The following is a 225,603-nucleotide window of genomic DNA, read 5'->3' on the forward strand; positions in this document are numbered from 1 at the left end:
AGGTCTCGATCAGCCGGTCGAGTTCGGCGAGAGAAAGGCGGCCGACCCGCTGGCCGAGCTCGCGCGCCGCTTCGTGCTGCAGGCCTGACAAGGTGGTGAAGCGCTTGTCGACGTTGCTGCTGCGCTCGCGCACATAGTCGCTGAGAAAGCTGAGCTGTCGGGCGGAAAGCTCATGCTGGAACACCGCGAACGCGCCCACGGAGCCGAGCACGGTGACGACCAAGGCCGTCAGCCCTACTCCGATCAGAAATCTGCGCGACAGAGATTGCATCAGGCCTTTGAAACTAGCGGGCCATTCGCAACTAAAAGCCGACCAAGCGAGCTTGGCCGTTTGCGGCGCATTGACGCACGACCGTTTCCGCCTAGGAAAGCGGGGTCGTCACAAGGTCCCCCTGGTCCGTTCGGCCAAGGGGTGCGAAAAGGCGGCGCTGGCCGACCGATCGCCCATCCCTGCGGCGGCCCTCGAAGCGTTTCGGATGGGCGAGCGTATCCTAAGAGGAACGGAGCGAACTGGTGAGCCAAGTGATCGAAAAGCCCTGGGCCCTGATGCGCCACCATGCGGGGTGGGCGGATGTGTTCCGCGTCGAGAGCGAAACCGCCGATGCGGTGACCGGCTTCTATCCGGATCGCGAAACGGTAGGCCCGCCAGTGACCTATTCGGTCCGCGCGGTGTTGGCCCGCTTCACCACCTTCGAAGGCGCCCACGGTGCGCGCGAAGGCGGCGTGGCGGAGTGGCGCAAGCATGATGCGGCGGTGCGCGAGGCCGAGGCCAGGCTGAAGGAAGCCGAAAAGATCCGCGAAGCCGCCTGGACCGACTTCCTGAAGGCGCAGGGCGAGCAATCCTGACCAGCGCCCTGCCGTAAAGGCATTGGGCCAGCGAAAATTGGCGGTTCAAGGCTGGCCTTGAACCGTCGTAGGCTCAGGCCCTCAACGAGACCAAGGGGCCGGCAAGACCCGTCATGACCCGCTACATCGCCGCCATCGACCAGGGCACCACCTCCTCGCGCTGCATCATCTTCGATGCCGCCGGCGCCATCGGCGCCATCGACCAGCGCGAACACCGGCAAATATTCCCCAGGCCGGGCTGGGTGGAGCACGACGCCCTGGAGATCTGGGCCAATGTCGAGGCTTCGGTGGTAGGGGCCATGGCCAAGCTAGGCATCGGCCCCAAGGACCTGGCCGCCATCGGCGTCACCAACCAGCGCGAGACCACAGTCCTGTGGGATCGCCACACCGGCAAGCCGGCGCACAACGCCATCGTCTGGCAGGACACCCGCACCGACCGGCTGGTTCGTGAGTTGGGCGGCGAGGCCGGCCAGGACCGGTTCCGCGAGCGCTGCGGCCTGCCGCTCGCAACCTATTTCTCCGGCCCCAAAATCCGCTGGCTGCTGGACGAGATGCCGGGCGCTCGCGCCGCGGCCGAGCGGGGCGACCTTCTGTTCGGCACCATCGACAGCTGGCTGATCTGGAAGCTGACCGGGCGTCACGTCACCGACGTGACCAACGCCAGCCGCACCATGCTGATGGCCCTGGACGGCCTCGACTGGGACGAGGCCTTGCTGGAAGCCATCGGCGTCCCGCGGGCCATGCTGCCCGAGATCCGTCCCTCGTCCGAAGTTTACGGGACCGCGCGCGGCGTTCTGCAGGGCGCGCCGGTGGCCTCGGCCCTGGGCGACCAGCAGGCGGCGCTGTTCGGCCAGACCTGCTTCGCGCCGGGCGAGGGCAAGAGCACCTACGGCACCGGGGCCTTCCTGCTGGTCAATACCGGCGAGCGGCCGGTGGCGTCCAAGAGCGGCCTTCTGACCACGGTCGGCTATCGCATCGGCGAGGCGCCCACAGTCTACGCCCTGGAGGGCTCGATCGCCGTGGCCGGTTCCCTGGTGCAGTGGTTGCGCGACAACCTGGGCCTGATCCAGTCCGCGTCGGAGATCGAGCCCCTGGCCGCGTCGGTCGCCGACAACGGCGGCTGCTATTTCGTGCCGGCCTTCTCCGGCCTGTTCGCCCCCTATTGGCGCTCCGACGCGCGCGGGGTGATCGCGGGCCTGACCGCCTACATCACCAAGGGCCACATCGCCCGGGCCGCCCTCGAAGCCACCGCCTGGCAGACGCGCGAGGTGGTCGACGCCATGGTCGCCGACAGCGGCGTGCCCCTGACCACGCTGAAGGTCGACGGCGGCATGACCGCCAACCGCCTTCTGATGCAGATCCTGGCCGACGCCCTCGGCGCGCCGGTGGTGCGACCGGCGGTGACCGAGACAACCTGCCTGGGCGCCGCCTACGCCGCCGGCCTGGCGGTCGGCTTCTGGCCCGACGTGGAGAGCCTTCGGGCCAACTGGCGCAAGGATGCCGAATGGGCGCCCGCCGTCGCCGAGGCGGTGCGGGATCGCGAATACGGGGCTTGGAAGAAAGCCGTGCAGCGTACCCTCGACTGGGTCGCGCCAGACTGAAGCCAAGCTTGACTGGAACCTTTGCGCTAGACGGGCATTTCAAGGGCAAGGGACGGGGCGCGCCAGCCCGGGGTCAGCTGGCGGCAAGGAACAAGGTCATGAAGAGCATTCAATCCATTCTCGCTGCTCTGGCGGCGCTAGCGGTCGGCCTCGGCGCCGGCGGCGCCTCGCAGGCGCAGGACACCTACCGTCATCACCGTCACCATCACTCTGGCTGCGAGGCCGAACGGCGGCACGCGGCCAATACCGGAACGGTGGTCGGCGCGGTGGCGGGCGGCCTTCTGGGCAACGCCGTCACCCACGGCGGCGGTCGCCTGGGCGGGACCTTGATCGGCGCCGGTGCTGGCGCCGTGGCCGGCCACGAGATCGCCAAGCACGGCCACAAATGCTGATGGAGGCGGGGGGCGAAAGCCCCTCTCCTACCCGAACCGGCCGCCGATATAGTCGGCGGTGCGCTTGGCGCGGGGGTTGGTGAAAACGTCCACCGTCGCGCCGAACTCGATCAGCCGGCCCAGGAACATGAAGCCGGTGTTGTCCGACACCCGCGTCGCCTGCTGCAGGTTATGGGTGACGATGACGATGGTGTAGTCCTTCTTCAGCTCGACGATGGTCTCTTCCAGCTTGGCGGTGGATAGGGGGTCGAGCGCCGAAGCCGGCTCGTCCAGCAGCAGGACCTCGGGCTTCACGGCGATACCGCGGGCGACGCAAAGGCGCTGTTGCTGGCCGCCCGACAGGCCCAGGCCCGACTGCTTCAGCTTGTCCTTGACCTCATCCCACAGCGCGGCGCGACGCAGCGATTCCTCGACGCGGTCGTCCATGTCCGCCTTTGACAGGCTTTCATAGAGGCGCACACCAAAAGCCACATTGTCGTAGATCGACATCGGGAACGGGGTCGGCTTCTGGAACACCATGCCTACGCGCGAACGCAGGGTGGCGACGTCGATCTTGGGGCCCAGGATGTTCTCACCGTCGAGCATGATCTCGCCGGTGGCGCGCTGGCCGGGATAGAGGCCGTAGATCCGGTTCATCGCTCGAAGCAGAGTGGACTTTCCGCAGCCCGACGGGCCGATCAGCGCGGTGACGCCCCTGTCCAGCACGGGCAGGGTCACGCCGTGCAGCGCCTTGTGCTTGCCATAGAAGAATTCGAGGTTCCTGACGTGCATCTTCACCGTTTCAGGCGCGAGTTCGACGGTGAACTGCTCGTAGGTCTCGGCAGTGACGGCGTTCATGAGGGGCGGCGCTCCCGGGTGATAAAGCGCGCCAGGACATTGGCGCCGAGGACTGCAAGGGCGAGGATCAGAGCGGCCGTCCAGGCCAGCCGGATCAGATCGTCGGCCGGGGTTTCAGCCATGGCGAAGATGGCTGACGGCAAGCTCGCGAGCGGAAGGTTCAGGCCGAGCCAGGCCTTGTGCAGGCCGAGGCTGTAGTCGGTGTTGCCGAGCGAGGTGAACAGCAGCGGCGCGGTCTCGCCGCTGATCCGCGCAAAGGCGAGCAGGCCGCCGGTCAGGATACCGCTGCCGGCCGCCTTCCACAGGATCTTGCGGATCGTGGTCCAAAGCGGGGTCCCGAGCGCCACGCCCGCTTCACGCAGCGCGGTCGGCTGCAGCTTGAGCACGTCCTCGGTCGTGCGCGTGATGATCGGGACGGCGATCAGCCCGAGCGCCACCCCGCCGGCGAAGGCTGAAAAGCCGTGGAACGGCGCGACCAGCCAGCCGGCGATCACAAGACCGATCAGGACCGACGGCGCCGAGAGCAGGATATCGTTCACGAACCGGACGAGTTGGGCGTAAGGCGTCGCGCCGCCGTATTCGGCCAGCCAGGTGCCGGCCATGACCCCGACGGCGATGGCGATCAACATGCCCAGGCCGCACAGTACGATCGAGCCAACGATGGCGTTGGACAGCCCGCCGACGGAGCCTGCCGCCGGTGTGACCTTGGTGAAGATGTCGAGGTTCAATCCGCCGAACCCCTTGCTGAACAGGGTCCAGAAGATCAGCGCCAGCGCCGTGAGCGCGATCGCGGTGGTGACGTAGCAAAAGCCGATGAAGGCGATGTTGGCGGCGGAACGGCGCGCTCTGCGGAAATCGGTCATCAGCGTTCCCCTAGGCGTGCCGGTCCGCGCCCAGCAGCGCGCGCGCGATGGCCAGGACCGTGAAGGTGATCATGAACAGCACCAGCCCCAGCGCGATCAGGGCCGCCGTGTGCATATCGCTGGTCGCTTCGTTGAATTCGTTGGCGATGGTCGAGGCGATGGTCGAGCCCGCGCCGAACAACGATGTGGGCAGGTCGTGGGAATTGCCGATGATGAAGGTCACAGCCATGGTCTCGCCCAGCGCCCGGCCGAGGCCCAGCATCACCGCCCCGACGGCGCTGCGGCGCACGTAGGGCAAGGTGATCGAGGTGACGACTTCGAGGGTGGTCGACCCCATGCCGTAGCCGCTTTCCCGCAACTGCACCGGAACGGTTAGGAACAGCTCGCGCAGCACCGCAGCCATGAAGGGCAGGATCATGATCGCGAGGATGATCGAGGCGGTCAGGATGTTGTCACCATTGGGAATGCCGGTGGTCAAAGTCTCCCAGATGGTGCCGGGCGGCGCTGCGGCCATCACCGGGATTTCGATGTGCTGGGCGAAGAAAGGGGCGAACACGAACAGTCCCCACATGCCATAGACGATCGAGGGGATGCCGGCGAGCAGCTCTACAGCAACGCCAATCGGCCGCCGCAGGATCGGCGGGCAGAACTCGACCAGAAACACCGCCACCCCGAAGGCCAGCGGCAGGGCGAACATCAGAGCCAGGATCGAGGAGACCAGGGTGCCGACGATCGGCCCCGCCGCGCCGAAGTCACCGGTCACCGGGTTCCAGGTGGTGCTGGTGAAGAAGCCGAAGCCGAACTTGTGGAAGGCCGGCCAGCCCCAGATTCCCAGGGAGATGACGATGCCGGTCAGTGAGGCGAGCAGGGCCGTCGCGGCGCCGAAGCAGAGATATTTGAAGATCGGATCGAACACGGCGCCCTTGGGGGGTGTGCGTTGGACGATCTCGTCGGGGCTGATGGCGGTCATGGTCCCTGCAAACATGAGGCGAAGGTCAGGCGGAACTGACCTTCGCCGGGTCGTTGAGCTGCAGCCGTGCGACTATTTCGAAACGTAGACCGCCTTGCCGTCCGGGCCCTTCACATTGTCGGCCCAGGCCTTGCGGATCATCGTCTTCACATTGGCCGGCAGCGGCACGTAGTCGAGCTGTTGGGCTTGAGCGTCGCCGCTCTTATAGGCCCAGTCGTAGAACTTCAGCACCGCGGCGCCGGTCGCCGCGTTGGCCTGCTGCTTATAGACCAGGATGAAGGTTGCGCCGGTGATCGGCCAGGAGGCCGCGCCCGGTTGGTCAAGGAGCAGGAGGTAGAAGCCCGGAGCCTTCGACCAGTCGCCATGGCCGGCGGCCGCAGCGAAGTTGTTGGCGTCGGGGGTCACGAACTTGCCGTCCTTGTTCTGCATCAAGGCGTAGTCCATGTGGTTCTGCTTGGCGTAGGCGTATTCGACGTAGCCGATTGAGCCCACGGTCTGCTTCACGAACGCGGCGACGCCGTCATTGCCCTTGCCGCCCAGGCCGGTCGGCCATTGCACCGAGTCACTGGCCCCGACCTTCTGCTGCCACTTGGCGCTCTTCATGGCCAGATAGCTGGTGAACAGGAAGCTGGTGCCCGAGCCGTCAGAGCGGTGCACGACGGTGATCGGCAGGTTGGGCAGGTTGACGCCCTTGTTGTAGGCGGCGATCTGGGGGTCATTCCACTTCTTGATATCACCGAGATAGATCTGAGCCAGCAGGCTGCCGGTCAGCTTGACCTGGCCGGCCTGCAGGCCCGGCAGGTTCATCACGGGCACCACGCCGCCGACCACGGTCGGAAACTGGAACAAGCCTGCGCCGTTCAGCTCTTCCGGCTTCAGCGGCTTGTCGGAGGCGCCGAAATCGACGGTCTTGGCCTTGATCTGCTTGATGCCGCCGCCCGAGCCGATCGCTTGATAGTTAAGGCCCTCGCCGGTGGTCTTTTTGTAGGTTTCCGCCCACTTGGCGTAGACCGGGGCCGGGAAGGTCGCGCCGGCGCCGTTCAGGTCGGCCGCGCGCGCAGCTGCGCCCGCGCCGAGGACCAGGCTCACGCCCGCCGCCGCGGCGATCAGTTGCTTCAACATCCGTGTCTCCTTGGACGGCGGCCCCCAGGCCGCTCAAACACGCCCTCGCAATACTGGCGGCCCTTGTCAGTTTAGTGACAGCCAAGCTGGATTTGTGACCAAGCGGGTAGGTTTCTCCTATGAAGCGTAGCGCTCCCGGCCGTTCGTCCGGCCAAAGACGGTCGGTCCACAGATGATAAATTGCTGAGCGGGCGGGGATTTCGTCGGCGCGAACACCTGCGCCGGCCGGGCGGAAATCGCTCTAGGCTTGGGCGGCGTTCATAGGTAGGTTTCCCATATGGCGCGAGGGCGGGCGGGCGCGCCCACGCACAGGTGCTGGCCGCCCGGCAGGATTGAGCCCGCGTATGAAGTCCAAGAGGCCGTCCCCGCTCGTGTTCACCCGGCCGGGCGCGCCCCCGCCGGCCGAGACGGTGTCGCCGGGCCCGGCCGTAGCACCCGTCTCCGATCCTTCAGTCTCCGAACCCCAAGAGTCCCCCATTCCGACCGAAACCTACGTCGCCGGCGCCCTCGGGGACCCCGGCCCCGACTCGCTGGATCTGCAAGCCTTCGAGATCAAACCGCCCGAATCCCTTGGCTCCGTCACCCCGTCGGGCCAGCGGCGCCCGGCCGCCCTCGAGAGCGAATCCGCCCTGCCCCTGCTCAACTCCGCCGCCAGCGTCGACGAGACCGTGGCCGCCCCCAGGGCCTGGCCGGTGATCGCGGTCGCCTCGGTGGTCTCGGCGGTCTGGGCCCTGACGCCCCTGATGTTCGCCTGGGGCTACCGGCGCGAGGTGGCGCCCTTCGGCAACGACGGCTTCGCCCTGGCGGTTTTCGTGATGCTGTCCCTGGGGCCTGCGGGCCTGGTCTGGGTCGCGGCCTATGTGCTGCACCAGGCGCGCAAGCTGTCCGCCGAAACGCGGCGCGCCCAGGCCCTGGCCGACAGCCTGATGCAACCGGCGGCGCTGGCCGCCCGCGGCGCCGGCAACGCGGTCGACCTGGTGCGCCAGGAAATCAAGGCCGCCGCCAGCGTAGCCGAGCAGGCCCGCAGCGAACTGCTTTCTCTGCGCGAGGTCCTGGCCGCCGAGAGCCAGCGCCTCCTGGAAGCCGCCCAGAGCTCGGGCCGCACCGCCGGCATGCTGACCCAGTCCCTGGGCGGCGAGCGCGAGCGGATGAGCCTGATCACCACCAGCCTGGAGGAGCAGGCCACCAAGGTCACCGAAGCCATCAGCCGCCAGGGCCGCATGGTCGCCGAGGCCTCCGACCTGGCCGAGACTCAGATCCGCGAGGCGGAGGCCGCCCTGGCCGCCCGCGCCGCCGACCTGGCCGCCGCCGCCGGCGAGGCGAGCGACGCTGCGCGCATGGCCGCCGAGGACCTGACCCGTCAGGTGGCGCGGCTGGAGACCGCCGGCCTCGGCGTCGGCGACCAGGCCCGCATCGTCGAGGAGACCCTAACCCAGCAGCGCGCCGCCCTGGTCACCGCGGCCCACGGCATGCGCGCCGACCACGAGGCCCTGGCCGCCGAGGCCGAGAGCCAGATGGCCCAGCTGCGCGAAATCCTGGTCCACGCCCGCTCCGGCGCCGGCGAGATCAGCGAGAGCGCCGCCCAGGCCGGCCAGGACCTGCGCCACGTGATCGCACAGGCCGCCGACCAGATCCGCCAGATCGCCGAGACCGCCGCCGAGGAGCGCGACCATCTCAGCGCCGGCGCCGCCCAGTCCCTGGGCGCGGTCAGCGAGATCGCCGCCCGCGAGCGCGAGGCCCTGGAGCGCAGCGTGCGCCAGGCGATCGACGCCCTGATCGCCGCTACCGACGAGGCCGCAAAAGCCGCCGCCGAACAGGCGGAGATCGCCCGCCAAAAGGTCGACCAGTTGGGCGAGGCCGCCTTCGCCGCCGGCCAGAAGGCCGACCAGACCTTCGACCTGCACATGCGCGAGGCGCGCGGCCTGATCGAGCAGTCGGCGGCCCTGATCGACGAAGCGGGCAGCCGCGCCCAGCAGAAGCTGGCCGAGGGCCTGGCCTCGACCCAGGCGACCCTCAAGGCGATGGAAGACCTTCTCGGCGACCTCGACTCCCGCATCGACCGCATGCCCGACGAGGCCAAGGTGCGCGCGGACGCGGTGCGCGCCAGTATCGAGCAGGGCATGGACGAGCTGATGGCCTCGGCCCGCCGCGCGGCGGACGAGACGCAGGCGATCGACGCCGCCTTCCAGGATCGTGTCCGACGCAACTACGAAATGCTCAGCGAGGCGGTGCGCCTTATGGGCGTGGTCGCCGGCGCCGCAGGCACGGTCAGTCCGCGACCTGCTGCAGCCGCAGCGCCGGCTCCGGTCCAGGCGGTGCCGCGCACCGAGGCTCCACGTCCGACCGCGGAGCCGGGGCCTGCTCCGCCGCCCAACGCGGCCGATGCTGGCCTGCGTCCCCGCCTGAAGCTGACCCCCACCGCGACCGACGAGGAGTTCAAGTCGGTGTTCGAAAGCGCCGGCGGGCGCGAGCACCGCGAACCGCCCGAGCCGGCCGGCGACAGCTGGACCTGGAAGGAGCTCCTGTCCTCCATGGACGAGCCGGGCGACGCGGCCCCGGCCGGCGGCGGCTCGGACGAGGCCCTGCTGAACGAGATCGACGCCATGGGCATAGACGCCGCCGCCCTCCTGCCCCGCCCGCGCATCGACGAGATCGGCGCAGCGGTGAACCAGGGCGAGCCGGCGATGATGCGGGCCATCGTGCGCCGCCTGGCACCCGCCGCCATCCGCCGCCTGTCGCGGCGCATGCTGACCGATCGGCCGTTCCGGGCTCACGCCGAACGCTTCACTAGCCGCTATCAGGGGCTGCTAGACGACGCAGTGAGCGAGCGTAATGCGACCGTCGTGGCCGCCTTGCTGGGCTCCGACCAGGGCCGCGCCTTCCTGCTGATCGACGCGGCCGGCGAAGTGCAGTGAGCCGGCGGCTCACCGCCCGCGAGGAGCGCTGGCCGATCGCCGGCGCCTTCACCATCGCCCGCGGCTCCAAGACCGAGGCCCGGGTGCTGCTGGTCGAGATCGAGGCCGGCGGCGCGGTCGGCCGCGGCGAAAGCGTCCCCTACCACCGCTATGGCGAGACGCCCGAGGGCAGCCTGGCGGAGATCGAGGCTGTACGCGCCGCGGTCGAGGCCGGCTGTGACAGAGGCGGACTGCAGACGCTTTTGCCCCCCGGCGCCGCGCGCAACGCCATCGACTGCGCCCTCTGGGACCTGGAGGCGAAGCAGACCGGCGTCCCGGCCTGGCGCCGCGCGGGCCTGGCGGGTTGGGAACCGGTGGTCACCGCCTACACCCTCAGCCTCGCCGCGCCCGAGGCCATGGCCGCCGCCGCCCGCGCGGCCTCGGCCCGGCCGCTCCTGAAGTTGAAGATCGGCGGCGGCGACGACATCGACCGCATCGCCGCCGTGCGCGCGACCGCCCCCGCCGCCCGCCTGATCGTCGACGCCAACGAGGGGCTCAGCTTCGACGAGTTGCGCCGCATGGGCCCGGACCTGGCGCGCCTGGGCGTCGTATTGGTCGAGCAGCCGCTGAGGGCCGGCGAGGATGAGGCCTTGGCCGGCTACGACAGCCCCGTGCCGCTCTGCGCCGACGAGAGCCTGCACACCCGCGCCGAGCTGGCCGCCTGCGCCGGCCGCTATGCCTGCGTCAACATCAAGCTGGACAAGACCGGCGGCCTGACCGAGGCTCTCGCCCTGGCGTCCGAGGCGCGGGCGATGGGGCTTCAGATCATGGCCGGCTGCATGGTCGCGACCTCGTTGGCCATGGCCCCGGCCCTACTGATCGCCCAGGGCGCCGCCTTCGTCGATCTCGACGGGCCGCTGCTGCTGGCCAGAGACCGTGAGCCGGGGCTGACCTTCGAGGGTTCGGCGATCCAGCCTCCCTCATCGGCATTATGGGGCTGAGGCCGTGCTGACAGTCGAGATCGCGCCGCTCGGGGCCCGAGCCGCCATCGACAACATGATGCAGCTCTACGCCCACGACTTTTCCGAACAGTGGGCCGGGAGCGAGCGCGGGGAGCTGGACGAGCACGGACGGTTCGTCGACTATCCGCTGGAGCCCTACTGGCGCGATCCGGACCACATCCCGCTGCTGCTGCGCTCGGACGGCCACTTGATCGGCTTTGCTCTGCTCAACGCCGAGGCGCACTCGGGCCGGCCGACGGACCGTAACATGGCCGAGTTCTTCATCGTGCGGAAACACCGCCGCGGCGGGCTCGGGACCTTGGCCGCGCACGCCATCTTCGCCCTCTATCCCGGCCAGTGGGAAGCGGCGGTGGCGCGGCGCAACCTGGCCGCCCTGGCTTTCTGGCGGCGAGCCGCGGCCAGCGATCCGCAGGTCTCGGAAATCGAGGAGATCGACCTGGACGACGCCAGCTGGAACGGACCGGTCATCCGCTTCCGGGTCGGTGCAGGCGCGTGATCCGCGCAAGCACCACGGCCAGGGCCACGCCAAGGCCCGCGATCGCCGCCATCACCAGATAGCCGTGCGCGCCCAGGGCGTCGAACAGCGGGCCCGAGGCGATGGTGGTCAGGCCGATCAGTATCCCGCCCGAGACCGCCGAATTCAGGGTCTGCGCCGCGGAAGCGGACTGCGGCGGGCTCAGTCGCTCCAGGAGCCTCAGCGTGCCGAAGAAGGTCGCGGTGTAGCTCAAGGCATGCAGGGCCTGGATCGGGAACAGGAGCCACAGGGGCGGCGAAAAGCTGAGCGCGATCCATCGGACCAGACCCCCGACCCCGCCGATGATCACCAGCCGCTCGGGTCCCACGCGCCGCCGCCAAGGCTCGCAGAACCACATGAACACCACCTCCGCCCCCACGGCGCAGCCCCACAGGAGGCCGGTCCAGGCGCCCAGGCCCTGGCGACGCCAGAGCAGGGTCGAGAAACTGTAGTAGAAGCCGTGCGCCGACTGGATCAGGCCGACCGCGACTATGGCCAGGAGGAACACCGGGTCTCGCAACAGCTCGCCGAGCCCGCCCACGAGATCACGGGCCGAGAGCCGGTGGCCGCCGTCGTGCACCGGAGTCGGCGGCAACAGGAACATCGCCGCCAGCGCCGTCAGCCCTGCAGCCGCGACCGCCCAGATCACCACAGAGACCGGAGCGGTTCTGGCCAGCACCAGTCCCATGCCGACATTGCCGATCACGTAGGCCGCCGAGCCCATGCCGCGCGGAACGGCATAGGCGAAACCGCGGGCCCGGCTTTCGCGCAGGCCCAGCACGTCGCCCAGCGGCGAGAGGCCCTGCAGCAGGGTCGTGCCGACCAGCCACAGGGCCAACCAGGCCCAGAACCCGTGCGCCAGGCCCAGAAGGGCATAGGCCACGGCGCTGCCCGCGGCCATCAGGGCCATGGGCGTGCGCCTCAGGCGAAACAGATCCGCCCACAGGCCCAGGAGCGGCCCGACCAGCGTGCGCCCGAAATAGGGAGAGGCCAGGATGATAGCCATCTGGGTAGCTGTAAGCCCCTGGGCGCGGAACCAGACCGGGATGAAGGGCAGGCTGGCGCCGCTGCCGACGAACAGGGCGGCGAAGAACAGCCCAAGGCGCAGGACCCAAACCATGGCCCGCCCTAGCAGAGTCGGCGTCAGCCGTCGCGGCGCCGGCTTCATTGACAGCGCGGGCTTCGTAGCTTCATTGAGCGCCTGACCTGCCGGAGCGTGCCGACTTGGCCCAGTTTTCGATCACCGAGGCGGCGCTGACCGGCTTTCGAGTCGTGCGCGAACGACCCAGCGCCGTACTCGGCTGGGCCGCCGTCTATCTTGTGCTGCTGGGCGCCTCGTGGGTGGCGCTGACCAGCGTCGCCGGACCAGCCATCGCCGAGGTGCAATCGCACGGCTTGCCGAGTGATCCCGCCGCATTCCGGTCCTTCATGCAGCAGATCGGCCTGGCCGAGCCGCCCATGCTGGGCCTTTCGCTGCTGTCGGGCGCAGTATTCGCGGCGGCCATGAACAGGGCGGTGATGACGCCGGACGACAAAGGCCTTGCCTATATGAAGCTCGGCCGGGACGAGCTTGCCCAGCTCGGCCTGAAGCTGTTCCTGCTGCTGCTGTCTCTGTCGGTCAATATCTTAGCGGTGGGCCTGGCGCAGGGGCTGGCCGCGGTCGGCGGGATGCTCGGGCCGGGCGGAGCGGCCCTGGCCGGGTTGGCGGATACGGCGGCCTCGGTCGGCGCTCTGATCGGCCTGATCTATCTGAACCTCAGGCTGTCCCTGGCCTCGGCGGCCAGCTTCGACCAGCGCCGGATCGACCTTCGCACCTCCTGGCGGATGACACGGGGCCGGGTTGGCGAGATCCTCAGCGCCTACGCCCTGGCCTTCGCCCTGACCGGCCTGGTCCTGGCCCTGGGCCTTGTTATCGTCCTGCTGCTCACGGGCGCCCTCGCCGCGCTGATCGACCCGACCAACAGCATCAAGCCGAACCTGTCCACGCCCTACGGCCTGCTCGCCCCGCTGCCCCTGACCACCCTGTGCCTGATGGCCCTGCTGTTCGGCCTGACCGCACCGCTGCTCAGCACTCCCGGCGCTTTCATCTACCAGCGCCTGGCCAAGGCCGACGCCAGTCCCGAGCCCGGCCGAAAGAGCGACTTCTATGCTTGAGGCGCGTCCCGCCACCCGGGCCGACGGCGCGGTGATCGCCGGCGCCGGCCTTCTCGGCTTCAGCGCGGTGGCGGCCGGTGCGTTCGGCGCACACAGCGTGGCCGACCCGACGGTCAAGATGCTGATCCAGACCGGCGGCCACTACGCCCTGGCCCATGCGCTGGCGGCCTTGGCGGCGATCGGAGTCGTGCGGTTCCGGGCCCGCCCGGCGCGGTGGGCGGCCGGCTGCTTCCTGGCCGGCGGAGCGGTGTTCTCAGGCTCGCTCTACGCCCTGGCGCTGGGCGGGGTCCGCTGGCTGGGGGCGATCACGCCGATCGGCGGCCTCCTGATGCTGGCCGGCTGGGCGCTCCTGGCGTGGTCGGGGCTGACCTTGAAGGCAGAGCGCTAGGCGGTCGGCCGCCGCGGGCTGGCCGCGACCAGGGCCACGGTCGAAAAGATCATGCAGGCCAGGATCGCCACCGACAGCGGCAACGGCCCCTCGTCGCGGCTCATCGATATCAGGCTCGAGACCAGCGCCCCGACACCGAACTGCACCGAGCCGATCAGGGCCGAGGCCGAGCCGACACGCAGGGGGTCGAGGCTGAGCCCCAGGGCCATGGTGTTGGCCCCGATGAAGCCGAAACTAGCGAAGACGAAGAACAGCGGAACCAAGACGCCCCAGGCGCTGGCGAAGCCTGTCACCGCCCCAAGCACCATGGCCAGCGCCGCCACCAGCGACAGGGGTCGGAACCGCATCAGGATCCAGTCGGGGGTATGGCGCTTGAGCAGGAACGCGTTGACCTGGCTCATGGCGATCATCGAGGCGGCGTTGGCCCCGAACACCCAGACGAAGCGGCCGGCCGAAACGCCGTAGTGGCCCATGATCAGCCCCGGCGCGGCCGAGATATAGGCGAACAGGGCCGCGGCGTTGAAGGCGCCCGACATCATGTAGCCCACCAGCCGCCAGTTGGTGGCCAGGGCGAGATAGCCGCGCAGCGGGTGCTCGCTCCGCGCCTGAGCCTCGGTCTCGGCCGATCGGGTCTCGCGCAGGCCGAACAGGGTGACCACGGCCATGACCACGCCGAAGCCGACCAGCACCCAGAAGATCCCCCGCCAGCTCCAGGTGGTCAGAAGGGCCGCGCCGAAGAAGGGCGCGACAACCGGCGCCAGGCCCATCACCAGCATCAGGAGCGACAGCACCCGCGCGGAATTGCGGGCGTCATAGCGGTCGCGCACCGCCGCCCGCGCGATCACCGGTCCGGCGCAGCCGCCCAGGGCCTGGACAAAGCGGGCGGCCATCAGCCACTGGATGGTGGGCGCCAGCGCACAGACCGCCGAGGCGAGCACATAGACCAGGACCCCGAACAGCAGGGGCGGGCGCCGCCCCCAGCGGTCCGAGGCTGGCCCATAGAACAGCTGGCCGAACGCCAACCCCGCCAGAAAGGTCGCCAGGGTCAGCTGGGCCTCGCCGCCCGTCGCGTGGAATCCGCGCCCGATCGCCGGCATGGCCGGCAGGTACATGTCGATCGACATGGGCGAGAACGCCGTCAGGGCCCCGAGCATCAGGACCAGGGTCCAGGTCACGCGCGCGGGCGGCGCGGCGATGGGCCGAGCCTCGGCGGCGGACTCTGAGCGGGAAACGACAGTCACGGCGGACCCTGTGCGAACTTCCGCCCGGATAGCGGCGATTTCAGATGACGCGACCCCCCGGCCGCTCTTGTCGCTGCATATGGGACCGGGCACGGTGCGGCTCAACCAGAAAAGCCGAGCCAGAACACAAAACCAGGAGTGAAGCTGTGTCCGACGTCCTCGCCCGCCAGATGCCCCCCGTCCAGTACGCCGACGTCAACGGCGTCCACATGGCCTATTACGAGGTCGGGCCGCGCGAAGGCATGCCGGTGATTTTCTGTCACGGCTTTCCGGAACTGGCCTTTTCCTGGCGCCACCAGCTGCGCGCCTTCGAGGCCGCCGGCCGCTGGGCGATCGCCCCGGACCAGCGCGGCTATGGCCTTACCAAGGGGCCGGACGCGGTCCAAGCCTATGACATCGAGCACCTGACCGGCGACATCGTCGGCCTGATGGATCATCTGGGGATCGAAAAGGCGGTGCTGTGCGGCCATGACTGGGGCGGGATCGTGGTCTGGCAGGCGCCGCTCTATCATCGGGACCGCATCGCCGGGGTGATCGGGCTGAACACCCCCTTCATGCGGCGCGCCCCGGTCGATCCGATCGCCATCATGCGCGCCCGCATGGGCGACGAGATGTACATCGTCCACTTCCAGAAGCCGGGCGAAGCCGACGCGGTGCTGAACGCCAACGTGCGCAAGGCCATGGACTTCTTCATGCGCCGGCCGGCCCCTGGCGAGGGCGCGGCTTCTGCGGGCCTGGCCAGCGAGCGGACCGGCGAGGAGTCGGTGTTCCCGCTGGTGCGCATGGTCCAGGCCTACGACCCGGCGGTCGATCCTCGGCCCTTCTTCCTCAGTGACGACGAGTTCGAGGCCTTTGTCGAAACCTTCGAGCGCACCGGCTTCACCGGCGGCATCAACTGGTACCGCAACATGACCCGCAATTGGGAGCGTTCGGCGAACCTCGACGAGATGGTGCGGGTCCCTTCGCTGATGGTGATGGCCGAGAAGGACGCGGTGCTGCCGCCCTCGGCCGCCGACGGCATGGAGGCCAATGTGCCTGACCTGGAACGGGTCCTGATCAAGGACAGCGGCCACTGGACGCAGCAGGAACAGCCCGAAGCGGTCAATGCGGCGCTGTTGGACTGGATGGGCCGCCACTTTCCGAAGTAGGATCGTCGCGCATGGAACGTTCCGCCCCGCCCGCCGCCCCCGCCGTCTCCAGCGCCGCCCGGCGGTCGCTCTATCCGGACAATGAGCCGTTCACCTCGGGCTGGATGGCGACCGGCGGCGGCCATGAGATCTATTTCGAGGAATGCGGCAAGCGCACCGGCAAGCCGGCGGTGATCCTGCACGGCGGGCCGGGCGGGGCGATCAACCCGACCATGCGGCGGTTCTACGACCCTTCGCGCTGGCGGATGATGCTGTTCGACCAACGCGGCTGCGGCAAGTCGCGGCCCAACGCCTCCCTGGACGACAACACCACCTGGGCCCTGATCGAGGACATCGAACAGCTGCGCAAGAAGGTCGGCTGCGAGAAGTGGAGCGTGTTCGGCGGCTCCTGGGGCTCGACCCTCGCCCTCGCCTACGCCATCACCCACCCAGAACGGGTCGAAAGCCTGATCCTGCGCGGCGTGTTCCTGCTGACTGAGCGCGAGCTGCGCTGGTTCTACCAGGACGGCGCCTCGATGCTGTTCCCCGACGCCTGGGCCCGCTTTGTCGAGCCGATCCCGCCGGAGGAGCGGGGGGATCTGATGGGCGCCTATCATCGCCGCCTGACCCACGCCGACCGCCGCGTTCAGGCCAAGGCCGCAGCCGCCTGGAGCCAGTGGGAGGGCGACACCATCTCCATCCGCGGCCCCGAGGCCCGCCCCGCCAAGTTCAACGAGGTCGACTTCGCCGTCGCCTTCGCCCGCATCGAGTGCCACTACTTCGCCAACCGCGGCTTCTTCCCGGAGAACGGCTGGATTCTGAACAATATCGGCAAGATCCGGCATATCCAGGGCTGGATCGTCCAGGGCCGCTTCGACGTGGTCACCCCACTGGAATCGGCCTGGGCGCTGAAGCAGGCGTGGCCGGGGGCCCAGTTCGAGATCGTTTGGGACGCCGGCCACGCCTCGACCGAGCCTGGCATCATCGACGGCCTGGTGCGCGCAACGGACCGCGCTTTCACGCTCTGAACCCAGGGATTGCAGGCAGTTGACGCCTGCGGCCTGCGGGGGGATCGTCGGTTCCGTTCGGGCGGCGGTGATGACATCATCTGAATCGATCAGGTTCCGCGTCCAGGCCGTGCTCGGCCTGCTGGTCATAGCGCTGGTCACCATCTGCGCCTTCTCGGCGGAGCACGCCTTCGAGCGACGGCAGCAGGCGCGCCGGGTTATGGCCCTGACCGAGGTCTCCCGCGACCTGTTCACCGCGATGAACGCCCTGCGGCTGGAACGCGGCGCGACCGACGGGCTGTTGCATACGCCCGGCGAGCCGACGGCGGAGGACATCGACTACAAGGTCCAGATGCGCCGGCGCGCCACCGCCGAACTGGACAAGGCCCTGCCCAAACTGAGGGCGATCACGCCGGGCGGCGATCCTTACGGCGAGTCCGAGATCGCCCGCCGGCTGGCCCAGGTCGTCACGCTCAGGGACCAGGCCGACGCGGCCATCAGCCTGCCGCCGAACCAGCGGCCAAAGGGCCTGCCGGAACAATGGTTCAACGGCGCCACGGCGCTGACCGGCGCCATTACCGAGACCACCGAGCGCCTGGCGGCCGAAGTCGGACGGACGGACCCTTTCATCGCCGAGATGATGAACATCGGCCAGTTGGCCTGGTCGGCCCGGGCGGAGGCGGGCACCGACAGCCTGCTCTGGGGGCGCGCCAGCATCGTCGACAAGCCGTTGACGCCTGAGCAACGCGACCAGTTCAGCGCCCTGGTCGGCCAGGTCGACATCCAATGGTCCGACCTGATGGCCGACGCCCTGCACAAGCAGGCGCCCCCTGGCGTGATGGCGGCGATCCGCAAGGCCGAGCAGATCTATTTCGGCCAGGATCGGGGCATGCGCACCGAGATCCTGAACGCCCTTATCGCCGGCAAGCATTCGCCGGTGACGCCGGCGCAGCAGCGGGCGCTGAATACGCCTGGGCTCGAGAGCCTGATGGGCGTGGCTTCGGCCGCCTTCGACGAGGCCACCGCCCGCGCGGGACAGCAGGCCGACGCCGCCCAGCGCCAACTCTACGCCGCCCTCGGCGTGATGCTGGTGGCCATCGCCTTCGGCCTGGGCGCGAACCTGTTCATCGGCGCCCAGGTTCTGCAGCCGATCGGCCGCATCACTGCGGCCATGCGCTCGGTCGCGGAGGGTGAGCTCGAAACAGAGATCCCGGACACGGCGCGGCGGGACGAGGTGGGCGAACTGGCCCGGGCCCTGAGCGTGTTCCGCGCCAACGCGGTGGCCAAGCAGCGAATGAACGAGGAGCTGCTGCAGAGCCGGATCGCCGAGGAGACGGCCGAGGCCTCATCCCGCGCCAAGGCCGAATTCCTGGCCAATATGAGCCATGAGATCAGGACGCCCCTGACGAGCGTGATCGGCTTCGCCGGCCTTCTGGCCAAGACGCCGGAATTGCCCGAAAAGGCGCGGGTCTACATCAGCCGCATCATCACGGGCGGCAAGGCGCTGCATGCGCTGGTGAACGACATCCTGGACTTTTCGCGCATCGAGGCCGGTCAGATCGAACTGGAGCCCCTGCCCCTGGCCCTGGAGCCGTTCCTGTCTGAGACCCTCGACCTGGAGCGGCCGGAAGCGGAGGCCAAAGGCCTGGCCCTGCGGCTGGAAATGGCGGAGACGGCGCCTGAGGAACTGGTCGTCGATGGCGTCAGGCTGCGCCAGGTGCTGATGAACCTGGTCGGCAACGCCATCAAGTTCACCGCCGAGGGTTCGGTGACCCTCTCGGTCAGCCGCCCCGGCCCGGGCAAGGTGCTTTTCAAGGTCGTCGACACCGGCTCGGGCGTCGCCGCCGAGCACGGCGAAAGGCTGTTTCAGCGCTTCTCCCAGGTCGACGCCTCCAACACCCGCCGTCATGGCGGGGCGGGCCTGGGCCTGGCGATCTCCAAGGGCCTGGTTGAACTGATGGGCGGCGAGATCGGGCTGCACAGCGAGTCCGGCAAGGGCTCGATCTTCTGGTTCTCCCTGCCCGAACCCAAGGCTAGCCGTGGCCGCGAGGTCGAGCCAGGCGCCGAGTCCGGCGTCAGGCTCGGCCAGCTGCGGGTCCTGGTGGTGGACGACGTGGCCACCAATCGCGAACTGGTGACGGCCATGCTATCGCCCTACGCCGCCAGCCTGCGCGAGGCCTCCAACGGCGCCGAGGCGGTGGCCGCGGCCCAGCGCGACAGGTTCGACGTGATCCTGATGGACCTGCAGATGCCGGTGATGGACGGCATGGCAGCCGCCCGGGCGATCCGCCGCTCGCCGCTGAACGCCGACACCCCGATCCTGGCGGTCAGCGCCAATGTGATGACGCCCCAGGTGATGGCCTGCGCCGACGCCGGCATGAACGACCACATCGGCAAGCCGATCGACCCCGCCGAACTGCTCAGCAAGATCGGCCGCTGGACGACGCAAGCGGCGGCTTAAGCCCCGTCGGGCCCTCGGCCGTTCAGGAACTTCACCATCAGAAGGTCGTCGCTGTAGCCATTGGCCCCCTTCAGCGCCTGGGGTTCGCGGCCGTAGGCGACGAAGCCGAGCCGCTCGTAGAGGCGGATGGCGGCGGCGTTGGTGGTGTTGGCGGCCAGCAGCACCTGCTCGACCTCGCCGGCGGCGTGGTCGAGAACGGCCTGGACCAAGGCGCCGCCGATCCTGTAGCGGCGGGCGGCGGGATCGACATACATGCCCCAGAGGGTGCCCTTGTGGCTCAGTTTGGGCCCGGCTTCGCGCACGAAACCGGCAATGCCGACCAGGCGGCCGTCGAGAAAGGCGCCGAACACCGCCAAGTTGCTCATCAGCCCTTCGAAGTGCGCGAGGGGGCGCTCGGCCTCCACCTCCCACACGGCGGCGAAGGCGTCGGGCGCTTCGGCGAGGCCAGCCAGGCGGATGGCGCGGTAGGCCTCGGCGTCCTCGCGGCCGAGGCGGCGGACGAGCGGCTGGGGCTCGCTCAAAGCACGGCGCCCTTGCCGCTGGTGACTTCGCTATAGCGATGCACGCGCACGGCCTGCACAAGGCCGAAGCCGACCATCACCGTCAGCATCACCGTCCCGCCATAGGAGAGCAGCGGCATGGGCACGCCGACCACGGGGGCCAGGCCCATGACCATGGCCCCGTTGATCAGCACATAGAGGGCGAAAGTGGCGGTGACCCCGGCGGCGCTGAGCCGGCCGAAATGGCTGTGCGAGATCGAGGCGATGCGCAGGGCGATCACCACCGCGGCGCCATAGAGCAGCAGCATGGAGATGCAGCCGACCAGGCCGAACTCCTCCGCAAGGGTGGCGAAGATGAAGTCGGTCTGCTTCTCCGGCAGGAAGTCGAGCTGGCTCTGCGAGCCCAGGCCATAGCCCTTGCCAAGTATGCCGCCGGAGCCCAGGGCGATCTTGGCCTGAAGGATGTGGTAGCCGGAGCCCGACGGATCGTTTTCGGGGTGTAAGAAAGTAAGAATGCGGTCGCGCTGGTAGTCCTTCATCACGAACCGCACGAAGATCGGCACCAGGGCGACCACGCCCGCCGCGCCCGCGGCCATGAGCTTCCATGACAGGCCCGCAAGCGCCACCACCGCTGCGCCAGTCAGCACCAGCAGGATGGCGGTGCCGAGGTCGGGCTGTTTGGCCACCAGCAGCGCCGGAGCCATGATCATGCCGGCAGGGATCAGGAGCCACCAGGAGAGCCGCGCCTTGTCGGCCGAGAGCCCGTGATAGAAGCGCGCCAGGCCGAGCACCAGGCCGATCTTCATGATCTCGGACGGCTGGATCTGGATCGGTCCGGCTTGCAGCCAGCGTGTGGCCCCCAGCGAGGAGTGCCCGAACTTGATCACCAGGATCAGCAGCATGAAGCCCAGCCCGTAGACCGGATACGCCAGGGCGAACCAGACGCGCAGGTCCACAAGGGCCAGCCCCAGCATCAGCAGCAGGCAGAGGCCGAAGCGGATCAGTTGCTTGGCGGCCCACGGCTCCCAAGAACTGCCGGCGATGGAATAGAGCATCAGCCCGCCGGCGCCGGCGATCAAGCACAGGATGGCGGTCAGGGCCCAGTCGATCTGACCGAACTTGATCACGGGCCGGTCGCGTTCGCCGGGGCGGGTCAGGGCGCTGGAGGTCATTCGGAGACGCCCTGGTCGGGGTTGGGGCCGGCGACCCCGGTCAGGGGCCCGCCGGTGGGCGGCGGTGGCGCGGCGCCGTCGGCTGGGCTGGCGGGGATATCCGGCATGGGCATGGGCTTTTCGATCCGCGCACGGATCTCAGGGTCCTTGAGCAGGGCGACACGCATGATCTCGCGCGCCTTGGGCGCGGCGGCGTCAGCTCCAAAACCGCCATGCTCGACCAGCACGCTCATGGCGTAGCGTGGGTCATCGAAGGGCGCGAAACAGATGAACCAGGCGTGGTCGCGCCCGGCCCAGGCCCCGACCGCGCCGTGGGCGCCATGGCCGCCGGCCGTATAGTTGTGCGCCTGGGCGGTGCCTGTCTTGCCGGCCATCCGGATCGGCCCGAGGCCCAGTTGGGCCGCCGCGCCAGCCGTGCCGCCGGCCTCGGTCACCGCACCCATGGCGGAACGGACGAAGTCGATGTGCTCCCTGGCGAGCGGCAGGTCCGGCGCCTCGGCCCCCGAGGGCTGCGCCACCCCGCCGATGGAATGGATCAAGCGCGGGTTGATCGCCTTGACGCCGTTGGCCAGTCGCGCTGCCTGTACGCACAGTTGCAGGGCGTTGACGTTCACATAGCCCTGGCCGATGCCCATGCTGGGGGTCTCGCCCGGGTGCCAGACCGGATCGTGCGGGAAGTGCTTACGCTTGTAGCTGGTGTCGGGGATCAGGCCCGGCTTTTGCCCCGGAATGCCTATGTCGTGGATTTCTCCCAGGCCGAACCTGCGGGCCACGGCGGCGATCTTGTCCGGGCCGATGCTGAGCGCACACTGATAAAAATAGATGTCGCAAGAGGTGGCGATGGCCCCTCGCAGGTCCTGGGCGCCATGGGCCTTGTCGCAGTGCCAGACCCGCCCGCCCCAGGGCCAGGACTTGCCACACACGTGCACGGTGCGCGGATCGTAGCCATTCTCCAGCGCCGCCAGGGCCACCAGGGTCTTGAAGGTCGAGCCCGGCGGATAGGTGGCGGTCAGCGCCTTGTTCAAGAGCGGCTTGTGGTCGTACTGGGTCAGGGCCTGATACTCTGCGCCGCTGAGCCCCGAGACGAACCGGTTGGCGTCGAAGCTGGGGCCGGAATACATGCAGAGCACGTCGCCGGTGCGGCAGTCCATCATCACCGCGGCCCCGGATTCGGCTCCGAACACCTCCAGCGCCTTGTTTTGGATGTCGGCGTCCAGGGTCAGCTCGACCGTCTTGCCGGGGACCGGCTTGATATCGCCGAGCGGGTCTTCGCGCACCACCTTGCCCTTGGCGTCGACCTCGACCTTCTGCCCGCCGGCCTTGCCCCGCAGGTCCAGGTCCAGGGCCTTCTCCACCCCCTGCTTGCCGATACGAAAGCCCGGATTGAGCAGCAGGGGATCGGGATTGGGGCCGGCGGCCTTGATGGTGGCGTCGGTGACCTTGGAAACGTAGCCGACCACGTGGGCGAAGGCCCCGCCGAAAGGATAGGTGCGCGCCTCGCCCATGTCGGCCTGCAAGCCCGGCAACTCTGGCGTGCGCACGTTCAGGCGGGCGAACTCGTCCCAGCTCAGGTCCTCGGCCAGCACGACCGGCACGAAGGTCTGGGCGTTTTCGATCTGGCGCGAGAGTTGGCGGCGCTTTTCCGGCGGGATCGGGATCAGCTGGGCTGCGGCGTCCAGGGTCTGGTCCACGTCATCGACCTGGTCCTTTTGTAGCAGCAGGCGGAAGTTGGGGCGGTTCGAGGCCAGTTCGACGCCATTCCGGTCTACGATTCGGCCCCTCGGTGGCGGCACCAGGCGGAAGTTGTACTGGTTGGCGGTGGCTAGGGTCTTGTAGCGGTTGTTCTCGATGATCTGCAGATCGGCGAGGCGCGCGCCGAGCGCGAACAGGCCCGCCGTGACCACCCCGCCCATGATGAAGGCGCGCCGATGGAACACGCCCTGGCGCTCGTTGACTTCGTTGAAGAAGATGGCGGGTTCGGTCATCGGAAACGGACGTCCGCGTCCTCGAACCGTTCGATCAGACGCCGGGTGAAAGGATAGAGCAGGGCTGTGGCGAAATATTGCCAAAGGACCGCCATGGGGCTTGGGAAAGCCAGGGAATCCACGGCCGTCAGCAGGTAGCCGACGGCGAAGGCCAGAGCGGTCGCGCCGAGATAGGAGCCCAGGCGCGCGAACTCGCTCTGACCGGTCATCATGCTGCGGGCGCTGAGAACGACGGCGTAGGGCGCGATCAGGCAGACGGCCCACAGGCCCGCCGGCCCGCCCCAGAAGAGGTCGAGGAAAAGGCCGATCACCAAAAGGGCGAAGGGCGCCAGCACCGACGGCCGGATCACCGCCCAGGCGAAGGACAACACCAGGGGAAACACCGGCTCGGGCAGGCTGAAGCCCAGCACCCTGATCGGTATGGCGAAGATCAGGGTGGCCAACACGCACCACAGCGCCGGAAGGCCCAGCCACCGCCAGGCGACCAACGGCCTTGCGGCTTCCATCATGCTCACGGCGTCGCCCCGGGCGCAGCGGACCGAGCGGGCTTGAGAGCGGGTTTGGCCGGCGCGGCGGCCGGCTTGGTCACGGGTTTGGCCGCCGGCTTGACGGGCGCTGACGAGACCTGAGGCGCCGGTCCAGTCGGCGCAGGCACAGTGGCGGCCGGCGACGCCTTGGGCTTGGGCTGCTCCAGAAGCTTGATCGCCTCGGCCTGGGCCGGCGCCAGCGGCGGCAGGCTGCTTTCGCCCAGGGCCTTCTGGTCGGCGAACTGGGAGAAATCCTTGAATTTCAGGATGCGCACGAAGTCGATGGCGGCGAAATCGGAATCGAGCCGCACCCGCCAATTGCCGTCCAGCCCCATCACCGCCACGCCGACCGGCAGGCCGCGCGGGAACACCCCGCCGTCGCCTGAGGTCAGGATGCGGTCGCCGGCCTTCACCGGATTGATCCCGCGCATATAGGCGAGCTTGGGATTGGGTCCCCCTTCGCCGGTCAGGATGGCGCGGGCGTTGGTGCGGTCGACCATCACCGGGGTGCGGCTGGCGATGTCGGTCAGGAGCAGGACGCGGCTCGCGCCATGGGCCACGCCCACCACCCGGCCCACAAGGCCCCGCTCGCTCATCACCGGATTGCCGATGGCGACGCCCTGCTCAGAGCCCACGTCGGCAAGGCGGGTGTTGGAGAAAGGCCCTCGCGCATCCAGCACCACATGGCCGGTGACCATCGGGATCGGCGGGTCAGTCTTGAGGTTCAAAAGCGCGCGCAAGCGCTGGTTCTCGTTGTTCAGCGCGATGGCGGCGTCGCGGTAGCGCTCCAGCTCGATATTTTCTTTGCGCAGGGCCTGGTTCTGGCCGATGGCGAAGAAGTAGCCCTTGATCGCGTCTATGCCGCCGCCGGTCCAGCGCACCGGGGCCGAGACTACTCCGCCCACCGGCGCGGCGACGCTGTCGACCACGTTCTTGGTCGCGCCATAGGCTTCGGCTTGCAGGGTCTCGCGCCGATCGCCGATCAGGATGGCGACCGCAATCACTCCGGCCACCAGCACGGCGACGCTGGCGGTCCAGATCAGGGGCGCCTTCAGATCGGCGAAATGGCTGTCTCTCAGGGACAAACCGGCGCCTCGCGGGAATCAGGCGGAACTAGGGGAGAGTTTAAACCCTAGGAGAGGGACGATTCGAGGACGCCCTTCATCCATTTCGGATGTTCGAGCACCTTGCCGCAGCCCAGCGCCACGCAGGACAGCGGGTCGTCGGCCACCATCACCGGCAGGCCGGTATGGTCGCGGATCTCGGAATCCAACCCGCGCAGCAGGGCGCCGCCGCCGGTCAGCATGATGCCCTTGTCGGCGATGTCCGAGGCCAGTTCCGGCGGCGTCGCTTCCAGGGCCACCTTCACCGCCTCGATGATCTGGGCCACCGGCTCGGCCAGGGCGTCCGACGCCTGCTTTTCCGAGATGCGCACCTCGCGCGGCACGCCCTGCATCAGGTCGCGGCCCTTGACCTCGATCGCCAGGCCCTCGCCGTCGGCGGGCGAGCGCGCGGTGCCGATCTCCTTCTTGATCCGCTCGGCGGTGGTCTCGCCGATCAGGAGGTTATGGTGGCGGCGCATGTAGCTGATGATCGCCTCGTCCATCTTGTCGCCGCCCACCCGCACGCTGCGCGAATAGACGATGCCGGACAGGGACAGCACGGCCACCTCGGTGGTGCCGCCGCCGATGTCGACCACCATCGAGCCGGTCGGCTCGTGGATCGGCAGGCCGGCGCCGATGGCTGCGGCCATCGGCTCGTCGATCAGGCCGACGCGGCGCGCGCCGGCGTTCAGGCAGCTGTCGTTGATCGCCCGGCGCTCGACCGCGGTGGCGCCCGACGGCACGCAGACGATCACCTTGGGATTGGTGAAGGCCTTGCGGTTGTGCACCTTGCGGATGAAGTACTTGATCATCTCCTCGGCGACTTCGAAGTCGGCGATGACCCCGTCGCGCATCGGGCGGATGGCTTCGATATGGCCCGGCGTGCGGCCCAGCATCTGCTTGGCGTCGATGCCGACGGCATGGACGACCTTACGGCCGCCGACATTGCGCAGCGCCACGACCGACGGTTCGTTCAGCACGATGCCCTTGCCCTTCATGTAGACGAGGGTGTTGGCGGTTCCGAGGTCGATGGCGATGTCGTTGGAAATGACGCCGAACAGGGACGAAAACATTTAGAGCCTTGACGCCTTTGGAGATGTCGACACGGGGGGCGGGCGCTGAAAGCAAGGGATGAACCTTCGCCGCGCCCGATAAACGCAGTCAACGGTCCCCCTTCCGACAGAGACCGCTCCCTGTGCACCGCAAATGATTGGATTTCAAGCGTCTAAGTGGGCCTTGGCGCCGCAGTCAATTAAGCGTGGTCAACAGAACCCCGATCAGGACCGCCCCGCCGGCCGCGATCTGGCGCGGATGCAGCCGTTCACTGAAGAAGCGCCGGCCGGCTATGGCGGCCATGGGCGCCTCGACCACGCCCACGGCCCGCACCGGCGCGGCGGCCGAAAGAGCCAGGGCGATGAACCATCCAGCCGAGGCGCAGGCGCCGCAGAGCCCGGCGCCCAGGGACTGGCGCCAGCTGCGGAACACCGCGGCCAGGGCCTTGCGGTCCCGCAAACCCAGCCAGATCAACAGCCCCAGGGCTTGCATGGCCTGGACCACCACCACGCTGGCCACCGCCGAATAGATCGGGTGCTGCGGCTCCATGGCCAGGGAGGCGTGGCGGAAGGCGTTCAGCGAAAAGCCGAAGAAGAGGCCGGAAAGTAGGCCGAAGGCGGCGCCCGAAAGCGGCTGCTCGCCGGTGGCGCCCTTAGGCCAGGTCAGCACCAATAGGCCCGCCGTGGTCACCGCGACCCCGCCCCAGGCCAGGGGGCTCAAATGGTCGTGATAGACGGCGAGGCCAATCAGCGCCGCCAGCGGCAGGGAACTTTGCTGCAGCGAGGTGCCGACGGCGAATCCCGCGCGGCGCATGGCGACCAGCAGCGCCGCCGTCGCCAGCACCTGGGCCAGGGCGCCGGTCACGGCCGCCTGCCAGAAGGCCGGGGTCAGGTGCGGCCGCGCGGCCGGCGCCAGGGCCTGGGCGACCAGGGCGAACAGGATGGAGAACGGCAGGCCGAACAGGAACCGGACCAGGGTCGCGCCCCAGGGCCCGGTCTGCGGCATCAGGCTGCGCTGCAAGCCGTTGCGGGCGACCTGGAAGCCGGAGGCCAGGACGGTGGCCGGGATCCAGAGAAAGTTGAGCATTGGTGTCTCGGGGAAATGTGACCGCTGCGCACCGGCGCCCCCCCTCCACCGCTTCGCGGTCCCCCTCCCCCAACGGGGGGGAATGATCACGACAGGCGCAGCTGTAATTCCTCCCCCGTTGGGGGAGGGGGACCACGCGCAGCGTGGTGGAGGGGGCTCGCCGCTACTGCGGACCTAGCTCGCGATCTGGGTCGGCGGGGCGGTCTTTTCCTGGCGCAGGATCAGGCTGTTGAGCGCGTTCACATAGGCCTTGGCGGCGGCGACCAGGGTGTCGGTGTCGGCGGCCATGCCGGTGGCGATGTGGCCGGCGTCCTCGAGCCTGACCGAGACCTGGGCCTGGGCGTCGGTGCCTTCAGTGACCGCGTGCACCTGGAACAGGCGCAGCACGGCGGCGTGCGGGGCCACCTTGCGGATGGCGTTGAACACCGCGTCCACCGGGCCGTCGCCGGTGGCGGTCGCCGAGCGTTCGGCGCCGTCGACGGTCACGGTCAGGTCGGCCTGCTGCGGCCCCTCGGTGCCGGCCACCACGCGCAGGTGGGTGATACTGATGCGTTCGGCGGCTCTGGCGAGGGCGTCGTCGACCAGGGCGACGATGTCGTCGTCATAGACGTCCTTTTTCTTGTCCGCCAATTCTTTGAACCGGACGAAGGCGTCGTTCAGGGCGTTCTGGCCCAGCTCGTAGCCCAGGCCCTTCAGCTTCTCGCGGAAGGCATGGCGGCCCGAGTGCTTGCCCATGACCAGGTTGGTGGCGCCCTGCCCCACGTCCTCGGGCCGCATGATCTCGTAGGTCTCGGCGTTCTTGAGCATGCCGTCCTGGTGGATGCCGCTCTCGTGCGCGAAGGCGTTCTTGCCGACGATGGCCTTGTTGAACTGCACCGGAAAGCCGGTGATGGCCGAGACGTAGCGGCTGGCCTTGGTGATCAGCCGGCTGTCGACGCCGGTGTCGTAGGCCAGGCGGTCGCCGCGTACGCGCAGGGCCATCACCACCTCTTCCAGGGCGGCGTTGCCGGCGCGCTCGCCGATGCCGTTGATGGCGCATTCGATCTGCCGCGCCCCGCCCTGCACCGCGGCCAGGGAGTTGGCCACGGCCAGGCCCAGATCGTTGTGGCAGTGGGCGGAGAAGATCACCGCATCGGCGCCCGGCACGTTCTCGATCAGGTCGCGGAACACCTCGCCATATTCGCTGGGGAAGCTGTAGCCGACGGTGTCGGGGATGTTGATGGTGGTAGCGCCGGCCTTGATCGCCGCCTCGACGCAGCGGCGCAGGAAGTCGCGCTCGGTGCGGGTGGCGTCCTCGGCCGACCATTCCACGTCGCCGCACAGGTTGCGGGCCAAGCTGACCGAGCGGGTCACCTGTTCCAGCACCGCGTCCGGCTCCATCTGCAGCTTGTACTTCATGTGCACCGGGCTGGTGCTGATGAAGGTGTGAATGCGGCCGCGCTTGGCCGGGCGTATCGCCTCGGCGCAGCGCTCGATGTCGCCCGGCGCGGCGCGAGCCAGGCCGCAGATGGTGGATTCGGTGACGGTCTCGGCGATGCGGCGGACGGCGTCGAAGTCGCCGTTGGAAGCGATCGGGAAGCCGGCTTCGATCACGTCGACGCCCATCTCCTCCAGGATCTTGGCGAGTTCCAGCTTCTCGTCCAGCGACATGGAGGCGCCCGGCGCCTGCTCGCCGTCGCGCATGGTGGTGTCGAAAATGACGATGCGTTGTTTGTCGCCGGCTTTAGCGGCGTCGGATACCTGGGAGGTCATGGAAGGCTCGTTGCTGGCTTTGGTTTTGGGCGGCGGGCGGTGTCTGTCATCCCCTGCACGCCCGGCCGCGACGAGGCGCGGCCCCTAGAGCGTCCAGGGGCTGGTAAGGCGCAGCAGAAGCAGCAGGCTCTTGTCCATAGCCTTATCGAATACCGATTCCGCGTCCAGGACGCAAGCTTCTTGCGCCGAACTTGGCTGAGACGGCTTGTCGCGCAAGATCGTTGCGGAAGAGGTCACAAGCATGGAAGGGCTCGCGGCTTCACCGCAGTTCCTCATCCTGAGGCGCCCGCGCAGCGGGACTTGAAGGACGCACTGGCGGTGCCGTGACTGCGTCCTTCGAGGCCCACCGCTCCGCGGCGGGCGCCTCAGGATGAGGAAATCAGGGGCGCCCCGTCACGCCTGCTCGGATCGCCGCTTCAGCCAGATCCGCGCGGCGAAGCCGATGGCGACCCAGGCGCCGACGCTGAGCACGATCAGCAGCACTTCGCGCAAGCCGCCCCCACCCGCCGCCTGCATCAGCGAGCGGCCTGCCATGCCGGTCAGCACGATCTTGGGCACGATGCCGAGCGCGGTGCCGGCGACGAAGTCGATCAGGCGCATGGGGGTGATCCCCGCCGCCATATTGACCACGATGAAGGGCGCCGAAGGGGCCAGCCGAACCAGGAAGCTGGCGACGAAGCCGTTACGGCCGATCATCGCCATGAAGCGCTGTACGCCCTCCCCGGCCACGGTTTCCAGCAGCCGCCCACCGAACCAGCGGCCGAGGCCGAAGCCGATCAGGGACGAGACCATGGTGCCGGCCCAGCTGTAGGCCATGCCGCGCTGAGGCCCGAAGGCGACCACCGCCGCGGCGATCAGGGCCACCTGGGGCACGCCCAGGAAGGCCAGGCCCGCAAATACCAGAACGGCCACAGGCAACGCCCACGGCCCCTGCGCCGCCCCCGCCAGCCAAGCCTTGAGGCTGGCCTCGCGGTCGATCCCCAGGAGCGGGGCGGCGAACAGCAGCACCAGCCCGACCCCACCGAACAGGACGAAGGCGCTGGCCAGCGACCGCCAGGCCTTGGCGTCGAGCTTGGTGAGTCGAGGGGAGACGGTCATTGGCGGCGTATATAGCCGCCGATTGCGCCATTACCTACCCCAGGGGCTGCGGCCTTGCGTTGCGCCCGGGCTCCCCGGCGCGTAAACAGCCGCGGTTTCCAACCATGGGGATTTGCAATGTTCTCCGAGTCCGCCGCCCTGAGCCGCGTCAAGCCGTCCGCCACCATCGCCGCCAGCGCCAAGGCGCGCGCGCTGCAGGCCGCCGGTCGCAACGTGATCTCGCTGGCCGCGGGCGAGCCCGACTTCGACACGCCGGAGAATATCAAAGAGGCGGCGATCAAGGCGATCAGGGACGGCAAGACCAAATACACCGACCCCGACGGCATGCCGGCGCTGAAGGAGGCGATCGTCGCCAAGTTCGCGCGCGAGAACGGCCTGACCTACAAGACCAGCCAGGTGCATGTGGCGCCCGGCGGCAAGCCGGTGATCTACAACGCCCTGGTGGCGACCCTGAACCCGGGCGACGAGGTGGTGATCCCCGCGCCCTACTGGGTCTCCTATCCGGACATGGTGCTGATGGCGGGCGGCGAGCCGGTCAGCATCGCCACCTCGGCGGCCAACGGCTTCAAGCTGCAGGCGGCCGACCTGGAAGCGGCGATCACGCCCAGGACCCGCTGGCTGATCCTGAACTCGCCGTCCAACCCCTCGGGCGGCGCCTATACCCGCGCCGAGCTGAAGGCCCTGGCGGACGTGCTGCTGCGCCATCCGCAGGTCTGGATTCTGACCGACGACATGTACGAGCACCTGGTGTTCGACGACTTCGAGTTCACCACCATCGCCCAGGTCGAACCCCGGCTCTACGACCGCACCCTGACCATGAACGGGGTCTCCAAGGCCTACGCCATGACCGGCTGGCGGATCGGTTATGCGGCGGGGCCGGAGCCCCTGATCAAGGCCATGGGCAAGGTGATCAGCCAGACAACCTCGAACCCCTGCTCGATCTCGCAATATGCGGCGGTCGAGGCGCTGAACGGCACCCAGGAATTCATCAAGCCGAACGCCAAGCTGTTCCAGGGCCGCCGCGACCTCGTGGTGTCGATGCTGAACCAGGCCAACGGCCTGCACTGCCCGACGCCGGAGGGGGCGTTCTACGTCTATCCCTCGTGCGAAGGGACCCTGGGCAAGACCGCGCCCAGCGGCAAGGTGATCCAGAGCGACGAGGACTTCGCCCTGGAGCTGATCGAGGCCGAGGGCGTGTCGGTGGTGTTCGGCGCGGCCTTCGGCCTGTCGCCGTTCTTCCGGATTTCCTACGCCACCTCGAACGCGGTGCTGGAGGATGCATGCACGCGCATCCAGCGGTTCTGCGGCAGCTTGAAGTAGGCGGCCGCGAGGTGCCCCGTTGCGCTAAGGCATTCAAACCCCTCAATGAACCCTTCCCCCTCGATGGGGGAAGGGCAGGGTTGGGGGTGTTCGCGCCGACGGGGACGCTGGGAACGCGGTTGGGCGTTGGAGCTTTTAGCGGCGAATCTTCGGGCGAGAGTTAGCGACCGTGCGCGCTCCTAAGCGGACATTGCGCTGCAGTCCTATGCACGGCACCATCCTCTGATCGCGGGGGCGTTCACGCATGAGCATCATCTACAATTTCTTCGCCGCGCCCGATGAGCTAGCTGAAATTTGGAATTGGATCAGTAGTCGAGACGGCGTGCGGTTGCTGGAAGCATCGTCACAACCAGATGCTCCCAACCGTGAATTTTCGAGTTTCCCGATTGATGAGTTGAAGGCTGAGGGCTGGGTCTCCGTCGTCGCTTGGCCTTCGGTTGTGGGAGGCCAACCTCGACGTCGCGAGGTTACTTTCGGACCCGGGGCTGTGAGTAAAGGCAAAGGACGCACGGAGCTCGTCAGTCCAGCTTTCTTAGCCATCAAGGGCCTTCGACCTCCACGCGAAAATCAAATTGGACCGGCCGAACTCGTCTACGAGACGGAAAAATCGGCGCAGCGAAGCGGTAGATATTCAGACGAGCAGCTTGCCGAAGTGGATTGGAAAGTATTTCAAAAATTTATCAGTTTAGTTCAACGGCACATCGAGGGAATAGCGGCCGCTAAGTGGCGAGCGCACCCTGTACTTCCAGGCATCGCGCAGGAACTCAAATCCACGTCCAAGGTGCTTTGGCTTTGGGGTGACGAGGGAACTATTTCGTAGTTCTGATCGCCACCCGGCGCCGAAGCTGGCTGCGTCCGCTTGAGGGCATGAGCGCCGACGCCCAACCGCGTTCAGGCCGTCACCACCGGCGCGAACACCCCCAACCCTGCCCTTCCCCCATCGAGGCTAGGGTATGCGCACATCCAAAAAATTCCCGTCATCCCGGCCGGAGCGCTCGCAAGAGCGCGGAGAGCCGGGACCCAGCCGATACAAACTTGAAGCTGCGCTTTCTTGCAGCGTCGATGCCGGGGAGGCTGGGTCCCGGCTCTACGCTGCGCTCCGGCCGGGATGACGGTCCTTAGTGAGATGTGTGGATCCGTAAGCCCATCAAGGGGGAAGGGTTCTTCAGGCCGACCGGCTGACCGCGAAATCGGCCAGGTCTTCCAGCGCGGTGCGCCAGGGGCCGGCGAAGCCGCTCAGCGCCTTCTTGGCGGCGCCGGCATAGTCGGCGGCGAGGTTCAGGGTGGCGTCCAGGGCGCCGGTGCGGCTGACCAGGTCCTGGGCCCGGCGGAAGTCGAGGTCGGTCTGGTCGCGGTGGGCGACCGTGCGTTCCCAGAACTTGGTTTCGCTGGGGCCGGTGCGCTCGATGGCCAGGAGCAGCGGCAGGGTAGCCTTGCCTTCGCGGAAATCGTCCCCGGGGTTCTTGCCCAGGGCCTCGGCGGCGCCGTCATAGTCCAGGGCGTCGTCGGCCAGCTGGAAGGCGATGCCGAGCTTCATGCCGTAGTCGCGCAGGGCCTGGCACTTGGCCAGCGGCGCGCCGGCCGAGATGGCGCCGGCTTCGGCGGCGGCGGCGAACAGCTCGGCGGTCTTGGCCGAGATGATCTCCAGATACATGTCCTGGCCGAGGTTCAGCTCGTGCGCCCGGGTCAGCTGCAGGACCTCGCCCTCGGCGATCACGCGCGAGGCCTTGGCCAGCACGCCCAGCGCCGCCATGGAGCCGGCGTCGACCATCAGCTCGAAGGCGCGGGAGAATAGGAAATCCCCCACCAGCACGCTGGACGGGGCGCCCCAGATCAGGTGCGCGGCGACCTTGCCGCGGCGCAGCTGCGAGCCGTCGACCACGTCATCGTGCAGCAGGGTGGCGGTATGGATGAACTCCACCGCCGCGGCGAGCTTCAGGCAGGCGTCGTCGCGGGCGCCGGCCAGGCGCGCGGCGGCCACGCTGAGCAGCGGGCGCAGGCGCTTGCCGCCGGCGGCGATCAGGTGGTCGGCCAGGGCAGGGATCACCGGCACCGGGCTCTGCATGCGTTCGACGATCAGGGCGTCGACCTTGGCCATGTCGGGGGATGCGAGATCCACCAACAGGTCCACCGATCCGGCCGGCCGGGCGACAGTCGCGTGGGCTGCGTCCAAAACTCAAACGCTCCTTGTTGCTGCGGACGGAAGATCGCTGCGATATCCCGTCGCCGCCGAGTGCTCGCCGTTGCCAGGCGACAATGGTGGCGGGATAGGTCAGGGTCAAGGCGAGCACAAGGCGTCTCGCGTCACAGGCATGAACGAAAACGCGAAGTTAGACCGAATTGAAGAGAACCGTGTTCTGGGCAACCGGGTGCGCCTGTTGCAACCGGAACGCGGTTATCGCGCGGGGCTGGATGCGGCCCTGTTGGCGGCGGCCTGCGAGGCGGCGCCCGGCGAGCGGATACTGGACGTCGGCTGCGGTCCCGGCGCGGCCCTGCTCGCGGCCGCGGCGCGCCGGCCCGAGACCGCGTTCGTCGGCGTCGAGCGCGATCCGGCGGCGCTGGAGCTCTGCCGGCGGAACATCGAACTCAATGGCCTCGCGGCCCGGGTCCAGGCCGTCGCCGGCGACGTGGCCGCGGGTTTCCGCAGCCTGGGGCTGAAGCCGTTCGACGCGGCCATGGCCAATCCACCGTTCTTCGACGACCCGGGCGCGCTGAGAGGCCCAGCGCCCGAGCGTGCCGGGGCGTGGATGGCGGACGTCGGCCTGGAGGCCTGGTGCGCCTTCCTGGTCAAGGCGGTGCGCGAGGGCGGGCGGATCACCCTGATCCACCGCGCCGACCGGCTGGCGGACATCCTGGATGGGCTCTCGGCCAAATGCGGCTCATTCCGCATCCGCCCGATCCACCCCTATACCGACCAGCCGGCCAAGCGGGTGCTGGTGCGGGCGATCAAGACCGGCAAGGCGCCGCTGGTGCTGTTGCCGCCGCTGGTCATGCACGACCGCTCGGGCGCGAAACACGCGCCAGAGGCCGAAGCGATCCTCAGGGGCGAGGCGGAGCTGGGGTGGGCTTAAATCCCTTCTCCCCCTGTGGGAGAAGGGGGGCCCGCGCCGAAGGCGTGGGGGATGAGGGGTCGCGCAGACCCTTCCGATGAGGCCCACAAATAGAAACGAGGGGCCAGTGCGACCCCTCATCCTCCCACTCGCTAACGCGAGCGGGCCCCTCCTTCCCCCGCAAGGGGGGAAGGGAAAGACTCAGTTCTTCGCCTTATCCACCAGGGCGTTCTTGGTGATCCAGGGCATCATGGCGCGCAGGCGACCGCCGACTTCCTCGATCGGGTGCTCGGCCGCCCGGCGGCGGATGGCCTTGAAGCTGGGCTGGCCGGCGGCGCATTCCAGCATCCAGTCGCGCACGAAGCGGCCTTCCTGGATGTCGGTCAGCACCCGCTTCATCTCGGCCTTGGTCTCGGGCGTGACGATGCGCGGGCCGGTGACGTACTGGCCATACTCGGCAGTGTTCGACACCGAATAGTCCATGTTGGCGATGCCGCCCTCATAGATCAGGTCGACGATCAGCTTCACCTCGTGCAGGCATTCGAAATAGGCCATTTCCGGGGCGTAGCCGGCCTCGACCAGGGTCTCGAAGCCCGCGCGGATCAGTTCCACGAGGCCGCCGCACAGCACGGCCTGTTCGCCGAACAGGTCGGTCTCGCACTCTTCGCGGAAGGTGGTCTCGATGACGCCCGATCGACCGCCGCCGATCGCCGAGGCGTAGGCGAGGCCGAGGTCCATGGCGTTGCCGGTGGCGTCCTGCGCCACCGCGATCAGGCACGGCACGCCGCCGCCCTTCTGATATTCGCCGCGCACGGTGTGGCCGGGACCCTTGGGGGCCACCATCAGCACGTCGATGGTCGGCTTGGGTTCGATCAGCTTGAAGTGGACGTTCAGGCCGTGGGCGAACAGCAGCGCGGCGCCGTCGCGGATGTTGGGCGCGATGTCCTTTTCATAGATCTCGGCCTGCAGCTCGTCGGGGGCCAGGATCATCAGCAGGTCGGCCCAGGCGGCGGCTTCGGCCGGGGTCATGACCTTCAGGCCCTCGCTCTCGGCCTTCTTGGCCGAGGCCGAGCCGGGGCGAAGGGCTACGGCTACGTTCTTCACGCCGGAGTCGCGCAGATTGAGCGCATGAGCGTGGCCCTGGCTGCCATAGCCCAGGATGACGACCTTCTTGTCCAGGACGCGGGCGAGGTCGGCGTCGCGGTCGTAGTAGACGCGCATGATTTAGTCTCCGGCGGTATGAATTACTCGACGCATGGGAACGAACCCGGGCGAACGAAGGCCGCTTAGGACAATTTTTTTGCGCCTGCGTCAAGCACGCGGCCCAAGGAAACGCCCCGGAAGGCGCCGGGCCTTCCGGGGCTGATCGTCACAGCCGGTTTGGCGTCTCAGTAGAAGGCGCCGTAGATCGACTCGGCGACGAAGCCGTTGGCGATGTTGATCAACAGAACGTCGCCGCCGACCCGCACCCAGGTGTAGCCCCAGGGCGGCGGGGGCAGGCCGTAGTCCCAGTAGTCGTCGACCCAGTAGTCACGGGCGAACCAGCCGAACGGCAGGAACTCGCCATAGACCCATCGGTGATAGTAGAAGCCGCGCTGTGGGTACCAGTCGCCTCGCCAGTGGTAGCGGGATCCAAGGTCGACGACGCGCGGATAGTAGTGGCGATCGTAGCGCGGGGCGCGGCCGCCTTCGGCCATCGGCGCGCCCCAGTTGGGCCGCGGCCCCCGCCCCTCGGGATGGCCCTGCCACCCTGGGGCGCCGCGATTGCCCTCACCGCGATAGCCTTCCCCGCGGTCGCCCTCGTGGCGTTGCCCATCATAGCGCTGGCCACCGTATTGCGGCGCATTCTGCGGCCGCGCGTACTGCGGGTTCTGGCGATAACCGCCCTGCTCGCCGCCGTAGCGCTGGCCGCCATATTGCTGGGGCGCATACTGCGGTGCGGCCTGGGGCCGGGCGGCTTGCGGCGCGGACTGGTAGCCGCCCTGGCGGTAGCCGCCTCCGCCCTGACCCGGCGGACCGCCGCGTGCTTCGCCGTGGGGCACGCCCTCGTTGTGGCCGCCCTGGTGATAGTCGTTCTGCGCGAATGCGCTGGTCCCGCCCAAGAGGGCCAGGGCAGCGGTCGCGGCCAAAAGCGTCTTCATAATCTTACGCCTCCTTTTGGGGCGAGGACTGGCGGGGATCGCATCCCTTGCGAGCCACCTTTTCGCCAGACGGCGCGCATCGAAATTGATTAAGCTCAACAAGCCCTATTTCAACGCCTCAGCCTGAACCGGACTTGAACGGATCGCCAGAGGGACCGTTCAGCCATCTGACGGAGCCGCCGCCATGACGACCCCCGCCGACGTGATCGGTTTCTGGACCAAAGCCGGGCCGGCCCGTTGGTTCGACAAGTCGGACGCCTTCGACCAGGAAATCCGCGAGCGGTTCGAGGCGGCGCATCACGCCGCTGCGCGCGGCGAGTTCGCCGGCTGGGGTGAAACGGCCGAGGGCGCCCTCGCCTTGCTGCTGCTGCTCGATCAGTTCCCCCGCAATCTCTTCCGCGGCTCGGCCCACGCCTTCGCCACAGATCCCCTGGCGCGCCGGATCGCAGAGCGCGCCATCGCCGCCGGCCACGACCTGGCGACCGGGGTTCAGCTGCGCCAGTTCTTCTATCTGCCGTTCGAGCATTCCGAGGCTTTGGCCGACCAGGACCGCTGCCTCGAGCTGATGCTGGGGCTCGACCGCGCCACCGGCGACGAGGACTGGAGCAAGTGGGCCAATATCCACCGCGACATCATCGTCCGCTTCGGCCGCTTCCCCCACCGCAACACCGCCTTCGGTCGCCAGACCACGCCGGAGGAGCAGGCCTTCCTCGACAGCGGCGGCTTCAAGGGCTGAGGCTCAGGCCTCCTCGCTCTCGCCGAGCCAGCCCGCGGCGCGCAGCTTGGCCACCGAGGCCCGGCTGACCGGCGCTTCCAGGCCGTTGCTCAGCCGTAGCGACAGGTTGCGGCCGTTGAAGACCGGCGCCGTGACCGCCTTGCGAGCGACCCACCATGAGCGATGCACCTGCAAGCCGTCGGCGTCGGCCAGCTCGGCCACCGCATCTTTCAGCGAGACCAGGATCAGGTCCGAGCCCTTGGCCGTGTGGGCGCGAACATAGTGGTCCTCCATCTGCAGACAGATGAGGTCGCGGCCCAGGCGAGGCGGCAGGCGGCTCAGGAACCCGGACCCGGCCTCAACCGGCGTCGCAGCGACCGCCAGAGCCGGTTCGGCCGTCTGCGGCCCAGGCGCCTTCGATGCCGGCTGCTCGCGCCGCCGGCGATCCATGAGGAAGTAGTAGCCGAAAGTGCAGGGCTCGGCGATCACCAGGGTGTCGCCATACTGGGCCAGGAGCGAGCCGAAATGGCCGTGGCTGCCGGGCCAGAACCAGGCTCCGAACGCACCGACCGCGAGCGAGGTCGGCAAGGCGCCGATCGCCGCGCTGACCGGCACGGCGAACCAGACGGGCAGGTCCATCCGCTCGGCCAGGCGCAGGCACAGCCGTACGACCAGCGACATCACCGCAAAACCGATCAGAAGCTCGGAGACCCAGTAGGCGACCCTCAGCTCGACCGGCCCGCCATAGTAGCTGCCGAACGGGCCGATCAGGCCGAGAAACGCCCCGATTCCCGCGGCGACAGCCAGATCCCTGGCCCACTCTCGCGGCGCGCCATAAAGACTCGGAAGGTCGCTCATGGCCTCTGTCTAGCGCGGCTTGAAAGCCCCTCGCAATCGTCCGGCCCGTTCGCCCATTCGCCCGGCGGCGAACCGGTTCGCCCGGCGGCGCAGCCGCGGTGGCGCAGTGGGGCCGGGCTGGTGTTTGTCGAGGCCAAGCCAATGGAGCTCCCATGACCGCCGCCACCGACACCCTCGCCTCCGCCGCCGAAGCCGAAGGCCCGAGGACCAACTCGCTGATCCACGCCGGCAAATGGCTGGCCGCCGACATGTTCTCGACCCTGCTGTTCGTCGGCCTCTTCGCCATCACCCACAATGTCTATGCCGCCACGGGCATCGCCATAGCCGCCGGCGTGGCCCAGATCGCCTGGCTGAGGGCGCGCGGGGCCGCCATCGACCTGATGCAGTGGCTGAGCCTGGGCCTGGTGGTCGTGTTTGGCGGCGCCTCGCTGATGACACGCGACCCGCGCTTCGTCATGGTCAAGCCGACCCTGATCTATGCGGCGGTCGGCGCGGTGATGCTGAAGCCGGGCTGGATGCTGCGCTACATCCCGCCGGTGGCGGTGCGCTGGGGCGCCGATGTCGTCAATGTGTTCGGCTATGTCTGGGCCGGGCTGATGTTCGCCACCGGCGCGGCCAACCTGGCCCTGGTGCTGCACGGCGACCCCAAGCTCTGGGCCTGGTTCGTGGGCGTGGTCCCGATCGCCTCCAAGCTCGGCCTGTTCGCGGTGCAGTACGTGACCATGCGCGTGATCATCCGCGGGCGGATCCAGGCGGCGGGCGCCCCCGCCTGATTGCGGAGTGGGCGAGCGGCTGTGGATATCGCAATCTGCGATTCGACCTCCCACCTGAGTCGGCGCCATTGTGCGCCCTCAGCCGCGAGCTCCGCATGAACGCCCATACGCCGATCCCCGAGGCCGCCCAGGCCGACCACCCCGAGCGCCAGTACCTGGCCCTGCTGGCCGACCTCTTGGAACACGGCGTGCGGCGCGAGGATCGGACCGGAACCGGCACCTTTGGCCTGTTCGGGCGGCAGATGCGCTTCGACCTCGCCGCCGGCTTTCCCCTGCTGACCACCAAGAAGTTGCACCTGAAGTCGATCATCCTGGAGCTGATCTGGTTCCTGCGCGGCGACACCAATGTGCGCTGGCTGCAGGAGCGCGGGGTCAGCATCTGGGACGAGTGGGCCGACGAGAACGGCGAGCTGGGCCCCGTCTATGGCAAGCAGTGGCGCTCCTGGACCGCGCCGGACGGCCGCGTGATCGACCAGATGGCCAAGCTGGTCGCCCAGATCAAAGCCAACCCCTACAGCCGTCGCCACATCGTCTCGGCCTGGAACCCGGCCGAGGTGGACGACATGGCCCTGCCGCCCTGCCACTGCCTGTTCCAGTTCTTCGTGGCGCCCGAGGCGGACGGCCCCGGCAAGCTGTCCTGCCAGCTCTACCAGCGCTCTGCGGACGTGTTCTTGGGCGTGCCGTTCAATATCGCCAGCTACGCCCTCCTGACCCAGATGGTCGCCCAGGTCTGCGGCCTGAACGTGGGCGAGTTCGTGCACACCCTGGGCGACGCCCACCTCTATCTGAACCATATCGACCAGGCGAAGGAGCAGCTGGCCCGCGAGCCACGCGCCTTCCCGACCATGCGCATTGCGCCCAGGGACGACCTGTTCGCCTTCGAGTACGAAGACTTCCGGCTGGAGGGCTATTCCGCCCATCCGAGCATCAAGGCGCCGATCGCCGTATGACCGTTCCGATCGCTCTGGGCCCCGTCGCCCGCGCCCGCAACGGGGTGATTGGGCGGGCGGGCGGCCTGCCCTGGCGGCTGAAGTCCGACCTGGCCCTGTTCAAGGCCACGACCCTGTTCAAACCGGTGATCATGGGCCGCAAGACCTGGGAGTCCCTGCCCAAGCGCCCCCTGCCCGGCCGCATGAACCTGGTCGTCACCCGCGACGGCTCCTACGAAGAGAGCCCCAACGCCAAGGGGGCGGTGATCTGCGAGCGCTTCGACGAGGCGGTGCAGATCGCCCGTGAGCAGGCCGAGGAGGACGGGGCGGAGGAGATCTGCGTCATCGGCGGCGCTGACCTCTTCGCCCTGGCCCTGCCCAAGGCCCGGCGCGTCTATCTGACTGAGGTTGAGGCCGAGGTCGAAGGCGACGTGTTCTTCCCCGATTTCGATGAGGCCGGCTGGCGCGAGGTCCGGCGCGAGGCGCACAAGGCTGGCGACGGCGACGACTATGATTTCGTCTTCCGGGTGCTGGAGCGGTAGCGCCAATTGGGGTCCGATCCCTAGCGCCCATTTCAAACGCCTGTTTATATTCCTCCTGAGACGACACGAACACGAGACGTCAGAGAGGAACCGCGCTCATGGACATGCAACTGGTCACCGACGGCCTGGAGTTTCCCGAAGGCCCCATCGCCATGGCCGACGGCTCGATCATCCTGACCGAGATCAAGAAGGGCGTGCTGACCCGCGTGACGCCCGACGGCAACAAGAGCGTATTCGCCGAGACCGGCGGCGGCCCCAACGGCGCCGCGGTCGGCCCTGACAACGCCATCTATGTCACCAACAACGGCGCCTCGTTCCAGTGGCTGGACATGGACGGCCTGACCATCCCCGGCCCCACCCCGCCCAGCCACACCGGCGGCTATATCCAGCGCGTCGATCTGAAGACCGGCGAGATCACCACCGTCTATGACGCCTGCGACGGCAAGCGGCTGGTGGGCCCCAACGACCTCGTGTTCGACAAGACCGGCGGCTTCTGGTTCACCGACCACGGCTGCTCGACGCCGGACGGGCGCAAGTTCGGCGCCCTCTACTACGCCCGGCCGGACGGCTCGAAGATCGTGCGCGCCCGCGACCACTTCGTCTCGCCCAACGGCGTCGGTCTCTCGCCGGCCGAGGACGTGGTCTACATGGCCGACACCAATCTGGGCCGGCTCTGGGCCTTCGATATCGCCTCACCCGGCGAGTTGAAGCCGCAGGAAGGCTTCGCGCCCGGCCGCGTGGTCTGCAACCTGCCGGGCTATCAGCTCCTGGACAGCCTGGCGGTGGAGGCCGGCGGCAAGGTCTGCGTGGCCACCATCATCAATGGCGGGATCACCGCCTTCGACCCGGACGGCTCGACAGAGCACTTCGCGTTCCCCGACCTCGTCACCACCAATATCTGCTTCGGCGGGGCGGACATGCGCGACGCCTGGGTCACCTGCTCGTCCACCGGCAAGCTGTTCAAGTGCCGCTGGCCGCGCCCGGGGCTGAAGCTGAACTTCAACGCCTGAACCTTGTCCGGCTAATCCTCGATCACGATCCGGGGCGGGGCCTTGAGCCCCTCTCCGGCCTCGACCTGCTCCAGCACGGTCCCGGCTATGGCCAGGAAGGCGCGTGCGGCGGCGCTGTCGCCGCCCTGGGCAACCAGGGGCGCGCCGGCGTCGCAGGCTTCGCGAAGGGCCACCTCGATCGGGATCTCGCCCAGGAACGGCGCGCCCAGGGCCTCGGCCGTGCTGCGGGCGCCACCGTGGCCGAAGATCGGGATCGGCGCGCCGGTGACGGGATCGGGGAAGAAGGCCATGTTTTCGATCACGCCCAGGATCGGAACCCGGGTCTTCTCGAACATGGAAACGCCCCGACGCACGTCAATCAGGGCCACCTCCTGCGGCGTCGAGACCACCACCGCGCCAGACAGCGCCACGCGCTGAGCCAGGGTCAGCTGGATGTCGCCGGTGCCCGGGGGCATGTCGATGACCAGAATGTCCAGCGGTTCGGCCTCGGAACCCCAGGCGACGTCGTTGAGCATCTGGTTCAGGGCCGAGGAGGCCATGGGCCCACGCCAGATCATCGGCGCCGCCTCATCGACCAGGAAGCCGATCGACATCACCTTCAGCCCCCAGGCCTCGAGCGGCTTGAGCTTCTTGTTCGCGGTCATCTCCGGCTCGGCGTCGACCCCGGTCATGCGCGGGACCGAGGGGCCATAGACGTCGGCGTCCAGCAGGCCCACGCGGCGGCCCAGGAGGGCCATGGCCGCGGCCAGGTTCACCGCCACCGTCGACTTGCCGACCCCGCCCTTGCCGCTGGCAACCGCCACCACGTGGCGCACATGGGCCGGCTTCATCGAGCCGCTAGGCTGCTGGGCCGGCGGCTGCGCCTGAGCCTGGGCCTCGTTCGACAGGCGGGCGCCGCGCCGCACCCGCACGGTGCCCGGGGCCTGGAACGGCTCGGACGGCGGCCCAGGCTGCGGGCCCGAGACTTCCGTGGCCGTTGTCAGCACCACCTGGGCCTTCTCCACGCCCGGCACCTTGAGGAGGGCCGCCTCGGCCGCCTCGTGCGTCGCGCCGTAGAGGCCGACGTCGGCGCCCGGCACCTCCAGCATGAAGCCGGCGCGACCGGGGCGCACCACCAGGGCCTGGACCAGGCCGGCCGAGACCAGGCCGCGCCCGGACTTGGGATCGGGCACGGTCTCCAGCGCGGCCAGCACCGCACCGCGGTCGGGTTGGACGGGATCGGTCATGGGGATGCGCGGTCTCTCGTGATTCTCAGGGGGCCGCTCCGGCCTGCAGGGCCAAAAGACGGGTCACCTCATGTAGGCTCTCGGCGATGTGCACGCACTTGGCGTGCATCTCTTCGGTGGGGTCCAAGAGGTCCGGCACCATCACCGTCATCATGCCGGCGGCGTGGGCGGCGCGCACGCCGTTGTGCGAATCCTCCAGAGCCAGGCAGGCGTGGGGCTCGACCCCCAGGTGGGCGGCGGCCTTGAGAAAGGGATCGGGGTGCGGCTTGTGCCGGCTGACGTCCTCGCGGCTGACGATGGCGTGAAAGCGGTGCAGGATCTCGTTGAAGCCCAGATTGGCGTTGACCGAGCCGCGGCCGGACGAGGTGGCCACCGCCCTCGGCAGGGCCAGAATGTCCAGCTGGTCCAGGATTTCGACCACCCCGGCCTTCAGCGCAACACCCTCCTGGAACAGGCCGGCGATCACCCGCTGCTCCTCGGCGACATAGGACTCCATGTCGAAGCCGGGGCCGAAGTGGTCGCGGATCACCGCCTTGCCCCGCTCCATGGGCAGGCCGATCATGGCCGCACAGACCGAGACCGGCATCTCGAAGCCGAGGTTGCGCGCGGCCATCAGTATGCCTTCGCGCACCAGGCCCTCGGAATCGATCAAGAGGCCGTCCATGTCGAACACGACGGCTTGTACGGGACGGGGAAAGGCCATCGCCGCCTCTACACCGAAAACTGGTCCGCGCGGTAGCCCTGGAAGTAGAGCAAGGCGGTGAGATCGGCATGGTCCACACGCGCGTCGGCCTCGGCCGCCACCAGCGGCTTGGCGCGATAGGCCACCCCCAGGCCCGCCGCGCCGAGCATGGCTAGGTCGTTGGCCCCGTCGCCGATCGCCAGGGCCTCGGCAGGGTCGATGCCCAGGCCCGCGGCTTCTTCCAGGAGCGCCGCCAGCTTCGCCTCGCGCCCCAGGATCGGCTCGCCGACCTCGCCGGTCAGGGCCTCGCCGGCCTCGATCAGCCGATTGGCCCGGTCGGCATGGAAGCCGGCGACGGCGGCTACGCGCCGGGTGAAGAACTCGAACCCGCCGGAGACCAGCACGCAGCGCGCGCCATGGGCGGCCATGGTCTTCACCAGGGTCTCCGCCCCGGAGTTCAGCCGCACGCGTTCGTCGTAGCATTGCTGCAGGGCCGTCAGCGGCAGGCCTTTCAGCATGCCGACGCGCTCGCGCAGGGCGCCCTCGAAACCGATCTCGCCGCGCATGGCCCGTTCGGTGATCTCGGACACCTGGGCCTTCGCCCCAGCGAAGTCGGCCAACTCGTCCAGGCACTCGCAGCCGATGATGGTGGAGTCCATGTCCGCCACCAGCAGCCGCTTGCGTCGGCCCTCCCAGGGCTGGACGCAGGCGTCAGCGCCGGCGTCGGCCCCGTCCAGAATGTCCAGAACCGTCCGGCGGATTGGCGCCAGTTCCGCAGCCTCGACCACCAGGTCGACGGCGCCCGGTCCCAGGACGACGGTCCGCTCCGCGGGCCCGCTCACGGGGGCGAGCGCCGCGCCGACCCGGCCGGCGAGCTGGGTTGCAGTCGAGGTGTCGGAGGCGACCAGGGTGATGACGACGAGCATGACCGAGCGGTTAGCGGCCTGCGCGGCGCGGATCAACCGGCGGCGTGCGGGAATTCAGCGGCGCCCGATCGGCCCGTCACGGCATATGCGGCCGCAAAGCCCCGCCGCCAGGGCTATTTGCGGCTGCACACCGACTGGCTCGGATCAGTCACCACCTTCAGCACGTAGCTGGCGCACTCCTCCGGGCGGGCCGGCGCGGCAGGCGCAGCCGCGGCCGAACCCTTCTCCGCTGGAACGGCATAGGTGGAAACCCCAGCGTCGCTCGCCGCCTGCCGACGCGCAAGTTTGCGCGATGGCTTAGCGGTGGAGACCTGCTTGACGCCAGTCCCGCCGTCTTGCTTCTGGGTCGCCAAAACGGCGTTGCCGGCTCTCCCCAGCGCGGTCGTGAGCCCCTGGCGCAGCGAGCCCCCGATCTGGGCTTGGGCGCCGCCGCCCACGCTGCAGACGACCAGCGCCAAGGTGAGTGCAGCCGTTCCGCGCGTGATTATCCGGCCCGATGCGCCCACGTCAGCCTCCAGTCAGCTATCGTGAAGCAGGATGATCCCACGGGCCGCGGAGCTCAATCGAATTCGGCGAAGCCGCGGCCTTGGCTGTTCCCCCCCTACTTCCGGCTGCACACCGACTGACTGGGGTCGGTCACCACCTTGAGGACGTAGCTGGAGCATTCCTCCGGGCGGGTCGGCGCGGTAGGGACGCCGACCGCCGGTCCCTTGTCGACCGGAACGACATAGGTGGAGACGCCGGCGTCCTGCGACGCCTCGGCATGCCCACGTTTCCGCAACGGCTGGGCGCTGGAATACTGCTTACTGAGATTGGTCAGGCAATAGGCCGCTGCGTCGATTGAAAGCTTCGTCAGCCACGGCGGCGTCTCACCACGCCGGAAATCAGCGGAGCTGCGCACGAGCTGGTCGGCGGTCACCCGGTCCATGGCATAGTTGATCCCACACTCGCACAAGGCCGACGACATTTCCGGCGACAGCACTTGCTGGCTCGCCGACCTTGCCTTGCAGATGTTCTCCATCGCGGCGATAAGCTGCTCCCGCATCGGCCCTTGGATCTGGGCGTGGGCGCCGCCGCCCCAAACGGAAAGGGCCAGCACCAAGGCCGTCGCGGCCGTTCGTTTCATGATCATCCCCGTCGCTGAGCCAGCCCTCTTCGCGACATTCTAGCCAGGATGGCGCGACAGGCCAGGACGCTCAACCGGCTCTAGAAAACGATCAGGCCCGCTTCATGCTGAGGATCGGCACCTTCGGCTTCAGCCATTCGCCGCGCTGCTCCTTCCACTTGGTGGCGCCGCCGGCCGGCAGGTTCAGGATCACATGCACCACGTCCATGCCCTCGACCACATGGCCGAAAGCAGCGTAGCCCAGGTTGTCGCCCGGTGCGCCGGGATGGGCGTCGAGGTAGGGCTCGTCGCCAGCGCAGATGAAGAAGTTGTTGGTCGCCGAGCCGGGATCGAAGCGCCCCAGCGAGAGCGTGCCGGCGACATGCCGCAGCCCGGTCTTGGTGGTGCTCTCATGCTTGATTGGCGGGAAGGGGTGGATCTTGGGGTTGGGCCCGCCGACGATGGTGCCGCCGCCGGGCGTTTCGGCGTCCTTGACCGCCCGATAGAAGAAGCCGCCGTCATAGGCCTTGGTGTCGACATAGCGCAGGAAGTTGGCGGAAGTAATCGGCGCCTTCTGAGCTTCCACCTCCACCAGGATAGAACCATGGTTGGTCTTGATCAGCACCCTGGGATTGGCGGGCGCCGCCAGCGCCGCCCTTGCGCCCACGGCCGCCAACCCGGCGCCCAGAACCACGCTGCGCCGCCCGACCTTGATACCCGTCATTACTCGTCCGCTCCTCGATCTGCTTGGCGCCACCTTAGCGTCCCGCTTTCCTCGCCGCATCACCTGTGCGAACAGGCCTGAAACACCGGCCTGTATCAGGAGCGCGTGAGCTGGACCCAAGCATCACCCTGATCGCCGGGCCTACTGCGAGCGGCAAGTCCGCCATGGCCCTGCGCCTGGCCGAAGAGACCGGGGGCGAGATCGTCAACGCCGACGCCCTGCAGCTCTACCGCGATCTGCGCATCCTCAGCGCTCGGCCGTCCGAGGCGGAGATGGCCCAAGCCCCTCACCACCTGTTCGGCGTCGCCGACGCCGCCGACGGCTGGTCGGTTGGACGGTGGCTCCGGGCCGCGACCATGGTGCTGGAGGACATCGCAGCGCACGGGGTTCCGGCGATCGTGGTCGGGGGCACCGGGCTCTATTTTCGCGCCCTGACCCAGGGCCTGGCCGAAACGCCGGCGGTGCCAGCTGAGGCGCAGGCCGCGGCGGCTGAGTTCTATGATCGGGCCGGCGAGGCGACTGTGCGCGAGGCCCTTCGTTCGTTGGACCCCGCGGCCGAGGCCCGCATCGCGCCAAACGATCGCCAGCGCCTGGTCCGAGCCCTGGCGGTGGCCCAGGCGACCGGACGCGCGCTTAGCGCTTGGCAGGCCGACACACGCCCCATCCTCGCCCCCGGCGCCTGGCGCGGCGTGGTGCTGGAGCCGGACCGCGCTGCGCTCTACGCCCGCTGCGACAGACGGCTGGAGATCATGATCCAGCAGGGCGCGCTGGAGGAGGCTGCGGCCCTGGTGCGGCGCAAGCTCGACCCGGCCCTCCCCGCCATGAAGGCCGTCGGCTTGCGCGAGCTGGCCGCCCACACCGCGGGCGAATTGTCGCTGGCCGAGGCGCTGGCGGCGGCCCAGCAGGAGACCCGCCGCTACGCCAAGCGCCAGCTGACCTGGTTCCGCAACCAGACCGGCGACTGGCCGCGCGTCACGGCCATGGACCCGGAAGACCAATGGAGGCAGTTTATTGCGTCGTTCGGCGACTTGACCCCGCCCCAAGGCCGTGTCATCTGACTGGCCTTCGATTTTGGAGCACATCCGTGCGCACAGCGCTGATCGTACTTAGAAGGCGACCTTTCTCGGCGTGAGATCCCTCACCGCCGCAGTCAGGTCGCGCGCCCAGGCCCCTTCGTGGGCCTTTTTCTTTGCCCAATCGCCAAGCCTGCTCTTTCGAACCGGAACGTCAGCGTCATGACCCTGCAATCGCCCAAAGCCCCGACAGAGACCGCCGCCGAGACCATGACCGGCGCCGAAATGGTCGTCCGCGCGCTGGTGGACCAGGGCGTAACCCACCTGTTCGGCTATCCGGGCGGGGCGGTGCTTCCGATCTATGACGCCCTGTTCCACGAGCCGCGCCTGCAGCACGTGCTGGTCCGTCACGAACAGGGCGCCACCCATGCGGCCGAGGGCTATGCCCGCTCGACCGGCAAGCCCGGCGTGGTCCTGGTCACCTCCGGCCCCGGCGCCACCAACGCCATCACCGGCATCGTCGACGCCCTGATGGACTCGATTCCCATGGTCGTGATCACCGGCCAGGTCCCCACCCACCTGATCGGCTCGGACGCCTTCCAGGAGGCGGACACGGTCGGCATCACCCGCTCGTGCACCAAGCACAACTACCTGGTCAAAAAGGTCGAGGACCTGCCGCGGGTGATCCACGAGGCGTTCCACATCGCCACCTCGGGCCGCCCCGGACCCGTCGTCATCGACATCCCGAAAGACGTCCAGTTCGGACGCGGCGCCTATCAGGGCCCGGCGGCGGTCAAACCGCTGCACGCCTACGCCCCGCGCGTGAAGGGCGACGCGGCCCGTATCCGCGAGGCGGTCGAGCTGATCGCCGGCGCCAAGCGGCCGATCCTCTATACCGGCGGCGGGGTGATCAACTCCGGCCCCGAAGCCAGCGCCGCCTTGCGCGAGTTCGCCGCCCTGACCGGCGCGCCTGTCACCTCGACGCTGATGGGCCTGGGCGCCTTTCCGGCCAATGACCCGGCCTGGCTGGGCATGGTCGGCATGCACGGCGCGTTCGAGGCCAACCACGCCATGCACGATTGCGACGTGATGATCTGCGTCGGCGCCCGCTTCGACGACCGGGTCACCGGCCGGCTGGACGCCTTCTCGCCGGGATCGAAGAAGATCCACATCGACATCGACCCCTCCTCGATCAACAAGAACGTCCGCGTCGACGTCGGCATCGTGGGCGATGTGGGCCACGTCCTGGCCGACATGATCGAGGCTTGGAAAGCAAGGCCCCGCCGCGAGGCCGAGGTCCTGGCGCCCTGGTGGCGGCAGATCGAGGCGTGGCGGGCGCGCAAGGGCTTTTCCTATCGCGGCTCGGACACCATCATCAAACCGCAGTACGCCATCGAGCGGCTCTACGCCCTGACCCGTGGCCGCGACGTCTACATCACCACCGAGGTCGGCCAGCACCAGATGTGGGCGGCCCAGTTCTTCCACTTCAATGAGCCCAACCACTGGATGACCTCCGGCGGGCTGGGCACCATGGGCTATGGCCTGCCGGCCGCGGTCGGCGTGCAGTTGGCCCATCCGGAAGCGCTGGTCATCGACATCGCCGGCGAGGCCTCGGTGCAGATGACCATGCAGGAGATCTCGACGGCGATCCAATACCAGGCGCCGATCAAGGTCTTCATCCTCAACAACGAATGGATGGGCATGGTGCGCCAGTGGCAGCAACTGCTGCACGGCGAGCGCTATTCCCACTCCTATTCGGAAAGCCTGCCTGACTTCGTCAAGCTGGCCGAGGCCTATGGGGCGGTGGGCATCCGCGCCGAGACCCCGGCCGAGCTGGACGCCAAGATCCTGGAGATGATCGACTGCCCGCGCCCGGTGATCTTCGACTGCCGCGTGGAAAAGGCCGAGAACTGCCTGCCCATGATCCCCTCGGGCAAGGCGCACAACGAAATGATCCTGGCCGAAGAGGTCGAGGACATCGGCTCCGTGATCGACGAGGCGGGGAAGAGGCTGGTTTGACCCCGCCCTTTGGTTTGCCCTGGTCAAGCTCAGAAGGTATCTAGCCCGCGCATGAACACCTCGATCCCCGCCTCCTCCGACCAGCCCGGCTCGGCCTATTTCATGGACCATGCCGAGGAGGCGGCGCATCGCGCGACCTTCGCCGTGGTGGTCGACAACGAGCCTGGGGTGCTGCACCGGGTGGTCGGGCTGTTCGCCGCGCGGGGGTACAACATCGAGAGCCTGACCGTGGCCGAAACGGACCGGCGGGCGCATACCAGCCGCATCACCATCGTCACCTCGGGCACCAACGAGATCCTCGACCAGATCCGCGCCCAGCTGCAGAAGATGGTCTCGGCGCGCGAAGTGCACGACGTGACCCGCGATCCCCTCGGCATCGAGCGCGAGCTGGCCCTGGTCAAGGTCAAGGGCTCGGGCGCTGAACGGGTCGAGGCCCTGCGCGTTTCGGATATCTTCCGCGCCAAGGTGGTCGACACCACCCACGAGAGCTTCGTGTTCGAAGTCACCGGCGCCCCGTCCAAGATCGACAAGTTCATCGACCTGATGCGGCCCTTGGGCCTGGTCGAACTGTCCCGCACCGGCGTGCTCTCGATCACTCGCGGCGCGGCGGAATAGGCTCAGACCTTTCCGGAGCGCGCCTTCAGCAAACCCCGGAAGCGCTGCAGGATCGCCTCGACATAGGGATTCTTGGCCGCGAACGGGCCGCCCGCGGGCTCGGGATGCACCAGCATGGTGGCGTTGGCCTCGAACACCAGCACCCGGCCGTCCGGCAGGAGGCTGAAGTCGATCCCGCAATAGTCGAGGCCCAGCCGGCGGCCCACGGCCTCGATCGCCGCATAGGCTCGCTCGCCCAGCGCACGCCTGGGATCGGCCAGGAAGGCCAGTTCCTCGGCCTGGCGGGCCGAATCTTCCTCCATGCCCGAGGTCTCGTGATGCACGAGCCAGTTCTTCGAGATGGCCAGGTGGTAGGGCATCGGCTCGCCGCCCACGAAGATCATGCGATACTTGCGATAGAAGCCGTCGGCCGAGGCGAAATCGTAGAAGGTGGTGACGTAGGCCGCCTCCTCGATTTCCGCCGCCGCGGAGACCAGGCCTGCCTTGTCGAAGACCTTCACCAGGCCCCGCCCCCCATGCGAGCCGGCCGGGCGCACCAGGGCGGGCAGGGTCATGCCGGCCCCCAGCATGTGTCGCGACCAGTCGGTCGGCCGCTCCGGCGGGGCACCGAGGCGCATGACAGCGGGAACGACGAGGCCCTCGATCCCCGCCAGCCGCTCGGCGATCTCATGCCGGCCGGTCAGGGCCACCCGGTCGGGCGGATTGAGCAGGAGCGCGCCGCAGGCGTCCAGGAACCTGCGGACGATTTCGGGGATCGGCGGGACGACGTCGGCGTCGCCCATGGCGTTGAGCACCAGATCGACCGCGGGCGGGACCTCGTCGGCGCGAGCGAATTCGACGTACCAGACGAAGGTGGAATAGCGACCTCGCGGCAGAAGGTGTGTCAGCGGAATATTGCCGGCCCCGCTGGTCACCAGCACCAGCAGGGTCAACTCCGGGTCGCGCGCCGGCTGGGGATAGAGGCTCTGGCGCCGGTAGGCGTGCTCCAGGTGCTCGCGCGCGCCGGCCAGATCGCCCCGCGCCTCGGCCACGCTGGCCAGGGTCTGGCGGGCGATGGCCAGGCCGGGGTCGAGCTCGACCGCGCGGCGGCTGTAATAGTCGGCGGCGTCGTGCATGGCCACGCTGAGATAGGCCTGGCCGAGGCTCTGGTGCGCGACGGCGTGGTCCGGCCGACGGGCCAAGACCGCCTTCAGCACCCGCTCGGCGTCGGCGGGGCGGTCCAGTTCCAGATAGGCGTCGGCGAGGTCGAACTGCGGCGCGTCCTCTGTCGGCTTCATCGCAGCGGTCAGTTCCAGCATGGCCAGGCGCTGGTCGCCGGCCAAAAGGATCGCGCTGGCCTCGGCGACGATAGCGGCGGCTTCCCGGTCCGCAGGGTCGCCCGCCACGGCCGCCTGAGCAAGGACCACCGCCTCCGCCGCGCGACCGGCGCGCAACAGTTCGATCGCGCGCCGAGTCTGGTCTGAAACTCCGCCGGCGGATCGTGACATAGGCAAGAGGCACTCGAATTCAGGGTCGGATCGGCGCGGCGCATCATGGCCGCCCCCCTCGGCGCCAGCAAGTTCGCCGCACCGTCCCGATGGGTTCTTCAAATCGAAGGGATTGGCGCCTATATTAGCGTCGTCCGGCGACGGACTATGGAGATAAACGCGCACGCAATAAGCGGACTGGACCCGGGTGCGATTCCCGGCGGCTCCACCAATTCTCCCACCGCGTTATCGGCGGGGAGCACGGGGCCGATCAGCATCGACAGACGTGTAAAGGTGTTGCTTTCTCCCGGCCTGACCCACCGTTTCGGGTCTTAAACTAACTGCGAACGATAACTTCGCTCAAGAGTATGCCCTCGCCGCGTGATGCGGTTCGGTCAAACTCGACCTAAAGCCCTAGTGTCTTAGCAGCGCTAGGCGGGGCCCGGGGGCGCCTGGCAACAGAAGCCCCCACCTTCACCTGTCCGTCGAAAAGGCGCCCCCAATTCTTGTTTGAAGGGAGCGGCGCCTGGCAACAGAAGCCCCCACCTTCACCTGTCCGTCGAAAAGGCGCGCCCAATTCTTGTTTGAAGGGAGCGGCGCCTGGCAACAGAAGCCCCCACCTTTCCCTCGCAGTGGTAGTTCGTGCGTGGATCGAGACGCGCCCCGATAGGGCGCTCCTCACCATGACTAAGTTTTTTGCTAGTCGCAGGTCCAAGTCATGGTGAGGAACCCGCGCCAGCGGGTGTCTCGAACCACGCACATGGCCCAACTCCCGCCTTGCCTCTTCCCGCGTCCACGTTAGGCTCCCGCCGAACCATGGAGTGACGCCGCATTATGGCCAACGAGAAACCGCCGACGGACCTGATGGGCTACGAAGCCATGGCGCAGGATGCGCTGAGGGGGGTGGTCCGGACGGCGCTGCAGAGGGCCGCAGGCCCCGGAGGACTGCCCGATCCGCATCATTTCTACATCACCTTCAAGACCCGCTTTCCCGGCGTGGTCCTGCCCTCTGACCTTCTGGCCAAGTATCCGGACGAGATGACCATCGTCCTGCAGCACCAGTTCGAGGACCTGACGCCGGCTGAGACCGGCTTTTCGGTCAGCCTGACCTTCAGCGGCGCAGCGCGGGCTCTGTCGATCCCCTACGCCGCCCTGACCCGGTTCTACGACCCCAGCGTCCAGTTCCTCCTGACCTTCGAAGCGCCCGACCTGCCGGAGCCGGAGGCAGAGCCCGCGCCGGCGGTCGCGCCCGCCGCTACAGCGCCGGACGGCGACGAGCCCAAGGTCGTCTCCCTTGATCATTTCCGGAAGAAATAGCCCGTGACCGATGTCGCCGCTGCGGAGGCTCCAGCCGCCACGGACGAGGAACTGCTGGCGCGGTTCCTGCGCACCAAGAACCAGCCCACAGGCTCCCAGACCCTCGGCTTTCGCATGCAGAAGGTCGAGCAGGCCACCCGCTCGGTCGAGGTGGCCTTCGAGGCCCGCGCCGAGTTGCTCTGCAACCCCATGGGCCAGATCCAGGGCGGCTATCTCTGCGCCATGCTGGACGAGTGCATGTCGGTGGCCTGCATGGTCGCCTCGGGCATGACCGCCGTGGCGCCGACCCTGGAGATGAAGACCAGTTTCCTGCGGCCCGCCATGCCGGGCGCGCTGAAGGGGATCGGGCGGGTGATCAAATGGGGGAAGACCGTCGCCTTCACCGAGGGCGAGCTCTACGACGACCAGGGCCGGCTGGTGGCCAAGGCCACCGGCACCGCCATCCCGACCCCGTTCAAGGTCTACAAGAAGTAGGGCCCGGCTTGATCCCGCGCCTGCTGTCGCTGCTGACCCTGATCGCCGGCCTGGCGCTGGGAGCGGACGCACCGGCCCAGGCCGCGGGTCCCTTCGGCGACTGGGCGGCGATTGTGGTGGCGGGCGACTGGAAAGCCCACAGCGGCGCGCCCAGCGATGTGTTCGACAACGCCCGCCACGACGTCGGCCAGGCGTTGCTGAGCGCCGGCTTCTCCCCGGCCAACCTGCGCGAATTCTCCACACGGCCCGATCGGTTCGGCGCCGACAAGCCGCTGAAGGCCGACATCGAGACCATTGTCGGCCAGTTGACCGAACTGACGGACAAGGCCAAGAGCGGCTGCCTGGTCTATTTCACCTCTCACGGCTCGCCCGACGGCATCGTAGTCGGCGATCACATCTGGCGCCCGGCCGGCTTGGGCAAGCTGATCGACCAGACCTGCGGCCAGCGGCCGACCATCGCCATCATTTCCGCCTGCTTTTCCGGCGTGTTCGTGCCCGAGTTGGACGGTCCCGACCGCATGGTCCTGACGGCCGCCCGGCCCGACCGCGCCTCGTTCGGTTGCGGCGAGGCCGACCACTACACCTTCTTCGACACCTGCCTGCTGCAAAGCCTGCCCCAGACCCACGACTTCGCCGCCCTCGGCCCCGCGGTTCAGGCTTGCGTTGCAAAACGCGAAGCGGATCTCCGCGCCGCCCCTGCGTCCGAACCCCAGTGCAAGATCGGGGCGACTTTGCGGCCGATGCTGCCGCTCTATCGCTACACGACGCCCGCCCCGATGACTGGAAGCGGTCGCAACAGCAACTCGGGGTAGGAGAACGGCAAGGTTCGTGCGCGCAAGGCGGGCGAGAGTCTTTGCCATGTGGCCGACGCAGCGTAGAAATCCGCTCTTCCGCGTCTGTTCTCCCCCGGAGCCGCTCCATGCGTCCTGTCGTCCGCCTCGCCCTGGCCCTCGCCCTGGGCGCCGGCGTCCTGACGATCAAAGCGGTGAGCGGCGCCCAGACCCCATCGCCCGCCGCACCGGCGCCCCCTCCGGCGCCGGCCACGCCCGGCAGGGCCTATTCCGGCGCTCCGGCCGCCGTCGTTGCGCGCGCGCTGGAGACCCGGCCCCGCGAGCCGGCCTTCCGCCCAGCGGCGCCGCCGGCGCCTGAGCCAGGGCCTGGACAAAAACTGACCCCCGGTCAGCCGATCGCCCAGGCGCAGCTGGAGGCCTTCGTCGATGGCGTGGTCGGCGAGGCCATGGCCCGCGATCACATCGCCGGCGTCTCGGTCGCAGTGGTGCAGGACGGCCAGGTGGCCATGAAAAAGGGCTACGGCTTCGCCGGTCCCGGCCGCCGCGTCGATCCCGACCAGACCCTGTTCCGCCTGGCTTCGGTGTCCAAGACCTTCACCTGGATCACGGTGATGAAGGATGTCGAGGCCGGCCGCATCCGCCTGAACGCGCCGGTGAACCTGTTCCTGCCGGAAAAGCTGAAGGCGCCGGACCAGGGCTTCAAGCGCGACATCATGGTCCGCGACCTGATGAGCCACTCGGCCGGGTTCGAGGACCGCTCGCTGGGCCAGCTGGTGGAGGAGGACCCGGCCCAGGTGCGGCCCCTGTTCGAATACCTGCGCCAGGAGCGGCCGCGGCGGGTGCGCGAGGCCGGGGCCATGCCGGTCTATTCCAACTATGGCGCCGCCCTGGCCGGCGAGGCGGTGTCCTACGTCGAGAACCGGCCGTTCGCGGATGTTGCCGAGGCCGAGATCTTCCGCCCCCTGGGCATGAACCACACCACCTTCCGCGAGCCCTACCCCGCTCGCCCCGACCTGCCCGCGCCGATGTCGAACGCCCTCGCGGGGGACCTTTCACCCGGCTACCGGTGGAACGAAGGCCGGTTCGAGCGCCAGGCCACCGAATATCTCAGCCAGGCCGCGCCGGCCGCCAGCGCCTCGTCCACCGCAGGCGACATGGCGCGCTACATGCTGATGATCCTAAACGACGGCCAGCTGGACGGGGTCACGGTCTACGGCCCCGACACGGCCAAGGGCTTCCGCACGACCCTGCAGACATCCTCTCCTGGGGTCGCGGGCTGGGACGACGGCTTCCAGGAATTCTCGCTGCCCGGCTTCCGCGGCCTCGGCCACCGCGGGGATACGCTGTGGTTCGAGAGCGCCATGGTCACCGTCCCCGACCTCAGGCTCGGTGTGTTCGTCGTCGGCAACACCGACACCGCGGGCCGCCTGACCCGCCAACTGCCCGGCCTGATCGTCGGCCATTTCTATGGGCCGCCGACGGCCGAGCCGGCGCCCGGCTCGCAGGCCCTGGCCGACGACGCCCGCGCCTATGCCGGAACCTATCTCAGCAACCGCCGCCCCTATGGCGGCCTCGGCAAGTTCGCCGCCATGCTGTCCAACGAAATGAAAGCGTCGGTGACGGCCGACGGCCATCTCCTGACCACCCGCGACGGCGAGACCCAGGCCTGGGCCCCGCAGGGCGACAGCGGCCGATTCCAGGCCCTCGAGGGAACCGAGATCAGCGCCTTTCAGACCGAGGGCGGCCGCGCCGTGCGCTGGTTCGAGCCGGACGGCGGCGGCGCCTATGACCGGGTCGGTCCCCTGATGCAGGCGCCGACCCTGGCGATCCTGGCCTTCCTGACCTTCGCCGCCTCGGCTGCAACCCTGGCCGGCCAGTTCCTGCGTGACCCGCGCGAGTTCCGCCAGACCACCAGCCAGGGCCGCGCGCACCTCTTGCAGGCCTCCATCGCCACCCTGTGGCTGGTGATGTTCGTCAACGCCGCCGCCTGGCGTTTCCGCGCGCCCGACCATGCGTCCCTGATGCTGCACTGGCCGGGGCCGTTCCTCCTGATCGCCTCGGCCAGCGCCCTGGTGGCGACGGTGATGACCCTGGTGACGGTGATCATGCTGCCGTGGGTCTGGCGTGGCGGGCGGCGGCTGGACAGCTGGTCGGCCGGCCGCAAGCTGGCCTTCACCTTCACAACCCTGCTGTTCGTCGCCTTCTCTGTGGTGCTGGGCTTCTGGGGCGCGCTGGAGCCCTGGAGCCGGTAACTACAGCTTTTCCACACGCACTGTGATCCGCTCGCGCTCGCCCGCGAGGCGCTGGACCAGCAGCCGGGCCACCTGGCTGTCGTCGTGGAAGGCATAGCCCTTGATGGAGTCCAGGATCGCCTTGGCCAGGTTGTCCAGGTCCAGCCAGGGCGGGTCGCCCACGTGCTCCATGTCGATCTCGACCGCGAAATCGCCCCAGGCGGGGCGCGATCCGCGCCACTCCTTACGGAAGAATTCGTAGATCAGGGGCTTGTAGTACTTGGCCTGGGTGGTCAGGCCATCGACCACCAGCTCGAGCTTTCCGCCCTCCTCACGCGCGCGGACTTTTCCACAGCCGGTCCACACCTCGCTCACAGCGCGATTCGCCGCTTCGCTGGACTCGTCAAGCCCTTCATGATTAACGGCGAAATGACAGTAAGAATGTAAGACAACTCGGAGGCGCTCCTTGGCCGTGTTGCTTTCCAAACTAACCTCGAAGGCTCAGACCGTCATCCCGCGCGAGATCCGGGCTCAGCTGGACCTGAAGCCGGGCGATGTGGTCCGCTATCGCCACACCGACGCCGGCATCGTCATCGACAAGCTGCCGCCCGCCAACGACGACGACGCGCTGTCGGCCTTCTCGGAATGGACCTCCGGCGCCGACGACGAGGCCTGGGCCGATCTATGAGCGCGCAGTATCGCCCCTTCGACGTCGTCGCCGTGGCCTTCGGCGAGGGCGCCAGCGCCAAACGGCGCCCAGCCCTGATCGTCTCCAATCCCGAGTTCGAGAAGGCCACGGGCCTCGTCTGGGTGGCCATGATCACCACCCCAGACCACGCTCGCCGCTTCGGCGACATCCCGATCAACGACCAGCGGGCCGCCGGCCTGCCGGCCACCTCGGTGGTGCGCGCCTCCAAGCTGGCCACCCTGGCGGTAGGCAAGATCAAGCGCCGCCTGGGTTCGCTCAGCGAGACCGACCGCGCCGGCGCCCGGGTGGCCTTGCGAGCCGCCGCCGGGTTTTCCTGAACTTCCGTCAGGTCTCCGCCTTGATCGGGCGGGCGCCCATGCTAAACCGCCGGCCGTTCAGATAGCGCCGGAGACTGCAGCATGGCCGCCACCCGCACCGAAACCGACACCTTCGGCCCGATCGAGGTGGACGCCACCCGCTACTGGGGCGCCCAGTCGCAACGCTCGCTGGGCAATTTCAAGATCGGCTGGGAGAAGCAGCCCAAGCCGGTGGTCCGCGCCCTGGGCATCGTCAAGCGCGCCGCGGCCGAGACCAACCTGGCCCTGGGCAAGCTCGATCCGAAGATCGCGGAGACCATCGTCGCCGCGGCCCAGGAAGTGATCGACGGCAAGCTGGACGACCACTTCCCCCTGGTGGTCTGGCAGACCGGCTCGGGCACCCAGTCGAACATGAACGCCAACGAGGTGATCTCGAACCGCGCCATCGAGATGCTGGGCGGCGAGATGGGCTCGAAGAAGCCCGTCCACCCCAACGACCACGTCAATATGAGCCAGTCGTCGAACGACACCTATCCGACGGCCATGCACGTGGCCGCCGCCGAACAGGTGGTCCACGACCTGCTGCCCGCCCTGCATCACCTGCACGCGGCCCTCGTGCGCAAGCAGGAAGAGTTCAAGGACATCATCAAGATCGGCCGCACCCACACCCAGGATGCGACCCCGCTGACCCTCGGCCAGGAATTCTCCGGCTACGCCGCCCAGGTGGCCAGCTCGATCAAGCGCATCGAGGCCACCCTGCCCGGCATCTGTGAGCTGGCCCAGGGCGGCACTGCGGTCGGCACCGGCCTGAATGCGCCGGTCGGCTTTGCGGAAAAGGTCGCCGAGCGGATCGCCGCCATCACCGGCATCGCGTTTGTCACCGCGCCCAACAAGTTCGAGGCCCTGGCCGCCCACGACGCCCTGGTGTTCGGCCATGGCGCGATCAACGCCGCCGCCGCCGCCCTGTTCAAGATCGCCAACGACATCCGCTTCCTCGGCAGCGGTCCCCGCTCGGGCCTGGGCGAGCTGTCCCTGCCGGAGAACGAGCCGGGCTCCTCGATCATGCCGGGCAAGGTCAACCCGACCCAGTGCGAGGCCCTGACCATGGTCTGCGCCCAGGTGATGGGTAACCAGACCACCATGACCGTGGCCGGCGCCTCGGGTCATTTCGAGCTGAACGTGTTCAACCCGGTGATGGCCTACAACTTCCTGCAGTCGGTGCGTCTGCTCGCCGACGCGGCGGTCAGCTTCACCGACCATTGCGTCGTGGGCATCGAAGCTCGCCGCGACAACATCCAGGCGGCGCTGGAGCGTTCGCTGATGCTGGTGACGGCCCTCGCGCCCAAGATCGGCTACGACGCCGCGGCCAAGATCGCCAAGACCGCACACAAGAACGGCACCACCCTGCGCGAGGAAGCCGTGGGCGGCGGCTATGTCACCAACGAAGAGTTCGACGCCATCGTCCGCCCGGAAAAAATGATCTCGCCGGGCTGAGAAAGCCTCTCCCCCTCGACGCACAGCGATCGAGGGGGACAAGCTCTCGAGGTTAGTGAACCTCGCGCCACTGGCTCTTGGCGTCGTCCGCGGTGCGGTTGATCCGCACCTCATTCTCGCGCACGTCCTCGACCCAGCTCATCGGGATCAGGTGGTGCTTGAGGCCGGCGCCGAAGTCGAACTTGGCCAGTTCGATCTCGTTGCCCTTCACGTGGTCCACGCGGCCGACGTGGTGGCCGTCGCGGCTGACCACCTCCATGTGTTCCTTGATCTGCGTGCCGTCGATCATGGGTCTGTCTCCCGGTTTGGAATTGGCCCCAGCCGAACCTGCCCTTGATAAGAACCCTTTTGCGTCTCGGAAGTTTCCCCTGCAGGGTGGGGCGAGGCCGCCTCCGCAACGAGGAGCATCGACGTGCTGACTCTGTTCCATGCTCCGCGATCGCGGTCATCCCGTTTCATCTGGCTGCTGGAAGAGATCGCCGAGCCCTACGAGATCGCCTATGTCTCGATCCGCCGCGGCGACGGCTCGGGCGAGCCGGACCCGCGCAATCCGCACCCCGACAAGCGGGTCCCGGCCCTGGTCCACGACGGCGAACTCGTGACCGAATCCGCGGCGATCGCCCTCTATCTGGCTGATGCTTTCCCCGCCAAGGTCGGGCCAGCCGTCGGCGAGCCCGGCCGCGGCGCATTCTTGACCTGGCTAGCGTTCTATGCCGGGGTGATCGAGCCGGCTATCGCCGCAAAATGGCATGGCCGCACCGAGACCGACGCCCTGGCCGCCACCGAATACGCCAGCGTCGAGCGCCGCGTGCTGCAGGCGCTGGAGGCCGGCCCCTATGTGCTGGGCGACCAATTCAGCGCTGCGGACGTGCTGGTCGCCAGCATGTTCTTTTTCAGCCGCGAGCTGTCGCCCAAGGGGCCGGCGGTCGACGCCTATCTCGCGCGCATCGTCTCACGCCCGGCCTACCAGCGGGCCCAAACCAAGGACGCGCCGTGATGGCCGAGATCATCAACCTGAACCGCGCCCGCAAGGCCCGCGCCAAGGCCGAGGCCGGCGCCAAGGCCGAGACCAACCGGGCCAAGTTCGGCCGCACCAAGGCCGAGAAGGATCGCGACAAGGCCGAGGCCGCCCGCCTCGCCAAGCTCCTGGACGACACCAAGCGCGAGACGTGAGCCCTTAGAGCAGCTCCACCGCTACGGCGGTCGCCTCTCCGCCGCCGATGCAGAGGCTGGCCAGGCCCTTCCTGCCGCCACGGGCCTGGAGGGCGGCCAACAGCGTAGCCAGGATGCGCGCGCCCGAGGCGCCGATCGGGTGGCCGAGGGCGCAGGCGCCGCCGTTCACATTGACCTTCTCGTGCGGCAGGGCCAGCTCCTGCATGGCGATCATCGCGACCACGGCGAAGGCCTCGTTGACCTCGAACAGGTCCACCTCGTCCACCGACCAGCCGGCGCGCTTCAGCGCCTTCTGCATCGCCGGGACCGGGGCGGTGGTGAAGAGGCCGGGCTCATGCGCGTGCGCGGCGTGGGCGGCGATACGGGCCACAGGGCTCAGGCCCAGGCGCTCGGCCACCGAGGCGCGGGTCAGCACCAGGGCCGCGGCCCCATCGGAAATCGAGGAGGAATTGGCCGCGGTGATCGCCCCATCCTTGGCGAAGGCCGGCTTCAGCGTCGGGATCTTTGCCGGATCGGCCTTCAGCGGCTGTTCGTCCTGACCAACGGTCTCGGTTCCCTTGCGGCCCTTGACCTCGACCGCGACGATCTCGCGGGAAAAGGCGCCGCTCTCCGTCGCCTTGCGGGCGCGGGCCAGGCTCTCGATGGCATAGGCGTCCATGGCCTCGCGGGTGAACTGGTAGTGGCGGGCGCTGTCCTCGGCGAAGGCGCCCATGAGCTTGCCGGGGGTATAGGCGTCCTCCAGCCCATCCAGGTACATGCTGTCGCTGACCACGTCGTGGCCGATGCGGGCGCCGCCGCGGTGCTTAGCCAACAGGTAGGGCGCGTTGGACATGCTCTCCATGCCGCCAGCGATGACCACATCGATGCTTCCGGCCGCGAGCGCATCGTGGGCCAGGATGGCCGCCTGCATGCCAGAGCCGCACATCTTGTTGACCGTGGTCGCCTCGACCGACAGGGGCAGACCTGCGCCCAGGGCCGCCTGACGCGCCGGGGCCTGGCCGAGGCCGGCCGGCAGGACGCAGCCCATCAGGATCTGTTCCACCGTCTCGGGCGAGACGCCGGCCCTCTCCACCGCCGCCTTGACCGCCGCTGCGCCAAGCTCGGTCGCCTTGACCGCGCCCAGGCTCCCCTGGAAGCCGCCCATAGGGGTGCGGGCATAGGAGGCGATGACGACGGGATCGGCGGCTTGGGCGGGCATGGAACGCTCCATCAAGGGCTTTCGCGCTGCGTTAGCAGAGAATTCTCAGGTGGGAAGGCGCCGCCGCAACGGCAATGCGGCTTGTCATCCGTCCACGGCTCAAGCACTTTCCCTCCCATGGGCCGCACCGCCGACTATTCGCACCAGGTCTGTTCCGTCGCCGCGACGCTGGAGGTCGTGGGCGATCCCTGGACCCTGCTCATCCTGCGCGACGCCTTCGCCGGGGTCCGCCGCTTCGAGCAGTGGCAGGAGAACCTGGGCGTGGCCCGCAACGTCCTGGCCGCGCGGCTGAAGAGCCTGGTCGGCCACGGGGTGCTGGAGCGGCGACCCTACAGCGAGCACCCCCCGCGCTGCGAATATGTGCTGACGCCCAAGGGCCGCGACCTCTGGGGCGTCTTGGTCACCATGGGCGCCTGGGGCGATCGCCACGTCTATGGCGACCGCGGCGGGCCGGTGCACTACGTGCACAAGGGCTGCGGCGAGGCCTTCGTCCCTGCCATCGTCTGCCAGGCCTGCGGGGAACCGGCGAGCGCCGGCGACCTGGCGCGGGCTGACGGGCACACCTGCGCCACGGTGGGCGAGGTGCTGGGCGGGGCGAAGGAGCCGGCCGGGGCGGAGTGAGGGCCCCGCTTGTGGGACAGTTTGACGAAGCGGACGGCGCCCGTCAGTCGAGCTTCCATTCCTCATTCAGGTAGCCGGCCTCTCGCGACCATTCCCTCATGGCCTGAGATATCTCGTCCGCCGATGAAAAGCGCCGACTGGCGGGCCAGAGCGCGTCCCCTGGAGACTCCCCCCAGACGAGGTGGACAATAGCGAACCCGCCGCCAGACATCGCGACGACGATGTCATCGTTTGCGTCATTTCTGCCGACGACACGGATCCCCTTTTCCCAAAGCGCATGTAGCGGCGTGACTTCGAACTCCAGACGCCGCTGCAAGCTCGTCGCTTCCGTACCGGCCGACAGCTCCCTCCACGGCTGAATGAATTCGATTTCCATCTCTGCAACCTACTCCGCCGAGTGGCCCTCATGAAGGCGTCGCAAATCAATCACCGCTAGGGCCGCCCGCCTCCGGCGTCAGCCGGTTGCTGTCCAGCTCAATCCCGCCGCACCGCCAGCCAGGTCGCCAGGTCCCAGGCGTTGCGGATCGCCACCATCAGCGCAGCCAGGAGCCCAAGCGACAGGCCAAAGGCGGCGTGGGCATAGCCCAACAGGCAGGCCACGCTGGCCGCGGCCAGGGCGGCGAAGGTCGCCGCGGGGCCGAAGCCGTACCACCAGAAGTCCGACCAGTGACTGGTGTTCTCCAGCCGCGCCATCTTCACGGCGACCGCGGCGGTGTAGATGAAGCCCCAGGCCGACCAGGCGGTCATGACCAGCCCCGGCGCCGTGCCCTCCTCCCGCGGAACCAGGGCCAGGGCGCTGACGGCCAGGACCGAAGCCAGGTGAAACACGGTGGGGCTGGTGAACAGGCGCGCGCCGTTGTTGGTGGCCGCCGTCTGACGGCCCGCGGTCAGCGTGACGACGATGAACAACAGCCCGGTCAGGGTCGCGGCCGCCTCCGCCGTCACCTGATAGAAGCCCTGCCAGCCGTCGAACGCCATCATTGCGCGCGCTGGGTCTCGGCGATGAAGCCGCCGCCAAGGACGCGGGATGGCTCGGCCGGGTCGTAGAGCACGCAGGCCTGGCCCCGGGCGACGCCCTCTTCCGGATTGTCGAACACCACCGCCGGCTCGCCGGCCTCGACCGCCAGGCGGCCGAGCACCGGCTCGCGCGTCGAGCGAACGCGGGCGAGCACCGGCTGGCCTTCCGTCGCCGCGGCCGCCAGGCTAGGCTGGTCGCCAAGCCAATTGGTATCCTTCATGGAGAGGGCGCGGGTCAGTAGGGCCTCGCGCGGGCCGACGATCACCTGGCGCGCGTCGGCGTCGATCTTCACCACGAACAGGGGATCGCCCACGGCGACGTTCAGACCGCGGCGCTGGCCCACGGTATAGCGGGTCACGCCCTCGTGCCGACCGAGCACGCGGCCGTCCAGGTGCACGATCTCGCCCGGCTCGGCCCCGTGCGGGCGCAGGCGGTCGATGACGGTGGTGTATTTGCCCTCCGGCACGAAGCAGATGTCCTGGCTGTCCGGCTTGTCGGCGACCGAAAGGCCGAGCTCGGCCGCCACCCGCCGCACCGCCGGCTTTTCCAGCCCGCCGAGCGGGAAACGCACGAAATCGAGCTGCTCGGCCGTGGTGGCGAACAGGAAATAGGACTGGTCGCGGGCCGGATCGACCGCCCGATGCAGCTGCGCCCGGCCAGTGGCGGCTTCGCGGCGCACATAGTGGCCGGTGGCCATGGCCTCGGCGCCCAGGTCGCGGGCGGTCTGCAGAAGGTCGTGGAACTTGACCGTCTGGTTGCAGCGCACGCAGGGGATCGGGGTCTCGCCGCGCAGATAGGCGTCGGCGAACTCCTCGATCACCGCCTCGCGGAAACGGCTCTCATAGTCGAGCACATAGTGCGGCATGCCGATGGTCTCGGCCGCCATGCGGGCGTCGTAGATGTCTTGGCCGGCGCAGCAGGCGCCCTTCTTCTGGATCGCGGCTCCGTGGTCGTAGAGCTGCAGGGTGACGCCGACAGTGTCGTAGCCGGCGCGCTTCAAAAGAGCAGCGGTGACGGTGGAATCGACCCCACCCGACATGGCCACCACCACGCGCGCGCCCTGTGGCAGGCCGACCGCGCGGGCGGCCGCCTCCACGGCGTCGGGTTCGGCAAGGTCTAGCGGCATCGAAACGGCGTCCTGGCGATCGGGAGCCGCCTATTTAGCGATTGGACCCGCCGATTGCGATAGGCGGCCGCTAGTGCACCGGTAGGAGCGTGACCAGCGAGTCCGACTGCAGCGAGGCGATCACCTTGGCCGAGGCCTGCAGGGCCAGCTGGGCCTGCTGCAGGTTGGTCGAGGCCTTGGCCATGTCGGCGTCGGTGATGTTGCCGATCAGGCTCTGCATGGTGGTGCTCTGGTCGGTCAGGTCGGTCTGGGTGTTGGTCACTTCGGTCTGCAACAGCCCGTTCTGAGCCTGAACCGTGGTCACGCCCTGGGCCGCGGACTGGAAGGTGGACAGGGTGCTTTGCAGGAAGCTGGTCTGGGCGGTGGTCAGGGGCGAGGTGAACGGCCCATTGGTCTGGACGTAGCTCTCGATCGACTGGAAGGCGTTGTAGGCCGCCGTGCCGACATTGCTAGCCAGGAAACCGGTCTGGATGGTGCTGTTCTGAGAGATCTGGTTTGAGGCCACGTACTGGTCGTTGTTGAACAGGCTGCCGACCGAGGGCGCGCTGGTCAGGCTGGCGAGCGAGGTGGCGCTGGTGGCGGGGCTGTTCACCTGGCCGCCGGAGAAGATGTACTGGCCGTTGAAGGTCGTGTTCAGCCCTGCGACCACGCCCTGGAAGGCCGTCTCCAGCGACTGCATGATGTTGGAGCCGGAGCCGGTGGCGAGCGCGCTGGAGATGGCGCTGCTGGCGTCGTTCATCGAGTTGGATATCTGGGTGAAGGCCGTGTCCTGGCTGGTCAGCTTGGCCGAGATGGCGTTGCCCTGGTCGAGAAAGCTCTGGGTCTGGGCCTGGACCGTCTGCATGGCGGTCAGGGTCTGGGCCTGGGAGCCGAAGCCCTGCAGGTCGGTGGCGACCTTGCCGCTGGCGACCTGGTTCGCCGCCGAGACCTGGTTCGACTGGGCGGTCATCAGGTTGCCGACGAGTGAGCTGTAGAGCGTGGCCGTGGAGACGCGATCCATAGTCTAGAGTCCTATCACTGGATGTTCATCAGAGCCGTAAACATGTCCGAGGTCGCGGTGATGAGCCGCGCGGACGCGCTGTAGGCCTGCTGATAGGTGGTCAGGTTCACCAGTTCCTGGTCGAGATTGACGCCCTCGATCGACTGCTGGCGCGACTGGGCCTCGGTCTGCACGGCCTGGGCGTTGGTCTGGGCGGTGCTGGCGGCGGAGGCCTGGTTACCGAGGGCGCCGGCGAGCTGGGCGGCGTACTGGCTGACGGTGGTGGTGGCCGCGCCCATGCCGCCGGCGGCGCCGAAGCTCAGCTGGATGCTGCCCGCGTTGGCCAGGGCCAAGGCGCCGCTGGTGTCGCCGGCGCTGAGCGCGGCGGTTCCGGCCGCGGCGCTGAGGTTCAGGTGGGCGAAAGAGATGTTGGTCGGGTTGGCGGCGATGTCGGAGCGCACCGAGAAGCTGGCCGTGCGCTGGGCCCGCTGGGCGGCGCCCAGGCCGAAGATCTGGCTGAGCGAGGAGCCGCTGGCGCCCCATTGGGTGTTGTCGCTGACCACCGACACCGATGCGGCGCCGGGGGTGTTGGAGGTGAAGCTGAGCTGGCCGTTGGCGTCCAGGCTGAATTGGCCGTAGAGCCCGACCCCGCCGGTGGTCTGATTCATGGTGTCGAGCACGTTCTGAATCGTGCCGCCGGCCGGAATGGTCACCGGCACGTCCATGATCTGGCCGCCGCTGCCGTTACTCAGGCGCAGGGTGATCACCCCGCCGGCGTTGAAGCCGTTGGCGTCGGCCGGCTGCAGGCCGGTGTTGTAGTTGGTCGGGATCGAGGAATTGATCAGGTTGTTCAGCCCGAAATACTGGCTGAAGCCCTCGCCGCCCTTGTTCGACGGGGTGGTCGGGTCGTCGGCGATGGCGATGCCGTTGCTGGAGGAAGCGGCGCTGATCGTCAGGCCGTTGTTGACCACATTGACCGTCGCCGCGCCGCCGAGCGCGCTGTTGAGCTGGGCGGCGAAGTTGGACGGCGTGAAGGCGGTCGCCACCCCGCCCACGGTGATGGTGCCGGCGGTGAAGTCGATGCTGGCCTGGGTCTGGATCACGCCCGAGGAATTGACCACGGCGATGTTGGTCGTGCCGGTGAAACCGCTGAGCGCGGTCTGGATGTCGGTGCCGACATTGGAGCCGGTCAGGGTATTGGGCGCGGGCACCGAGGTCGAGGCGTTGTGCGCCGCGTTGAGGGCGTTGACCGTCTGGGTGACGAACTCGCTGACCTGGTCCTGCACCGCCGGCAGGGTGCTGTTGCGCAGGGTCAGGAGGCCCTGGATCTCGCCGCTCTGCACCTGCAGGGAGACCGGCGCGACGCCGGTTCCGGGCTGGGTGATTGAGACCTGGGTCGCGCCGCTGGTCGCCGGCGTATAGGAGAGCGTGGCGGCCCCCGCCTGGCTGACCAGGATCTGGCCGCTGGAAGTCGAAAGCCCCACGCCGCCGGTGGAGGTGCGGGCGATCTTGACGTCCATCAGCGAGGACAGCTGGTTCAGAAGGTTGTTCTGGGCGTTCTGCGCGTCGGTGGGATCGGCGCCCTCCGATGTGGACTGGACGATCGAATTGTTCAGCTGGCTGATCTGGCCCAGCAGCTGGTTCACCTGGGTGACGTCCGAGCCGATCTGGTTGTCGGCCTGCGACGACAGCTGATTCAGCGAGCTGGCCACCGACTGCGCCTGGTTGAGGAAGCTGGTCACCTGGTTGACGGCTGCGGTGGACGAGACGGTGCTGGGCGTGTTGGCGGCGGCGGAGAAGGCGCTGAACACCGAGTTGAGCTGGTTGAAGAAACCGGTGCTGGCCCCGGGATCGCCCAGGAAGGACTGCGCCTGGCTGAGGAAGGTCGACGTGATCGACGCATCGCCCAGGTCGGCCGAAGCCCGGTTGCTGGCGTTGTCCAGATAGATGTTGGTCGCCAGCGAGATGCCGGCGCTGTTGACGCCGTCGCCCACCCCCGCCACCGACACCGGCTCGGGATTGATGACCTTGCGGACATAGCCGGGCGTGTTGACGTTGGTGATGTTGTCCGAGACGGTGTTGATGCCCGTCTGGGCGACATAGAGGCCTTGGGTCGCGATCTGGGTGATCGAGTTCAGGGTCGACATAGTCTCAGCGCCTCCACCCGGCAATCATGGGCGCGCAAGCGGGCAAGATTTGCCCAGCAAAGCGGCCTTCAGACGCGGCGGCAAAATATAACGCATTGAATTTCAAGGCATTCCCTTCCAGGCGCCCGGCGGTTCGCAAAAATGGTCGCAAGAGCCGGGCCAAGCCTCGAGGCGGTGATCGGCGCGGGTGATCAGAACCCGCCCTACCCGGATGGTCTTGCCTAGGATCGCTCGGCAGTTTTCGCCGGGCCGGCGGCTCGGGACGGGCGCCCAGCCAAAATAATTTTCTATATTTTTCAGATGGATAGATACGAATTTACCATTTGGCCTGGGGATTGCTTTGAAGGGTCCGAACCTTGCCGCGCAGTAGGCGCCCCACCCAAGAAGGTCCGCGTCCGCTTCATGTCCGCCACCGCCGTCCTGGCCCAGCTCAGCGCCTCGCCCACCGCCGCCAACAGCGGCGCGTCGGGCCTGTTCGCCGATCTTACGGGCGCGCCGGGCGCAGGCGGCGCAGCCAGCGCTTTCGATCAGGCCCTGGCCAGCCTCCTGGGCGCGAGCGACGCCACCGTGGCCGCCCCGGTTTCGACGGCGCAGCCCCAAAGCGCTTTCGCCGGGAATGCTCTCACAGGGAGCGCTCTTGCCGGAAACACGCTCGCTGGGAGCGCGCTCGCTGGGAACACGCTTGCTGGGAACACGCTTGCTGGCGCAGTCCAGGGCGCGAGCCAGGGCGATGCCGGCCAGGACGAGACCAGCGCCCAGGTCGGCTCTACCCCGCTACAGAGCCTCGCCAACACCATTTCATTGACGGCGCTGACCCAGGCCGCTTCTGCGCCGGCCAGCGCAACGGCCCAGGCGCCCCAAGCCGCCGCCAGCACCCCGACGCCGGCGCCCGTCACCGTGGCCGCGACCCTGCTGGCCGCCGCGCCGGCCGCCCAGCCCGCCAGGACGGACGCTGCAACCGGCCAGACCACGACCAGCGGCAAGCCAGTCAAGGCCGCCAAGGCCCCGGACGCTGATCCGTCCGCAGCTCAGGCTGCTATGCCCACTACCGCGCCGCTCGCGACCACGCCGGCGCCGAGCATTGTTCCAATCGCCACCACGCCGACGGCGGCGACGGCCGCGACGGTCGTGACCACCGACACTCAGTCAGCGCCCGCGATCTCGGCCACGGCCGCCGCTTCCGCCGCAGCACTGACTGCACCCGTCAACCTGGCGGCCGCCCCCCTCGCGCCCCTGGCTGCCGAAACGAACGACGAAGCCGGCAGCGAACCCGTCGCCACGGCGTCGATCGCGACCATCGCCACAGCAGCGGCGCCGGCCGGCCCGACCCAAGCCGCGCCGACCCAGACCGCTCCGACCCAGACCGCTCCGACCCAAACTGCTCAGACCCAAACTGCTCCGGCGACGACCATCGCGCCGGTCAATGTGGCTCAGGCCACGGCCACGCCGAACGCCGGCGATCAGAACTCGGCTTCACCGTCGGCCGCCCAGGCCAACTCGGCCGTCCAGGCCAACTCGTCCGCCGCCCCGGCCAGCCAGACCGCGACTGCATCCAACCCGGCCCAGCCGGCCTCGGCGCAGGCGTCCGCATCCGTCGCCCAGGCCGTCGTCGCGGCTGTCGCCTCCGCCGCGCCGCAGCCGGCCGACGCCGCGGCGCCCGCCGTCACGCAATCCGCCATCGCTCCGACCGACGCCGTTTCTCCGTCGCTGGCACAGGCGACCGCCTCCGCCGCATCGTCGGCCCCGGCCGCCGTCGCCAGCCAACCCCTGCCAGCCGACCTCGGCGCCCTGGTCTCGCTGACGGCCCAGACCGTCTCCCCTGCGCCGGCCCGGCCGCAGCAAGCGACGGCTTCGACGACAGCGCGCACGAGCGCCACCCCCACGAACAGCGGGGCGCGCGCTTCGGCCCAGCCCGCCGCCACGTCCGCCAGCCCGCTGAGCACGGTGCTGCAGGCCCAGGCCAGCGCCAGCGATTCACAAGCCGCCCAGCCCGCGGCCCCGGCCGCCGAGGCCGCACCCCAGGCCACGACCCAAACCGCCGCCACGCCTGCCCAAGCGCAGGCGCCAACCGCGCAGACGGCGGCGAACACACAGGCCAACACCGCCAGCCCGGCGGCCCAAACCGCCCAGCCGCAGCCGGAAGTCGCCACCGCCACGAGCCGGCCCGCGGCCACCGTCCAGGCCGCAGAGCCTCGCGCCGCTTCGGCCCAGCCGGCCGAAGCCAAGGCCCCCCCGGCGCCCGCCGCCGCCGCCGATCCGCAGGCCCCGACCGCGGTGCCCCAGGCCCTGGCCAGCGCCACGCCCACGACCCAAGCCCCGGCCAATAGCGCCGCCGGCCAGGGCGCGGCCATCGTCAGCCAGATCGCCGACCAGGTCGTGCGCAAGGTCGACGGCAAGTCGACCAGCTTCGACATCGCCCTGAACCCGGCCGGGCTCGGCCAGGTCAATGTCAAGGTGGCGATCGACGCCAACGGCCAGATCAGCGCCCAGCTCTCCTTCGCCAACCCCCACGCCGCCGCCGAGGCCCAGAGCCGCGCCGGCGACCTGCAGAACGCCCTGCAGCAGGCCGGCTTCAACCTGGCCCAGGGGGGCCTCAGCTTCGGCTCGGACGGAACCGGCGCCGGCTTCGCCGGCCAGAACAGCCAGTTCCAGGGCGGGGGCTCGAACGCCCCGGCCGCTCAAGCCGCCAACGACACCACAGAAGCCCAGACGGCCGCCGCGACCCAGAGCCTGATCCAGGGCTCGGGCGCCGCGACCTCGGGCGTCGACATCAAGATCTAGGACCGGACACTCGATGACCACCGCGATCAACAACAGCGCCGCCGCGACGACCCAGGGGGCGGCCAACAACGCCGACATCAATTCCGGCCTGAACTCGCTGGCGAGCAACTACCAGACCTTCCTGACCCTGCTGACCACCCAACTGAAGAACCAGGACCCCCTGTCGCCGCTGGACACCAACCAGTTCACCCAGCAGCTGACCCAGATGACCGGGGTCGAGCAGCAGCTCCTGTCCAACCAGCTCTTGCAACAGCTGGTCACCGCCAACCAGTCCAGCGGCCTCAGCGACGCGGTCGGCCTGATCGGCAAGACCGCCACCGCCTCTTCCGGCTCGGGAACCCTGACCAGCGGCCAGGTCAGCTGGCCCTACACCCTCTCCTCCCCCGCGGCGTCGGGCACGGTCAGCGTGCTCAACAGCGGCGGCACGGTGGTGTGGACCGGCCCGCTGAGCGCGCTCAACGCCGGCGCCAACACCTTCACGTGGAACGGCAAGGACACCAACGGGACCCAGGAGGCGAACGGCTCGACCTTCACCATCAAGATCACCGCCACTGACACCTCGGGCCAGCCGGTCAAGGTCACCGGCGGCCTCTCCGGCCAGGTCACCGCGGCCCAGCAGGTCAATGGCGTCACCATGGTCACCATCAACGGCGTGCAAGTGCCGCTCAGCACCGTCACGGGGGTCAGCAACACGACCACCGGAAGCTAGTCAGTTCGAACCCAGCCCCATCAACCAATGCCTGGGGCGGCGCCGCAAAGCCGGCCTTCCCCCGCCCCAGCAGAACCACCAAGCAAGGAACCCACATCATGAGCCTCACCAGCGCCATGTTGGCCGGCGTCACCGGCCTCTCCGTCAACTCCTCGGACCTGTCGGCCATCTCCGACAACATCGCCAACGTCAACACCGTCGGCTACAAGCGCAACGGCGTGAACTTCGAGGACCTGGTCACCCAGTCCGACAACACCGGCACCTACACCGCCGGTGGGGTCTCCTCGGTGAACCAGCAATATGTCAGCGCCCAGGGCGCGATCCAGCAGACCGCCTCGCCGACCGACCTGGCCATCACCGGCCAGGGCATGTTCGTCACCACCCAGACGCCCACCACCATCGGCGCCACCACTGCGGTGCTGTTCACCCGCGCAGGGTCGTTCACGCCGGACTCCGAGGGCTATCTGCGCAACTCAGCCGGTCTCTACCTGCAGGCCTATCCGGCCAACGCCCAGGGTGTGATCCAGAGCCAGAGCTCGAGCCTCAGCTCGCTGCAGCCGATCAACGTCGACTCGATCGGCGGGGCGGTGTCGGCCTCGACCAAGGCCGGGGTCAACGCCAACATGAACGCGGCCCAGGCCGTCTCGACCCAGGCCCAGGACGCCGCCCTGGTCACCGCCGGCACTGCTACGGCGGCCCAGACCGCGGCCGCCTACAACGCGGCCAGCAACAGCATGACCGCCTATGATGCGACCACAGGGACCGGCGTGCAGCCGGACTTCAGCATCCAGGTGCCGATCTCGGACTCCGAGGGCGGTCAGCACAACATCCAGATCGACCTTCTGAAGAGCTCGACCGCCAACACTTGGTACGCCGAGATCCAGTCGGTGCCGACCAGCGATATCCCGGCCGTGGGCGCCAATCCGCAAGGCCAGATCGCTGCTGGCACAGTCACCTTCAACTCCGACGGCAGCCTCGCCAGCGTCAACCTGACCGACAGCTCGGGCAATCCGGTCTCGGGCGGCCTGACTCCGACCCTCAATATCCCCTGGGCCGCCTCTCTGGGCGTCACTTCGCCCCAGCCGCTCAGCATCAGCCTCAGCCCTGGCGTGGCCACCAGCGGCCTGACCCAGTATTCCGGCTCCTCGGCCGTGCAGTCGATCAGCACCGACGGCACCCCGTTCGGCCAGCTGAGCTCGGTGGCCATCAACTCCACCGGCGACATCACCGCCACCTTCTCCAACGGCACCAACCGCGTGATCGGCCAGGTGGCGCTGGCGACCTTCCCTAACGTGGACGGCCTGACCTCGGTCAGCGGCGACGCCTACGTCTCCTCGACCACCAGCGGCGCCTACAGCCTGAAGACCCCAGGCACTGGCGGGGCCGGCACGATCTCGTCCTCGGCGCTGGAGTCTTCCACAGTCGACCTGTCGGCCGAGTTCGCAAACATGATCATTACTCAGCGAGCCTACTCGGCCTCGTCAAAGATCATCACCACAGCGGATCAGATGACTCAGGATTTGCTGCAGATCATCAGGTAATAGCTCTTCTTAACACTCGTGAATAGTGAATTAACGAGGTGAGAACCATTAAATGAAACCTGGCGCCATGGACCTTAGTCGAATTTTTACTATCGCGATTAAGCGGCCGTTATGCCCGCTTCGCTATGGTCCTGGCCTACGGTGATGGTGAGAAGGGCGTAAAGCCATGTTGCAACAGCAACGCCTAAACGGCAGAGGCGAGAAGTACGTGATCGGTCCGACGGGCGCCCCGTTGACCCTCGCGGACCTCCCGCCGCAAGACACCCAACGCTGGGTCATTCGGCGCAAGGCCGAGGTCGTGGCGGCGGTTCACGGCGGCCTGCTCACGCTGGATGAGGCGTGCGAGCGGTATTCGCTGACCAACGAGGAATTCCTCGGCTGGCAGAAATCGATCGAACGCCACGGCCTGGCCGGTCTGCGCACCACGCGGATCCAGCAGTACCGTTAAGCTTCGTATCGCGATGGCTACCTGCGGCCGCGCCCTCGTGGGGGGTGCGGCCGTTTGTACACCTGGCCGGCCCCGCGGGTTAAAGGCCCGTTTACCATGCACTGGGTAAATCCTGCCTAGCCAGCGGCGCCTTGCGTCCGAGGCGATCGGAAGGACGACTGCGTGGATCAGCTGCTGGGGTTCCTGCAAAGGTTCGGAATTGGCCGCCTGGCGGCCATTGTCGGCGTCGCCGCGGGCGTCGCCGCGGCCTTGTTCGCGCTGGTGTTCAACGCCGGCAGCGAGCCCAAGGCCCTGCTCTATTCCAACCTGGACCTCAAGGAAGCCTCCTCGATCACCCAGGCCCTCGACCAGTCGGGAATCAAATACGAGGCCAAGGGCGACGGCTCGACTATCATGGTCCCCCGCGACAAAGTGGCCTCCACCCGCCTGATGCTGTCGGGCAAGGGCCTGCCGACCTCGGGCTCGGTCGGTTATGAGATCTTCGACAACGCCTCGGCCCTCGGCCAGACCGACTTCGTGCAGAACCTGAACCGCCAGCGCGCCCTGGAAGGCGAGCTGGCCCGCACCATCCGCTCGCTGGACGGCGTCACGTTCGCCCGCGTGCAGCTGGTCCTGCCCAAGCACCAGCTGTTCGAGGAAGAGGCCGGCGAACCCAGCGCCTCGGTGGTGATCGGCGTGGCTGGCCGCCAGCCGGCCACTGACCAGGTGCGGGCGCTGCAGAACCTGGTGGCCGGCGCGGTGCCGAACCTGAAGCCCGAGCGCGTCACCATCGTTGACCAGAACTCCAAGCTTCTGGGCGGCGGCGAAGGCGCCTCTGCGGCCGACGCCCTGGCCGACGACCAGCGCACCGCGACCGAAGAAAAGATCAAGAAACGCATCCGCGAGCTGGTCGAGGGCGTGGTCGGCCCCGGCAAGGCGCGCGTCCAGGTCACCGCCGATCTGGACCTGAACCAGGTCACCACCCAGGAAGAAAAGTTCGATCCGGACGGCCAGGTGGTGCGCTCGACCCAGACCACCGAAGAGTCCAGCAAGCAGAATCAGGCCGACGGCAACGGCCAGGCCACCGCCACGGCCAATGTCCCCGGCACCCCGGGCGCCAATCCGGGCTCGACGACCAGCGGCTCCTCCAGCGGCCAGAACCAGGAAACCACCAACTACGAGATCTCCAAGACCACCAAGACCACCGTCGAGCAGCCGGGCACGGTCAAGAAGCTGTCGATCGCGGTGGCCGTGGATGGGGTCACCGCCCCGGGGGTCAAGGGCAAGCCGGGGGCCTACACCCCCCGCACGGCCCAGGAGATGGAGCGCATCGACCAGCTGGTGAAGTCGGCCGTGGGCTTCGACGCCAGCCGCGGCGACAATGTCAGCGTGATCAACGTGCAGTTCCAGCACGACGACGCGGCCGCCGGCGCCGGCGGGGCGGTCTCGGCCAACAAGCTGACCGACTTCGACAAGAACGACCTGATGCGCGCCGGCGAGCTGGTGATCGGCGCCGCGGTGGCTCTGGCGATCATCTTCTTTGTCGCCCGGCCGCTGCTGTCCGCCACCGGCGGCGGCGGTGCGCCCATGGGCGGCCGCCTCGCCTTCGCCGGCGCGGGCACGGGCCACGTCCCGGTGAGCCAGATCTCTGTCGACCCCAACACCGGCGAGGCCCTGGCCCTGCCCCCGCCCAGCGACATCGACCAGCGGATCGACATCGCCAAGATCGAGGGCCAGGTGCGCGCCTCCTCGGTCAAGAGCGTGGCCGACTTCGTCGACAAGCATCCCGAGGAATCGGTTTCGATCCTGCGTAACTGGCTGCACGACGCATGAGCCCTCCCCGCGGCAAGGCCATAAACGACGCCTCCAAGCTGTCCGGCCCGGAAAAGGCGGCGGTGGTGCTGCTCGCCCTCGGCGAAGAGCATTCCGTGATCTGGGAAGCCCTGGACGACGAGGAGATCAAGGAAGTCTCCCAGGCCATGGCCAGCCTGGGCACGGTCAGCGCCAAGGTGGTCGAGGACCTGCTGGTCGAGTTCGTCTCGGGCATGAGCTCGACCGGCGCCATCATGGGCAGCTTCGAGCAGACCCAGCGCCTGCTCAATTCGTTCCTGCCGCCCGAGAAGGTCGACTCCCTGATGGAGGAGATCCGGGGCCCGGCCGGCCGCACCATGTGGGACAAGCTCGCCAACGTGAACGAGGCGGTGCTGGCCAACTACCTGAAGAACGAATACCCGCAGACCGTCGCGGTGGTTCTGTCCAAGATCAAGTCCGAGCACGCCGCCCGGGTCCTGGCCGCCCTGCCGGAAGACTTCGCCCTGGAATGCGTCACCCGCATGCTGCGCATGGAGCCGGTCCAGCGCGAGATCCTGGACAAGATCGAGCAGACGCTTCGGACCGAGTTCATGTCGAACCTGGCGCGCACCTCCAAGCGCGACAGCCACGAAATGATGGCGGACATCTTCAACAACTTCGACCGCCAGACCGAGGGCCGCTTCATCGCCGCCCTGGAGGAGCGCAATCGCGAGTCGGCCGAACGCATCCGCGCCCTGATGTTCGTGTTCGAGGACCTGAACAAGCTGGACCCCGGCGGGGTGCAGACCCTGCTCCGCGCGGTCGAGAAGGACCAGCTGGCCCTGGCGCTGAAGGGCGCCTCGGACTCCTTGCGCGAGATGTTCTTCTCCAACATGAGCGAGCGGGCCTCGAAGATCATGCGCGAGGACATGGAGAGCATGGGCCCGGTGCGCCTGCGCGACGTCGACGCCGCCCAGATGGCCATGGTCCAGGTCGCCAAGGACCTGGCCGCCAAGGGCGAGATCATGCTGGCCGGCTCCGGCGGCGACGACGAGCTGATCTATTGAGGCGCATGGCATGACATCGACGCCTCACCGCAAGTTCACCTTCGACACCGTGTTCAACGACGCGGGCGGCATCGCCTCGGCCCCGCCGCCGATGAAGCACGTCTTCCTGCCCGACGAGGTCGAGGCGATCCGTCGCGAGGCCTACGCCTCCGGCGAGCGCTCGGCCCTGGTCGTGGCCGAACAGGCCCAGGCCCAGGCCCTGCAGCAGATCGCCGCCGCCGCCCAGGCCGCCCTGCACGCCCTGGCCCATGTGGCGCACGAGCACCGCGTCGGCAGCGCCGAGTTGGCCCTGGCCACCGCCCGGGTGATCGCGGGCGCCGCCCTGGAGCAGTTCCCGGAAGCTCCGGCCGCGGCTGCGTTCGAGTCGTTGGCGCACGAGATCGAGGCCGCGCCGCGCCTTCTGGTTCGCGCCGCGCCGGAGCAGATGGAGCGCATCCAGACCGCCCTGGACCGCATCGCCGACAACATGGGCTTCCCTGGCCAGATCGTGGCCAAGGCCCAGCCCGGCATGGCCCCGGCCGCCTTCGTCCTCGACTGGGGCGACGGCAAGGCCAGTTTCGATCCCCTGGAGGCCGGCGAGCGTGTCGCCGCCGCCCTGCACAGCGCGCTGGCCGCCGAAGGCCTGCACGCCGAACCCCTTATTCCTCTGAGCGAGGCCTGAAATGTCGGATCCCAACAGCCCTGGCGGCGAACTGACCCTGCAGCAGTTCGACCCCAACGCCCCGCTGGCCACCGAAGCGGTGGTCGACGGCTACGACAAGAGCGCCTCGGACCTTGCGCCCGTATTCGACGTGCCGGTGAACATCTCGGCCGTCCTGGGCCGCGCCAGCCTGTCGGTCGCCCAGCTGCTGCAGCTGGCCCAGGGCAGCGTGCTGGAGCTGGACCGTAAGATTGGCGAGGCGATCGACATCTATGTGAACAACCGCCTGGTCGCGCGGGGGGAGGTGGTCGTCGTCGACGAGCGCCTGGGCGTGACCATGACGGAAATCATCAAGGACGGTGACGCCGCGGTCTGACCAGCGGCGATAAGGGAGATTATCCATGCGGCTTCTGGTCGTAGGACGACTGAACGGACAGCTCGCCACCGCCGTGAAGATGGCGATGTCGGCCGGCGCGAAGGTCTCGCACGTCGAGACCTGCGAGGCGGCGACGCACGCCCTGCGCGCCGGCCAGGGCGCCGACCTGATGATGGTCGACTACGAGCTGGACATCGCCGGCCTGATCGCCGCCAACGAGGCCGAGCGGATCCGGGTCCCGGTGGTCGCCTGCGGCGTCGCCGCCGACCCGCAGCGCGCCGCCGCCGCGATTCGGGCCGGGGCCAAGGAGTTCATCCCCCTGCCGCCCGACGCCGAGCTGATCGCCGCGGTGCTGTCGGCCGTTTCGGAAGACGACCGGCCGATGGTCACCCGTGACGCCTCCATGCAGGCGGTGGTGGCCCTGGCCGATCAGGTCGCCGGTTCCGACGCCTCGATCCTGATCACCGGGGAGAGCGGCGTTGGTAAGGAGGTGATGGCCCGACACCTGCACCAGAAGTCCCGCCGCGCCTCCAAGCCGTTCATCAGCGTCAACTGCGCCGCCATCCCCGACAACCTCCTGGAAAGCGAGCTGTTCGGCCACGAGAAGGGCGCCTTCACCGGCGCCGTCGCCCGGCGGATCGGCAAGTTCGAGGAGGCCGACGGCGGCACGCTGCTGCTGGACGAAATCTCCGAGATGGACGCGCGCCTGCAGGCCAAGCTGCTGCGTGCGCTGCAGGAGCGGGTGATCGACCGGGTCGGCGGAAACAAGCCGGTCAAGGTCGACATCCGCGTGCTGGCCACCTCCAACCGCGACCTGGCCCAGGCGGTCAAGGACGGGACCTTCCGCGAGGACCTGCTCTATCGCCTGAACGTGGTCAACCTGCGCCTGCCGCCCCTGCGCGAGCGGCCGGGCGACATCATCGCGCTCGCCGAACACTTCATCAAAAAGTACGCCGCCGCCAACGCCATGCCCGAGCGTCCGCTGTCGGCCGTGGCGCGCCAGCGCCTGATCGGCCATCGCTGGCCGGGCAACGTGCGCGAGCTGGAAAACGCCATGCACCGGGCCGTACTGCTGTCTTCGGGCCCGGAGATCGAGGAGTTCGCCATCCGCCTGCCGGACGGCCAGCCCCTGGCCCCGGCCGCGCCGGACGCCGAGACCGCCCGTTCGGCCTCGATCGCCGCCTCGGCGGCGGCGGCCCGCGGCTTCGTCGGCCAGACCGTCGCCGCGGTCGAGCAGCAGCTGATCATCGACACCCTGACTCACTGCTTCGGCAATCGGACCCACGCAGCGACGATCCTCGGCATCTCGATCCGCACCCTGCGCAACAAGCTGAAGGAATATTCCGAGGCCGGCGTGCAGGTCCCGGCCCCGCAAGGCCCGGGCGCCAATGCGGCCTGAGGCGGCGATGCTCAGCAGACGCGGCTTGTTGATCGCCTCCGCAGCCACGGCGGCGGCTGGGCTCGCCTCGCCTTTGCGCGCCGATCCTGCGGCCGACTTCGCCTCAATCGAGAAGGCCGCCGGCGGTCGCCTGGGCCTCTGCGCCATGACTGCAGACCGCAGCAAGGGTGTCGACTGGCGTTCAGGAGAGCGCTTCTTGATGTGCAGCACCTTCAAGGCCCTGGCGGTCTCGGCGGTGCTGGCGCGGGTCGATCGCGGCCAGGAGCATCTGGACCGCGTGATTCCCTATGGGCAGGCCGACCTGCAGGAATACGCGCCCGTAACCAAGGCCAATCTGACCAAGGGCGGGATGGCGCTGGGCGACCTCTGCGCCGCCGCGGTCGAACTCAGCGACAACACCGCCGCCAACCTGATCATCGCCGCCCTTGGTGGTCCCAGCGGCGTCACCGGCTATGTTCGCAGCCTGGGCGACAACACCACGCGTCTGGACCGCAACGAGCCGACCCTGAACCGCCCCGGCCCGCCGGGCGATGAGCACGACACCACCACCCCTCAATCCATGGTCGGCCTCTGGCGCCAGCTTGTGCTGGGAGACGCCCTCTCCTCAGCCTCACGCGACCGCCTGAACGGCTGGCTGGAGGCCTGCCAAACCGGCGCCGAGCGCATCAAGTCGGTGACTCCCAAGGGCTGGAAGATCGGCCACAAGACCGGCTGGGGCCAGAACACCCTGGGCGATGTCGCCGTGCTGACGCCCCCCAACGGCCCCCAGATCCTGATCGCCGCCTATTTCGAGCAGCCGGATGCGTTGTCGCACCCCCACGACGAAGCCATCGCCGAGGCCGCCCGAATCGCGCTGCGCTTCCTGACTTCAAACGCTTGAGGCCCCTCGCTTGACCGATCTCGGCCTGCCCCTGCCCGCCGGCAAAGCCCCCTCCGCCAAGGAGATGTGGGGCTGGGTGGCGCGTGGCGAGGTGGGCCTGGCCGTCGGCGTCGTCGGCATCATCGTGCTGCTGATCCTGCCGGTCCCGGCCTTCCTCCTGGACCTGCTGCTCGCCCTCTCCATCACCAGCGCCGTCCTCATCCTGATGACCTCGCTGATGATCAAGAAGCCGGTGGAGTTCACCGCATTCCCGACCGTGCTTCTGGTCACCACCCTGTTCCGCCTGGGCCTCGACATCGCCTCGACGCGGCTGATCCTCGGCCACGGCCACGAGGGCGACGAGGGCGCCGGCCACATCATCCGCGCGTTCGGCCAGCTGATGATGCAGGGCAACTACGTCATCGGGGTGATCGTCTTCGCCATCCTGGTGATCGTGAACTTCGTGGTCATCACCAAGGGCTCGGGGCGGATCGCCGAGGTGGCGGCCCGCTTCACCCTGGACGCCATGCCCGGCAAGCAGATGGCGATCGACGCCGACCTGTCCGCGGGCCTGATCGACCAGGACGGCGCCAAGGCCCGGCGCAAGGAGCTGGAGCTGGAATCGACCTTCTTCGGGTCGATGGACGGCGCCAGCAAGTTCGTGCGCGGCGACGCCATCGCCGGACTGATCATCGTCGCCATCAACATCGTCGGCGGCATCCTGATCGGGGTGGTGCAGCACAAGATCCCGATCGGCCAGGCCGCCTCGACCTACACCATCATGACCATCGGCGAGGGCCTCGTCAGCCAGATCCCCGCCCTGATCATCTCCATCGCCGCCGGCTTCCTGGTGTCCAAGGCCGGGGTCGAAGGCGCCGCCGACAAGGCGCTGATGAAGCAGCTGGGCATGAACCCGGTCTCGCTGGGCATGGTCTCGGCCGCCGCCGGGGTCATCGCCCTGGTGCCCGGCATGCCGATCCTGCCCTTCGCCGCCATCTCCATCGGCGCCGGCAGCCTGTCCTGGCGGGCGTCGCAGAAGGCCAAGGAGCCGCCCCAGGTCGAGGCCGCGGCCGCCGCCCCGGCTGAGCCGGCGGAGGAGCCGATCGCCACCGCCCTCGTGATCGACGACGTCAAGATCGAGCTGGGCTACAGCCTTTTGGCCCTGATCAACGACCTGGAAGGCCGCCGGCTTACCGACCAGATCAAGGCCCTGCGCCGCACCCTGGCCACCGAATACGGCTTCGTCATGCCGCCGGTGCGCATCCTGGACAACATGCGCCTACCGACCAACGGCTACGCCATCCGCATCAAGGAGATGGAGGCCGGAACCGGCGAGGTGCGCCTGCAGCACCTGATGGCCATGGACCCGCGCGGCGGCCAGGTGGATCTGCCCGGCGAGCACGTGCGCGAGCCCGCCTTCGGCCTCCCGGCCACCTGGATCGTCGACAGCCTGCGCGACGAGGCCACCTTCCGTGGCTACACCATCGTCGATCCGGCCACGGTGCTGACCACGCACCTGACCGAGATCCTGAAGGAGAACATGGCCGACCTGCTCTCCTACGCCGAGGTCCAGAAGCTGCTGAAGGACCTGCCGGGCGAGCAGAAGAAGCTGGTCGAGGACCTGATCCCTTCGGTCTGCACCGCCACCACCGTCCAGCGCGTGCTGCAGGCCCTGCTGAAAGAGCGGGTCTCGATCCGCGACCTCGGCGCCATCCTCGAAGGCCTGGCCGAGGCTGCGCCGCACACCACCTCGATCACCAACCTGGTGGAGGCCGTGCGCACCCGCCTCGCCCGGCAACTGTGCTGGGCCAATCGCGGCGAGGACGGCGCCCTGCCGATCGTCACCCTGTCGGGCGAATGGGAGATGGCCTTCGCCGAAGCCCTGATCGGCCCGGGCGAGGAAAAGCAGCTGGCCCTGGCGCCGTCGCGCCTGCAGGAGTTCATCCGCGCCGTGCGCGAGACGTTCGAACGCGCCGCTTTGGCGGGCGATGCGGCGGTGCTTTTGACCAGCCCGCAGGTGCGCCCCTATGTCCGCTCGATCATCGAGCGCTTCCGCGGCCAGACCGTGGTGATGAGCCAGAACGAGGTCCATCCCAAGGCCCGGCTCAAGACCGTCGGCATGGTCTGACGTTGCAGCCGCGCCCCGCCCCTGCTAGCTGGGGCTCTCCAAAGGTGAGGAATTGGACGGCATGAGCCCGGCGGGCGGTAAGCGCAGGACATCGGGCGGGCTGTTCTGGGACCTGCTCACCTTCGATCAGCTGATCTCCGGCTCGATCATTCACCTGATCTATTGGGCAGGATTGGGCGTGATCGCCCTGATGGGCTTCTTCGTCATCGGCGCCTCGGCGGGCCTGGCCCTGCACAACGACGGCCTGGCCGGCTGGCTCCTGGCCATCCCGGCCCTGATCGGCGGCATCCTCGCGGTCCTGGCTTTAGGGCTGCTCTGGCGAGCGAGCTGCGAATTCTACGTCGCGGTGCTGCGCATCAGCGACGACCTGCGCGCGCTCAGAGCCAATGACGACGCGGTGACCCAGGCGACGCTGCAGAAGAACCAGCCCCCGCGGTAAACCGGGTTTTCGCTACGGATGCTGCGCTGTCGCCGCGGCGCAGCGGCTCAGCACGTCGCGATGCAGGTCTTCCGTCAGGTTCGACAGTGCGTGGTTGAAGGCGCCCCGAATTTCCGCCTCACCGCCGATCCAGTTGATGCTGGTCATCGACCCCCTGTAGACCGATGTGTCCTCGGGCCCTCCATCGCGTTTCCAGCGCACCCGCAGAACCACATTGGCCGTCTTGGCCATGTTCTGCGAACCCAGGTAGGCCTTGACGAGATCCACATCGAGGACGAGGTCGGCGGTCGGGTCGGCGTCGCCGGCGATACTGAGGTGCGGGTCTGCAGCCAAGGCCCCGAGACCGGAGCGCACCCATGTCGCGGAATCGGTGACATGGACGGCACGGTTCAGCATCTCGCCCATCGTGCCCGGATCGCCACGGAGGTCCCGCACCTCACCAAAGCGAACCAGGCAGGCGGCGGGCGGCGGCGGGCTTTTAGTCGGAGCGGCCTTAGAGACCGGGCCGCTGTCCGGCGAAAACCCTGACGGATCAGACATCGCTGCGCCTGGGAGCATGGCGCTCGCCAGCACGAGCCCCAGTGCAACGGCGGCCCTTGGCATCCGCCGGCTCAGTGAACGGACTTGGCGGTATAGACCAGCGTGCCGTCGCCGTGGCGCACCAACTGGCCTGCCTCTTCATTGGCGATAATCTGGCCGTCGGAGCCATCATTCGCAGCCGGGCCGGTCTTGCCGGTCTCCTGGTCCTGCAGGTCGGCCTGGACGAGATCGGCGATCCTGACGGCCGCTTCCTTCAAAGCCTTGCGCATGGCTTCGCCTCCGTTCGCCGACCAGCCGGCGATATTGGCGTTACGGTCGCCGGAAGCGCCGGGAACCCGCGCCTGATACATGAACGCGTTGCGGTAGAGCGCATTCGCCGGATCGGACTTCAGGCCTGTTTCCGCCTTTCCTGCCTGGAGCGCCTTCAACGCGTCGCTGTTGGGGTAGAGCGCGGCATTGGTCACCACATAGAGCTGAGCCCCGTCGGTCGACAGATGGTAGTCGGTGACGACGATCAGGACGGCGCCGTCTTTGGAGCCAGTGATCGCCCCGTCGATGTTGGCCGGAAGGACATCTTTCATTATGCGCGCATCGTCGACATGCATCCAGCCGACCTGCGAGACCGATCGCTTCAGCTCGGCTCGGAAGGTGTCATCGAAATTGAAGTCGAGGATTGCATTGCGCAGCGGCTTGACCGCCTCTTCGGCATGACCCTGACGCACGCTGTCCACCGTCGCTGCGACCGAGACGGCGACGAGCACGCCGACCAGTCCGAAGCCTGCGCCGGCGTTCGCATTCGCCGGCGGGACATAGACGTAGATTTCGCTCTGCTTGATCGGCGCGACGATTTCGGTGGAGGGGATGGCGGCCTGGGCCTTCGCCCCGATCGGCACGTGCTGCGGCGTGACCGTGGCGCAGGCGCCGAGCGCAAGAACAGACGACAGCGCAGCAGCGCTGGCAAAACCGAAACGCATAATCCCCCTGGGTTGATCGTCCGCGCGAACGGCGTCCGCGCCCATAGACGTCGAATTGCAAGCTAGACAGTAAGCGGAGCCCCTACAACCCTAAAGGCTGGGCGCAAGCGTGTGACCGCCTACGTTGGCTGGCCAGCGAACCCCGCCGCCAGGGCGTCGAACACAGGCTTCCTGCGGCCAGCGTCGTCGAAGGCCAACGGCGCGTCCCAGGGCGGGTGGCGATTTTCCTTCGGCGAGCGCAGCCAGGACTGGCCGTCCTTTAGCCCCCAGAGGGTGAAAGCGAACCGCTGGTTAGCCGCCAAGGTGGAGAACGCCTCGGCCGCTTCTTCGGCCAGGCGGAGCTGGGCCTCGGCCAAACCAGCACGCGAGCGCCAGGCGGGGCCGGCCCGGTTCAGCGAGATATCGAGTTCCGAGACGTGGATCGGCAGGCCGAAGTCGGCGAGGTCGCCCAGGGTTCGGCGCAGCGCTCCCGGCTCGAGCCCGGCGTCGATATGGGTCTGGGTGCCCACCCCGCCCACCGGCGCCCCGGCCTGCAGCAGCTTCTCTACCAGGCGCACGAAGCTGGCTCGCTTCTTCGGCAGGCTTTCCAGGTTGTAGTCGTTGATGAACAGCACCGCGGTGGGATCGGCCTCGTGGGCGTGATCGAAGGCGCGGCGGATGTAGTCGATCTGGCCGAGGTTGCGGCTCCAGAGGCAAGCGCGCAGGCCGTTTCCGTCCTCGGCCACCGCTTCGTTGACGACGTCCCAGCCGACCGCCTGGCCGGCATAGCGCCCGGCGACCGCCAGGATGTAGTTGCGGTAGGCGTCGGCGAAGGCCTTTGGCTTGCCGTCCAGCCGGCGGAAGGCCACGGGGTTCTGCGCGTACCAGACGAGGTTGTGGCCGAACAGGCGAAGGCCGTGCTCGTGCGCGAAGCCCGCTATGGCGTCGGGGGCGTCGAAGCGGAAGGTCCCGTCATCCTGGAGAATGTACTCCATCTTCATCTCCCACTCCGGCGTGAGCTGGGAGAAATGGCGGGCGATCAGGGCGGCGTCGGCGGGATCGGCCAGGCGTTCAGCGGTGACCGCGCAGCCAACCGGGAAGCGGGCGAAGCTCTTCAGCGGCCGGTCCGGCGCATGGGGCGGCGGAGCGGCATGGCCTTCAGGCGCGCAGGCGGCCAGGGGCAGGGCGGCGAGGCCGCCGAGAAGCGTGCGGCGGACCGGCCGGCGGATCACCGCGCCGCGGCTCGAAGGCCCATTTCGTCCAGGGCGGCGGTCTCGCGCTTGGCCAGCTCCTTGGCCGCCGACAGGCGGGCCATCTCGGCCACGTGCTCGAACTTCTTCAGGCGCTCGAAAGCCTCGTTGAGCGCGTCGCGGGCGCCGGCCTCTTCCTCGGCGATCACCCGGATCTGGGTCTCGATGTCGACCCGGCGGTGCTTGGCCCCTTCGAGGAAACCCTGCAGGCTCCAGAACACGTCGAGCCCGCCCATCTGGGCCTGCTCCTTTTCCGATTCGATCTCGGCCTCGAGCACCGACAGCTTCATCTCGGCCAGGCTCTTACGGTGGACCACCTCGCCCAGGCGCTTCTGCAGCGTCTCCACCTCGTGGTTGGAGATGCGGATCAGGGACTCACGCCAACTCATTACGCATCACCATGCAGGATCGCCGCGAGGCGGTTGAAACTTTCGTCGAGGCTGGTGGCCTCGTCCTTGTCCTGGCTGAGGAAGGACTCCAGCGCCGGGTTCAGGCCGATGGCGCGGTCGACCTGCGGGTCAGAGCCGCCGCGATAGGCGCCGATGCGGATCAGCTCTTCCATGTTGGCGTAGGCGGCCAGGGTCTGGCGCGCGCCGGTGACCAGCTGGCGCTCGTGCGGCAAAAGGCAGCCCGGCATGGTGCGGCTGATCGACTTCAGGACGTTGATGGCCGGGAAGCGGCCCCGCTCGGCGATCGCCCGCTCCATGACGATGTGGCCATCCAGGATGCCGCGCACGGCGTCGGCGATCGGCTCGTTGTGGTCGTCGCCGTCCACCAGCACAGTGAAGAGGCCGGTGATCGAGCCCGCCTGGGTGCCGTCCGGGCGGATCGGGCCGGGGCCGGCGCGCTCCAGAAGCTTGGGCAGCTCGGTGAAGACGGTCGGGGTATAGCCCTTGGTGGTCGGCGGCTCGCCGGCGGCCAGACCGATCTCGCGCTGGGCCATGGCGAAGCGCGTCACGCTGTCCATCAGGCACAGGACCTCCTGGTCCTGGTCGCGCAGATATTCGGCGATGGCCAGGGTCATGTAGGCGGCCTGGCGCCGCTTCAAAGCCGGCTCGTCCGAGGTGGCCACGACGACGATGGCGCGCTTCAGCCCCTCCTCGCCCAGGGTCTCCTCGATGAACTCGCGCACCTCGCGGCCCCGTTCGCCGATCAGGCCGACGACCACCGCGTCACAGGCGGCCTCGCGCGCGAGCATGGAGAGCAAGACTGATTTGCCGACGCCGGAGCCGGCGAAGACGCCCAGGCGCTGGCCGCGGCAGCAGGTGGTGAAGACGTTCATGGCCCGCACGCCCAGGTCCAGGCGCTCGCCCACCCGGCCGCGGGCATGGGCCGGCGGCGGCGGCGCGCGCAGAGGATAAGGGACCGGCCCCTGCTGCAGCGGGCCTTTGCCGTCGATGGGATTGCCAAAGGCGTCGATGATGCGGCCGCGCCAGGCAAGGGTCGGGCGCACGCTGGCGCCGTCGGGGGAAATGCGGATCTCGGCGCCCGGCGCCACGCCCTCGACCGGCCCGAAGGGCATGAGCAGCGCACGGGTGTCGCGGAAGCCGACAACCTCGGCGGCCAGCGGCAAGGCGCCGCGGCGTTCGATCTCTGCGCGAGCCCCCACGGCCAGCCGCGTCAAACCGCCACGCGCTTCGATCAGCAGGCCATTCACGGCGGCGACTCGACCCGACACGATCAGCGGATCGATCCGTTCCACAGCCGCCAGAAGGTTGCGCAAAGCTTGACTCTCCAAGGAAAACGAGTCCGTGGAGAATTTTGTCGCAAGGGCCTTAAGCAGGTGTGAATCCGTCCGGAAGACGTGCAAAAATGTAAGGAATCCAGGCCTGAAAATAGTTAACGGCGGCGCTTGCGAGGCGTTTACAAATCACCCTAGATTCGTTTTCGAACCGTTCACGATTAACCAAGCTTAAAGGTCCTGTAGCCCACACTTCGCGATGTGCTTCAGGTCGAGGCTATGACATTTCCGCTATCTAGAGCCGCCCGCCGGGCGGGGAGGGGCTGATGCGCGTATTGTTGATTGAAGATGACAGCGCGACCGCGCAGAGCATCGAACTCATGCTCAAGTCCGAGGGATTCAACGTCTATACGACGGACCTTGGCGAAGAGGGCGTCGATCTCGGCAAGATCTACGATTACGACTTGATCCTGCTGGACCTGAACCTGCCCGATATGAGCGGCATGGATGTTCTGCGCACCCTGCGCGTCGGCAAGATCAATACGCCGATCATGATCCTGTCCGGCTCCTCGGAGATTGACACCAAGGTCCGCACCTTCTCGGGCGGCGCCGACGACTACATGACCAAGCCGTTCCACAAGGACGAACTGGTCGCCCGCATTCACGCCGTGGTCCGCCGCTCCAAGGGCCACGCCCAGTCGGTGATCCGCACCGGCGACATCACCGTCAACCTCGACGCCAAGACGGTCGAAGTGAACGGCAGCCGCGTGCATCTGACCGGCAAGGAATATCAGATGCTGGAGCTGCTCTCCCTGCGTAAGGGCACCACCCTGACCAAGGAGATGTTCCTGAACCATCTTTATGGCGGCATGGACGAGCCCGAACTGAAGATCATCGACGTCTTCATCTGCAAGCTGCGCAAGAAGCTGGCGTCCGCCACCCACGGCAAGCATCACATCGAGACCGTCTGGGGCCGCGGTTACGTGCTGCGCGACCCGCACGAGATGGGCCAGATCTCGGCCGCCTGATCCGGTCGACTCTTCGAGACAGAAACGCCCGCCGGCTTCCACCGGCGGGCGTTTTGCTTTGGGTGAAATGCGGCCCGGATCGCTCCGGGCCGCGGATCGCTCAGTACTTGACCTTCAGCGTCACGCCGAAGAACCGCGGCGGGCTGGGGAAATAATAGTAGTTGTTCAGCGCCGGAATGTTCGCCGGAATCGGGCTCAGGGTCTGGATCACCCCATCGTAGGCCGCCTGCTTGTAGAACTGGTTGAACAGGTTGGTGGCCCAGAGGCTGACCTTGATGTGGTTGTCGGGCGTCGTGACGCTGACGCTGGCGTCCACCAGGGCGTAGGCCTTCTGTAGCTTGGTCGGGTCCTCGTCCGAGCCGATCTGGTAGTCGGAGGTGTATTTCAGGTCCAGCGTGGCCTCGCCTTTCAGGCCGTTGAACACTTCGTGCTGATAGTCGGCGCCGACGACGCCGGACCAGAACGGAGCGTAGCTGAGCCGATTGCCGGGCAGGAGGTAGAGGTTGCTGCCTGGCGCCTGGAGCGTGGTCTTGTTCTTGGTGCTGTTGGGATAGAAGGTGTCGGCCCAGGTCAGGCCGAAATTGATCTTCAGATCGTGGGAAGCCGCCCACAGCCCTTCCAGCTCCACCCCCTCGGCGGTGGCCTCGGGAATGGTGAACTCGACGAACTGGGTTCCGGTGAAGGCGTTCAGCTGGTGGTCCGTGTAGGTCTGGTAGAACACCGCACCGTTCAGCACCAGCCGCCGGTCGAACCACATGCTCTTCACGCCGACCTCATAGGCGTCGACCCACTCGCCCGGGAAGGACGTGTCGGACTGGGGCGCCAGAGAGGTGTTGGGAGCGGTCGCCCCGGTGAGCGGCTTGGTCACCTCCGCCAGATTGAAACCGCCGACCAGGTTGCCGCGGGAATAGGACGCATAGGCCATGTCGTCCCGGTTAAACTGGTACTGCAGCTTGGCGGTGCCGGTAAGGGCGGTCTCGCTGAGCGACTGGTGGGTGGTCAAGCCGTCAAAGGCCGGGTTGATCAGGCAGGGCGTGCCGAAGGCCGATTTGGGCATGTTGACGTATTGCGAAAGCGGAACCGGCGTGTCGCCATGGGTCAGGAACAGCACCGTCGCGCACGCATTCGCCGCGTCCTTGGCCGTGTAGGACGACGTCAGGTTCTTGTGCTCCCAGGTGTAGCGCAGGCCGCCGATCAGCGAGAGCTTGTCGGTGATCTTGAACTTTTCCTGGGTGTAGATCGCCTCGCCTTCTTCGGTCTGGTGGTAACGGTCGATCGAACCTTCGCCGGCGGGGAAGAAGGCGGCGGGCAACGGCGACAGGGCCGCCACGTAGGGTCCGAGTTGCGTGCCGAACTGGGTGGAAACGCCGTTGTCCAGCACCTCGTGCGAGTAGAAGGCGCCGACCTGCCAATCCAGGCGCTCGGTCGAGCCGCGATATTGCAGCTCCTCGGAGAACTGCCGGAAGCGGGTGAAATTGTACTTCGGCGAGGTGAAGAGGAAGTCGGCCAGCGTGCCGTCGGTATCGCCTCCCCCAGCGTCCTTGTTGTCGCGATAAGCGGTGATCGAGGTCAGCTTGGCCCCGTCGAACCAAGGCGTCGTCCAACCGGCAGTCGCCGAGACGCCCTGGTCGATGATGTGTTCTTCGTCGGTGCGGTTCAGATAGGCGGTGTTGTTCTTCGAGCTGACCGGGTTCGGTATCGCGCCCGGGAAAATGCTGTTGATGATGAACGCCGGTCCGGGCGTGCCGCCGAAACCCTGGCCGTTCAGATAGTCCACGCCGACGCAGCAGTGGTCGTCGCGCTTGGAGTAGTCAGCGATGAAGTTGATGTCGAAATTGTTGTTCGGCTGCCAGAGGAGCTGTCCCCTGGTGGTCCACATGTGCTCGTCGTCCTGCTTGGGGATGTTGCCCCCCGGCGCCTGCTTGACGTCGACATAGCCGTCCCGCTCGCGCGCGCCGACATAGAGCCGGCCCGCCAGCACGTCGCCGACCAGGGGGCCGGTCACGGTGATCGAGCCGCCATAGCCATTGTAGTTCTGCGCGGTGAATTCGCCGACCATGCCGGGCTTGAACGACGGGCGCAGGGTGGTGATCTGCACCACGCCGGCGATGGTGTTCTTGCCGAACAGGGTCCCTTGCGGCCCTTTGAGGATTTCGATGTCGGACAGCTCGCCCAGGTCGTTGAACGAGACGCCGTTGCGGGGACGATAGACGCCGTCGATATAGAGACCGACCGACTGCTCCAGGCCCGGGTTGTCGGCCACGTTGCCGACACCGCGGATGCGGATGATAGTCGTCGACTCGCCCTGGTTGGTGTTGACGCTGAGGCCGGGGGTCAGAACCACCAGGTCGTTGACCGACTTCACCTGGGCCGATTCCAGTTTCTGAGCGTTGAGCACGGTGACCACAACCGGCACGTCCTGCAGGCGCTGCTCGCGCTTCTGTGCGGTGACGACGATGTCGCCGATGCTGGGCGGTTGAGCCGCGGCGGGCTGGGCGGAGGCTTGATTTGATTGGGCCATTACCTGGCCGGCGGACGCTAGAACAACGCCCGCAGCGGCGGTAAGCAGCAATAATTTTCGATTGCGCATGACTTCGGCTCCCTCGTTCTTTTTTCTTCCAGCCGGCCGCCAAGCGGTCCGGTGGTGACTTTCGGGTCGGTCTATTGGCCCCGCATATTCGCGTCGGCGCACTAATCAATGATCAGGCGAGGCGCTTCGTCGAGCGAAATTTGTGTCGCCCCCGCAATTCCAGCGGGCGCCTGATGCATGCGCGCATCAGGCTGCCCAGGGACGCGGGCGTGAGCCTGGTCACAGCACCGGTCACAGCTCATGTCTTGGCGCCTCTGATTTGGGCGCCTGTGACGCGGCAATACTTCGAATCTGTTATGGGAGGTTTGGCCTTGATACCCAGATTGAGCCCTGGACAAGCAATAAGGTCCGCTATACAGCGCGTCGTCTCGTCGCTCCCTGGGGGAAAGGGCTGGACATGCGACGATGGCGCGATCAGATAGAAGGCATATTAGGAGACCGCCCGGATGAAAGAACACGATAAAGAATCCACGCCCAACCGGCTCGACGTCGCCCTGGGGCTGCGCATCCGTCAGCGGCGCAAGTCGCTGGGCGTTTCACAAACGGCGCTGGCCGATGCGATCGGCCTGACCTTCCAGCAGATCCAGAAATACGAGCGCGGCTTCAACCGCGTAAGCTTTTCCAGGCTGGTGGACATCGCCCATGCTCTGGACTGCCGCGTGGTCGACCTGATCGGCGACCTGGACGACGCCAGCATCCCGAGCCCCCTGTTCCGTCAGAACACGGCGCACCTGCGCGAGAGCGGCGCGCCGGAACTCCTGGCGGCCTACTCGGCGGCCCCGCCGGCCCTGCGCCGTGTGATCCTCAAGCTGGTGCTCGAGATCGCCAAGGATCAGCAGGCCCGTCAGAGCGACGAAGACTTGGCGGGCGAAGACGAACGTATCGCCAGCTAAGACTAGAGCTGGAACAGATTCGATAGGAGCCGCGCGGCGCTCGAGACGATCGAACCCGCCGGCTTCCGGACGCCCGGGCCGGCCGACCAGGGTGCAGGGCCGGTCCTGACTTTCGAAAGCGGAGCGGTCGCTGTCAGGGCCGCCCCCGGCTTCTGGCGGTGCGCTCGGCTATGCCACCACATGCAGGCGTCGGCGGCGTTTTCGCGCCCCCTCCCGCTCGCCCCCCTCAAATGCCGTGCAACGCCGGGCCGCACCGCTAGATCAACCCGGGTCCACTGAGGGAGATCGACGAGTGCGCGCGCCCCTGCGCCCGCGCTTTTTTCGCCGGGGGCGCCGGCGCGATCTTCAGGCCTACAAAAAACGCCGCGATCGGGTAGCGGCGTGTGGCCTGCTCCGCGTCACCCACGCCCTCTAGCGAACGTTTGTTTAAGTGCTTCCGCAGACAGCCGAAATAGGCTTTCCGGATCGGCATTCCGGACCTTCGAAAACGCCGCAAACCCATGGCGGCAAAGGTGCAACACTGTCCTGGAGAGTGAATCGGGGCAGTTGACAGACGCAGAGACGCCGTAACTTATCACTGTTTCAAGGCGATCCGCGGGCCAGGGCAATAAGAGCTGCGCGGCGAGCCTTGGGAAACACCGTGGAAGCGACGCCCTGGTCGGCCGGCCAAAGAGCTGTCTGGGCGTTAGGGAGGGAACAACCGAATGAATCGCACGCTACAATTGCGTCACTGGCTGGTGCTCGGCGCTTCGAGCGCGGCCCTGTTGGCCGGCGCTCCGGCCTTGGCCCAGACGGGCGGCGCAGCCGCTTCCACTCCGAGCTCGACGGTGGGCGAAATCGTCGTCACCGCGCAGCGCAAGTCGGAATCGCTGCAGAGCGTTCCCCTGGCGGTGTCCGCCTTCACCCAGGACAGCCTGAAGACCCAGCGCCTCGATGGCGGCCAGAACCTGGAACTGTCGATTCCGAACGTGAACTATTCGCGCGGCAACTTCGGCGGCTACAACTTCCAGATCCGCGGCATCGGCACCAAGTCGGTCTCCCCGACCGGCGACCCGGGGGTCAGCTTCTCGGTCAACGAACTGACCGTCGCCGCCAACCATCTGGGCGACACCGACTTCTACGACGTGGACCGCGTCGAAGTCCTCCGCGGCCCGGTCGGCACGCTGTACGGCCGTAACGCCACCGGCGGCGCGGTGAACGTGGTCTATTCCCAGCCGACCGACCTGTTCGGCGCCAGCATCACCGGCGACTTCGGCAATTTCGACAGCAAGAAGGTCACCGGCTTCGTCAACCTGCCGTTCGGCGACAGCTTCGCCGTGCGGGTCGCGGGCTTCTACCTCGACCGCGGCGGCTTCGGCACCAACCAATATACCGGCGACAAGGTCGACGACCGTCACCTGGGTTCGGGCCGCATCACCCTGCAATGGCACCCGAACGACAAGTTCAAGAGCACCTTCACCTACGAGCACTTCGCCGAGGACGACCACAGGAACCGCGTCGGCAAGCAGCTCTGCACCAAGGACCCGGGCAATGCCGCGCTGGCGTCGCTCTCCGGCCCGGTGGCCGGCTTCAACCAGGGCCTGCTCGGCCAGGGCTGCTTGGCTGACGGCCTCTACGGCCCTGGCTCCTACGGCACGCTGAACAGCGCCTCGACCCTTGGCGGCATCCTTTCCGGCCTGATCGGTCTGACCAGCGGCGACGTTTACGCCAACAACCCGATGCAGAATCATAACCTGCACGACATCAACTCGTCGGTCGATCCGATCTACAAGGCCGAAGAGAACCTGTTCATCTGGAAGAACACCTACAATATCACCGACGACCTGGCCCTGACCTCATTGACGGGCTTCAACCGTAACTGGGGCGTCTCGGTCGAGGACTACAATCGCCTCGTCCCGACCACGCCGTTCAACACAACGGGCCCGTTTGCTGCGCTGTTCCCGGGAGGCTTCGTCCAGGATCCGCAGGTCGGTACGTCCAACTATTTCAGAACCTATGACTACGGCCAGGTCGCCTCTAGGGAAATCAGCGAAGAAATCCGCTTGAGTTCTTCCTTCAAGGGCCCGCTGAATTTCTCGATCGGCGGCCAGTACGCCGACGACTCGACCTACAAGGACGACTATGACGTGATGAGCAACGGCCTGACGGCCTTTGCAATCGCCAACAATGCCTTGTTGGGGAATGTCGGGGTGCCAGCCGGCACGGCCTGTACGCCCGCGACCGTAAATGCATTTGGCAACTGCCACATTATCCCCATCGACGGCGCCGCGACGCCTGCGTCTGGCCAGGGCCACAACTACTATGATGCTCGGTTCACGGTCGGCCTGAAGTCCTATTCGGGCTTCGGCGAGGTTTATTATCAGATCACGCCGGACATTAAGCTGACCGGCGGCATCCGTTACACGAACGACCACAAGACCAATGTCTACTATCCTATCGAACTGCTGTCGGCCACCGGCGCCCCTGGCTTCGGCTCGAACCTGACCCACCAGGCCGCCACCTTCACTGCGGTCACCGGGCGCTTCAACGTCGAGTGGACACCGCATCTCGACTTCACTAACCGGACCATCGTCTACGCGCAGTATGCCCGCGGCTATCAGGGCGGCGGCTTCAACACGCCCTGCGCAGCGGTGTCGGGCTGTTCGGTGGGCGCCACCTTTGCGCCGGTCTACGTGGACGCCTTCGAGGTCGGCACCAAGAATACGGCGCTCAATGGCCGCCTGACCGCCAACCTGACCGGCTTCTACTATATCGAAGACGGCTATCAGGTCTCGACGATCGTCAACAAGTCTTCGGTCAACACCAACATCAACGCCAAACTCTATGGCGTCGAGTTCGAAGGCGCGTTCCAGCCGATCAAGGACCTCACCTTCACCACCAATGTCGGTTACCTGCACACCGAGATCACCAGCGGCGAAGAGCTCGATCAGTACAACCTGACGAACGGCAACCCGGCCCTGCAACTGGTTAAGGCTTCGGACGGCTCGAATTGCGTCGCCACGACCCAAGGCATCGCCACTTTGATGGGCGCCGAGGGCGCGGGCTTGGCTCCCTCCAACGCGCTGCTCGGCGTATGTAGTGGTGCGTTTGCCGGCAGCGGGCTCGGCTCGCTGCTGTATGACAGCACTGTGCCGAACCTCGCTTACGGATCGGGCATCACCACCGCCAATGGGACGCCGGTGATCGATCCGGCCACCAATAAGCAGGCCAGAGTGCCGCTCGGCGTCAACCAAAGCCTGGTCGGCCGGCAACTGCCGAACTCGCCGGAGTTCACCTTCAGCTTCGGCGCCAACTACACGGTCCACCTGGAGAACTGGAAGATCACGGCCCACGCCGACTACTACTGGCAGGATTCGAGCTACGCCCGGATCTTCAACGACAAGGCCGACTATCTGCGCTCGTGGGATAACGCCAACGCGACGTTGAACTTCGACCGCAGCGACTGGGGCCTGACCGTTCAGCTCTACGTCAAGAACATCTTCGACAAGTCGCCGATCACCGACGCCTACCTGACCGATGCGTCGTCCGGCCTGTTCCAGAACGTGTTCACCCTTGATCCGCGCACCTACGGCATCGCGCTGACCAAGAAGTTCGATTAATCCGGCTTCCGGCGCCGCAAGAAGCGCCGGACTGGATCATCGGGGCGGCGGGGGGACCTGCCGCCCTTTTCTTTTGAAGGAAGGACGGGCTACGCCGTCTTCTCCGCCACCAAGCCCAGTTCGGCGATCATGGCCTCGCGGATCTCGAACTTCCTGATCTTGCCAGTGACGGTCATGGGCAGGGCGTCGACGAAGCGGACATAGCGCGGGACCTTGTAGTGGGCGATCTGGCCCCGGCAGAAGGCGATCACCTCCTCGGCCTCGCACGCCTCGCCGGCCCTCAGCCGCACCCAGGCGCACAGCTCCTCGCCATAGCGGGGGTCAGGCACGCCGACCACCGCCACCTCTTCGATCTTGGGATGGCGGAACAGGAACTCCTCGATCTCGCGCGGATAGACGTTCTCGCCGCCGCGGATGACCATGTCCTTGATCCGCCCGACGATGTTGCCGTAGCCGGCCTCGTCAATCACGGCTAGGTCGCCGGTGTGCATCCAGCCGTAGCCGTCGATGGCTTCGGCGGTCTTTTCCGGCTCGTCCCAATAGCCGAGCATCACCGAATAGCCGCGGGTGCAGAGCTCGCCCGGCTGGCCACGCGGCACGGTCTCACCATCCGGCCCCACGACCTTGCACTCGACATGCGGCTGCACGCGGCCAACGGTTGAGACCCGGCGCTCCAGCGGATCGGCGCCCGAGCTCTGGAAACTGACCGGGCTGGTCTCGGTCATGCCATAGGCGATGGTCACGTCGCGCATATGCATGCGGCTGGTCACCTGCTTCATCACCTCCACCGGACAGGGCGAGCCGGCCATGCAGCCGGTGCGCAGGGAGGAGAGGTCGAAACGCTCGAACTCGGGATGGGCCAGTTCGGCGATGAACATGGTCGGCACGCCATAGAGGCCGGTGCAACGCTCGGCCTCCACGGCCGCCAGCACCGCTCCGGCCTCGAAACCCTCGGAGGGATAGACCATGGCCGCCCCATGGGTCAGGCAGCCCAGATTGCCCATCACCATGCCGAAGCAGTGATAGAGCGGCACGGGGATGCACAGGCGGTCGCCCTCCCTCAGCCCGATCGCCTCGCCCACGAAGAAGCCGTTGTTGAGGATGTTGCGGTGCGACAGGGTCGCGCCCTTGGGCAGGCCGGTGGTGCCGCTGGTGAACTGGATGTTGATCGGATCGTTGCAGTCGAGCTCGGCTCCGATCCGCCCGAGCGCCGCGCGTTCGCCCGCGCCGCCCAGGCCGCTGACCTCGGCGAAAACCAGCCAGCCAGGGCGCGGGGCGCCGCCGATCTTGATCAATCGCTCCAGGGCCACGATGCCAGGCGCCGCCGCCTCGGCCATGGCCACATAGTCGCTGGTCTTGAAGCGCTCGGCGGCAACGAGCACCCGCACCCCAACCTTGGCCAGGGTGTATTCCAGCTCGCTGATCCGATAGGCGGGGTTGATGGTCACCAGGATCAGCCCAGCCTTGGCCGCAGCGAACTGGGTCAGGGCCCATTCGGCGTTGTTCGGCGACCAGATGCCCACCCGGTCGCCTGGAACCAGGCCCAGGGCCAGGAAGCCTGCCGCCAGGGCCTCGGCCCGATCGCGCAATTCGGCGTAGGTCCAGCGCACGCCCTGGTGAACCGAGATCAGGCCCTCGATATCGCCCCAGCGCCGCGCGGCTTCGTCAAGAGCCTGGCCGATCGTGTCTTCGCGCAGAGGCGGCGTGCTTGCGCCCCGGACATGGCTCAGGCTGGCGTCAACCGACATCGTGATCCTCCCTGCCCCGCATTTAAGGCCGCCAAACGACGGCTCGCCAGGGTTTCCGCTGCGGCCCGGCATGGGCAGGCCCCTTGGCCCATGACAGACTTCGCCCTGAGGAGCCGCCTTACAAATCCTCCTCATCCTGAGGTGCTCGTCGCGCAGCGGCGAGCCTCGAAGGACGCACGGAGCCGCCACTGCGTCCTTCGAGGCCCGCTGCGCGGGCGCCTCAGGATGAGGAGCTACATAGAGGCCGCCGATAAATAGGAGGACGCCATGACCCCAGACGACCTGATGTTCAAACCTGGCCTGATGAAGGGCCAGCGGATCCTGATCACCGGCGGCGGCACCGGCCTCGGCAAGGTGATGGCCGAAGCCTGCCTGATGCTGGGGGCCGAGGTCTATATCTGCGGCCGCCGCGGCGGGGTGCTGGAAGAGACGGCGAAGGAACTGACCGGCGCCCACGGCGGCAAGGTGGTCCCGCTCGCCTGCGACATCCGCGTGCCCGAGGCGATCAGCGAGACCCTGGATACGGTCTGGGCCGATGGCGGGGCCTTGACCGGCCTGGTCAACAACGCCGCCGGGAACTTCATCAGCCGCACCGAGGACCTGAGCCCCCGGGGCTTTGACGCCATCGCCAACATCGTCTTCCGCGGCTCGTTCTTCATGACCCTGGACTGTGGCAAGCGCTGGTTGGCCGAGGGGGCCAAGGGCTCGGTGCTGTCGATCCTGACCACATGGGTCTGGCACGGCTCGCCCTTCACCGTGCCCTCGGCCATGTCCAAGGCCGGGTTGAACGTGATGACCCAGTCCCTGGCGGTGGAATGGGGCAATCGCGGCATTCGCCTCAACGCCATCGCCCCGGGCCCCTTCCCCACCGAAGGCGCCTGGGCGAGGCTGAACCCCGGCGGCTCGCGCAGCGGCGACAGCACCAACCCCATGGGCCGGGTGGGCGAGATGCCGGAACTGGCCAACCTCGCCGTCTACCTGCTCGACCCCGGCTCGGCCTATGTCAACGGCCAGACCATCGCCATCGACGGCGGCGCCCACCTGGCCACCGGCGGCGGATTTTCTGGCCTGAAGTCCTGGACCGACGAGCAGTGGGCGGCGGCGCGAGATTCGATCCGCTCGTCCAATGAGCGCGACCGGGCCAAGCGGACGGTATAGGGCGACGCTGGGTCGCAGTCGCCGGGCGGCCGGTTAACCGCATCGCAAACGGAACAGGCCATATGTCGGCCGGGCATGGGTTTGCACAGACGACATATTCTCGGCCTCGGGCTGGCGACGGCAGGCGTCGGGGCGGCCGGCTACGGCGGCCTGGCTCTGGGCGACTGGCTGGCGGGGCCGGACCTCGTGGCGCCTGCGGCCGACGGTCCGGACGCCGCCGAAGCCGACCTCGCCCCCAGCGCGCCGCCCGCCAAGGGCGAAGTGCGCCGGGCCTACATGCACAATTTCTACACCGGCGAGGTGCTGGACGCGGTCTATTACGAGAACGGCCGCTATGTCCCGGACGCGCTCTCCGCCGCCAACCACCTGCTGCGTGACTGGCGCACGGGCCAGCAGCACTTCATCCACCCTCGCCTGTTCGACCTCCTGCACAACCTGAGGACCCGCCTGGACACCCGGCGGCCGTTCCAGATTCTGTCCGGCTATCGCTCGCCCAGAACAAACGCCATGCTGCGCCGGCACAGCGAACAGGTCGCCTCCCAGAGCCAGCACCTCTTGGGGCGGGCGCTCGACATCAATGTCGAGGGCGTCCACCTCGCTCACCTGCACAAGGCGGCCCTGAGCCTGAGGGCCGGCGGGGTGGGCTACTATCCGGATAACGGCTTCGTCCACGTGGACGTGGGCCGGGTCCGGCAGTGGACCGATCTCTAAGGCTCAGCCCGCCAGAGCCTTCTCCACCGGCCCATCGCGCACGATGGGCGAGAACCAGCCGGGATAGCGGGGCGCGATGGCGCTGACCTGGTCGAGTTCGGCCACATCCTGATCGGTCAGCCTGATCGCGGCCGCGGCCAGGTTGGCGGCCAGTTGCTGGCTGCTGCTGGCCCCGACCAGCACCGAGGACACCGCCGGTCGGGTCATCAGCCAGGCCAGGGCGATCGCCGCCGGCGTGGCGCCCTGGCGCTCCGCCACGGCCTTCAGCACCTCGACGATGCGGTAGCCCTGCTCGCGGTCGAAGGGGATCATGTCGAATCCCGACAGGCGTCCGCCGCCGCCCGAGGGATCCTCGCGGGTATATTTGCCCGACAGGAAGCCACCGGCCAGGGGGCTCCAGACGATCAGGCCGCAGCCGGCCTGCTCCGCCCACGGAACCACCTCCGCCTCCAGGTCGCGGCCCACCAGGGAATAGTACATCTCGGCCGCACGGAACGGCTCGTAGCCGCGCTGCTGCTGGATGCCCCGCGCCGTCGCCGCCATCCAGGCCGGCCAGTTGGAGAAGCCCGCATAGCGGACCTTGCCCTGGCGCACGAGGGCGTCGAAGGCCTCGAGGGTCTCCTCCAGCGGCGTGTGCGGGTCGACCCGGTGGGCCAGATAGACATCGATATAGTCCGTGCCCAGCCGCTTCAGGCTGGCCTCGGCCGCCTCCACGATGCGCCGGCGCGACAGGCCGGCCTGCAGCAAGCCCGGCCCCATGCGATTGCCGACCTTGGTCGAGATCACCACGTCCTGCCGGCGCGCGCCCAGAGCCTTGCCGAGCATGGTTTCGGAGTCGCCCGAGGAATAGACGTCGGCGCTGTTGAAGTGATTGACTCCCGCGTCGATCGCCTCGGCTGTCAGACGGTCCGCGCCGGCCTGGTCCAGCTTGTAGATCGCCGCCATCATGGGCCGGTCGCGCGCGGCGCCGAAGGTCATCGACCCCAAGGCCAGCTTGGAGACGACAAGCCCTGTCTCGCCGAGGCGTGCATACTGCATGTCCGTTTCCCTCTGAGGCGCGTCCTTGGAACTGCACAGCCTGTCTGACGCATCTGGGGCGATTTCACGGCCCCAGGCAACCCCTGAGAGAATAAGAGATGCTTTAGCGTGACGCGCGTCTCTGTCCCCGCGCGACTATCCTTGACTCAGCCACGCCCTCGATAGGGTTGGACACCCTGATCCGGCAGCCATAGGCCCTGGGGCGGCGGACCCGACTGCCAGAACACGTCGATCGGAATCCCGCCGCGCGGATACCAGTAGCCGCCGATGCGCAGCCAGTGCGGCTGGGCCACCTCGACGATCTTGCGGCCAATGGCGACGGTGCAGTCCTCGTGGAAGGCGCCGTGGTTGCGGAACGAGCCTAGATACAGCTTCAGCGACTTGGACTCGATCAGCCAGTCCTTGGGCGCGTAGTCGATCACCAGCTGGGCGAAGTCGGGTTGACCGGTCACCGGGCACAGCGAGGTGAACTCAGGCGCGGTGAAGCGGGCGAGGTAGAGCACGTCGGCCTGCGGATTGGGGACGCGCTCCAAGACCGCCTGGTCGGGGCTGTCGAAGCCGCGAACCTCGCGGCCGAGTTGGGTCAGGGTCTGTTCGCTCATGCGGCTAGCCTAACGCACAGCGCGGCGGACGCGACAAGCCGCTTGCGCGCCCTTAAGATGACGAAAGGCGATCCAGGGAAGGGAAAGCAGGGATGAGCGGGGATTTCGACGGGCTGATCGTGGCCATCACGGGCGCCTCCACCGGGCTTGGCCGCGCCATCGCGGTCGAGGTCGCCGAGCGCGGGGCCAAGGCGGTGGTGGTCAACTATGCCAGGAGCGCCGCAGAGGCCGAGGAGACCGCCGACCGGGTGCGTGCGCACGGCGCCGAGGCGGTGCTGGTTCAGGCCGACGTAGCCGACGACGCCGACTGCCGGCGGATCGCCGAGGCGGCGGCGGGCTTTGGCCGCATCGACGCCCTGTTCAACAATGCGGGCGTCACCAAGTTCGCCCAGAACCACGCCGACCTGGACGCCGTGTCGGGCGAGGATTTCCTGCGCCTCTATCAGGTCAATGTGGTCGGCGCCTTTCAGATGATCCGGGCGGCGCGCGCGCTCCTGGAGGCCGGCGAGCGGCCGGGGGCGGTGGTCAATACGAGCTCGATTGCGGGCGTCACCGGCATCGGCTCTTCGGTGCCCTACGCCGCCTCAAAGGGCGCCCTGACCACCATGACCCTGTCGCTGGCCCGGGCGCTGGCGCCGAAGATCCGCGTCAACGCCATCTGCCCCGGCTTCATCGACACGCCCTGGTTCGGCCGCGGCCTGGATGAAGCCGGCCTGGAGCGGCTGCGCCAGGGCGTGGCCGCTTCGGTCCCGCTGAAGGTGGCCTCGACCGCCGAGGACATCGCCGCCTCCGCTGTGTTCCTCGCCTCGCCCCACTCGCGGCACATCACCGGAGAGACCCTGATCGTCGATGCCGGCACGCACCTGGGCTATGCGCCGCTGAGGGCGCGGTAGGAAGGCTTGCGCGTGTAACGCGACCACAGGTACTGGGCTGTTGCGCCTGCAAGGTCGGGGCGGGGGAAAATGCACATACACAAGCCGAAGGTTCCGCACGGCGTGCGCGAGTTCCTGGCCGAGATCAGCGTGATCGTGGTCGGCATTGTTATAGCCCTGGGCGGCGAGCAGGTGGTGGAATGGATGCACTGGCGCGAGGTGGTGGGTCAGACGCGAGAGGCCCTGGACCACGAGTTGGCCGGGGACCTGGGCATCATCCAGTCGCGGATCGACCAGGCGCCCTGCATGGCCCGGCGGGTCTCCGAGCTGAAGACGGCGTTCCAACTGCACGCCAAGGGCCAGCCGCTGCAGTTGAAGGGGCCGATCGGGCAGCCCCAGTTTCCCCGCATCCACACCTCGGTCTGGGAGACCGCGATCGCCGACCAGAGCGCCTCGCACATGCCGCTGGACGTCAAGCTGCGCTACGCCAGCTTGTATGATTCCTTGTACTGGTTCCGGGATCGGTCGAACGAGGAGTCCGAGGCCTGGAGCCATCTCAGCCAGTTCGACGACCAGGACGTCATGACCGAGCAGGACTGGGCGGCGCTGCGCCAGTGGAAAGCGCGGGCGGCGGCCGTGTCGGCGAAGCTGGATCCCAATATCCTGCCGGTCGCCCAGAACGGGGGCCCCGGGACAACGCAGCGCCCCTTCTTCGGCCAGGCCGCGGATCTCGGCGTGAAGCCTACGGCTTACCACTTCCAGGCCGGCATACAGGCGACGCGCGACGCGTTCTGCCGTCCGATGCTGTGAGGCGAGGCCAACCGCACCTAATCGGCTGCCTTCCCAAAAGCCGTCATCCCGGACGGAGGGAGCGGAGCGACCGAAGATCCGGGATCCAGCAGACCCTGCCTCGACACTGCAAAACATGCAGCTTCGAGATCGCGTCTGCTGGATCCCGGCCCTCCGCGCTCTTGCGAGCGCTGCGGCCGGGATGACGAGCGTTGGGTCCCCTACAGCGTGAACGGCGCCACGATGTCGAAGGCGATCGTGGTCTGGTGGCTCTTGGTCCCGTTGTCGTAGGCGAAGCCGTGCGTCAGCAGTTCGTCGTAGCGCAGCTCGGGCCGGAAGGTCAGGCCGTCGATCATCTTGGGCAGGCCGGCGGGCTTGTAGTTGATGCCCACGGTGAATTCGAAGAAGGTCGCGTTGCTGGCCGACAGGAAGACCGGGCTGGAGGGGCCGTAGCCGCCCTCGAAGTTGATGAAGTCGAACTTGCCCGGGAAGCCCGCGGTGTAGAAGTTCTTGTCGTCGCGCCAGATTTCCGCGCGGCCGCCCAGGGTGACGGTCGAGCTGATCGGATAGGTCAGATATTCGGTGACGCCGCCGCCACTGGCCTTCAGCAGGTCGTCATAGATGTAGTTGACGTCGGTGGTCGAAGTCAGCTTGTCGTTGACCTTCCAGGTGATCACCGCATCGTTCAGATAGCGCATCTTGTTGGTGCCGGTGACCTTGCCCGAGGCGTCATAGGCATAGTCTTCGGCGCCGATCTGGGTGGTGGCCAGGACGGTGACGTTCTTGAAGTTCAGGCCGAACCCGCCGTGGAAGTGGACCTTGCCGTCGTTGCCGCCGCCGCCGGTCCCCAGGAAGGTGTTCACGCCGCTGTCGAGGCCGGCATAGACGTCCAAGAGCGGGCTGACGTGGGTCTCGGTCATCACCCCCGTGTACTTCAGCGGGATGCCGAAGTTGAACAGGTAGGACTTGGAGTAGAAGAAGTTGCCGGTGGGGTCCATCACCTCGACCCCTTCCAGGGTCGGCAGGATGCCGGCGTGCAGCTCCATGCCGCCCGCGGTCAGCCAGGGGGCGTGGGCGTCGACGTGGGCCTCGACGATGTCGAACTGGTTGCGGCTGTTGATCGAGCGATTGAACTCGCCGATCAGCTGGGTGTAGCGCGAGTCCGAGCCATAGGCGGCCTGGACCTTGAAGCCGACGTCCAGGGTCTTGCTGCTGGTGTCGACATCGCGCTCGACGTTCAGGGCCACTGAGTTCAGCAGGAACTGGTTGGCGCGGTCGGTGAACAGCTGGCCGTAGTTGAGGCCGTTGCTGGGGCTGTCCGGATTGCTGGTGAGGCCGAATTCGACGTGGCCGCTCCACTTGATGGTGCTGGCCCAGCTGGCCGGCGGCGCGGCGGCCGCGGCTGGGGCGGCGGGCGCCGCTGCCGGCTGATCGTCGGCCCAGGCGGCGCCGGCGGCCATGATCAGGGCCAAGGCGCTTGCGGCTCCCAAAGCTTTCTTCTGCAACGTCATCAGATCTATCCCCTGTTTGTTGGCGTCCGCCGCCCCGGCCGCAGGCTTCGGCCTTCATGGAGCAAACGAGCGCAGTCGAACGCGTTCGCGGCGCAGTTGCCGTGAGCGCGGGCACTATCGGCGAGGCGGGCGTAAAGGCTCCATCATCGCCGGGGCCGAGACGCATAAAAGCAGCATGGGGACCGCCATCCCTGCCCTGGCGACTCGACCGTTTACGCGGCGCAGGCGCGCGGGCCTTTCGGGCCGCGCGCTGAAGGCGTGGTCGATCGGCTGGCGGGCCGGGCCAACTTCGCCTTCGAGCGAGGCGAACCTACCTGCGCGCCCCGGCTTGACCGTCGCCGGATCGCCCGCCGGGGGACGAATGGGGAGCATCTGGCGCAGGTTTGCTCGCTCTGTTCGCGTCGGCGCCCAAATAATGCACAGCGCCGCGACATTGACGCGGCGGCGGTCGTCCGCCGCCGCGATGGGCCGCCGGCAGGAGCCGGACGAGGCTTCGCCCGGGCTCGGATTCCATACCGAATTTTTTGTTTTGCTGGATCGGCGTTGCGCGACACCAGCTGGCGCGGGATAGTGGCGAAGTGGCCGACAGACCGAGGCTTTGAACGCCCGGCGCGGCCTCGGCCAGAATCCAGAGGCGGCCCGACAGAGGCCGCGAGACAGGCAAGAACCGGGAGGCGCATCATGGCCTGGGATTTCGAAACCGACCCAGAATTCCAGAAGAAGCTGGACTGGATCGAGGACTTCATGCGCGACGAGGTCGAACCGGTCTCTCACCTGGGCATGGCGGTCTATGGCCCCGAGGGACGCGAACGGTTCATCAAGCCGCTGCAGGCCGAGGTGAAGGAACAGGGCCTGTGGGCCTGTCACCTGGGGCCGGAGCTTGGCGGCCAGGGCTATGGCCAGGTCAAGCTGGCGCTGATGAACGAGAAGCTGGGGCGCAACAGCCTGGCGCCGTCCATATTCGGCTGCCAGGCGCCCGACACCGGCAACGCCGAGATCATCGCCCACTACGGCACCCCCGAGCAGAAGGAGAAGTGGCTTAAGCCGCTGCTGGACGGCGAGATCCGCTCGGCCTTCTCCATGAGCGAACCCACCGGCGGGTCCGACCCCCTCACCTTCCGCACCACCGCGGTGCTGGAAGGCGACGAATGGGTGATCGACGGCGAGAAGTGGTTCTCCACCAACGCGCGCTGGTCGACCATCCTGATCGTCTATGCGGTCACCGACCCCGACGCGGCCGACCCTTATCGGCGCATGTCGATGTTCATCGTGCCCACCAAGACGCCGGGCGTGGAGATCCTGCGCAACGTGGGGGTCGGCCGCGACGAGGGCTCGGAGGGCTATGTCAAATACAACAATGTCCGGGTGCCCTATGACGCCCTCCTGGGCGAACGGGGCTCGGCCTTCGCCGTCAGCCAGACGCGCCTGGGCGGCGGGCGGGTGCACCACGCCATGCGCACGGTGGGCGCCTGCAAGCATGCCCTGGACCTGATGTGCCAGCGGGCGGTCTCGCGCACCACCCGCGACGGCAAGCTCTCGGACTACCAGATGGTGCAGGAGCAGATCGCCGACAGCTGGATCCAGCTGGAGCAGTTCCGCCTTCTGGTCATGCGCACCGCCTGGCTGATCGACAAGCACAAGGACTACAAGAAGGTCCGGAAGGACATCGCGGCCATCAAGGTGGCCATGCCCAAGGTCTATCACGACATCGCCGCCAAGGCCTTGCACATCCATGGCGCGCTCGGGGTCTCCAACGAGATGCCGTTCATGGGCATGGTCACTTCGTCCTTCGTGATGGGCATAGCCGACGGGCCGACCGAGGTGCACAAGGTCACCGTCGCCAAGCAGATCCTGAGGGACTACCACCCCACCAACGACCTGTTCCCAGCCTATCATATGCCCCGCCAGCGCGAGGCGGCGCGGGAGCGGTTCGCCGAGGACCTGAAGGCGGTCGAGGCGGCGTGGAAGGCCCGGCGCAAGGCGGATGCGGAGGCCGAGGCATGACCCGGCGAACCCTATTGCGCCGGGGGCGATAACGTCCCTATGAGTCAGGGGATGTTCGGAAAGGTCATTGCGTGACGTCAAAACCTGGGCCAGGGCCGCTGATCGTCGGCATCGGCGGCACCACCCGGCGCGAATCCAGCAGCGAGCGGACCCTGGCCAAAACGCTGGAGGCGGCGGAGCGGCTGGGCGCACGCACGCGCCTGTTCGGGGGCTCGGTCCTGACCAAGATTCCGATCTATGACCCCACCACCGCCGACAGCTCGCCCGAGCTACAGGAGCTCTTGGAGGGCGTGCGCCAGGCCGACGGGGTGATCATCGCCACCCCCGGCTATCACGGCTCGGTCTCCGGCGTGGTCAAGAACGCGCTCGACGCGCTCGATGGCCTGCGCGGCGACGTGCGCCCCTATTTCGACGGCCGGGCGGTGGGCTGCATCGTCACCGCCGACGGCTGGCAGGCGGCGGGCACCACGCTCTCTTCGCTGCGCACTATCATCCACGCCCTGCGCGGCTGGCCGACGCCCCTGGGCGTCGCCCTGAACCCCTCGGCCAATCCGCTGTTCGATGCGGAGGGCGAGCTGTGCAATCCTCGCGACGCCCAGATGCTGGCCATGCTGGCGGGCCAGGTGGTGGAGTTCGCCCGCATGAAACAGGCCCTGGCCGAGCACGCCACGCACTTGCCGCGGCCGATCTAAAGCAGGGACTTTCTGCCGCCTCACAAATCTTCCTCATCCTGAGGCGCCCGGCGCAAAGCGTCGGGCCTCGAAGGACGCAGCGGCGGCTCCGTGCGTCCTTCGAGGCCCGCTACGCGGGCGCCTCAGGATGAGGAGCTATGGCCCCTACTTCGTAAATACCCCCGTCAGCAGGGGCTTGGCGTAGAGGTCTGCGATCGCCTCCTGGGTCACGCCGGGGGCGAAGTCGCGCAGGTCGGCGGCGGCGTTGAGGGTCGCGCCCAGCATCTGGGCGGCGATCATCGGGTCGACCGGGCGGATCACGCCCTCGGCTATGCCGTCCGAGATCAGGGCGGCGAAGCGGTCGGCCAGGCGATAGGACTGCTCGACCATGCGATGGCGGATCTGCTCCGGCAGGGCGCTGAGGGCCGAGGTGCGCAGCAGCGGCCCCTCCTCCGACAGCTGGTGCTCGACCAGGGTGCGGGCGACCGCCGACAGCTTGTCCCAGGCGTTGCCGGGCCCGTTCAGGGCCGCGGTCTGGGCCTTGCGCACCATGGCGAAGCTGCGCTCGAAACAGGCCACCACCAGGTCGTCCTTGGCCTCGTTGTGATGATAGAACGAGCCCTTGGTGACATTCAGCTCGGCCGAGATCTGTTCCACCGACACCCCGCGATAGCCGTAGCGGTTGATCAGCCGCGTCGCCGCCAGGAAGAAGGCGTCAGGCGAGCGGGCGTTGCTGTCGATAGCGCCCGGCCCCCAGCCCTCCAGCCGCCGCGGCGCCCAGGCCTGGCCCTTGGCCATCAGCCCGCCGAGCAGGATGTCGAGCATCCGCTCGAGAACCCGCGGATAGTCGTCGAAGTCGTAGCGGAAGATCCAGGCGCGCAGCCAGAAGATCTGCTCCATCAAAAGATAGGTCCGCGCCGTCGCCCGCCGGACGCTCATCCATCCGAGTTCCGGCGACAGGAACAGACTGCGCACCTTGCGGAACAGCTCGCCATAGGCGGCCAGGGCACGTTCGCGCTGGGGCTCGGTCAGGGCGCGGATATCGCTGAGGCCGGCCAGCGGCGGCTCCACCCCCTGACGGATACGCAGATCCTGCTCCAGGCATGCGCCCAGGAAGGCGCGCAGGCGGGCCGGCGGATCGCCTTCCGCTAGGGCGCGGCTGATCAGGGCGTCGAAGCGCTGGATGGCGTCCTGGAAGCAGGCCTCGGCCAGGTCTTCCTTCTTTTTGAAATAGTAGGTCACGCTGGTGGTGATCAGGCCGACGCTGGCGGCGACGTCGGCCAGGGTCATGCCCTTGACCCCGCGATGATTGATGATGTCGGCGGCCGCGGCCACGATCGCCGCGCGCTTGCGCCGATACCGGTCGGTCTCGAATGTCGCGGGCGCGCCTGCCCCGTTCCCGTCCATCGTCTGATTCCAGCCCCTAGGTTCACACTCTAGGTTACGGATCGATGACAGGAAAGCTTCAGACCGAGTGCGCCTCGGCCGGCTGCGCGGCCGCGTCCATGTGGAGGTGCGACGGGTCGATCATCCGCGCCCGGCGCCAGCCGCCGAAGCGGTAGTAGAGCGCCGCCAGGGTGGCCGAACAGATGGTGCCCAAGGGAAAGCTCCACCAGATGGCTTCCGCGCCCCAGCGGGGAATCAGAGCCAGGGCGAAGGGCACCCGCACCACCCACATTGAGACGGCCAGCACGCCCAGCGGCGCCCAGACCGCCCCGGTGGAGCGGACGATGCCGAACAGGGTGAAGGTAATGCTGAACAGGGTCCAGGCCCACAGCACCACGTAGTCGATATGCCGGGCGATCGGGATGGCGGCGGAATGCGGCGGCAGGAACAGGCCCAGGACCAGATCCCCCAGGCCATAGACCGCGACCACCACCGTCCCCGTGATGGCGAAGCCGATCATCACGCCCTTGACCGCGATCTGGGCGACGCGATCCCAACGCTGCGCCCCGACGTTCTGGGCCGCCATGGAGGAGACCGCGGCGCTGAGCGCCATGGCCGGCATCTGGATGTAGCTCCAGACCTGGGAGGCGGCGCCGTAGGCGGCGGTAGTCATAGAGCCGTAGCGGTTGACCAGGCTGATCATCATCATCGCCGCCACGCCGAGCACGATCATCTGCACGCCCATCGGCACGCCTTTGACCACCAGGGCCTTGAGGATCTCGAACTCGGGCTTCAACAGGCGCAACTCGTCGGCGCGCAGCAAAAGGTGGCTGTTGCGCCGATAGAGAAAGACCAGCATGACCAGGAGGCTGATCCCCTGGGCGATCAGGGTCGCGGTGGCCGAGCCGGCTATGCCGAGCCGCGGGAACGGCCCTATGCCCCGGATCAGCAGGGGGTTCAGGCTGGAGTCCAGCAGCACCGTCAGGATCATGAAATAGAACGGCGTGGTGGAATCGCCGCCGCCGCGCTGGGCCATCTGCATGTAGTAGAAAAAGTAGATGAACGGCATGGCCGAGAACATCACCCGAAGATAGGCGATTGCGTCGGCGCGGGCGTCGAGCGGGGTCTTCATCGCGTCCAGGATGTGCGGGGCGGCGATGCCGCCGAACACTGCCAGCGCCACCGGCAACAGCACGAAGAAGCCGGTCGCCGTGCCTACCACCCGCTTGACCATCCGCATGTCGTGTGCGCCGAAGGCCTGACCGATCATGATGTTGGCGGCCATGCTGACGCCGAAAGCCGCGCCCATCAGCAGCTGTATGATCAGGTTGGCGTTGGAGATGGCGGTGACCGCCTGCACGCCCAGGGAATGGCTGATCCAGAACGCATTGATGGTGACGTTCAGGTTCTGCAGGGCGTTGCCGCCCAGCACCGGCAGGGCGAACAGGAACAGGGTCTTGCCGATCGGCCCCTGGGTCAGGTCGCGGCGCGGGGATGACCGGCGGGCGGCGTCCGGCCGCGAGGCTATGGGGCTGGAATCGGGCATGGCGGGTGTGCGCCCTAGATAGGCCCTGCCCTTCCCGATTGAAACCGGGCGCTGCGAACAAACGTGACGGCGCCCCTCACACGCCCGCCTCGGCCCGATGCTCGACGACTTCCTCGGCCAGGAGCGCGGCTTCGCGCAACTGGCTGAGGTTGTGTTCGTGGGTCGCGCGGTCGATACGATAGAAGACCAGCACCGCGATCGAGGCGGCGGTCAAGATCGCATGAGCCGGCAGGTAGAGCAGAGCCAGATGGCGCATCAGGCTCTCCGGCACAGTGCCCTGGGCGGCGTGAGCCGGAAAATGCACGGCGGTGACCATCATCCCGGCCAGGAAGGCGCCGATGCCGGTGGTGAACTTGGACAGAAGGCCGTTGGTGGCGAAGAGCAGGCCCTCCGAGCGCTGGCCGGTCTTGACCGCCACATCCTCGACCACGTCGGCGACCATCGACGAGACGATGACGAAGCCCAGGATCACCAGGGTGCCGGCGATCACCGCGTCCAGGATCAGGATCGGCATCAGCCAGGGTGAGCCGTTGGCCGGCATCAGGCCCATCAGCTTCCGGGTCATCGGCGTCAGGGCGGCGACCAGATAGACCGAGAAGGTGGTGATCATGGCCGGCTTCTTGCCGAACCGCTTGGAGAGGATCGGGGCCAGGATCACCGACAGGAACGAGCCGACATAGGTGACCACCACCAGGAAGGCGATCTGGCCCGGCGAGAGGCCCCAGAGGTGAGTGTAGAAGTAGTTGTTCAGCCCCTGCATCATCCCGCCGCTGATCCCCGAGAGCAGGCCCGAGATCATGAGGGCGAGCAGCGAGGGGTTGGTCAGGGTCTGGCGGATCTCACCGAAGGTCTGGGCGAGCGTGGGCTTGCGGACCGGCGGCAGGTGCAGATGGCGAATCCGCCCGTGGGTGCCCAGGCTGGAGACCAGGATGGCGGCGCCGATGCCGAGGCCGCCGATCAGGCCGAACTGCTCGTAGCCATGACGGTTCAAGAGGCCCAGGGGATGGGTCGCGTCATTGCGCAGCAGGACCGCGTTCAGGATCACCGTCATCACCACCCCGCCGATCACCAGGAACAGGAAGCGGAAGGCCACCAGGGTGGTGCGGGCGTCGTAGTCGGGGGCCAGCTCGGGCGCCAGGGCGTTGGAGGGGATGTCGTAGAGGCTGCCGGCGATCCGGACTACCACCAGCAGCGCCAGCGTGAAAGCCACCAGGGCCGGGCCAGCCAGACCCTGCGGCGCGTTCCACAGGAAGTAGAAGGCCAGAGCGCCCAGCGGGGCCGAGGCGTAGAGGAACGGGTGCCGCCGGCCCCAGCGCGAGCGCACATTGTCCGACCACTGGCCGACCAGGGGATCGACCACCGCATCGACGATCAGCGAGACCATGATCGCCAGGCCGACGATATAGGCCGGAACCCGCAGGACCTGGTTCAGATAGTACTGCAGCACCGCCCCGGAGAGCCCGGCATAGGCGACGCCGGTGGCGATCGCCCCAGAACCGTAGGCCAGGGTGGTGGCGAAGCCCGGAGACGATGGGGCGAGTGGTTGGCGGGCGTGCATGGGCGTCTATGAGAGGGTGCGGATGTGCTCGATCTCCTCGCCGATCTCGGCCGCCGCGGCGGCCTGGGCGAGGCGAACGAGATTGGCCTCGTGGCCAGCCCGGTCGATCTTGTAGAGGGCCAAGAAGCCCAGGGCGATGGCGTAGAGGCCGACATAGGACGGCACATAGATCAGGGTCAGGCGCTCCAGCACGCCCGGCGGTAGGTGGCCGGGCTTGGCGTGGGCGGGAAAATGGGCCGCGGCCAGGATCAGTCCGGACAGCATCAGGCCAAAGCCCGTCACCGCCTTCTGCACGAAGCTGTTGGCGGCGAAGAACAGGCCCTCGGACCGCCGGCCGGTCCTGACCTCGCTGTCCTCGACCACATCGGCGATCATGGAGGAGATCAGGATCGCGGCGCCGATGGCGAAGCTGGCGGCGATGGCCACGGCCAGCATCAGCGACGGCAGCAGGAGCGGCGTGTGATTGGCGGGGAAATGGCCGAGCATGCGCAAGGTGATCGGGGTGACCCCCGCGGCAATACCCAGCACCAGGAGCAGCATGGCCGCCGCCTTCTTGCCCATGCGCCGAGAGGCCAACGGCGCCAGCATGGTCGCCATCAGCGCCCCGGCCAGCACGGTCGAGGTCACGATCAGGATCTGGGCGGCGCTGAGCTCCCAGAGGTAGGTGTTGAAATAGAGGGCCAGGGCGAAGTTCAGCCCCTGGCCCATGGCGGCGAACAGGCCCACCAGCACCATCATCAGGAACGAGCGGTGCGAGAGGGTGGCGAACATCTCGCGCAGCAACCCACTCAGGGAACGTGGCGCGTGGGCCGGCGGCTGACGCAGCCAGGGGATGCGCTTGTGCGTGCCGGCGGCCGAGATCAGGATAGCGGCCAGCATCAGGACCGCCGCTGTCATCCCGTAGCGCAGATAGCCGTCGGGATTGAGCTGGCCGACCGGGTACTTCGCCGTCGGCCGCAGGAACACGGCATAGGCCAGGAACACCATGCCAAGGCCGCCGAACCAGCCGAAGAAGTAGCGATAGCCCAGGATCGAGGTGCGCTCGTCATAGTCCTGGGTCAGTTCGGCCGAGAGGGCCGAGCTGGGGATCTCGTAGAAGGTGATGAAGGTGCGCACCACCACCGCGACCACTAGGAGGTAGGCGAACAGGAGGCCGCGCGAGGTATGCGGCGGGTTCCAGACCAGCACGTAAGAAATCGCCACCGGCACAGCGGAGAAATACATGAACGGGTGCCGCCGGCCCCAGCGCGAGCGCCAGTGATCGGACATCTGGCCGATCACCGGGTCCATGAAGGCGTCGATCAGCAGGGCGATGAAGATCGCCTCGCCCACCCAGTCGGCGGGCAGGCCCACGAGCTGGTTGTAGAACAGCAGGACGAAGGTCTGGAACCCGTTGTCCTTGATGCCGTAGGCGATCGAGCCGAAGCCGTAGAAGATCTTGGTCGCCCGGGTGACCGGCGGGGCGGCGGCGGGCGCAGCCGCAACTCGGGCCGTGTCTCGCACGCCGTTCAGCCCTCGGCCATCTGCGGACGCGCGTACAAAACCGGGCAGAACCTCATCGCCGCTCCCTCGCCCTGCACACCAGGGTCTGACCGCTGCGCCTTCTCCTTGTGTCCAGAAAAGTGCGCCTCGCCAGTCTGGAGCGAAACCGCCGGCGATGGCAAGCCGCCCCGAACCGGTTCGAAGCTGCGGTTTGTTAAATCGGCGTAATGACAAAAGACCCCGCCCTTTGTAGGACGGGGTCTTGATCATGCCAGGGCGCGTGCGCCCGATCCTTGTCCTAGAACCGGTATTGCAGCTCCAGGCCGTAGGTCCGCGGGAAGATCAGGCCGTGGTACATGTTGTAGCCGATGCGCTGCAGGTTGGCGCTCACCCCGCTCACTGGTGCATAGATCGCGGTCGGGCCGTTGGAGCCCGAGCTGCCGTAGGCCACGGTGTCGAACGCATTCTTCACGTAGCCGATCACCGTGTACTTCTTGTGCGCGTCGTTCCACAGCAGGCGGAAGTCGGTCACGTCATAGGACGGGATGCGATATTCGCTGCCGTTGAGCACCGAAGACGTTTCCTGGTCCTGCCACACGTTCGAAACCGAGGCGGTCAGCGAACCCGGGTCGAAATCCCAGGTGTAGTTGACGTTCAGCGCGATCTTGTTCTTCGGCGATTGCGGCAGCTCATCTCCCTTCAGGGTCTGAACCTGCTGCATGGCCGAAGAAATGATGCCAGGAAGCGCGGCGCCCGAATATTTCGGGATCGACAGCACCGGCTTGGCCAGCGGATCGGTGGCGCCCGGGTCGGCCGGGTCGACGACGCAGGCCGAGCCATAGACGTTGGTCACGAACTGGGCCGGGTTGCAGCCCTGGGTGATCTCGGCGTTCAGGTAGCTGTAGCTCAGCACCACTTGCAGCGCGTGGGTCGGGTGCCAGGTGCTTTCGAACTCGAAGCCGTAGGCGCGGGCGTTCAGGTTCAGGAAGTCGTTGGCGCTGACGAAGGTCGACTGGTTCAGCTCAGTGAAGTTCACCTGCAGACCGTGATAGTTGTTGTAGAACAACGACGCATCCAGGGTCAGCTGGTGGGCGATCGTGGTCTTGTAGCCGATTTCATAGGCGTCGACATATTCCGGATTGGCTTCGATCTTGTCGGCGTCGGTGCCGAACAGGAAGCCGCCCGACTTGTAGCCGCGGCTGTAGCTGGCATAGGCCAGGTCGCGCGACGTCGGAGTCCATTCGATCCGGGCCGTGCCCGTCATGGCGTTCCAGGTTCCAGCCTTATGCTGGCTCTCGTTGACCAGAGCGTAGGCGGCGTCGCCCAGCAGGCTGTCCGGGTTGAACAAGGCGTAGCGCACAGTCTCGTCGCCGGACTTGTGGTCGTAGTTGTAGCGGACCCCGCCGGTGACCTTGATGGTGTCGGTCACCTTGTAGTCGACCTGACCGAACGTGCCGAAGGCGTCGCTGGTCAGGTGCGCCAGGTAGTGGACGAAATCGTGGCTGGGGTTGGCGATCAGGCAGGCCGCATTGCCGGTGCAGGGGTTGCCTGGGGTGATGTACGAAAACGGCACGAGTACAGCCAGTTCGGCTTGCTGGGGCGCGGCCTCGTGGACCTCCTGGTTGTAGCCTTCGTGGTATTGATACAGACCACCGATCCACTGCAGCTTGCCGCCCGAGGGCGACGAGAGGTCGAGTTCGTTGCTGTAGTAGTTCTTCTTTTCTTCGAAATTGGTGGTCTGGATCGGCGAGATCGGCGTGCCGGTCACCGGCGAGGCGAAATCGGCGGTGCGGCCGGTGTAGTCCAGGTCGCCGCCGGTGTCGAAGTCGTAGTTCTGGAAGCCGCCGATATACTTCAGGTCGGCCCAGCCGAGATCCCACTTGATGTTGGCGCTGATCAGGTTGTTGCCGTGCAGCGAGCCGTGGCCGCGGGTGTTCTGATTGATCTTGTAGTTGTCGGCCACGCCCGGATTGGCCACGTTGTAGCCATAGGCCGGGTTGGGCATCAGGCTGGAGACCGGGCCGAAGAAGGTGCCGGTGTCGTAGGCCGAGGTCTGGTTCGCCAGACGGTCGCCCACGGCGAAGGTGTCGTCCCAGACCGCCTTCTGGTAGCGGATGGTGGCGGTGATGTTGGAGCCGATGTCCGCGCCCAGGGCGGCGTAGTAGTAGGTCTGGCCCTTGGCCGCGCCGTTGTTGCCGCCGCCGATATTCTTCAGATAGCCATCGGTCTCGTCGAGGTGGGATTCACCGACCATGAAGCGCAGGCCATCGCGGATCGGGCCGGAGACGTAGCCTTCTTCGCGCGTCTCGCCGTAGTTGCCCACTTCGGCGCGCACTTCGCCCTGGAAGATGTCGGTCGGGCCGCGGGTGGTGATGTTGATGGCGCCGCCCATCGAGTTGCGGCCGAACAGGGTGCCCTGCGGGCCGCGCAGCACTTCGGTCTGTTCGACGAACAGCGGGGTCTCGAAAAGGGGCGCGGAACTGGCCGAATAGAAGCCGTCCTCGTACTGCGCCACACCCGGATCGTTGCCGATGTAGTAGGTCTGGCGGCCCGAACCGCGGATCGAGACGCGGTCGAGGTTGGTGTAGTTCATGCCCGGGGTGAAGTTGGCGTAGTCCTGGATGCCGGTCACGCCCATCACGTCGCGGGTCTTGGCGGTGTAAGCGGTCACCGCCACCGGCACGTTCTGCAGCGTTTCGCTGCGCTTCTGGGCGGTGACGACGATCTCGCCTACCGAATTGTTGTCGGCGGCAGGGGCCGCGGCCGACACTGGCGCAGCGGCGGCCGGGGCCGTCTGGGCCACGGCGAGGCCGGAGAAGGCGGAAAGGGCGGCGACGGCGCCGCCGAGCATCAGCAAGCGTTTGGACATGACATCTCCCCTCGCCCGCGGAGAGGCTACGCGGGCGCTTTCGAATAGCTGGTTTGTTAGACACCGCTGCGCCGGGTGGGAGCCGGATGCGAGAGACAACAGCAGGGTCAGGGCTTCAGTGACCCCAGAAACGCCATCCGTCAACCCAACTCAGGAGAACGGCGTTCAGGAATCGGCGGTCTTGATGAATCCGTGTAATCTAAAGGGTTATAGAGGGCAGGATCGCCCGTGCGCCGATAAAGGCGGCAACCGTTAAGATAGAGTGTATCTGGCGCGGCGCCGCTCCCGCGGGACATTTTCACACACCCGAAGCACACGCTGAGATCGCAGCCTCAGCCAGCTTCACCGCAGGCGGTCACCGCCGATTCGAGTGTTCGGCATGTCTTCACGCCGCCGATCGGCGGATCGGCCATTGACGCCGGCCGCTCCGCTGGGGCCTATAACAAGCGTTTGAATATTGAACCCGGGCCGCCGCCCCGGGACGAAGCCATTTCAGAGGGAACCCCATGGCCGCCATCAACGCCGTGACCGATCTGTCCGTTGAAGACGGGATCGCCGTCCTGACCCTGAACTCCCCGCCGGTGAACGCGCTGAGCGCCGGCGTGCGCGACGGCCTGGCGCTGGGCGTCGGCCAGGCCCTGGCCGATCCGGCGGTCAAGGCGGTGGTGCTGATCTGCGAAGGGCGCACCTTCATCGCCGGCGCCGACATCACCGAATTCGGCGGTGCGCAGAAGGGGGCCAGCCTGTTCGAGGTGCAGACCGCCATCGAGGATTGCTCGAAGCCGGTGATCGCCGCCATCCATGGCACCGCCCTGGGAGGCGGACTCGAAGTCGCCCTCACCTGCCACTATCGGGTGGCTGTCCCCTCCGCCAAGTGCGGCCTGCCAGAGGTGAACCTCGGCCTTCTGCCCGGCGCCGGCGGCACCCAGCGCCTGCCGCGCATCGTCGGCGCGCAAAAGGCCATGGAGATGATGACCAGCGGCCAGCACGTCCCGGCCAAGCAGTGCCTGGCCATGGGCCTGGTCGACGAGCTGGTGGAGGAAGGCAAGCTGCGTGACGGCGCCCTCGCCTTCGCCCGCAAGATCGTCGCCGAGGGCCGGCCGCTGAAGCGTGTGCGCGATCTCAATGACAAGGTGGAGGCCGACCGAGCCCATCCGGAAGTGTTCGACGCCTTCCGCAAGGCCAACGCTCGCAAGTTCCGCGGCTTCCTGGCCCCCGAATACAACATCCGCTGCATCGAGGCGGCGGTGAACCTGCCCTTCGACGAGGGGCTGCAGGTCGAACGCAAGCTGTTCATGGAGCTGATGAGCGGCTACCAGTCCGCGGCCCAGCGCTATTCCTTCTTCGCCGAACGCCAGGCGGCCAAGATCCCCGACGTGCCGGACGACACGCCGCTGATCCCGGTGGAGACCGTCGGCGTGCTGGGCGCCGGCACCATGGGCGGCGGCATCGCCATGAACTTCGCCAACGCCGGCATTCCGGTGACCATCGTCGAGGTCAAGCAGGACGCGCTGGACCGGGGCCTGTCCACGATCCGCAAGAACTACGAGCGCACCGCCCAGCGCGGCGGCCTGACCGCCGAACAGGTCGAACAGCGCATGAGCCTGATCAAGGGCTCGCTGGACATGAATGACTTCGCCACCGTCGACCTGGTGGTCGAAGCGGTGTTCGAGCGCATGGACATCAAGAAGGACATCTTCACCAAGCTGGACGCCATCTGCAAGGACGGCGCGATCCTGGCCACAAACACCTCGGCCCTGAACATCGACGAAATCGCCTCGGTGACCAAGCGGCCCGAGGCGGTGATCGGCCTGCACTTCTTCTCGCCAGCCAATGTGATGAAGCTGCTCGAGATCGTCCGCGCCGACCACACCTCAAAGCCGGTGATCGCCACCTCGATGAAGCTGGCCAAGAAGATCGGCAAGATCGCGGCCCTCGTGGGCGTCTGCCCCGGCTTCGTCGGCAACCGCATCCTGGCCCAGCGCCAGCGTGAAGCGAACAAGCTGGTGCTGGAAGGCGCCATGCCCTGGGACGTCGACCGCGTGCTCTACGACTTCGGCTTCCCCATGGGCCCCTTCGCCATGAGTGACCTCGCGGGCCTGGACATCGGCTGGGTGAAGGAAAAGTCCAAGGGCGAGACCCTGCGCGACGTGCTCTGCGAGATGGATCGCCGCGGCCAGAAGACCGGCGCCGGCTTCTACGACTATGACGAAAACCGCAACGCCAAGCCCTCGCCGGTCACCGAAAAGATCATCAAGGACTTCATCGAGAAGTCCGGCGCCAATCCGCGCCAGATCAGCGACGAGGAGATCCTGGAGCGCTGCATCTATCCGATGATCAACGAGGGGGCCAAGATCCTCGAGGAAGGCAAGGCGATCCGCGCCTCGGACATCGATGTGGTCTGGCAGAACGGCTACGGCTGGCCCGTCTATCGCGGCGGCCCCATGTGGTGGGGCGACCATATCGGCCTGGACAAGGTGCTGGCCAAGATGAAGGAGTTCGAGGCCAAGATGGGCGAGCAGTTCAAGCCCTCGCCCCTTCTGGAAAGGCTGGTCGCCGAGGGCAAGAAATTCTCGGACCTGAAGGCCTGAGGCCTCACTCAAGACAAAACGAACATAAGCTCAGGAGAACCCATCATGCGTGAGGCTGTCATCGTCTCCACCGCCCGCACCCCGATCGGCAAGGCCTATCGCGGTGCCTTCAACAACACCTCGGGCGCCGAGCTCGGCTCGATCGCCCTGGCCGCCGCGGTGAAGCGCGCCGGGATCGACCCGGGCGAGGTCGACGACGTGGCCATGGGTTGCGCCCTGCAGCAGGGCACGACGGGCGCCAACATCGCCCGCTCGGCCGCGCTGCGCGCCGGCTTCCCCAACACGGTGTCGGGCATGACCATCGACCGGCAGTGCTCGTCAGGCCTGATGGCTATCGCCACCGCGGCCAAGTACATCGTCAACGACGGCGCCCCGATCGCCATCGGCGCCGGCATCGAATCGATCTCGCTGGTGCAGAACGACAAGATCAACCGCTATCGGGCGGGCGACGAGTGGCTGCGCGAGCACGTGCCGGAACTCGGCACCTCGATGATTGAGACAGCCGAGATCGTCGCCGAGCGCTACGGGATCAGCCGCGAAGCACAGGACGAATACGCCCTGCAATCGCAGCAGCGCACCGGCCAGGCCCAGGCCGAGGGCCGCTTCGAGGCCGAGATCGTCCCCACCACCACCACCATGCTGGTGACCAACAAGGAGACCGGCGAAACCAGCGAAAAGGTCGTCACCCTGAAGCTGGACGAGGGCAATCGCCCACAGACCGTGCTCGCCGACCTGCAGAAGCTGAGCCCCGTGTTTAAGGGCGGCCGGTATGTGCAGGAGGGCAAGTTCGTCACCGCCGGTAACGCCTCGCAGCTGTCCGACGGCGCCGCCGCTGTGGTGCTCATGGAACGCAAGGAAGCCGAGCGCCGGGGCCTGACCCCTCTGGGCGCCTATCGCGGCATGGCCGTGGCCGGCTGCGGCCCTGAAGAGATGGGCATCGGCCCGGTGTTCGCCATTCCGAAGCTCCTGGAGCGCAACGGCCTCAAGATCGACGACATCGACCTTTGGGAGCTGAACGAGGCCTTCGCCAGCCAGCTCCTCTATTGCCGCGACAAGCTGGGCATCCCCAACGACCGGTTGAACGTCTCCGGCGGTTCGATCTCGATCGGCCACCCCTACGGCATGACCGGCGCCCGCTGCACCGGCCACCTGATGCACGAGGGCAAGCGCCGCAAGGCCAAGTACGGCGTCGTCACCATGTGCGTCGGTGGCGGCATGGGCGCGGCGGGCCTGTTCGAGATCTTCTGATCCACAACCGCAGATAAGTGGCGCAAGACAGAGCCCTTCCCGCCCGCGCGGGAAGGGCTTTTGCTTTTACCAAATCTTGAAGCCGGGCCGCTAAAGCTCGGTTATCGGAGCTATCCCTCAATCGATTGTCGGGGCCGACAAGGACAACCTTGGATGCGTGGCGAGCGGACCGTCCAGAACAGCCAGAACCGGACCATCCGCAGCCTCGATCACCTGCAGAATTCGGGGTCGACCGCGCGGGTGCTGAACCTGCGGGACGTCACCTTGCGCATGGCCGGCGATCCTGACTTCATGACCCGGCCGCTGTTCAAGAACCCGGACCTGAACCGCGCCATCATCGTCAAGCACCGGCTGCGTTCGAACGAGACCGAAGAATTTTCCCTGCCGCGGGCGACGGCGACCAAGATCCTGCTGCCGATCGACATCAACGACCTGAAGATGGGCGCGCGCTACCTGTTCATCGGCCAGAAGGGCTTCGACGAACTGCTCTCGGAATCCTTCGGCATCAAGATCAGCTTCGACAGCAACGACTACCGCACGCTGCGCCTGATCGACGAAACGCCGTCGCTGGATCCGTTCCTGCTGCGCGAGCAGCTAAGGCGCAACGGCCTGGAGCCGGCGCGCTGCTATTTCGACCTGTCTCCCGCCGACACCCGCCGCATGCTGGCCTTCGCCCAACAGGAGATCGAGCCCCTCGTGCGGGTTTCGATGGGTTCCGACCCCGGCTCGGCCAATAGCGCCCGCAAGTTGGCGCACAAGATCCTGGCCAACGCCTCGGACGCCGAGCTGGACCCGCTGCGCCGGACCATGCAGCTGGACCACAACCAGTATCAGGAAGGCATCTTCTGCTGGAAAGCCTTCCTCTATTACAAGTGGCGGCTGATGGACCTGCTGCCCCAGGTGGCCGAAATTTCCAAGCAGATCGACAAGATCCGCCCGCGCGGGGTGATCGACCAGGACACGCGCGAACTGTTGACGTCCTCGCGAGAGACTATTCGAAATGCGTTCGTCACCGCGCTCAAGCGCGTGCGTGACACCCTGGCGGTCTATGACCAAGCCTATCAGGGCCTGACCCAGCGGCGCGATCCTATCGCCTTCCGCAACTTCCTGCTCAACGCACCGTCCCTGTTCACCGAGCTGGGCGACCGGCTGGGCGCGGTGGATCACGTGATCAGTTTCTGGCGGTTCCGTTTCCCGGAGAACAAGCCGGTGATGATCACCGGCGACGAGTTGGCCGACATCTTCACCGATTTCGAATACAGCCTGAACTTCCAGGACACCTCGACCTTCCTGGCGGCCTGAGGATCATTTGTCCATCAAGTCCGCCACCCGCTTGGAGTCCGCCTCGGTCGCCGGGTTGTAGACCAGCAGGCTGAGATCCGGGCGGCCATCGACGGCGAAAGCCGAGAGTTCGAAATCCAGCGGACCCAGCACCGGGTGGCGGATGTGCTTGACGGCGTCGCGGTGGAAGGCGGGGACATCGCCGTCGCGCCACATGACCTGGAACTCCGGGCTGAGCCGGCTGAGCTCTTCCACCAGCGGCGCCACCTCAGCCACCGCGCCCGCACGGGCCGCATCCAGCCGGAAGGCGCCCAGCACCAGCCGCGCCATGCTGTCCCAGTCGTAGTGCACGGTGCGAGCGCGCGGGTCGAGGAAGATGAAACGCAGCATGTTGCGCTGTTCTGGTGGCAGCGCGCCGTAGTCCATCAGCATCACGGTGGACGCCCGATTCCAGGCGACCACGTCCCACGTGGCGGTGCGGATCAGGGCGGGGCATGGGTCCAGGGCGTCAAGTACACGCTGCAGCCGCGGCGTGACCCCCTCGTTCCTTCGGTAGTGCGCCTCCGGCGGCCGGCCGAGGCCCAGCAGGAACAGGTGCTCCCGCTCCATGTCCGTCAGCATCAGGGCGCGGGCGATCCGCTCCAGGACATCGGCCGAGGGCGCCCCGCCCCGCCCCTGCTCCAGCCAGGTGTACCAGGTCGGGCTGATATTGGCCCGTTGGGCCACCTCCTCGCGGCGAAGGCCGGGCGTGCGCCGCCGTCCGGCGGAAAAGCCCAGGGCCGCGGGGTCGAGCCTGCCGCGGCGGTCCTTCAGATAGGGCCCGAGCCTGTTCTCGGAGATGGAAAGCTCGCTCATTCGGTTAGCCATTTTAATATGATAAGATCACAACTTTACCAGAATAGGCGGCTGGCTGAGATTTGTCTCCCACAGGATCTGGAGATTTGGCCATGCGCGTGTTTCTGACCGGCGCGACGGGGTTCATCGGCTCGACCGTCATCGAGGAGTTGCACGCGGCCGGACACCAGGTGGTGGGCCTGGCGCGCAGCGACATCGCGGCGGCGGCCCTGAAGGAGCGGGGCGTCGAAGTCTGGCGCGGCGACGTCGCCGATCCGGCGGGCCTGGCGGAAGCGGCAAGGGGGGCCGATGGCGTGATCCACTGCGCCTTCGGCCACGACTTCTCGAACTACCTGGAGGCCGGTGAGGCCGACCTGCGCGCTGTTTCGGCCATGGCGCAAGCCCTGGCCGGCTCCGGCAAGCCCCTTGTCGTCACCTCAGGCCTCACGGCGGCGACGCCCGGGCGAGCATCCACCGAGGCCGACCCGGCGCAGACGGAGGGCATGGGGGCTGTCCGTGGCCGCCCTGAAGCGCTGGCTCTGGAGGCGAGCCAGAGTGGGGTGCGCTCGATGGTCGTGCGCCTTGCCCCCTCGGTGCATGACCGGGGTCAGCAGGGACTGGTCTCGCAGTTGATCGAAACGGCGCGGCGCACGGGCGTGTCCGCCTATGTGGGCGACGGCGGCGAGCGCTGGCCGGCTGTGCATCGGCGCGATGCGGCGCGGCTGTTCCGGCTCGCCCTGGAGCGCGGCCAGCCTGGCCAGCGGTTACACGCTGTCGGCGAGGAAGGCGTGAGCCTGCGGGCCATCGCCGAGGTCGTCGGCGAGCGCCTGGGCCTACCGACCCGCAGCGTCGATTTCGATGACGCCTTCAACCACTTCGGCTGGGTTGCTGCGGCAGTGGCCAACGATATCCGCGCCTCGAGCGTCCTCACGCAGGAAAGCCTCGGGTGGCGGCCGATGGAGCCTGGTCTGCTCGAAGGGCTCAGAGGACTCTATCTGCCCTGATACCGACCCCGGCCACGCCGGCCGGGGCCGGCTGGATCAGTGTGGGTCCGGCACCACGTGAGCATCCCCGTTCGGGGGTACGACAACCGTGCTTCCCGCGGGCGGGTTCACGACGACGGTCTTTTCCTCGGTGCCGCAGGCAGCCAGCAGCCCACAGGCCGCAAGCGCGCAGAGAATGGTCAAACGCATGGGTCTCTCCTCAAGGCCCCGCCCGCCGGGTCAACTCGCGAGGCGCACGCTCGTTCCGCCCTTAGGGGTGATCACGCCTCGGCCGCCCCTGCGGCGGCGCGTGGCCCTGGCCGTGAACGGGGTGGAACCCCTGGGCGGTGTCGCGCCGGAAGTGGCGCTCCCGGTCGCGGTGGTAGTGGCCGCCGCGGTCGGCATAGTAGAAGTAGCCGTCGCCGGCCCAGTAGCCGTCGTAGAAGGGGCCGTAATAGTCGTCGTAGTAGCCGTCGTAGCCGACCGCGACAGGACCGCCGACATAGGCGACCCCATAGCCTTCGTCCGCGCAGGCGGCCAGAAGCGCCGCGCCGGCGAGGACGGGAAGCAAAACCTTGAAGTAGCGCATGTCGAACTTCCTTTCGCGGCCTTTGCCGCCGATCGGTTCACCACCCAGCGGATACCGCTTTCAACGTCCAGCGAAGGCCGAAGCTCCGTCCGAGGAGGCAGGAGAAAGTGGCCGAAAGGGCCAAGGTTAAAATTTTTTTGACAGGCATTGGCGCCGAATCCGAAAGTCATGCGTTAACGCTGCTGAACGGGAACCTTGACCGTCGGAATGGTCCGCACGCCGTTTCGGGGGCCCGTCTTAGGCGACGTGGAGATAAAAGGTGATGATCGGAACCAAGAGCCGGCTTTTGCTGGCCGCTGCGATGATGGGCGCGATGGGGCTAGGGGGCTGCGCGACCAAGGATTACGTCAACAAGCAAGTCGGGATGGTGGACACCAAGGTCCAGGCGCATGACACCCGCCTGGCCGCCCAGGACGCCAAACTGGCCAATCACGACAGCCAACTGGCCGGCCTCGACAAGACCAGCCGCGAGGCCCTGGAGCGGGCCGAGGCGGCGGGCAAGCTGGCCGAGGGCAAGTTCCTCTACACGATGGTGCTGCAGGACGACGGGGTGAAATTCCGCGTCAACCAGGCCGCGCTGTCGGATGATGACCAGGCCAAGCTGAACGCGTTCGCCGAAAAGCTGAAGGCGGACAATCACAACGTCTATATCGAGATTCAGGGGCACACCGACGCCAGCGGCGGGAAAGACCTGAACTACCGGCTGGGCGAAGCCCGGGCGGAGGCGGTGCGCCTGTTCCTCAACAAGCAGGGCGTGGCGCTGAATCGGATGAGCACCATTTCCTATGGCTCGGACGACCCGGTGCAGTCGAACAAGACCCGCGCCGGCCGCGCCGCCAACCGGCGAGTGGTGCTGGTGGTGCTGAGCTGATCCATCGGATCTGATCGGCGCGATTTCGAGGCCCCAGGCTCGCGAAAGCGGGTCTCGGGGCCTTTCGTTTTTGAAGCCACAGCCCTCCCCGCGCTGCACTCCATCGTACGGCGGGGTCCCTGCGGCGTTGATTTAGGGCCGCCAGTGGGGATCATCGAGGTTCGAAGGAATCGCCGGGAGCCTTATCGCCCATGCGCCTGATCCGCACCGCAGAGCACCGCGTGATGCCCTGGAAGAACGGCCTCGGCTCGACCACGGAGATCGCGGTATCGCCTGAGCGCGCGCGGCTGGAGGACTTCGACTGGCGCGTCAGCATGGCCAGCGTCACCACCGACGGGCCGTTTTCAGCCTTCGCCGGCGTGGACCGGACGCTGAGCGTGATGGATGGCGCCGGCATTCGGCTGCAAGTCGCCGGGCGGGGCGCCGAGACCCTGTCGCCGGCCAGTCCGCCCTACGCCTTCCCGGGTGACCAGCCCACCGAGGCCTGGCTGATCGACGGCCCGATCACGGACCTCAACGTGATGAGTCGGCGCGGGCGCCTGCGTCACAAGGTGGAGCGGCTGGTGCTGTCGACGCCGCTGGAGCGGCCGGCGCCGGCGGCGGCCACCCTGGTCCTGTGCCGGTGCGGCCTTGTCCGGATCGGCGGCGGCGACGCCGAACTCGGCCCCCTCGACGGCGCGCTCTTCGAGGCCCCCGCGCCGGCGCTCAAACTCACGCCAGTCAAGGCGAGCGAGGTGTTCTGGATCGAGTTCGATCCCGTCTGATCTCAGCGGCCGTCGCCCGCCTTCTCCAGGGCCGCAGCCGTAGCCGGGTCCACGCCCCGGACGACGTGGGGGGTGACCACGATATAGAGATCGGTCTTGGAGCGGTTTGAGTTCTCGGACTTGAACAGCTCGCCGACCAGGGGGATTTCGCCGGCCAGGGGCACCTTGTTGTGGTTGCGCAGGTCGCTTTCCTGGGTCAGGCCGCCGATGACGAAGGTGTCGCCGTCCTTGACCGTGGCCGAGGTCGAGGCCTCGCGCTGGCTGATGGTGGGATAGCCCTGGCTGTAGCCGGTGACGCTGGAGACCTCGGCGAACACGTGCGAGGTGACGAAACCGTCGTCGCTGACCCGTGGCGCGATCTGCAGGGTCACGCCGACATTGACGTACTGCACCTGCTGCTGCACCGCGTTGACGCCCGAGAGGGCGATCGAGGTCAGGATCGGCAAGGCGTCGCCGGTGATGATCTTGGCGGTCGAGCCGCTCTGGGCGGCGATGCGCGGCTTGGAGATGATCCGCCCCTCGCCCTTGGCGATCTGGGCGTAGATCGCAGCCTGGAGGTTTACGTTGACCGCACCCCAGCGGGAGGTGTCGGCGAAGGTGGTGCTGCTCGCGCCATTGCCCTGGCTGAAGGAATAGGCGACCTGGGCGACCTGGTTGTTGGCGTTGTTGAAATTCAGGCCGACGTTGCGCGCTCCGGTTTCGGTCAGCTCGACGAACACCGTTTCCAGCACCACGCTGTTCACCGCCACGTCCAGCTTGGCGATCTGGGCCTTAAGCCTGGCGACCTTGTCGGGCGGCCCCCTCAGGATGATGGCGTTCAGGCGACGGTCGACGCCGATGGTGTCGTCGATCGCCTGGCCGATGGAATCTGTGGCCGCGCCACCGGGATTGATCCCGGCATTGAATGTCGGGGTGGAGATGCCGCCGCCGCCGTAAGAGTTCTGCATGCCGGCCGAGCCGAAGGCCGGCTCCTGGGGCGTGAAATTGTCGTTCGGCTTGACCGCCTGGTTGGCGGTTAGGATGCCCACCACCTCGCTGACGTCGGCGTATTTCAGGGGCACGACTTCGAAGACGTCGTCCGGTGAGCCGTGATCGTGGGCGGCGAGCTTGGTCGGACTGGCGTCGGGCTTGGCCGCGGCGGAGGCCAGACCGGTGATCGAGACCGAAATGGCCCGCCCGGCCAGGCCGGTGGCCGTCAGGTGGATCGGGGCCGATCCGTTGATGGTCAGGGTCAGGATGGTGTCGTTCTGGGCGAAGGTCATCGACTGGACCAGGCCGTGCTTTCCGCCCGGGAAGGTCAGAGCGGGCGCCAGGCGCGTGTCGGCGAAGGCGATCGTCGCCGTGTTGGCGTCGTTGGCGATGATCGAGAACTGGGGGATGAGCTGGTTGAACGAGACGATAACCCGCGACTCGCTGGGCGAGGGTTCGGACGGCGTCACAGCCGTGATCAGGGTCGTTCCGCTGAGGACCGCCTCGGCGCGCGCCCGGGGCGCCAGGCTGGCGCCGGTCATCAGGGTAGCGATCGCCATCAGCGCAGCGAGCAGGTTTCGACGAAGCGTCATCCAGGTCCCTTCAAAAGTCACCGACCGCGCGCAATCAGCGCACGGCCCCCGCGCCCATTCGGTGGCCTGCCATAGCCATGAGCGAAGGAGGTCGGGTTTGTCCATAGGCTTGACCCGCACGTCCGCGGCGCTTGCCGGCGTCGCGGACAACGGTGGGCCGGCGAAATTCGATGAACGCGCCCGAAAATCGCGGTCTTTCGCGCCCATGCCGTTCGCGTCGCTCCGACGGCGCGATCAATGGACGCAGAGACGAAAATCCTTGCACTTCAAAAGCTTGACTGTTCCTTGAGACGACTGTGGCGTCGTGTGATGCCACACGACGCCACAGCTTGCGCTCTGATTGCGACGCCTCGGAAGAAGCGGCTCAGCCCGTGCAGAGCGGACCGGCGTTGGAGGTGAACACCCCCTGGAACGAGAACTTGCCCGCCGTGCCGGTCGACCGGGTGCGGTAGAACCAGTCGTGGAAGGCTAGGTCCTGGAAGTGATAGGTGTAGCCGCCCGCGCCCTTGATGGCGTATTCGGCCACGCCGGTCAGGGGATCGCCGTCTTCCAGGTTGTTCTGGCAGCCTTGGACCTGACCGGTATTGCCCCAGGCTGGCGTCAGATCGTCGGCGTTGCCGCCGGGTACGTTGGCCTGCACGAACGGGTCGTCCATCCACTCGGCCATCTCGTGCGACCAGATCACCACGTCATCGACGTTCTGGAAGATGCCCGAGTCGATGTAGGAGCCGACCGCGTAGGTCTGGGTGCCCTTGCTGTCGCCGAAGGCCGAGTGATAGCCGAGCACGCAACAGCCGCCGCCTTCGGTCTGAACCAAGTTGTAGGTCAGAATGATCGGCAGCTGGGTCGGGCCGGAATACTGGTAGACGATGTTCTCGACCAGGGTGTCGTAGGCGAAGATGTCGATGGCTCCGATGGTCACCGAGCCAGTGGTGTCGCCGCAGACCGCCGGCACGCCGGTAAAGGTCTGCGACTGACCGTCAGGCGCGAACATGTCGACGATGATCGGCTTGGCGATCGCCGGCTTCAGCTGGACGCCATAGTTGGTGTTCTTGACCAGACTCCAGAAGTTGGCGCGCTGGAAGGCGCTGATTAGCTGCGAATTGACCCCGCCGCCGCCGACATGCCAGCCGTTGGAATAGATGTCGTTCGGGGTGAACAGCGGCGAATTGTAGAAGCGCTTGGCCACCGAGACGTTATCGCCGCAGGCCGGCTTGGTCGGATCGAGCACGGTGCCGTCCTCGAAATGCACCCGCGCGATGATCGGCAGATAGGACACTACCGACGGGGTGGCGGTGTTGGCGGGGTTGTAGGGGCTGCTGCCGACCATGGACATGGTGTAGGTGTTCCCGTCCAGCGGCGAGGTGATCTGACCGGTCCAGAAGGGAATGGTCTGGCTGGCCGCCGCCTGCTTGACCAGCACGTCCAGGCTGGCGTGCGGGTGGGGGATGCTGGCGCCGCGCGCATGCCAGGTGTTGACCGGCGCGATGTGGCCCGTCGACTTGCCCAGGTGGAATTTCTCCGGATGCACCAGAGCGCCCGGATCGATCCGTGCTGAGGCCGACACCGCCACGGCCGAAGCCATCGCCACCGCGGCGAAGGCTGTCGCCACTCGCAACACCTTCTGAGCCTTGCCCGACGGGCCTACGCCCCCTGATAGGTAACTTATCATGACTGCAACAACCCTCCCTTGGGAAAACTCCCCGCCCGCGGGTAGCAGGCGACCCCTGAGCATGGCTCCGGTTCGGCTACTCGTATAACGGCGATTTTGGAATGCAAGGGAGCACGGAGCAAAAATTTGCTAGAAATTTGGCCGAAAGAACAGGAAATTCCTTGACGATTAACCCGGAACGCGCCTTCGGCTCACAAAAGCGCCAAGTCTGAACACCGTTGAAATCGTGCAGGCTCGCTTCGACAACCTGTTCTGGGGTGTAAAATTTCTCTCATCTGGAGAATCTCAGCAGAAAAAGACTACATCGAAGGCGTTAACCGCGCCGATCCGAAAGGCGCAGAGGCCGACTTTTTCGTCGGCTTTCCGCAAAATGTCCCAGATCGACACACTTATAAATAGCAATCGTTGCAGGAGCGGGCGCCTCACCAGCGAACGTTGTAATTTCCTGTAACAATCGTCGCGCCGGCCCGGTCCCAGAGCATCACATCGACCGGTCGCGCCTGCGGCGAGCTCGCGGCCGCAGGCCAGTCGGGCGAATAACGGGCATACTGAACCTGCAACGATCCATGCCCCGGCGGCCTCAGCGAAATCGCCATGGCCCGCAGCGGGCCCTGCCAGCTCATGTGCGCCGTCTGCCCGGGTTGCGACAGGATCGGCGACGGCTTGCCGTCGACCTCGACAGGGCCGACCGGCGCATCGGCGCGCAGCACAAGGTCGAGCTGCTCCCCGGGCGCCAGGTCGGCCCTGACCGTCAAGGCGCCGCCGGGCCCGTGCAGGAGCACGAGCGGCGATGGCGAAGACGGCGGCGCGCCCTTGGCAAGCGCGGCCCAGACCGGTTGGCGGAAGGTCGGCAGCGAATGACGCTGGACCAGGCCCCCGTCGGCGGCCAGCACCGCGCGCGCCCAAGGATCCGGCGCAAATGGACTGACGCGGAAGGCCCGGCCTTGATCACGGTCGATCACATAGAGCGGCTCGGCGGCGGCGGGGTGGCGCGGGCTCCACGGGTCTGTGAAGCGCAGCCCAAGCGCCAGGACAAGACCGGACGCGGCAATGCCGAAGCCGGGCGCCAGGCGCCTGAACTTTGGCCCGTCCTCCGGCCAGGCCAGGGGCCAGACCGAAAGGCTTGCAAGCCAGATCGGCGCCGCCGGCAGCTCCGGCACGTCGAGTCCTTGCAGCAGATTGTGCATCAGCTCGCCGGTCCAGGCGATCGAGGCTGCAGCCAGGGCCGCCGTGATCGCCCAGCTGGTCAGGCTGCGCGCGCGGCCCAGGTCCAGCACGACGGCGGCGAGCACTGCGACCAGCAGCGGCCAGGCGACGGTGTGGGCCGTGGTCGGCGCCAGGACCTGCAGGGCGACCGCAGCAGCCAGCGGAACCAGCAACAGGCCAAGCCAGCTCTCCGGGAGCCTCGCCGGGCGGCCAAACACCGCCAGGGCCAGCACCGCCACCAGGCCGCCCTCGATCAGCCCGGCGATATCGCCGCCCAGCACCGAACATGCGACGCCCGCGAGCAGAGCTGCTGCCGCGCCTGTGATGCGAGCTCGCCCCTCGCCGGCGGCGGCCGCCACCGACACCGCCGCTCCAGCGCCAGCCAGGGCCATGGCGACCTCGAAGGCGGCGAAGCGGGCCAGGAGCCCCCGCCCCTCGATCCAACCAAAGCCGAACCCGGTGAGCAGGCGGGTCAGGTGCAGCGCGAGCGCGCACGCCGCCAGGACCAGGAGACTGAGCCCGGCGCCCCGGGCGACCTCGACCCAGCCGATCGGCTCGCGTCTCTGGGCCCGCCAGGCCGCGAACCCCAGCAGCAAGACAATCAGGCCGACCACGACCCAGCCTGCGGCCTGTGGGTAGGAAACCAGCACCAGTCCGAACAGGCTGCCATAGACGGCGTCCGGCTCCCGCCGCGGCAAGGCCTGGGCGAAGGCCATGGCCCGGGCGACGCCCAGAACCTGGTCGCCCATGTGCTGCACTGAGCCCTGGTCGAGAGCCGCAGGGGTCGAACTGGGTGAATGGTAGTCGAACTCGCGGCCGATGAAGGCGAAGTTCAGGCCCGTCGCGCCATGCGCCTTGGCCACCGTAAAATCGGTGTCGTTCGGCAGCTGCTTGTAGAGGAATACAGAGAGCGAGGTGGCGGAGGGCCGGGGCGCTGTCTTGCGGTAAAGGTCGATCGCCCCGCCGTTGCCTTCGCCGGTCTCGAACATGGCGGCGCGGCCACCCCCGCCTCTGGCCTCCATGTTGAGCACGAAGCCGATGCGGCGGGCGAGCGGGCTCTCATCAAAGAAGGCCTGGGCGCCCAGCAGGCCCGCCTCCTCGCCGTCGGTGATCACCAGCATGACGTCGCGCGCCGGGGTCCCGCCGGCCTCGATCGCGCGCACGGTCTCCAGCGCGGTCGCCACCCCGGCCATGTCGTCGGCGGCGCCGGGCGAGCCCGGAACGCTGTCATAGTGGGCCATCAAGGCCAGGGCCGGCAGGCTGCGGTCACGCCCTGGCAGCACGCCGATCACGTTCTCGACGGGGGCCAGGGCGCCGAACGCCTCGCTCCGTCGGGCCTCGTAGCGCTGGCCGATCGCACGCTGAATCCGGGGTGAAAGGCCCAGGGCCGTCATCCGGACGATCAGCCGGTCGCGCACCGCCGCATTGGCCGCCGAGCCGACGGGGTGCGGGACTTGAGCCATGGCCTCGATATCGGCCATCGCCCGGCCGGCGGAAAACACCTGGCCCGATGCGCTGGCCGGAAGCGGCTCGGGGGTCCTGGCGCCGCTGTAGAACAACAAGATTCCGACCGCCAAAGCGGCGGCCAGGGCGACCAGCCTTCCCATGCGAAAACCTCCGGCCCGGCTATCCCGCCGGCGCCGCAAGCCTGTGGCAATTCGAGCAGGTTGAGAACCGCAAAACGGCCGATGGGCCGTAGCGGGACGCCGCTAGAACGGCATCTCCTGAGCCCAGGACTTGCTCGCCTCGGGTTGGCCCGGCTTGGAGCCGCGGGCCGGTCTGGGCGGAACCGCCGCCACCTGAGGGCGCGCGGGCATGGCGCCAAGGATCGGCAGAACAGGCCCAAGTCCACGAGCACGACGGGTAAAGACTACAACCTTCCCGCCATGGTCGCGAGCATGGTCACCGTACCACCATGCCAAGTGTCTGCCTGACCAGCTGTAAACGCTGTCCCCGCCCAGGAAGGCGATATGCTTGCCCCTGAGGCTGATGATGCGGCCGGTTTCCACTTCCAACCAAGCGTAAACCTCGCCGGATCGTCCGTAGAGTGGCTCCATGTGGTCCTGCTTCCTACCAGCGCGCCTTGCGAACTATGGACTATAGCGCTCTAGCGTCATAGCTGCCCGCGCTTGTTGAATAGTTAGTTAATCGTCCTCGGTCTGACCAGCACGAGGCCGAATTAGATTGAACCGAGTCGCAGCGGTCACACCAATCAAGCGCGCCTCGGCAGGAAACGGGCGCGCAGCCAGCGTCGCACGGGGGCATCGACCCGGCGGTCGAGCCAGGTGGCGAACCAGACCAGGAACAGCAGGAAAAGAGCGCCGATCAACAGCGCCCGCCAATCGGCCGGAACCCTGGGGCCATGCTTCAGGGCCACGCGGATCAGGTTCCCGATCGGCTGGTGCACGATATAGACGCCGTAGGAGACCAGGCCCACATGGCTGAACAGCCGGCCAGTCCAGGCGCCGGGCTCGAACCGCGCCGCCGCGATCAGCAGGGCCGGAAAGCCAAACAGCACCACCGCCAGCTCGAACATCGCCGTGGCATGGTTCGACGGCCTCCAGGCCAGAATCGCGGTCAGGGCGGCCATCGCGACCCAGGCCGCCAGCTCCGACTTCTGCTCCCGCTCACCAAAGAAGCGGAACACCAGCACGCCCATGAAGAACGAGAACGTCACCCGCGCCAGGGCGGCCCACTGGTCGGTGGCGTTGAAGCCGACGTCGAGCGAATCGTAGCGCAGCTCGGCCGCGACCACGCCCGCCGCGCCGACGGCGATGATGGCCAGCAGCACGCCGGTCTTCATGAACCTGGCGGCGGCGGCATAGAGGAAATTGGCGACCAACTCGGGCAGAAGGGTCCACACGGGCCCGTCGAGCGACGAGCCGTTGGCCTTGAGCCCCGGGAACAGGGGGATCATGAAGAGGCCGGTCGCGATGGCCTCGGCCAGCCTGACGGGGTTCCACCAGCCGCGCGGGTCGGTGACCACGGCGATGGTCGCCACCGCGACCCCGAGCAGGAGGCCGACCGCGTAGAGCGGATAGAGCCGGATCAGCCGCGTACGGACGAACTCCCAGAAGAAGCCGCCCCGCTCAAGCCTCTGGCCGTAGGCGTGGGCCACCACGAAGCCGCTGACGAGATAGAACAGGTCGACCGCCAGGAAGCTCTCGGGCACCCGGATCGGCCCGAACAGGAAGCCGACATGGCGCATCACCACCAGGAAGGCGCCGACGCCGCGCAGGCCGTCCAGGGTCTGAAACGCCCGGCGCGCCGGAGCCTTGTCCATGCCCTTCTCCCCGCTGGTCCAGCCCCCCTCGCATCGCTGCGAGTCGGTCGAACCCTGTTTTCAGAGGAGGCTAGGCTTCACCTTGACCTGGGGCAATGCGCGGTCAGGCGACGAGGTTCGCGGTCGGGGCCGCCGCCGCGCTGTCCGGGAACACCCGGCTGTCGAGGGTACGGCGATCCAGGCCCAGATGATCGCGCAGCACGCCCTTGAACACCTGGCGCACGTCGAGGGTGGGCGCCAGGTCTCGATTTTCGAACAGGGCGTCAGGCTTCAGGGTTGGCCAGTCGCCGACGATGCCGCCCCGTTTCAAGGCGCCGCCGGCGAGTATCATCGCTCCGGCGGTTCCATGGTCGGTGCCGCCGGTGCCGTTGATGTGCGCCGTGCGGCCGAACTCGGTCGCGGCCACGACCACCGTCCGGCTCCACGCCGGCCCGAGGCCCTCCTGCAGGCCGGCGACCACGTCGTCCAGCACTTGCAGATGGTTGGCCAACTGCCCCTCGGCCGCGCCCTGATTGGCATGGGTGTCAAAGCCGGTCAGTGAGATCACCGCCACCTGCGGGCCGCCCTCGGCGGTGAGGAACCGGGCGGCAGTGACGGCGAAGCCCTTGACGTCGCGCTGTCCGACGGAGAGGCCGCCCAGGGCGTCGGCGGTCGCCTCGGTCTGCATGCCTGAGGCCAACGCCGGCCCCAGCAGCGGGTCGCCCAGATAGAGCTCCTGCAGCGCCTGGGAGACCCGCGTTATGTCCGGCGTCAGCCGGCCGCCCGGCGACCATGACTGGGTCTCGATCGGCCCTTTCAGGATCAGCGGTGACTGGGCGCCGATCGAGAGGGCCTTGATCGGCCGCCCTGGCCCGGAAGCCGCCAGCGCCCGGTTCAGCCAGCCGGTGGCCGAGCCATAGAGGCGGGCGCCGCCGGTTTCCAGGAGGTCCTGGGCCTCGAAATGCGAGCGGATGCGCTCGGGGATAGCCACGGCGGGCGCGATGCGCGCCTGGCCCTGCCCAGCCAGAGCGGCGATGGTCGCGAGCTTGGGATGCAGGCCGAAATCGGCGTCCAGCTTCAGCGCCCTGTCTGCCGGGATCGCGATGGGACCGCGCAAGGCCAGATAGTCGGGATCGCCGAGGGGCGGGGCGACCGACAGGCCGTCCATGGCTCCGCGGCAGACGATCACCACCAGCTTGCGGTCGCCGGCGGGGCTGGCCGCGATCGCGGGGGCTGCCAGGAAGGTGACGCCGACGGCCCCCAGGGCCTTCAGGGCGTCTCTGCGGGAGGAATCGGTCATCGGCGTTGGAACTCCGGCGACATCAGCATCAGGGTCAGGGCTTCCGAGCGCGACTCGGCGCGGGTGATGGCCGTGGCTACGGCGGACGTCAGGCGGACGCCGAGCGCGGCCTGGGCCAGGGTCACAGGCTCGGCCGGGGCATGGGCGTCGGCGAAGCCTGCCGCCCAGGTCAGGCGCTTGACCACTGCGTCGGGCGCCGCCCAATCTGAAGCCTGCTCGGACCAGCCGTTGGGCTGCGGGGCGCTGAACGGCCGCTGGCCGAGCGCAGTCAGGGGCTGCAGCACATCGTGCGGGGCGGCGGCCGGGACGGCGCCGACCGCGCGGTAGCTGGAGACAAGGAATTCGTTCGGCGTCTTGAATTTGCGCGCCGCAGGCTCCCAGGCCTCCGGGGCGGTCACCAGACTGCGGGCGAGCTCGGCCAGGTCACCACGGCTGTCTAGGAAGCTCGTGCGCAGGCGGACCACCAAGGACGGCGGCGGCTCGTCGGCGACGAAATGAACCGCCAGTTTGCGGGCGATGTGATCGGCGGTCGCCGGATGGGCGGCGAGATCGGCAAGGATTCGACGGGCCTCGTCCTCGCCGCCGGCCGGATAGGTGCGGCCCATCACCGTCCGCGCGCCCGGCTCATGCAGCTGGGGCCGAAACAGGAAGCGGCCCTGCCGTTCGGCCGGCTCCCGCTCGCCACCGATGCTCCAGCCGGTCAGGGCGCGGGCGAATTCGGTGACGTCGGCCTGGCTGTAGCCGGCGTCGGCGCCCACCGAGTGCAGTTCCATGATCTCCCGAGCCAGGTTTTCGTTCAGACCCATCTGGCGGCGCTGGCCGGCCAGGCTGTTCGGTCCGGCCGAGCGGGCCTGGTCCAGGTACTCCAGCATCCCGGGATGGCTAGACGAGGCGACCAGAAGATCCTCGAACCGGCCGAACACGTGCGGGCGGATCGCCTCGCGCTCGAACGGGCCGACCAGCACTGCGGACTGCACCTTGACCGCCGAGACGGTGAAGTGGTTGGCCCAGAACAGGGTCCACCGCTCGCGAAACGGCGTCGCGGTTTCCGCGGCCAGCACGGTGCGGGCGAGGATTTCGTCGGCGACACCATCCAGCAGCGGCCTCAACGCCACCTTACGCTCTCGCTGCAACGGGCTCTTCGCGCGTCGCTCGCTGTCCGACATGGCCTGGGGCTCTGACGGCTCGGCAGAAGGAGCCGCCTTGGCTTCGGCCTTGACGTCCTTGACCTCGTCCCGATAGGCGAGCAGGGCCATCAGACGGTCGCGGCTGTCCGGCAGCGCGCCGGCCGGCTGATCGGCGCCGCCGGGACGGATCTGGCCTTCCAGCCAGGCGACGGGATCGGGTCTGGCCGCCGCCAGTTCACCCGGACGCGCGCCCAAGCCAAACCGCGTGACGGCTATGGCGGCGCGCAGATCGTCTGAAACACCGGCGGTCATGCAAGACTTCCCAGCTTCGCGCCCCAGAAGGAACCTAGGCCGCCAAATCGATCATTTTATGTCGCCCCTGCCACGCGCCCTGAAACCTCTGGAACCCCTAGAACCTCAGCCGGGTCGCCAGATACCAGCTGCGCTCGCTCTCCACGCCGGTGGCGCCGAGTTGGACGTTCGAAGCGCCTGAACCGAATTCCAGGTGATGGGGGTTGAACAGATTGTCGCCACGCAGCGAGATTTCGACCGTATCATTGACCGCCCAGGCCAGGCGCGCGTCCGCCTCCACATAGGCCGGCGAAGCGGGCGCCGGCAGGGGCCCGACCCCGCGCACATCGAGGCCGAAATTCACATGATGACCCAGGTTCATCATCGACTGCAGCTGGGCCTGGTATTTGGGATCGTCGCCGGCGATCTCGATCCCGCCTAGGCCGCTGGCGCCGGGTCTGAAGCGCAGGTCCTCGTGCATCCATTCGGCGCCGGCCGAGAGCCTCCACCAGTCCAGCACCTGCCAGGCGGCCCAGGCCTCCACGCCGTAGGTCTCACCCTCCATGCGATTCTCGATGATCGCCGGCAGCACGGTGACCGGAGTCAGCTCGAACGAGCGCAGGTCCTGATAGTCGTTGTAGTAGGCGGACAGCGAAAACGAGAGCCGAGGCGTCGGCTGGGCGCGATAGCCGAGGTCGTAGGCGATCAACTGCTCGCGAATGAAGCGGCCGCCGGTCAGCACCCGGATCGGTCCGGACACCTCATTGAAATCGCGGTCGAGGCGCGAAGGCGCGCGGACAGCCCGCGAGACGGCCGCCCAGACAAGGTTGGCCGGGTCGATCCGCCAGGACAGGCGCAGGGTTGGCAGGGGTTCGACGCTGCTGTAGGCGTCGTCCTCCAGCTTCAGCCCCACCACCAGCTTGACCGCAGGCGTTAGGGTGACGGTGTCCTGGGCGAACAGGTCGCCCTGGTTGAGCGTGCGCTTTTCCGGGTCGAAGAACTGGGTCAGAGGGTTCGACGGATTGCCAGGGACGATGGCGAAGTCGTCGGCCATGGCGCGGAAGCCGGCGCCCCAGACGATCTGCTGGCGAGCCCCGAGGTCGAAATTGTGCTGCGCCTCGAGGTCGTAGGTGCGCAGGGTCTCGGTAAACTCTCCCGGTGTGTGGCGCTGCAGATAGTCGTAATAGGCCTGGACCTGCACCGTGCCCTTGTCGCCTAGCGGCCGGGTCCAGCGGGCAAGCAGGTTATGCCCCGAGACGTGATCGTCGGGATTGCCCTGGGGCTGACCCTCGATTCCGGCATAGACATCGCCCTGCAGCGTCACCTGATCCTGACCCGGCGTCCAGTCGAGGCGGAAGCCGCCCTGGCGGTGGCGCCAGGCGTCGTCGGCGCTGGCGCCGGTCGCCGCGCGGCTGGCGGCGAAGTCCGAGCCGTCGACATAGGCGCGCCAGGCGAGCGAGCCCCCGATCCGCCCGCCATAGCGCAGCGCCGCATGACCGGTGCGGTCGCCGCCGCCGACCTCGACGAAGCCGCCCTGGGTGTCGGCGGCCTTGCGGGTGATGATGTTGATCACCCCGTTGACCGCGTTTGCGCCCCACAGGGTGGCGCCCGGTCCGCTGATCACCTCGATCCGCTCGATATCCTCGGGGACCACGTCCTGGGCGTCCCAATAGACCCCGTTGACGAAGGGCGTATAGACGCTGCGCCCGTCGACAAGCACCAAGAGCTTGTCGGCCGCCGCGCCATTGAAGCCCCTAGCGGTGACGGCGAAGGTCGACGCGTTGACCTGGGCCACTTGAAGGTTGGGCGCCAGGCGCAGAAGATCCGGCAGGCTCGTGGCGCCCGAGCGGACGATGTCTTCGTGGGTGATGACATAGATCGCCGCCGCGGCGTCGCTGAGCGGCTCGTAGGTCTTGGAGACCGATGAGACCTCGATCCTGGCCAGATCCTCGATCGGCATCCTGTCGAGGTCGGCGGCGGAGGGCGGCGCAGTAGCGCAGGCGGCGCCAGCGGACAGACTGGCGCAGAGGCCGGCCAGCGCCGCCTGCCAAAGGCCGATCAGATGGGTCCGGCAGATCGGCTCCGTCGCCCGGACCATCCAACCCTCCCTGTCTCCACTGTGCCAGCCAGCCTATCGCAAGTTCCAGCTATGAGGGAACAGAGATTGTGCGTCGCTTAAAGCGATATTGGTTAACAGGGTCAATCAGATGCGTCGCAGATCGACTCCCGACAGGTTGAGCCGCTGCGGCCGGCCGGCGAGGTCGCCGTCGAAGCGGGCCCGCTCCGGACTCCAGGCGTCGCCCCCGACGCGGTAGGCGCCGTCCCCAAGCCGCGTCATGGCGGTGGTTCCGCCCAGCCAAAGGCCGTCGGGGCGAGCCACGACCTCGGCCTGGCCGGTCCACGGATCGCCGCTGTCATAGACGCCGGCGAGCCGGGTCAGCGCGGGATCGACCGGCGGCGGGGCGGCGACGCCGGGCGCCTGATAGAGCCTTTCGCCCCAGCCGACCGAGCGCGCCACGCCGCCATCGACCTTGACGATCAAGCCGGAGGTCTCGTCGGCCGGCCCGACCGCCGTGAACACGCCGTCGCCGGTCGGCTGCAGGTTACGTGGGGCGCCGTCAGCCACCAGCACCAGGCCGTCGCCGGCCGGACGCAGCTCGATCGCGGCGCCGTCGGCGGCGACGAACCGCCCGGCATATTGCGACGGCTTTTCCACCAGGGTCGCCGACGGGATCGGCGGGGGCGACGGCAAGGGCCGCCCCTCCCGCACCGCCCGCATCAGATCGAGGGCATAGGCTGTGACCTGGCGCGGGCGATAATCATCCTCGGCCCGGGCGTTGACGCTGGCGAAGGCGCCGACCCCGGCGTCCGCGTCCACGTGGATCGACGAGCTGAAACTGGCCATGCCGCCGGTGTGGTGCAGGCAGGGCCGCCCGTCGACCGGGACCACGGCCAGGCCTAGGGCGTACTGCGCCTGGGGCCCGAACTCGGGCGCCTTGATCGCCGGCGTGACGAAGGCGCGGCGCGAGGCGTCCGACAGCAGGGGTTCGCCCTGCCCGCGCCCCGCCCTGATCAGCCAATGCAGATAGATCGCCATCTGACCGGCGTTGGCGGCCACGCATCCCGCGGCGTTGGCGAAGTTCAGCGGCGCGGCCGGCGCCAGCCGGCCGCCGCGGACAAACGGCCGATCGACATAGGCCGGCGAATAGCTGGCGGCGAAATGCGACTGATCGGCGACGCGGATCCGCGCGCGGGTCTCGTTCATGCTGAGCGGATCCAGCACCGCCGCCTTGAGCGCCTGGTGATATGGGACCCCATCCAGTTGCTCGACCAGATGGCCCAGCAACTCGTAGCCGGTGTTGCTGTAGGAGAACTGCGTCCCTGGCTCGAAGCCCTGCCAAAGGGTCTCGCCCCCGCCACGCGGGAAGACCGGCGCGTCGGCGGGCAGGCCGGAGGAATGGGTCAGGACGTGGCGCAGGGTGATGCGGGCATGGTCCGGCAGAGCTGCGCCGGGCAGGAGGCTGTGCAGGTCGGCGTCCAGGCTCAGCCGCCGCTCGTCAACGAGGCGCAAGAGGCGCAGAGCGCAGAACGACTTGCTGATCGAGCCGATCTGGAACAGGTGCTCGGGCCGCACCGGCTGGAGCCGTTCGACATCGGACCAGCCGGCGACGAGCACAGCGGAAAAGCCCTCGGCGTCGGCCAGCGACAGGGTCATCCCAGGCAGGCGATAGGCGGCGAGGTGGCCATCGACATAACGCTTCAGGGCCTCGATCGCCGGGCGGTAGTCGTGGCCGGCGCCCGCCGCCGAAACGGTCGCCGTAGCCGGCGGGGCGGCCTGGCGCGCTTCAGCCGGGTCGACGGCGGCGAACGCGCCTGCGAGCCCGGCGAGCTTGAGCCAGTCTCGGCGATGGACGGTCATGGATGGCGCTCCGGGGGTGAGTCTCGACTTCAGGGTCAGTGATCCCGCCGCGCTGGAGCTTGTCTAGTCCGGCAGGGCGCTGAAGGGCGTGTTCCCGATCGGATAGTCCGCCCATTCCTTGTAGTCGAAGTGCCACCACTCCTCGGCCAGCACCTGGAAGCCCTCGCGCTCCATGGCCCGGCGCAGCAGGTCGCGCGCCCAGCGCTGGCGGCTGGTTCCGCCGGCATAGGCGGCGTAGGAGCGCGGCGACATCTCGTCATAGCGGCCCGGCATCTCGACCGGCCGGCCGGTGGCGAGGTCGTAGAGGGTCAGGTCGACGGCGCAGCCGCGGTTGTGGCGCGAGCCCCTGGCCGGGTCGGCGACGAACATATGGTCTTCGGGCGGGGTGGCGTCCCAGAACATGCGGGTGACGAACCAGGGCCGGTAGGCGTCGTGCACCAGAAGACCCAAGCCCTCGGCCTTCAGCGCCTGCTGCACTCGCCCGAGCGCCTCGGCCGCCGGGCGCTGCAGATAGGCCGCGGGCCGCTCGTAAAGGGGAAAACCCATGAAATTGTCCGAGCCGGCGTAGCGGATGTCGAGCTTGATGGTCGGGTCGAAGCGGGTGATCGGAACCAGGTCCATGGCCCGCTTCGCCGGCGGCTCGGCAGGCGGGGTCGCCCTCAGGGCCGCCGCGCGCAGGGCCGCCGGATCGCCGTGCTCGCCGGCGCGGATCTGGGCTACCACCTCGGCCCCGATGTCGCGGCGCGGCAAGCGGGCGCCGTCCAGGGTGACGCTGCCGCCGTCGGCCTTCAGGCCGCTCGCACTCTCCAGGGGTTGGACATGCAGACCATGGCCGTCAGCATAGAGCCGGCCGCCGGCCTCATAGATTTCTAGAAGGTCCGTCGCCGGACCGTATTCGCCGATCAGCCGCTGCTGAGCGGCGCTCGGCGCTGGCGGTGCGGAGTCGCCCGGGAGCGCCGGCGCAGCGAATGCGGCGAGGATGCTCAGCCCCAGGATCGATCTCAGCGCCATGCCGCCCTCCGCTCGCCTTCGAGGCCAGGCATCAAAGCCGGTCGATGGCGACAGGGAAAGAGCCGACGAGCGCTCAGCCTGCCAAGGCCTGCTGCAGGTCGCGCAGGATGTCGGCCTCGTCCTCCAGCCCCACCGACAGGCGGATCAGACCATCGGAGATGCCGAAGGCATGGCGTTCCTCAGGCGTATAGGTCGAGTGGGTCATGCTGGCCGGATGCTGGATCAGGCTCTCGGCGTCGCCCAGGGAGACGGCGCGGCGCACCAGCTTCAGCCGGTTCATCATGGCCGCTCCGGCCGCAAAACCGCCGGCGAGTTCAAAGGCGATCATGCCGCCGAAGCCGGGCATCTGGCGCCGGGCCAATTCATGCTGGGAAAAGCTCTCCAGGCCCGGATAGGCGACCGTAGCAACCGCCGGATGGGCTTCCAGCATTCGCGCCACCGTCATGGCCGTCTGGCAATGGCGCGCGATACGCAGTTGCAGGGTTTTCAGGCCACGCAGGATCAGGAAGGCGTTGAACGGCGCCATGACCGCGCCGGTCATGTCCTTGATCCCCACCGCGCGCACCTGAGCCATGTCCCCGGCTCGGCCGGCGACCAAGCCGCCGATCAGGTCGCCATGGCCGCCCAGGTACTTGGTCGCCGAATGCACGACGATGTCGGCGCCGAGCGTGACCGGGCGGGTGACCATGGGAGTCGCATAGGTGTTGTCGACCACGGTCAGGGCCCCGGCGGCGCGGGCTATGGCCGAGATGGCGGCGATGTCCACCAGGCGCATGTTGGGGTTGGCCGGGGTCTCGAAATAGACGATCCGGGTCGCCGGCGAGATCGCCGCCTCCAGCGCTGCCGGATCGGTCAGGTCCACATGGGTGATCCTGACCCCGAACCGCGCCAGGCCGTCCCGCATGAAGGCGAAGGTGCAGCCGTAGAGGGTGACGTCGGTGATCACCTCGTCGCCGGGCCGCAGGAAGGTCCACATCACCGCGGTGATCGCGCCCATGCCCGAAGCCGTGGCCAAGCCCGCCTCGGCCTCCTCCAGGACGGCGATGCGGCGCTCCAGAAGGTCCGTCGTCGGATTGGCGATGCGCGAATAGATGTAGCCGGCCGCCTGCCCCGCAAATAGCGCCCCGCCCTGCTCGGCCGTGTCGAAGGCGAAGGTCGAGGTCAGGTGCAACGGCGGGGTCAGCGCCCCCTGCTCGTCCATCGGCTCATAGCCGAAGTGGATGGCGCGGGTGGCGAAGCCGGGCTCGTGGGGCACATCGTCGAAGGGCATTGGGGTCTCCAGGATTGAGGCGATCCTGCGCTGGTTCGCGCCGCAGATGCTTGCGAGTTCTGCCACTCTGGAGATATCTATTGGCAGATCCTGCCAATATGGAGGTCCCATGGACGCCAAGGACCGTCAGATCATCCGCGAGCTGCAGAAGGACGGCCGCCTGACCAACCAGGAGCTGGCCGAGCGGGTGAACCTGTCGCCCTCGCCATGCCTCAGGCGCCTGCGCAATCTGGAGGCGGCCGCGGTGATCACCGGCTATACCGCCCTCGTGGACCAGAAGGCCTATGGCCTGCCGATCACTGTGTTCGTGCGCATCCGCCTGGAGCGGCATTCGGAAGAGACCATCCGCGGCTTCGAGAGCCAGATCGCCCGGCTGGACGAGGTGCTCGACTGCCACCTGCTGGCCGGCGGAGACGACTATCTGCTGCGCGTGATCGTCGCCAGCCTGGAGGCCTATGAGGACTTCATCCGCCGCAGGATCCGGGCCATTCCCGGCATCGCTTCGATCGACACCAGCTTCGCCTACGGGGTGGTCAAGCAGACGCGTGTGTATCCGGCTTGAAGGCTCGATCTCGTTTGACAACGCGCCCGTGGGGCTCTAGCCGGCTTAACAACGATAAGTCATCTGGGAGCGCTCGGACATGCACTACAAGGAGCTCAAGCAGGCCTGGGCCCAGCTGACCGCGCCGGGGGCGCCGTTCGAAATCGCCGAGGTCGAAGTCCGCGGCGTCAAGCTGAGGGCCTACAAGAACGCCCCGCCCAGCGTGCGCGAGTTCTGGCTGTCCACCGCCGCCTTCGGCGAACGCGACTACCTGGTCTATCAGGATGAACGGCTGACCTACGCCCAGGCCCACGCCCAGGTGGCGGCCGTGGCCAACTGGATGCTGCGCCAGGGGGTCAAGCCGGGCGACCGGGTGGCGATCGCCATGCGCAACTACCCGGAATGGCTCTTGATCTACTGGGCCTGCGTCTGCGTCGGCGTGGCGGCCGTGGGCATGAACGCCTGGTGGGTCGCCGACGAGATGGAATACGCCCTGCAGGATTCGGCGCCCAAGATCCTGTTCCTTGACCGTGAGCGCCTGCAGCGCGTGCATGAGCGGCCGGCCATGGCCGAGGGGATCAAGCTGGTCGGGGTGCGGATCGAGGATGCGCCCGCCGGGCTCACGCCCTGGGCTGAGGTCGTCGCCACGGGCGGCCCCCTCCCTGAGGTCAAGGTCGACCCCGACGACGACGCCTGCATCTTCTACACCTCCGGCACCACTGGCCGGCCCAAGGGCGCCCAGCTGACGCACCGCGGCTGCATCAACAACCTGTTCAACCTGGTGTTTTCCGGACAGTCCCAGGCTCTGGCGACGGCATTGGGCACGGGCGTTCCGATCGACCCGAACGCGCCGGCGCCGATCCCCGTGGCCCTTCTGACCACGCCACTGTTCCACGTCACCGCCAACAACTGCGGCGCCTATCTGGTCACCGCCGCCGGCGGCAAGCTGGTCCTGATGTACCGCTGGGACGCCGGCGAGGCCCTGAGGCTGATCGAGAAGGAGAAGGTCAGCGCCATGAGCGGCGTGCCGGTGATGTCGCGCGAACTGCTCACCCACCCGGACTTCGCCAAGACCGACACCTCCACCCTGCTCTCGCTCGGCGGCGGCGGCGCGGCGCTGCAGCCGGACCTGGTGGCCAAGATCGACGAGCAAGTGGCCACCGCCCGGCCCAACACCGGCTACGGCATGACCGAGACCTGCGGCATCATCACTTCGGTCTCGGGCGACCTCTTCGTCGGCAAGCCGGCCAGCTGCGGCCCGGCCATGCCGAACTTCGAGACCCGCATCGTCGGCGACGACGGCCAGGAACTGCCGCAGGGCCAGGTCGGCGAGCTGTGGGTGCGCGGCGCCCCGGTGATCAAGGGCTACATCAATCGCCCGGACGCCACCGCCCAGTCGATCACCGACGGCTGGCTGCATACGGGCGACGTGGCCCGGATCGACGAGGACGGCTTCATCTACATCGTCGACCGCAAAAAGGACATGGTGCTGCGCGGCGGCGAGAACGTCTATTGCGCCGAAGTCGAGGCCTGCGTGCACCACCACCCGGCGGTGGCCGAGTGCTGCGTGTTCGGCGTGCCGGACACGCGCCTGGGCGAGGAGGTGGCCGCCGCCATCGTCCTGCGGCCGGGGCAGGAACTGCACGTCGAGGCGCTGCGCGAGCACTGCGAAGCGCACATCTCCAAGCACAAGATCCCGCGCTACGTCTGGTTCCTCAAGGACCCGATCCCGCGCAACGCAAACGGCAAGTTCCTCAAGCGCGAGCTGCGCGAGACCCTGAAGCTCGACGACGCCCAGGCGGTCCTCGTCTGACGCCGGCTGACCCCCGCCTCACTGGCTGAGGTGGGCGGTGGCCACGGCCTTTTCGAACAACTGGGTCAGGGCTCCAGTGATATCGCCCCCGGTATCGACCTCGAAATAGAGGCCAGCCGATGCGCAGTTCTGGGCGTCGGTGGCGATACTGGGTTGGAACGGCTTGATATTGCTGTTGTAGAAGCTGTTGGTCGGCAGTGGATTGTAGGTCAGATAAAGGAAGGCGATCCGGATGCCTCGGTTCTTGATCGAGCTGCACCAGGTCGACTTGGTGCCCATCGGAGCCATGATCCGGCTGCTGCCCGACCCATAGTCGTCGACGCCGTCGCTGACGATGAACAGCACTTCCTGCGGGGTGTCGCCCTTGTTGCTGGTGCCGGACCCGGGGTTGGGCATGACGGAATTGGCGCTGGACAGACCGGTCTCCAGATAGGAGTCCTCGTCGTTGTTGCAGGTGGTCTTGGTCACGCAGCTCTGATTGTAGACCTGCAGCGCGCTGAGGTTCGCGGCCGAGGTCTGGGCCGTGGTCAGGTTGCTGGTCAGGGCCTGCAAGGTGTTGAAGCTGTAGTCGATCGTATAGATCGCCGCGCGATAGGTGGTGTGGTTCTGGCTGGCCGTGGTCGCCGCCGTGCTCATCAGGCTCTGGACCGCCTGGTTGACCAGGTCGATGCGCAGACTCACGCCCAGGCAACGGGCCAGCGAATAGTTATCCTCGCCGCCGCTCGGGAAGCTCTTGGTCCCATTGGTGCAGGTGACGTTCGACGGGTTGCCAAGATTGTCGCCCGCCGGGTTGACCTCGTGGCAGCCGAAAGCGCATCCGCCCTGCGAAGACGTGTAGGACACCATGGTGCTGATGCCGGTCGTGGAGGACGCGATCTCCATCGAGGGAGATGTGTCGAGCAGCAGGTAGAAGTCGATCTGTGGCGACAGGCTGGAGGTGGCGGTCGACGAGCCCTGGATGGGGATCGAGTTCATGCCGAGGACGCCGCTGAAGATATTGGTCGAATTGGCCGAATAGCTGACCGTGACGGTGCGGTTCAGGCTGGTGCCCGAGGCTTGGTCTGTGGCGGTGACCGAGATGTTGTTGGGGTTGTAGGTCACCTGGCCGATGGTCGACAGCTGGGCTGAGAACATGTTCGAGGCCGCGGTCTGCGCCGCCGTCGAGTTCTGCGCCATCATGTTCGGCGTCACCCCCGCCAGGGCGGCTGCGTCGGCATAGCCGTTGATCTGGTCCTGGCGCCGCTTGGCCATGGTGTAGTCCACACCCATGCCGAGGGCGAACAGCAGCGGGATCATCGCAAAGGCGGTGATGATCGCCACATTGCCGCGCCGGGCCGTAGCCAGGCGGCGGGCGAAGCCGCCGGCGCGGTCGAGAAGTCTGGGCTTTGTGGTCATCAGCCTGTTCGCCTCAGCCGGTATAGGAGATCGAGGTCGACTGCCGCGGCAGCATGTAGATTTGGTCGGTCATCGGGATCGAGCCGATGAAGGCCGAGCCGATCGACGGGGTGTAGGTGTAGGTGGTCTTGACCAGAATATAGCTGGTGCTGGCGGTGACCATGCCGCTGGGCAGGGTGTAGGCGGCGCCGGCGGTCAGGGCCGTGGCCCCATTGTAAGGCACGCTCCAGCTGACCGTGGCGTGGCTGCTGGCGTCGGTGCTGATCTCGGACACCACGATGGCCACCCCGCTGGTGGAATAGGGCGCCATGATCTGGGCCGAGGCCGCCTCGACGCTATTCACGTCGTTATACGACATGGTGGTGTACTGGGCGGTGATATTGGCCAGCTCGACCGTGGTGTCGCTCAGCTTGCGATAGATCGCGACCGCCTGAGACACCTCGAACCCGCCGAGATAGAGCAGCAGGTAAACGGGCATCAAAAGGGCGAATTCGACGGCGGCGACGCCGCGCCGGTCCCTCAAGGCCGCCCACAGTCTGCCGCGCCGGCTCATCCGTAGGGCTCGTTCTTGAACACCGCGGTGCCGACCAAGAGGCGCGAGCCGTTAGACTGGTTGGCCAGGCCCGGCATCAGGGGCGCGGCGATCACTGGCCAGTTGTACATCACCCGCACGATGACGATGTCGCCGGCGTTGCCCGGCGAATATTTCCAGGTGTTGGTGGCCACGCCGGAGGCGTTGTAGGTCAGGCTGAGCGGCGCGGTGGCGATCGCCGAGAAGGTCGATCCCGACTCCACGTCGACCATGATGTTGCTGCAGGTGAAGACCGGCGAGGCGTAACCGCAGACGGCGTTGGTGAACTGGGCCTGGGTCAGGCCCGAGGTCTGGGCCGTTCCGGTCATCAGCTGTCGCGCCGCCTTCAGCGTCACCGACTGCAGGGCCTCGTCATAGGCGAAGATGATCGCCGTCTGCAGCGAGGCCAGGATGATGCCTACCAGCGGGGTGACCAGCATGGCGAACTCGACTGCCGTCGCGCCGCGTTCGGCGCGCCGGAATCGGGAGACCAGCCTGCGTAGGGCCAAGCGCATGAGCGGCCGGGGCGCCTCTTCTTGTCCCGATCGGCTCGCCGCGGCCGCGACAACCCTGCGGGGTTTCAGTCGCCCGATTAATACCCAGGCCCAGTTAACAACCTCTAAGGCGGGCCCGCTGACTGGCTTGGCTATCGCCCAAAGCGGCGCTTTAGCTGGGTATGATCGCCTGTGGATCAGCCGAGCTCGACCGGACGGCCGTGCGGCGTGCGGCGGTAGGCCTCGGCCCAGTCGGCCTTGCGCTGGGCAAGGGCGGCGGCGGGCGCGAGGCCACGGGCCGTGGCCAGCCGCTCCAGCGCCGCCAGCCAGTGCTGGTAGTACCCGGTCCCATCGTCGGGCTGCCCCCGCGCCTCTGCCTCGGCCAGCTCCTGGGACAGGGCCTCGGCCCACTCCGCCCAGGTGAAGGCGCCGGCTTCGTAAAGCCCTACGACCAGGGCGAAGGCCTGAGCCTGCCAGGGCTCGGCGAACACCGGCCCCTCGGCGTCGGACGGCAGACGAAGCGCCTTCAGGGCGACGGCGTCAGGCCGGCTCAAGATAGTCCTCCCAGAGGTCGAGATAGACCGAACCCTTGAAGGCCGCGTCCGCGCCCCACAATTCGCCCGCGTCGAACCGCACCTGATAGAGGGGCTGGGGCTGTTCGCCGTGGCCATGGGCGTTGGCGTCGGGAAAGACGTGCGCCCCGTGGCGGCGCGAGACCTCGCCCAGATGGCCGCGGGCGTAGCGCGGCAAGCGGGTGTGGCCGGTCGGGTTGATGTTGCGCGCCCGCACCCGGTCGCCGGGCGTAAACCGCGGCGCCCTGCCGCTCTCCCGCTCGGTCGGCCCGCCACGGGCGAGGACGCCGGGCACGCGCTCGGCGGTCAGCGGCGGATCCAGCCTGGCGGCGCCGGCCGCCGGCGACCCTCGCTTGAGCTCCTCGCGGGTAACCAGATCCTCCTGCACCATCAGCTCGATCAGGGCGGTGATCCATTTCTCGTAATAGCCGAGGGCGAGATAGGTGGGCCCAGGTATCCGCTCGCGCTGATGCCGCGAGCGGTCGATATTCCACCGTCCCCAGGCGCCGGCCGCCAGGGTCAGGGCCAGGGCCCGCGCTTCCCAGGGTTCATGGAACAGGGGCTCGTCGACCTCGGGCGCAATGGGGCCGAGGCCATGCATGCCACCCATGTCGTGGACGCCGTTCATGCGGGGGACCTGGCCAGGGCCACGCCGATCATGGAATCGCGGCTGACCAGTTCGGCCAGGGCGTCCTCATCCAAACCCTCGCTTCCGACCGGGCGCTCGGGAATGACGAGGTAGCGGATCTCGGCGGTAGAATCCCAGACTCGGATCTCGGTCTCCTCGGGCAGGCTCAGGCCGAACTCGGCCAGCACGCCGCGGGGATCGATCACCGCCCGCGAGCGGTAGGGCGAGGACTTGTACCAGACCGGCGGCAGGCCCAGCACGGCCCAGGGGTAACAGGAGCAAAGGGTGCAGACGACCATGTTGTGCACCGTGGCCGTGTTCTCGACCGCCACCATGTGCTCGCCCTGGCGCCCGCCATAGCCCAGCTCGGCGATGGCCGCTGTGGCGTCGTCGAGCAGCCGTTCGCGATAGGCCGGATCGCTCCAGGCCTTGGCCACCACCCGGGCGCCGTTGCGCGGGCCGACCTTGTGCTGGTAGGTCTCGATGATAGCGTCCAGGGCGGCCGGGTCGACCAGCCCCTTCTCGACCATCAGCGACTCCAGCGCCTTCACGCGCAGGGCCCAGTCCGACGGCGGCTCCTGGCCGCGGTCGTGATCATGATGGTGATGATGATTGTGGCCGTCGTGGTCGTGCATGGTGCTTCTCTATGAGCGTGGCCAGTCGCCGGCAAGCGTCAGGCGAGTTCGACCGCCGCCAGGCCGAGCTCCTCCAGGAACGGCTCGGCATAGAGCACGCGGCCGGTCATGGTCTTCGGGTCGGCCTTGGACAGTTGATAGACCGCCTCGGCGATCACCTTGATCGGCTGCACCCGGTCCTTGGTGTGCTCGTTGATCAGGCCGTGCACCGCCACGCCGGGCGTATCCACCAAGCCCGGCGAGACAACGTTGACGGCGATGCCCTCACTGTGGACCTCCGACGCCAGGCCGGTGGTGAACCGCTCCAGCGCCGCCTTGCACATGCCGTAGACCGTGCCGCCGCGGAACGGGCCGTAAGGTTGCTTGGGATGGATTCCGGCGGGCGAGGAGATGTTGACGATCCAGCCCCGACGCCGCTCGCGCATGGCCGGCAGCACCAATTGCGACAGATGGAAGGGCGCATGCACCTGCACCTCCAGCATCAGGGCGAAACGCTTGTCGGTGAAATCCTCGACCGGCATGAAATATGTGATGGCGGCGTTGTTGATCAGGATGTCGATCGGCCCCAGGGCGGCGACCGCTTCCTGAACCAGCCGCTCGCGCTCGGCCGACTGGGCGAGGTCGGCCTTGATCGCCACGGCCTCGCCGCCGATGTCGCGGATGTGACCGACGGTCTCGGCCAGGGTTCCCGGCAGGCGGCTCTCGCCCTCCTCCGCCGTGCGGGCCGAGACGGCGATGCGGGCGCCTTCCATAGCCAGGCGGGTGGCGATCGCCGCGCCTATGCCGCGGCTGGCGCCGGTGACCAGGGCGGTTCGGCCCTTCAGGGCGCCGTTTGGGTTCACGTGGGCTTGGCTCACGGCGCGCTCCTTTTTTCAGTGAACGCCGATATGTTGAAAGCAGGGCGGCTCCGGGGTCAACTGCCGCCCAAGACGATCGGACAGCCGAAAAGGCGTCGAGGGAGAGACGCGATGGGCGTTCTGGCAGGCAAGGTGGTGCTGGTCACCGGCGGCGGCAACGGCATCGGGCGCGACTGCGCCCTGATCGCCGCTTGCGAGGGGGCCAAGGTGGTGGTCAACGACCTGGGCGGCGGGCTTCACGGCGGCGACGAGTGCTCGACCGGGCCGGCCGAGACCGTGGCCCAGGAGATACGCGCGGCCGGCGGCGAGGCGGTCTCCAACTCGGAGAGCGTCACCTCACTCGCGGCGGCGCAGGGGATGGTGCGCCAAGCGATCGACACCTTCGGCGGGCTGCACGCTGTGATCAATCCGGCCGGCATCCTGCGCGACCACATGTTCCACAAGATGGACCCGGCCGACTGGGACGCGGTGATCGACGTCCACCTGCGCGGCTCGTTCAACGTCTGCCGGGCGGCGATCGAACATTTCCGCGAGCAGCACGACGGGAGTTTCGTGCTGTTCACTTCGACATCGGGCCTGATCGGCAATGTCGGCCAGACCAACTACGCCGCCGCCAAGCTGGGGATCATGGGCCTGTCGCGGGTGCTGGCCATGGAGGGAGCCTCGCGCAACGTGCGCTCCAACATCATCGCGCCGGTGGCCTGGACGCGGATGACCCAGTCGGTGCCGATCAAGGACGAGGCCCAGGCTGAGCGACGCAAGCGCATGGCCGAGACCGTCCGCCCCGATCAGCCGGCCAAGCTGGCGGTGGCCCTGTGCGCCGAGGCGGCGCGGGGCGTCAGCGGTCAGATCTTCGGCGCCCGCGGCGACGATGTGCTGCTCTACAGCCAGCCCCGCCCGATCGCGACCCTGCACAAGGACGAGGGCTGGACGCCGGCGAGCCTCCTGGCCGAGGCCTTCCCGCAGATGAGCGAGCAGTTCTATCCGCTGTCCCAGCCCTGGGCGGCCGCGCCAGCGAAGAAGGGCTGACCCGCAGCCCCATCGCCAGGCGGCATTTCCCGCCTTGAGGGAAGGCGGGCGCCGGTCCAGAGTGCGGCCGTTCCGAAAATCCGGTTGTCCGCCTGGGGGTCGTCGATGGTGGGGTCTGGGGCGCTTTCGATCTACCTGATCAAGCCGACGCGCTATGACGACGACGGTTATCCGGTGCAGTGGTGGCGCTCGATCATCCCGGCCAACTCCCTGGCCTGCGTGACGGCCCTGACGCAGGACAGCCTGGACCGCGGCGTGCTGGGCGATACGCCCGCCCGCCTGATCGTCATCGACGAGATCAACACCATCGTCCGCCCGGACCGTATCGTGCGCGAAATCCGTGAGAGCGGCGGCAAGGCGGTGGTGTTCCTGGTCGGCGTCCAGACCAACCAGTTCCCCCGCGCGGTCGACATCGCCAGGCCGTTGCGGGCGGCGGGGGTCCCAGTGTGCATCGGCGGCTTCCACGTCTCGGGTTGCCTTTCCATGCTGGACGAGATGCCGGTCGAACTGAAGGAGGCGCAGAGCCTCGGGATCAGCTTCTTCGCCGGCGAGGCGGAAGAAGGCCGGCTGGACGAGGTGCTGCTGGACGCGAAGGCAGGCGCGCTGAAGGCGGTCTACAATCATTTGAAATCGACGCCGAATTTGGCCGGCGCGCCGACGCCCTATCTGGCGCCCGAGATCGTGGCCAAGACCATGAGCAACTGCGCCAGCTTCGACCTCGGCCGCGGCTGCCCGTTCGAATGCAGCTTCTGCACCATCATCAACGTCCAGGGCCGCAAGAGCCGCTTCCGCACCGTGGAGGACCTGGAGCGGATCATCCGCGACAACGCCCGCCATGGCATCCGCCGCTACTTCGTCACCGACGACAACTTCGCCCGCAACAAGAACTGGAAGCCGTTCCTGGAGACCCTGGCGCGGATGCGGCGCGAGGAAGGGGTCGACATCCGCCTGATCATGCAGGTCGACACCCTGGCCCACCACACCCCGGGCTTCATCGACGCCTGTGTGGCCGCCGGCCTGGACCAGCTGTTCGTCGGCCTCGAGAACATCAATTCCGACAACCTGCAGGCGGTGAAGAAGCGGCAGAACAGGGTCGAGGAATATCGCGAGATGTTCCTGGCCTGGAAGCAGCACTCCCTCGTCATCATCTGCGGCTACATCATCGGCTTCCCGCACGACACCAAGGCCTCGATCCTGCACGACATCGAGATCCTGAAGCGCGAACTGCCGATCGACATCCTCTATCTGAACTACCTGACGCCCCTGCCGGGCAGCGAGGATCATCGGCGGATGGTCGACGCCGGGACCTGGATGGACGGCGACATGAACAAGTACGACCTGAACCACCGGGTCGCCCACCACCCCGTCATGAGCGACGAGGATTGGGAGAGCGCCTATCGCGAGGCCCACGCCAGCTTCTATTCCTTCGACCACATGCGCACGGTCATACGGCGCATGGCCGCGCTGGGCTCGAACATGAAGCTGATCACCTGCGGCCTGCTCACCGCCTATCGCGAGATCGTGCGGCTGGAGGGCGTGGCCAAGCTGGAGGGCGGCCTGGTCCGCATCAAGGACCGCCGCCAGCGCCGTCCCGGGCGGCCGATCGAAAGCCCGCTGGTCTTCTACCCCAAATACCTGGCCCATCTGGCCAGCACCGGGATCAGCGCCTACGCGACCTGGTTCCGACTGAAGCGGTTCATGCGCAAGACCGTCAAGGACCCAGCCCGGTTCGCCTATGTCGACGCCGCCATCGCTCCGGTAGGTCAGGAAACCCAGCCCCTACACCTGCTGGACGAGACCCGCGGCGCCGACTTCGTGGCCGCGCGCCAGGCGCGCACGGCGATGGTCACCGAGTTGATGATCAAACACAGGAAGCCGGCGGCGCCGGCGGGCGTCGCCTGAATTAGGGCCGATAGGTCCTGGCCGCGCCCCGCGGCGCCAAAAGGTCGGTCCAGCGCCAGTCGCTGTCGCCCACGGCCAGCCGCACCGGTCCGCCTGCCTCGTTCACCGAGAACAACACCAGCCCGTGCATCTGCCTTGAGCGGCAGGATTCGGGCGCATAGGCGATCTCCCAGATCAGGGCCTGGCGCACGGCTGTCAGGCCCTGGCCTGTGTCGCCGGGCATCCATTTCCACTCGCCGTTCCAGACCATGATCGACTTGCCGGTCAGGCTGGAGACCGCGGTGCGCACCAGGTGGTCGTGGCGCAACACCTCCTGCAGCCGGCCGGCCATGTCGCAGGTCCCCCCGCCCAGTTCCCCGGAATCGGCGCTGGCTGCGCCGGCCAATTGGGCGGCGCTGAGGGTCGGCACGGAGGTGGCGACCGGCGCGTCCTCGGCGGCGATGCGCGCGGCCCGGGCGGCGGCAGGGTCCTCGGCCCGGGCGACGGTGACGTGGCGGGTCAGGGGCTTGACCGGTTCGGGACGATGGCTCGCCTTGACCGGCTTGGGCTTGGCCCGCTCATGGGTCGGCTGAGGCGCTTTGGCCGGCTCGGGCGCGGGGATCGGCGCCGGCGCCAGAGCCCGGCCGTCGATCAGGGCTACGGTAAGGGGCGTCGGTTCGGGCGTCTGAGGCGGCATGCGCGGCGCGATCATCAGCGCCATCAGCACCACAACGTGCCCTACTAGGCTGAACACGACGCCCACGGCGCGCCTGTGGCCGGCCGAGCGCCGACGTGGCGTCGAGCCCTCCCGATCCCATGGCGCCTGGTCCTGTCGGTGCATCAAGTTCCAACCCGGATATCGACCCTGGAATCGCCACTCTCAGCACGTAACCGCGTCTGAAGAATGGCGATGATTCCATGCCAATATAGCTTCATGACTAGCAGCTTTCGCCCGTGTCATGATGACCCGGGACAGTTAACAGCGTCTGTAGTGCAAAGGTTGCATCGAACTTGGCGAATTTTGCGGCGGGCAGGCGACGCTGCCCAAGCAAGACCGAAAGAGCGGTGGCGCTCTCATCGAAACATCTGCGTCAAAGCTCGATTCATCTCGCCGCGCGAACCAGCTCAGCGCTTTCGCCAGGGAAAAGGCCCGGCTGGCGGGTGGGGGATGGGCCAGCCGGGCCAGTCACGCAAAGGCGGCGGGTCGGGGAATGGTCGTCACCGCCACTTGTCGGTACGCATGAGCCGGGTGACCGGATCATCCGCCTTTGAAAAAAACCCAGCGGCGGGCTAGCACCGCGGCATGTCCAAGAGCACGCCTGCGACCCTGGCCCTGACCCGCGCGGGGCTCACCTTCACCCTGCACGCCTATGACTACGACCCGTCCGCCGAGCGTATCGGCCTGCAGGCTGCCGAGGCCCTGGGCGAGCCGCCCTCGCGGGTGCTCAAGACCCTGATGACCAGGGTCGATGGCCGGCCGGTCTGCGTGGTGCTGGCCTCGGACCGCGAAGTGGCGATGAAGAAGCTGGCCGCGGCGGCAGGGGGCAAGAGCGCCGAAATGATGGCCCCGGCGGAGGCCGAGCGCATGACCGGCTATCGCATCGGCGGGGTCAGCCCGTTCGGCCAGAAGCGCAAGGTCCCGACCGTGCTGGACCGGGCGGCGCTGGAACACGCGCAAGTCTACGTTAACGGCGGCCAGAGGGGACTGCAGGCGAGATTGGATCCGGCGCAGATGCGCGATGCGCTCGAGGCGATCGTGGCCGAGATCTCGGCCTGATGGATCGCCGCGGCGACCAACTGGGCGATCATCGGGCGCCGACCCTCGGGCGTTTCGGCAGAGGCGCTATTGCGCTTCTGTTCAGGCTTGTTAATCAATCGAGCGTCCCCACAGCATGGCGCACCTCGACCGATGAAGCCTACGCTGCCGACCGGCCTGATCCGCCATTGTCTCCCGCTTTTCAGCCTGATGGGCCTCCTGGCTCTGGCGGACTGCGCGCCTCCGCCTTCCGGCCCGCCGACCCCAGCCCAGACCCAGGCCTTCGTCAGCCAGGCCGACACCGCGATCCGGGCCATGCAGGCCTGCGACAAGGCGGCGGACCGCGCCCTCGCGGCCAGCGGCGCGATCAGCTACGACGGATCGCTGAACGCCGAGAGCGAGTGCTACAAGACCGCCAACACCCTGGTGAACTTCCGTTTCGGCCAGGAGGTCGGTCAGCAATTCCAGAAGCCCCTGGACGCCGCCGTGGCTGACTGCTGGTCCGCCTACGACGCCAAGACCCACGGGCTGGAGAAGCTGGCCATGACGGCCAACGCCACCACCGCGCCCAACGCCGGGCCGGCGCCCGACTTCGGCGCGATCAATGGCAAGGCGCGGGCCTGCCTGGCCGGCCTGCAGCAGAGGGCCAACAGCCTCGGCTTCAAGGCCACCCTCGACGATCAGGGCGATTGACCGGAGCGCCCTATTCCAGGCGAAACCGGCCGGCCTCCAGGCCCTGACGGACTAGGGCCGCCGTTGCCTCCGGCGTCAGCCCGTCGGTCGACACCGCATGCTTCTCGAACTCGCCCAGATCGGCGAACTGATCCCACAGGCCGGCGATGGCCGCGGCGTCGATATTGTCGGCCCCGTCCCGCGCCATCACCCGGGCCAGGGCCTCTTCGCGTCCGGTGCGCAGCACGACATAGTGAAAAGCGACCCCCTCCGCCGCCCGTGCGCGGAACGGGGCCAGGAACCAGGGGCCGAGTATGCCGTCGAAGATCACCTCGTAGCCGCCGCGGGCATAGGTGAAGCTCGCGGCGGCCAGGGCCTCGATCACGGTGGCGTTCTGCGCATGGGCCTCGGTCAGCCACGGGGCCAGCCGCCCCTTGCGCAGGTAGTCGTAGAAGTCGTCGGAATGCAGGTGCGCCGACCGCTCGCCCGGCGAATTGTCAGCCAGCAGCCGCGCCGCCGTGCTCTTGCCCGAGCCGGGCGAGCCGGTGACGGCGATGACGCGGCCGGGGACTATTCCAGGTCTTCCGCCAGGATGGCCATTTCGAACAGGAACGAGCCCGGTTCGTCCTCGTCCTCGTAGATCACGCCGATGAACTCGCCCTTCAGCTCGACCTCGGCCGAGTCTTTCTGCTTGGGACGGGCTTTGACGGCCACGTGCGGGTTGCCGAACGTGCGCTTCAGATGCGCTTCGACGCGCTTCAGGTCGTTGTCGTTCACGGCGGCTCCTGCCCGGCGAAGTTAGAGTCGCGCGAACCTAGACGCCTAGACGCTAGGCGCAAGCCCTATCGACGCGCCGGCTGTGGGCCGTTCAGATCGAATAGTCGAAGATCTCGTCGGCCAGGGTGTGGTCCATGGTCCGGGCCGGCGCTTCGCAGGTCGGGCAGTTGGTCAGCCGCGCCGGCACCCCAGCGGCGGTGCAGCCCGACGGCACCGGCTTCAGCACCACCGAGCCCGAGGCGATCTTGGCGTAGTCGCCGATCTGGATGTTGCCCAGCACCTTGGCCCCGGCGCCCAGGAGCACGCCCTTGCCGATCTTGGGATGGCGGTCGCCACGCTCGGCGCCCGTGCCGCCCAGGGTCACCCCGTGCAGCATGGAGACGTCGTCACCCACCACCGCGGTCTCGCCGATGACGATGCCGGTGCCGTGGTCGATGAACACGCCCGAGCCGATCCGGGCGGCCGGATGGATGTCGACCTGGAAAATCTCGGAGATGCGGCTCTGCAGGTAGAAGGCCATGGTGTCGCGGCCCTCGCTCCACAGCCAGTGGGCGATGCGGTGGGTCTGCAGGGCCAGGAAACCCTTGAAGAACAGGAATGGCTGCACATAGCCCTTGCAGGCTGGGTCGCGCTCGAACACGGCTTTGAGGTCCGCCTCGGCCTTGTCGACGATGGTCGGATCGGCGGCATAGGCCTCTTCGGCGATCTCGCGGGCGCTCATGGCCCGCAGCTCCTGGTCCGACAGCTTGCGCGCCAGCTGGTAGGACAGGGCCGCCGACAGCCGGTCGTGCTTCAGGACCACCGCATTGATTAGCGAGGCCAGGTTGGGTTCGGTCTGGGCCGCATGGGCCGCCTCGTTGCGCAGCGCGGCCCACACCGGGGGCGGCGATTGCGGGGTGACGACCTCGAGCCGTGACTGCGACATGCGTTTCGCCCCTAATTCCTTTGGTCTAAAAAAGACCTGTCTGTCCCTAAGGATGGCCTGCGGGCCTTAACATAGCATTCGAAAGGGCCGCCGACAGCTCGCCCTCCTGCGCCATATGGTAAGCCCTCAGCAGCATCGCCACTGTCAGGGCGTCGGTGATCTCGCCGCGCACCGCGAGGCCCAGCGCCTCGCGGAACGGAACCCGGGCGACCTGCAGGACCTCGGTCTCGTCCGGCGCGGCCTCGCCCTCGGTCAGGCCGGTGGCGACAAAGCCAAGGCCCCGCTCGTCGGTGATCGAGTTGGAGAGCTGGAAGCGCAGCACCTGGCGCCACTCGGCGGCCACCAGGCCGGTCTCCTCCCTCAGCTCCCGCTGCGCCCCGGCCAGCGGGTCCTCGCCCATCGGCCCGCCGCCCTCGGGGATCTCCCAGACATAGTCGCGCAACGGAAAGCGATGCTGGCCGACCAGAGTCACGGTCCCGTCCTCGTGCAGCGGCAGGACCGCCAGGGCCAGGTTCTTGAAGCTGACTACGCCATAGAGCGCCGGCCGCCCGGTCGGCGCGGTCGCCTGGTGCTCGCGCACCGTGATCCAGGGGTTCTCATAGACCACCTGCTCGCTGCGGCTGACCCAGGGCTCGCCCGCAGGCGCCGTCCAGTCGGGTTTTTGCGTCATGCCGGACCCTGCCCTCCTTGCCGTGGCGACGGGCGGCTTATACCTGAAGCCCGCCCTGTCAGAAGAGATCGCCTTGCCCTCCTCCCTGCCGCCCGAACCCGAATTTGGCGCCGCCCTGCCCGCGCCGGCCCGCAATCAGCCGGTGCTCGACTTCCTGGCCCTGCGCCGCTCGGCCTCGGCGGCGACCCTGACCGCGCCGGGCCCCAGCCGCGACCAGCTGGACGACCTTCTGCGCCTGGCCGTGCGCGTGCCCGACCACGGGAAGCTCTCGCCCTGGCGCTTCGTGGTGCTGGAAGGCGAGGCCAAGGCCGCCTTCGAGGCCGAGCTCGACCGCCTGGCCGAGACCCACCCGGATGCGGAAAAGGCCAAGGGGGCGATGTTCAAGTTCCGCGCGCCGCCCGTGGCGGTGGTGGTGATCTCGCGCCACATCCCCGGCAAGATCCCCGAATGGGAGCAGCGCCTGTCGGCCGGCGCGGTCTGCATCAGCCTGGTCAACGCCGCCCAGGCCGCCGGCTTCGGCGCCAACTGGATCACCGACTGGTATTCGTTCGATCCCCGTGTCGGGACGCTGCTGGGCCTGGAGCCCGAGGAGCAGGTCGCCGGCTTCGTCTATTTGGGCGCCGTCGGCGAGCCGCCGCTGGAGCGCGTGCGGCCGGACGTGGCGGGGTTGACGCGGTGGTGGTCGCCATAAACCCTTCTCACCCTTGTGGGAGAAGGAGGGGCCTGCGGCGAAGGCGTGGGAGGATGAGGGGACGCGCGCGAAAAGCGCGCAACTAAGACTTCTTAGCCAATCCAGCCGCCCGCGCGACCCCTCATCCTCCCACCCGCAATGCGGGCGGGCCCCTCCTTCCCCCACAAGGGGGGAAGGGAAAATCGAATTGTGTTTGGCTTACCCCGGGACACTTATGGCATGGTGCGCGCCGTAAGTTTTCTCCTCCCCGCGTGAGGCGTCCCCATGAGCGAGCCGCAAGACACAAAGCCGCTGCCGACCATCTTCCAGCTGACCCCGCTGGACCCGACCTACCGCGCCGATCCGCATCAGGTGCTGGACGACCTGCGCGCCCGCTGCCCGGTGCATCGCGACAACGTCTCCGGCACCTTCGTCCTCACCCGTTACAACGACATCCGCCCGCTGGTCTCGGACCGCAGCCTGTGGCGCGACCCGCTGAACGCCGAGGAGGCGGCGGTGATGCAGCGCCGCTTCGCCGACGTGGTCCCCGAGGGCGCCGCGCGCGGCGAGACCACCAGCATCCTGATGCTGGACGATCCCGACCACGCCCGCATTCGCGGCCCCCTGGTCCAGGCCTTCTACGCCCGCGTGGCCCGCTCGCGGCCCCAGGTGGAGGAGATCGTCGACCGCAGCCTCGACGCCATCGCCGCCATCACCGAACAGGGCCAGCCTTTCGACCTGATGAGCCGCTTCTGCGTGCCGATCCCGATCGACGCCATCGCCTCGATCCTGGGGGTCGAGCACAGCCGCCTGGCCGAGTTCCGCGAATGGTCGGAGGGGGTGATCCAGAGCCTGAATCCCTTCCGCAACGAGGACCAGACCGCCCAGATGGAGCGGTGCAGCGAGGCCCTGAGCGCCTATTTCGCGGCCACGATCGAGGAGCGGCGGCGCAATCCGCAGGACGACCTGATCTCGGACATGACCCGCCTGCAGGGCGAGGGCGCGCCGCTGAGCGACGTCGAGCTGCAGATCAATCTCTCGGCCCTGCTGATCGGCGGCAACCTGACCACCACCGACCTGATCGGCAACGCCGTGCGCCTGCTCTTGCTGCACCCGGAGGAGCTGGCCAAGCTGAAAGCCGATCCCGGCCTGATCAACCAGGTGGTGGAAGAGACGCTGCGCTACGAGCCGCCGGTGGACATCACCGGCCGCATCGCCTCGCGCGACATGGAGGTCGGCGGCTGCCCGGTGAAGACCAGCCAGGCCTTCACCTTCTCCCTGCGCGCCGCCAACCGCGACCCGGATGTATTCGAGGACCCGCACCGCTTTGACGTCAACCGCAAGGGCAAGCCCCACGTCGCCTTCGGCGGCGGCGCCCACATCTGCATCGGCGCGCCCCTGGCCAGGCTCGAGGCCCAGGTGGCCCTGGGCAAGCTGTTCGAGCGGTTCCCGAACCTGCGGTTTGCAGAGCCGGAGGCGGCGCCGGAATGGCGGACGCTGCCGTTCTTCAGGGGGTTGGAGCGGTTGGAGCTGCGGGCTTAGCGGCGGCCGCAGCGGCGGCGCGACTTGACCTGCATTAAGGCGCGCACAGCCGCACCCGCCGCACCCTACGGCCATGGCCAACCTCGCGCCAACCATTACTCCCGCCCCACCCCAGGATGACGCCGCCTTCCTGGCCGAGGTGCGCGCCTTTCTCGCCACGGCCCTGACCCCCGATCTCCGCCAGGCCGGCCGCCAGACCCTGGGGGTGCATTCCGACATCGAGGCCTGCCGCGTCTGGCACGGCCGGCTCTATCGCCGGGGCTGGATCGCTCCGGCCTGGCCCGAAGCCTTCGGCGGGGCCGGCTGGAGCGCGCGCCAGCGCTTCCTGTTCGACCGCGAATGCGCGCTGAACGATGCGCCCGTACTGTTCGCCGGCGGCATCCGCAGCCTGGGGCCGCTGCTGATCGAGATGGGAACCCCGGCCCAGCGCGCCCGCTTCCTGCCGCGCATCCTCTCGGGTGCGGACCTCTGGTGCCAGGGCTTTTCCGAGCCTGGCGCCGGCTCCGACCTCGCCGCCCTGTCGACCCGCGCCGTCCGCGACGGCGACGGCTATCGCATCACCGGCTCCAAGATCTGGACCACCGGCGCGCACCTTGCGAACCGCATGTTCGCCATCGTGCGCACCTCGACGCGGGAAAAGCGCCAGCAGGGCCTGACCTTCCTCCTGATCGACATGAACAGCCCCGGGATCACCGTCGCCCCGATCACCAGCCTCTCGGGCGAGCACGAGCTGAACCAGGTGTTCTTCGACGACGTGCGCGTGCCGGTTGAAAACCGCGTTGGCGAGGAGGACGACGGCTGGAGCGTGGCCAAGCGGCTGATGGCCCTCGCCCGCTCCAACAACACCCCCGCCGCCCTGGTCCGCCGCGCGCTGAACCGGGTCCAGGCGGCGGTCGTAGAGGCCGCTTCGCCGCTGGAGCCGACCATCCGCCCGCGCCTGGCCCAGCTGATGATCGAGCTGGAGGCCTTCGAGCAGCTGGAGCTGGCCGCCCTGCCCGGCGGCCGCCCCCTGGCGGGCGAACAGACCACCCCCTCGATGCTGAAACTGGTCGGCAGCGAACTGCACCAGAAGGTCGCCGAACTCGCCGCCGAAGTCGCCGGCCCCTACGCCGCCGCGGCCCTGCCCGCCCTCGGCCTAGCCAGCGACGCCCTCGACGCCGGCGCGAGGGCCATGGCCAAGCACTTGGACGTGCGCGCAGCCAGCATCTACTCGGGCAGCAGCGAGACGCAGCGCAACGTCATCGCAGGGCGGATGCTGGCGGGGTGATGAGCCGTCAGAGGGCCATCGTCAGATGGCTTTTCGCCCCAAAACCCTTGGCGAGATTGGAGCTACGGCCTGAGGCCGGGTCAAGGACGACCCCTGGCGGGGTCGCCGCCCCGCGGCGGCGCTCCGCGCCGTCCTTGACGCGGTCTCAGGCCGTAGCAGGCTGGCATTCAAGGCTTTGGGACGGGAGTGGGCGAGGAGGCGGACAAGCTGCTAATGTGACCGAGACAAGCACGGCAATATCCAGCAAGGGCTATTTGCTTGAGTAGCGTGGCTTCTCCGGCTTTTTTGGTCTTGGCGGCCATGGGTAGGTACCAGCGGGATGCAGCGCACTTTCAGCCCTCTCCGCGAATCTCGAGAGTTCGTCGGCCCACCCCTCTAACCAACTGAACTCCACAAGTAGATCTTGGCCACTCATTTTCTTTGCACGAACATTGAGACTGAATGGTGAAGCCATCATTCGATGACCGTCAGGATCTGAAACAAGGGTAGCTGGGGCGTGGGCAGCGTTGTTCCTTGGATCCGCTAGATTCTGCGCTTCAACACACAGCCAATCCAAATCTTTTCTGGCGGAAGGCATATTTGGAAGCCATCGACCTTCCGAAGACGCTTGGATAGCCTCTCGAAGCATGCCGATTTTGGTCCGATCGCTATCAACGGCGTACCAGACGCGAAGCAATCGATGTCTGTCTGCATCCACAACGACGACAAAGAGCCGCGCCAACCGCTCCAGAAGGAAATTCCAAGCGTAGATGGCCCGCCCTAAGGCCAGCGCGTAACCTTCGAACGCGAGCTTAGCCTCTTCTTCGGTCGGAAAGCTGACGATCCTGGGCTTTGATTCACCAGTCACGGCAAGCCCCTCACCCCTTCCCCGCCACACACCGCCAGCTCTCCGCCTTGTCGCGATCCCCCTTGCCGTCCCATTCGGCGCGGCGGGGGAAGGCGCATAGCGGCCGAGTGCGCAGGACCGGGCCGGCCGGGCTGTCGCCGGCGCGCTTGGCGACCACCAGCTGGTCCGGCGCCTTGCCGTCCTCGACCCAGGCGGTCAGGGCGTCCAGGCCCACGCCATGCACGGGATTGGGACCCAGCCCGCCGCCGCAATGCAGCATGCCCGGGGCCATGAACAGGCGGTAGAAGCTGGCCGTATTGCCCATCTTCTTCTGCACCCGGCCGAAATAGTCGATCGAGTCCCGTGGCGGAATCGCCGGGTCGGCCCAACCATGGTACTGGATCAGCTTGCCGCCGCGGGCCTTGAAGGCCGACAGGTCGTCGCTCCACGAATTCAGGACCGGCCCCCACTTTGCGTCGATCGGGTCCAGCTGGGCGCCGAAGGTCAGCTTGGTAATGTCGTAGTTGGCGTCGCCGAAAGCGATGAACTGGTAGAAGTTGCGGCCGAACTCGTACTGCGCCGCATGGCCCTTGGCCCCCGGCGCGGCGCCGACCAACCACACGCCCCAGCCACCCGGCTCGGCTTCGCCGCCGGGATCGAAGCCGGCCAGGATGTGCGCGCCGGTGCGCGGATCGCGCGCTCCGGCATAGATCTTCTTCAGGGCCGTCACCTGCTCGCCCGTAAGGCACTGGTCGCTGTCGCCGGCTTTGCAACGGATAACGGCCGGGTCGAAGTGGCAGGCCAGGGGATTTTCGATCACCCCGTCGGCGTCGCCGCAGGCCTTCTGCTCGGCCGTTTCGATCGCCTTGAGCTTGGACGCGGGGATGTAGCTGCCGGGCGTCGCCGACAGCGCCTGGGCGTTCCAGGCCGCGGCGGCCAGAAGGTGGGTCCAGTGGTTGGCCGGATCGCCCGCCAGTATGCCGTCGAAGTCGTCCGGATAGCGCTGGGCCTCCATCAGCGCCTCGCGCCCGCCGTCCGAGCAGCCGGCGAAATAGGCCTTGGCCACCGGCTTGGCCTCATAGGCGGCGATCACCGCCCGGGCGGCCAGGGTGGTCTCCTTCAGCGCGCGATAGCCGAAGTCCTTGACCTTTTCCGGATGGCCCAGGGCCCAGCTGGCGTCGGTGCCGATCGGGTCCTGGTGGCCGTCGTCCGTGGCGGCGGTGGCGAAGCCCTTGGCCAGGCCGACGCGGATCGAGCTTTCCGGAATGGTCCCGGCGAACCCGCCATTGCCCACCTGCAGATAGCGCCCGTTCCAGGCCGCGCCCTCGGGGATCGCCACCTCGATGCGGATGTCGCTGTCAGGCGTGGGCTTGGAGGTCACCAGCACCTTGCAATAGGCCGGCAGGGCGCCCGAGGCCGCTATCACCGTCGCCCCGGTCACGCTGGCATGGTCCAGCTTCAACCCCGTCAGGCCCTCGCACGCGGTCTGGGCATGAGCCCCGCCCGCCGCCGCCAGCACCGCGGCTGTGCTTGCCGCTGCAATCATGATCCGCCGGCCCATGACGCCCTCCCTTTCGACCATTTGAGGTCGAGCTTAGCTTGTTCGGCCACTTCTTGTAGGCGCCTTGTCCCGTTGACGTCGAGGCCAGTGACCACCGTTTCCGATGGTTCAACGCAACCTTGACTTTAGAACAAAAACAGAACGTAAAGGGAACTATCACAACAAGGAGCCCCGAATGTTGTCAAGCCGCCAAATCATCCCCTCCATTGGAATCAGCACTGGCCAGGGAGCCGACTGCACGCTGGATGGAATGACGCTCGCGGGTGTCCCCCTGCTCCAACGAACGATCAATGGCTTCGCGCCCCGTCCAGCCGACGAGATCGGCAAGCTGCTGAGCAGCGCTTACGGCTTCGAATTCAACCCGACGAAGATCCAGCCGCGCTTGGCCGTGGTCGCTGATGCGCTGAATCGAGGCGAAGTGGCGCGAGCGATGGTCGCTACTGCGCAGATAGCGCTTCCCGAGTTGAACCCGGAAGCCGCCTCTAGGCTGGCCAAGGCCCACGTGGCTCTCGTCAAATACGACCCGAGCGAACCTCGCGATGAGCGTGGACGATGGACTTTCGCTGACGACATCGGAGGGGGCGGCGGCGGGTCAGACGCCAGCGACGCCGGAACCGGAGGCGCGCATGTCATGCCGGCGTCGAACTATGAGCCAGCTAACGACAATATACCGAAGGCGATCAGAGATAAATTCGAAGAAACTCTTCGAGATCCAAGGATTATCAACCATATGTTTCTGAACGAATGCATCAGCAATATTCGAGGAGGAGATTATTACGATAAGACTCAGGAGTGCGCTTCAGCCAACAGAGATTGTGAATACCTTGTCAAACTTGGGGAAAGAAATTTCAAAAGGGAAGATATTTGCCTTTATCCAGATGGTGGAATGCTGCTCGCGCGGGGCGGATTCATCATTCCACTCAAACTTGGACACAAATGGTAGAGATAAATTCCAATAAATTATGCGAGAAAAGCAGTCAATCAGACTACCCCATGCGCAGGCAATATTCACGGAATTCGAATGATGGACGCCAAGACTATTCTAGAACATCTTATCGCACTTTCGCCGCCGCCCCCTGAATTACCAGAGACATCGCCACACAACGAATCCCGGGCTGAGCCCGATCCGGACTTCATCGCCGCACGCAAAGCCGAGATCGAAAAGATGTGTGACGGCCCAGTGGTGTGGTCGGCGGAGTTGTCGACCCACAGCCCCCGGTGGGGCTATCTCTGGCGGGGTGACTTCTGGGAGCCGAAGCGAAAGAGGCAACGTTACCCAACCCGTGTGGTTTGCCGAAAGATGGCTGACGGAACGCCAAGTATGATTGTCAGCACGAAATGGGGCGGCGAACCGCCGCTGAAGCTTTGATCCCTCAGCGACTGACGCTCTCGCCCTCGCAAACTTGAACACTTGTCCGCCGCCAATGCGTTATGCTCCTAAGCAATGGTGGCGGACCCGACCACCGACCGTTCGCGAAACTGGAGAAGTCACAAAGCCGAATAATATCTGCCATAGCCCATTCAAATCGGACCTATAGGCGAACAAGCCAGTCAAGATCGCAACATAATTGCTCCGCCGTTAGCATATTCTGCCCCTCGAAAAACCTGGAGGACGCCGTGGCGCAAGACCTGTTCGACAACCCCTTGGGCACCGACGGCTTCGAGTTCGTCGAGTTCACCAGTCCGGACCCCGAGGCGCTGGCCGACCGCTTCGTGCGCATGGGCTTTGCGGCCGTCGCCCGCCACCGCTCCAAGAACGTGGTCCGCTACAAGCAGGGCGAGATCAACTTCCTGCTCAACATGGAGCCCGTGGGCCAGGCCGCCGAGTTCCGCGCCCAGCGCGGCCCTTCCGCCAACGCCATGGCCTTCCGCGTACGCGATGCGGCCAAGGCCTTCAAGCTGGCGGTCGAGCGCGGCGCCAAGCCGGTCGTCGGGCCGGTCGGGCCGATGGAGCTGAACATCCCGGCCATCGAGGGCATCGGCGGCTCGAACCTCTATCTGGTCGACCGCTACGGCGCGCACGAGATCTATGACGTCGACTTTGTCCCCATCGACGGAGCCATGGAGGCCGAGGCCCGCAACAATGTCGGCCTGACCTATCTCGACCACCTGACCCACAACGTGCATCGCGGCCAGATGGGCAAGTGGGCCGAGTTCTACGAGCGCATCTTCAATTTCCGCGAGATCCGCTATTTCGACATCGAGGGCCAGCAGACCGGCCTGATCTCCAAGGCCATGACCAGCCCGGACGGCAAGATCCGCATCCCGCTGAACGAGAGCCAGGACGAGCACTCGCAGATCGAGGAGTTCCTGAAGGACTATCACGGCGAGGGCATCCAGCACATCGCCCTGGGCGCCGATGACATCTACCATTCGGTCGAAACCATGCGCGACCGGGGCGTCACCTTCCAGGACACCATCGACGCCTATTATGACGGCGTGGACGCGCGGGTGAAGGGCCACGAAGAGAACCTGCAGCGGCTGAAGGCCGACAAGATCCTGATCGACGGCGCGCCCACCGAGGACCAGGGCATCCTTTTGCAGATCTTCACCGAGAACACGGTCGGTCCGATCTTCTTCGAGATCATCCAGCGCAAGGGCAACGAAGGCTTCGGCGAGGGCAACTTCAAGGCCCTGTTCGAAAGCCTTGAGCTGGACCAGATCCGCCGCGGGGTCTTGCCGGCGAAGGCGACGGCGTGATGAACCCTTCTCCCCTAGCGGGAGAAGGAGGGGCCCACGGCGAAGCCGTGGGAGGATGAGGGGTCGCGCTGACCATTCCGACAGACCTGCTCGGCGGAGAGAGAGCTTTAGCTGGGCCGGCGCGACCCCTCATCCTCCCACCCGCTTACGCGGGCGTGCCCCTCCCTCCCCCACAAGGGGGGAAGGGATGAAGCCAACGCCGATGTTTAGAGGACTTCACTGATGCCCAAAGGACAATGGCTGCCCGTACGCGGCGCCCAAGGCGAGCACTCCCGCCAGGCCCATACCGACCTGCCGGAGGGGACCTACGAGCGGGAGATGTCCAAGGAGGGCTTCTTCGGCCCCGCCGCCTTCCTCTATCACCGCCGCCCGCCGACCGGATGGACCTCGTTCGAGGGTCCCCTGCGCCCCCGCGCCTTCGACCTCAACCGCCTGAAAGAGGCCGCCGCCTCGCCCTGGGCGGCGCCGGTGGTGCTGCACAATGCGGCGACCGAGATGCGCTTCTGGAGCCTGGCGCGGCCCATGCCGGCCCTGGCCCGCAACGCCGACGGCGACCAGCTGCTGTTCATCCACGAGGGGACCGGCGACCTGTTCACCGACTTCGGCCGCATCGCCTACGAGCCCGGCGACTATCTCTACCTGCCGCGCGGGACCATGTGGCGGCTGCGCCCCGACGCCCCGACCCGCGTCCTGACCATCCAGGCGACGAACAGCCACTTCACCCTGCCCGACAAGGGGCTCCTGGGCCCGCACGCCATCTTCGACCCGGCCATGCTGGACACGCCCGCGATGGACGCCGCCTTCCGCGCGCACCAGGCCGAGGAAGGGCCGGTGCGGGTCGAGATCAAGAAGCGCGGCCAGGTGTCAGTGGCGACCTACCCCTACAATCCCCTGGACGCAGTCGGCTGGCACGGCGAGCTGGCGCCGGCGCGGCTGAACGTGCGCCACATCCGGCCGGTGATGAGCCATCGCTATCACGTGCCGCCCTCGGTCCACTCGACCTTCCTGTCGGAGCGCTTCGTCGTCTGCACCTTCGCGCCGCGGCCGTTCGAGACCGACCCGAACGCGATCAAGATCCCGTTCTTCCACAACAACGACGACTATGATGAGGTGCTGTTCTACCACGCCGGCGACTTCTTCAGCCGGGACAACATCGACGCCGGCATGATGACCTTCCACCCCTCCGGCTTCACCCACGGGCCGCACCCCAAGGCGCTGAAGAACATGCTGAGCCAGCCCAAGGCCGCCACGGACGAATATGCGGTGATGATCGACACCCGCGACCCGCTGGAGGTCGGCGAAGGCGCCTCGGCCTGCGAGAACCCCGCCTATGTCGACAGCTGGAAAGGCGCATGAGCGAGACGCTTGAGCTCTATGACTATTGGCGCTCGTCCGCCGCCTATCGCGTGCGGATCGGCCTGAACCTGAAGGGCCTCGGCTACGCATCGCATCCGGTGAACCTGGCCCCCGGCGCCAGCGAGCAGCTGAGCGAAGCCTATAGAGCGGTCAATCCCCAGCAGCGCGTGCCGACCCTCGTCACCGGGGCCGGCGCGCTTGGCCAGTCGCTGGCGATCCTGGAATGGCTGGACGAGACCTGTCCCGAGCCGCCCCTGCTGCCCGCCGATCCTTGGCTCAGGGCCGAGGCGCGGGCCTTCGCCCTGTCGATCGCCTGCGAGATCCACCCGATGGGCAATCTCTCGGTGCTGCGCCAGCTCGGCCAGCAGTTCGGCGCCGGCGAGGGGGAGTTGCAGGCCTGGCGTGAGCGCTGGTTCGGCGCCGGCATGGCGGCGCTGGAGGCGCAGCTCGCCGCCCGGCCCGCCAGCACCTACGCCTTCGGCGATACGCCCTGCCTGGCCGATATCTGCCTGGTCCCCCAGGCCTACAACTGCCGCCGGTTCGGCATCGACCTTTCCCCCTATCCCCGCCTCTGCGCCGTGACCGCCGCAGCCGAGGCCCATCCGGCCTTCGCCGCCGCCGCCCCCGAACGCCAACCCGACGCCCCGAGTCTTAAATGAAACTCGCCTCCCTGAAGTCCGGCCGCGACGGCCGCCTGGTGGTCGTCTCCCACGACCTCGCCTGGTGCGCCGACGCCCGTGACGCCGCCCCGACGCTGCAGGCCGCCCTGGACGACTGGGACCGGGCCGAGCCGATCCTGCGCGCCATCGCCGCCAGCCTGGAAAGCGGCGGCCAGGCCCGCGAACGCTTCCACGAGCACGAGGCCATGAGCCCCCTGCCCCGCGCCTACCAATGGGCGGACGGCTCGGCCTATGTGAACCACGTCGAGCTGGTGCGGCGCGCGCGCGGGGCCGAGCTGCCGGCCAGCTTCTGGACCGACCCTTTGATGTACCAAGGCGGCTCGGATGGGTTCCTGGGGCCTCGCGACCCGATCCCGCTCGCCGACGAAGCCTGGGGTTGCGACATGGAGGGGGAAGTTGCCGTGATCACCGGCGACGTGCCCCTGGGCGCCAGCCGTGAAGAGGCCCTGGCGGCGGTCCGCCTGGTCATGCTGGTCAACGACGTTTCCCTGCGAAACCTGATCCCCAACGAACTCGGCAAGGGCTTCGGCTTCTTCCAGTCCAAGCCGGCCAGCGCCTTCTCCCCCGTGGCCGTCACCCCCGACGAACTCGGCGCCGCCTGGAACGGGGGCAAGCTGCATGGCGCCCTGGAGGTCAGCCTGAACGGGGCGCTGATGGGCGAGGCCGACGCCGGCATCGACATGACCTTCGATTTCGGGACCCTGGTCGCCCACGCCGCGCGAACCCGCGCGCTCTGCGCCGGGACGATCGTCGGCTCCGGCACGGTGTCGAACAAGGGGGAGGATGGCGGCCCGGGCCGGCCGATCGGCGAAGGCGGCAAGGGCTATTCCTGCCTGGCCGAAGTGCGCACGGTCGAGACCATCCTCACCGGCGCGCCCAAGACCCCGTTCCTTCGCCCGGGCGATGTGGTGCGCATCGAGATGCGCGGCGCCCACGGCTCGATCTTTGGCGCGATCGAGCAGACCGTCGGCGAATAGAAAGGACCCCTCCCGAGGGAGGGGCCCTTGTCGTCAGCCTTGCGGTGGCGTGGAGGCGGTGGGCGGCGTCGCCGTTTGGGGCGGCGTCACGGGTTGGTCAGGCGCCGGCGTAGTCGGCGCGACTGTCGGGGCCGGTGTCGGCGTGGCCGAGGGCGGCGGAGCCGTCGAAGGGGCGGCCGACGGCGAGATCGAGCTGTCCTGCGGCGTCACGGTCTGGGCCGGCGGGGTCGCGGGCTGAGGCGTAGCCGGCTGAGGCGTCGCAGCAGTCGCGGTCGGCGGGTTCACCGGCTGGCTGGCGGCGCTGCTCGAGGCCGCTGCCTTGTCGGACTCCGACATGCGATGGGTGGCGCGGGCGTGACGCGTGGGCGCAGTCTGTTCAGGCGGCGCAGATTTGGCGATCGGCGAAACGGCGGCCGGCGAAGCCTGGGCCAGGATCTGCTGCTTCGGCGCAGCGGCCGGCGGCGTGGCGCCAGTGTCGGAGGCGCTGGCCGGGGGTGCCGCAGCCGGGCTCGGCGCCGGCGTGTTGGCCGCCGTCTGGGTGTTCGCAGTGGAGGCCGGGTGGTTCAGCATCAGGTAGGCGCCGCCGCCGGCGGCCGCCACGACGGCCGCCGCGACCAGGGTCGCGACGCCCATGTGCGAATTGGCGCGGCGCCTGGTCTGCAGTTTGCGGAACGTCAGGGAAGGGTCGATCGGCGCAGCGGCGCTCGGCCGGCCGTCCGCCACATTCGGATTGGCGGCGCGTATCGCAGAATCTTGAAATCGAATGGTTTGGGTCGCCATTGGGTGTCGTCCCTTGATGGTGTTGACTGCTTAGGACAACGAAGAGACGTCGGGAACGTTCCGCACTAAACAATCAGCGTTGGCTCGCCACCAGGACTGAGCGATGCTCCAGTTATGCCTGGACTATCACGCCGAAGCGCCGATGCTGCTCGGTCAGTTCTGAATATGTCACGATTTAGTCTGGAATATGGACGGAATTTGACCGCCGGAATCCACAAGCAGCGACCGATCGCCGCCGGACCCGACGGGAATTGGCTTTGCCGCCGAGTTGGGCTAGACAGGCCCGGTCAGGTGACGAGGACGATCCGCATGCCTTCGCGGCGCGACATCGCCAAAGCTGAAACCGCGGGCCGTGCGGCCGCGCGGCCGGCCCTGCTCGCCCTGAAAACCATGCGCGCGATGATGATTACCACCATTCCCTCGCCGGGAGCGGAGTTCACGCGCGCGCCTTAACGGCCCGCCCTAGATCCAAGGATCCAGGAACCCCGCTCCCGAACCGGAAGCGGGGTTTTTCGCATTTGGCCCCTTGCTCCACCCAAAGCCCCGAAAGGCCCACCCGATGATGACCCCGATGCCGACCATGTCGATTTGCAAAGCCGCCGCCAAAGCCTTCGCCCCACGCCTTTCAAGACCGGAACGCCATCATGTTTGACGCTGAACTCCCCCCCGCCCCCGCCGCCCGGCGCGACGAAGTCCACCTGTTGCTCCTGGCCGCGCGCAACTGCCGCTCGGCCCTCCTGGCCGTCGAGGACCTGCTGGCCGTCAGCGAGGCCGAACTCTGCCGCCTCAGCCTCAAGCCCGTGGGCGAGATCGTCGAGGCCAGCGTCCGCCTGAGAGGCGTCGACGCAGCCGCCGCCGAGCGCCTGGCCGCCCGCGCGAACGCCCAGCTGGGCGTCAGCTCGGCCCGGGTCGAGCATGTCTGGGGGCTCAAATGAGCCCCGAGGGCCCGGAGGTAAGACGCGCCTTCGTCATCGAGATGGACGACGAGACCGCCGCCGTGATGCGGGTCCTGGAAGCCTTCGCCCTCGGCGGCGCCCGCCTGACCGGCCTCGATCTCAAGCCTGAGGCGCAGGACGGCCTGAGGCTGAGGGTGATGGCGACGGGGCTGGACGATGCGCGCGCTGACCGCATCGGCCGGCGCGTCGGCGCCCTGCCCGTGGTCCGGGCCGTGGCCAGCGGCTGGATGTCGGGCTGAGGCCCGCGCCTCAACCGGCAACGGCCGCCTGGCGCCACTTGGCCTCGTCGACTCCGACGATCAGCAGCCACAGGCTCACTGCGCCCTCGCCGATCAGGCTGGGCAGCATGATCCAGGGGTCGACCGGCAGGTGCGGCGCCAGAAAGAAGATGAAATTGTTCGCCAGATAGCAGCCGCCGGCGAGCGCATAGAGCGCGCCGAGCCAGCGCGGAAAATAGCCGGAGCGGATCATCAGCCAGCCCTCGATCAGCAGGGCGACGCCGAAGAAGCCGAGCGCGACGGAAAAGCCCACGTCGTGCCACTTCAGCGCCAGGCGAGCCATGGCGGCGAGCTGAGCATGCGGAATGGCGGCCAGATCCGGCGATCCGCCGAGCAGCGTGATCGGGGCGAACTGGGTCCACGCGTTCATCGCGTTGATGGTGTTCTGGGTCAGGTCGAAGACGACCGCGATCAACGCCAGGAAGCGGCCTGTCGGCGCCAGCAGCCGGTAGAGGATCAGGCTGACCGGAATGGCGATCAGGTTGGTGATCATCTCGGCGGTGAAGCCTAGCCGAAACAGGCTCTCATGCGCCATGATCGCCCGGGCGGTGGCGGCCGGATCGCCGATCACCACCAGCCCCTGCCTCACGCCGACCTCGGCCCAGCCTCCGAGGATGATTATGGCGATGTAGAGCAGACCCGCGATGCGGGCCTCAAGACGGGGAAAGGTCGTGCGTTTCATGCGCCCAGCCTAGCGCGCCGCGGTCCAGCTTCCATGACTGCAGGGCTCAAAAGCTTGACGCTGGGCGACAGGCCGGCGTCTGGGCTCAGAGCCGCCCCTCGGCGACCATCCAGTCGTAGCAGTCCTTCACCATCACGCTCAGCGGCACGACCTTGTAGCCCAGCTCCCGCTGGGCCTTGGCCGAAGTGACGATATTCATCCCGCCCAGGCCCTCGGCGATTTCGGGCGTGATCGAGGGCTCCTGGCCGGTGAAGTTGCTGGCGAAGTCGCCGACCTGGGCGACGATCCTGATCAGCCAGGCCGGCATCGCTTTCTGCGGCGCCGGCTTGCCGAGCAGGCGTGCGATCTCCTGCACCAGCTCCAGCATGGTGCGGTTCTCGCCGCCCAGCAGGTACTGGCCGCCGTTCTCGCCGCGGTCGGCGGCGGCGATGTGCGCCTTCACCACTTCTTGGACGTGGGTGAAGGTCAGGCCCGCCGGCGGCACGCCCGGCAGCTTGTTGTCGCGCACCATCACGAACAGCCGCGACCAGGTGCCGATGTCATAGGGCCCCATGATGGCGCCCGGCTGCATGATCACCACCTCCAGGCCGCGCGGGACCGCGGCGCGGGCGATCTCCTGCGCCTGCCACTTGGTCAGCTCGTAGTTGACCCGCGACTGCGCCGCCCGACTGGGCGTGGTTTCATCGATCTCGCCCTCGACCGGGCCATAGGCCGAGATCGAGGAGGTCACCACCAGCCGCCGCACCCCCTTGGCCAGGGCCGCCTCGACCACGTTGCGGGTGCCGTCGACATTGTTGCGGGTCTGCTCGGCGTTCTTGCGCCGCCACATGCTGGTGTCGCCGGCGACGTGGAACAGGGTGTCGATACCATCCGGGATCGCCGCCAGCAGCGAGGCCTGGTCGGTGATCGAGCCCTCGGCCAGCCGCGGCGAGAAGCGGTTCAGCAGGCTGAGGTCGGACGAGCGCCGGTGCAGAGCCACGACATCCCAACCATCCGCCTTCAGCTGCTGGACCAGATTGAGCCCGACAAAGCCGGTCCCACCGGTGACGAACGCGGTGCGCCCCATGATTGCCCCCAAACAATTTGAACATTGATTAGATGGGAACTAACCACGGACCGGCCCCGCTTACCAGCCCTCGCCAGAATGCGGGTTCGACCGCCGGCGCGGACTGCGGCTTCAGCCCGCCGCCTTCACCCTACGCCGATAAGCGTGCAACAGCGGCTCAGTGTAGCCGCTGGGCTGCTCGACGCCCTTGAAGATCAGGTCGCTGGCGGCCTGGAAGGCAAGGCTGGTCGCGAAGTTCCCCGCCATGGGCTTGTAGAGCGGATCGCCGGCGTTCTGGCCGTCGACCACGGCGGCCATGCGGCGCAGGGCTTCCTCGACCTGGTCCCTGGTGCAGACGCCGTGGACCAGCCAGTTGGCGACCATCTGGCTGGAGATGCGCAAGGTAGCCCGATCCTCCATCAGCCCGACATTGTGGATGTCCGGCACCTTGGAACAGCCGACGCCCTGGTCGACCCAGCGCACCACATAGCCCAGGATGCCCTGGCAGTTGTTGTCCAGCTCCTGCTTGACCTCCTCCGGCGACCAGTTGCGTCCCTGGGCCACCGGCACGGTCAAAAGGCCGGAGAGCGGCGCACGCGGGCGCGACTTCAGCTCGGCCTGACGCTCGGCCACATCGACCTGGTGGTAGTGCAGGGCGTGCAGGGTGGCCGCGGTCGGCGACGGCACCCAGGCGGCGCTGGCCCCGGCCTTCAGCTGGCCGGCCTTGGTGGCCATCATCTCGGCCATCAGGTCGGGCATGGCCCACATGCCCTTGCCGATCTGGGCGCGGCCCGAGAAGCCGGTCATGAGGCCGTTGTCGACGTTCCAGTCCTCGTAGGTGATGAACCACGCCTGGGCCTTCATCTCGCCCTTGCGGACCATGGGACCCAGCTGCATGTCGGTGTGGATCTCGTCGCCTGTGCGGTCGAGGAAGCCGGTGTTGATGAACACCACGCGGTCCTTCACTGCGCGGATGCATTCCTTGAGGTTGACGCTGGTGCGGCGCTCCTCGTCCATCACCCCGATCTTCAAGGTGTGGCGCGGGTGGCCGGTCAAATCTTCGATGGCGTCGAACAGGTCGTTGGCGAAGGCGACCTCTTCCGGGCCGTGCATCTTCGGCTTGACGATATAGACGCCGCCCTTGCGGCTGTTGACGAACTTGCCCTGGCGCTTGAGGTCGATGTGGGCCAGGAGGCCCGTGATCACCCCGTCGACCACGCCCTCGGGCGCCTCGGAGCCGTCGGCCAGCTTGACCGCGTCGGTGGTCATCAGGTGGCCGACGTTCCTGAAGAACATCAGGCTGCGGCCCGGCAGGCTGATCTCGCCGCCGCCCACCGCAATATAGACGCGGTCGGGATTGAGGCCGCGTTCCAGGGTCTTGCCGCCCTTGTCGAAGCTGGCGGTCAACTCGCCGGTCAGAAGGCCCTTCATGTTGCGGTAGAGGCCGACCTTGTCCTCGGCGTCCACGGCTGCGACCGAATCCTCCAGGTCCATGATAGTGGTGACGGCGGATTCCAGGATGATGTCGGCGATGCCGGCCGGATCGGTCTTGCCCACCGGATGCTCGGGATCGATCACGATCTCCAGATGCAGGCCGTGGTGGCGGAGCAGGATGGCCGTCGGCGCATGGGCGTCACCTCGCCAGCCGCGCAGGGCGGTCGGGTCGGCCAGCTCGGTCTCCATGCCGTTCGTCAGGATCACGACCAGCTTGCCGTCCATGATCGCATAGCCGTCGGAGATGTCGTGCGAGCCGTGCAGCAGCGGTGCGCACTTGTCGAGCACCCGGCGGGCGCGGGCGATCACCCGCTCGCCGCGCACAGGATTGTAGGGCCCGCCGCGCTCGGCGCCGTCTTCTTCGGAAATGGCGTCGGTGCCGTAGAGGGCGTCGTAAAGGCTTCCCCAGCGGGCGTTGGCGGCGTTCAGCGCATAGCGCTGGTTGGATAGCGGCACCACCAGCTGCGGCCCGGCGGTCAGGGCGACCTCGTCGTCGACGTTCTGGGTGCCGATGGCGAAATCCGGCCCTTCGGGAACCAGGTAGCCGATTTCGCGCAAGTAAGCCTCGACCTCGGCGGGGGACGCCCCCTGGCCCTTGCGCGCGGCGTACCAGGCGTCGAGCTTGGCCTGCAGATCATCACGCTTCTTAAGCAGCGCGCGGTTGCGGGGGGTGAAGTCGTTGATCAGCTTGGCGAAGCCGGGCCAGAAGGCCGCCGGCGACAGGCCCGCCACCGGCAGGGCCTCGTCCTCGATGAAGCGCGCCAGCTCATCGGCGATAATCAGTCCTTCGCGCTGCGCGGCCATGTAGTATCCCCTCAAGCTGTATGCGATGTGCAGTCCAGCGCCTCTTGCGCCAAGCCTGCCGGTAGGTGAACACGGATCATCGGGCCTGCGGGCTACATCAGAGATGGGAGCCGCGCAATGAGGGCGATGCCCCTCGATACCGAAGTCTTAGGGCGCCGCGGCGAGATCGCCACAGCCTTGCGCAGGCTGATCGCGGCCGACAGCGTTATCGAAGATGCGGTGGGCCTGAAGCCCTACGAGACCGACGCCCTGACCGCCTATCAGCAGCCGCCCCTGGTCGTGGCCCTGCCGTCCAACACGGCCGAGGTTTCGGCGGTGCTCAGCTATTGCCACGCCAATGGGGTCAAGGTGGTGCCGCGCGGCGCCGGGACCTCGCTTTCGGGCGGGGCGCTGGGCCTGGCCGACGGGGTCACGGTGGGCCTGTCCAAGCTGAACCGGATCCTGAAGATTGACTACGAGAATCGGGTGGTAGTCGCCCAGCCGGGGGTGACCAACCTCGCCATCAGCCATGCGGTGGCCGAGCGCGGTTTTTATTACGCCCCCGACCCCTCCAGCCAGATCGCCTGCACCATCGGCGGCAATGTGGCGGAGAACTCCGGCGGGGTGCACTGCCTGAAATACGGCATGACCACCAACAACATCCTGGGCCTGGAGATGGTCCTGATCACCGGCGAGGTGATCCGGCTCGGTGGCGCGCACCTGGACGCCGGCGGCTACGACCTTTTGGGCCTGATGACCGGGTCGGAAGGGCTGCTGGGTATCGTCACCGAGGTCACGGTGCGCATTCTGCCGAAGCCCAGCCATGTGCGGGCCATGCTGCTGGGCTTTTCCTCCTGCGAGGCGGGCGGCGAATGCGTGGCCCGGGTGATCGGCGCCGGGATCATTCCCGCCGGCATGGAGATGATGGACCATCTCTCCACCAACGCCTCCGAGGACTTCATCCACGCCGGCTATCCCCGCGACGTCGAGGCCCTGCTGATCGTCGAGCTGGATGGGCCGGAGAGCGAAGTCGCCGAGACTATCGCCCGCATCCGCGCCATCGCCGAAGGGTGCGGCGCGATCTACGCCTCCGAAAGCAACAGCGACGAGGAACGGCTGCGCTTCTGGGCGGGGCGCAAGGCGGCGTTCCCGGCGCTGGGCAGCATCTCGCCGGATTATTACTGCATGGACGGGACCATTCCTCGCCGCCGCCTGCCGGAGGTGATGAAGCGGATCGCCGAGCTATCGGACCGCTACGGCCTGCGCGTGGCCAACGTGTTCCACGCCGGCGACGGCAACCTGCACCCGCTGATCCTGTACGACGCCAACAGGCCAGGCGAACTGGACATGGCCGAGGCCTTCGGCGACGAGATCCTCAAGCTCTGCGTCGAGGTCGGCGGGGTGCTGACCGGCGAGCACGGCGTCGGGGTGGAGAAGCGCGACCTGATGGGGGCCATGTTCAACCAGGCCGACCTTGACCAGCAGATGCGGGTCAAGTGCGCCTTCGACCCCAAGCACCTGCTCAACCCCGGCAAGGTGTTCCCTGAACTGAAGCGCTGCGCCGAACTCGGCCGGGTGCATGTGCACCGGGGTCAGGTGCGGTTTCCGGAGCTGCCGCGGTTTTGAGACGGATGACGCAAACAAAGCCCCTCCCCCTTGCGGGGAGGGGTTGGGGTGGGGGTTCCAGCGGCGTGGCCTGCCGCATGGGTGTCTCGCCCCCACCCCCTACCCCCTCCCCGCAAGGGGGAGGGGAATCATGATCCTCACCCCCTCCGATCTGGACTCCCTCGCCGACGCCGTCGCCGACGCCGCAGAAGCGCGCGAGCCGATCGAAATCCTCGGCGGCGGCGCCCTGCGGGCCATGGGCCGGCCGGTGAACGCGCCGCGCACCCTCTCGACCGCCAGGCTGGACAAGATCCACTTCTATGAACCCGACGAACTGGTGATCAGCCTCGAGGCCGGTGTTCCCCTCGACCTCGTCGAGCAGACCCTCGCCGCCTCGGGCCAGCAGCTGGCTTTCGAGCCGCCGGACTTCTCCCGCCTGCTCCAAACCGACGCCCCACGCACTATTGGAGGAACGATCGCCGCCAACTTTTCCGGCCCGCGCCGCTTCCAGGCGGGCGCTGCGCGCGACCATCTCCTGGGCTTCACCGCCGTCAACGGGCGGGGCGAGGTGGTCAAATCCGGCGGGCGAGTGGTCAAGAACGTCACCGGCTACGACCTCTCCAAGCTCGTCGCCGGGTCCTGGGGTACGCTGGCGGTGCTGTCGACCGTGACCTTGAAGGTGCTGCCCAGGCTAGAGACCTCCGCCAGCCTGGTGGTCCTGGGCGCCATGCCCGAGGCGGCTGTGCGCCTGTTCGCCCGAGCCCTGTCCCATCCCCTAGATGTCACCGGCGCCGCCTGGCTGCCGCACGGCCCCTGGGGCGAGCGGCCGGCGGCGGTGCTGCGCGTGGAAGGCTTCGCCCGCTCGGTGGCCGAGCGGCTGGACCTTCTCGCCGACCTTGACGAGGGCGCGGCCAGCCTCCGGCTAGACGAGGCTGAAAGCGAGGCGCTGTGGCGCGGCGTGCGTGACGGCGACCCGCTCGCCGCGGGCGAAGCCGCAATCTGGCGGATATCCGTTCCGCCCCTGGCCGGCCCTGAACTCCTGGCCGCCGTTCCTGACTCGCCGGCCTATCTCGACTGGGCCGGCGGCCTTGCCTGGATGGCGGTCCCGCCGGAGCCCGCCCTTGGCGTCGGGCGGATCGCCGCCGTCCTCGCCCGTCACGGCGGCCACGCCAGCATGGTGCGGGCGCCGGCAGAGCTTCGCGCCGCCATCGACGCCCCTCCGGCCCTACCCGCCCCGCTGGCCGCCCTGACCGCCCGGGTCAAGGACGCCTTCGACCCTCTGCGCGTGCTCAATCCCGGCCGCCTCTACAGGGATCTCTGAGCCGATGCGCACCAATTTCAGCGACGCTCAGCTGGCCGACGCCGACACCCGCGAGAGCGAGCAGATCCTGAGGAACTGCGTCCACTGCGGCTTCTGCCAGGCCACCTGCCCGACCTACACCCTGCTTGGCGACGAACTCGACAGTCCCCGCGGCCGCATCTACCTGATCAAGGACATGCTGGAGACAGGCCGCCCGGCCGGCCCGCGCGAGGCCAAGCACATCGACCGGTGCCTCTCATGCCTCTCCTGCATGACCACCTGTCCTTCCGGCGTCCACTACGGCCACCTGGTCGACCACGCCCGCGCCTGGATTGAACAGACCTACAAGCGGCCCCGGTCGGAGCGGTTGGTGCGGTCAATGCTGGCCTGGCTGATGCCCCGCCGCGGCGCTTTCCGCCTCGCTGCGCGCCTGGGCGGGCTGGCGCGGCCCTTCGCCGGCCTGCTGCCCGGCCCGCTGCAGACCATGGCCCGGCTCGCCCCCGCGAAGGTCGCCGGACCCGCCGCCGTCGACCGGCCGCAGGTGTTTCTCGCCAAGGGCCAGCGCCGGATGCGGGTCGCGATGCTGTCGGGCTGCGTCCAGCCGGTGCTCTCTCCTGAGATCAACGCCGCCACCATACGCCTCCTGACCCGCCACGGCTGCGAAGTGGTGGTCGCCCGCGGCGTAGGGTGCTGCGGAGCCCTGCCGCACCACCTCGGCAAGACCGATCCGGCGCTCGTCATGGCGCGCGCCAATATCGACGCCTGGACCCGCGAGCTGGACGGCGCCGGCCTCGATGCGGTGGTGGTCAACGCCTCCGGCTGCGGCGTGGTGGTCAAGGACTACGGCCACATGCTGCGCGAAGACCCCGCCTACGCCGCCAAGGCCGCCCGCATCGCCGCCCTGGCCCGCGATCCAGCGGAAATTCTTACCGAGCTCGGCCTGATGAGCCCGACCGCCCAAATCGGCCTGAGCATCGCCTACCACCCGGCCTGTTCGATGCAGCACGGCCAGAAGATCCGCGACGAGCCCAAGGCTCTGCTGCGCGCCGCAGGCTTCGAAGTGCGCGAAATCCGCGACGCCCACCTCTGCTGCGGCTCGGCCGGGACCTACAACATCCTGCAGCCCGAGATCGCCGGCCAATTGCGCGAGCAGAAGGCCGGCCACATCCGGGCGACCGGCGCCGACCTCGTAGCCAGTGGCAATATCGGCTGCATCACCCATCTTTCCGGTGCGGCGGGCCGCCCGGTCGTCCACACGGTCGAACTGCTCGACTGGGCGACCGGTGGGCCAAAGCCCGCCGCCCTCGCAGGCCGCTCCACGATCTGATAGTCAGGGCGCAAGAAGACTTCACCGGAGACGCCTTGACGCGCGTTCGCTCCATCCAGGCGCTCAGGGCGCTGGCCGCCCTGTCGGTCGTGCTCTACCACGCCTGCCAGTGGGCCAATGCCGGCTTCGCCATCGGTGCGGCGGGGGTCGACATCTTCTTCGTCATCTCTGGCTTTGTCATGTGGACCACGATCCAGGACCCGGGCCTGACGCCGGGCCGGTTCGTGCAGCGCCGCTTCTGGCGCGTGGCGCCAGCCTATTGGCTGGTCACCGCCATCGTCGCCGCCGTCGCCCTGGCCGCGCCCAACCTGATGTCCAAGGTCTATGTGACCCCCAGCCACGCCCTCCTGTCCTTCGCCTTCATCCAGCACGACGATCCCTCGGGCGTGCCGTTTCCCTTGCTGCCGGTGGGCTGGAGCCTGAACTACGAGGCGATCTTCTACGCCATCGTCGCCTTCGCGCTTTTGGCGCCCGCAAGGCGGCGGTTCGGCCGCATCGCCGGGGGGCTCATCGGGGTGATGCTGCTGGGCATCGTCCCGCCCATCTCCCTGTTCCTGCTGGGCCAGGAGCGGCTGGGCGAGGTCTTCCAGAAGCCGTTCTTCCTGTTCGCCAACCCGATGATGATGCAGTTCCTGGCCGGGGTGGTGATCGCCAAGCTGAGGCTGGAACGCCGCCTGCCGCGACACGGCGCCGGCTGGGGGCTGGTGATGACGGCGCTCATCATGTTCGTCGTCTTGTCCTTCTTCGACCTCTACGCCAGCCTCTGGCGGCCGATCCTCTGGGGGACCCCGGCGGCCCTCTTGGTCGCGGGCGCGGTCAGCCTGGAAGCGGACGGTCGGGTGCTGGCGAACCGCCTGACCGACCGCCTGGGCGAGGCGTCCTATTCGCTCTACCTCTGCCACTGGCCGGTGGTGGTGATCCTGGCCAATACGATCGGCGTGGCCCGGCCGGCCCTGTTCGTGCCCCTGGCCTTCGGAAGTGCGGTCGCCGCCGGCCTCATCTACTGGCGGCTGGTCGAACGACCGCTGGCGCGTGTGCGCCTCAGCCTGAAACCTCAGCTGGCGGCGGAGCCTGCCGCCAGCTGATCCAGCCTCAAGCCGCCGCTTCCCGCTCCAGCAGCGCCCGCTTGCGCTCCACGCCCCAGCGATAGCCGGACAGGTCGCCGTCCTGCCGCACTACCCGGTGGCAGGGGATGGCCACCGCCAGGCTGTTGGCGGCGCAGGCCTGGGCGACGGCGCGGACGGCCCTGGGCGCGCCGATCTTCTCGGCGATCGCCTGATAGCTGGCGGTCTCGCCGACCGGGATCTGACGCAGGGCGCTCCACACCCTCTGCTGGAAGGCGGTGCCGCGCACGTCCAGCGGCAGGTCCAGCCCCACCTGCGGCTGCTCCACCAGGCCGATCACCTGCGCGACCCACTGTTCATAAGCCGCATCGGCGCCCACCAGCCGCGCCTTGGGGAAGCGGTCCTGCAGGTCGCGCACCAGGGCGTCCGGGTCGTCGCCCAGCAGGATGGCGCAGACCCCCTTGTCCGACTGCGCCACCAGGATTGCGCCCAGGGAGCACTGGCCGACGGCGAAGCGGATCTCGGCCCCCACCCCGCCGGCGCGCCAGGCCTTGGGCGTCATGCCCAGCATCGGCCCCGCCGCCTCGTAGAAGCGGCTGGAGGCGTTGAAGCCGGCGTCATAGAGGGCCTCGGTCACTGATCCGGCCCTCGGCAGGGCCTCGCGCACCCGCTCCGCCCGGTGGGCGGCGGCATAGGCGCGGGGCGTCACCCCGGTGACCGCCTTGAACACCCGGTGGAAGTGGAACGGGCTGAGGCCCGCGGCGCGGGCGAGGTCTTCCAGTTGCGGCGGGGTCTCGGCCGCCTCAATGCGGCGGCAGACCTCAGCGACCATGGCCGCCTCGCGCTGCTCGCGCGGCGCCTCGTTGGGCCGGCAGCGCTTGCAGGGGCGAAAGCCCGCCGCCTCGGCCGCCGCCGGGGTCAGGTGGTACGCGACGTTCTTTGGATTGGCCAGGCGCGCGGCGCAGGACGGCCGGCAATAGACCCCCGTCGAGCGGACGGAATAGAAGAAGCTTCCATCAGCCGCCTTGTCGCGGGCGACGATTGCGCTCCAGCGGGGATCCTGGTCGGCGGGACGGCTCATCGTGTGGACCATAGCGTCCATGGGACTGTTCCTTTCAAGCATCCATATCGTGAGCCGGACCATGGCCGCCAAGCCAAGGCCCCGCACTCCGCCGCTTGCGATTGAATTGAAGCCCCGTTCCGCGCCGCGAGTTTCCGCGCTAAGCCTCGCCGATGACCGACACCGCCAAACTCGCCGCCTTCGTGGATCAGGTCTGGGATCAGGAGATCATCCCCACCCTGACCGACTACATCCGCATCCCCAACAAGTCGCCGATGTTCGACCCTGACTGGGCTGCACACGGCTACATGGACCGGGCCGTCGCCCTGTTCGAGGCCTGGGCAAGGCCCAAGGTCGAGGCCATCCCCGGCGCCACCATCGAGGTCATACGCCTGGACGGCCGCACGCCGGTGATCTTCGCGGTCATCCCGGGCGATGGCCCGACCACCCTGCTCTACGGCCACCTTGACAAGCAGCCGGAGATGACCGGCTGGGCTGAGGGCTTCGGCCCCTGGGAGCCGGTGATCAAGGACGGCAAGCTCTATGGTCGCGGCGGGGCCGATGACGGCTACGCCCTGTTCGGCGCCCTGACCGCGATCATGGGCCTGCGCGAGCAGGGCATAGCCCACGGGCGCTGCGTGATCCTGATCGAGGCCTGTGAGGAGAGCGGCAGCTACGACCTGCCCTTCTATGTCGAGCATCTGGCGGAGCGGATCGGCCAGCCCAGTCTGGTGATCTGCCTGGATTCCGGTTGCGGCAACTATGACCAGCTGTGGCTGACCACTTCGCTGCGCGGCCTGACGGGCGGAACCCTGAAGGTCGAGGTGCTGGAGGAAGGCGTCCATTCCGGTTCGGCCTCGGGCATCGTCCCCTCCAGCTTCCGCATCCTGCGCCAGCTGATCGCCCGGATAGAGGACCAGGACACTGGCCAGGTGCGCCCCGACGCCTTCGCCGCCGAAATCCCTGCGGCACGGGTCGCCCAGGCCAACAAGGCGGCCGAGGCCCTGGGCGAGGAGGTCTGGCGCGCCATGCCCTTCATCCCAGGCATGAGGCCGGTCACCGACGACCCTACCGAGCTGTTGCTGAACCGCACCTGGCGGCCGCAGCTCGCGGTGACCGGCGCCGCCGGACTGCCGCCGATCGAGAACGCCGGCAACGTACTGCGCCCCTTCACCACGGCCAAGCTCAGCCTGCGCCTGCCGCCTACCGCCGACGCCGAGGCCGCTGGCGACGCCCTGAAGGCGCTCCTCGAACGCGACCCGCCCTATGGGGCCAAGATCAGCTTCACCCCCGACCACGCCGGCGCCGGCTGGAACGCACCGGACCTGGCGCCCTGGCTCGAAGCCTCGCTGGAGCGCGCCTCAACCGCGGCTTTCGGCAAGCCGGCGGCCATGATCGGCGAAGGCGGCAGCATCCCCTTCATGGGCATGCTGGGCGAACGCTTCCCGGCGGCGCAATTCGTCATCACCGGCGTGCTCGGCCCACACTCCAACGCCCACGGCCCCAACGAATTCCTGCACATCCAGATGGGCAAGAACGTCACTGCCTGCATGGCGATGATCCTGGAGGATCACGTCAAGGCGATGGGCTGAACCTCACCGCTGCTGCGGCGGGATATCCTTCAGCCGCGCCGTCAAAGCCGCGATCTCCTCCGGAGAGCGCTTCAGGCGCACGCGCTTTTCCGAAGGCGGCTGACGCGTGGCCGAGGCGCCCTCGCGCCACTCGTGCGCCGGCCGGATAGGGCGGGCCTGGAAGCCGCCGCCGCAGTTGGGGCAGACATTGGCCAGATGCGCCTCCACGCAATCGGCGCAGAAGGTGCATTCGTAGCTGCAGATCCGCGCCTCCAGGCTGGCCGGCGGCAGGTCCTTGTCGCACCATTCGCAATTGGGCCGCAGTTCCAGCGCCATGGTCGTCCTCCCTCGGCAGACCCGACCATGGCGGTCGGAGCCGACCGAAGCAAAGGACAATTCCGCCTCGATCGCCGCCATCAATATCGCGCCCGGACGGTCACGCCGAAGGTCCTGGGGTCGCCCGGCAGGGCCGTCAGCGCCCCGGTATTGCCGACACCCGCGCCGACGAAGCTGAAATAGTCGGCGTCGAACAGGTTCTTGGCCCAGATGTCGGCGTCCCAGCGCCCGTCCCGCGAACGCAGGCCCAGGCGGGCGTTGACCAGGGTCAGGGCCGGCAGCCTGCTATAGATGGAATCCGTCGCCGCCGAATAAAGCGAACTGCGGTAGCTGTAGTCGACGCCGGCATAGGCCTCCGCCTCGTGCGGCCCCAGCGCCAGGCCATGGCTGTATTCGCCGCCCGCTGACGCCGCCCAACGCGGGGTCCCGCCCAGGGGCCGGCCGCTGAGGTCGCAATGCGGCTGGTTCACATGCTCCAGGCCGCAGGGCGCGTCGGCATAGGAAATATAGGTCGCCTCGTCCCAGGTGGCCGAGGCGTAGAGCGACAGCCCGTCGATCGGCTGGGCCTGGGCGTCCAGCTCGAAACCCCGCGAACGCACCTTGGGAATGTTGGACAGATACTGCTTGGCCGTCGCCGGGTCGGTGATGTTGGCCTGATAGTCGCTGTCCTCCTGCCAGAACCCGTCGGCGTTCAGGGTCACATGGCCGTCCAGCAGGCGCGTCTTCAGGCCGACCTCGTAGCTGTCGATCGATTCCGGCGCCACCACAGGGCTCACGCCCGCAGGCAACTGGGTCAGGTTCAGCCCGCCCGACTTGAAACCCCGGGCATAGGTCGCATAGGCCAGCACGTCGCTGGTCACCTGATAGGCGATGTTGGCCTGGCCTGAGACGTCGCCCTTGCCATCGCGGATGCTGAAGGCCACCGACCGGCCCAGCGCCAAGCGATAGGGGGCGAAGGCCGCCAAAGCGCCGGTCAGCGGGACCCCGCCGGAAGCCAACTGGTGGAACCGACCGTTCTTGTCGTCATAGGTGTAGCGCAAGCCCCCGGTCAGGCTGAGGCGCGAGGTGAAATGCCAGGTCGCCTGGCCGAAGGCGGCATAGCTCGTCGTATCGAAACTGCCGGTCCCGGTCAGGGTATAGCCGCTGGCCACCGCCGAGGGGACCGCCGCGCCTAGGAAGAAGGCGCTGCCCGCGTCGCCGAACTGCTGCAGAATGCGCGCATCCACCTGTTCGCGGAAATAGTAGAGGCCGGCGACATAGTCGATCCGGTTGACCCCGGTCGAGGCGATCCTCAACTCCTGGCTCAGCTGGTTCTGGGCGTCGGCGTTCTGGCTGTAGGTCAGGACCGACAGGGGCGTGTAGTCGGAGTCGTTCGACGGCCACCAGTTCCAGAACCGCCAGGCGGTGATCGACGTGATCACCGCCTTGGGCAGGCTCCATTCCGTCTGAAGCGAGATCCCGCCGGTCTCTTGGCGCGCCTGGACCTTGGAATTGGTGTCCGCCTTGCGGGCGAAAGGGTCCAGCAGCGGCGTATAGCCCAGGCCCTCGACGATCCTGACGAAGTTCTTGCCGTTGGGCGGCAGGACCGCACCGGCCAGGACCAGGTCGCAGCAATTGGCGTCCTGTTTGGAATAGTCGGCGATCAGTTTGACCTTGAGGTCCGATGTCGGGACCCACAGCAATTGGCCGCGTGCGGTCAGGTTGAGATAGCCGTTGACCTTGTCGCCAGTGGCAAGGTTGGTCACTGTACCCTCGCGGGTGCTGCTGGCCAGCGACAGGCGGCCCGCCAGCTGGTCGTCGATCAAGGGGCCCGAGACCTGGGCCTTGGTCTGGAACAGGCCGTAGTCGCCGCCCGTCAGCTCCAGGCTGGCTTCCGGCTTGAAGCTCGGCGCGGCGCTGGTGATGCTGATGGCGCCGGCGGTGGTGTTCTTGCCGAACAGGGTGCCCTGCGGCCCGCGCAGCACCTCGATGCGATCGACGTCGGCCAGCTCGAAGGTCGCGGCCGCTGGGCGGTCATAATAGACCTGATCCACGTAGAAGCCGACGCCCGGCTCCAGCCCGTCGCTGGCCAGGCCGACATTGGCCCCCAGCCCCCGGATGTTGATGTTGGCGTTGCGGGCGTTGAAGAAGGTGAACTGGATGCTGGGCACGAACTGGGACACCTGGGCGATGCCCGTGGTGTCGGTCTTGGCCAGCAGGGCGCCGCCGAGCACAGTCAGGGCGATCGGCACTTTCTGAGAATCCTCTGAGCGATGACGGGCGGTGACCACGATCTGGCTGACCGCAGCGTCATCGAGGCCCGGAGAGGCGGCGGCCGCGGCGGCGCTGTCGGCCGCTCGAGCGGGGCTGGCCAGGACGGCCAGGGCGGTGGCGCCCATCAGGCCAGCCAGGAGCGATCGCGGGCTCGGGGCGCGGGCGGGGATGCGATAGGGCGGGTTCATGGCGGCCTCGGACTTTCATGAGAGGGATCGTCTTTTCGGCCCGGCCGATGCTGAGGGAGTCGGCGGGCGGCCCTAGCTGCTGATCGAGACCGCAGCGCGTTTCACGCCAGTTTTTCTATAATCACTATCAATTCAATATGAATTAAGCGGACGCCCGATCGATCCCCAACCCAGTGGGAGGCCCAACCGGAACGAGCAGCAGAAGTCGCCATGATATTGAATTATCCGTGATATTTCACTCGCCGCCCTACTTTTGGGACAGAGCAGCGCCCGTCGCTTGCACGCGACAAGATGCCGGGCGGGCGCCGCCGCGCCGATCAATTACATATAATTTTGATAGGAATAATAGTTTTTCTTCGTTGCCGGGAGACCGCCCCGTTTCGCAACCTCAAGGTCCTGACGACAGCGCCAACGAGGCCGGTTCATGCCCGCATCATCACCGCCTGCAGCCGACACGCCGCCGGCCTGGCGCCTGGTCGCCTTCTCCCTGATCACCTTGCCGATCGCCGGCGCCGGCCTGCCGCTGGCGGTCTATCTGCCCGCCTACTATGCCCTTGAGGGCGGCCTGGGCCTGACCGTAGTCGGCCTGGTGTTCATGGTCGGGCGCCTCTGGGACGCCGCCGCCGATCCTCTGGTGGGCGTCCTTTCCGACCGCACGCGGACCCGCTTCGGCCGCCGCCGGCCCTGGATCGCAGCAGGCGCCGTCCTGTTCGCCCTGGCCTCGATCGCGCTGTTCTCCCCGCCGGCGCGGCCGAGCCCGACCTATCTCGCCGCCGGACTCGCCGTCTTCTATCTGGGCTGGACCATGATCCAGATTCCGGTGTCCGCCTGGGCCGGGGATCTGGCGCGCGGCTACCATCAGCGCAGCCGGGTCGCGACCTATGTCCAGACCATGTCGGCGGCGGGCCTTCTGCTGGTGCTGGTGCTGCCGGCGCTGATCGACCAGGTCTGGCCCGACCAGGCCCGCGCCAAACTGCTGGCCATGGGCGGCTTCATCCTGGCGACTCTCGTCCCCGGCCTGGCGGGCGCACTGTTCGCGGTGCGCGAGCCCGCCGCCAGCCCACAGGCTCCGGCCGCGCCCTCGGCGCTCGAGACCCTCGGCGCGGCGGCGCGCGATCCCCTCCTGCTGCGCGTCCTGGGCTCGGACTTCGCCGTCACCCTCGGCCAGACCATTCGCGGCTCGCTCTTCGTCTTCTTCGTGGTCGGCTATATGGGCCTGCCGAAGTGGGGCAGCCTGTTGTTCCTGCTGCAGTTCGTGTTCGGCGTCTTCGCCGGCCCCATCTGGCTGCAGGTCGGCTACCGCTTCGGCAAGGGCCGCACCGCCGTGGCGGCCGAGCTGGTCCAGGCGGCGATCAACCTCGGCCTCCTGTTCGTCGCGCCGGGCCAGTTCGCCGCCCTGCTGACCCTGACAATCGCCCAGGGCCTGGCCCAGGGCTCCGGCAATCTGATGTTGCGCTCGATCGTGGCCGATCTGGCCGACCGCCAGCGCCTGACATCGGGCCAGGAGCGTTCGGGCGTCTTGTTCTCGGTGTTCAGCCTCTCGGGCAAGGCGGCGACCGCCGCCGCGGTTGGCCTCGCCCTGCCCCTGGTGGCGGCGCTCGGCTTCCATCCCGGCGGCCACAACACGAACACGGCCTTGCAAGGGCTCAAGCTGGTCTTCGCCCTCGGCCCGGCCCTCTCGCACCTCGTCTCGGCCTCGCTGGTCCTGGGCTTTCCCCTGGACGAGCGGCGCCATGCCGAAATCCGCCGCGCGCTCGAAGCCCGCGACGGCGCCGCCGGCCTCTCGCCGTCCGGCTCCCTGGGCGTCCCGGCCCCTGCCGAGTGACGCCGCCTCTGCACTTCCCAACCGCCCCCAGGGCGAAACCTGAAAGGACCTGAACATGAGCGCCGATGGACATCTCAACGTCGAAGACGTGGTCTTGAGCGTCAAACCCGTGGCCGGCCGCATTGGCGCCGAGATCGAGGGCGTGCGCCTGGCGGCCGACCTGCCGGCCCACACCATCCGCACCCTCCGCGCGGCCCTGCTCAAGCACAAGGTGCTGTTCTTCCGCGGCCAGGATCACCTGACCGACGCTGAGCAGGAAGGCTTCGCCGCCCGGTTCGGCGCGCCTGTGGCCCACCCCACGGTGCCGGTGCTGGACGGCAGCAACTACATCCTCGAACTCGACGGCTCCAACGGCGCGCGGGCTTCGAGCTGGCATACCGACGTCACCTTCACCGACGCCTATCCCCAGGCCTCGATCCTGCGCAGCCTGGTGGCGCCGGACCATGGCGGCGACACCCTCTGGGCCAACACCGCCCGCGCCTATGACGACCTGCCGCCCGAGCTGAAGGTGCTGGCCGAGAACCTTTGGGCCACCCATTCCAACCTCTACGACTATGCCGGCGCCAAGCCGAACCAGTCGGAAGAGGCGGCCCGCCGCTATCGCGAGGTTTTCACCCGCACGGTCTACGAGACCGACCATCCGGTGGTTCGGGTCCACCCCGAGACAGGCGAGCGCACCCTGGTGCTGGGCCACTTCATCAAGCGCTTCAAGGGCTACTCCTCCGAAGCCTCGAACCGCCTGTTCGAGCTGCTGCAAGGCTATGTCATCCGCCCCGAGAACACCGTGCGCTGGCGCTGGAGGGCGGGCGACGTGGCCTTCTGGGACAACCGCGCCACCCAGCACCGGGCGGTGGACGACTATGGCGACCAGCCGCGCATCGTGCGCCGGGTGACGGTCACCGGCGACGTTCCTGTGTCCGTCGACGGCCGCCGCAGCGAAACGCGCCAGGTGGAAAAGGCCGCCGCCTGATCCTTGACGTCAGGTAGGATCGGGGCCGCCACTCTTCGTGGCGCGCCCCGTTTCACCTTGCTTGTCGATGCGCTTGAGCAAAGCCTTGAGCGCTGTCAGCCGCCAGGCCTCGGCCAGGAGGGCCGCCAGTTCGGCCTGCTCGATCATATCGAGCCGCACGAGCACCGCCGGGTAGCCGCGATAGTGATCGTCGTCGAAGAATCGGTCCGGCGCCGCCGCGATCAGCATCTCCTTCCGCTCCAGGCTGCACCGCACGGCGATCTTGCCCGGTTGCGGCAACCGCCTGGCCCTGGGCGCCGACCGCGCCATGTAGGTCCAGGCGAACCCCTTGCCGGCGACCTCAAAGCGCGGCCCGGTCGCGTCCGAGGCGTTCGCCGCCTCGGGCAGGGCGAGGCAGAGCCGAGTGAGATCGTCAAGGCTGGCCATCCTGTGCGCCCTCTGCTTGACCTAGACGTCCCAACCGCAAAAGCGGCGCGCACGACAAACCTTGGTGCGGGCGCCGGGGATCGAACCCGGATGACCGAAGTCGACGGATTTTAAGTCCGTTGCGTCTACCAATTCCGCCACGCCCGCACGCAAGGCAACCCCCTACAGGACAAGGGTTTTTCGGTCTACAGCCCAAAACCCAAAAAAGGGAACAAAAGGGGGTGGCCGGGACTCTCCGGGACCAAAAGTCCCGGAATAGTCCCGAGACTTTGATCACGTTCCGTTCGCACCCAAAGCACGCCCAAAAACAACCGTTACTGGACGATCCGCCGAGGTATCCGCTGCGCTCCGCCCAGCCATTCCGTGCCGCTGCATGCCCAGCTCGGTACACAGATTATTTTCGCCTTGATTTGGCGGCGCCGCTTGATGAGATCAGCCCATGGTTGATCGAATCTCCCCTCGATTGAGCACGGCCGCAGCGGCGTTCCTGGCTAAAGCGGCCACATGCGTGGCCATCACCACGCTGGATCAGGACTTCCTCGACCTCATTCGGAGTTTTGGATTCAAGACCGCGATGTGCGTCAGCCTCGCCCGAGCTGGCGCACCGGTCAGTCCCACCGTGATCTTCGGCGAGGAAAGTCCTTGGATTCCGTATTATGCGGCCCGCAACTATGCGAGCCTTGACCCCACCATCACTCGGGCGTTTCGAACCCGCAAAGCCTTCACCTGGCGAGACGTTGAGCGACCGGATGCGCCGAACGAGGTCCGACGTTTTTTTGGCGAAGCGCGCGAGGCTTGGGCCCAGGACGGGTTGATTGTGCCGATCCACGGGCCCTTCGGCGAAATGTCGGTGATCAACCTGCTGAGCGCCGTCGACATCTCGCTCTCCGACGACGAGATCGCCATGCTGCAGGGGGTCTGCAGCATCTATGCGGCGAACGGACTGAACCTTGTCCAGGGCGTTCTACCACTCGCCCGGACCCCGGCGCTGGGTCTGACCCCGCGCGAGCAGCAGTGCATCTTCTGGATGAGCGTCGGCAAACATGACGCCGACACAGCCGAAATCCTGAAGATCTCCCCGCATACGGTGCGCGCGCACCTGGACAGCGCGAAGACAAAGTTCATGGTCGAAACTCGACCCGAGCTCTGCATGAAGGCGCTGGCCCACGGGATCCTGGTCCCCGACCACAGCAGCCCAATCTGATCTCCTTAGCAAATATCGGACCTTCGCCCTGAAGCCCGCGCTTCGGGCGCAGGCGCGTGCGCGCCCGTCGCCGCTCGAGTCTTGCGTGTCGCGCAAGGCAATACGCGGTTTCGAGAATACCGCCGCTGGCGGCGGCGATGTCCTGTTCGCGCAGAACGGAGGCATCAATGATCCACATCTGCAGCAACAAGAACCGCCATCTCTATCGGGAGCAGCTGAAGACCATGCACCTTCAGCGCTGCGAGCTGTTCGTGAAAGTCAAAGGCTGGAACCTGAAGGTCATCGACGGCGGCGAATATGACGACGGCGACGATGACAGGGCCGTCTATCTGCTGTCCCTGGACGAGACCGGATATTGCTACGGCAGCATCCGGGTGCGCCCTGCGGATGATTTCTCGATGTTGATCGACAACATGCCTCATCACGTCGAGGGCGACGCCGCGGCGCTGCGGCAGGACCCCGGTCTTTGGGAGATGGCGCGCTGGATCAACATCGGCGGTGACCCCGCCGCCGGCCAGGAAATCCGCATCGGCCTCATCGAGTATCTGCTCGAGCAAGGGGCGCACCAATGCCTCGCCCTGCCCGACGTCAGCGTGCTCAGCTACGCTATCCGGACCGGCTGGCGGCTGCGCCCGCTCGGCGCGCCGAAGCCCTATCCGGAAGGCGGTGTTGCGGTGGCGGTGAGCCTGCCGATCGACCGGGCCGAGGCGAGCTATCTGCGAGACCTGACCGGTCGTCGGGATGTCTTCATGATGGAGATCGACCCCGCCGCGCCGTGGGCCCACCTCAGCCTGACGGTCATCGAGGCCGCGTTCGCCGAGGCGGCTCAGCAGGCAAGCGACCGACATGAGCTGACGGCGGCGGCCGACGCCCTGCTGCGCCACCGGCTCGAGCTGGGCCAAGTGGCCTAGAGGGGGCCGATCGCCGAGGGCGGAGGCCCCATTGGGGCCGCGCCACCCATTCGGCGGCGTCCTCTACGGACGGCGCCGATGCGGCGGAGATGACCAGCATGAGCGCCATCAACTCCACTGGGGAACGGATCTACCGGGCGATCAAACGGCAGGTCGTGGCTGGCGAATTTCGGCCAGCCGAGAAGATCGACGCCCGGATCCTCGCCGACCAGCATGGCGCTAGCCTGACGCCGGTGCGCACGGCCCTACATCGGCTGGTCGGCGAAGGGTTGGTCGAAGCCCATCCCAACGAGGGCTTCCACGCCCCCGCGGTCAGCGAGCCGCTTTTGCACGATCTCTATGTTTGGAACGAACAGGTGCTTCAGGCCGCTCGTCGGTTGGGCGGCGACACCGACCCACAGCGCCTGATTCCGCTGCCAAGCGACGCGGCGCCGGATCCGGCAGCCTTCTCGGCCCGACTATTTCGCGCGGTTGCGCTCGGATCTGGCAACGCGATTTGTCTGTCCGCGGTCGAAACCTTGAACGATCGCCTCAGCGCGGCCCGCGCCGCCGAAGCCCGGCTCTATGACGACCTCATTTCGGAGATTCAGGACCTGGCGCTGGTGCTGTCGCGCTCGCCGGACCAGGCTGGACGGGCGATCGTGGGCTATCACCGCCGGCGTCTGCGCGACGCACCCCAGATCGTGCGTCTGATCCATCGTCTCTAGGCCCAGGTCCGCAAAGTCGTGGATCAAAAGCCAGGGCGCCGGCTGGTTGAGAACATGCTTGAGACATGCGCCGACGCCTTTAGCTCGAAAGCCTGGACATGCGCATCGGCCAGCCGGCAGGTTTCGATAGCAGAGGCCTCGCTCGCGACCCAAGAGCATTATTTTTCGAGGCTCTCGCTTCAGTTGCCTCTCCAAAGCACCGTCCGCCGACGCCACCAATGCGGATATAATGCAAATTATCTCGATATAATTGCATTATAAAATCGGGATACTCGGGTCCCTCTTCTAGGCTCCGGAAGCGTCGCGAATGGTCGCGACCCTGTCCAAGGAGCATCGCTATGGACCGCATCATCGAAACCAACGACCAGGACCTGGTCGATCTGGGCGCCGCGAGCGTCGAAACCCGCGGCGGACCGCTCGGCGTCGGCGAGGGCGAGGGCCGTCAGCACATCGAAGGCCTGGCCGACGACTGACGGACCGGCCTGGCGCCTGCGCGAGGGCGCGGGCGCCAGGCTCCCCTTGGGGGACTGGCGCATGCCCATCCAGCTCAGCGGCGACATCACCTTCTGCGAGACGGCAGGGCGCCTGGTCTTCCTCGACTCTGCCCGAGATCGCTATTTTTCCCTGGGCGGAACCGCCGAGCACGCGTTTCGTCAGCTCTGGGCGGGAAAGGCCATCGACGACTGCGATGCAGCCCGTCTTGGTCGCTTCGGTTTGCTCGAGCCGGCCGAGACCATCGTCAGGCCGATCCAGCCGCCCATCACGGCGGCCCCGACCCGAAGCGCGCTGGAGACCGGGATCTACATGGCCTTTCGTCGCCAAGACCTGGTGCAGACCGCGCGGGCGCTGGCCCTGGCAGAATGGAGCCTCCGGCGCGGGTTCGGCCCGGCGCTGCGACGCCTTGCACAGCGCAAGGCCGCCCTCCCGGCGACGCCTGACGCCGCCGCACCGTCGCCGGCTGAACTGGCGCTGGCCTATCATCGGCACCGCAGCGCCCTACCCTTCCGCAAAATCTGCCTGCGCGACTCGCTGGCGCTGCTGGAACTGCTCACGCGACACGGCGCTCGGGCCGACCTGGTCTTCGGGGTGAAGCTAGATCCCTTCAACGCGCACTGCTGGGTACAGGCGGGCGAGGTCGTCCTGAGCGATGCGCTCGATGTCGCTCTGGCCCACCAGCCGATCCGGGTTGTCTGATGGCGCGGGGATACTTTGCGATCCTCCCCGCGGCGGGAGCGCCATCATCGGCCTGCGAAAAGATCGTCAACGCCGCTCAAAGGTCGCTGGACCTGCGACTCTGCTTCGAGCATGCACGGCTGGTGGTCCTGGCGGCGGGTGACGAGCCGGCAACGCCGATCGACGCCGCCAGCGGCATGGTCCTGGGAGAGTTCTTCCAACGCGGGACCAACGCGACCCTGGATGGAGGCCGTATCGACAGCGGCGCCGTCGTCTCAGGCGGCCTGGACCTCCTCACCGCAATCTGGGGCGGCTATGTCGCCTTCCTTCTCGATCAACGGCGCGGCGTCATCCACGTGCTGCGCGATCCGTCCGGCGCCCAGCCCTGCTACCGCAGCCGCATTGGAGATGCGGAGATCGTCTATTCCGATCTCGTCTATCCCCTGGCCCTCGGTCTGATCGCACCGCGCCCAGACCCCGGGGCCATCGCCCATCACCTGTCGTTTCCTGATCTTCGAACTTCGATAACCGGCCTTGTCGGGGTCGAGGAGCTGCTGGCCGGCTGCCGGGTCAGTTTCGGCCCGAGGGGCGGCGTGGTGCGAGGCTGCGGCTGGACGCCCTGGCGGTTTGCGGACCGCGAAAGCCAGCTGACCGATCGCGCCGCGGCGGTCGCCAGAGTCCGACAAATCACGCGCGATTGCGTGACGACCTGGGGCCGGCGATCGCGATCGATCCTGCTGGAGCTTTCCGGCGGGCTCGACTCCTCGATCGTCGCAGCCTGCCTTGCCGAACAGGCGCCGTCACTCACCTGCGCGACCTTGACGGCGACGGCGCTTGGACCGGACGAGCAGCGCTACGCCGCGGCGGTCGCACGCGGCCTTGGCGCGCCGCTCGAGTTGGCGCAGTTGGACCCGGCAGCAATCGATCCGGTGCGCGGCCCTGGAACGGTCACAGCCCGGCCGTGGCCGGCGCATTTGACCTGGGCGATCGACGCCGCCCTGCAGCCCATCGCAGCGACTGTGCGCCCCGACGCCTTCTTTTCCGGCGGCGGCGGGGACAACGCCTTCTGCTATCTGCCCAACGCAGCGCCCGCGGCCGACGCCCTGCTCGCCTGCGGGTTCGGCGCGACCTTTGTCGCCGCGATTCTGGACTTGGCCGAGCTTCATGGCGCCACCGTCTGGCGCGCTGCTGGTCTCGCGGTGAAGAAGGCGCTGAGGCGCCCTACCGGCTGGCGCAAGGATGGACTCTTTCTTTGCCGCGCCGCTTTGCCGGATGAGCCTGCCCCGCATCCCTGGCTTGACGCGCCGACGAACGCCCTGCCCGGCAAGCTCCACCATGTGATGGCGCTGATGAGCATCCAGACGGTGCAGGACCGCAAGGCGCGCGCCGCCCTGGCGCCAGTCCGCTTTCCGTTGCTGTCGCAGCCCTTGATGGAAGCCTGCCTCACCGTTCCGAGCTGGATGTGGATCGCCGGCGGCCGCAACCGCTCGGTCGCGCGCGAGGCCTTCGCGGATGATCTGCCCCCTTTGATCGTCAATCGGCGGACCAAAGGGGACTTCGCGGGCATTTGCCGCGCCCTGTTCGAAACGCACCGCGAAGCCTTCAAGGAGTTGCTTCTCGGCGGCTGGCTCGATGCGGAAGGCATTCTGGACCGGCCTCAAGTCGAAGGCTTCCTGGGCCAGGACGGGCCACTCCGCAGCGAGGCCTTCTATCGCCTGCTGGAGATCGCCGCGGTCGAAGCCTGGGCAAGATCCTGGCTGGAGACGCCCGCGCGCCCCGGGTCGCGCCGGAGCCAAGCAAGCGCGGCTTGACCGCGATCGCCCGGATCATGCCACAGCCACATCATCGCGCCGCGGCGGCATCCGCGTGCAGGTGATCACGGAGCGTTCGCCAGCGCCGGTACTGATCAGCCTTCCGCGGATCTGGATCCTCGTAAGCCTGCAGCCAGAAGCGGAACCAATCGAGGTTGCGCCGATAGGCCGCCAGCTTGTGGCGCGGCTGGATCTTGATGTGGGGTTCGTTGGGAAAGGCGTAGAGTTCGACCGGCCCGCCCCGGCTGGCCAGTGGCGTGAAATAGTCCAGCGCTTCTAGGTATTCCTGCTCCGGCATCTGCATCAGGATCGGGGTCCTGAGCTTGTCCAGGTTGAAGGCCGGTGAGATCCGCCGCCAGCGTTCAGGCGTCTCAGCTGGGGCGCCCAGCCCCCACTGGCTCCGCAGCATGTCGCGGAAGTTCGCCCCCTGCAGGGTGTGGAACTGAAAATAGGTCGGGGTGATGGCGGGCGAGGTCACCGAAGCCGCCACCAGTTGGGACGAATTCATGATCGTCCAGAGCACAGCTTCGCTGCCGAAGCTCAGGCCGCCCATGCCGACCCGCGCCGGATCCACCAGACCTCGGGCCTGCAGCAGGCGAACCGCGCTCTGCACCGCCGAAGCCGCGGCCTGATAGTCAGCCAGGGCGTCGGGATGCTTCAGATCAGGCGGCGCATCGTTGATGCAAAGCGCCGCGATCCCCGCGCCAGCGAGGCTCGCCAGCGGCCATTCGTCCCCCAGCCCGCCGCGCAGATAGCCCGGACAGACATAGTAGGTGATGAAGAGGGGCGCAGGGCCGGCGACCGCCTTGACCGGTGGGAAGAGCCAGCCGGTGAAGGAACGCCCCGCCGCATCCTGCCAGCTGAGGAACTCGGCGCGCGGGCCCCGAGCCGCGGCGAGCGCGGCGTTGGGGTCATACAGCACGCGCCGCTCGTCGGTATCGAGACCGACCTGCTCGAGCCTTGGCGGATCGTCGGCGGCGGCGGTGACGCAGGCTGCGAAGGCGGCCGCCACCGCGCACCCCTCGCCGGGATAGGAATCGCGCCCGCCCCCGATCAATCCCTTGGCTTGCACGAGGATGCGCACCTGGCCACTGGCGAGATCCCAAACGCGAAGGCTTTCGGCGCGTCCTCTTTTCCGATCGAGGGTGGTGAAAACCAGCTGACGGCCCCCTGCCCGCCAGTTCAGCGCGACGATGCGCGCCTCGCCGCAGGCCCCAGCGGGGCAGTCCTCCACCTTGCCGTCGGCAGCCTTGATCTTCAGGATCGATCCGCTGGATCCGGTCTCCACATAGGCGGTCATGCCGGTTTGCGGAGATCGGGTGGCGAGATCGGGCCCCAGCACCGTGCTGGCTCGGGCCTTGGCCGCCTTGATCTCCAGGGCCTCGCTGAAGAGGGCAAGATCGGCTCCGCTAGCCGGATGGCTGGCGAAGGTCGAGATTTCCACGACGATCTTTCGCTCCGGCGCGCCCGCCAGGAGGCCCTGGCGCTGCATCCAGTCGCCGCTGAACCGCTGGGTGGCGAGCCGCCCATCGACCCATCCGGACCGTACCAGCCCCTGGCCGATGGGGATGGAGCCGTCGATGCGCACGCCGTCGTCATATTCGGTCTGCTCGGCTCGTCGGACCGCCTCACGATCGGCGCCGGCGGCATAGATCAGGCTGCGGCCATCCGGGCTGAGGGCGAACCAGGTCACGTCGGCCGCATCGTGGGTGACGGCTTCGGTCCGGGATCCGTCAGCGGCCGCTCGCCAGACCTGCACCTCGCCGCCCACGAGCGCACGGTAGTAGAAGAAGCGGCTGTCGGGCGACCAGGCGGGGGGCTCGACCACAACCGTGCCGGCGTCGGTGAACAGCGGCTCGCCGCCGTCCGCGACCCGCACCACGGAACCACCGGCGCCGATCGGCGCGACGAGCCAGGCCAGGTCATAGCGGTTGCTTTCGACGGACGCCCGGTATTGCCGAAACGCCACGCTGCGGCCGTCCGGAGAAATGGCGACGTCGTCGAGATCGGCGACCTCCACCAGGCTTTTGGGCGATGGCGCGGCCTGGCTTGCCGGCGAGGCTACGAGCCAGGCCATCGACAAGGCCGCACTCAGGAAAAGAATGCGCATCTGAGGGCTCATCCGAGATCGGGCTCAAAACCGCTGGCGCAGCGTCAGGGCGACGAAGCGTCCGATGGCGCTGGCGTTGGTGCTGTCGAAGTTGACGCCCGGCAGCTGAGCGCCCGCGCCTCGCGCGAACGGCGGATCCTTGTCGAACAGATTGAGCACAGCGAGCGAGACCTCGAGCCCGGTGAGCCGCCCGGCGGGCCGCTGGAAGCGCCATGTCCCGGTGAGGTCCGCCGTGGTCCAGGCGGCGATCGGCACAGCGGGGGTCACGCCGGTGTCGGCTTCGCCGGCGATGTGATTGAGCGCGCCGCTGAGCGTGAGCGGCCCCCTGGTCCAGACGGCCGTTCCCCGCAGGCGAAACTTCGGCGGATTGAACAAAGTGCCGGTCAGACCGGCGGACGGGGCGGTGACGGTGGTCTGCTGCACGATCCGAAGCCAGGTCGCGTCCACCTGGAGGTCGAGACCACCGCCCGCCAGGTCGAACCGGTCGCTGACGGAGAGGTCGACGCCGCTGATCTTCTGGGCGGTGGCGTTGACATAGCGGTCTTGCACGAGGGCCACGACGTCCGAGGCGTCGTAGGGCGTTCCGGCCAGGTTGTAGAAGGCGGCGGCGTTGGCGATGGCGGCGGCCTGCAGCTGGACGGAGGGGTTTGGTGTGACAAACGGCGCATAGGTCGGCGAGGTCAGGGCCGAGCCGAGATCATTGACCGGCTGGACGATGCGACCGGTGTAGTCGATGTGGAAATAGGTCGCCGAAAGCCTGAGCGAGGGTCGCTGCGGCGGTGAGAGGTCGACCCCCGCGGTCCAGGCGTTGGACCGCTCGGGCTTAAGGTTCGGGTTGCCGCCATAGGTCAGCAGCGCGGTTCCCGTGGTCCCGCCGAGCTGGGCCGCCGGATAGTAGAAGAGCGTGTTCGACTCCGCCGTCTGGATGAGCTGCGGCGCTTTGAAGGAGGTTCCCCAGGTGGCGCGCAGGACGGCGCCGTCGAGCGGCTTGTAGCGCAGGCCCACCTTCGGATTCGTCGTTGCGCCGAAATCGCTGTAGCGCTCAGCGCGGCCGGCCAGGGTCAGGTCCAGCGCGTGCACGCCCGGCACATCCTGGCCAGGTCCGATCAGCGGCGCCGACAGCTCGCCATAGAAATAGCTCACTTCGCGCGCGCCGGTCCAGACTGGCTGCCCCGTCTGGTGATAGCCGAAGGTCTCGTGCCGATAGCCGCCGCCGAGGGCCAGCTTGAGCGCGCCGCCGGGCAGGTCGATCACCGGTCCGCTCGCGCCGGCTTCGACAGATTGGGCGGCGTTGCGATAGCGCACGCCGGAAAAGCCGCCGGCATAGGTCAGGGGTGCGGGATCGTCCGAGCCGCTGAGCGCGCCGGCGATGGAGCCCGTCCAGGACCCGGGCAGGGTGAGGTCGAGCTCCGGCGCGGCGAGATAGGCCTGGGCCCGGGTCGACTGATTGTAGAAGAAGCCGCCCACCTCCTCTTCCCAGCCGAACCCTGTGCGCCGATCGGAATAAAGCCCGTCCAGATGCAGGCTGGCCCAAGGCGCCAGGTCCTGGCCGAGATTGGCGAAAGCGGCGATCTGGGTCTGCGGCTGAAGGAGATCGTCCACCGGCGGGGCTGCCACCGTGAAGTCGCGTTGCGAGGCCTTGATCGCGTCCTGCCGGGTGTATTGGATACTGACCAGGGCATGACCGGAAGACCAGATCCGCCCCCCGAGCGCGGAATAGGTCTGCTGCAAGCCGCCCCCATCGGTGGCGCCGCCGATCCGCTCGCTGAACTCGGCGCCGTCATAGTCCTTACGCAGGATGAAGTTGGCGACGCCGGCCACGGCGTCGGAGCCGTAGAGCGCCGAAGCGCCATCGGTGACGATCTCGATGCGCTGGATGGCGGCCATGGGAATCGCCGAGATATCCGGCGCCTGGAAGGCCCCATCGGCGGCGATGCGATGGCCGTCGACCAGAACGAGGGTGGCGTCGCTGCCGAGGCCGCGCAGATTGACGCTCGAAGCGTTGGTGGTGTTCTGGTTGCCGACATTGCTTACAGCGGCCCCGGCGAGCACGCCCGGGTTCTGGCCGCCGGCGAAGTTCTCCGGCAGGCTGCGCACCACCTCGCCGACATCGGCGTAGCCGGAGCGTTCGATATCGGTTCGGTCCAGGGTCCGCACAGGCGCCGCCGGCGGCGCGCCTCTGATGCGAGAGCCGGTGACCACGATCTCGGTCGACTGCGGCTCGTCCTTGGGCGCGGCGGCTTCATCCGGACCGTTCGCCGCCCGGACCACCACGGTCTCGCCCACCTCGGCCAGGGTCAGGCCCGAGCCGGCGAGGAGAGCGCGATAGGCCTCGATCGCCGTATAGCGGCCCTTGAGCGGCGGGGCCTTGCGGCCGGCCAGCAACCGCGACGGGGCCAGGATCGGACGCCCGGACTTCAGGGCGACCACGCGCAAAGACGTTTCCAGGCCTTGGCTCTTAAGGTCATAGGCCTGCGGGTCCGGGCTGGCCGCTACGGCCGGCGCGGACCCGCAGGCCAGGGCGAAGGTGGCGGCGCCCAGAAACAGCGCGCTGCGGAAAACTTGGTGGGAGGAATTCATCTGGAGCGTCCCCTCGTCGGGTCCGCGCCTTATTCGGGACCCTTTCGATCGCCCTTGACGGTCGAGACGCCCCGCACCTCACAAAAATCTTTCAGGCCTCGGAATTTCTCGCCCTCGGGGCATAGGAGAAGCCGTCCTTGACCAGGCCGAAGCGGGTCAGCGCGGCGGGTCGATCGGTGTGGCGGCGCTCGGACGGGCGAGGCTGAGATCGCCGTCGGGACGGACTTCGACGCGAAGGTCGAAGGCGGCCGCGAGCCCATCGGCGAGGGCCTTGGGCTCACGCGCCCGAAAGACGCCGCTGACCTCGAGCTGGCCAAGGGCCGGATCGGCCAGGACGACATGCTGGCGGGCGTAGCGGTTCGCCTGCGCCAAGGCTTCGCCCAGCGGCGTCTGGCTGAAGGACAACACGCCGGTCGGCCAGAGCGCGGCGCCGGCGGCGGCCGGCGCGATACGCGGCCGGCGCCCGGGCCCCTGCGACCAGGCCTGGCCGACGCCGACACGGGCGGCCGGGACGCGGTCGCCCGCGCCCGGCGCACGGATGTCGAGCGCGCCCTTGAGCGGGGTCGCCGAGGCGCCATCGCTTTGCGTGTAGGCGACGTCGAACACCGCGCCCTGGGCGGCGACATCGGCGTCCCCGGCTTCGACGGTGAAGCGGCGGGCGGGATCGGGCTGGGCGTCGAGCCGGGCGCGGCCGCGCAAGAGCCGCACGCGCCCCGCCCCGTCCGTCAGCCGGGTCAGGACCAGGCTATCGGTGTCCACCACCACCGAGGCGCCATCGGCGAGCCGAACCTGCCGAACCTCGCCCACACCGGTGCGGATACGGGTCCACCACGGCGAGGGCGCACCGAGAACGTCAAGGAATGCGGGGCGAACGGGCGCTAGGACCACAAGGATCGCGAGGGCGCAGGCGGTCAGCCCGAACCCCAGGGGGAGTTTCCGCCATCCGCCCCAGGCTGCTGGCCTGTCGCCAATTTGCACGGACGGGCGGGCTCCGACCAGCACCGCGGCCTCGTCCCAGCGCAGCACCAGTCGATCATAGACCGCCTGGTGGCGCGGGTCGGCCTTGGCCCAGGCCTCGAAGTCCGGCCTGTGGCGGGCGGCGTCGGGGCCGCGCATGCGGGCGAACCAGGCCGCGCCCTCCCGGCGCACCGCCTCCTCCGCCGCGGGCGATGCCTCCTCGGGCGGGACCATTAGACTCGCCCGAAGACCCGGTCGATATGAGCGATCGCCTTCATCATGTGCTTTTCGACGCCGCTCACGCTCATGTCCGTCCGGATTGCGATTTCGCCATAGGTGAGGCCATCGCGGCGATGGAGCAAGAAGATCTCGCGGGTCTTCGGCTTCAGCCCGCCGAGCGCCCGCTGGTATTTGCGCAACAGGTCCTGGGCCTCGAGATGGTCGAGCGGCGAGGCGTCCGAACTGGCGAAGGCGTCAGGATCGATCGCCCCTGACGTGATGACCGGCGACCAGAGGGCGCGGTGATCAGCGAAGTCCCGGAGCAGGTTGCTGGCGATGCGCTGCAGATAGGCTCCCGGGCTGGCGACCTCGCCGGCCTGGCTCTGGACGCGCAGGAAGTGCAGGAAGGTTTCCTGCAGAAGGTCGCAGACTTGCTCTTGGCGCCATACCCGCCTGGCGAAGAAGCGCGTCAGACGCGGCGTCTCCGCCCGAAACAGGCGATCGAGCTCGAGGCGTGCGCCAAGACGCCCCGCATCGCCGCCCCTCTCCTGCGGATCGCCGGCGATCTGCGCCAAGACGTCCATAGTCATCGACGAACCTTTCCACCCGGACAGGCGGACGGCCGTGAAGGAGAACAGGCAAGATGACCACGCGCGCGCAGCCGTTCCTGCGCAGCGTCCTACGCCGCGGCGCAAGGTCTGCGCCCCGGCCTTTGCGTCTCAAGCGAGGTTCTCACGCCCCGGCGCCGCCGTTTTCGCAACGCAGGGGCGAGCTTAGGCCCAAGCAGCTCAGCGGCGCAAGGCGGTTCTCGGTAAGCCCCGTGAACAGCGGCGCACGGATTCTAATATGAATCCCTGACACCGCGAACCACTGCGCGCCTCTCGGTTCCGAGCATTGCGCTCTAAGCGATTCAACTTTTGGATGAGCCCTCAACCCGGCTGAGTGAGCCACCCGAATTCAAGCGTATTCTTAGCAGAAGGCGACCGTGCCGCCGCCAGACCGACCCCGTCCAAGATCTTCCGGCGCTGGTCTGGACCTGTCGTCGATCCGTCTGGCGATGGCGGCGATGGAGCACGGAAGCCTGCGACGGGCCTCCCAGATGATCGGTCTCAGTCCTGCCGCGCTCAGCGAGCGAATTCGCGCGCTCGAGGAGGCGCTGGCGGTCTCACTGTTCCAGCGATCGGCGGCCGGCGTTGAACCGACGCATGCCGGCGCCGCCTTCCTTGGCGAAGCCGCCCAAGCGGTCGAGCAGCTGGATCTGGCCGCGGCGAAGGCTCTGGCGGCGGGCAAGGGGGAACAGGGCAAGATCACGGTCGGCCTCAGCGGCGCCGGCCTCATTCCGGTTCTGGGCGATACGCTCGCCAGTTTCGCGGCCGGTCACGCCAAGGTCGGGCTCCAGATCGTGGAGGGATCGCGGGGCGAACTGGTGAAGGGGCTTCGCAAGCGCGGGATAGACCTTGCGGTTCTGCTCGGGCCGCCAGTTTCGAACCTTGGCGAGACCCTCGCCCTTCCTGGCGAGCGCCTGTTCGTCGTTTCGCCATCAGATCACCGCCTGGCTCACCGCTATGCCATAGACTGGCCAGATCTTCGCGGTGGCGGCGTACGGGTCTCAGACGCTCTGGCGGGCGCCCGTTTGGGTTCACCACCCTGCGAGGTTCAGCTTCTCGTCCATCGGGGCGGCTGCCAGAGCCTGTTCGCCATGGTCCGTCTTGGCCTGGGCCTGGCTCTGGCGACGGAAAGCGAGGTGATCGTATTGCCGTCAGGCCTGGTGGCCGCGCCGCTCCTGGAGCATGGCGAGGCGGTCACCATCCCCGTCTGCGCCTATCGCGACGGCGGCAATGACAATCCGCCGGCGCGCAGGCTTTGGGCGTCGTTGCGGGCGGCGAGTGCTCGCTGGAGCCGCCCGATTTGACGTAACGCTTTGGAAGCTGGCGGCCTCAATCTCGTCCAGGCCCATGCGGTCGGCCTAGCGCTCCATGGCCGCCGGGCATTGTCGATAACGCCGCGCCTCATTGGGCGTTGAGGCCACTGCAGTGACTTCTGTTCAGTCCCTATCGGCGCAAACACAGCTAGTCGAAGGCGGCGAGCGAATAGCTCGTGCTTCGACCACCGCCCTCGTCGCGGACGAGGATGCCGCGATCGACGAGATCGGTGATGTCACGAAGCGCGGTATCGCTAGACGTCTTGGTCAACGTCGCCCACTTGGCGTTGGTGAGCTTGCCTTCGAAACCATCAAGGAGGCGGTTGAGCACTTTGTGCTGACGATCACTGACGTTCTGACCCGCTTGGACTTCCCAGAAGCGGGCCTTGCGGAGGACCGCCGCTAGCGTCAATTCGGCGCCGTCAAAAGCGCGACCCAGGCAGTCCAGGAACCATTGAAGCCAGGCCGTGATGTCGAGGTCGCCCTTCTGGGTCGTCTCCAGGATGTCGTAGTAGCCTTTTCGCTCGGCGCGGATCTGGGCGGACATGCTGTAGAAGCGCCTGGGGCTCTCCTCGGAGCGCGCAAGCGCCATATCGGCGATGGCGCGCGCAATACGGCCATTGCCATCTTCGAAGGGATGGATGGTCACGAACCACAGGTGCGCGACGGCGGCCTTCAGCACCGGATCGATGCTCGGGCCGGCGTTGAACCATTTCAGGAAAGCGCGCATTTCGTTCTTCAACCTGCCGGCGGCCGGCGCTTCATAGTGGACCCTTTCGCGTCCGATCGGGCCGGAGACGACCTGCATCGGACCGGTCTTGTCGGTGCGCCAGGCGCCGACGGTGATTTTGGTCATGCCGCTGCGGCCGGACGGAAACAGCGCCGCGTGCCAGCCGAACAATCGCTCCTCGGTCAGCGGCTGGTCATAGCCTTGCGTCGCATCGAGCATCATCTCGACGACGCCTTCAACGTCACGATCAATGGGCGCCAGCGCGCCTATGTCGAGCCCGAGGCGGCGGGCGATCGAGGAGCGAACCTGCTCCCTGTCGAGCACCTCGCCTTCGATCTCGCTGGATTTGAGGACCTCCTCGGTAAGGCTTTGAAGAACAGCTTCGGCGCGAAGCGGAAAGCCGAGCGCCTCCATACGGCCGATCAACCGTCCCTGGCTGCGACTGACGCGCGCCAGTTGATCGGCGATAAGCGCATGGCTCCAATGGAGATTGGGCCAGCCTTTCAGGTCATGGATGTAAGTTGGCATTCACCGCACCTCATGCGGCGAATATAGTCGACAATCGCCGCAACGCGCCAGCACATTCGCCGCATTTTGTGCGGCGAATGTGCGTTGTATTCACCGCACGATAAGCGATATCGCAGGAGTGAGGGGGATCGCTTCCTTGATCGCCCCTATCCCAGCCCAGGGCGTGACCGATCAGCCCTGCGTCCGCCGGCCCCGTGTGAAGGCGCGATCCGAAGCCATGAACCGCGCCAGCATCGGCGCTATGAGCTTGGCCGGCTCGGGCGGCTCGCCGCCACCGGCGCCCATGGCCGCGGCGTAGGCCACAAGATCGCGATGCACCGCGGCCGGCAACTCGATGGTCAGGCGGACCGGGCGCTCGTCGAGGATGGGTCCAAGCTTGAGCGTCTTCATCGGCTCTGCTCCATCGGCCAGGGTTCCAGCGCCAGATCCCGTGTCACCAGCACCCGCACCGGAAATCCCGGCCGGATGGTGATCGTCGGCTGGATGGCGAGCGAGCGGCCGACCACCCGGCGGCCGACCTGGCTGATGCTGTCGGACGCGCCCTGGCCGATCGCCTGGGCGAGATCGTTCTGATTGGACGAAGTCCCCGCCTCGGCGCCGATGCTGAGCACCGTGGACAGGGCGGCCGCCTTGAACAGCTGGCTCCAATGGTTGTCGACCCGGCCTGAGAGGCCGGCATAGCCTTGGGGGTCGGCGCCCGGCTCGCGGCCGAGATCGATCCAACGCCCGTCGGGGAGGATCAGGCGGGTCCAGGCCAGGAGCGCCCGGATCTGGCCGAAGGCGACCTGCGCGTCGTACTGGCCGATCAGCTTCGAGCCCTGCGGGATCAGAAGGTAGCGTCCGCTCGGGCTGTCATAGACGTCGGCTGTGACCTGGGCGATGACCTCGCCAGGGAGATCGGAGCGCAGGCCGGTCACCAGGGCCGCTGAGATGACGCCGCCCGCCTGCAGCACGTAGGGACTGGCCGCCGCCTGCAGGCTTTCCGGACTGACGGCGGCCCGCTTGTCGCCCTGGTTCAGAAAGGCGAGCTTGCGATCAGCCTCGCTGGCGGCGGGCTGAACGCCCGCAACGCCTGGGTGGGCGGCCGCGAGCCCGGCCAGGGCGGCTAGATCGACGGGCTGGGGCGCGCTCGCAGCGGCCCCGGAGAGGTTTGCGGACTCGGTATGATCGGCCGAGAACAGGCGGCTGGAGCGGGCGGCGTCCTGTTCCGAAGGCCCTTGCTGGCGTGGCGGCTCCGCCGGGCGAGCGCCGGTCGTCTCGGCCTCGCCGCCGATCGGGGGCGGGGTGACGCCCGCCTTGAGCATCGGCCGCCCAAGATCGCCCGGCATGGGCGGACCGAGCTTTGGGACCTCGGACCCGGTCGCGGCGGGATTTGTCCCAGCAAGGCCGCCATAGCTGCTGGGGAGCGCCGCCAGCCCCTCGGAAGAGGGCTTGCCCCCCACGGCATAGAGCTCCTTCGGCGGCGCCTTGGCCGGCTGGGCGCGCAGGCCGAGGATCACCGCGCCGCCGAGGGCGATGATCGAGACCCCGGCCAGGGTCGCCAGCGCCCTGGCCGAGACGCGGGTGACCTTCGGCGGGGCGGCGCGGAGCCTCAAGGCCCGGGCCAGTTCGGCCTCAGAGGGGCCGGACGGCTCGTCCGCTTCCTTCAGCGTGGCCTCTTCGCTGGTCATGACGCCGGCCGCCCGTCGCTGCGGACGATGCGCACCTTTTGCTGGTGCGCCTCACCAAGCCGCAACTCGGCGGCGGCGAACAGCTGGTCGACGATCATGCGCCGCCCGCGAACCCGGTAGTTGACCAGATCGGCCGTCCCCTTGGGCCCGATCACCCAGAGCGGCGGCATCTCGCCCTGGCCGATGCCGTCGGGGAATTCGATATAGACATGGGTTCCGTCGTCGAAAGCGCGCAGCGGCCGCCAGGGGACCTCGTCCCCCTCGATGCGGTAGCGGAACTTCAGGTCATCCAGCGCCGGCTGCGGAACGGTGGCGGCGGGCTCGGCGGCCTCCGCTAGCGCGCTGCGGGCGCGCAGCGCGATCAGCTGGTCTTGCGGATAGCGCCAGGAGACAGCGGCCATATAGGTGCGCTGATCTGACCGCAGTTCGAGATGGTAGGTTCGCCGGTCGGTGTTGATGATCAGGTTGGTGCGCAGGGCGGCCTTGATCGGCTTGACCAGGATGTGCACGCGCTGGAGCGGCCCGGAGCCGCTCTCGGTGTCGCCGATGATCCAGCGGACGGTGTCGCCCGCCGCCACCGGGCCTGCGCCAGCGAGCTTTTCGCCGGGCTCCAGGGCGATGTCGCTGATCACGCCGGGCGCGGCATAGAGCTGATAGAGGGCTCCGTCGGCGAAGGGATAGACCTGGATGGCGTTGACGTAGCCAGAACCGGCCGGCTCCACCCGCGCCTCGGCATTGGCCTGCGCCACACGGACGGACGGGCGCTTCGCCTCGGGCGGCGTCGGCGGCAGATCGGCCGGAACCGGCTGCAGCTGCCCCGGCAAGGGCAAGGGTTTGGGGACTTCGACAATCTCGACCGGCCGAGGCGGTGTGGCCGCCAGCACAGCCGGCCGCGCGACCGCGTCATAGCGGATCATCGGCGGCGGTTTGGAGGTCGTGCAGGCGGAGAGCACAAGGAGGCTCGAGACCGCGCCGAGAGCGGGGAATATCTGCATCAGCCGAGTTCCTTCGACCAGTTGAGGGCGTGGACGTAAAGACCGAGGGGGTTCTTCTTCAGCCGCTCGGGATCGGTCGGCGGCTGGATCACGACGGTGGCGATGGCCGACCAGCGTTCGGTGGCGGTGATCGCCCCGTCCTCGTAGCGGCGCTCGGTCCAGGCGATGCGGAAGCTGTCCGGCGAGGCGCGGATGACAGAAGAGATCTCCACCGAGACCTGGGCCTTGCCGAGCTGAGCGAAGGGGTCGTCGGCCCGGGCATAGACGCTGAGCGCCGCCGCCCCCTTGTCGGTGGTGAAGTCGTAGGCCCGAAGCCAGTTCTGCCGCAGCACCACCCCGTCGGCGGGGATCTCGCGGACCTCCTCGATGAAGCGGGCCAGGTGCCAGGCGATCTGGGCATCGCTCGGCTGGTAGCCGGCCGTGGCCGGCGCCACCGCCCTCGCCTCGCCCAGCCGATCCACCTCCACCACCCAGGGCGTGATGCTGCCGGTCGCGGAACGCCAGACGAGACCCGCCGCCAGACCGCCGGCCAGGGCCAGGCTGGCGAAGGCCATCAGCCGCCAGTTGCGCGCCTGGACGCGGGCCGAGCCGATGCGATCATCCCAGGCCTGGGCGGCGCGCTGGTAGGGGGTTTCGGGCTCGGGGGTCCGGCCATAGCGGACGCCGGCGCGCTTGAAGCTCATGACTAATCCTCGGAAAGATCGACGCTCGATCCGCCCGCGCCGCGGTCGCCGGTCTGGATGATGTGGGCGGCGGTTCGGGCCGCCTCCTTGGCCGCCTGCTGGCGGCGCAGCGCGTCAGCCCAGGCGGGGGCTCCGCCGGATCCCGAGGTTGACGACGCCGCCTCGGCGGACGCCCCGCGACCGAAGACCTGGGCGGCGCGGCGAAGCGGACTGGCCATGCCTTGCGCGCCGGCCTTGGCCATGCCGGAAAGGCCGCCGGCGACGCCGCCAAGACCGCTCTGTCCGGCCGCGCCGGCGCGATAGGCGGTGCTGGCCGCGCCGGCGAGGCCCGCGCCGCCACGGGCGAGGCCGGCCAGGCCGCCCCCGGCCATGGCGGCCCCACCGGCGGCGAGGGCGGCGGCGCCCACGACAACGCCGCTGGCGGCCAGGCCCGTGCCGACGGCGGCGCCGGCGCCCAGCTGCGGCCCGCCGGAGACGATGCCATTGGCGACGCCCGGGCCGAAAATGCCGAGGCCCAGGAGGGTCAGGGCGGCCAGGATCAGGCTCAGCGCATCCTGGATGGTCGGCTGGCCGGGAATGGCCTTGGTCATGGTGGCAAAGAGGGTCGAGCCGATGCCGATGATCACCGCCAGCACCAGCACCTTGACCCCGGAGGCGATGACGTTGCCGAGGACCTTTTCGGCGGCGAAGGCGGTCTTGCCGAAGAGGCCGAAGGGGATCAGCACGAAGCCCGCCAGGCTCGTGAGCTTGAATTCGATCAGGCAGACGAAGAGCTGGATCGCCAAAAGGAAGAAGGCCAGGACCACGATCAGCCAGGCCAGCAGGAGCACCACGATCTGGATGAAGTTCTCGAAAAAGGAGGCGTAGCCCAGGAGCCCGGAGATGGCGGTGAGCAGCGGCGCGCCGGCGTCGATTCCCGCCTGGGCGATGCGGCCGGGCCTCAGGAAATCCGCCTCCGCCATGCCCGCGCCCGAGGCCTTGAGACCGAGGCCGGCGAAGCTTTCGAAGACGATGCGGGTGAGGCTTCCCCAGTTGTTGATCAGATAGGCGAAGGCGCCAACGAACAGCACCTTCCTGACCAGGCGGGCGATCACGTCGTCGTCGCCCGCCCAGGCCCAGAAGAGGGCGGCCAGGACCAGGTCGATGACCACCAGGGTGGCGGCCAGCCAATGCACCTCGCCCTGGACCAGGCCGAAACCGCTGTCGATGTAGCGCGAGAAGGTATTGAGGAACTGGTCGATGACGCCCGAGCCGCCCATGGGTTAGTCCTCCCCGGCGGCGGACAAGGACGGCGCGACCCGGCGAACATCGGCGCCGCCGAGGAAGCGCTCGCGCATCTCGGCCCATATCCGCAGGCACTCTGCGTCGTGCGCCCCGGCCTCGCCCAGGCGCTGACACCGGGCCAGACGCCGCTCCTCGGGCGCCAGCGGCGCGGAAGCGGGCTGCATGATCAGAGGTGAGGCAGGCCGGGAAGGATGAAGCCCGCCGGCGGCGACCACCGCAGCGGCTGCGGCCACGATGAGCGCGCCGGCGGCGACCGCCACCCGCGGCAGGTTGAGGAACGGGCCTCGGCGGAAACGGCGGCGCATCGCGGGGCCTTTAGTGGAACAGGGTGACGGTGGTCGGCTGGTAGCCGGCCGCAGGAACCAGGAACCGCGAGAGCTGCTCGCGCCCCTGGTCCTGGGCGGCCGCGCGCTGGGCGCTCTCCAGCGCCTGGGCCCGACCCTGCGCGGCCAGGACGGCGGTGAGGTCGGCGAGCTGCTGGGCCTGCAGCGCCATCAGCTGATTGCCGGCCTGGGCGGCCTGCAGGGCGCCCGACGCCCCTTGGCTGGAGGTGACCAGGGCGGACGTCTGGGCCCGATTGGTGTCGAGATTGCCGACCACGCTCGCCTGGACCCGCATCGCGTCCTGCAGAGCGGCCAGAGAATTCTGCCAGCGCGCCTGGGCGTTCGCGACCAGGGCCTGGTTCGATTGGGAAGCGCTCGCCGGCGCATAGGTGGTGGAAAAGGCCTGGTCGATCTTCTGCACATCGTAGGCGATGCGCTGGGCCTGGCCGAGCAGGGCCTGGGTCCGCTGGATCGACTGCTGCAGGGATTGCAGGCTCGAATAGGGCAGGTTCGCCAGATTGTGGGCCTGGTTGATCAGGGACTGGGCCTGGTTCTGCAGGCCCTGGATCTCGTTCTGGATCTGCTGCAGCTCACGGGCGGCGGTGAGCAGGCTCTGGGCATAGTTCCAGGGATCGAACACGGTCCACTGGGCCTGGGCCGGGGCGCTGCCGAGGCTAAGGGAAAGCGCCGCGGCGCCGGCGGCGAGCATGTGACAAAGACGCTTGCAGGTCATGGCTCAAGGTTCCGGCTGAAAGGCGGGGAGGAGGTCGGCGGCCCAGGCGAGCCCACGGGCCCGCAGCCAGCCATCGGCGAAGCCCTCGCGGCCGCAGGCGGCCAAGACCTCGGCGATGCGCGCCTGATCGGCCTTGGCGCTGACGGCGGCGAAGGCCAGGGCCACGTCGCCGAGGCCGAGCTCGAACAGGCGGTTTCCGCGGCGCGACTGGCAGTAGTAGTCGCGCTTGGGCTGGGCACGACTTACGATCTCGATCTGCCGGTCGCTGAGGCCGAAGCGGCGGTAGATCGCCGTGACCTGGGGCTCCAGTGCGCGCTCGTTGGCCAGGAAGATGCGGGTCGGACAGCTTTCGATGATGGCCGGGGCGATGGCCGAGCCGTCGATGTCGGCCAGGCTCTGGGTGGCGAAGACCACCGCGGCGTTCTTCTTGCGCAGGGTCTTCAGCCATTCGCGCAGCTGGGCGGAAAAGCCGGGATCGCCCAGGGCCAGCCAGCCCTCGTCGACGATCAAAAGGCTGGGCCGCCCGTCCAGCCGCCCCTCGATGCGGTGGAACAGATAGGCCAGCACCGCGGCCGCGGCCGGCGAGCCGATCAGCCCCTCGGTCTCGAAGGCCTGGACATCGGCCGCGCCGAGCCGCTCGGCCTCGGCGTCCAGGAGCCGCCCCCAGGGGCCCTCGACACAGTAGGAACCGAGCGCGCGCTTCAGGGTCTGGGCCTGGATCAGGGCGCAAAGGCCGGTCAGGGTGCGTTCGGCCGCAGGCGCCGAGGCCAGCGAGGTCAGGGCCGACCAGAGATGGTCCTTGACCTCCGGGGTCACCTCGATGCGCTCACGCGCAAACAGAGCCGCGACCCAGTCGGCCGCCCAGGCGCGTTCGGCCAGGTCGTCGATGCGGGCCAGGGGCTGCAGGGCGACGCTGTCCTCGGGCCCTTCGGAAATGGAGCCGCCGAGGTCATGCCAGTCCCCGCCCATGGCCAGGGCCGCGGCGCGGATCGAGCCCCCGAAGTCGAAGGCGAACACCTGGGCGCCCGCATAGCGCCGAAACTGCAGGGCCATCAGGGCCAGGAGCACCGACTTGCCGGAACCGGTCGGCCCGACCACCAGGGTGTGACCGACATCGCCCACATGCAGCGACAGGCGAAACGGCGTCGAGCCTTCGGTGCGGCCATAGAGGAGCGGCGGCCCATCCAGATGCTCGTCGCGGGCCGGCCCGGCCCAGACGGCCGAGAACGGCATCATGTGGGCGAGGTTCAGGGTCGAGATCGGGGGCTGACGGACATTGGCGTAGACCTGCCCGGGGAGGCTGCCGAACCAGGCCTCGAGCGCCCCGACCCGCTCGCGCATGACGGTGAAGTCGCGCCCCTGGATGGCCTTTTCGACCAGGCGCAGGCGCTCGTCGGCGACGCGCGGGTCTTCGTCCCACACCACCACGGTGGCGGTGACGAAGGCTGCGCCGACCAGGTCGGAGCCCAGTTCCTGCAGGGCGAGATCGGCGTCGGCGGCCTTGTTGGCGGCGTCGCTGTCGACCAGGGCCGAGGCCTCGTTGGTCATCACCTCCTTCAGGATCGCCCCGATCGACTTCCGCTTCGCGAACCACTGGCGGCGGATGCGGCCGAAGACGCCGGCGGCGGCGGTCTTGTCGAGGCAGAGCGCGCGGGTGGTCCAGCGATAGGGAAAGGCCAGGCGGTTCAGCTCATCGAGCAGCCCCGGCCAGGTGCGGCTCGGAAAGCCCATCACCGTCAGGACCCGCAGGTGCGCTTCGCCAAGGCGGGGCTCGAGCCCTCCGCTCAAGGGTTCGTCCGCCAGGACCGCGTCGAGATGCATGGGCGTTTCGGGGACGCGCACGCCCTGGCTGCGGCTCGAGACGGTCCCGTGCAGGAAGCTCAGGGTCTCGGCGTCGTCCAGCCAGCGCGCCTCGGGCATGAAGCCTTCGATCAGGGCCAGGAGCCGGTCGGTCTGGTCGATGAACCCGGCCAGGGCCTCACGGCCGCTGGTCACGCCGCCTTGGCGGTTCTCGTAGAGCCAGGCCTCGGCCCGGGCCGCCTCTTCCGCCGGCGGCAGGAACAGCAGCGTAAGGTAGTAGGCCGACTCGAAATGGGCGCCGGCCTCGGCGAACTGCGCGCGGCGCTCGGCGTCGACCAGGCCTGAGGCCGCGTCGCAGAAGGCGCTTTCGGGGTAGTCCGCCGCCGCCCGCCGCTGCGCCTCGACGAAGATCGCCCAGCCAGACCCCAGGCGGCGCAGCGCATTGTTGAGGCGCCCGGTGACCGAGACCAGTTCGGCCGGAGTCGCCGAGTCCAGATCCGGCCCGCGAAAGGCGGCGGTGCGCTGAAAGCTGCCGTCCTTGTTCAGGATCACGCCGGGCGCCACGAGCGCCGCCCAGGGCAGGAAGTCGGCCAGAATCTGGGGTTTCTTGCGATATTCGGTGAGGTTCAGCACGGGCGGATCACCTGAGATAGGCGGGATAGCGAAGGTGGCGGCGCACGGTCTCGACGAAGGCCGGATCGCGCCTTGCGGCCCAGACGGCGGCGGCATGGCCGATCGCCCAGAGCAGGGCGCCCGCCAGCCAGAGGCGAAGGCCCAGCCCTAAGGCCGCGGCCAAGGTGCCGTTCAGAATGGCCACAGCCCTGGGCGCCCCGCCCATCAGGATCGGCTCGGTCAGGGCGCGCCGCAAAGGGGCGTAGAAGCCCGGGACCGGTTCCTCAGCCCCGTCCATCAGACCAGGGCCCCGCCGCCGAAGGAGAAGAAGGAGAGGAAGAAGGAGGAGGCGGCGAAGGCGATCGAAAGGCCGAAGACGATCTGGATCAGCCGGCGAAAGCCGCCGGAGGTGTCGCCGAAGGCCAGGGTCAGGCCGGTGACGGTGATGATGATCACCGCCACGATCTTGGCCACCGGCCCCTGCACCGAATCCAGGATCGACTGCAGCGGCGCCTCCCAGGGCATGTCCGAGCCCTTGGCGAGGGCGGGCGCTGCGGTCACGGCCAAGACGGCGAAAGAGGCGCAAGCGGCCAGGCGGCGGGAACGGCGGGTCATGACAGGTCTCCTGACGGGGGCTTTGAATGAAATCGGAGCTGGTAGGCGCCGGCGGCCGAGAGGCCCTCGACCTCGGCGAGTTCAGCCAGGCGCCGAGCCTCGCCGCGGCCGGCCATCACCGCGATCAGGTCGATGGTCTCGGCGATCAGGGCGCGGGGCGGGGTCAACACGACCTCCTGGGTCAGCTGCTCCAGCCGATGCAGGGCGCCCAAGGCGCTGCCGGCGTGCAGGGTGCCGACGCCGCCGGGATGGCCGGTGCCCCAGGCCTTGATCAGGTCGAGCGCCTCCCCGCCCCTCACCTCGCCGATGGGGATGCGGTCGGGGCGAAGGCGCAGGGCCGAGCGGACCAGGTCGGTGAGGCTGGCGGCGCCGTCCCGGGTCCTGAGCGAGACGAGGTTCTCCGCCGCGCAGTTGAGCTCGCGGGTGTCCTCGATCATCACCACCCGGTCGCCCGTCCGGGCGACCTCGGCCAGGAGCGCATTGACCAGGGTGGTCTTGCCGGTGGAGGTCCCGCCGGCGACCAGGATGTTGCGGCGCTGGAGCACCGCCGCGGCCAGGCGCTTCGCCTGACCCTCGCCCATCACGCCCGCGGCGACATAGTCGTCCAAAGTGAAGACCGCGCTGGCGGGCCGGCGAATGGAAAAGCACGGCGCCGTGACCACCGGCGGCAGGAGCCCTTCGAAGCGTTCGCCGGAGCCTGGCAGTTCGGCCGACACACGCGGCCGTCCGGCGTGCGCCTCGGCCCCGACGTGGTGGGCCACCAGGCGCACGATGCGCTCGGCGTCGGCCGGTGCGATGCGCAACCCCACTTCCTCCAGCCCGCCAGCGAGCCGGTCGAGCCAGAGCCGGCCATCGGGATTGAGCATCACCTCGGTCACGCCCGGATCGTCCAGCAGCCGGGCGATCACCGGCCCCAAGGCGGTGCGCAGCATGCGCGCGCCGCGGGCCTGGCTCTCGGACCTCTGGGCGAGCGCGTTCACCGCCTGACCCCGCATCTCGTGGACCGCGCCCTTCGCGCGGGTCCTTCTCGGGGTCGATCAAGAAGCGGCCTTTTACGGCGCGATCAACAAGATCGACGGGGGCGTAGGGCTCTGGCGTAGGAAGGCGCGCACAACGGCGGGTTCAGCCTTCGCCGGCCTCACCCTCGTCGGCCTTCCCTGGAACCGCGCCCCAGGCGATGCGGTCAGCGAGGATTTCGTCGGCGATGCGCCGGCCCTGCTGGTAGCGCCGGCCGAGCCGCTCGAGGAAGCGTTCATAGCGGGCGCGCCCTTGCGCTTCCGAGGCCGCCCTCTGGCTGGCCGGAACCGGCGGATTGGCGGCGAGCCAGGCCCCGACATAGAGGGCGAAGGCTTCGACCATGATGGTCTGGTCCCGCTCCAGCCGCTCCAACTGGCGTGAGATCCGGTCGAGCCGGCGGGTGAAGGCGGCGTCGCGCCGATCGGCGCCGTCGGGCGACAGGAAGGAGGCGATCGCCGCCTCGACGATCGCCGACTTGGGCAAGCGCCGCCGGGCGGCAAGCTCGTCCAACCCCTGCGCCAGCTTGGCTTCGCAATAGAGGTTCAGGCGGACCTTCAAGGCCTTCAGAGCCCCAGGCCATCGTCGGGGTCCAGGCTCGCCTGGCGCGCCAGGCGCCGCGCCCGCCGGGCCATGACGCGCTCCCGCACGGCGGCCTCGTCATCAGCCTCCTCCGCCGCCTCGACCTGCGGCTCCTGCGCGCGCACCGGCGGGTCGACAGCCTCGTGCAGCGGTAACTCCGGCTCCCGCCGGATGCCGCCATTGGCGGGGTCCGAGGCTACGGCCGCCACCCCTGTCTCCTTCCCGGCCGCCCCGCCAACAGACGCGGCCACGGGCTCCGCCCTGCCCCAGCAGCCCAGGTCGCGCGCCGCGGCCTTGCCGGCCCCGCCCGTCCGCGCTTCGGGCGGCGGCAAGACGCGCCGCCGCAGAACCGGATCCTCATAGTACCGCGCCTTCTTCGCCCGGATCGGCGGGAGCCCTGCGACCAGCACCAGGGCGTCGGTGGGCGGCAGCTGCATCACCTCGCCGGGGGTGAGCAGCGGCCGGGCGGTCTCCTGCCGCGAGACCATCAGATGGCCGAGCCAGGGCGAGAGCCGGTTGCCGGCATAGTTCTTGGCGTCACGAATCTCGGTGGCCGTCCCCAAGGCGTCGCTGACCCGCTTGGCGGTGCGCTCGTCATTGGTCGCGAAACTGACCCGGACATGGCAATTGTCCAAAATCGCATTGGACGGCCCATAGGCTTTCTCGATCTGGTTCAGCGACTGGGCGATCAGGAAGGCTTTGAGCCCATAGCTGGCCATGAAGGCCAGCGCGCTTTCGAAGAAGTCGAGCCGGCCGAGCGCGGGAAACTCGTCGAGCAGGAACAGCAGGCGCCGCCGGCGGCGCGGATTGTCCAGTTGCTCGGTCAGCCTGCGCCCCACCTGATTGAGGATCAGCCGCACCAGGGGCTTGGTGCGGCTGATGTCCGACGGCGGGACCACCAGATAGAGCGAGACCGGCCTTGTCGCCTCGATCAGATCGGCGATGCGCCAGTCGCAGCGCGCGGTGGCCGCCGCCACCACCGGATCGCGGTAGAGGCCCAGAAACGACATGGCCGTGGAGAGCACGCCCGAGCGCTCGTTATCGGCCTTGTTCATGAGTTCACGAGCCGCCGCGGCGACCACCGGATGTGGCCGATCCCCCAGGTGCGGGGTGGTCATCATCACGCGCAGGGCTCTCTCGATCGGCCTTTCCGGATCGGACAGAAATTCCGCAACGCCGGCCAGGGTCTTGTTCGGCCCGGCATAGAGCACATGCAGGATGACGCCCACCAGAAGACTGTGCGCGGTCTTCTCCCAGTGGTTGCGCTTCTCCAGCGCCCCTTCCGGATCGACCAGGATGTCGGCGATGTTCTGCACGTCACGCACCTCCGAGGCGCCGCGCCGAACCTCCAGCAGGGGATTGTAGGCGTCGCAGGCCGGATCGGTCGGATCGAAGCGCACCACGCGCCCGAACCGGGCTCGCCAGCCGGCGGTCAGGGCGAAGTTCTCGCCCTTGATGTCGTGCACGATGGCGCCGCCCGGCCAGGTCAGGAGGGTCGGCGCCACCAGCCCCACGCCCTTGCCGCTCCTAGTCGGCGCGAAACAGAGTACGTGCTCGGGCCCGTCATGGCGGAGATAGCGCCCGGCCAGCCGCCCAAGCACGACGCCGTCCTCGCCCAGAAGGCTGGCCGAGGCGACCTCGGCCAGCCGCGCCCAGCGCGCGGAGCCATAGGTGAAGGCCTCGCGCGCCTCCCGCGCCCGCCAGACCGACATCCCGATCGCGACCGCCACGGAACCAAAGCAGGCCGCCAGAACGATGACCGCGCCCTGATAGAAGATCGGCCGGGCATAGGCGTCGAAGGCGTACCACCACCAGAAGAAGGCGGGCGGGGCATAGACCGGCCAGCGCCCGACATGAAACCAGGCGGAGCCCAGTTCAGGCTGGAAGGCCAGCTTCGCCGCCGTCCATTCGCTCGCCGCCCAGACGCCCAGCAGCACCACGCCCAAGACGACGAGCACCTGGCCCCAGAGGATCCTGGTCGGGTTCATGGCCGAAAGATCTGTGCGTTCACGCCGCCGGCAAGGCGCCCAGCGCGCCGATCGCACAGACGGCTAGGCGATCGCGCAGATGGCGCAAAGCCATCCCGCCGCCTCCAAAAGGCCGAGCCAGCGCCGCAGCTGCATTCCATCGACGGCCGTAGGCGGGTCGCCGTCCAAAAGGCGCCCAATGCCGCATCATTTGTGACATTCACTAGGGAAGGTCACATCAAGGCTGGACACGCGAAGACAAGTCCAAATACAACTGCCAGATAGGGCCTGCTGCATATTGTGGGCGACGCTCGGGGAAAACCAGATGCCATCCAGGCTGAACGGCCTTCGGCTGCTGGTGGTCGAAGACGAGGCGCTGATCGCCCTCACCCTCGAGGACATGCTGGACGGGTTCGGCTGCGTCGTGGCGGGTGTCGCCGGCACGCTTAAGCGCGCCGTCGCCTTAGCCGACGAACTTGCCATCGACGGCGCGGTCCTCGACGTGAACCTGGGCGGCGAGAGGGTCTATCCGGCGGCCGAACGCCTCAAGGCCAGGGGTGTGCCGTTCGTCTTCTGCACCGGCTATGGGCGGGCGGGCCTCGATCAGGCGTTCGCCCATGTGCCGACCCTGGACAAGCCTTACCAGGAGGAGGCGCTCAGAGGCCTGCTGCTATCCGGTCTCTTCGGCCAGGCGCCCTGACCATCGCCAAGGGATAGACGCCGGCCTGCGCGGTCAGCGCGCGAGGTGGCGCAGAAGCTGCAGCAGACGCCGGCGCAGGGCCCTATTCTCGATCCGGGGGAACAGATCCAGGATTTCGCCGCCTTCATCGCTCATCAGAAATTCCAGGGCGGGATGGTCGCCGGCCGATCCCGGCTCAGCGACCGGCGCGCCCTCGAAGAACCATTGAACGGGAACATCCAAGGCCCTGGCGACCTCGAACAGCATCGATGCGCTAAGGCGGTTGGCGCCGCGCTCGTATTTCTGAATCTGCTGGAACGAGACCCCGATTTCCTGGGCGAGCTGGTCCTGGGTCATCCCCAGTTCCTTGCGCCGCAGGCGCACCCGCAGGCCGACAAGCACGTCGATCGGATGCGGCCCCTGACCGCCATGTATCCCGCTGCGTTTCACCCGCCTACTCTCGATCGTCAGGCTTCAAAACCACAGATGCGAGCCTGAATCAGTCGCAAATAGCAGTCGGGCCAAGCTTGTTGGGATGCGACACCGCGCCCGACCGCCCAGCAGCCGGCTCATTGTGGGTAAGGCCAACCGGAAACCTCGCAAAGCTCCGACATCCGTTCCGACCGCGACTCTGGTATGGCCAGTCCGCCGCTCCGTCCTGGACGCCTCGGCCTGGGCGATCACGGTCAGCATCTGCCTGGGAAAGCCGCTCGCCCCGGCTGTGGGCATGGCGCCGATCGGTTCTGGACAGGCCTGAGTGAACGGTGTGAAGTCGTTCCATGTTTGTTCCCGACGGAGCGCGGAATGCTGACCCAAAAGATCGACGGCGCCCTGGACGCCATCCTGGCCGGCATGATGCGCGTGCCGGCGTTGCGGGACGCCGACCGCCCCGGCACGCCAGAGCGGGCCGCCCTGGACGATCTCCTGGCCTCGCTGCAGCGGGCCGACGTGGTGCTGTTCCATCGCAGGCCCGATGCGCCCTCGCCTGCCGCCCTCGGCGCCGGCGAAGCGCCTGGCCGCTTGCAACCCTGGCTCGAACGCCGGACATAGGGAGGCGATGAAGACTGAGCTCGACCATCTGCCGGAAGCCAAGCGCCGCGAGCTTCAGCGCGTGGTCGAGATCCTGTTCGCCGAATTCCAGGACGCCATCGCGCTCGGCGCCCAGGCGCACAAGAAGCAGGGCCGGATCCTCAAGGTGATCCTCTACGGCTCCTATGCCCGGGGCGATTGGGTCGACGATCCCGTCGGCGGCTACAAATCCGACTATGACCTTCTGGTCGTGGTCAACCACGACCGGCTCACCGACATGGTGGAATACTGGGCCAAGGCCGAGGACCATCTCATGCGCGAGATGACCATCGACCGTCGCCTGACCGCGCCGGTCAGCCTGATCGTCCACACCGTGGCCGACGTGAACGCCCAGCTAAAGCGCGGCCGCCCGTTCTTTGTCGACATCGTGCGCGACGGGATCGCGCTCTACGAAGCGCCGGGACATGAGTTCGTGCGTCCCGAGCCCCTGTCGCCGGCCGAGGCGTTCAAGGAGGCGCAGGGGTATTTCGACGAGTGGTTTCCAAGCGCCAGTGGTTTTCAACGGAACGCTGGATACGCCCTCAGAGACGGCGATCAAAAGTTGGCCGCCTTCCTCCTCCACCAGACCGCTGAGCGCCTCTGGCACTGTGTTTTGCTCACGTTGACGCTATACAGTCCCAAGAGCCACAAGCTGAACTTCCTGCGTTCACAAGCCGAGCAGTTGGACGCTCGGCTTGTCGCGGCCTGGCCCCGAAGGGCTAAATTCGAACAGAGATGCTTCGAACTGCTGCGCCGCGCCTACGTCGACGCGCGCTACTCTCCGCACTACAACATCACCACCGAGGAGCTAGCTTGGCTCGGCGAACGGATCACGGCGCTCCAGGCGCTCGTGAAACAGGTCTGCGAAGATCGGTTGGACGTCCTGAGAGCAAACGTTTAAGCGGCGCTATCGGGCGAGCCGCCAGAGCTGAAGCGAGCGATTGCCGGCAATGAAAGCCTAGCGGAGCCGAAGATTTGTGGCGGCCGCCTTTCCGGTTCGACGATCCTGCTCGACGTCATAGGCTATGGCCTGACCCTCCTCGAGGCGGCTCAGGCCGGCGCGCTCGACCGCCGAGATATGCACAAAGACGTCGCCGCCCCCGTCGTCAGGTTGGATGAAGCCGAATCCCTTCGTGGCGTTGAACCACTTGACGACGCCAGATCCGTCAGCGGCCGGACCGCGATCCGATCCACCGCCTGCGGAGCGTGAAAAGGACGAGCCGCGATCACGCCGGTCAAAGCCGCGGTCACCAAATCCGGAACGTCCCGATGGCGTCCGTGAAACCGGCGCAGAACCGGTGACCTGCAGGTCCACGGCGTTGAGCTTACCGGTTCGGCGATCTTGCTCGAGTTCGAACTCCACCTGGTCGCCTTCGCCCAGGCGGCTGAGGCCCGAGCGTTCGACAGCGGAGACATGGACGAAGACATCGCTCCCGCCATTGTCCGGCGTGATGAAGCCAAATCCCTTGGCTTCATTGAAAAACTTGACTGTGCCACTCGGCATTTCGAACGCCCAAATTGTTGCCCACCGCTATTTTAGGCGGAGCTCAAAACGGCTGGCTAGGGCCAAAATCTCGCGCCCTTGCGGCCCGGTCTTTCGGCTGATTTGTCCCATAAGGCGTCATCCGAGCGACCGTCAGACGCACACGCGCCAGGTGCGACAACCGGACATAATGTCGGCAAAGCTCGATTCGATGGGCCGAATCCCGAAAGCGGCCCTCCCCCGCGCCCCCGACCTCACGCCGACCGGGTGCGACAAGCGGACAATGACACGGGGCCGGAGAGCCGACGTTGGAAGTGTCGATCAGCGATAGCTGCGCAAGAACCCTGTTCGGCTGGCGGCATCGCCATTTCGAGATGGCACCGCTAACCTGGTAGAACACGGTCGATGTAGTGGTTGCCGGCGGGGTCTCGTTTTGTCCCATGCGCCTGCCCGTACTTGGATCGGCCGAAGTAGATCTCTTCGCCGTCGACAACGATGCGGATGTGGTTGTCCGTGTTCTCGCGCAGCAGTGGCGAGTAGCCGTGCACCCGCTCCGGGAGTTGGATGGAGCCGTCGGGCAGACGCTCTCCCTCACCTTCGAAGGTGCTGAAAGGCTCGCCTCCGAGGTGAACCGTCTGCTCGTCATGGAACATGATCTGCACCGGCACCTTTGGTCCGGCGCCGAGGGGTAAGTCGCGCGGGATGACCTTGAAGGCGTACAGACCGTTCCGGAAATGGATATCGTCGTCTAGCAGCGCAAAACCCTGCCGCAGCCAGAAAGGCTCGGCGGTATGGGGCGCGATCTGGATCTCGAGGATGCAGAACCCCTCTTCGGAGACACGACGGAGCATGTGATCTGAGAGCATAACTCCGAGGCTGCGCCCCCGATGATCGGGGTGGATTTCGACGATATCCGTGCCCCAGAGGAAGCCGACGGTCGCGCCCTCCTTCACCAGAACATCCAGCGGCACGCCGTCTTCGCGCCAGGTCTTCTTGACGGTGTTCCAGTTGCACCGAAAACCGCGCGTGGGCTTCGGGCTATCGAACGGCGCTTCGGCCCAGGCTGCTTCGGCGACCTCATAGACAGCGTCTTCCGCATCGAGCCAGACCTCGATCTCGGCGATGAGATCTTCTGTGGCGGGAACGATCGCATAGGTCATGGCGAAACGAGACCTGTCTGTGACGGCGTTGACGAAACACCGGACTGCAAAAATCGTCTCGGCCTGATGCGGCCAATGGACCAGCCCCCATATAGACACGGCCTTGGGCGCTGGGGATGAACGTGAAGACCCTCTACGAAGAGATACTGCCGCACCTTCAGGACATCTACGCCGAAGGGGGTAACATGAGCGCGCAATGGGTCCACCGCGTCGTCCCGGATGCGCTCGATGCGGCAGCGGCGTCGAACTCGAACGCCGCGAGCCTAGTCTCCAAGATCCGACAGAAGCTTGGCAACTACAAGGGCAAGCGCGACCATGCCGGGTTCAACGCCCTGTTCGAGGCCTACAGCGAGGCGCTGATCTTCCTGGCCGCGCGTGAACGCGGAGTGGAGCTGCGCGCCGTGCCGGAGGGCGGCAATCGCGGCAAGACCCCTGACTTCGAAACGATCGCCGCGCCGACGATCGGGCTGGAGATCAAAACGCTGAACCCGGTCGATCCGATCGCGGCCGTGGACGACGTCATGAACCGGGGTTTCGAAGCCGGTTATGAAGCGGAACTGCAAGCAAGGGCCAATGGGGTAGGGTTCGCGTACACGGAGTGGGCCCCGCATGGCGAGGGCGCGGAACACAGCGACGCCGTGGTCCAGACCATGGCTAAGATCAGCAGCAACGTGAAGTACGGCCAGTACAGCGGAAAGCCGACCTTCTTGGTTGTGTCCCTCGCGCGACTGGGACTCCACGGCGGGCCGGTGGAGCTGCGGCGATGGGTCGATGAGGACGGGATGCGGAACGGCCACCTCTATACTGTCGCAGCACATTCGTTCGGCGAACACTTCTTCGCCCACACCCGGGACTCCTTTGACGGTCCCATTGACCTCGGGGCTCTGCCCCGCGTCGGCATTCTGCGCGATCATCCCTTCATCGCCGGCGTCATCTTCGTGAACCAGGTCGGCAGCGAAAACGGCGCGTCAGACTATTTCAACTACGCGGTTCGATTTCACGGCGTCTGGAACAGCGACTGGGAGCGGGACGCGACATTCTCCCCTGAAGATAAGCAGGCGGCGAAGCGGCTGTTCGAAACCCTGTGCGACGAGACCAATGATCTGGACGACACCCGATCTGACGCGATTGTCGACGACCGGGTCCTTTTCAGCGCCTTTCAGAACCACCTGGGCGCTCTGGGGAACTGGGCCGGCAAACCCCCGTCCGGCCCGGCGTTCCAGCGCTTCATGGTCGAGGCGGACCGGCTCCACTTCGCGTGGCGGGGCGCTCTGAAGAAGGTCGATGTCGCCGCGAACTACGCCCCGCGAGATCCGGCGGACATCGTCACGGGTAGGCTTGCCAGCGGATGGCCGGCCCTGACCTGGTCCGGGCGGCGTCATCACCCCAAGGTGGAGGTTCCATGCCTGACCAAGGCCGGTCCGTTGTGGGGCTTGTACGAAGGCGCCGGTCGCGTGATCCGGGCCCAGATCGTTCTCTAGCCGTGACAATCGAGCTTTATCGCCGCTATCGCAGGGCGTTGAAGACCACGCCCTTCAACGGCCGCTTCATGCCGTACAACTGGTCGCCCCTGCCGAACTCCATGACCGGCGAGCTCCTGCCCTATTCGCAGATGCTGGACGATTTTGCACGCGAGCTCGCCAACTCCATCAACGACCTGACCCATCACGAGAACCGCCTTCGCGCATGGGCGTCGGCGCTTGAGGGGCTTACCGCCCAGCAAATCATGGCGGCCCAACATGAGATCGTCGGCGACATTGCGACCGTCAGTCTGGGCCTGCCCTATGTGATCCGCTCCCGGTTCCTGTTCGCCGCATCCCATCTGTCGCATCAGGCCAATCGCGCGCGGCTGCCTGACTGGGTCGATGACCTCCCGGAAGACGACGAAATCTATCTCGAGACTGCCGACTAGGTTGGTCGCGGATGGCGTCGGTACGGTCGCTTCAAGGCCCGGCTGCAGACAATCGGCGGGCAGGACTATCGCGATGCGACGGGCAATTTCCGCAACCTGTATCAGCATCGCTTTTCGCCCCGCGTGAGCCAGGGAGTGACCCAGATGGTCACGCGGCACGTCGAACCCGACGGCTCTGTCTGCTACGGGATCGGCGGACGGTCCCCTCTGACCCTCACCGGCATCTGCGACGCCCTGCTGACCCAACGCGACCGCAGCTATGCGGCGTTTGAAGGGTTTCAGGCGCTTGTGGGGGAGCAGACGAAGTGGATGATGGAGGTCTGGCCCCAACCGCCAGCGAGGGCTTAGCCCGCGGCCGGCTCAATCGTCGGCAAATGATTCTGAGGCTGGCGATGCCGAATAGCGCCATAGCTGTATTCTCGACCAATCACTGCTGAGCCAAAGGGCCTCCGCGAAAGCGGTCATCCGAGCGAACCGGAAAGATATGACATACTGGAGTTTGGTTTGCTCCAAGAACCGGAATTTCGGATAACGCCCGAGATAACCAGACCGGTCGCCTATCTGGCGGTCACGGTATGCCTATCAGGCTTCGGCTTCATCGAGACCTTCGTCGTCTGCCTCGAATGCTGCCGAAGCGCTAAGACCAAGGACATCGTCAACGCTGGTGGCGGCTTCCAGTGTTTCTACATCGCGGAGTTTGCGCTCGACGGCGCGTGTCCGTCGCCCTGCCTCATCCACGGTCTTCTTGGCGCTGTCCAGCTGCCGTCCAATCTTGTCCCAGACTTCGCCATACTTGCGGAATTCCGTCTTCGCCGCGCTCAGCACCTGCCAGACTTCACTAGAGCGCTTCTCGATGGCGAGCGTACGGAAGCCCATCTGCAGGCTACTCAGCAGTGCGGCCAGCGTGGTTGGCCCGGTCATCATCACCCGGTGCTTGGTCTGAATGTCCGAGCAGAGTCCAGGGCGACGGATCACCTCGGCGAACAGCCCCTCGGTCGGAAGGTACATGATCGCGAAATCCGTCGAGTGGGGTGGACAGACGTACTTTTCGCTGATTCGTTTCGCCTCGGCGCGGATCGCCCGCTCCAAGGCAGCCGCCGCCTTCTCGACCTCCTCCGCCCCGCCGGCCTCTTGAGCGGTCAGCAAGCGATCATAGTCCTCTTGCGGAAACTTGGCGTCGATCGGCAGGAAGACAGGCGGCCCCTCTCCCTTGCCGGGAAGCCGCACCGCGAACTCGACCATCTCCCCAGAGTCGGGCTTGATGCGGACGTTCTGCGCATACTGGTCAGTCAGCAGCATGTCCTCCAAGAGGATACCAAGCTGAACCTCGCCCCAGCCACCGCGGGACTTCACGTTGGTGAGCACCCGCTTGAGGTCTCCCACGCCGGTCGCCAGCAACTGCATCTCGCCCAGACCCTTGTGCACCTGCTCCAGGCGCTCGCTGACGAGCTTGAAGGATTCCCCCAGGCGCTGCTCCAGGGTCCCCTGAAGCTTCTCCTCGACGGTCGCGCGCATCGCCTCCAGCTTGGTCTCGTTGTCCTTGCGCACCGCTTCGAGGCTCTGGGTCAAGGCCTCGCGGATCGCGTCATGGCGCTTCTCGTTGGACTCGGTCATCGCCTTAATCTGGGCGGTGACCGCCTCAAGCGCCTCCTTGAGCGCCTGGCGGCTTTCCCCCTGCGCCTTCTCCAGGCGTTCGGCCAGCGCGGTCATGGCGGCATTTGTCTCGCCTAGGCGCTTAGTCTGGGTTTCAGCGAAGGCGTCGGTCCTCTCCTTCAAAGCATTTTCCTGCGCCGTCCGCCCCTCCACGGCTTCGCGACGTAGGGCCGCCATCTGCTCGGCCTGGCTGTTCGCAAACCCCGTCAGTCGCTCCTCGATCAGCCGCTGCGCCTCGCTCTGGGCTTGGCTGAAGGCGGCCAAGCGCCCTTCAAGCGCTTGATTGTGGCCGGCCAGGATTTCGCGCAACTCGTCGCGGCCCGCCTTGCTCTCGGCCCGCAACGCGGGCTCCAGCGCCTTCAGCGCACTCTCCATTTGGGCGAGCCTTGAGGCGATGCTCCGCTGCTGAAGGAACGTTGCGCCCGCCGCAAGGAGGATGGTGGCGCATATCGCCAAGACAACGAATATCAGGACCAGCACGAAGAAACCTCCAAGCTCTAGTTATAGGGCGCCGTTTGAGGGGGTCTGCCAACGTCGGCATCGCCCTCCAGGATGCGCTCCCGACCCAATAGCGGCCCACGGGCGCGGGCGCCCGCGAGGTGCGGACACTGGGCTTATTGCCGCAAGGAGACATCCTGCCGCCCTAGCCGATGCCGACGTAACCGGGATTGAACCCCGAGAAGTCCCTCGTCTGAAGAACCGTCTGTTGATGACCCACCGCGGTGAGGTCCAAATCGATCAATTGATGCATGCAACCACCATGTAGATGACGCAATACCTCGGAGACCGCTAGGGCCGCGGCCACGGAGCCGACGAAGGGGGCACCCACGGCCTTTCCGGCCAGCAGCGTCACCCCGCACTGATCGAGACGGCCGTCCTTCAGTAGCTTCTGGTAGGCGCCCTGTGCGGTGAAATCCTCGCCCCCTTCGGCGATGGCGGGCCACAGTTCGTCGGCCGTCTTCGTGGCCGGCAGGGTGTGGATCCGCATGGACTGGAAGTCCCGCGGCCCGCGGCCGAGGCCCGCCTCCACGACGAGGTCGAAGCCGACCTTGTCGAGCGCGCGCCGGCCAAGTGCATTGTCGAGGCCGCAGAACACGACCCCCGGCTCGTCGTCCCGCCGCTGGAAACCGTCGTCGAAGTAGCGCTCGACGATCCGTGGGCTGAAGCCGCGCCGTTCCGCCCACGCCGCCATGGCGCGGGTCTTCACCTGCCCGACAAGTGCGGCGTCCGACAGCACCGACGTGCTCTCGGTGGACGGCGTGATGCGGTCCATGTCCTGCAGCACCAGCTGCACGGCGTCCGGGTTCGGGTAGGGCAGCAGGCCGAGCGCCCAGAGGTAAGCTTGGCCGAGGTGTCCCAGGCCCAGCAACCAGAGGCGGTCGGGCAGTCTTTCGAGCACCGGACCCGCGGCGGCCGCGAAGGCGTCTGCCTCGCCGGGCCGCCAAAGCGACAGGGCCACCTGACGACGGCCGGCGGTGGGCGCGCCGCCGCGGACGTGGAAATAGGCTTCGCTCACGGCCATGGCCGCGGCAAGCATCGGCGCCAGCGGCATGGCCGATTCGTCGTTGAGCTGGACGTCCGAATAAGCCGGCACCGCGCCGCCGCACCAGCCGGACCAGAGCGTGCGCATCTCGAACCCACGGCCGCGCGGGCTGGGCGCGCCGCCGATCCGGATCACCGGAACCTCGGGCTCGAGTCCGACCGCAGCCCGTGCGCCAAGGCGCGTGACGGCCTCGCCGAGGGTCGCGCCGAGGGACATGTCGACGGCGGGGACCGCGGCCAGCGGCACGGTGACTGTGACGCCGCCCAGGAACACCCGCCGAGCCAAGTTGACCGCGGTCAGTAGGGCCGCTTGGTGATGGCGCGACGACGCGGCGGCGGGGTCCATAACCAGGTTCAGGCGGAAGCCGCGGAAGAGCGCCTGCGCGGCTTCCAGGCTTTCCGCGGCACCGCTGTCGAGGACTTCTTTGACCAGGCGGTGGAGCTGGTCGGCAGGTTCATAGACGGTCATCTCGGGCCTCACGGGCAAAGGGTGAAGAAGCGGCGGCGCTGCGCGAGCGGGATAACGTCCCAGCGGCCCGCGCCGCGGTAGCGGTAGACCCCGACGTCCTCGCGCCGAACGCCGCGCCGGGCGAAGTCCGGGACGATCAGGGCGAGGTGGCCGTCGCGGGCGATCATCGGGTGGGCCTGGTCGGAGGCGCTCTGCCAGGACTCGCCGGGATGGGTGTGCACGTCGGCGACGACCTCAAGGCCGCGACGCTCGCAGATGGCCCAAAGATCACTGAAGTAGCGCCCGTCGAATCGGACGATCCCAGTGTCCAGGCTGTGGGGGTCTAGGTCATCGTAGAGCACGAACTCTTGGATGCGGGCGCGCCCGGCGTCATCGCGCAGCCCCAGGAGGAACGCGCCGCTCTCATGCCGGCCGCCACCGCGGTCGCGCATGGCGTCCAGCAGGCGGTCCCAAAGGGCGGGGGAACAGGAGAGTTTATGCCGCGGCGCCCAGAGGCGGCGCATAATCCCGGCTATTGAGAAGTTCATGAACGAGCTCCAGGTATTGGACGAGGCCGTCGGCCGGCCGCCAGATCTTTGAGGGGGTTTGGACACGCCAAGCGTCGTGTCCGGCGATGCTTTCGCGGTCGCACGGCAGGTAGAGCGCTGTGCCGTTCTTCCAGTCCTGCCGGAACACCGCGCCCAGCCGCCCGCCCCGGCTGCGCGGCCACCGGTCGAAGGGCAGCGGGTGGCCACCCTCGAGGTCCCAGGGCTGCGCCGTCGGCGGCGCCTGCGGGAAGCCGTCACAGCGGAACCTTAAGCCGTAGGCGCGGCCGTCGCGGGCGGTGATCGCGACGGGGACGAAGGGCCAGGCGATCTCACCGGCCCTCCACCGCCCATCGGCGACCCCCAGGCGGAACGCTGCCTTCCGCAGGTCCGCCCGGAGGGCCTGTTCGTCCGGGCTCAACGGCCCACCCTTTCCTCGGGCGCGCCGTTGATCCGCTCGTCGGCCACCAGGTCGAAGGCGATCTTGCAGACCTTGCCAGCCAGGGCGCCGATGTGCGCGGCCGGCGAGGGCCGGTCGTGGGTGCCAGCGATCTGCAGGACGTGCTCGCCGGCGTCGTGGGCGGTCATGTTGTACACCTCGGCCGCCCAGGCCTTGACCCGCGCGACCGTGGTCGACGGGGCGAACTTGCGGCTGTGGCGCTTGCCCGCGAAGCCCACCGTCACCTCGACCTCGCGGCAGTGGTGGAAGTGCAGCTTGCCGCCGCGTTCGACGATCACCGCGATGGTGATCTCGTCCGACAGCGGCTCGTCCTCGTCCTCGACAAAGACCAGGACCTCGGTGTAGCCGTGACGCTCGGCTAGGCGGCCCTTCAGCGCAGCCAGGGTCTCGGAGAGGGCGGCCTCGGCGACCTCGATCTCGCGGCCATGCTCACCTTGGTAGAAGATATCGACGACGCTCATCGCGTGGGCTCCTTGAGGAGGCCGGCCCAACTGCCGGGGCATCTCCTTCAAGAGTGGATCGCGACAGCCTCCGAAAATCGGAAAGGCGGGTCGCCGCGACGTCAGCTGAGGTCGAGCGGCCCGGCGGGCGTCGCCGCGCAGATGAAGAAGTGCGGGCAGCGCGGACAGCTCACGGCGTCCGGTTCCGCGGGAAAGGTGCCGCCGGCGATCCCAGCCACCAGCCGCTCGCCGATTTCCCGGCGGGCTTCTCGCTTGCGATCGGTGATGACGACGGTCTCCATCTGATCGTCGGTCAGGTGGTGGGCCTCGACCTCATAGCCCGCACCGAATGCGGCGGCGCCGGCCAGGTGGAAGAGCGTGTAGGCGAGCTTGTCGTACTCGTCGCTGCGCTTGTAGCCGGTCCGGACGCGGCGAATGATGGTCTGCCCACCTGCGGCCTCGATGATCTCGCTGGCCTCGACCACCACCTGGCCGGCGCCGAAGGCGACCACCAGGTCGGACGGCGGCCGGAAGGTGCGGCCCTCGCCGCCGCGAACGAGATTGTCCAGCAGCCGGGCGCAGAGCGCGCGGTAGTCGGCCTCGAAGCCGTGGCCGACGGGCCCGCGTCGGGCCCAGATCTCCTGAAACGCGAGGTCGAGTTCGGCCTGGTCGAACGTGCCCGCGGCCCGAGCCTTCGACACCAGGCGAACCGCTTCATGGAGGCAGTCGTGGGCTTTCCCGAAGGGCGTCATCCGCCGTCGCCCGCCTAGGCCCAGGACGTGGGTGTAGAAGAACCGACGGGGGCAGCTGTCATAGGATTCAAGGCGCGCGTCGGTCAGGCGCCAGTCGGCCGGCCAGGTCACGGCGATCGTGTGGCCATCCTCGCCGCCGGCCGGCCCCTTGAGCTGCGGCGGCAAGGTTCGTTCATCGACGCAAGCGCGGATGACAGTGAGGTAGGGTGACGGACTGCGGTTAGAGCCGTTTGCCTGTCGGCTGGAACGATAGAGTTGCAGCCGCTGGCGCGCCCGCGACAGGGCGACGAAGAAGAGGCACTGCTCTTCGGCTTCGTGGGACTGCTTGGCGAAGTCCTTTGGCTCAGCGTCGCCGGCGCCCGCGATCAGGCCCCTCGGCGCCGGACACCGCTCCCCGCGGTTCGAGCTCGGAAAGCCCGCCACCGTCAGACCTGGCAGGTGGACCGCCTCAAACTCCAGGCCCTTGCTGCCGTGAACCGTCATGAGACGCACCGCGTCCATGTGCAGCGCGGCGGCTGGGACCTGACGCAGGTCGCGCTCCTCGCTCAGCAGGACCAGCTGCCGGACGCGGTCTAGGGTCCGCTGGATGGGGGCGCCGGATCCGACGGGGCTCGTCTCCCGGACGAAGTTGAGGAACTGCCAGATCGCAACGGCCCGCATCCGCTCGGCCACCGTATCGCCGAGCTGTCGAAGCTCGCCGGTCCGATCCAGCAAGTAGTCTGCGACAGCGGCCCAGGCGGATTGCGACGTGGCCAGCCCTCGGCAATCCTCTGC

Annotated in this window: 210 protein-coding genes, 1 tRNA gene, 1 other RNA gene and 1 pseudogene (2 of these 213 cut by a window edge); 98 read left to right on the plus strand and 115 right to left on the minus strand. The window is 67.8% G+C overall.

Annotation, left to right across the window (positions count from 1 at the left end):
- On the minus strand, positions 1-271 hold the beginning of the coding sequence (locus KCG34_RS08950; protein ID WP_249138271.1) for an ATP-binding protein. It extends 2,234 nt beyond the left edge of the window; 271 of the gene's 2,505 nt are visible here — the first part of the coding sequence; it begins with the start codon at positions 269-271; the stop codon falls past the left edge of the window.
- Positions 272-513: 242 nt separating this feature from the next.
- Here KCG34_RS08950 and KCG34_RS08955 point away from each other — a divergent pair, with 242 nt between their 5' ends.
- From KCG34_RS08955 to KCG34_RS08965, 3 genes are all read left to right on the plus strand, one after another.
- On the plus strand, positions 514-846 hold the full coding sequence (locus KCG34_RS08955; protein WP_211940025.1) for a hypothetical protein: 333 nt from the start codon (positions 514-516) through the stop codon (positions 844-846).
- A 113-nt stretch (positions 847-959) separates the two neighbouring features.
- Positions 960-2,447, plus strand: a complete 1,488-nt coding sequence (glpK, locus tag KCG34_RS08960; protein ID WP_211940026.1) for a glycerol kinase GlpK — start codon at positions 960-962, stop codon at positions 2,445-2,447.
- Positions 2,448-2,545: 98 nt separating this feature from the next.
- Positions 2,546-2,839: a glycine zipper 2TM domain-containing protein gene (locus tag KCG34_RS08965; RefSeq protein WP_211940027.1), complete on the plus strand. Its 294-nt coding sequence runs from the start codon at positions 2,546-2,548 to the stop codon at positions 2,837-2,839.
- Positions 2,840-2,866: 27 nt separating this feature from the next.
- Here KCG34_RS08965 and pstB read toward each other — a convergent pair whose 3' ends face one another.
- The 4 genes from pstB to pstS all read right to left on the minus strand — a co-directional run bounded on the left by pstB (position 2,867) and on the right by pstS (position 6,631).
- A complete protein-coding gene (gene pstB / locus KCG34_RS08970; protein WP_211940028.1) occupies positions 2,867-3,676 on the minus strand; it encodes a phosphate ABC transporter ATP-binding protein PstB in 810 nt (269 codons plus the stop codon).
- Positions 3,673-4,539, minus strand: a complete 867-nt coding sequence (gene pstA / locus KCG34_RS08975; protein WP_211940029.1) for a phosphate ABC transporter permease PstA — start codon at positions 4,537-4,539, stop codon at positions 3,673-3,675. The genes pstB and pstA overlap by 4 nt, the downstream gene beginning before the upstream one ends.
- A 10-nt stretch (positions 4,540-4,549) precedes the next feature.
- Positions 4,550-5,509 carry a phosphate ABC transporter permease subunit PstC gene (pstC, locus tag KCG34_RS08980; RefSeq protein WP_211940030.1) on the minus strand — a complete coding sequence of 320 codons (960 nt, stop codon included), beginning with the start codon at positions 5,507-5,509 and terminating at the stop codon, positions 4,550-4,552.
- 72 nt (positions 5,510-5,581) lie between these two features.
- Positions 5,582-6,631 carry a phosphate ABC transporter substrate-binding protein PstS gene (gene pstS, locus KCG34_RS08985; RefSeq protein ID WP_211940031.1) on the minus strand — a complete coding sequence of 350 codons (1,050 nt, stop codon included), beginning with the start codon at positions 6,629-6,631 and terminating at the stop codon, positions 5,582-5,584.
- 344 nt (positions 6,632-6,975) lie between these two features.
- Between pstS and KCG34_RS08990 the strand changes: the two genes are divergently transcribed.
- The 3 genes from KCG34_RS08990 to KCG34_RS09000 are packed head-to-tail and all read left to right on the plus strand — an operon-like array spanning position 6,976 to position 11,043.
- Entirely contained in the window at positions 6,976-9,546 is a 2,571-nt protein-coding gene (locus KCG34_RS08990) for a polar localization protein TipN (RefSeq protein ID WP_211940032.1), read from the plus strand.
- Positions 9,543-10,526, plus strand: a complete 984-nt coding sequence (gene dgcA, locus KCG34_RS08995; RefSeq protein WP_211940033.1) for an N-acetyl-D-Glu racemase DgcA — start codon at positions 9,543-9,545, stop codon at positions 10,524-10,526. Before KCG34_RS08990 ends, dgcA begins: the two co-directional genes overlap by 4 nt.
- A 4-nt stretch (positions 10,527-10,530) precedes the next feature.
- Positions 10,531-11,043 carry a GNAT family N-acetyltransferase gene (locus tag KCG34_RS09000; RefSeq protein WP_249138272.1) on the plus strand — a complete coding sequence of 171 codons (513 nt, stop codon included), beginning with the start codon at positions 10,531-10,533 and terminating at the stop codon, positions 11,041-11,043.
- On the opposite strand, the gene KCG34_RS09005 is transcribed toward KCG34_RS09000, so the two are convergent.
- A complete protein-coding gene (locus KCG34_RS09005; RefSeq protein ID WP_211940034.1) occupies positions 11,012-12,181 on the minus strand; it encodes an MFS transporter in 1,170 nt (389 codons plus the stop codon). The two genes, KCG34_RS09000 and KCG34_RS09005, sit on opposite strands and share 32 nt — an antisense overlap.
- A 104-nt stretch (positions 12,182-12,285) precedes the next feature.
- On the opposite strand from KCG34_RS09005, the gene KCG34_RS09010 reads away from it, so the two are divergent.
- Together KCG34_RS09010 and KCG34_RS09015 are read left to right on the plus strand one after the other, a co-directional pair.
- On the plus strand, positions 12,286-13,215 hold the full coding sequence (locus KCG34_RS09010) for a hypothetical protein (protein WP_211940035.1): 930 nt from the start codon (positions 12,286-12,288) through the stop codon (positions 13,213-13,215).
- Complete coding sequence (locus tag KCG34_RS09015; RefSeq protein ID WP_211940036.1) at positions 13,208-13,603, plus strand: DUF423 domain-containing protein; 396 nt, start codon at positions 13,208-13,210, stop codon at positions 13,601-13,603. The genes KCG34_RS09010 and KCG34_RS09015 overlap by 8 nt, the downstream gene beginning before the upstream one ends.
- Here the strand turns inward: KCG34_RS09015 and KCG34_RS09020 are convergent.
- Positions 13,600-14,844, minus strand: a complete 1,245-nt coding sequence (locus KCG34_RS09020; RefSeq protein WP_249138273.1) for a multidrug effflux MFS transporter — start codon at positions 14,842-14,844, stop codon at positions 13,600-13,602. The genes KCG34_RS09015 and KCG34_RS09020 overlap by 4 nt on opposite strands.
- A gap of 146 nt (positions 14,845-14,990) precedes the next feature.
- Here KCG34_RS09020 and KCG34_RS09025 point away from each other — a divergent pair, with 146 nt between their 5' ends.
- The 3 genes from KCG34_RS09025 to KCG34_RS09035 all read left to right on the plus strand — a co-directional run bounded on the left by KCG34_RS09025 (position 14,991) and on the right by KCG34_RS09035 (position 19,439).
- The gene (locus KCG34_RS09025; RefSeq protein WP_367576024.1) at positions 14,991-15,992 is read left to right on the plus strand and encodes an alpha/beta fold hydrolase; all 1,002 of its coding nucleotides are present in this window, start codon (positions 14,991-14,993) and stop codon (positions 15,990-15,992) included.
- Between the two features lie 11 nt (positions 15,993-16,003).
- Entirely contained in the window at positions 16,004-16,999 is a 996-nt protein-coding gene (pip, locus tag KCG34_RS09030; RefSeq protein ID WP_211940037.1) for a prolyl aminopeptidase, read from the plus strand.
- Positions 17,000-17,069: 70 nt separating this feature from the next.
- Positions 17,070-19,439: an ATP-binding protein gene (locus KCG34_RS09035; protein ID WP_211940038.1), complete on the plus strand. Its 2,370-nt coding sequence runs from the start codon at positions 17,070-17,072 to the stop codon at positions 19,437-19,439.
- On the opposite strand, the gene KCG34_RS09040 is transcribed toward KCG34_RS09035, so the two are convergent.
- The 9 genes from KCG34_RS09040 to KCG34_RS09080 form a co-directional block, all read right to left on the minus strand.
- Positions 19,436-19,960, minus strand: a complete 525-nt coding sequence (locus KCG34_RS09040; protein ID WP_211940039.1) for a GNAT family N-acetyltransferase — start codon at positions 19,958-19,960, stop codon at positions 19,436-19,438. The two genes, KCG34_RS09035 and KCG34_RS09040, sit on opposite strands and share 4 nt — an antisense overlap.
- Positions 19,957-21,111, minus strand: coding sequence for a rod shape-determining protein RodA (gene rodA, locus KCG34_RS09045; RefSeq protein WP_211940040.1), 1,155 nt, complete (start codon positions 21,109-21,111; stop codon positions 19,957-19,959). The genes KCG34_RS09040 and rodA overlap by 4 nt, the downstream gene beginning before the upstream one ends.
- Positions 21,108-23,096 (minus strand): penicillin-binding protein 2, encoded by a 1,989-nt coding sequence (gene mrdA / locus KCG34_RS09050; RefSeq protein ID WP_211940041.1) that lies wholly within the window; start codon positions 23,094-23,096, stop codon positions 21,108-21,110. The genes rodA and mrdA overlap by 4 nt, the downstream gene beginning before the upstream one ends.
- Entirely contained in the window at positions 23,093-23,605 is a 513-nt protein-coding gene (locus tag KCG34_RS09055) for a hypothetical protein (protein ID WP_367576033.1), read from the minus strand. The genes mrdA and KCG34_RS09055 overlap by 4 nt, the downstream gene beginning before the upstream one ends.
- Before the next feature lie 2 nt (positions 23,606-23,607).
- Positions 23,608-24,708, minus strand: a complete 1,101-nt coding sequence (gene mreC, locus KCG34_RS09060) for a rod shape-determining protein MreC (RefSeq protein WP_249138274.1) — start codon at positions 24,706-24,708, stop codon at positions 23,608-23,610.
- 47 nt (positions 24,709-24,755) lie between these two features.
- Entirely contained in the window at positions 24,756-25,799 is a 1,044-nt protein-coding gene (locus KCG34_RS09065) for a rod shape-determining protein (protein ID WP_211940042.1), read from the minus strand.
- 175 nt (positions 25,800-25,974) lie between these two features.
- On the minus strand, positions 25,975-26,865 hold the full coding sequence (locus tag KCG34_RS09070; protein WP_211940043.1) for a DMT family transporter: 891 nt from the start codon (positions 26,863-26,865) through the stop codon (positions 25,975-25,977).
- 174 nt (positions 26,866-27,039) lie between these two features.
- The gene (locus tag KCG34_RS09075) at positions 27,040-28,617 is read right to left on the minus strand and encodes a 2-isopropylmalate synthase (RefSeq protein WP_211940044.1); all 1,578 of its coding nucleotides are present in this window, start codon (positions 28,615-28,617) and stop codon (positions 27,040-27,042) included.
- A gap of 393 nt (positions 28,618-29,010) precedes the next feature.
- Complete coding sequence (locus KCG34_RS09080) at positions 29,011-29,715, minus strand: TVP38/TMEM64 family protein (RefSeq protein WP_211940045.1); 705 nt, start codon at positions 29,713-29,715, stop codon at positions 29,011-29,013.
- Between the two features lie 117 nt (positions 29,716-29,832).
- Here KCG34_RS09080 and KCG34_RS09085 point away from each other — a divergent pair, with 117 nt between their 5' ends.
- Positions 29,833-31,035, plus strand: coding sequence for a pyridoxal phosphate-dependent aminotransferase (locus KCG34_RS09085; RefSeq protein WP_211940046.1), 1,203 nt, complete (start codon positions 29,833-29,835; stop codon positions 31,033-31,035).
- A gap of 244 nt (positions 31,036-31,279) precedes the next feature.
- Positions 31,280-31,855, plus strand: coding sequence for a hypothetical protein (locus KCG34_RS09090; RefSeq protein WP_211940047.1), 576 nt, complete (start codon positions 31,280-31,282; stop codon positions 31,853-31,855).
- A 345-nt stretch (positions 31,856-32,200) separates the two neighbouring features.
- Here KCG34_RS09090 and KCG34_RS09095 read toward each other — a convergent pair whose 3' ends face one another.
- Complete coding sequence (locus KCG34_RS09095; protein ID WP_249138275.1) at positions 32,201-33,208, minus strand: polyprenyl synthetase family protein; 1,008 nt, start codon at positions 33,206-33,208, stop codon at positions 32,201-32,203.
- 139 nt (positions 33,209-33,347) lie between these two features.
- Here KCG34_RS09095 and KCG34_RS09100 point away from each other — a divergent pair, with 139 nt between their 5' ends.
- The gene (locus KCG34_RS09100) at positions 33,348-34,106 is read left to right on the plus strand and encodes a tRNA1(Val) (adenine(37)-N6)-methyltransferase (protein WP_211940048.1); all 759 of its coding nucleotides are present in this window, start codon (positions 33,348-33,350) and stop codon (positions 34,104-34,106) included.
- 180 nt (positions 34,107-34,286) lie between these two features.
- Here the strand turns inward: KCG34_RS09100 and ilvC are convergent, their stop codons facing one another.
- Positions 34,287-35,306, minus strand: a complete 1,020-nt coding sequence (gene ilvC, locus KCG34_RS09105; RefSeq protein ID WP_211940049.1) for a ketol-acid reductoisomerase — start codon at positions 35,304-35,306, stop codon at positions 34,287-34,289.
- Between the two features lie 167 nt (positions 35,307-35,473).
- Positions 35,474-36,226, minus strand: coding sequence for an RcnB family protein (locus KCG34_RS09110; RefSeq protein WP_211940050.1), 753 nt, complete (start codon positions 36,224-36,226; stop codon positions 35,474-35,476).
- A gap of 184 nt (positions 36,227-36,410) precedes the next feature.
- Between KCG34_RS09110 and KCG34_RS09115 the strand changes: the two genes are divergently transcribed.
- Positions 36,411-36,962 carry a DUF924 family protein gene (locus tag KCG34_RS09115; protein WP_211940051.1) on the plus strand — a complete coding sequence of 184 codons (552 nt, stop codon included), beginning with the start codon at positions 36,411-36,413 and terminating at the stop codon, positions 36,960-36,962.
- A 3-nt stretch (positions 36,963-36,965) separates the two neighbouring features.
- Here the strand turns inward: KCG34_RS09115 and KCG34_RS09120 are convergent, their stop codons facing one another.
- Complete coding sequence (locus KCG34_RS09120; protein ID WP_211940052.1) at positions 36,966-37,799, minus strand: LytTR family DNA-binding domain-containing protein; 834 nt, start codon at positions 37,797-37,799, stop codon at positions 36,966-36,968.
- A 152-nt stretch (positions 37,800-37,951) separates the two neighbouring features.
- Between KCG34_RS09120 and KCG34_RS09125 the strand changes: the two genes are divergently transcribed.
- From KCG34_RS09125 to KCG34_RS09140, 4 genes are all read left to right on the plus strand, one after another.
- The gene (locus tag KCG34_RS09125; protein ID WP_211940053.1) at positions 37,952-38,572 is read left to right on the plus strand and encodes an inner membrane-spanning protein YciB; all 621 of its coding nucleotides are present in this window, start codon (positions 37,952-37,954) and stop codon (positions 38,570-38,572) included.
- Between the two features lie 95 nt (positions 38,573-38,667).
- A complete protein-coding gene (locus KCG34_RS09130) occupies positions 38,668-39,522 on the plus strand; it encodes a thymidylate synthase (protein WP_211940054.1) in 855 nt (284 codons plus the stop codon).
- The gene (locus KCG34_RS09135) at positions 39,519-40,043 is read left to right on the plus strand and encodes a dihydrofolate reductase (protein WP_211940055.1); all 525 of its coding nucleotides are present in this window, start codon (positions 39,519-39,521) and stop codon (positions 40,041-40,043) included. The genes KCG34_RS09130 and KCG34_RS09135 overlap by 4 nt, the downstream gene beginning before the upstream one ends.
- A gap of 98 nt (positions 40,044-40,141) precedes the next feature.
- Positions 40,142-41,053, plus strand: a complete 912-nt coding sequence (locus KCG34_RS09140; protein WP_211940056.1) for an SMP-30/gluconolactonase/LRE family protein — start codon at positions 40,142-40,144, stop codon at positions 41,051-41,053.
- Positions 41,054-41,064: 11 nt separating this feature from the next.
- Here the strand turns inward: KCG34_RS09140 and KCG34_RS09145 are convergent, their stop codons facing one another.
- The 6 genes from KCG34_RS09145 to KCG34_RS09170 form a co-directional block, all read right to left on the minus strand.
- The gene (locus KCG34_RS09145; protein WP_211940057.1) at positions 41,065-42,279 is read right to left on the minus strand and encodes an Mrp/NBP35 family ATP-binding protein; all 1,215 of its coding nucleotides are present in this window, start codon (positions 42,277-42,279) and stop codon (positions 41,065-41,067) included.
- Positions 42,280-42,304: 25 nt separating this feature from the next.
- Positions 42,305-42,982 (minus strand): HAD family hydrolase, encoded by a 678-nt coding sequence (locus tag KCG34_RS09150; protein WP_211940058.1) that lies wholly within the window; start codon positions 42,980-42,982, stop codon positions 42,305-42,307.
- Positions 42,983-42,990: 8 nt separating this feature from the next.
- On the minus strand, positions 42,991-43,887 hold the full coding sequence (serB, locus tag KCG34_RS09155) for a phosphoserine phosphatase SerB (protein ID WP_211940059.1): 897 nt from the start codon (positions 43,885-43,887) through the stop codon (positions 42,991-42,993).
- Between the two features lie 113 nt (positions 43,888-44,000).
- On the minus strand, positions 44,001-44,345 hold the full coding sequence (locus KCG34_RS09160; protein WP_211940060.1) for a hypothetical protein: 345 nt from the start codon (positions 44,343-44,345) through the stop codon (positions 44,001-44,003).
- Positions 44,346-44,488: 143 nt separating this feature from the next.
- Positions 44,489-45,013, minus strand: coding sequence for a hypothetical protein (locus KCG34_RS09165; protein ID WP_211940061.1), 525 nt, complete (start codon positions 45,011-45,013; stop codon positions 44,489-44,491).
- Between the two features lie 91 nt (positions 45,014-45,104).
- Positions 45,105-45,716: a peptidylprolyl isomerase gene (locus tag KCG34_RS09170; RefSeq protein WP_211940062.1), complete on the minus strand. Its 612-nt coding sequence runs from the start codon at positions 45,714-45,716 to the stop codon at positions 45,105-45,107.
- A gap of 164 nt (positions 45,717-45,880) precedes the next feature.
- Here KCG34_RS09170 and miaA point away from each other — a divergent pair, with 164 nt between their 5' ends.
- From miaA to ilvN, 3 genes are all read left to right on the plus strand, one after another.
- Positions 45,881-46,774, plus strand: a complete 894-nt coding sequence (gene miaA, locus KCG34_RS09175) for a tRNA (adenosine(37)-N6)-dimethylallyltransferase MiaA (RefSeq protein WP_249138276.1) — start codon at positions 45,881-45,883, stop codon at positions 46,772-46,774.
- 177 nt (positions 46,775-46,951) lie between these two features.
- Positions 46,952-48,748, plus strand: a complete 1,797-nt coding sequence (locus tag KCG34_RS09180) for an acetolactate synthase 3 large subunit (RefSeq protein ID WP_211940063.1) — start codon at positions 46,952-46,954, stop codon at positions 48,746-48,748.
- A gap of 51 nt (positions 48,749-48,799) precedes the next feature.
- Positions 48,800-49,363 (plus strand): acetolactate synthase small subunit, encoded by a 564-nt coding sequence (gene ilvN, locus KCG34_RS09185; protein ID WP_376788215.1) that lies wholly within the window; start codon positions 48,800-48,802, stop codon positions 49,361-49,363.
- A gap of 2 nt (positions 49,364-49,365) precedes the next feature.
- On the opposite strand, the gene KCG34_RS09190 is transcribed toward ilvN, so the two are convergent.
- On the minus strand, positions 49,366-50,796 hold the full coding sequence (locus tag KCG34_RS09190) for a tetratricopeptide repeat protein (protein WP_211940064.1): 1,431 nt from the start codon (positions 50,794-50,796) through the stop codon (positions 49,366-49,368).
- Positions 50,797-50,943: 147 nt separating this feature from the next.
- On the opposite strand from KCG34_RS09190, the gene ssrA reads away from it, so the two are divergent.
- From ssrA to KCG34_RS09215, 5 genes are all read left to right on the plus strand, one after another.
- Positions 50,944-51,302: a transfer-messenger RNA gene (ssrA, locus tag KCG34_RS09195) on the plus strand.
- Positions 51,303-51,663: 361 nt separating this feature from the next.
- A complete protein-coding gene (locus tag KCG34_RS09200) occupies positions 51,664-52,146 on the plus strand; it encodes an SspB family protein (protein WP_211940065.1) in 483 nt (160 codons plus the stop codon).
- A gap of 3 nt (positions 52,147-52,149) precedes the next feature.
- Positions 52,150-52,620 carry a PaaI family thioesterase gene (locus KCG34_RS09205; RefSeq protein ID WP_211940066.1) on the plus strand — a complete coding sequence of 157 codons (471 nt, stop codon included), beginning with the start codon at positions 52,150-52,152 and terminating at the stop codon, positions 52,618-52,620.
- A gap of 8 nt (positions 52,621-52,628) precedes the next feature.
- Positions 52,629-53,432, plus strand: coding sequence for a C13 family peptidase (locus KCG34_RS09210; RefSeq protein ID WP_249138277.1), 804 nt, complete (start codon positions 52,629-52,631; stop codon positions 53,430-53,432).
- A 107-nt stretch (positions 53,433-53,539) separates the two neighbouring features.
- On the plus strand, positions 53,540-55,663 hold the full coding sequence (locus KCG34_RS09215) for a serine hydrolase domain-containing protein (protein WP_211940068.1): 2,124 nt from the start codon (positions 53,540-53,542) through the stop codon (positions 55,661-55,663).
- Here the strand turns inward: KCG34_RS09215 and KCG34_RS09220 are convergent, their stop codons facing one another.
- A complete protein-coding gene (locus tag KCG34_RS09220; protein ID WP_211940069.1) occupies positions 55,664-56,017 on the minus strand; it encodes a RusA family crossover junction endodeoxyribonuclease in 354 nt (117 codons plus the stop codon). It lies immediately after the preceding gene.
- A gap of 97 nt (positions 56,018-56,114) precedes the next feature.
- On the opposite strand from KCG34_RS09220, the gene KCG34_RS09225 reads away from it, so the two are divergent.
- The 3 genes from KCG34_RS09225 to fumC all read left to right on the plus strand — a co-directional run bounded on the left by KCG34_RS09225 (position 56,115) and on the right by fumC (position 58,141).
- Positions 56,115-56,330: an AbrB/MazE/SpoVT family DNA-binding domain-containing protein gene (locus tag KCG34_RS09225; protein WP_249138326.1), complete on the plus strand. Its 216-nt coding sequence runs from the start codon at positions 56,115-56,117 to the stop codon at positions 56,328-56,330.
- The gene (locus tag KCG34_RS09230; protein ID WP_211940071.1) at positions 56,327-56,668 is read left to right on the plus strand and encodes a type II toxin-antitoxin system PemK/MazF family toxin; all 342 of its coding nucleotides are present in this window, start codon (positions 56,327-56,329) and stop codon (positions 56,666-56,668) included. The genes KCG34_RS09225 and KCG34_RS09230 overlap by 4 nt, the downstream gene beginning before the upstream one ends.
- An 81-nt stretch (positions 56,669-56,749) precedes the next feature.
- A complete protein-coding gene (fumC, locus tag KCG34_RS09235; RefSeq protein ID WP_211940072.1) occupies positions 56,750-58,141 on the plus strand; it encodes a class II fumarate hydratase in 1,392 nt (463 codons plus the stop codon).
- Between the two features lie 52 nt (positions 58,142-58,193).
- Here the strand turns inward: fumC and KCG34_RS09240 are convergent, their stop codons facing one another.
- Entirely contained in the window at positions 58,194-58,430 is a 237-nt protein-coding gene (locus KCG34_RS09240; protein ID WP_211940073.1) for a DUF2171 domain-containing protein, read from the minus strand.
- Positions 58,431-58,553: 123 nt separating this feature from the next.
- Between KCG34_RS09240 and KCG34_RS09245 the strand changes: the two genes are divergently transcribed.
- Positions 58,554-59,138 carry a glutathione S-transferase family protein gene (locus KCG34_RS09245; RefSeq protein WP_211940074.1) on the plus strand — a complete coding sequence of 195 codons (585 nt, stop codon included), beginning with the start codon at positions 58,554-58,556 and terminating at the stop codon, positions 59,136-59,138.
- Complete coding sequence (locus tag KCG34_RS09250; protein ID WP_211940075.1) at positions 59,138-59,314, plus strand: DUF4169 family protein; 177 nt, start codon at positions 59,138-59,140, stop codon at positions 59,312-59,314. Before KCG34_RS09245 ends, KCG34_RS09250 begins: the two co-directional genes overlap by 1 nt.
- 4 nt (positions 59,315-59,318) lie before the next feature.
- Here KCG34_RS09250 and KCG34_RS09255 read toward each other — a convergent pair whose 3' ends face one another.
- Positions 59,319-60,512, minus strand: coding sequence for an acetyl-CoA C-acyltransferase (locus tag KCG34_RS09255; RefSeq protein WP_211940076.1), 1,194 nt, complete (start codon positions 60,510-60,512; stop codon positions 59,319-59,321).
- 117 nt (positions 60,513-60,629) lie between these two features.
- Here KCG34_RS09255 and KCG34_RS09260 point away from each other — a divergent pair, with 117 nt between their 5' ends.
- Positions 60,630-61,133, plus strand: coding sequence for a winged helix-turn-helix transcriptional regulator (locus KCG34_RS09260; RefSeq protein ID WP_211940077.1), 504 nt, complete (start codon positions 60,630-60,632; stop codon positions 61,131-61,133).
- Positions 61,134-61,176: 43 nt separating this feature from the next.
- Here KCG34_RS09260 and KCG34_RS09265 read toward each other — a convergent pair whose 3' ends face one another.
- From KCG34_RS09265 to flgK, 5 genes are all read right to left on the minus strand, one after another.
- Positions 61,177-61,509 carry a hypothetical protein gene (locus KCG34_RS09265; RefSeq protein ID WP_211940078.1) on the minus strand — a complete coding sequence of 111 codons (333 nt, stop codon included), beginning with the start codon at positions 61,507-61,509 and terminating at the stop codon, positions 61,177-61,179.
- A 98-nt stretch (positions 61,510-61,607) separates the two neighbouring features.
- On the minus strand, positions 61,608-62,114 hold the full coding sequence (locus tag KCG34_RS09270; RefSeq protein WP_211940079.1) for a hypothetical protein: 507 nt from the start codon (positions 62,112-62,114) through the stop codon (positions 61,608-61,610).
- A complete protein-coding gene (gene mnmA, locus KCG34_RS09275; RefSeq protein ID WP_211940080.1) occupies positions 62,111-63,277 on the minus strand; it encodes a tRNA 2-thiouridine(34) synthase MnmA in 1,167 nt (388 codons plus the stop codon). Before mnmA ends, KCG34_RS09270 begins: the two co-directional genes overlap by 4 nt.
- A gap of 70 nt (positions 63,278-63,347) precedes the next feature.
- On the minus strand, positions 63,348-64,277 hold the full coding sequence (locus tag KCG34_RS09280; RefSeq protein WP_211940081.1) for a flagellin: 930 nt from the start codon (positions 64,275-64,277) through the stop codon (positions 63,348-63,350).
- A 14-nt stretch (positions 64,278-64,291) separates the two neighbouring features.
- Positions 64,292-66,403 (minus strand): flagellar hook-associated protein FlgK, encoded by a 2,112-nt coding sequence (flgK, locus tag KCG34_RS09285; protein WP_211940082.1) that lies wholly within the window; start codon positions 66,401-66,403, stop codon positions 64,292-64,294.
- Between the two features lie 402 nt (positions 66,404-66,805).
- On the opposite strand from flgK, the gene KCG34_RS09290 reads away from it, so the two are divergent.
- The 12 genes from KCG34_RS09290 to KCG34_RS09345 all read left to right on the plus strand — a co-directional run bounded on the left by KCG34_RS09290 (position 66,806) and on the right by KCG34_RS09345 (position 80,560).
- A complete protein-coding gene (locus KCG34_RS09290; RefSeq protein WP_211940083.1) occupies positions 66,806-69,184 on the plus strand; it encodes a flagellar hook-length control protein FliK in 2,379 nt (792 codons plus the stop codon).
- A 13-nt stretch (positions 69,185-69,197) separates the two neighbouring features.
- A complete protein-coding gene (locus KCG34_RS09295) occupies positions 69,198-69,893 on the plus strand; it encodes a flagellar hook assembly protein FlgD (RefSeq protein WP_211940084.1) in 696 nt (231 codons plus the stop codon).
- A gap of 98 nt (positions 69,894-69,991) precedes the next feature.
- On the plus strand, positions 69,992-71,434 hold the full coding sequence (locus KCG34_RS09300) for a flagellar hook protein FlgE (protein ID WP_211940085.1): 1,443 nt from the start codon (positions 69,992-69,994) through the stop codon (positions 71,432-71,434).
- Positions 71,435-71,600: 166 nt separating this feature from the next.
- The gene (sciP, locus tag KCG34_RS09305; RefSeq protein ID WP_211940086.1) at positions 71,601-71,882 is read left to right on the plus strand and encodes a CtrA inhibitor SciP; all 282 of its coding nucleotides are present in this window, start codon (positions 71,601-71,603) and stop codon (positions 71,880-71,882) included.
- Positions 71,883-72,044: 162 nt separating this feature from the next.
- Positions 72,045-73,694, plus strand: a complete 1,650-nt coding sequence (gene fliF / locus KCG34_RS09310; RefSeq protein WP_211940087.1) for a flagellar basal-body MS-ring/collar protein FliF — start codon at positions 72,045-72,047, stop codon at positions 73,692-73,694.
- Complete coding sequence (gene fliG / locus KCG34_RS09315) at positions 73,691-74,719, plus strand: flagellar motor switch protein FliG (protein WP_211940088.1); 1,029 nt, start codon at positions 73,691-73,693, stop codon at positions 74,717-74,719. Before fliF ends, fliG begins: the two co-directional genes overlap by 4 nt.
- A 10-nt stretch (positions 74,720-74,729) precedes the next feature.
- Positions 74,730-75,380 (plus strand): FliH/SctL family protein, encoded by a 651-nt coding sequence (locus KCG34_RS09320; RefSeq protein ID WP_211940089.1) that lies wholly within the window; start codon positions 74,730-74,732, stop codon positions 75,378-75,380.
- 1 nt (position 75,381) lies between these two features.
- Positions 75,382-75,735: a flagellar motor switch protein FliN gene (gene fliN, locus KCG34_RS09325; RefSeq protein ID WP_211940090.1), complete on the plus strand. Its 354-nt coding sequence runs from the start codon at positions 75,382-75,384 to the stop codon at positions 75,733-75,735.
- Between the two features lie 25 nt (positions 75,736-75,760).
- The gene (gene flbD, locus KCG34_RS09330; RefSeq protein ID WP_211940091.1) at positions 75,761-77,134 is read left to right on the plus strand and encodes a sigma-54-dependent transcriptional regulator FlbD; all 1,374 of its coding nucleotides are present in this window, start codon (positions 75,761-75,763) and stop codon (positions 77,132-77,134) included.
- Between the two features lie 7 nt (positions 77,135-77,141).
- A complete protein-coding gene (bla, locus tag KCG34_RS09335; protein ID WP_211940092.1) occupies positions 77,142-78,014 on the plus strand; it encodes a class A beta-lactamase in 873 nt (290 codons plus the stop codon).
- A gap of 64 nt (positions 78,015-78,078) precedes the next feature.
- Positions 78,079-80,121, plus strand: a complete 2,043-nt coding sequence (gene flhA, locus KCG34_RS09340) for a flagellar biosynthesis protein FlhA (RefSeq protein WP_211940767.1) — start codon at positions 78,079-78,081, stop codon at positions 80,119-80,121.
- Between the two features lie 61 nt (positions 80,122-80,182).
- On the plus strand, positions 80,183-80,560 hold the full coding sequence (locus tag KCG34_RS09345; RefSeq protein WP_211940093.1) for a DUF4282 domain-containing protein: 378 nt from the start codon (positions 80,183-80,185) through the stop codon (positions 80,558-80,560).
- A gap of 12 nt (positions 80,561-80,572) precedes the next feature.
- On the opposite strand, the gene KCG34_RS09350 is transcribed toward KCG34_RS09345, so the two are convergent.
- From KCG34_RS09350 to fliI, 5 genes are all read right to left on the minus strand, one after another.
- Complete coding sequence (locus tag KCG34_RS09350) at positions 80,573-81,100, minus strand: hypothetical protein (protein ID WP_211940094.1); 528 nt, start codon at positions 81,098-81,100, stop codon at positions 80,573-80,575.
- 71 nt (positions 81,101-81,171) lie between these two features.
- Positions 81,172-82,074: a hypothetical protein gene (locus KCG34_RS09355; RefSeq protein ID WP_211940095.1), complete on the minus strand. Its 903-nt coding sequence runs from the start codon at positions 82,072-82,074 to the stop codon at positions 81,172-81,174.
- Positions 82,075-82,193: 119 nt separating this feature from the next.
- Positions 82,194-83,285 carry an endo-1,4-beta-xylanase gene (locus tag KCG34_RS09360; RefSeq protein ID WP_367576025.1) on the minus strand — a complete coding sequence of 364 codons (1,092 nt, stop codon included), beginning with the start codon at positions 83,283-83,285 and terminating at the stop codon, positions 82,194-82,196.
- Complete coding sequence (locus KCG34_RS09365; RefSeq protein WP_211940096.1) at positions 83,282-83,692, minus strand: flagellar export protein FliJ; 411 nt, start codon at positions 83,690-83,692, stop codon at positions 83,282-83,284. The genes KCG34_RS09360 and KCG34_RS09365 overlap by 4 nt, the downstream gene beginning before the upstream one ends.
- Entirely contained in the window at positions 83,692-85,026 is a 1,335-nt protein-coding gene (gene fliI, locus KCG34_RS09370) for a flagellar protein export ATPase FliI (RefSeq protein ID WP_211940097.1), read from the minus strand. Before fliI ends, KCG34_RS09365 begins: the two co-directional genes overlap by 1 nt.
- Before the next feature lie 284 nt (positions 85,027-85,310).
- Here fliI and ctrA point away from each other — a divergent pair, with 284 nt between their 5' ends.
- Entirely contained in the window at positions 85,311-86,012 is a 702-nt protein-coding gene (gene ctrA / locus KCG34_RS09375; protein WP_211940098.1) for a response regulator transcription factor CtrA, read from the plus strand.
- Positions 86,013-86,112: 100 nt separating this feature from the next.
- On the opposite strand, the gene KCG34_RS09380 is transcribed toward ctrA, so the two are convergent.
- Positions 86,113-88,533: a TonB-dependent receptor gene (locus tag KCG34_RS09380; RefSeq protein WP_211940099.1), complete on the minus strand. Its 2,421-nt coding sequence runs from the start codon at positions 88,531-88,533 to the stop codon at positions 86,113-86,115.
- Positions 88,534-89,048: 515 nt separating this feature from the next.
- On the opposite strand from KCG34_RS09380, the gene KCG34_RS09385 reads away from it, so the two are divergent.
- Together KCG34_RS09385 and KCG34_RS09390 are read left to right on the plus strand one after the other, a co-directional pair.
- Positions 89,049-89,495, plus strand: coding sequence for a helix-turn-helix domain-containing protein (locus KCG34_RS09385; protein WP_211940100.1), 447 nt, complete (start codon positions 89,049-89,051; stop codon positions 89,493-89,495).
- Between the two features lie 704 nt (positions 89,496-90,199).
- Positions 90,200-93,094, plus strand: a complete 2,895-nt coding sequence (locus tag KCG34_RS09390; protein ID WP_211940101.1) for a TonB-dependent receptor — start codon at positions 90,200-90,202, stop codon at positions 93,092-93,094.
- 89 nt (positions 93,095-93,183) lie between these two features.
- Here the strand turns inward: KCG34_RS09390 and KCG34_RS09395 are convergent, their stop codons facing one another.
- Positions 93,184-94,842 carry an AMP-binding protein gene (locus tag KCG34_RS09395; protein WP_211940102.1) on the minus strand — a complete coding sequence of 553 codons (1,659 nt, stop codon included), beginning with the start codon at positions 94,840-94,842 and terminating at the stop codon, positions 93,184-93,186.
- Between the two features lie 267 nt (positions 94,843-95,109).
- On the opposite strand from KCG34_RS09395, the gene KCG34_RS09400 reads away from it, so the two are divergent.
- On the plus strand, positions 95,110-96,000 hold the full coding sequence (locus tag KCG34_RS09400) for an SDR family oxidoreductase (protein WP_211940103.1): 891 nt from the start codon (positions 95,110-95,112) through the stop codon (positions 95,998-96,000).
- Positions 96,001-96,081: 81 nt separating this feature from the next.
- Positions 96,082-96,711, plus strand: coding sequence for a peptidoglycan L,D-endopeptidase MepK (gene mepK, locus KCG34_RS09405; protein WP_249138278.1), 630 nt, complete (start codon positions 96,082-96,084; stop codon positions 96,709-96,711).
- A gap of 3 nt (positions 96,712-96,714) precedes the next feature.
- On the opposite strand, the gene KCG34_RS09410 is transcribed toward mepK, so the two are convergent.
- Both KCG34_RS09410 and queF read right to left on the minus strand, forming a co-directional pair.
- Positions 96,715-97,749, minus strand: a complete 1,035-nt coding sequence (locus KCG34_RS09410; protein WP_211940105.1) for an aldo/keto reductase — start codon at positions 97,747-97,749, stop codon at positions 96,715-96,717.
- 146 nt (positions 97,750-97,895) lie between these two features.
- On the minus strand, positions 97,896-98,351 hold the full coding sequence (gene queF / locus KCG34_RS09415) for a preQ(1) synthase (RefSeq protein WP_211940106.1): 456 nt from the start codon (positions 98,349-98,351) through the stop codon (positions 97,896-97,898).
- Between the two features lie 92 nt (positions 98,352-98,443).
- Here queF and KCG34_RS09420 point away from each other — a divergent pair, with 92 nt between their 5' ends.
- Together KCG34_RS09420 and KCG34_RS09425 are read left to right on the plus strand one after the other, a co-directional pair.
- Positions 98,444-99,244: an SDR family NAD(P)-dependent oxidoreductase gene (locus KCG34_RS09420; protein ID WP_211940107.1), complete on the plus strand. Its 801-nt coding sequence runs from the start codon at positions 98,444-98,446 to the stop codon at positions 99,242-99,244.
- A gap of 69 nt (positions 99,245-99,313) precedes the next feature.
- Positions 99,314-100,033 (plus strand): hypothetical protein, encoded by a 720-nt coding sequence (locus tag KCG34_RS09425; RefSeq protein ID WP_211940108.1) that lies wholly within the window; start codon positions 99,314-99,316, stop codon positions 100,031-100,033.
- A 200-nt stretch (positions 100,034-100,233) separates the two neighbouring features.
- Here KCG34_RS09425 and KCG34_RS09430 read toward each other — a convergent pair whose 3' ends face one another.
- On the minus strand, positions 100,234-101,523 hold the full coding sequence (locus KCG34_RS09430; RefSeq protein ID WP_211940109.1) for an outer membrane beta-barrel protein: 1,290 nt from the start codon (positions 101,521-101,523) through the stop codon (positions 100,234-100,236).
- 681 nt (positions 101,524-102,204) lie between these two features.
- On the opposite strand from KCG34_RS09430, the gene KCG34_RS09435 reads away from it, so the two are divergent.
- Both KCG34_RS09435 and KCG34_RS09440 read left to right on the plus strand, forming a co-directional pair.
- Positions 102,205-103,527: an acyl-CoA dehydrogenase family protein gene (locus KCG34_RS09435; protein ID WP_211940110.1), complete on the plus strand. Its 1,323-nt coding sequence runs from the start codon at positions 102,205-102,207 to the stop codon at positions 103,525-103,527.
- A gap of 71 nt (positions 103,528-103,598) precedes the next feature.
- Positions 103,599-104,219, plus strand: coding sequence for an NADPH-dependent FMN reductase (locus tag KCG34_RS09440; protein ID WP_211940111.1), 621 nt, complete (start codon positions 103,599-103,601; stop codon positions 104,217-104,219).
- A 144-nt stretch (positions 104,220-104,363) separates the two neighbouring features.
- Here KCG34_RS09440 and KCG34_RS09445 read toward each other — a convergent pair whose 3' ends face one another.
- From KCG34_RS09445 to KCG34_RS09465, 5 genes are all read right to left on the minus strand, one after another.
- On the minus strand, positions 104,364-105,605 hold the full coding sequence (locus tag KCG34_RS09445; RefSeq protein WP_211940112.1) for a TetR/AcrR family transcriptional regulator: 1,242 nt from the start codon (positions 105,603-105,605) through the stop codon (positions 104,364-104,366).
- Positions 105,606-105,663: 58 nt separating this feature from the next.
- Positions 105,664-107,130 carry an MATE family efflux transporter gene (locus KCG34_RS09450; protein WP_211940113.1) on the minus strand — a complete coding sequence of 489 codons (1,467 nt, stop codon included), beginning with the start codon at positions 107,128-107,130 and terminating at the stop codon, positions 105,664-105,666.
- Positions 107,131-107,206: 76 nt separating this feature from the next.
- Positions 107,207-108,688 carry an MFS transporter gene (locus tag KCG34_RS09455; RefSeq protein ID WP_211940114.1) on the minus strand — a complete coding sequence of 494 codons (1,482 nt, stop codon included), beginning with the start codon at positions 108,686-108,688 and terminating at the stop codon, positions 107,207-107,209.
- Between the two features lie 6 nt (positions 108,689-108,694).
- Complete coding sequence (locus tag KCG34_RS09460; RefSeq protein WP_211940115.1) at positions 108,695-110,191, minus strand: MFS transporter; 1,497 nt, start codon at positions 110,189-110,191, stop codon at positions 108,695-108,697.
- A 277-nt stretch (positions 110,192-110,468) separates the two neighbouring features.
- Positions 110,469-113,039, minus strand: coding sequence for a TonB-dependent receptor (locus KCG34_RS09465; RefSeq protein ID WP_211940116.1), 2,571 nt, complete (start codon positions 113,037-113,039; stop codon positions 110,469-110,471).
- A gap of 506 nt (positions 113,040-113,545) precedes the next feature.
- Between KCG34_RS09465 and KCG34_RS09470 the strand changes: the two genes are divergently transcribed.
- The 3 genes from KCG34_RS09470 to KCG34_RS09480 all read left to right on the plus strand — a co-directional run bounded on the left by KCG34_RS09470 (position 113,546) and on the right by KCG34_RS09480 (position 118,180).
- Positions 113,546-115,630, plus strand: coding sequence for a 3-hydroxyacyl-CoA dehydrogenase NAD-binding domain-containing protein (locus tag KCG34_RS09470; protein ID WP_211940117.1), 2,085 nt, complete (start codon positions 113,546-113,548; stop codon positions 115,628-115,630).
- Positions 115,631-115,675: 45 nt separating this feature from the next.
- Positions 115,676-116,878, plus strand: coding sequence for an acetyl-CoA C-acyltransferase (locus KCG34_RS09475; RefSeq protein WP_211940118.1), 1,203 nt, complete (start codon positions 115,676-115,678; stop codon positions 116,876-116,878).
- A 153-nt stretch (positions 116,879-117,031) separates the two neighbouring features.
- The gene (locus KCG34_RS09480) at positions 117,032-118,180 is read left to right on the plus strand and encodes a hypothetical protein (RefSeq protein WP_211940119.1); all 1,149 of its coding nucleotides are present in this window, start codon (positions 117,032-117,034) and stop codon (positions 118,178-118,180) included.
- Positions 118,181-118,183: 3 nt separating this feature from the next.
- Here the strand turns inward: KCG34_RS09480 and KCG34_RS09485 are convergent, their stop codons facing one another.
- Positions 118,184-119,014 carry a helix-turn-helix transcriptional regulator gene (locus KCG34_RS09485; RefSeq protein ID WP_211940120.1) on the minus strand — a complete coding sequence of 277 codons (831 nt, stop codon included), beginning with the start codon at positions 119,012-119,014 and terminating at the stop codon, positions 118,184-118,186.
- A 92-nt stretch (positions 119,015-119,106) separates the two neighbouring features.
- Between KCG34_RS09485 and KCG34_RS09490 the strand changes: the two genes are divergently transcribed.
- Entirely contained in the window at positions 119,107-119,997 is an 891-nt protein-coding gene (locus KCG34_RS09490) for an SDR family oxidoreductase (protein ID WP_211940121.1), read from the plus strand.
- Between the two features lie 36 nt (positions 119,998-120,033).
- Here the strand turns inward: KCG34_RS09490 and KCG34_RS09495 are convergent, their stop codons facing one another.
- Complete coding sequence (locus KCG34_RS09495) at positions 120,034-120,186, minus strand: hypothetical protein (RefSeq protein WP_211940122.1); 153 nt, start codon at positions 120,184-120,186, stop codon at positions 120,034-120,036.
- 61 nt (positions 120,187-120,247) lie between these two features.
- Positions 120,248-120,565, minus strand: coding sequence for a hypothetical protein (locus KCG34_RS09500; protein ID WP_211940123.1), 318 nt, complete (start codon positions 120,563-120,565; stop codon positions 120,248-120,250).
- Between the two features lie 262 nt (positions 120,566-120,827).
- Between KCG34_RS09500 and KCG34_RS09505 the strand changes: the two genes are divergently transcribed.
- Positions 120,828-121,436: an OmpA family protein gene (locus tag KCG34_RS09505; RefSeq protein WP_211940124.1), complete on the plus strand. Its 609-nt coding sequence runs from the start codon at positions 120,828-120,830 to the stop codon at positions 121,434-121,436.
- 191 nt (positions 121,437-121,627) lie between these two features.
- The gene (locus tag KCG34_RS09510) at positions 121,628-122,200 is read left to right on the plus strand and encodes a HutD/Ves family protein (protein ID WP_211940125.1); all 573 of its coding nucleotides are present in this window, start codon (positions 121,628-121,630) and stop codon (positions 122,198-122,200) included.
- Between the two features lie 2 nt (positions 122,201-122,202).
- Here the strand turns inward: KCG34_RS09510 and KCG34_RS09515 are convergent, their stop codons facing one another.
- The 11 genes from KCG34_RS09515 to KCG34_RS09560 form a co-directional block, all read right to left on the minus strand.
- The gene (locus KCG34_RS09515; RefSeq protein WP_211940126.1) at positions 122,203-123,762 is read right to left on the minus strand and encodes a secretin GspD/PilQ domain-containing protein; all 1,560 of its coding nucleotides are present in this window, start codon (positions 123,760-123,762) and stop codon (positions 122,203-122,205) included.
- A 364-nt stretch (positions 123,763-124,126) separates the two neighbouring features.
- Complete coding sequence (locus KCG34_RS09520) at positions 124,127-125,374, minus strand: hypothetical protein (protein ID WP_211940127.1); 1,248 nt, start codon at positions 125,372-125,374, stop codon at positions 124,127-124,129.
- Positions 125,375-125,856: 482 nt separating this feature from the next.
- Positions 125,857-128,247: a M20/M25/M40 family metallo-hydrolase gene (locus tag KCG34_RS09525; protein WP_211940128.1), complete on the minus strand. Its 2,391-nt coding sequence runs from the start codon at positions 128,245-128,247 to the stop codon at positions 125,857-125,859.
- Between the two features lie 102 nt (positions 128,248-128,349).
- Positions 128,350-128,697, minus strand: coding sequence for a 4-fold beta flower protein (locus KCG34_RS26210; protein WP_376788216.1), 348 nt, complete (start codon positions 128,695-128,697; stop codon positions 128,350-128,352).
- A 155-nt stretch (positions 128,698-128,852) separates the two neighbouring features.
- Entirely contained in the window at positions 128,853-129,923 is a 1,071-nt protein-coding gene (locus KCG34_RS09530; RefSeq protein ID WP_211940129.1) for an acyltransferase family protein, read from the minus strand.
- A 103-nt stretch (positions 129,924-130,026) separates the two neighbouring features.
- A complete protein-coding gene (locus tag KCG34_RS09535) occupies positions 130,027-131,202 on the minus strand; it encodes a DUF1501 domain-containing protein (protein ID WP_211940130.1) in 1,176 nt (391 codons plus the stop codon).
- Positions 131,199-132,641: a DUF1800 domain-containing protein gene (locus tag KCG34_RS09540; protein ID WP_211940131.1), complete on the minus strand. Its 1,443-nt coding sequence runs from the start codon at positions 132,639-132,641 to the stop codon at positions 131,199-131,201. The genes KCG34_RS09535 and KCG34_RS09540 overlap by 4 nt, the downstream gene beginning before the upstream one ends.
- Before the next feature lie 97 nt (positions 132,642-132,738).
- A complete protein-coding gene (locus KCG34_RS09545) occupies positions 132,739-134,718 on the minus strand; it encodes a TOL_0244 family TonB-dependent receptor (RefSeq protein ID WP_211940132.1) in 1,980 nt (659 codons plus the stop codon).
- Between the two features lie 105 nt (positions 134,719-134,823).
- Positions 134,824-136,539 (minus strand): serine hydrolase domain-containing protein, encoded by a 1,716-nt coding sequence (locus tag KCG34_RS09550; RefSeq protein ID WP_211940133.1) that lies wholly within the window; start codon positions 136,537-136,539, stop codon positions 134,824-134,826.
- Between the two features lie 63 nt (positions 136,540-136,602).
- Entirely contained in the window at positions 136,603-137,550 is a 948-nt protein-coding gene (locus tag KCG34_RS09555) for a M15 family metallopeptidase (RefSeq protein WP_211940134.1), read from the minus strand.
- 73 nt (positions 137,551-137,623) lie between these two features.
- Positions 137,624-138,820: a methionine gamma-lyase gene (locus KCG34_RS09560; RefSeq protein ID WP_211940135.1), complete on the minus strand. Its 1,197-nt coding sequence runs from the start codon at positions 138,818-138,820 to the stop codon at positions 137,624-137,626.
- A 109-nt stretch (positions 138,821-138,929) separates the two neighbouring features.
- On the opposite strand from KCG34_RS09560, the gene KCG34_RS09565 reads away from it, so the two are divergent.
- Both KCG34_RS09565 and KCG34_RS09570 read left to right on the plus strand, forming a co-directional pair.
- Positions 138,930-139,382, plus strand: coding sequence for an Lrp/AsnC family transcriptional regulator (locus KCG34_RS09565; protein WP_211940136.1), 453 nt, complete (start codon positions 138,930-138,932; stop codon positions 139,380-139,382).
- Positions 139,383-139,461: 79 nt separating this feature from the next.
- Positions 139,462-141,174, plus strand: a complete 1,713-nt coding sequence (locus tag KCG34_RS09570; protein ID WP_211940137.1) for a class I adenylate-forming enzyme family protein — start codon at positions 139,462-139,464, stop codon at positions 141,172-141,174.
- Positions 141,175-141,192: 18 nt separating this feature from the next.
- On the opposite strand, the gene KCG34_RS09575 is transcribed toward KCG34_RS09570, so the two are convergent.
- From KCG34_RS09575 to KCG34_RS09605, 7 genes are all read right to left on the minus strand, one after another.
- The gene (locus KCG34_RS09575; protein ID WP_211940138.1) at positions 141,193-142,569 is read right to left on the minus strand and encodes a pilus assembly protein TadG-related protein; all 1,377 of its coding nucleotides are present in this window, start codon (positions 142,567-142,569) and stop codon (positions 141,193-141,195) included.
- A gap of 13 nt (positions 142,570-142,582) precedes the next feature.
- Positions 142,583-143,122 (minus strand): TadE/TadG family type IV pilus assembly protein, encoded by a 540-nt coding sequence (locus tag KCG34_RS09580; RefSeq protein ID WP_211940139.1) that lies wholly within the window; start codon positions 143,120-143,122, stop codon positions 142,583-142,585.
- Entirely contained in the window at positions 143,119-143,655 is a 537-nt protein-coding gene (locus tag KCG34_RS09585) for a TadE/TadG family type IV pilus assembly protein (protein WP_211940140.1), read from the minus strand. Before KCG34_RS09585 ends, KCG34_RS09580 begins: the two co-directional genes overlap by 4 nt.
- A 176-nt stretch (positions 143,656-143,831) precedes the next feature.
- Positions 143,832-144,188, minus strand: coding sequence for a nitrile hydratase accessory protein (locus tag KCG34_RS09590; RefSeq protein WP_211940141.1), 357 nt, complete (start codon positions 144,186-144,188; stop codon positions 143,832-143,834).
- On the minus strand, positions 144,175-144,834 hold the full coding sequence (nthB, locus tag KCG34_RS09595; protein WP_211940142.1) for a nitrile hydratase subunit beta: 660 nt from the start codon (positions 144,832-144,834) through the stop codon (positions 144,175-144,177). The genes KCG34_RS09590 and nthB overlap by 14 nt, the downstream gene beginning before the upstream one ends.
- Positions 144,831-145,469 (minus strand): nitrile hydratase subunit alpha, encoded by a 639-nt coding sequence (nthA, locus tag KCG34_RS09600; protein WP_211940143.1) that lies wholly within the window; start codon positions 145,467-145,469, stop codon positions 144,831-144,833. Before nthA ends, nthB begins: the two co-directional genes overlap by 4 nt.
- 38 nt (positions 145,470-145,507) lie before the next feature.
- Positions 145,508-146,326: an SDR family NAD(P)-dependent oxidoreductase gene (locus KCG34_RS09605; protein WP_211940144.1), complete on the minus strand. Its 819-nt coding sequence runs from the start codon at positions 146,324-146,326 to the stop codon at positions 145,508-145,510.
- Positions 146,327-146,437: 111 nt separating this feature from the next.
- Between KCG34_RS09605 and KCG34_RS09610 the strand changes: the two genes are divergently transcribed.
- Together KCG34_RS09610 and KCG34_RS09615 are read left to right on the plus strand one after the other, a co-directional pair.
- Complete coding sequence (locus KCG34_RS09610; protein ID WP_211940145.1) at positions 146,438-147,355, plus strand: SDR family NAD(P)-dependent oxidoreductase; 918 nt, start codon at positions 146,438-146,440, stop codon at positions 147,353-147,355.
- Positions 147,356-147,460: 105 nt separating this feature from the next.
- The gene (locus KCG34_RS09615) at positions 147,461-149,257 is read left to right on the plus strand and encodes a B12-binding domain-containing radical SAM protein (RefSeq protein WP_211940146.1); all 1,797 of its coding nucleotides are present in this window, start codon (positions 147,461-147,463) and stop codon (positions 149,255-149,257) included.
- 1 nt (position 149,258) lies between these two features.
- On the opposite strand, the gene KCG34_RS09620 is transcribed toward KCG34_RS09615, so the two are convergent.
- Entirely contained in the window at positions 149,259-150,077 is an 819-nt protein-coding gene (locus KCG34_RS09620; RefSeq protein ID WP_211940147.1) for a hypothetical protein, read from the minus strand.
- A 462-nt stretch (positions 150,078-150,539) separates the two neighbouring features.
- Here KCG34_RS09620 and ybaK point away from each other — a divergent pair, with 462 nt between their 5' ends.
- On the plus strand, positions 150,540-151,013 hold the full coding sequence (gene ybaK / locus KCG34_RS09625) for a Cys-tRNA(Pro) deacylase (protein WP_211940148.1): 474 nt from the start codon (positions 150,540-150,542) through the stop codon (positions 151,011-151,013).
- 132 nt (positions 151,014-151,145) lie between these two features.
- A complete protein-coding gene (locus tag KCG34_RS09630) occupies positions 151,146-151,685 on the plus strand; it encodes a hypothetical protein (RefSeq protein WP_211940149.1) in 540 nt (179 codons plus the stop codon).
- A gap of 10 nt (positions 151,686-151,695) precedes the next feature.
- On the opposite strand, the gene KCG34_RS09635 is transcribed toward KCG34_RS09630, so the two are convergent.
- The 4 genes from KCG34_RS09635 to KCG34_RS09650 all read right to left on the minus strand — a co-directional run bounded on the left by KCG34_RS09635 (position 151,696) and on the right by KCG34_RS09650 (position 154,036).
- Positions 151,696-152,238, minus strand: a complete 543-nt coding sequence (locus KCG34_RS09635) for an AAA family ATPase (RefSeq protein ID WP_211940769.1) — start codon at positions 152,236-152,238, stop codon at positions 151,696-151,698.
- Positions 152,235-152,441, minus strand: coding sequence for a DUF3126 family protein (locus KCG34_RS09640; protein ID WP_211940150.1), 207 nt, complete (start codon positions 152,439-152,441; stop codon positions 152,235-152,237). The genes KCG34_RS09635 and KCG34_RS09640 overlap by 4 nt, the downstream gene beginning before the upstream one ends.
- Positions 152,442-152,532: 91 nt before the next feature.
- Positions 152,533-153,366 (minus strand): serine O-acetyltransferase, encoded by an 834-nt coding sequence (gene cysE / locus KCG34_RS09645; RefSeq protein WP_211940151.1) that lies wholly within the window; start codon positions 153,364-153,366, stop codon positions 152,533-152,535.
- A 46-nt stretch (positions 153,367-153,412) separates the two neighbouring features.
- Positions 153,413-154,036, minus strand: a complete 624-nt coding sequence (locus KCG34_RS09650; protein ID WP_211940152.1) for an NUDIX domain-containing protein — start codon at positions 154,034-154,036, stop codon at positions 153,413-153,415.
- Positions 154,037-154,109: 73 nt separating this feature from the next.
- On the opposite strand from KCG34_RS09650, the gene KCG34_RS09655 reads away from it, so the two are divergent.
- From KCG34_RS09655 to KCG34_RS09665, 3 genes are all read left to right on the plus strand, one after another.
- Complete coding sequence (locus KCG34_RS09655; protein ID WP_211940770.1) at positions 154,110-154,727, plus strand: nitroreductase family protein; 618 nt, start codon at positions 154,110-154,112, stop codon at positions 154,725-154,727.
- A 264-nt stretch (positions 154,728-154,991) separates the two neighbouring features.
- Complete coding sequence (locus KCG34_RS09660) at positions 154,992-156,248, plus strand: cytochrome P450 (protein WP_211940153.1); 1,257 nt, start codon at positions 154,992-154,994, stop codon at positions 156,246-156,248.
- A gap of 73 nt (positions 156,249-156,321) precedes the next feature.
- Entirely contained in the window at positions 156,322-157,515 is a 1,194-nt protein-coding gene (locus tag KCG34_RS09665; RefSeq protein ID WP_211940154.1) for an acyl-CoA dehydrogenase family protein, read from the plus strand.
- Between the two features lie 250 nt (positions 157,516-157,765).
- On the opposite strand, the gene KCG34_RS09670 is transcribed toward KCG34_RS09665, so the two are convergent.
- Positions 157,766-158,362, minus strand: coding sequence for a hypothetical protein (locus KCG34_RS09670; protein WP_211940155.1), 597 nt, complete (start codon positions 158,360-158,362; stop codon positions 157,766-157,768).
- 10 nt (positions 158,363-158,372) lie between these two features.
- Positions 158,373-159,902 (minus strand): tannase/feruloyl esterase family alpha/beta hydrolase, encoded by a 1,530-nt coding sequence (locus KCG34_RS09675; RefSeq protein WP_211940156.1) that lies wholly within the window; start codon positions 159,900-159,902, stop codon positions 158,373-158,375.
- Positions 159,903-160,077: 175 nt separating this feature from the next.
- On the opposite strand from KCG34_RS09675, the gene KCG34_RS09680 reads away from it, so the two are divergent.
- The 6 genes from KCG34_RS09680 (at position 160,078) to KCG34_RS09705 (ending at position 165,615) form a co-directional block, all read left to right on the plus strand.
- Positions 160,078-160,845 (plus strand): hypothetical protein, encoded by a 768-nt coding sequence (locus KCG34_RS09680; protein ID WP_211940157.1) that lies wholly within the window; start codon positions 160,078-160,080, stop codon positions 160,843-160,845.
- Positions 160,846-160,923: 78 nt separating this feature from the next.
- Positions 160,924-161,271 carry a hypothetical protein gene (locus tag KCG34_RS09685; protein ID WP_211940158.1) on the plus strand — a complete coding sequence of 116 codons (348 nt, stop codon included), beginning with the start codon at positions 160,924-160,926 and terminating at the stop codon, positions 161,269-161,271.
- A 248-nt stretch (positions 161,272-161,519) separates the two neighbouring features.
- Positions 161,520-162,602: a 4-hydroxyphenylpyruvate dioxygenase gene (hppD, locus tag KCG34_RS09690; RefSeq protein ID WP_249138279.1), complete on the plus strand. Its 1,083-nt coding sequence runs from the start codon at positions 161,520-161,522 to the stop codon at positions 162,600-162,602.
- 222 nt (positions 162,603-162,824) lie between these two features.
- The gene (locus KCG34_RS09695; RefSeq protein ID WP_211940159.1) at positions 162,825-163,958 is read left to right on the plus strand and encodes a homogentisate 1,2-dioxygenase; all 1,134 of its coding nucleotides are present in this window, start codon (positions 162,825-162,827) and stop codon (positions 163,956-163,958) included.
- Entirely contained in the window at positions 163,955-164,617 is a 663-nt protein-coding gene (gene maiA / locus KCG34_RS09700; RefSeq protein WP_211940160.1) for a maleylacetoacetate isomerase, read from the plus strand. The genes KCG34_RS09695 and maiA overlap by 4 nt, the downstream gene beginning before the upstream one ends.
- The gene (locus tag KCG34_RS09705; protein ID WP_211940161.1) at positions 164,614-165,615 is read left to right on the plus strand and encodes a fumarylacetoacetate hydrolase family protein; all 1,002 of its coding nucleotides are present in this window, start codon (positions 164,614-164,616) and stop codon (positions 165,613-165,615) included. Before maiA ends, KCG34_RS09705 begins: the two co-directional genes overlap by 4 nt.
- Positions 165,616-165,648: 33 nt before the next feature.
- On the opposite strand, the gene KCG34_RS09710 is transcribed toward KCG34_RS09705, so the two are convergent.
- Positions 165,649-166,395 carry a hypothetical protein gene (locus KCG34_RS09710; RefSeq protein ID WP_211940162.1) on the minus strand — a complete coding sequence of 249 codons (747 nt, stop codon included), beginning with the start codon at positions 166,393-166,395 and terminating at the stop codon, positions 165,649-165,651.
- Between the two features lie 309 nt (positions 166,396-166,704).
- Here KCG34_RS09710 and KCG34_RS09715 point away from each other — a divergent pair, with 309 nt between their 5' ends.
- From KCG34_RS09715 to KCG34_RS09725, 3 genes are all read left to right on the plus strand, one after another.
- Positions 166,705-166,848 carry a hypothetical protein gene (locus KCG34_RS09715; RefSeq protein ID WP_211940163.1) on the plus strand — a complete coding sequence of 48 codons (144 nt, stop codon included), beginning with the start codon at positions 166,705-166,707 and terminating at the stop codon, positions 166,846-166,848.
- Positions 166,849-167,039: 191 nt separating this feature from the next.
- A complete protein-coding gene (locus tag KCG34_RS09720; RefSeq protein WP_211940164.1) occupies positions 167,040-167,330 on the plus strand; it encodes a hypothetical protein in 291 nt (96 codons plus the stop codon).
- Positions 167,327-167,590, plus strand: coding sequence for a hypothetical protein (locus KCG34_RS09725; RefSeq protein ID WP_211940165.1), 264 nt, complete (start codon positions 167,327-167,329; stop codon positions 167,588-167,590). Before KCG34_RS09720 ends, KCG34_RS09725 begins: the two co-directional genes overlap by 4 nt.
- A 10-nt stretch (positions 167,591-167,600) precedes the next feature.
- On the opposite strand, the gene KCG34_RS09730 is transcribed toward KCG34_RS09725, so the two are convergent.
- The 3 genes from KCG34_RS09730 to KCG34_RS09740 all read right to left on the minus strand — a co-directional run bounded on the left by KCG34_RS09730 (position 167,601) and on the right by KCG34_RS09740 (position 171,654).
- A complete protein-coding gene (locus tag KCG34_RS09730; RefSeq protein ID WP_211940166.1) occupies positions 167,601-168,311 on the minus strand; it encodes a DUF4386 domain-containing protein in 711 nt (236 codons plus the stop codon).
- Between the two features lie 85 nt (positions 168,312-168,396).
- Entirely contained in the window at positions 168,397-169,377 is a 981-nt protein-coding gene (locus KCG34_RS09735; protein ID WP_211940167.1) for an SDR family oxidoreductase, read from the minus strand.
- Between the two features lie 111 nt (positions 169,378-169,488).
- Complete coding sequence (locus tag KCG34_RS09740; protein WP_211940168.1) at positions 169,489-171,654, minus strand: malate synthase G; 2,166 nt, start codon at positions 171,652-171,654, stop codon at positions 169,489-169,491.
- A gap of 117 nt (positions 171,655-171,771) precedes the next feature.
- Here KCG34_RS09740 and KCG34_RS09745 point away from each other — a divergent pair, with 117 nt between their 5' ends.
- From KCG34_RS09745 to KCG34_RS09760, 4 genes are all read left to right on the plus strand, one after another.
- Positions 171,772-173,259 (plus strand): FAD-linked oxidase C-terminal domain-containing protein, encoded by a 1,488-nt coding sequence (locus tag KCG34_RS09745; protein WP_249138280.1) that lies wholly within the window; start codon positions 171,772-171,774, stop codon positions 173,257-173,259.
- A gap of 130 nt (positions 173,260-173,389) precedes the next feature.
- Positions 173,390-174,559, plus strand: coding sequence for an FAD-binding protein (locus KCG34_RS09750; RefSeq protein ID WP_211940169.1), 1,170 nt, complete (start codon positions 173,390-173,392; stop codon positions 174,557-174,559).
- 4 nt (positions 174,560-174,563) lie between these two features.
- Positions 174,564-175,865: a glycolate oxidase subunit GlcF gene (gene glcF, locus KCG34_RS09755; protein ID WP_211940170.1), complete on the plus strand. Its 1,302-nt coding sequence runs from the start codon at positions 174,564-174,566 to the stop codon at positions 175,863-175,865.
- A 35-nt stretch (positions 175,866-175,900) separates the two neighbouring features.
- Positions 175,901-176,950: an acyltransferase family protein gene (locus KCG34_RS09760; protein ID WP_211940171.1), complete on the plus strand. Its 1,050-nt coding sequence runs from the start codon at positions 175,901-175,903 to the stop codon at positions 176,948-176,950.
- 7 nt (positions 176,951-176,957) lie between these two features.
- On the opposite strand, the gene ada is transcribed toward KCG34_RS09760, so the two are convergent.
- On the minus strand, positions 176,958-178,031 hold the full coding sequence (ada, locus tag KCG34_RS09765; RefSeq protein ID WP_211940172.1) for a bifunctional DNA-binding transcriptional regulator/O6-methylguanine-DNA methyltransferase Ada: 1,074 nt from the start codon (positions 178,029-178,031) through the stop codon (positions 176,958-176,960).
- Positions 178,032-178,162: 131 nt separating this feature from the next.
- On the opposite strand from ada, the gene KCG34_RS09770 reads away from it, so the two are divergent.
- Positions 178,163-179,581, plus strand: a complete 1,419-nt coding sequence (locus tag KCG34_RS09770; RefSeq protein ID WP_211940173.1) for a M20 family metallopeptidase — start codon at positions 178,163-178,165, stop codon at positions 179,579-179,581.
- A gap of 3 nt (positions 179,582-179,584) precedes the next feature.
- Here the strand turns inward: KCG34_RS09770 and KCG34_RS09775 are convergent, their stop codons facing one another.
- Positions 179,585-179,896 carry a DUF1272 domain-containing protein gene (locus tag KCG34_RS09775; protein WP_211940174.1) on the minus strand — a complete coding sequence of 104 codons (312 nt, stop codon included), beginning with the start codon at positions 179,894-179,896 and terminating at the stop codon, positions 179,585-179,587.
- Positions 179,897-179,976: 80 nt separating this feature from the next.
- Positions 179,977-182,337, minus strand: a complete 2,361-nt coding sequence (locus KCG34_RS09780) for a TonB-dependent receptor (RefSeq protein WP_211940175.1) — start codon at positions 182,335-182,337, stop codon at positions 179,977-179,979.
- Positions 182,338-182,761: 424 nt separating this feature from the next.
- Here KCG34_RS09780 and KCG34_RS09785 point away from each other — a divergent pair, with 424 nt between their 5' ends.
- Together KCG34_RS09785 and KCG34_RS09790 are read left to right on the plus strand one after the other, a co-directional pair.
- Positions 182,762-184,162, plus strand: coding sequence for an MFS transporter (locus KCG34_RS09785; protein ID WP_211940176.1), 1,401 nt, complete (start codon positions 182,762-182,764; stop codon positions 184,160-184,162).
- Positions 184,163-184,217: 55 nt separating this feature from the next.
- Positions 184,218-185,132, plus strand: coding sequence for a TauD/TfdA dioxygenase family protein (locus KCG34_RS09790; RefSeq protein ID WP_211940177.1), 915 nt, complete (start codon positions 184,218-184,220; stop codon positions 185,130-185,132).
- A 9-nt stretch (positions 185,133-185,141) separates the two neighbouring features.
- On the opposite strand, the gene KCG34_RS09795 is transcribed toward KCG34_RS09790, so the two are convergent.
- Together KCG34_RS09795 and KCG34_RS09800 are read right to left on the minus strand one after the other, a co-directional pair.
- On the minus strand, positions 185,142-185,558 hold the full coding sequence (locus KCG34_RS09795; protein WP_211940178.1) for an MmcQ/YjbR family DNA-binding protein: 417 nt from the start codon (positions 185,556-185,558) through the stop codon (positions 185,142-185,144).
- 62 nt (positions 185,559-185,620) lie between these two features.
- A tRNA-Leu gene (locus tag KCG34_RS09800) sits at positions 185,621-185,705 on the minus strand.
- A 292-nt stretch (positions 185,706-185,997) separates the two neighbouring features.
- Here KCG34_RS09800 and KCG34_RS09805 point away from each other — a divergent pair.
- From KCG34_RS09805 to KCG34_RS09830, 6 genes are all read left to right on the plus strand, one after another.
- Complete coding sequence (locus KCG34_RS09805) at positions 185,998-186,762, plus strand: helix-turn-helix transcriptional regulator (protein ID WP_211940179.1); 765 nt, start codon at positions 185,998-186,000, stop codon at positions 186,760-186,762.
- Between the two features lie 56 nt (positions 186,763-186,818).
- Entirely contained in the window at positions 186,819-187,673 is an 855-nt protein-coding gene (locus KCG34_RS09810) for an acyl-homoserine-lactone synthase (protein ID WP_211940180.1), read from the plus strand.
- Between the two features lie 98 nt (positions 187,674-187,771).
- Positions 187,772-188,380: a GntR family transcriptional regulator gene (locus KCG34_RS09815; RefSeq protein WP_211940181.1), complete on the plus strand. Its 609-nt coding sequence runs from the start codon at positions 187,772-187,774 to the stop codon at positions 188,378-188,380.
- Positions 188,381-188,718: 338 nt separating this feature from the next.
- Entirely contained in the window at positions 188,719-188,853 is a 135-nt protein-coding gene (locus tag KCG34_RS09820) for a benenodin family lasso peptide (protein ID WP_211940182.1), read from the plus strand.
- 61 nt (positions 188,854-188,914) lie between these two features.
- Complete coding sequence (locus KCG34_RS09825; RefSeq protein ID WP_211940183.1) at positions 188,915-189,574, plus strand: lasso peptide biosynthesis B2 protein; 660 nt, start codon at positions 188,915-188,917, stop codon at positions 189,572-189,574.
- The gene (locus KCG34_RS09830) at positions 189,574-191,364 is read left to right on the plus strand and encodes an asparagine synthase-related protein (RefSeq protein WP_211940184.1); all 1,791 of its coding nucleotides are present in this window, start codon (positions 189,574-189,576) and stop codon (positions 191,362-191,364) included. Before KCG34_RS09825 ends, KCG34_RS09830 begins: the two co-directional genes overlap by 1 nt.
- Before the next feature lie 31 nt (positions 191,365-191,395).
- On the opposite strand, the gene KCG34_RS09835 is transcribed toward KCG34_RS09830, so the two are convergent.
- The 4 genes from KCG34_RS09835 to KCG34_RS09850 all read right to left on the minus strand — a co-directional run bounded on the left by KCG34_RS09835 (position 191,396) and on the right by KCG34_RS09850 (position 197,820).
- Positions 191,396-193,474 carry an Atxe2 family lasso peptide isopeptidase gene (locus KCG34_RS09835; protein ID WP_211940185.1) on the minus strand — a complete coding sequence of 693 codons (2,079 nt, stop codon included), beginning with the start codon at positions 193,472-193,474 and terminating at the stop codon, positions 191,396-191,398.
- 24 nt (positions 193,475-193,498) lie between these two features.
- Positions 193,499-196,054, minus strand: coding sequence for a TonB-dependent receptor (locus KCG34_RS09840; protein ID WP_211940186.1), 2,556 nt, complete (start codon positions 196,052-196,054; stop codon positions 193,499-193,501).
- Positions 196,055-196,210: 156 nt separating this feature from the next.
- Entirely contained in the window at positions 196,211-197,245 is a 1,035-nt protein-coding gene (locus tag KCG34_RS09845) for a FecR family protein (RefSeq protein ID WP_211940187.1), read from the minus strand.
- A complete protein-coding gene (locus KCG34_RS09850) occupies positions 197,245-197,820 on the minus strand; it encodes an RNA polymerase sigma factor (protein ID WP_211940188.1) in 576 nt (191 codons plus the stop codon). Before KCG34_RS09850 ends, KCG34_RS09845 begins: the two co-directional genes overlap by 1 nt.
- Before the next feature lie 509 nt (positions 197,821-198,329).
- On the opposite strand from KCG34_RS09850, the gene KCG34_RS09855 reads away from it, so the two are divergent.
- Positions 198,330-199,142, plus strand: coding sequence for a LysR family transcriptional regulator (locus tag KCG34_RS09855; protein WP_249138281.1), 813 nt, complete (start codon positions 198,330-198,332; stop codon positions 199,140-199,142).
- Positions 199,143-199,299: 157 nt separating this feature from the next.
- On the opposite strand, the gene KCG34_RS09860 is transcribed toward KCG34_RS09855, so the two are convergent.
- The 14 genes from KCG34_RS09860 to KCG34_RS09925 form a co-directional block, all read right to left on the minus strand.
- Complete coding sequence (locus KCG34_RS09860) at positions 199,300-200,409, minus strand: Fic family protein (RefSeq protein ID WP_211940190.1); 1,110 nt, start codon at positions 200,407-200,409, stop codon at positions 199,300-199,302.
- A 171-nt stretch (positions 200,410-200,580) separates the two neighbouring features.
- Positions 200,581-200,799: a DUF2274 domain-containing protein gene (locus tag KCG34_RS09865; RefSeq protein WP_211940191.1), complete on the minus strand. Its 219-nt coding sequence runs from the start codon at positions 200,797-200,799 to the stop codon at positions 200,581-200,583.
- Positions 200,796-202,079, minus strand: coding sequence for a TraB/TrbI/VirB10 family type IV secretion system protein (locus KCG34_RS09870; RefSeq protein ID WP_211940192.1), 1,284 nt, complete (start codon positions 202,077-202,079; stop codon positions 200,796-200,798). The genes KCG34_RS09865 and KCG34_RS09870 overlap by 4 nt, the downstream gene beginning before the upstream one ends.
- Positions 202,076-203,074, minus strand: coding sequence for a P-type conjugative transfer protein TrbG (gene trbG / locus KCG34_RS09875; RefSeq protein WP_211940193.1), 999 nt, complete (start codon positions 203,072-203,074; stop codon positions 202,076-202,078). Before trbG ends, KCG34_RS09870 begins: the two co-directional genes overlap by 4 nt.
- Entirely contained in the window at positions 203,074-203,757 is a 684-nt protein-coding gene (gene trbF / locus KCG34_RS09880; protein WP_211940194.1) for a conjugal transfer protein TrbF, read from the minus strand. The genes trbG and trbF overlap by 1 nt, the downstream gene beginning before the upstream one ends.
- Before the next feature lie 2 nt (positions 203,758-203,759).
- Positions 203,760-205,016, minus strand: coding sequence for a P-type conjugative transfer protein TrbL (gene trbL, locus KCG34_RS09885; RefSeq protein WP_211940195.1), 1,257 nt, complete (start codon positions 205,014-205,016; stop codon positions 203,760-203,762).
- Positions 205,017-205,019: 3 nt separating this feature from the next.
- A complete protein-coding gene (gene trbK-alt, locus KCG34_RS09890) occupies positions 205,020-205,346 on the minus strand; it encodes a putative entry exclusion protein TrbK-alt (protein WP_211940196.1) in 327 nt (108 codons plus the stop codon).
- A 10-nt stretch (positions 205,347-205,356) separates the two neighbouring features.
- A complete protein-coding gene (trbJ, locus tag KCG34_RS09895) occupies positions 205,357-206,097 on the minus strand; it encodes a P-type conjugative transfer protein TrbJ (RefSeq protein WP_211940197.1) in 741 nt (246 codons plus the stop codon).
- 3 nt (positions 206,098-206,100) lie between these two features.
- Positions 206,101-208,530 carry a conjugal transfer protein TrbE gene (trbE, locus tag KCG34_RS09900; protein ID WP_211940198.1) on the minus strand — a complete coding sequence of 810 codons (2,430 nt, stop codon included), beginning with the start codon at positions 208,528-208,530 and terminating at the stop codon, positions 206,101-206,103.
- A gap of 7 nt (positions 208,531-208,537) precedes the next feature.
- Positions 208,538-208,807, minus strand: a complete 270-nt coding sequence (locus KCG34_RS09905; protein ID WP_211940199.1) for a VirB3 family type IV secretion system protein — start codon at positions 208,805-208,807, stop codon at positions 208,538-208,540.
- On the minus strand, positions 208,807-209,124 hold the full coding sequence (locus tag KCG34_RS09910) for a TrbC/VirB2 family type IV secretion system protein (protein ID WP_211940200.1): 318 nt from the start codon (positions 209,122-209,124) through the stop codon (positions 208,807-208,809). Before KCG34_RS09910 ends, KCG34_RS09905 begins: the two co-directional genes overlap by 1 nt.
- Positions 209,121-210,056, minus strand: a complete 936-nt coding sequence (gene trbB, locus KCG34_RS09915; protein ID WP_211940773.1) for a P-type conjugative transfer ATPase TrbB — start codon at positions 210,054-210,056, stop codon at positions 209,121-209,123. The genes KCG34_RS09910 and trbB overlap by 4 nt, the downstream gene beginning before the upstream one ends.
- Before the next feature lie 190 nt (positions 210,057-210,246).
- The gene (locus KCG34_RS09920) at positions 210,247-210,699 is read right to left on the minus strand and encodes a ribbon-helix-helix protein, CopG family (RefSeq protein ID WP_211940201.1); all 453 of its coding nucleotides are present in this window, start codon (positions 210,697-210,699) and stop codon (positions 210,247-210,249) included.
- Between the two features lie 5 nt (positions 210,700-210,704).
- Positions 210,705-212,708 (minus strand): conjugal transfer protein TraG, encoded by a 2,004-nt coding sequence (locus KCG34_RS09925; RefSeq protein ID WP_211940202.1) that lies wholly within the window; start codon positions 212,706-212,708, stop codon positions 210,705-210,707.
- Positions 212,709-213,012: 304 nt separating this feature from the next.
- Between KCG34_RS09925 and KCG34_RS09930 the strand changes: the two genes are divergently transcribed.
- Complete coding sequence (locus KCG34_RS09930; RefSeq protein WP_211940203.1) at positions 213,013-213,387, plus strand: response regulator; 375 nt, start codon at positions 213,013-213,015, stop codon at positions 213,385-213,387.
- A gap of 33 nt (positions 213,388-213,420) precedes the next feature.
- Here KCG34_RS09930 and KCG34_RS09935 read toward each other — a convergent pair whose 3' ends face one another.
- A complete protein-coding gene (locus KCG34_RS09935; protein ID WP_249138283.1) occupies positions 213,421-213,816 on the minus strand; it encodes a type II toxin-antitoxin system RelB family anti-toxin in 396 nt (131 codons plus the stop codon).
- A gap of 354 nt (positions 213,817-214,170) precedes the next feature.
- Here KCG34_RS09935 and KCG34_RS09940 point away from each other — a divergent pair, with 354 nt between their 5' ends.
- Positions 214,171-214,416: a hypothetical protein gene (locus KCG34_RS09940; protein WP_211940204.1), complete on the plus strand. Its 246-nt coding sequence runs from the start codon at positions 214,171-214,173 to the stop codon at positions 214,414-214,416.
- Between the two features lie 61 nt (positions 214,417-214,477).
- A complete protein-coding gene (locus KCG34_RS09945; protein ID WP_367576026.1) occupies positions 214,478-215,335 on the plus strand; it encodes a HEPN domain-containing protein in 858 nt (285 codons plus the stop codon).
- 57 nt (positions 215,336-215,392) lie between these two features.
- Here KCG34_RS09945 and KCG34_RS26215 read toward each other — a convergent pair whose 3' ends face one another.
- From KCG34_RS26215 to KCG34_RS09955, 3 genes and pseudogenes are all read right to left on the minus strand, one after another.
- Complete coding sequence (locus KCG34_RS26215) at positions 215,393-215,797, minus strand: cold-shock protein (protein ID WP_376788218.1); 405 nt, start codon at positions 215,795-215,797, stop codon at positions 215,393-215,395.
- Positions 215,798-215,938, minus strand: a pseudogene (locus KCG34_RS25840) (cold-shock protein); the annotation flags it as partial. It lies immediately after the preceding gene.
- A 362-nt stretch (positions 215,939-216,300) separates the two neighbouring features.
- Entirely contained in the window at positions 216,301-217,077 is a 777-nt protein-coding gene (locus KCG34_RS09955; protein WP_211940207.1) for a GNAT family N-acetyltransferase, read from the minus strand.
- 116 nt (positions 217,078-217,193) lie between these two features.
- On the opposite strand from KCG34_RS09955, the gene KCG34_RS09960 reads away from it, so the two are divergent.
- The 3 genes from KCG34_RS09960 (at position 217,194) to KCG34_RS09970 (ending at position 219,337) form a co-directional block, all read left to right on the plus strand.
- A complete protein-coding gene (locus KCG34_RS09960; protein WP_211940208.1) occupies positions 217,194-218,558 on the plus strand; it encodes a hypothetical protein in 1,365 nt (454 codons plus the stop codon).
- Between the two features lie 2 nt (positions 218,559-218,560).
- Positions 218,561-218,989, plus strand: a complete 429-nt coding sequence (locus tag KCG34_RS09965; protein ID WP_211940209.1) for a hypothetical protein — start codon at positions 218,561-218,563, stop codon at positions 218,987-218,989.
- A 135-nt stretch (positions 218,990-219,124) separates the two neighbouring features.
- Complete coding sequence (locus KCG34_RS09970) at positions 219,125-219,337, plus strand: hypothetical protein (protein ID WP_211940210.1); 213 nt, start codon at positions 219,125-219,127, stop codon at positions 219,335-219,337.
- A gap of 234 nt (positions 219,338-219,571) precedes the next feature.
- On the opposite strand, the gene KCG34_RS09975 is transcribed toward KCG34_RS09970, so the two are convergent.
- From KCG34_RS09975 to KCG34_RS10000, 6 genes are all read right to left on the minus strand, one after another.
- Positions 219,572-221,122 (minus strand): DNA recombination protein RmuC, encoded by a 1,551-nt coding sequence (locus tag KCG34_RS09975; RefSeq protein ID WP_211940211.1) that lies wholly within the window; start codon positions 221,120-221,122, stop codon positions 219,572-219,574.
- A gap of 163 nt (positions 221,123-221,285) precedes the next feature.
- The gene (locus KCG34_RS09980; RefSeq protein ID WP_211940212.1) at positions 221,286-222,653 is read right to left on the minus strand and encodes a BilD N-terminal domain-containing protein; all 1,368 of its coding nucleotides are present in this window, start codon (positions 222,651-222,653) and stop codon (positions 221,286-221,288) included.
- 8 nt (positions 222,654-222,661) lie between these two features.
- Positions 222,662-223,084 (minus strand): MPN domain-containing protein, encoded by a 423-nt coding sequence (locus KCG34_RS09985; protein ID WP_211940213.1) that lies wholly within the window; start codon positions 223,082-223,084, stop codon positions 222,662-222,664.
- 43 nt (positions 223,085-223,127) lie between these two features.
- On the minus strand, positions 223,128-223,598 hold the full coding sequence (locus KCG34_RS09990; RefSeq protein WP_211940214.1) for a DUF7665 family protein: 471 nt from the start codon (positions 223,596-223,598) through the stop codon (positions 223,128-223,130).
- The gene (locus KCG34_RS09995; protein WP_211940215.1) at positions 223,595-224,098 is read right to left on the minus strand and encodes a hypothetical protein; all 504 of its coding nucleotides are present in this window, start codon (positions 224,096-224,098) and stop codon (positions 223,595-223,597) included. The genes KCG34_RS09990 and KCG34_RS09995 overlap by 4 nt, the downstream gene beginning before the upstream one ends.
- A gap of 101 nt (positions 224,099-224,199) precedes the next feature.
- Positions 224,200-225,603, minus strand: partial view of an ATP-dependent helicase gene (locus KCG34_RS10000; protein WP_211940216.1) — the end only. The gene runs 2,010 nt beyond the window's last position; 1,404 of the gene's 3,414 nt are visible here — the last part of the coding sequence; the start codon falls outside the window, past its right edge — the gene reads right to left on this strand; its stop codon occupies positions 224,200-224,202.

This window comes from Phenylobacterium montanum (assembly GCF_018135625.1).
GTDB classification, from domain to species: domain Bacteria; phylum Pseudomonadota; class Alphaproteobacteria; order Caulobacterales; family Caulobacteraceae; genus Poindextera; species Poindextera montana.

What these genes read in the sequence shown, in the direction of transcription:
- KCG34_RS09355 (WP_211940095.1), bottom strand. Translation starts at nt 82,074, where the DNA reads ATGCGTTTCGGTTTTGCCAGCGCTGCTGCGCTGTCGTCTGTTCTTGCG.
- KCG34_RS09500 (WP_211940123.1), bottom strand. Translation starts at nt 120,565, where the DNA reads ATGCGCTACTTCAAGGTTTTGCTTCCCGTCCTCGCCGGCGCGGCGCTT.
- KCG34_RS09455 (WP_211940114.1), bottom strand. Translation starts at nt 108,688, where the DNA reads ATGCACGCCCGCCAACCACTCGCCCCATCGTCTCCGGGCTTCGCCACC.
- KCG34_RS09130 (WP_211940054.1), top strand. Translation starts at nt 38,668, where the DNA reads ATGAACGCCCATACGCCGATCCCCGAGGCCGCCCAGGCCGACCACCCC.
- KCG34_RS09495 (WP_211940122.1), bottom strand. Translation starts at nt 120,186, where the DNA reads ATGCGTTTGACCATTCTCTGCGCGCTTGCGGCCTGTGGGCTGCTGGCT.
- KCG34_RS09825 (WP_211940183.1), top strand. Translation starts at nt 188,915, where the DNA reads ATGCCCATCCAGCTCAGCGGCGACATCACCTTCTGCGAGACGGCAGGG.
- KCG34_RS09200 (WP_211940065.1), top strand. Translation starts at nt 51,664, where the DNA reads ATGGCCAACGAGAAACCGCCGACGGACCTGATGGGCTACGAAGCCATG.
- KCG34_RS09770 (WP_211940173.1), top strand. Translation starts at nt 178,163, where the DNA reads ATGACCGACACCGCCAAACTCGCCGCCTTCGTGGATCAGGTCTGGGAT.
- KCG34_RS09465 (WP_211940116.1), bottom strand. Translation starts at nt 113,039, where the DNA reads ATGTCCAAACGCTTGCTGATGCTCGGCGGCGCCGTCGCCGCCCTTTCC.
- KCG34_RS09430 (WP_211940109.1), bottom strand. Translation starts at nt 101,523, where the DNA reads ATGACGTTGCAGAAGAAAGCTTTGGGAGCCGCAAGCGCCTTGGCCCTG.
- KCG34_RS26210 (WP_376788216.1), bottom strand. Translation starts at nt 128,697, where the DNA reads ATGGAGCCACTCTACGGACGATCCGGCGAGGTTTACGCTTGGTTGGAA.
- KCG34_RS09925 (WP_211940202.1), bottom strand. Translation starts at nt 212,708, where the DNA reads ATGAACCCGACCAGGATCCTCTGGGGCCAGGTGCTCGTCGTCTTGGGC.
- KCG34_RS09240 (WP_211940073.1), bottom strand. Translation starts at nt 58,430, where the DNA reads ATGATCGACGGCACGCAGATCAAGGAACACATGGAGGTGGTCAGCCGC.
- KCG34_RS09550 (WP_211940133.1), bottom strand. Translation starts at nt 136,539, where the DNA reads ATGACCGTCCATCGCCGAGACTGGCTCAAGCTCGCCGGGCTCGCAGGC.
- KCG34_RS09115 (WP_211940051.1), top strand. Translation starts at nt 36,411, where the DNA reads ATGACGACCCCCGCCGACGTGATCGGTTTCTGGACCAAAGCCGGGCCG.
- KCG34_RS09535 (WP_211940130.1), bottom strand. Translation starts at nt 131,202, where the DNA reads ATGACCGATTCCTCCCGCAGAGACGCCCTGAAGGCCCTGGGGGCCGTC.
- KCG34_RS08990 (WP_211940032.1), top strand. Translation starts at nt 6,976, where the DNA reads ATGAAGTCCAAGAGGCCGTCCCCGCTCGTGTTCACCCGGCCGGGCGCG.
- KCG34_RS09470 (WP_211940117.1), top strand. Translation starts at nt 113,546, where the DNA reads ATGGCCGCCATCAACGCCGTGACCGATCTGTCCGTTGAAGACGGGATC.
- KCG34_RS09955 (WP_211940207.1), bottom strand. Translation starts at nt 217,077, where the DNA reads ATGACCTATGCGATCGTTCCCGCCACAGAAGATCTCATCGCCGAGATC.
- ada (WP_211940172.1), bottom strand. Translation starts at nt 178,031, where the DNA reads ATGGACGCTATGGTCCACACGATGAGCCGTCCCGCCGACCAGGATCCC.
- KCG34_RS09295 (WP_211940084.1), top strand. Translation starts at nt 69,198, where the DNA reads ATGACCACCGCGATCAACAACAGCGCCGCCGCGACGACCCAGGGGGCG.
- bla (WP_211940092.1), top strand. Translation starts at nt 77,142, where the DNA reads ATGCTCAGCAGACGCGGCTTGTTGATCGCCTCCGCAGCCACGGCGGCG.
- KCG34_RS09035 (WP_211940038.1), top strand. Translation starts at nt 17,070, where the DNA reads ATGACATCATCTGAATCGATCAGGTTCCGCGTCCAGGCCGTGCTCGGC.
- mnmA (WP_211940080.1), bottom strand. Translation starts at nt 63,277, where the DNA reads ATGCCGCTAGACCTTGCCGAACCCGACGCCGTGGAGGCGGCCGCCCGC.
- KCG34_RS09290 (WP_211940083.1), top strand. Translation starts at nt 66,806, where the DNA reads ATGTCCGCCACCGCCGTCCTGGCCCAGCTCAGCGCCTCGCCCACCGCC.
- KCG34_RS09350 (WP_211940094.1), bottom strand. Translation starts at nt 81,100, where the DNA reads ATGTCTGATCCGTCAGGGTTTTCGCCGGACAGCGGCCCGGTCTCTAAG.
- KCG34_RS09630 (WP_211940149.1), top strand. Translation starts at nt 151,146, where the DNA reads ATGAAGCCTACGCTGCCGACCGGCCTGATCCGCCATTGTCTCCCGCTT.
- KCG34_RS09120 (WP_211940052.1), bottom strand. Translation starts at nt 37,799, where the DNA reads ATGAGCGACCTTCCGAGTCTTTATGGCGCGCCGCGAGAGTGGGCCAGG.
- KCG34_RS09065 (WP_211940042.1), bottom strand. Translation starts at nt 25,799, where the DNA reads ATGTTTTCGTCCCTGTTCGGCGTCATTTCCAACGACATCGCCATCGAC.
- KCG34_RS09515 (WP_211940126.1), bottom strand. Translation starts at nt 123,762, where the DNA reads ATGACGCTTCGTCGAAACCTGCTCGCTGCGCTGATGGCGATCGCTACC.
- KCG34_RS09490 (WP_211940121.1), top strand. Translation starts at nt 119,107, where the DNA reads ATGCGCGTGTTTCTGACCGGCGCGACGGGGTTCATCGGCTCGACCGTC.
- KCG34_RS09475 (WP_211940118.1), top strand. Translation starts at nt 115,676, where the DNA reads ATGCGTGAGGCTGTCATCGTCTCCACCGCCCGCACCCCGATCGGCAAG.
- trbF (WP_211940194.1), bottom strand. Translation starts at nt 203,757, where the DNA reads ATGAGCTTCAAGCGCGCCGGCGTCCGCTATGGCCGGACCCCCGAGCCC.
- KCG34_RS09620 (WP_211940147.1), bottom strand. Translation starts at nt 150,077, where the DNA reads ATGCACCGACAGGACCAGGCGCCATGGGATCGGGAGGGCTCGACGCCA.
- KCG34_RS09705 (WP_211940161.1), top strand. Translation starts at nt 164,614, where the DNA reads ATGAAACTCGCCTCCCTGAAGTCCGGCCGCGACGGCCGCCTGGTGGTC.
- KCG34_RS09740 (WP_211940168.1), bottom strand. Translation starts at nt 171,654, where the DNA reads ATGGCCGCGCAGCGCGAAGGACTGATTATCGCCGATGAGCTGGCGCGC.
- KCG34_RS09435 (WP_211940110.1), top strand. Translation starts at nt 102,205, where the DNA reads ATGGCCTGGGATTTCGAAACCGACCCAGAATTCCAGAAGAAGCTGGAC.
- KCG34_RS09565 (WP_211940136.1), top strand. Translation starts at nt 138,930, where the DNA reads ATGGACGCCAAGGACCGTCAGATCATCCGCGAGCTGCAGAAGGACGGC.
- KCG34_RS09735 (WP_211940167.1), bottom strand. Translation starts at nt 169,377, where the DNA reads ATGGGGCGCACCGCGTTCGTCACCGGTGGGACCGGCTTTGTCGGGCTC.
- fumC (WP_211940072.1), top strand. Translation starts at nt 56,750, where the DNA reads ATGGCCGCCACCCGCACCGAAACCGACACCTTCGGCCCGATCGAGGTG.
- KCG34_RS09165 (WP_211940061.1), bottom strand. Translation starts at nt 45,013, where the DNA reads ATGAAACGAACGGCCGCGACGGCCTTGGTGCTGGCCCTTTCCGTTTGG.
- KCG34_RS09830 (WP_211940184.1), top strand. Translation starts at nt 189,574, where the DNA reads ATGGCGCGGGGATACTTTGCGATCCTCCCCGCGGCGGGAGCGCCATCA.
- KCG34_RS09510 (WP_211940125.1), top strand. Translation starts at nt 121,628, where the DNA reads ATGCGCCTGATCCGCACCGCAGAGCACCGCGTGATGCCCTGGAAGAAC.
- KCG34_RS09940 (WP_211940204.1), top strand. Translation starts at nt 214,171, where the DNA reads ATGCTGACCCAAAAGATCGACGGCGCCCTGGACGCCATCCTGGCCGGC.
- KCG34_RS09580 (WP_211940139.1), bottom strand. Translation starts at nt 143,122, where the DNA reads ATGAGCCGGCGCGGCAGACTGTGGGCGGCCTTGAGGGACCGGCGCGGC.
- fliN (WP_211940090.1), top strand. Translation starts at nt 75,382, where the DNA reads ATGTCGGATCCCAACAGCCCTGGCGGCGAACTGACCCTGCAGCAGTTC.
- KCG34_RS09730 (WP_211940166.1), bottom strand. Translation starts at nt 168,311, where the DNA reads ATGAAACGCACGACCTTTCCCCGTCTTGAGGCCCGCATCGCGGGTCTG.
- cysE (WP_211940151.1), bottom strand. Translation starts at nt 153,366, where the DNA reads ATGTCGCAGTCACGGCTCGAGGTCGTCACCCCGCAATCGCCGCCCCCG.
- trbG (WP_211940193.1), bottom strand. Translation starts at nt 203,074, where the DNA reads ATGCAGATATTCCCCGCTCTCGGCGCGGTCTCGAGCCTCCTTGTGCTC.
- KCG34_RS09850 (WP_211940188.1), bottom strand. Translation starts at nt 197,820, where the DNA reads ATGACTATGGACGTCTTGGCGCAGATCGCCGGCGATCCGCAGGAGAGG.
- KCG34_RS09570 (WP_211940137.1), top strand. Translation starts at nt 139,462, where the DNA reads ATGCACTACAAGGAGCTCAAGCAGGCCTGGGCCCAGCTGACCGCGCCG.
- KCG34_RS09135 (WP_211940055.1), top strand. Translation starts at nt 39,519, where the DNA reads ATGACCGTTCCGATCGCTCTGGGCCCCGTCGCCCGCGCCCGCAACGGG.
- KCG34_RS09785 (WP_211940176.1), top strand. Translation starts at nt 182,762, where the DNA reads ATGCCCGCATCATCACCGCCTGCAGCCGACACGCCGCCGGCCTGGCGC.
- KCG34_RS09150 (WP_211940058.1), bottom strand. Translation starts at nt 42,982, where the DNA reads ATGGCCTTTCCCCGTCCCGTACAAGCCGTCGTGTTCGACATGGACGGC.
- KCG34_RS09780 (WP_211940175.1), bottom strand. Translation starts at nt 182,337, where the DNA reads ATGAACCCGCCCTATCGCATCCCCGCCCGCGCCCCGAGCCCGCGATCG.
- KCG34_RS09485 (WP_211940120.1), bottom strand. Translation starts at nt 119,014, where the DNA reads ATGAGCGAGCTTTCCATCTCCGAGAACAGGCTCGGGCCCTATCTGAAG.
- KCG34_RS09530 (WP_211940129.1), bottom strand. Translation starts at nt 129,923, where the DNA reads ATGGACAAGGCTCCGGCGCGCCGGGCGTTTCAGACCCTGGACGGCCTG.
- KCG34_RS09075 (WP_211940044.1), bottom strand. Translation starts at nt 28,617, where the DNA reads ATGACCTCCCAGGTATCCGACGCCGCTAAAGCCGGCGACAAACAACGC.
- KCG34_RS09395 (WP_211940102.1), bottom strand. Translation starts at nt 94,842, where the DNA reads ATGTCGGTTGACGCCAGCCTGAGCCATGTCCGGGGCGCAAGCACGCCG.
- KCG34_RS09005 (WP_211940034.1), bottom strand. Translation starts at nt 12,181, where the DNA reads ATGGTTTGGGTCCTGCGCCTTGGGCTGTTCTTCGCCGCCCTGTTCGTC.
- KCG34_RS09835 (WP_211940185.1), bottom strand. Translation starts at nt 193,474, where the DNA reads ATGCGCATTCTTTTCCTGAGTGCGGCCTTGTCGATGGCCTGGCTCGTA.
- flbD (WP_211940091.1), top strand. Translation starts at nt 75,761, where the DNA reads ATGCGGCTTCTGGTCGTAGGACGACTGAACGGACAGCTCGCCACCGCC.
- flhA (WP_211940767.1), top strand. Translation starts at nt 78,079, where the DNA reads ATGTGGGGCTGGGTGGCGCGTGGCGAGGTGGGCCTGGCCGTCGGCGTC.
- KCG34_RS09680 (WP_211940157.1), top strand. Translation starts at nt 160,078, where the DNA reads ATGTTGTCAAGCCGCCAAATCATCCCCTCCATTGGAATCAGCACTGGC.
- KCG34_RS09750 (WP_211940169.1), top strand. Translation starts at nt 173,390, where the DNA reads ATGATCCTCACCCCCTCCGATCTGGACTCCCTCGCCGACGCCGTCGCC.
- KCG34_RS09110 (WP_211940050.1), bottom strand. Translation starts at nt 36,226, where the DNA reads ATGAAGACGCTTTTGGCCGCGACCGCTGCCCTGGCCCTCTTGGGCGGG.
- KCG34_RS09345 (WP_211940093.1), top strand. Translation starts at nt 80,183, where the DNA reads ATGAGCCCGGCGGGCGGTAAGCGCAGGACATCGGGCGGGCTGTTCTGG.
- KCG34_RS09930 (WP_211940203.1), top strand. Translation starts at nt 213,013, where the DNA reads ATGCCATCCAGGCTGAACGGCCTTCGGCTGCTGGTGGTCGAAGACGAG.
- pstC (WP_211940030.1), bottom strand. Translation starts at nt 5,509, where the DNA reads ATGACCGCCATCAGCCCCGACGAGATCGTCCAACGCACACCCCCCAAG.
- KCG34_RS09365 (WP_211940096.1), bottom strand. Translation starts at nt 83,692, where the DNA reads ATGAGTTGGCGTGAGTCCCTGATCCGCATCTCCAACCACGAGGTGGAG.
- KCG34_RS09560 (WP_211940135.1), bottom strand. Translation starts at nt 138,820, where the DNA reads ATGCCCTTCGACGATGTGCCCCACGAGCCCGGCTTCGCCACCCGCGCC.
- KCG34_RS09525 (WP_211940128.1), bottom strand. Translation starts at nt 128,247, where the DNA reads ATGGGAAGGCTGGTCGCCCTGGCCGCCGCTTTGGCGGTCGGAATCTTG.
- KCG34_RS09420 (WP_211940107.1), top strand. Translation starts at nt 98,444, where the DNA reads ATGAGCGGGGATTTCGACGGGCTGATCGTGGCCATCACGGGCGCCTCC.
- trbK-alt (WP_211940196.1), bottom strand. Translation starts at nt 205,346, where the DNA reads ATGCGCCGCCGTTTCCGCCGAGGCCCGTTCCTCAACCTGCCGCGGGTG.
- KCG34_RS09910 (WP_211940200.1), bottom strand. Translation starts at nt 209,124, where the DNA reads ATGACCCGCCGTTCCCGCCGCCTGGCCGCTTGCGCCTCTTTCGCCGTC.
- ctrA (WP_211940098.1), top strand. Translation starts at nt 85,311, where the DNA reads ATGCGCGTATTGTTGATTGAAGATGACAGCGCGACCGCGCAGAGCATC.
- KCG34_RS09410 (WP_211940105.1), bottom strand. Translation starts at nt 97,749, where the DNA reads ATGCAGTATGCACGCCTCGGCGAGACAGGGCTTGTCGTCTCCAAGCTG.
- KCG34_RS09805 (WP_211940179.1), top strand. Translation starts at nt 185,998, where the DNA reads ATGGTTGATCGAATCTCCCCTCGATTGAGCACGGCCGCAGCGGCGTTC.
- KCG34_RS09255 (WP_211940076.1), bottom strand. Translation starts at nt 60,512, where the DNA reads ATGCCCGCCCAAGCCGCCGATCCCGTCGTCATCGCCTCCTATGCCCGC.
- KCG34_RS09870 (WP_211940192.1), bottom strand. Translation starts at nt 202,079, where the DNA reads ATGACCAGCGAAGAGGCCACGCTGAAGGAAGCGGACGAGCCGTCCGGC.
- KCG34_RS09650 (WP_211940152.1), bottom strand. Translation starts at nt 154,036, where the DNA reads ATGACGCAAAAACCCGACTGGACGGCGCCTGCGGGCGAGCCCTGGGTC.
- KCG34_RS09170 (WP_211940062.1), bottom strand. Translation starts at nt 45,716, where the DNA reads ATGACGGGTATCAAGGTCGGGCGGCGCAGCGTGGTTCTGGGCGCCGGG.
- mrdA (WP_211940041.1), bottom strand. Translation starts at nt 23,096, where the DNA reads ATGACCGAACCCGCCATCTTCTTCAACGAAGTCAACGAGCGCCAGGGC.
- KCG34_RS09270 (WP_211940079.1), bottom strand. Translation starts at nt 62,114, where the DNA reads ATGATGGCGTTCGACGGCTGGCAGGGCTTCTATCAGGTGACGGCGGAG.
- ilvC (WP_211940049.1), bottom strand. Translation starts at nt 35,306, where the DNA reads ATGCGCGTCTACTACGACCGCGACGCCGACCTCGCCCGCGTCCTGGAC.
- KCG34_RS09400 (WP_211940103.1), top strand. Translation starts at nt 95,110, where the DNA reads ATGACCCCAGACGACCTGATGTTCAAACCTGGCCTGATGAAGGGCCAG.
- KCG34_RS09380 (WP_211940099.1), bottom strand. Translation starts at nt 88,533, where the DNA reads ATGGCCCAATCAAATCAAGCCTCCGCCCAGCCCGCCGCGGCTCAACCG.
- serB (WP_211940059.1), bottom strand. Translation starts at nt 43,887, where the DNA reads ATGCTCGTCGTCATCACCCTGGTCGCCTCCGACACCTCGACTGCAACC.
- KCG34_RS09100 (WP_211940048.1), top strand. Translation starts at nt 33,348, where the DNA reads ATGAACGAAAACGCGAAGTTAGACCGAATTGAAGAGAACCGTGTTCTG.
- KCG34_RS09015 (WP_211940036.1), top strand. Translation starts at nt 13,208, where the DNA reads ATGCTTGAGGCGCGTCCCGCCACCCGGGCCGACGGCGCGGTGATCGCC.
- KCG34_RS09660 (WP_211940153.1), top strand. Translation starts at nt 154,992, where the DNA reads ATGAGCGAGCCGCAAGACACAAAGCCGCTGCCGACCATCTTCCAGCTG.
- KCG34_RS09615 (WP_211940146.1), top strand. Translation starts at nt 147,461, where the DNA reads ATGGTGGGGTCTGGGGCGCTTTCGATCTACCTGATCAAGCCGACGCGC.
- KCG34_RS09685 (WP_211940158.1), top strand. Translation starts at nt 160,924, where the DNA reads ATGATGGACGCCAAGACTATTCTAGAACATCTTATCGCACTTTCGCCG.
- KCG34_RS09385 (WP_211940100.1), top strand. Translation starts at nt 89,049, where the DNA reads ATGAAAGAACACGATAAAGAATCCACGCCCAACCGGCTCGACGTCGCC.
- KCG34_RS09980 (WP_211940212.1), bottom strand. Translation starts at nt 222,653, where the DNA reads ATGACCGTCTATGAACCTGCCGACCAGCTCCACCGCCTGGTCAAAGAA.
- nthA (WP_211940143.1), bottom strand. Translation starts at nt 145,469, where the DNA reads ATGCACGACCACGACGGCCACAATCATCATCACCATCATGATCACGAC.
- KCG34_RS09445 (WP_211940112.1), bottom strand. Translation starts at nt 105,605, where the DNA reads ATGGACGGGAACGGGGCAGGCGCGCCCGCGACATTCGAGACCGACCGG.
- KCG34_RS09545 (WP_211940132.1), bottom strand. Translation starts at nt 134,718, where the DNA reads ATGGTCCGGGCGACGGAGCCGATCTGCCGGACCCATCTGATCGGCCTT.
- KCG34_RS09985 (WP_211940213.1), bottom strand. Translation starts at nt 223,084, where the DNA reads ATGCGCGACCGCGGTGGCGGCCGGCATGAGAGCGGCGCGTTCCTCCTG.
- KCG34_RS09960 (WP_211940208.1), top strand. Translation starts at nt 217,194, where the DNA reads ATGAACGTGAAGACCCTCTACGAAGAGATACTGCCGCACCTTCAGGAC.
- KCG34_RS09720 (WP_211940164.1), top strand. Translation starts at nt 167,040, where the DNA reads ATGTTTGACGCTGAACTCCCCCCCGCCCCCGCCGCCCGGCGCGACGAA.
- KCG34_RS09790 (WP_211940177.1), top strand. Translation starts at nt 184,218, where the DNA reads ATGAGCGCCGATGGACATCTCAACGTCGAAGACGTGGTCTTGAGCGTC.
- queF (WP_211940106.1), bottom strand. Translation starts at nt 98,351, where the DNA reads ATGAGCGAACAGACCCTGACCCAACTCGGCCGCGAGGTTCGCGGCTTC.
- KCG34_RS09125 (WP_211940053.1), top strand. Translation starts at nt 37,952, where the DNA reads ATGACCGCCGCCACCGACACCCTCGCCTCCGCCGCCGAAGCCGAAGGC.
- pip (WP_211940037.1), top strand. Translation starts at nt 16,004, where the DNA reads ATGGAACGTTCCGCCCCGCCCGCCGCCCCCGCCGTCTCCAGCGCCGCC.
- KCG34_RS09815 (WP_211940181.1), top strand. Translation starts at nt 187,772, where the DNA reads ATGAGCGCCATCAACTCCACTGGGGAACGGATCTACCGGGCGATCAAA.
- rodA (WP_211940040.1), bottom strand. Translation starts at nt 21,111, where the DNA reads ATGACCTCCAGCGCCCTGACCCGCCCCGGCGAACGCGACCGGCCCGTG.
- KCG34_RS09745 (WP_249138280.1), top strand. Translation starts at nt 171,772, where the DNA reads ATGAGGGCGATGCCCCTCGATACCGAAGTCTTAGGGCGCCGCGGCGAG.
- KCG34_RS09450 (WP_211940113.1), bottom strand. Translation starts at nt 107,130, where the DNA reads ATGCCCGATTCCAGCCCCATAGCCTCGCGGCCGGACGCCGCCCGCCGG.
- KCG34_RS09480 (WP_211940119.1), top strand. Translation starts at nt 117,032, where the DNA reads ATGCGTGGCGAGCGGACCGTCCAGAACAGCCAGAACCGGACCATCCGC.
- flgK (WP_211940082.1), bottom strand. Translation starts at nt 66,403, where the DNA reads ATGTCGACCCTGAACTCGATCACCCAGATCGCGACCCAAGGCCTCTAT.
- KCG34_RS09215 (WP_211940068.1), top strand. Translation starts at nt 53,540, where the DNA reads ATGCGTCCTGTCGTCCGCCTCGCCCTGGCCCTCGCCCTGGGCGCCGGC.
- KCG34_RS09995 (WP_211940215.1), bottom strand. Translation starts at nt 224,098, where the DNA reads ATGAGCGTCGTCGATATCTTCTACCAAGGTGAGCATGGCCGCGAGATC.
- ilvN (WP_376788215.1), top strand. Translation starts at nt 48,800, where the DNA reads ATGAACACCTCGATCCCCGCCTCCTCCGACCAGCCCGGCTCGGCCTAT.
- KCG34_RS09540 (WP_211940131.1), bottom strand. Translation starts at nt 132,641, where the DNA reads ATGACCGCCGGTGTTTCAGACGATCTGCGCGCCGCCATAGCCGTCACG.
- trbL (WP_211940195.1), bottom strand. Translation starts at nt 205,016, where the DNA reads ATGGGCGGCTCGGGCGTCATCGACCAGTTCCTCAATACCTTCTCGCGC.
- KCG34_RS09855 (WP_249138281.1), top strand. Translation starts at nt 198,330, where the DNA reads ATGATCGGTCTCAGTCCTGCCGCGCTCAGCGAGCGAATTCGCGCGCTC.
- KCG34_RS09775 (WP_211940174.1), bottom strand. Translation starts at nt 179,896, where the DNA reads ATGGCGCTGGAACTGCGGCCCAATTGCGAATGGTGCGACAAGGACCTG.
- KCG34_RS09425 (WP_211940108.1), top strand. Translation starts at nt 99,314, where the DNA reads ATGCACATACACAAGCCGAAGGTTCCGCACGGCGTGCGCGAGTTCCTG.
- miaA (WP_249138276.1), top strand. Translation starts at nt 45,881, where the DNA reads ATGGCCCTGCGCCTGGCCGAAGAGACCGGGGGCGAGATCGTCAACGCC.
- KCG34_RS09695 (WP_211940159.1), top strand. Translation starts at nt 162,825, where the DNA reads ATGCCCAAAGGACAATGGCTGCCCGTACGCGGCGCCCAAGGCGAGCAC.
- KCG34_RS09055 (WP_367576033.1), bottom strand. Translation starts at nt 23,605, where the DNA reads ATGATGGAAGCCGCAAGGCCGTTGGTCGCCTGGCGGTGGCTGGGCCTT.
- KCG34_RS09085 (WP_211940046.1), top strand. Translation starts at nt 29,833, where the DNA reads ATGTTCTCCGAGTCCGCCGCCCTGAGCCGCGTCAAGCCGTCCGCCACC.
- KCG34_RS09585 (WP_211940140.1), bottom strand. Translation starts at nt 143,655, where the DNA reads ATGCGCTTGGCCCTACGCAGGCTGGTCTCCCGATTCCGGCGCGCCGAA.
- KCG34_RS09710 (WP_211940162.1), bottom strand. Translation starts at nt 166,395, where the DNA reads ATGGCGACCCAAACCATTCGATTTCAAGATTCTGCGATACGCGCCGCC.
- KCG34_RS09300 (WP_211940085.1), top strand. Translation starts at nt 69,992, where the DNA reads ATGAGCCTCACCAGCGCCATGTTGGCCGGCGTCACCGGCCTCTCCGTC.
- KCG34_RS09665 (WP_211940154.1), top strand. Translation starts at nt 156,322, where the DNA reads ATGGCCAACCTCGCGCCAACCATTACTCCCGCCCCACCCCAGGATGAC.
- KCG34_RS09320 (WP_211940089.1), top strand. Translation starts at nt 74,730, where the DNA reads ATGACATCGACGCCTCACCGCAAGTTCACCTTCGACACCGTGTTCAAC.
- KCG34_RS09555 (WP_211940134.1), bottom strand. Translation starts at nt 137,550, where the DNA reads ATGGCGCTGAGATCGATCCTGGGGCTGAGCATCCTCGCCGCATTCGCT.
- KCG34_RS09505 (WP_211940124.1), top strand. Translation starts at nt 120,828, where the DNA reads ATGATCGGAACCAAGAGCCGGCTTTTGCTGGCCGCTGCGATGATGGGC.
- KCG34_RS09280 (WP_211940081.1), bottom strand. Translation starts at nt 64,277, where the DNA reads ATGGATCGCGTCTCCACGGCCACGCTCTACAGCTCACTCGTCGGCAAC.
- KCG34_RS09180 (WP_211940063.1), top strand. Translation starts at nt 46,952, where the DNA reads ATGACCCTGCAATCGCCCAAAGCCCCGACAGAGACCGCCGCCGAGACC.
- KCG34_RS09230 (WP_211940071.1), top strand. Translation starts at nt 56,327, where the DNA reads ATGAGCGCGCAGTATCGCCCCTTCGACGTCGTCGCCGTGGCCTTCGGC.
- trbJ (WP_211940197.1), bottom strand. Translation starts at nt 206,097, where the DNA reads ATGACCTGCAAGCGTCTTTGTCACATGCTCGCCGCCGGCGCCGCGGCG.
- KCG34_RS09260 (WP_211940077.1), top strand. Translation starts at nt 60,630, where the DNA reads ATGGGCCGCACCGCCGACTATTCGCACCAGGTCTGTTCCGTCGCCGCG.
- sciP (WP_211940086.1), top strand. Translation starts at nt 71,601, where the DNA reads ATGTTGCAACAGCAACGCCTAAACGGCAGAGGCGAGAAGTACGTGATC.
- KCG34_RS09675 (WP_211940156.1), bottom strand. Translation starts at nt 159,902, where the DNA reads ATGGGCCGGCGGATCATGATTGCAGCGGCAAGCACAGCCGCGGTGCTG.
- KCG34_RS09860 (WP_211940190.1), bottom strand. Translation starts at nt 200,409, where the DNA reads ATGCCAACTTACATCCATGACCTGAAAGGCTGGCCCAATCTCCATTGG.
- KCG34_RS09905 (WP_211940199.1), bottom strand. Translation starts at nt 208,807, where the DNA reads ATGGACGGGGCTGAGGAACCGGTCCCGGGCTTCTACGCCCCTTTGCGG.
- fliG (WP_211940088.1), top strand. Translation starts at nt 73,691, where the DNA reads ATGAGCCCTCCCCGCGGCAAGGCCATAAACGACGCCTCCAAGCTGTCC.
- glpK (WP_211940026.1), top strand. Translation starts at nt 960, where the DNA reads ATGACCCGCTACATCGCCGCCATCGACCAGGGCACCACCTCCTCGCGC.
- KCG34_RS09820 (WP_211940182.1), top strand. Translation starts at nt 188,719, where the DNA reads ATGGACCGCATCATCGAAACCAACGACCAGGACCTGGTCGATCTGGGC.
- ybaK (WP_211940148.1), top strand. Translation starts at nt 150,540, where the DNA reads ATGTCCAAGAGCACGCCTGCGACCCTGGCCCTGACCCGCGCGGGGCTC.
- KCG34_RS09070 (WP_211940043.1), bottom strand. Translation starts at nt 26,865, where the DNA reads ATGCTCAACTTTCTCTGGATCCCGGCCACCGTCCTGGCCTCCGGCTTC.
- KCG34_RS08965 (WP_211940027.1), top strand. Translation starts at nt 2,546, where the DNA reads ATGAAGAGCATTCAATCCATTCTCGCTGCTCTGGCGGCGCTAGCGGTC.
- KCG34_RS09080 (WP_211940045.1), bottom strand. Translation starts at nt 29,715, where the DNA reads ATGACCGTCTCCCCTCGACTCACCAAGCTCGACGCCAAGGCCTGGCGG.
- KCG34_RS09265 (WP_211940078.1), bottom strand. Translation starts at nt 61,509, where the DNA reads ATGGAAATCGAATTCATTCAGCCGTGGAGGGAGCTGTCGGCCGGTACG.
- KCG34_RS09795 (WP_211940178.1), bottom strand. Translation starts at nt 185,558, where the DNA reads ATGGCCAGCCTTGACGATCTCACTCGGCTCTGCCTCGCCCTGCCCGAG.
- pstB (WP_211940028.1), bottom strand. Translation starts at nt 3,676, where the DNA reads ATGAACGCCGTCACTGCCGAGACCTACGAGCAGTTCACCGTCGAACTC.
- nthB (WP_211940142.1), bottom strand. Translation starts at nt 144,834, where the DNA reads ATGAACGGCGTCCACGACATGGGTGGCATGCATGGCCTCGGCCCCATT.
- maiA (WP_211940160.1), top strand. Translation starts at nt 163,955, where the DNA reads ATGAGCGAGACGCTTGAGCTCTATGACTATTGGCGCTCGTCCGCCGCC.
- KCG34_RS09840 (WP_211940186.1), bottom strand. Translation starts at nt 196,054, where the DNA reads ATGAATTCCTCCCACCAAGTTTTCCGCAGCGCGCTGTTTCTGGGCGCC.
- trbB (WP_211940773.1), bottom strand. Translation starts at nt 210,056, where the DNA reads ATGCTGCGCACCGCCTTGGGGCCGGTGATCGCCCGGCTGCTGGACGAT.
- KCG34_RS09725 (WP_211940165.1), top strand. Translation starts at nt 167,327, where the DNA reads ATGAGCCCCGAGGGCCCGGAGGTAAGACGCGCCTTCGTCATCGAGATG.
- pstA (WP_211940029.1), bottom strand. Translation starts at nt 4,539, where the DNA reads ATGACCGATTTCCGCAGAGCGCGCCGTTCCGCCGCCAACATCGCCTTC.
- KCG34_RS09145 (WP_211940057.1), bottom strand. Translation starts at nt 42,279, where the DNA reads ATGACCGATCCCGTCCAACCCGACCGCGGTGCGGTGCTGGCCGCGCTG.
- KCG34_RS09390 (WP_211940101.1), top strand. Translation starts at nt 90,200, where the DNA reads ATGAATCGCACGCTACAATTGCGTCACTGGCTGGTGCTCGGCGCTTCG.
- KCG34_RS09575 (WP_211940138.1), bottom strand. Translation starts at nt 142,569, where the DNA reads ATGACCACAAAGCCCAGACTTCTCGACCGCGCCGGCGGCTTCGCCCGC.
- KCG34_RS09140 (WP_211940056.1), top strand. Translation starts at nt 40,142, where the DNA reads ATGGACATGCAACTGGTCACCGACGGCCTGGAGTTTCCCGAAGGCCCC.
- KCG34_RS09865 (WP_211940191.1), bottom strand. Translation starts at nt 200,799, where the DNA reads ATGAAGACGCTCAAGCTTGGACCCATCCTCGACGAGCGCCCGGTCCGC.
- glcF (WP_211940170.1), top strand. Translation starts at nt 174,564, where the DNA reads ATGCGCACCAATTTCAGCGACGCTCAGCTGGCCGACGCCGACACCCGC.
- KCG34_RS09610 (WP_211940145.1), top strand. Translation starts at nt 146,438, where the DNA reads ATGGGCGTTCTGGCAGGCAAGGTGGTGCTGGTCACCGGCGGCGGCAAC.
- pstS (WP_211940031.1), bottom strand. Translation starts at nt 6,631, where the DNA reads ATGTTGAAGCAACTGATCGCCGCGGCGGCGGGCGTGAGCCTGGTCCTC.
- KCG34_RS09715 (WP_211940163.1), top strand. Translation starts at nt 166,705, where the DNA reads ATGCCTTCGCGGCGCGACATCGCCAAAGCTGAAACCGCGGGCCGTGCG.
- KCG34_RS09090 (WP_211940047.1), top strand. Translation starts at nt 31,280, where the DNA reads ATGAGCATCATCTACAATTTCTTCGCCGCGCCCGATGAGCTAGCTGAA.
- KCG34_RS09250 (WP_211940075.1), top strand. Translation starts at nt 59,138, where the DNA reads ATGGCCGAGATCATCAACCTGAACCGCGCCCGCAAGGCCCGCGCCAAG.
- KCG34_RS09845 (WP_211940187.1), bottom strand. Translation starts at nt 197,245, where the DNA reads ATGGTCCCGCCCGAGGAGGCATCGCCCGCGGCGGAGGAGGCGGTGCGC.